The organism is Rhizobium sp. GR12, from assembly GCF_036596185.1.
In the GTDB taxonomy this organism is placed as follows: domain Bacteria; phylum Pseudomonadota; class Alphaproteobacteria; order Rhizobiales; family Rhizobiaceae; genus Agrobacterium; species Agrobacterium nepotum.
Window position 1 is genome coordinate 284,350 of record NZ_JASXTH010000002.1, and the last position, 226,346, is coordinate 510,695.

The following is a 226,346-nucleotide window of genomic DNA, read 5'->3' on the forward strand; positions in this document are numbered from 1 at the left end:
CGGTAGAGCAACTGACTTTTAATCAGTAGGTCCAGGGTTCGAATCCCTGCGCTCTCACCAAAAATCCCAATAAAAATCAATTAACTACCTGAGTTTTACGACTTTGTACGACCGATAAATGTCGCACAAGTCGCACGCGGTTTTTTGCCTTCTCGAGGGCTTTCCACGCGCCCACCGCATCAACCTCGAAATAACGAGATCCAAAATCTCCATTGCGCTTGCGCCAGCAAGGAGTGCGTCCGCATTCATCGTCGCGATGGTATCGATGACAAGCCCGTTTCAGTTGAAAAAATTATCAGGTATATAACCTCTGGTTAACGCGACCGTGGCAAAATAAACGCAATATAATTATCGACTAAAACAACAATCCGGCAAGAAACGGCGAGTATGTCTGAAGTACGTTCATTTGTTGCGGACGATCTCGGGTCCGTGGCCGAGATGTTTCACCGCAATCTTCGGAAGAAGAACGATGCCGCAACGGATGACCTGCGGGCGTATTTGCGCACCCTCTTCCTCGAAAATACGAGTATCCATCAGGATATTCGCTCCAAGGTCTATATACGCGGGGACGGGCGTGTTTCCGGATTTCTTGGCGTGTTACCCGTGGCGATGGAGCTTCGCGACCGCCAGATCGAGGCTGCCGTCTGCTCTTCCTTTGTCGCTGAGGACCGCGAGACTGACCCCTTTGCCGGCGCGCGCCTGTTGCGCGAAGTTCTGGCAGGTCCGCAGGAACTCACTTTCGGCGAGACAATCAATGACGTTTCCACCGAAATGTGGAAGACGATGCGCGGCCAGATGCTGGCGCCATACAGCCTTGATTGGCTAAGGGTTTTGCGTCCCGCTTCATTCGGACTCGAGATTGCCATCTCGCGTTTTTCAGGCGGATTGCGTGTACTGTCGCCATTCGGCAAGTTCATCGACAAATCTATTCTATCGCGAGCGAGCAGACGGGCGTTATCCTATTATGTGCCGCTTCCTGACAGGGCCGACAGCTTTACTGACGAGGCGGCTGGAGATGCCGAATTCGCTCGTCTGGCGTGTGATCTCGTCAGGAATTTTCCGCTGCATCCCGCATGGAGCGAGGAAAATCTACTGACGATGCTTCATCACGCCAAGCGCAAGCGCCTGCATGGCGAAGCGGTTCAGCGGATCGTGAAAAACAAGGGCGACAGGCCTGTCGGGCTTTTCCTCTATCATGGAGATCCGGGCAGCATTGGCCGCACGGTGCAGATCATGGCCGTGCCGGGACAGGAGCAGATCGTCATCGACCGGTTGATCCGCAATGCCTTCGATCGTGGTCTAGTTGCGATCAGAGGCCGCACCCAGCCAGCGCTTTTACAGGCGATGATTGGACGAAAATGCATGTTCTTGCATGCCTCTTCGACAATCGTTCACTCACGTGACCCTGACCTCGTCAAGGCCGCGACAGACGGAACGGCGTTTTTCAACGGCCTGTGCGGTGAAAGCTGGACCCGACTCATCGGCGACAGTTTTGATGAGGCAGGCACATAATGTGTGGAATTGCCGGGTTTTACCAACACTCCATGCCTACAGGACGCGCTGAAGAGCGTCTTGCGATGATGGCGTCTCGCCTTGGACATCGCGGGCCGGATGCGCATGGAACCTTGTTACGCGGCGACGTCGGACTGGCGCATGCGCGGCTGGCAATTGTCGATATTGCAGACGGTGCGCAACCCATGTGCACGCCGGAAGACGATCTCGCCATCTCCTTCAATGGCGAGATATTCAATCACATCGAACTGCGCGAAACGCTGACCGAACGCGGTCACCGCTTCCGCACGCAATCCGATACAGAAGTCCTCCTCCATCTCTACCGGGAAAAAGGCCTGGATTGTCTTGATGACCTGAACGGCGATTTTGCCTTTGCGCTGCACGACAGGCCCAACGACAGGCTGGTAATTGCCCGGGACAGGATGGGTGTCCGCCCCCTTTATTATACGTGGCACGAAGGCACGTTCCACTTCGCATCCGAGATTGGCGCTCTTCTGGCCCTGCCGGGAATAGATGCGACGATCGATCCAGTGGCGCTGGACCAGATTTTCACGCTCTGGTTCCCACTGCCGCCGCGCACCGCCTTTCGCGGTATCTACGAACTGCCGCCGGGCCACCTGATGATCCTGCGTGATGGCGCGGCAACGGTGCGGCGGTGGTGGCAGCTGTCTTACCCCGACTTGAACGACGCACCGCCGGCGGCAAACCTCGGCGCCCAGGTGGAGGAGCTGAAAGCGCTGCTTGCCGAAGCGACGCGGATACGCCTTCGCGCCGATGTGCCGGTTGGTTCCTATCTGTCTGGCGGACTGGATTCTTCGCTTGTTTCGGCGCTCGCCGCCCAAAACGTCACACAGGGCCTGCGCACCTTTTCCCTGGCCTTCGAAAGCGAAGAACACGACGAACGCAACTGGCAGAAGGCGATGGTCGATAGTCTTGGCGTCGCATCGGAAACGGTTGAATGCTCGACTGAGGACATTGCACGCTACATGCCTGAAGTCATGAAGCATGTGCAGACACCTGTTCTTCGCACCGCACCTGTGCCGCTGTACCTGCTGGCAAAGCACGTGCGCGAACGGGGCATGAAAGTGGTGCTGACGGGTGAAGGCGCCGACGAAATATTTGCCGGCTACGACATCTTCCGCGAAGCGCGGGTGCGGCGGTTTTGTAGCCGCCAGCCGCAATCCTCACGTCGCCCGAAACTGTTCCAGCGGCTTTATCCTTATCTGCCGGGGTTGAAGCAGCAGACGCCGGATTACCTTGCGCGATTTTTCGCATTCGGGAGGGAAGGAACGGAAGAGCCGCTATTCTCCCACCGGCCACGTTTCCGCTCGACGGCAGCAGCGAAAATCTTCTTTTCCGCAGAGTTGAAGGCGGAACTGGGCGATTACGATGCAGCGGCCGATCTTGCCGCGCAACTGCCCGAGGACTTCCGCCGCTGGCATCCGCTGCATCAGGCGCAATATCTTGAAACGTCATTCCTCCTGCCGGGCTACATTCTATCCAGCCAGGGAGACCGGGTGATGATGGCCCATGGGATTGAGGGAAGGTTTCCCTTCCTCGATCCGCGTGTGATTGATTTCGCAACTGCGCTCCCGCCCGAAGCGAAGCTACGCGGCCTGAAGGAAAAATACATTCTCAAGCAGGCAGCGGCCGGGCTGGTGCCGAATGCGATCATCAATCGCCCGAAACAGCCCTATCGCGCCCCGGATGCCGAGGCGTTTTCGACTGCCGCATATCTCGACACCACGCTTTCCGCGCAGCAGATCAGGAACGTTGGTCTTTTCAACGCCCAGGCGGTCGAGAAACTCACAGCCAAGGTACGGCAGAAACAGGCGACGGGCTTTCGCGACAACGCGGCCTTCGTTGGCGTATTGTCCACCCAGCTTCTGCACGCCGCCCCATCTCAGAATTCCTCAACGCCGTCGCACAAATCAGAAGGAAGCCCGAAATGACCACAGATATCGCCGCAGGCACGAAAGCGGAAATTCGCGCATTCATCGTCGAAAACTTTCTCTTCGGCGATGAAAGCCAGCCGCTTGGCGACGATCTTTCGCTGATCGACAACGACCTCATCGATTCCACCGGCATTCTCGAGTTGGTCAGCTTCATCGAGGAACGTTACGGCATCAAACTTGCCGATGCCGATATCGTTCCGGCCAATCTCGACACCATTGATAATATCGCCGCTTTCGTTGGCCTCAAGCAGGCTGCCTGACGGGAGACGGCGTGTGCGTATCGACAATTACCTGCACGCAAGCGCTGAGCGCCACGCCGCAAAAACGGCGCTGGTGGCGGGAGAGACGCGCCTGAGTTACGGCGATCTTGAAAGCATGAGCAAAGCTTTCGCCACCGCCCTCATCGTGCGGGGTGCAAGACCGCGGGATCGTGTCGTCCTTTTGATGGACAATGGCTGGCGCATGGCTGTTGCGATCTTCGGCTGCTGGATGGCGGGCGTGGTCATCTGCCCGGTCAACCCATCCGCCAAAGCCGCCCGGTTTTCGCAGATATTGGACAGTTGCCGCCCATTTGCCGTCATTCTCGAGACCCGACTGCAAAAGCTGGTTTCAGATGCAGCCGGTCCGCAACCGAAACTAAGAATTGTCGCAGGCGCTGCGAACCTCACCGGCGATGATCTCGATTTCGATGCATTGCTGAGCGAACCAGCCGGCACTGTGCCGAAGGGCCTGCCGGACACCGATCTGGCCGCGATCATCTACACATCCGGTTCCACCGGCGAGCCGAAAGGCGCAATGCTGGGTCACGACAATCTTGACGCCGCCGTGAGATCGATCACGTCCTACCTCGGCAACACCTCGAACGATATATTGCTCGGCGTATTGCCGCTTTCGTTCGGATACGGGCTTAACCAGCTGCTTTCCAGCATCTACGTTGGCGGCACGCTGGTCATCGAAAAATCGTTCGCCTATCCGCATCTGATTTTCGAGCGCATCCGCGATGAACAGGTCACGGGGCTGGCGCTGGTGCCGACCATGCTCTCCATCATGATGCAGACACGGGATCTCTCACCGCAGACCTTTGAAAGCCTGCGTTATGTCACCACCGCCGCCGCCGCCCTGCCGGTCGCGCACGGCGATTGGCTTCGCGCCTTTCTGCCCAACCTTCGGCTCTATTGCATGTACGGCCAGACCGAATGCACCCGCATCAGTTTCCTGCCGCCTGAAGATCTGGACAGAAAACGCGGCACCGTCGGCATCGCTATCCCGGGCACCACAGCTCTGGTTGTGGACGAGACCGGTAATGTCGTGCCGCCAGGCGTTGTCGGCGAACTCGTCGTCGCCGGGCCGCATGTCATGCGCGGCTACTGGAACAATGACGCAGCCACCGCCCGCGCGTTGCGAGCCGATGCGGCGGGCGGGATGCGCCTGCACACCGGCGATCTCTTCACCTGCGATGCGGAGGGCTACCTGACATTCGTCGCCCGCAAGGACGACATCATCAAATCGCGCGGCGAAAAGGTCGCGCCGCAGGCTGTCGAAGCCGTTCTGCAAGCCATGCCGGGCGTGACGGATGCTCTGGTTTTCGGCGTCGCGCATGACGTGTTCGGCCAGGCGGTCAAGGCGATCGTCGTCGCACCCGGCGGCGCGATGACGGAAAAGGATGTGATGCGCCACTGCGCCCAGCATCTTGAAGCACACATGGTCCCGACAATTATCGAATTTCGCGATTTCCTGCCGACGACGGATACCGGGAAGGTAAGCCGTCGTCTGGCCGCTCAAGATACGGAGAACAATCCATGACGAAAAGCACTGCAAACATCACGTCCTTTGCACCTCTGGAGCTTGATGCGGCAGCAGAGGTCGAGCGCATCGCCGAAAAAATTCGGCGCGCACTTCGTTTCGACCTGCGCAAGCGCGGACTGGTGCTCGGCATCTCCGGCGGCATTGACTCCAGCGTCTGCGCTGCTCTCGCCGTCCACGCGCTGGGGCCACAAAATGTCTTCGGCCTGTTCATGCCGGAAAACGATTCCGACCCGGAAAGCCTGCGACTGGGGCAGGCAGTCGCAACGATGCTGGGCATGGACTGCGTGCTGGAAGATATCGGTCCCTCGCTTGCAGCCATGGGATGTTATGAAAGACGAGACGGCTTCATCCGCGAGGTCATTCCTGAATATGGGCGCGGCTGGACGTCCAAAATCGTCTTCGACAATGCCATGACAACCGGCGCTTACAATATTTCCTCGCTGGTCGTGCGTTCTCCGGCAGGCGAAATACGCAAGGTGAGACTGCCCGCGAAAGCATACCTCGGCATCGTCGCGGCAACGAACATGAAGCAGCGCACCCGCAAGCAATTTGAGTATTACCATGCCGACCGCCTGAATTTTGCGGTCCTTGGCACTCCCAACCGGCTGGAATACGATCAGGGCTTCTTCGTCAAGAACGGCGATGGCGCAGCCGATATCAAGCCGATCGCCCATCTCTACAAATCACAGGTCTACCAGCTGGCGGCTCACCTTGGTATTCCCGCAGAAATCCGCGCCCGCCCCCCAACCACCGACACCTATTCCATGCCGCAGACGCAGGAGGAGTTCTATTTCGCCCTGCCCTACGACAAGATGGATATCTGCCTGTACGGTCTGGAAAACAACGTGCCCGCAGCCGAGATCGCGGCGGCAGCGGGGCTGACGGAAGACAACGTCCGGTTCGTCTGGACCGACATCGCCGCCAAGCGCAAGGTCGCCCACTACCTGCACCACGCGCCTATCCATTTCCATGACGGTGCACAGGCAAAAGCCTGACACCATTCCAACCATGATCGGGAAATAAACAGACTGGTGGAGCTGCCCGCTCCTCCAGCGTCAGCACGCCTGGGAAGGTCGAAGGCAGCGGCTACCGCCGCTTAAGCGGACCTGATAGGCCGACCGTGTATCCTGGAGCATTTCCAGTAAAAGTGCGTAGCGGTTTTACGTCCGGAAAATGCGTAAAAACAAAGAGGTAGAGCACGTCGAACGATTCCGTTCAAACAGGACGTGCTCTAGAGATACGCGTACACATAGCGCGCAATATTGTCGTAGAAACTGGAGAGATAGGCCGGAATCCGCATGAAACGGGCGAACTTGCTGCCGCGATATTCGGCGCGGGTGCCGACCAGCGTGTCCGGATCGCCGAAAGGCAGGAAATCCTTGTCGGTCACATAGACATGCGTGCCGTAACCCCAGCCGCATTCCAGCGCCCGGTCGAACGGCAGCGTCATCACCCTCGCCGCTTTCAGGAACCGTTCCGCCCCGCCGCGTGAAATGACATAACAGGCCGACGACCCCTGCGGACCATAGATGCAGCGCCCGATCGTGTCTCCGAGAGCGCTGGTCTTCCGGCCCTTGAAGCCGCTGCGGCGGTGGTTGGTCAATTTCACGATCGAATTTTCCGGTATGATCGCAACCATTGCTTTGATCCGGTCGGAAAAGTCCGTCGTAAAGGCGACATCGTCCTCAACGACCACCGCCACCGGCGCATCGGTCGCGAGGAAAATCTCCAGTGCTTTGATATGGCTGGCGTAACAGCCATATTCTCCGGGCAAGGCATGACGGCCGTTGCGAAGCTCAAAGCCACGCCTGTTAAAGTCCGTCCACTCGGCAGGGGGAATGGTCTTGCCGTCGACACCCTTGACGGGACGCAGATCCAGCCCGAGGCCGGAGGCGCCGTTCAGCATCTTTTCGAGCCGTGCGTGCGCTCTGGCGATGGAGATGATGTAGACGGGGAAAGTGGAGATCGGCAGCATTCGCTAGACACCATGCGCATAGAGACAGGGAAACGTCTCCTACAGCATGGCGTGCCGTACGTCCATTCGCACGAGAGAGCCCCTTCTCTGACGGATCTGCCTATCGAAATTTCGGACTGGACGGATTTCAGGCGCACAACGCATCGAAATTGACTGCTATAAAACCCCGGCGGGAGATTATTTGCGCGCGGCGGTGCGGCGGCAGCGCCAGTTCCAGTCTCTTGGCTCACCTGTGTCCATGTGCACCGATTCGGTGTGGCAATAGGTGCCGACACCACCACGCTCCGGCATCGATCGCAGATAGGTTGCAAGCTCCCATTTGGAGACGCCCTTGATCTGGATGTCGGCGGCATCGCAGGTGTAGTGCTTGGAACCCTGCCTTATGCCCTTCGGCGGGCGATAACCCGAGGTGACGATGGCCGGGCTATTATAGTGGCGCTCGACATCCTTGATCATCCGCACCAGTTCCGGCTTGAAACAACCGACTTCGACATGATCCGTCTGTAGGAAAAGTCCGTTCGGGGAAATACGGGTCAGGCCGGAGAGAGAGGCAAGCTTCATCAGGCCGGTCGGCTGGTCATCCTCGTCTTCGAGATGTGCGTCGTCGAATTCGTCAGACATTACCGAGCGGCCCGAAAGCGCAATGCCCATCGTCCTGTCTGTCGTCCCCGACAGTGCCGCAACCTGCGTGTTCTCGGCCGCACCGTTTTCGATCATTTTCGGCAGACGTTTCTTGGCCGCGCCGGCGAAGAAGGCCGCAAGCGTCACGCCCTTGCCCTCGCCTTCCTGCCCTTCGCCCGTCAGCCTGGTACCCCCGGAAGGCGGTGTGGCGACGGCGGCGAGCTGTTCCGATGCCTGTTGTGGCGCAGGCACGGGAACCGCCTGACGGTTTTCGCTGTGCTGTTCCGCAGGCAACGGAACCGGTGCTGCCACCGGCTGGGGCTGCGCCGCCTGAGCCGGTGCCGAGTAAACGCTGCTGACGGCGGGGGCTATACCCTGCGACAATGCGCCCGTTGCGGCGACAGCACCTGCCGCCACGGCAGGTCTGGTGGAATAGATGCTGGATGTCCCGGCGGAAATCGCGGTGGGTTGCGTCGTCAGCCCGCCGATATCGGCGGCGGCGCCATAAACCTGCGCCGGGCCGCCGGACGCCTGCTGCTGGGCCGGCGTGGCCCCACCCGCTGCCGAGGCGACGGCGGGGTCCACATAATGCCCCGGCGGCTGTTTGCCGGCCGGGCCGTTAACCGCCGATGCCGCCTGCGCCTTCTGCTCGGCGGAAATCGCCGGCTTCTTGCTGTTGGCGGCCATGTCGTCGTCGGTCACCGCCGAAACGCATCCGGAAAGCCCGAGCAGCGAAACCGCGACGACAAGACGCTGACAGGCAACACGTCCTTTCGCGCCATCGACAGTTTTCATGGGTGGCCTCCGTATCTTGCATTTACAACAGCAGCACGGGAACGGAATCGTCTGCTTTCTCCAAAACAGGACATGCCGTTTCGATTCGCGGACTATGCCTCAACCTGTCCGGACAAGGCAAGAGTGCCGGAAACCGCAGCTGCCGGCCGGGGAATCCCCTACCAGGAACCGGTATTCGGCATAGATATCCATGGTTCAGCTGGCGCGAGGCTTTCGCCCTTCTGCAAAATTTCGAAGGAAATGCCGTCCGGGGAGCGGACAAAGGCCATGTTTCCGTCACGCGGCGGCCGGTTGATGACGATACCGTTTTGCTGCAGGCGGGCGCAGAAGTCGTAAATATTGTCGACCTCATAGGCCAGATGCCCGAAATTGCGTCCGCCGGTATAGTCCTCGGTATCCCAATTATGGGTGAGTTCGAGGCACGGCGCCTTTTTTTCCCGCGCCGGGGAAATATCGTCACGCGCGGCAAGGAAGACCAGTGTGAAGCGGCCTTTTTCGTTTTCAGTTCGGCGTATTTCTTCAAGACCCAGCAGGTCGCAATAAAATTTCATTGATTCGCCAAGATCTTTGACGCGAACCATTGTGTGCAGATACCGCATTTTCTTCCTCTCAAATACATAGGCCCGGAGGCAATAAACGCATGGTCGCAAGCCCCGGACAAGGACGGCGACATAAAAGCAGCTACGCAAATCAAAAACTAGGGCTTGCGTGGAACCGTTACCAAGATGTTAATCTGGCGCACAGGAATCAGTTGACCGGTGTATGGCGCGTAATCGAGGGGTTGGCAGGATATGGCTGATAGGATGTCATCGAAAACAATAGTCGATGTCGAGGACCTTTCGGGCGATGCCGTGGACCTGACCGAAATCACCGGCGCAGTGAAATGGTTCGACGTTGCCAAGGGTTTCGGCTTTATCGTGCCCGACAATGGCATGCAGGATGTACTGCTGCACGTCTCCTGCCTGCGCAGGGACGGATATCAGACCATTCTCGAGGGCACGCGCATCGTCGCCCTCATCCAGCGGCGTGATCGCGGCTTTCAGGCTTTCCGCATCCTGTCGATGGATCAGTCGACCGCCGTTCATCCCTCGCAGCTGCCGCCGGTGCGCACCCATGTGCAGGTGACGCCCTCGAGCGGGCTTGAGCGCGCCATCGTCAAGTGGTTCAACCGTACCAAGGGCTTCGGCTTTTTGACGCGTGGCGAAGGAACCGAAGATATTTTCGTGCATATGGAAACGCTGCGCCGTTACGGTCTGACGGAACTGCGCCCCGGCCAGGTAGTGCTGGTGCGTTTCGGCGATGGCGACAAGGGTTTGATGGCGGCGGAAATCCACCCCGACGACCCGGCCCCGATCGGGATGTCGCACTAATGACCGACCTGTTTCGCAATAGGATGAAGAGCGCCGTTCTGGCGCTTCTTTTTTTCACGCTCGCAGGCGTTGCACAGGCTCAGCAGCAGACCTTCACCTCCGAGCCGCTGATAATAGAAACCGCCTCCGGGAAAAACCATGACTTTGTTGCGGAACTGGCGCTCGACAATGCCCAGCGCGAACAGGGCCTGATGTTCCGCAAGTCCATGCCGCTTGAAAGCGGCATGTTGTTCGATTTCGGTGAGACACGGGACGTGGCCATGTGGATGAGAAATACCCTCATTCCGCTCGACATGCTGTTTATCGCCCGTGACGGGCGAATCACCCACATCCACGAAAACGCGGTGCCCCATTCGGAGGCCATCATAAGCTCCCGTGGGGCGGTCAAATTCGTGTTGGAACTGAATGGCGGCACTGCAAAACGCTACGGCATCAAACCGGGCGACATGGCCCGCAGTGCGCAAATCGGCAACCGGAAATGACATTGCCGCGTTATTGCGTCTGAACAAGCCGGACGATGCGTCGCCCGGCTGCGGAATGCTTAATAGACCGGCTCGATATGGCTCAGAATCCGGCAATTGGAGATAGATGCGGCAAGATTGATGGCGATATCGATCGCCTCCACCGAATCGGCCGTTCCTTCCAGATAGATCATGTCATTTTCAACGGTTGCGGAAATCCGCGACTTCTCAAGCCCTGTTTCGAAAGCCAGCGCCGAGGTGATTGCCTCACATACGCCAGCCATGCGGTCTCCGAAAAAGCTCTCCTGGATGCCTGACAAATTGAACATGTGCGTTCTCCTTCCTATGGACATTACAACGCCCGAATAGAGGTTTTGTTCATCTCCGGTTCATCATTTCGTTCATCTTCCATTCATCTTGGCAAATTGGAACCCCCTGACCGATCACTTTTTAGGTGATCGGGAACCATTTCGTGAGGCGAGCATTTCGCGCATGGGAATGGAAATCGCCGTCAAGACGCGTGAAACAGGGAGGAAGACGACATGCTGATCAACAGAACGGAGCCGTGTCACCACGCCTCGTGGATGAAGCCGGTGGCGATCCACCTGCCGCTGTCCGCCGCCGTGGAGATCTACAGCCCGCTGGTGGCGCTGGATATGCTGATGTACCGCTGGCCGGAAGAACACGGACCGGAATATGAAGAAGCGCGCAGGAATTGCCTCGATGCGATCGCCGGACGATGCGACATCGAAAAGGCGCGGGAATCGTTTCTCGCCGCAAGCAGTCACGCGCATATTCTGAACATCCACTAGTTCATTGGCCGTGATGATGACTGGGCCCTTCTCTATGGAGGGCTTTTCTTTTGCCGCCGGACAGACGCTTCGACACCGTTTCCCGTGCCTTGCACCCTGCCCGCCTGTCGATGATGACATGTAACTGTCACGCAAACGTTATAATCCGCAGTGACGAATTCCATGGAATCGGTTGGCGGACAGACCGCCGAAAGCTAGGGAGTGAAACTGGCCAGCATGGAAACTGTTTTTGCCCTTTGCGCAATTCTCCTCCTCGCCTTCAATCTTCTCGGCATTGTTCTCGCCGGCTGGCGCCTGACGAGACGCGACACGGAAAGCGAGCTTGTGCGGCGAAAACCGCCGGTCTCGCTGGTGGTGCCGTTGCGCGGTGTGGAAAACTTCACGCCGCTGACGCTGTCGCGGGCGTTTCAGCTCGATTGGCCGGATTACGAATTGCTATTTTGCGTCGCCGACGAATCCGATCCGGTGATCGAGGAAGTGCGCAAGGCAAGCGCCGCCTTCCCGGCGGTTTCGGCACAATTGCTCATTGGCGACGACCGCATCAGCGCCAATCCGAAACTGAACAATTGCGTCAAGGGCTGGCGCGCCGCCCGCCACGAATGGGTCATTCTGGCTGATTCGAATGTGCTGATGCCGCAATCCTACATCGCGACCATGATGTCGGCCTGGCGGCCGGATAGCGGGCTGGTCTGCTCGCCGCCGCTCGGCTCTCGGCCGGCAGGCTTCTGGGCCCATGTGGAATGCGCCTTCCTCAACGGTTCACAGGGCCGCTGGCAATATGCGGCGGAAGCCATAGGCATCGGTTTCGCGCAGGGCAAATCGATGTTGTGGAACAAGCCGTTTCTGGAGGAGCGTGGCGGCATTCGCGCACTCGCCGCCGAAATCGCCGAAGACGCCGCCTCTACGAAACTGGTCAGAAATGCCGGCCGCAAGGTGCATCTGGTCTCTGCCCCGTTCGAACAGCCGCTCGGCCAGCGCAATGCCGGCGAGATCTGGTCGCGACAGACCCGCTGGGCGCGGCTGCGGCGCGTGACTTTCCCGCAATATTTCGCCCCGGAAATCCTGACAGGCGGGCTTCCCCCGCTTCTCTTCGCGCTCGGAGCCGCCATTACGGCGGATGCAGACCTCACCGTCACCACTATTGCCGTGCTCGCCGCCATGTACGGCCCGGAACTGGCGCTCACAGCCCTCAACCGGTGGCCCGTATCCATCTATACGCTGCCAGCCATGATCGCGCGGGATGTGATCATGCCCTTCGTCTGGGCACGCAGCTGGATCGGCAGCGCGGTCGCGTGGCGCGGCAATGTCATGACGATCGGCACAGCCGAAAGCACATTGGCCGGCCCATCGGCGGACTGAACGAAAGCTTTTCTTTTAAGGAAGTTACACCGACAAGCGAATATTTCGCTTTAAATGGTCGGAGTGGAGAGATTCGAACTCCCGACCCTCTGGTCCCAAACCAGATGCGCTACCAGGCTGCGCTACACTCCGCCGAGGCGATGGCTGGGGAATACACGGTTCACCCGAAGTCCGCAACAGGGAAATTCATCTTTGTTGAACCGTTGCCATGATCGGCGGAAATTGGTGCCTATGTGAAGAGAGCGCCATCAGGCGGCAAGGGATAATCGTCTTGACTCTGACATGAAGTCGGTCCATTTCAAATTCAGCGTTCCTGACACGATTTGGTTATTCTATTCAGGTACGTGAAGAGTAATCCGGGGTGTATGCCCCGCCGCCCAACCGGAGCAGTTTCGACATGTCTGCGAAGATTTACCGCCCTGCAAAAACCGCCATGCAATCCGGCACGGCGAAGACCAATGTCTGGGTTCTGGAATTCGACGCCGAGGTACCGCGCAAGATCGATCCGATCATGGGCTATACCTCCAGTTCAGACATGAAACAGCAGGTCAAGCTGACATTCGAGACCCAGGAACAGGCCGAAGCCTATGCGCAGCGCAAGGGCATCGAATACCGCGTCATTCAGCCGAAGGACGCGACCCGCAAGGTTGTTTCCTATCCGGACAATTTCCGTTTCAGCCGCACCCAACCCTGGACGCATTGAACGAAACGCACTGAAGACTTTCCGCCGGAGCAATGATCGCCTGGCACAACGGCCCCTTAGCTCAGCTGGATAGAGCGTCGACCTTCTAAGTCGAATGTCGCAGGTTCGAATCCTGCAGGGGTCGCCACTTCTTCTTAAATTATTGGTTTTTCGGTGAAATACTGAACGCCACCCTCACTATGACGAAGGTGAGGGAATAGAGCTTTGCTGACTTCAGCGAACAGCAACAATCCCCAGCAAGTGCGCGCCTTCGAAAAGACCCCGGCCTACCCCTGCCCGAAAAGCGTGAAATAACCCCATGCCGCCGCGAAGAATGCGATGACGGCGGCGATCGTCAGGGCTTTTTTCGCTTTCGGCCCGAGCGGCTGGCGTGGTTTTTTCGGCGGCGTCGGTTTGCGGAACTTCACCACGTTGTCGTTCATTCTATCATCGTCCTGCATATCGCTGCTGAAACCGGCGCCACATCAATGGCATCGGCGTTTCCGGATTTATCTCTACCAGACGAGAGCTATCATAAATATTACCAAGTTTTCACTTCCCCCTTTGGGCAAGCTATGTCACTTCCCACAATCAGAGGAATACAAACAGCGACAGACGGACCGGAAAACAAGGGTGGAAACAATCCCCTGTGGCATTTTGAATTTTGCGGGTGACGAAAATGAATGACGCCAACACCAATGGCCGCGACGTGGAAAACAGCCAGCCCGACCTGCGGGAGATCTTGGGTACAAGCAGAACCGGCAGAAAGAAGAAGTCGCGCCGGTATCTCTATGCCGCAGCGGCCATCGTGCTGATCGGCGGGGGGCTTGCCTATTATTACCAGTCGCGTGCCGCAGGCGTCGCCTATAGCTACGTCACGGAAGTGGCGAAACAGGGCGATCTTTCCGTCATCGTCACCTCCACCGGCTCGGTCCAGCCGACGGATCAGGTTGATATATCGAGCGAATTGTCCGGCACCGTGCGCAAGGTCAACGTCACCTACAACACCCCGGTCAAATCCGGCGATATTCTGGCGGAGCTTGATACCAACAAGCTGGAGGCCGACGTGCAGAGCGCCCGCGCCAAGCTCGCCTCCGCCAAGGCCAATGTGCTGAAGGCGCGCGCCGATCTCGGCTCGGCAAAAACGTCGATGGAGCGCCTGCGGTCCCTCGTGCAGAACCGGGTCTCCAGCCAGCAGGATCTGGACGCCGCACAGTTCACCCACGATGCGGCCGGCGCCACGCTGCAGGTCAACGAGGCGACCGTGCTTTCGGCGGAAGCGGATCTGAGGCTCGCCGAGGTCAATCTCGGCAAGGCGAAGATCGTCTCGCCCATCGACGGCGTCATCCTCACCCGCAGTGTCGATCCCGGCGCCACCGTCGCCTCGTCGCTCAACGCCCCGGTGCTGTTCACCATCGCCGGCGATCTGCGCCAGATGGAATTGCAGGTGTCCGTGGATGAGGCCGATGTCGGCAAGGTCGAAACCGGGCAGAAAGCCACTTTCAACGTCGATGCCTATCCCGACCGCAGCTTCCCGGCGGAAATCGAAACCGTGCGTTTCGCGTCCGAGACCGTGTCCAACGTGGTGACCTACAAGGGCATATTGACGGTGGACAATGAGGAGTTGCTGCTGCGCCCCGGCATGACGGCAACCGCCAATATCGTCGTCGAGGAGATCAAGGATACGCTGCTGGTGCCGAATTCGGCGCTGCGATATACGCCGCCGCGCGAATCCGCCTCCCGTGGCGGCGGGTTGATGAGCCTGTTCCGCCCTCCCCGCATGGGCCGCTCGCAGAACCGCGACGCCGGACAGGCCGCTACGGGCAAAAGAACGGTCTGGGTGCTGCGCAACAACAACCCCGTCTCGGTCTCCATCGAAACCGGCTCCACCGACGGCCAGCATACCGTGGTAAAATCGGGCGAGTTGAAAGCCGACGATCTGGTGATTACCGACGCAACGGCCCGCAACGCCGGCTGACGGAGGAAAACCGCATGCAACAGCCGCCGCTCATCGAGTTCCGCAATGTCGTCAAGCAATATGGCCGCGGCGAAGCGACGATCCGCGCACTCGACGGCGTCAGCCTGTCGATCCGCGAAAAGGAATTCGTCGCCATCATGGGTCCATCAGGTTCGGGCAAATCCACCTCGATGAACATCATCGGCTGTCTGGATGTGCCGACAACAGGCGAATATCTGTTCCAGGGCGTGCCGACCAGCGGCTTCGACAACGAACATCTGACGCTGCTGCGCCGCCATATGCTGGGCTTCGTGTTTCAGGGCTTCAATCTTCTGTCGCGCACCTCGGCGGTGGAAAATGTCGAGCTGCCGCTGATCTATCGCGGCATGAAGGCGTCGGAACGGCGCGCACGCGCCATGGAGGCGCTTGCACAGGTGGGATTGAAGGGCCGCGAGGATCACACGACGCAGGAGCTTTCCGGCGGCCAGCAGCAGCGTGTGGCCATTGCAAGGGCCATCGTCACCCGCCCCGCTTTGCTTCTCGCCGACGAGCCGACCGGCAATCTCGACACCAAAACCAGTGCCGAGATCATGGAGCTGATCACCGCGCTTAATCGCGACAAGGGCATTACGGTCGTCATGGTCACGCATGAGGAGGATATCGCGGCCCATGCGGGGCGCCTGCTGCGTTTCGTCGACGGGCATCTCGCCTCCGACAGCGCGGCGGAAAAGAAGGAGACTTCCGATGTTCTTTGAAACGTCGCGTCTTGCGCTGCGCGCCATCAGCCGCAACCTGCTCCGCTCATTCCTCACGGTGCTGGGCGTCGTTATCGGTGTCGCAGCCGTCATCGCCATGGTCACCATCGGCAATGGCACGACGGAACAGGTGAAATCGGAATTATCGCGGCTCGGCACCAACATGTTGTTCGTGCGTCCCGGCCAGTTCGGCCCCGGCCGCGCCAGCACCGAGGCCAAGCGCTTCGATGACCGCGATGTCGAGGCCATCCGCAACCAGATCAGCGGCATTCGCGCCGTCGCCCCGCAAAACCGCAGCTCGGCCGCGACAGTCATTTTCGGCGGAAAGAACCACCAGACGAGCGTCATCGGCACCACCAACGACTATCTGATCGCGCAGGACTGGACCATCGCACTCGGACGCGAGTTCCAGCCCGCTGAAGATCGCGGCGGCCAGATCGGCTGCATCATCGGCGAAACGGTGCGGCAGGAATTATTCGGTGCGGAAAACCCGGTGGGGCAAACGATCCGCGTCAGCAACATCTCCTGCCCTGTCATCGGGGTTCTCGCCAGAAAAGGCCAATCCGGCCTCGGCGACGATCAGGACGACACCATCATCATGCCGCTCAAAATCCACCAGCGGCGCATCGGCGGCACCACCACCATTTCCTCGATCATGGTCTCGGCGCAGGACGGCGTTTCCACCGCCAAGGTGCAGAGCGACCTGCAGAACCTGTTGCGCGAGCGTCGCCGCATCGGCATCGGTCGCGAGGACGATTTCACCGTCAACGACATGACGCAGATCGCCTCGGCCATGACCGGCACGACGACGCTGCTGACCGGGCTTCTGGGTGCAGTCGCAGCGGTCAGCCTTTTGGTTGGCGGCATCGGCATCATGAACATCATGCTGGTCTCGGTGACGGAACGCACCCGCGAAATCGGCATCCGGCTCGCCATCGGCGCACTGGAAAAACAGGTGCTGATGCAGTTTCTGGTGGAAGCGGTCATGCTCTCCGCCTTCGGCGGCACCGTCGGCATCCTGACCGGCCTCGGTCTTGCCTATGGCGTCGTCAGCTTTCTCAACGTGCCGTTCGTCACCAGCCCGTCGATCATCTTCCTCGCCTTCGCCTTCTCGGCGGCCATCGGGGTGATTTTCGGTTATTTCCCGGCGCGCCGGGCGGCGAGTCTGAGCCCGATAGAGGCGCTGCGGCACGAGTGATGGATGGGATTTAGAGCAGCGGACAATCCGTTCGAGAGGAAACCAACACCTCTCCGCCGTCATCCTCGGGCTCGACCCGAGGATCCACGCAGGCCTCACGAAATTTCATGAGGGATGGGTCCTCGGGTCAAGCCCGAGGAAGACGTCGAGGGTGTGATGAGGCTGCGTCAAATCACCTGACGTTGCAACAAATCAAACGCTCGCCTCAGCCTCGCGCTGCTTCGCAAGCGCTGCCAGATCGGCAGGCTTCAGCTCAACCGATTCACCGCAACCGCAGGCCGAGGTCTGGTTCGGATTGTTGAAGGTGAAGCCGGAACGCATCTTGGTCACTTCGAAATCCATCTGGGTGCCGAGCAGATAAAGCACGGCGGAGGGCTGAACCCAAACCCTTGCTCCGTCGAATTCGACCAGGTCGTCCTTCGCATCCGCTTCGGTCACGAGGTCGATGGTATATTCCATGCCCGCGCAACCGCCCTTCTTGATGCCGATGCGTACGCCCTTGGCATCCGGTCCGGAATTTTCGACGATTGCTTTAACACGCGAGGCCGCAGCCCCGGTTATGGTCATGATCGCAAAGCCCATGGGCTTAGTCTCCTTCGACAATCGAGTTCAAGGCTCGATGTTTATGGATTTCAATTTAATGGCGCTCGAGAGTGTCATCAAGAGATGACACCAGTCAAAATCAAATCAATCTCAATACCAGCCGACGGCGACCTGCGCCTCTTCCGACATGCGGTCCGGCGTCCACGGCGGGTCGAAGGTCATCGACACGTCAACGCCGGAAACACCCTCGACCGCGCCGACTGCATTTTCCACCCAGCCCGGCATTTCGCCCGCCACCGGGCAGCCCGGCGCTGTCAGCGTCATGACGATCTTGACCATCCGATCGTCTTCGATATCGATCTTGTAGATCAGACCGAGTTCGAAAATGTCGGCCGGAATTTCCGGGTCGTAAACCGTCTTCAGCGCCGAGATCACGTCGTCGCTGAGGCGCGCCAGTTCGTCGGGGGCAATGGAAGACGGCTTTGCCGCTTCTTCGATCGCATCATCTGTCTTTGCAGTAGCTTCGGCAGTCATGGTCTTATCCTCAATCCTGATCTCTTTTATCCTGATATCAGGCGAAAAATTTGCGCGCATAATCCAGCGCCTCGACAAGAGAGTCTACTTCGGCGCGGGTATTGTAAAGGCCGAACGATGCCCGGCATGTGGAGGTGACGCCGAACCGTTTCAAGAGCGGCATGGCACAATGGGTGCCGGCACGCACGGCAACGCCGCGCCGGTCTATCACCATCGACACGTCATGGGCATGAATGCCCTCGAGTTCGAAGGAGAAGATGCCGCCCTTATCAGGCGCATTGCCGATGATGCGCAGCGAATTGACCTCGCGCAGCCGCTCGGTGGCGTAAGCTGCAAGATCGGCCTCGTGTGCTGCAATCGCGGCACGGCCGAGATTGTCCATATAATCCAGCGCATAACCAAGCCCGATGGCCTGCACGATGGGCGGCGTGCCCGCTTCGAAACGATGCGGCGGCTCGTTATAGGTGACATTGTCTTCGGAAACGTCGAGGATCATCTCCCCGCCGCCCTGGAACGGCCGCATCTCGCTCAAGCGGTCAGCCTTGCCGTACAGCACGCCGATGCCCGAGGGACCGTAAAGCTTGTGACCGGTCATGACATACCAGTCGCAATCGATATCGCGAACATCCACCGGCATGTGGACGGCACCCTGGCTACCGTCGACCAGCACCGGAATGCCGCGCTCATGGGCGATGCGGCAGATTTCCTTGACCGGAACGATGGTGCCGAGCGCATTCGACATATGGGTGATGGCGACGAGCTTGGTGCGCTCCGTCAGGCTCTTTTCGAAAGCCTCGATATGGAATGCGCCGTCATCATCGACAGGCACCCAGACCAGCTTGGCGCCCTGCCGCTCGCGAATGAAATGCCATGGCACGATATTGGAGTGGTGCTCCATGATCGAGATGACGATCTCGTCGCCCTCGCCGATCTTTGGCATGCCGTAACCGTAAGCGACCGTATTGATCGCCTCGGTGGAGGACTTGGTGAAGACGATCTCGTCCACCGAACCGGCGTTCAGGAAACGACGCACCTTTTCGCGCGCCGCCTCATAGGCGTCGGTTGCGGCATTGGAGAGAAAATGCAGGCCACGATGCACATTCGCATATTCGTTGGAATAGGCGTGCGAAACGGCGTCGATCACCACCTGCGGTTTTTGAGCGGACGCGCCGTTGTCGAGATAGACCAGCGGCTTACCATAGACCTCGCGCGACAGGATCGGAAAATCCTGCCGTACGGCCTCGACGTCATAAGGGGCCGCAATCGCGGCGCGTTCGCTCTCAGGCATGATGTTCCAGCCAGCTGGAGATGATGGCCTCCAGCGCCTCTACCAGATTTTCTTCTTCCAGTTCCTCGGCGATCTCAGCGACGAAGGCGTTGACGAGCATCGCCCGCGCCTTGGCCCGCGGCACGCCACGCGCCATCAGGTAATAGAGATGGTTGTCGTCGATATCGGCAACCGTCGCACCGTGACCACACTGCACGTCGTCAGCGAAGATTTCGAGTTCCGGCTTTGCCGAAAACTCGCCGTCGTCGGACATCAGCAGCGTATTGCACGCCATCTTCGCATCGGTCTTCTGGGCATCGGGCGCCACCCGGATCATGCCCTGGAAAATGCCCTTGGCGCGGTCGAACACCACGTTGCGGAAAACTTCCGTCGAGGTCGTATTCGGCACGTTATGGCCCAGAACCATCGTCACATCGGTATGGGTTTCGCCACCCAAGAGGTTGACGCCGCGAACGATGAGGTCAGTACCCTCGCCGTCCACGTCAATGCGCAGTTCCTGCCGCACCAGCTTGCCGCCGGCGTTGATGACGAACAGGCGAATCTTGGCGTCCGCACCGATTTTCATGCGCAGCTGGCCAAGATGGATGTCGGCCGCACCCTGTTGCTGCAGGATGATCCAGGTCACTTCCGCGCCGTCTTCAACGACGATGTCGGTGACGGAGGAAACAAGGGCCGCATCGGAAGTCACCGAAAGGTGACGTTCGATGACAGTCGCCTTGGAACCCTTGCCGAAACGTACCGGAAAGCGGCTGTGAACCTGACCTGCGCCATGGATCGCCTGCAATTCGATCGGCTTTTCAATCTCGGCATCATCAGGAATGTCGAGCGTCAGACCATCCCGCACGAAGCTGCCGTTGATACGGCCGATCGCGTCGTCCTTGCTGGCTTCCGCAAGACCCGCAGCCGCAGAACCGTTCAGAAGGCTCTCGGCGAAGCTGGAGACGCTGATGTCTTCGATCTTGCCGATATTGGCCGTACCGTGCAGCACATAAGCGACCGGCGAACCGGCGACGACAGGCGCAACCTTGTCGATTACCGGCGCGGGCTGATCCTCGGGAACAGCGCGCAGCAGGCTCTTTAGATCGGTATAGTGCCATGCCTCGATGCGGCGGGTCGGAAGACCGCCGGTCTTCAGATCGTCGAACAGCACGTCACGGGCCGCAACCACGGCACCGTCGCCGGGCAATTCGCTGAACTTTGCGGTATAGGCGTCGAACAGCGCGGTTTCCGCTGGCGTCAGCCGATTGGTCGTTTGAATGTTCATGGACATCACCTCCTGGCCCGACTTACGCCGCTTCACCGATGATGTCGGCGTAACCATTGTTTTCCAGTTCCAGCGCGAGAGCCTTGTCACCCGAACGGATGATCTTGCCCTTGTAGAGAACGTGAACGCTATCCGGCACGATGTAATCGAGCAGGCGCTGATAGTGGGTGATGACGACGGTGGCGCGATCCGGCGACTTCAGCGCGTTGACGCCATCAGCCACGATCTTCAGCGCATCGATGTCGAGGCCGCTATCGGTTTCATCGAGAACGCAGAGCTTCGGCTCCAGAAGCGCCATCTGCAGGATTTCGGCGCGCTTCTTTTCGCCACCGGAGAAACCGACGTTGAGCGGACGCTTCAGCATGTCCATGTCGATCTTCAGGTCGCCAGCGGCTTCCTTGACGCGGCGGATGAAGTCCGGTGTCGTCAGCTCGGCTTCGCCGCGCGCCTTGCGCTGCTCGTTCATCGCAACCTTGAGGAACTGCATGGTGGCGACGCCGGGAATTTCGACCGGATACTGGAAGGCAAGGAAAATACCCTTGGCAGCGCGTTCGGCCGCGTCCAGTTCCAGAATGCTTTCGCCGTTATAGAGAATGTCACCGGCGGTGACTTCATAGTCTTCGCGGCCCGACAGGATGTAGGACAGCGTCGACTTGCCCGAACCGTTCGGCCCCATGATGGCGGCAACTTCACCAGCGGCAACCTTCAGGTTGAGGCCCTTGATGATCTCGGTTTCGGTATCGGCGATCTTTGCGTGCAGGTCGATGATTTCAAGCATGGTTTGGTTCCTGTTCATGGTGCGGTTTCAAGGACCGCCTCGTAGACCCGTCTGTGCGGGTCGCTCTCAATTCACACATCCGTCATCCTCGGGCTTGACCCGAGGATCCAGTCGGCGGTTGTCTCTGCTCAAGCCAAAGGCTGTGTATCCCCAGGACAAGCCCGAGGATGACGTAGAGCAAGAGTTAACCCACAGACCCTTCCAGCGAAATTCCAATCAGCTTCTGCGCTTCAACCGCAAATTCCATCGGCAGCTGCTGGATGACGTCCTTCACGAAGCCGTTGACGATCAGTGCGATGGCCGACTCCTCGGGAATGCCGCGTTGCAGGCAGTAGAACAGCTGGTCTTCGGAAATCTTCGATGTCGTCGCCTCGTGCTCGAAATGAGCGGACGAGTTCTTCGCCTCGATATAGGGCACGGTATGCGCGCCGCATTTGTCGCCGATCAGAAGCGAGTCACACTGCGTGAAGTTGCGTGTGTTGGTCGCCTTGCGGTGAGCCGAAACCTGGCCGCGATAGACGTTTTCCGAGAAACCGGCGGCGATGCCCTTGGCGATGATGCGGCTCGACGTGTTCTTGCCGAGATGGATCATCTTGGTGCCGCTATCGATCTGCTGATGGCCGTTGGAGACGGCGATCGAATAGAATTCGCCACGGCTATCGTCGCCGCGCAGGATGCAGGACGGATATTTCCAGGTGATGGCCGAGCCGGTTTCCACCTGCGTCCACGAAATCTTCGAACGGTCGCCACGGCAATCGCCGCGCTTGGTCACGAAGTTGTAGATGCCGCCCTTGCCATCCTTGTCACCCGGATACCAGTTCTGGACAGTCGAATATTTGATTTCGGCATCGTCGAGCGCCACCAGTTCGACAACGGCGGCGTGAAGCTGGTTCTCGTCGCGCTGCGGTGCCGTGCAGCCTTCCAGATAGGAGACATAGGCACCTTCTTCGGCGATGATCAGCGTGCGCTCGAATTGGCCGGTGTTCTTTTCGTTGATGCGGAAATAGGTGGAAAGCTCCATCGGGCAACGAACGCCCTTCGGCACGAACACGAAGGAACCGTCGGTGAAGACAGCCGAGTTCAGCGTCGCATAGAAATTGTCCGTCTGCGGAACGACCGAGCCGAGATATTTCTTCACCAGATCAGGATATTCGCGAACGGCTTCGGAAATCGACATGAAGATCACGCCGGCCTTGGCCAGTTCCGCCTTGAAGGTGGTAACGACCGAGACGCTGTCGAAGACGGCATCCACAGCCACGCGGCGGTTTTCCACGCCGGCCAGGATTTCCTGTTCCTTGAGCGGAATGCCGAGCTTCTCATAGACCTTCAGCAACTCGGGATCCACGTCCTCAAGGGACTTCGGGCCGGGCGTGCTTTTCGGTGCGGCATAATAATAGAGATCGTTGAAGTCGATCTTGGGATAGCTGACGCGCGCCCATGTCGGCTCTTCCATCGTCAGCCAGCGCTTGTAAGCCTCAAGACGCCATTCCAGCATCCATTCCGGCTCCTGCTTCTTGGCCGAGATGAAGCGGATCACCTCTTCCGAAAGGCCCTTCGGGGCCTTGTCGACTTCGATTTCGGTTTCGAAGCCGTATTTATACTGGTCCACATCGATCTGGCGAACCTGATCGATCGTTTCCTGAACCGCTGCCATGTCGTTCTCCAATCTCGCCGGAGCCAAGGTCCGGTGGCTTGTCAACGTGTCAGGCGGAAAGCCGCCTTATCCATCTTCGGGCAAATTATCCGAGCCCGCATAAACGGGGTGGATCTTATACCCATGTAAGTGCGGGATGGCGCTTTTCACACATCCCGGCAAGCGGAAAATTGCTATTCCGCAATTCTTTGCCGCATTTTAAGCGGCCTGACCGGTCAGCCTGCGCCGCCCGGCAATTTTTGCAAAGGCAGCGAGCGTATGCTCGATATCCGCCTCATTTGTCGCGTGGCCAAGAGAAATCCTGAGCGCGCCGAGCTTGGGATCGTGCCCCATCGCCGTCAGCACATGGCTTTCCCCCACCTTGCCGGAAGAGCAGGCCGAACCGGCCGAGAGCGCGATGCCCTCGATATCGAAGGCGATCTGGCCGGTCTCCGCCTTCAAACCGGGCAAAGTGAAAAACGTGGTATTGCCGACACGTCCGACATCCTCGCCGTGAATGATCACGTCAGGCGCAACTGCCCGCATGCCGTCTTCCAGCTTTGCGCGCAACGCCGAAAGACGCACCGTTTCCACTTCGAGCATTTGCGCAGCGACTGCGGCAGCCGCACCGAAACCGATAATCGACAGGGTATTTTCCGTGCCGGAACGATGTCCCTTTTCCTGCCCGCCGCCATGGATCAGCGGCTTCGGCATCATCACTTCGCCGCGCGAGACCAGGGCGCCCGCACCCTTCGGGCCGCCGAGCTTGTGGGACGAGAGGACAAGAAAATCCGCATCCAGTGCATTGATATCGAGCGGAACGCGGCCAGCGGCCTGTACGGCGTCGACCACCATCAGTCCACCCGCAGCATGCGCAAGCCGCGCTGCCTCCGCCACCGGCTGGAGGATGCCCGTCTCGTTATTGACCAGCATGCAGGCAACCATCGGCAAGCCGGTGGATTTGTCGTGCGAAGACAACAGCAACTCAAGCGCGGCAAGATCGATGACACCCGCTGACGTAACGGGAATTTCCGTAACGTCAGTCTTGGCGAACCGCCCGCCTTCGCGAAAAGCAGGGTGCTCGATAGCAGAGACATAAAGACGGCCATAGCGCACGGGAGCGCGCCCCATCTTGAATTCAGGCGAAAGCACCAGATTGGCCGCTTCCGTCGCACCGCTGGTGAAGGTGACGTGGGATGCCTGTGCCCCGGCAAGTCCCGCAACCTCACGGCGGGCAGCCTCGACGGCAGCGCGGGCCGCGCGCCCTTCCCGGTGGACGGAGGACGGATTGCCGGCAATCTCCAGCGCGGAGACAAGAACGTCCCGCACGGCGGGCAAAAGCGGCGCCGTGGCGTTCCAGTCCATATATGTGCGCATCAAACCCGTCATCGCGGAAAAGCTTCGCTCAATCTTATATGCGCCAAAACGCATTTTTCTTGAAATTACAGTTGCGCTTGCCTTATGACACGACCGAGTGCTTAAGCACACGCAAAGTTTCGAATTATTCTAAACTGCGTTCTAGAAAAGATGACACAGTTCGTCAAGTCTTCTCATCGGAAGAATGCGGTTGGAGAATGAAAAAACACGACCGGAGTACCAATGCCCGAAGTCATTTTTAACGGCCCTGCGGGTCGCCTCGAAGGCCGTTATCAACCCTCCAAGGAAAAGAGCGCACCGATAGCGATCATCCTTCATCCGCACCCGCAGTTCGGCGGCACGATGAACAACCAGATCGTCTATCAGCTCTTCTATCTTTTCCAGAAGCGCGGTTTCACGACGCTCCGGTTCAATTTCCGCTCCATCGGCCGCAGCCAGGGCGAGTTCGACCACGGCGCCGGCGAGCTTTCCGACGCTGCCTCCGCCCTCGACTGGGTGCAGAGCCTGCATCCCGATTCGAAAAGCTGTTGGGTCGCCGGTTATTCCTTCGGCGCCTGGATCGGCATGCAGCTTCTGATGCGCCGCCCGGAAATCGAAGGCTTCATGTCGATTGCGCCGCAGCCCAATACCTACGACTTCTCCTTCCTCGCGCCCTGCCCGTCTTCCGGCCTCATCATCAATGGCGATGCCGACAAGGTCGCGCCTGAGAAGGACGTCAACGGTCTGGTCGAAAAGTTGAAGACCCAGAAGGGCATCCTCATCACCCACCGCATCCTTCCCGGCGCCAACCACTTCTTCAACGGCAAGGTGGATGAGCTGATGGGCGAATGCGAGGACTACCTCGACCGCCGCCTGAACGGCGAACTGGTGCCGGAACCGACGGCCAAGCGCATTCGGTGATAGGCCGCCGTTTTTCAAGGCAGGTCTGATCTACCTATAATGATCGACGGCGGGCTTGGTTCACCCCCCTCTGCCCTGCCGGGCATCTCCCCCACAGGTGGGGAGATCGAATCGTGGCGACCTTCCGGCCACCTTGAACTTAGCAGCTCAGGTAAAGAGCAGGCCTCTGGCTGATCTCCCTCCTTGTGGGGGAGATGCCCGGCAGGGCAGAGGGGGGTAAGCCACGCCCGCCGTCGTATATTATGATCGTTATTACGCCCTCACCAAAACCCCACCCGTCACCGGCTCATTCACACCCGTCGTGCCGGGATAGGTCAGCGGCAAGCCCTTCAGCGAACGCACGGCGAGATAGGCCCAGGCCTCCGCCTCCATCGCCCCGCCATCGAACCCAGCCTCTTCCGCCGCAATCACCCTTGCACCAGACTTTGCGGCAAGGCTCGCAAACTCTTCCATGATCACCGGATTGAGCCGCCCGCCACCGCAGACCACATAGGTTTTTGCTTCTTCCGGCAGGTAGCTGGCCGATTTGAGGATCGCGGTCCCCGTCAGATGCGACAGCGTGCGCGCGCCGTCGGCAAGCGAGACCTCACCCTTTTGCGGCGGCACGAAATCGCTGCGGTCAAGCGAGCGGCGGATATTGGCCGAGAAGAACGGGCTTTCCATGTAGCGCGTCACCAGCGAGGCAACGACGCTGCCGCCCGCCGCCGTCCTGCCGCCTTTGTCGAAGGCTTTGCCCGTATGCGCCTCGATCCACTGGTCGATCAGCATATTGCCGGGGCCGCTGTCGAAAGCCGCAAGCCGCCCGCCCTCGCCGATAAAGGTCAGATTGGAGATGCCGCCGATATTGACGAAGACGGCGGGCGTTTCGAACCCATCAGGCAAATTGGCGGAGAGCGCCATGTGATAGGCGGGAATGAGCGGCGCGCCCTGCCCGCCATGCACCATGTCGTTGGCGCGCATGTCGTAGACCACATCGATGGCGGTTTCTTCAGCCAGAAGCGCACCGTCGCCGATCTGGACGGTCAACGCCTCATCCGGCCGGTGCAACACCGTCTGGCCGTGAAAACCGATCACATCGATATCGCCGGGCTGAAGCCGGTGACGGTTGAGGAAGGATTTAACCGCCGCCGCATGGGCAAGCGTCAGCTTGCGTTCCGCCTCCCCCAGGTCATCAGGACGTTCGCGCCGTTCGCGAATGGATTTGGCCGTCGTGAGCGCCTTCTGCCAGATGGCGCGCAGGCCCGGATCATAGGGAAAATAACCGCTCGGCCCGTGCCGGACGATGCTTTCGCCATCCGTGCGCAAAAGGGCGATATCGATGCCGTCCATCGATGTTCCGCTCATCAGCCCGATCGCCGTTTTGACCTCGCCCACGCGCCGCTCCTTTGCAATATCGAATCATGTCGAGATGAATCGCCGTTATTCATGGCCGAAACGGGTGCACTTTTCAAAAAACAATGGTAAAGCCCCCGGCGTTCATTGGCTGCCAATGACGGCAAATATCCAACCAGAAAGAAAAAGGTCATGTCCAGGTTCAAGTCCGATTTCCTCCGCACGCTCGACGAGCGCGGCTTCATTCACCAGATCTCCGACGAGTCGGGTCTCGACGAACTGTTCGCCAAGGAAACCGTGACCGCCTATATCGGCTATGACCCGACGGCTTCGAGTTTGCATGTCGGCCACCTCACCCAGATTATGATGCTGCACTGGATGCAGAAGACCGGCCACCAGCCGATTTCACTGATGGGCGGCGGCACCGGCATGGTCGGCGATCCTTCCTTCAAGGAAGAGGCCCGCAAGCTGATGACGGTCGACATGATCGAGGACAACATCACCTCGCTCAAGCACGTCTTCGCCAACTACCTTGATTATGATCGCGCCGAGAACCCGGCCTTGATGATCAACAATGCCGACTGGCTGCGCGGGTTGAACTACCTCGAATTCCTGCGCGATGTCGGCCGCCACTTCTCGGTCAACCGCATGCTGTCCTTCGACAGCGTGAAGACGCGCCTCGACCGCGAGCAGTCGCTGTCTTTCCTCGAATTCAACTACATGATCCTGCAGGCCTACGATTTCGTGGAGCTGAACCAGCGCACCGGCTGCCGCCTGCAGATGGGCGGCTCCGACCAGTGGGGCAACATCATCAACGGCATCGATCTGGGTCACCGCATGGGGACGCCGCAGCTTTACGCGTTGACATCGCCGCTCCTCACCACCTCCTCGGGTGCAAAGATGGGCAAGTCCGCATCGGGCGCAGTCTGGCTGAACAAGGATCTGCTGCCGGTCTATGATTTCTGGCAATACTGGCGCAACACGGAAGATGCGGACGTGGTTCGCTTCGCGAAGCTCTTCACCACGCTGCCGATGGATGAGATCGCCCGTATCGCCGCCCTTGGCGGATCGGAGATCAACGAGGCGAAGAAAATCCTCGCAACGGAAGTGACGGCTATCCTGCATGGCCGCGCCGCCGCCGAAGAAGCTGCCGAAACAGCACGCAAGACCTTCGAGGAAGGCGCGCTGGCTGAAAACCTGCCCTCCATCGAGGTTCCGGCATCCGAGCTTGACGCCGGCGTCGGCGTGCTGTCGCTCATCGTCCGCGCCGGCCTTGCCGGTTCGAACGGCGAGGCCCGCCGCCACGTTCAGGGCGGTGCGGTGAAGATCAACGACAAGAGCGTATCCGACGACCGCCAGATGATCGGTTCCACCGAAATCACCGGCGACGGCGTCATCAAGCTGTCGGTCGGCAAGAAGAAACACGTTCTGATCCGCCCGGCGTAAGAGCGTACGAAAAACATCTTGTCGAGGACTGCGAAAGCGGTCCTCGACGCGTCGATAAAGCCCTCACTTCCGTCATGCCGGACTAGATCCGGCATCCAGCCACGGCGCATCTGCCCCGTGAGAAGACTCTAGTGCGATCAAGGACTTGATCGCACTGGGCCCCGGATCAGGTCCGGGGTGACGGAGTGCGAATGCACCCGTTCTCGCCAAACATCCGCTTGCGCCAAGCTTTACGGCGCTCCATTCACTGAAACTCGAAAATCTGCCGGAAGACACCAGGCGCGATCAGCGACAGCGGGTTTATCGTCAGCTTCGGCTGGTCCGTCTGGCCGGAAAGCTTGAAGGTGATGCCGAGCAATCCGCGATCGCGGCCGTTGCCGAGGAAGATGCCGATGAAGGGCAACTCGCCGAACAACCGGTTCAGCCCGTAGGCGGGCATGAAGGTGCCGGTCATGTCCATGCGGCCGCTCTGGTCTTTCAGGAGGCCCTGGAACGTCGCGCCGATCTGTTCGCCGCGCACCACCCCGTTTTCCACCGCAACCGAGCCGTTGACGTAAACGAGACGGGCAAAACCGCGCTGGAATTTCTCCGAACTGACATCGATATTGCGGCGAACAGCATTGTTGAGGCTCCTGCCGTCATCACCCGTCGGCGTGGTGACGATATCCTGAAGTTTCGCCTCGTTGACGACGGCGAAATTGCGCAGGTCGAGCGAGCCGCTCCAGTCGCTGCCATTGGCGGTCGTCAAGGCAAGATTGAGAAGGCCGCCACGAATGCGGGTGTAGATATTGGCGAAACGGGCGAGAGAACCGGCGTCGCTGCTTGTCAGGGTAACGGTTCCCGTCGCGCCGCGATTGGTCGTCTGCGCAACCACCGCCTGCCCATTGCCGGTGACGCCGCGAAAATCAACCGAGCGGACCTTGCCTTCGCGCACGCTGACATCGGCGCTGACATTGGAAAGGACTTCGTCGTTGAAACCGTAGACCTTGTCGAGTTGCGCCTTGATGGCAAGGGAAGGCTGCGAACGCGATGTCCCGTCGCCTCCCCCCGCAGGGCTGCGAAGCTTCGACAGGAGAGGCCGAAGGTCGGCCGATTTCCCGGAAGCGTTGATGGTATATCCATTTTTCGTGGCGGCGACCGCGACGGCGTAATTGTCGGATGGCGACAATTGCATGCGGCTGAGATCGGCCGAAATCAGCCCATTCTTGCTGAAGGTAATATCGCCGGCAGCGCCGAAGCCATCGCCGGTGAGGGAAAAATCGCTGATCGTCGTGCGGCTGCCATCGCCGGTTTCCAGTGTAAAGGCGGCTTTTGCCGGAATACCGATGCCCTTGCTCCAGCCAAGTCCCGGCAGAACGATCGACGCCTTCGCCAGATCGAGCCGGATAGCCTGATGTTTCATATCCGCGCCATTGATTTCCACAACCGTCGTACCGCCCAGAACGGTGGACAGTTCCGGCGCGAGCTTGGCGACCTGCGTCTCGGTAAGGGTCGCCTTCAGCGACAGCGTCGGAGCAACATCGCTGTTCTTGCGCACAGGCTCCGTCATCTGGATGTCCATCGGCACGTCATCCACCCGGCCCTTGCCCTCAAGCCGGAGTTGCCGGTCGTTGATTGCCATAAAACCGTCGAGCGCGGTCACCTTACGGCCGGAGAATGGCTTTGTCAGCGACAGGTTCGTCAGATCGAGATCAGCCGTCCATACCGGCGGTGGCGGATTTTGGCTGGAGAGCATGCCGACGGTAAGCTTCGCATTCGCCTTCACGTCACCGGTGAAGTCCTCCGGTTTGAACTGCGTATCCTTGAGCGCATTGATGGGCTTCAGCGTCGCAAGCTCCGCCACGGCATCGGCCGAGCCCGAAACGTTCAAATCGAGATTTCCAAGCAGGGGCTTGTCATAGACGGAGGAGATAACGAACTGGCTGCCCTCCAGCGCAAGCGACCGGTTGGAAGGGAAATAGGATGTCGCGCTCTTGAGATCGACGTTCATGCGAGCGCCGACGAGATTGAAATGCGCGTCGACATCGCGCAGCGGCGGAATGTCGCCGGTGGTATTGAGCCGCGTACCGTCGATATCGAAGCGGATCTGCATTTCGCTCTCGCCGAGCACCAGCGGGCAACCGGGACCGCACATCCGTCCCTGGGGAATGAAGATCGCAATCGAGCCGTTCGTAACGGTGCCGCCATAAAGATTGGACACGACCCAGTCACGCGGCTTGTGCGCCATCCAGAACGGCCAGAGCTGCTTGACCGCCGTGGCCTCCATCTTCGGAATCTGCCCGGCAAAGCTGATTTCAGGCGAGCCCTCCCCGAATCGGATTTTCAGCGACCCCGCCATGTCTCCAAGCGGGCCGGTAACATAAAGCGAGGGAACTTCGAGCTGCCTCGTGGCCGCCGTGAATTGCCCGTCCGCCTTCAGGCTGAAAGGAACCGGTTCCTCGCCGGAAGCTTCCGCCGACGCGAGCGCATTGTCGATCCGCAGCGAAAGACCGAAACCCTCGTCCGTATCCCTGATTTCGCCGGCGACAGGAATAACCGTCCGCTCGAGGTCGATCCGCGAATTCTCGATCACAAGCGTGCTTTTCTGAAAATCGAAGCGCGCATTGACGGTGCCGGCGGTAAAGGACTGAGCCTCGCCGCCGATGAGAAGCGTTCCGTTGCCCATGCCGACCGAAACTTCCAGCCGTGGCTCGTCCCCTTCAACGGCGCGGCGGGCGAGGATGCTGATGCCGGACTTGACGTTCAACCCTTCATGCAGATTGCCCTGGGGATCGTATTTCTCCAGAAACGGGCCGATATCGAAGCCGTCTATCCGGGCCTGAAAGCCGTCGATCATCCCGCCAGCCCCCGATGTCTTGAGCGACACGCTGGCGATTTCGCCGTTAAACAGCGTCTCGCCATCGAGCGAATATCCGCCTTGCTGGTCGGGGGTCAGCGAAAGTTCGCGCACCTCGATGGTGCGCGGTTTTCCAAGCTCGCCGGGCGGCAGATGAACGGAAACGCTGGAAATATCGATTTCCTCGGTTCCGCTGCTCAGGAACGCCTGGGCGAGCTTGTCGAGCTGCTCGAAGGCGCCCTGCAATTGCTGCGGCACGGCGTCGAGCTTGATACTGGATAGATCGAAACCGTTGCCCTTGGGCAGCAACGCCGTATCGAGTTCCATCCCGTCGGCTTCAAGGCTTTGCACCGAGACGCGACCGGTCAGAAGCGCGATCGGGTCAAGCGCCATGCCGATCGCCCGCGCCCGGCTCAGATGCTGGCCGGACTCCTTCTCGATGATATCCACATCCTCCGCCACCAGCGCCAGCCGCAGCCCGGTCGAGAACCTTATGGCCGAAGAACCTATCCGCGCGCTGTAATGCGGTCCGAGCGCCCTTTCGAGCGCCTGCTGCGCCTGGCTGGAAAGGGCCTTGTCGATCGATCCGGTCTCGACGGAGACGATGATGCCGCCGATCGACAGGAAGGCCAGCACGAAAAGAGCAGCGAAAATCTTGCACAGGGCCCGCACCATGGAGCGCGGCGCCGGGCAATGCACGATGATGGGATTTTCAGCCTGCGCCGAAGGAAGACCATGCAGCGCAATGATATCGCGCTTGCTGAACTTCACCTTTTCACCCCTGACTTCAGCCATACGCCCGTGTTTGCCCCTGAATAGCTGTTGTTTCGCCGCAACACTGGACGACGCCGGTTTCGCTATATATCGAATGTGGCAACTTTCACTCAACATCCCGGCGAAAGAAAGATGGATTATGACAGACCTGACGATTGGCGGCCCGGCTCCTGACTTTACTTTGCCCCGTAACGGTGAAGGAACGGTGACATTGTCCAAACTGCAAGGCAAGACCGTCGTTCTCTATTTCTACCCCAAGGACGATACATCCGGCTGCACCGCGGAAGCGATCGACTTCAGCGCCCTTGGCGGAGAATTCGAGGCCGCCAACACGGTCGTCATCGGCATTTCTCCAGACAGCGTCAAAAGCCACGACAAGTTTGCAGCAAAACACAAGCTCTCCGTCATGCTGGCGGCCGACGAGGAGAAGAAGGTTCTGGAAGCCTACGGCGTCTGGACGGAAAAAAGCATGTATGGCCGGAAATACATGGGTGTGGAACGCACCACCGTCCTCGTCGCCCCGGATGGGAAAATCACGGAGATCTGGAACAAGGTGAAGGTCGCGGGCCACGCGCAAACCGTTCTCGACGCCGCAAGGAAACTCTGAAAGACGGCCCGTCGTGACGCCTTCCTTCAAGATCGTCTCCCCGCTCGACCCTCCCCTGCCCGAACGCCGGGCAGGCCGGAAAAACCCGAACTCGTTCCGCCGTCAGCAACAGCTGACACCGCTTTCCGGCCAAACACGCCGCCTCCGGCAAAACTTCGTTAACCTTAACGAATTATGATTTCCTTTAGAGCGTCGTGCGTCCATTCGGACAAAGAACGCTCTGAGGTGTTGAATCTACGCATCGTGCTTTGCAAAAAATCGGCCAGCCGGAGAGAGATTTTGACTGATACAGCGGAAAACCGGGTATTCGGCAAAAAGCGGCAGCAGCACGTTCTCGTTCTGGCGAGCGGCGACAAGGTCCGGCATATGACGATCCGGCCGTGGATGACGGCTCTTGCCGGCTGCACGATCGGCCTTTTTTCACTCGGTTATCTCGGCGCCACCGGCTATCTCATCTTGCGCGACGACCTGATCGGCGCGACCATGGCGCGCCAGACGCGCATGCAGCATGACTACGAAGACCGTATCGCAGCGCTGAGGGCACAGGTGGACCGCGTTACCTCGCGGCAATTACTCGACCAGCAGGTGGTTGAAAAGAAAGTGGAAAAACTGCTGCAACAGCAGGCAGCGCTCACCTCCAGGCACGGGCGCATGAGCGAGTTGCTGGAGCGCGCGGAGAACTCCGGCGTCGCCGCCTCCACGGCCCCGATCCCGACGGCCCCCTCTTCTCTCTCTAATGCGATGGCGCCGGAAAAACGCGCCGATCTGACGGGCGGCCTCTCCGCCATAGAAAATCTGATGGCTCCCCGGACACCGCAGCCGGAAAAAGCGGCCGGAACGGACAAGCGGGCAGCCTATGTGCCCGAAAGCGGCGAAACGCCTTCCGACCGGGCCGACCGGGTGTTTTCCAAGGTGACGCTTTCACTGAAGGATATCGAACGCCAGCAAATATCCCGGATATCCAGATTGACCAGCGACGCCGAGGACAAGGCAAGCGCGATGCAGGACATCATCCGGCAGGCGGGCCTGAAAATCGACGAAAGCGGCACTGATGGTACCGGTGGTCCCTATGCGGATCCGCAGCGGAACGACACCGATCCGTTCAATATGTCTTTGACCAATCTCGACAACGCGCTCAACCGGCTGGATGTCGTCAAGGAAACCGCGACCGCCCTGCCCTTCGGCAATCCCGCCCCTGGCCGGGCGATCACCAGCCGATTCGGCAACCGGCTCGACCCGTTCCTCGGAAGGCCCGCCTTGCATACCGGCATCGATTTTCGCGCCGAAACCGGCGCCGACGTCAAGGCGACAGGTGCCGGCAAGGTGACGGTTGCGGAAAATTCCGGCGGCTACGGCAATATGGTCGAGATCGATCACGGTCAGGGCGTATCGACACGTTTCGGCCATCTCTCGACCATTCTGGTCAAAGCCGGCGACAAGGTCGAGACCGGTGACGTCATCGGCCGCGCCGGCAGCACCGGGCGCTCCACCGGTCCGCACGTGCATTACGAGGTGCGCCGCAACGATACGCCGGTTGATCCGATGAGGTTCCTGATCGCCGGGGCGGAGCTTAAAACCTATCTCAAATGACGGTCCGATTTTAACGCTTTTTTCGCCCTTTTTACGATAAATCGCCCGAAACCGCGTCGAAGGCTAAAAAGCCTCGCTCGCCCCCCGGCGTATCGCGCGCATTTCCCGTTGTTTCCTTGACTTTCCGGCAATTTGGGCATATCCCCGCGCCAAGTCTTTGCAAGTGTCGTTGCGGCACGCAGGTGTTCTTACCGAACCAGAACGGAAAAAGTTCTTCCTTTGACAACATTCTCTGATCTTGGCCTGAGCCAAAAAGTTCTTTCCGCTATTGCAGATGCCGGCTACACGACGCCGACACCCATTCAGGCCGGCGCTATTCCGCCCGCACTCGAAAAGCGTGATATCTGCGGTATCGCACAGACAGGCACGGGAAAAACCGCGTCCTTCGTTCTGCCGATGCTCACTTTGCTGGAAAAGGGCCGCGCGCGCGCCAGAATGCCGCGCACGCTGATCCTCGAGCCGACCCGCGAACTTGCGGCACAGGTGGCGGAAAACTTCGAGAAATACGGCAAGAATCACAAGCTGAACGTCGCCCTTCTTATCGGCGGCGTTTCGTTTGAAGACCAGGACCGCAAGCTCGAGCGTGGCGCCGATGTCCTCATCTGCACGCCCGGCCGTCTTCTCGACCATTGCGAGCGCGGCAAGCTCCTGATGAGCGGCGTGGAAATCCTCGTCATTGATGAAGCAGACCGCATGCTGGACATGGGCTTCATTCCCGATATCGAGCGTATCGTGAAAATGATTCCCTTTACCCGGCAAACGCTGTTCTTCTCGGCCACCATGCCGCCGGAAATTCAGAAGCTCGCCGACCGGTTCCTTCAGAACCCCGAGCGTATCGAGGTTGCCAAGCCCTCCTCCACGGCAAAGACGGTTACGCAGCGCATCGTCGCTGCGCACAACAAGGACTATGAGAAGCGCGCCGTCCTGCGCGATCTGGTCCGCGCCGAAGAGGCTGAACTCAAGAACGCGATCATCTTCTGCAATCGCAAGAAGGATGTCGCCGAGCTGTTCCGCTCGCTGGATCGTCACGGCTTCTCCGTCGGCGCATTGCATGGAGACATGGACCAGCGTTCGCGCACCACGATGCTGCAGAACTTCCGCGATGGAAATCTGACGCTGCTGGTCGCCTCCGACGTTGCAGCCCGCGGCCTGGACATTCCCGATGTCAGCCACGTCTTCAACTTCGATGTTCCCATTCATGCCGAAGACTATGTCCACCGCATCGGCCGTACCGGTCGTGCGGGCCGTTCGGGCAAGGCCTTCACCCTCGTCACCAAGAGCGATGCGAAATATCTCGACGCGATCGAAAAGCTGATCACCGAGAAGATCGAGTGGCAGAACGGTGACCTGTCCTCTCTCCCGGCGCCCATGGAAAGCTTTGAGAGCAATTCCCCCCGCCGGGGCACCAAGGAACGCAGTGGCAGAGGCCGCGACAGGAACCGTCGCGATGCACCCGCATCGCCGGTAGAAATCATCAATCAGGATGCACAATCCACTGTGGATACGGACATCGCGGCTCACGGAGAAGACAAGGTGAAGGCAGAACGCAGACCGGAAAAGACCCCGCGCAATTCCGAGCGCAACAGCCGGAGCCTGAATTCGCAGCACGCCAATGACGACAACCGCGACCGCCGCCGCCATTATCGCGACCATGACGATGGCCCGACCCCCGTCGGTTTCGGCGACGACATTCCCGCATTCATGCTGATCGTGGCAAACGCCAAGGCCTGAGCCCAATAAGGCTATCGCAGGAACGGAAAGCATGACGCCGACCATCAAGCCAGGACTGGATTTTCCGGGCGTCGGCGTTGGCCTTGCGATACTACGTGAGGGCCGCCTGCTTTTGTGCCGGCGCATGAAAGCGCCGGAAGCCGGGTACTGGAGTATTCCGGGCGGCAAGGTCGATCACCTCGAACCCTCCCTCGCCGCCGCACGGCGCGAGGCCGAAGAAGAGACCGGGCTGACAATCGGCAAGGTCGAATTTCTCTGTCACAGCGAATATATCGATCCGGAAGACCGTCACCATTGGGTCTCCCTGATATTCGTCACCCGCAACACGCAGGGTGAGCCGGCTCTGACCGAGCCGGACACGCTTTCCGACATCGGCTGGTTCGACCCCGATGCCCTTCCCGAACCGCTTTCCGCCTTTGCAAAAGACGCGCTTGCCGCGCTGGTGAAGTAAAGCCGAATAACGGCTGGACGCCTGCCTTTGCCGAAAGGCTTCAGGCTTCCCGGCGACCTTCCAGAGAGCCTTGAGACAAGTCAAAGACGAGGCAGGCCTGCGGTAGACGCATTCCTTGCGCACCATTTCTTTTCAAAAAATGCAATAATGAAGGAATGTCTTTGCGCGGGGATTTTCAAATTCAATTTTAAATTGCTCAAATTAGCATCATGTAAAAAACCGCCCCGGTTGCCCGAAGCGGTTTGTACGTAATAAAAAAAATAGAATATAGAGTGTAATATAGTCTGGCAGTGCTTATGATCGGAACACCTTCCGAGGCCTTTTAGAGCCAATTTCAGTCGTCCCCTGAAACACGTATATCTAAGCTAATCATTTACTTTCCGTCAAGCAAATCTTCTCGCAAATGCGAAAAAAACATGGCAAGAAACAGAGGATGGTCAGGGAAACATGTATATTCCCTTTTAATATCAATAAATTATGTGAGTGAAAATAAAATGTGCATTTTATTGGGGTGCACTATAAAAAGCAAACTTGAAAAATCGCCCTTCATAAACTGTGCTTATACGCACCACATGTTACAGCTTTATAAAGTAAAGGTCGTCTAGACCACCGCGAGAAATACTTCATCGCTCGCGCGGCGCCACGCGCAAATTGTCGACCCTTGAAAAATAAGTCTCGGCTTAAAATAGTCTCGCCCAATTATGCTGATGACAACAACCATAACGTGTTTCGGTAGCCTTTCGCTTCAAATCGGACATTTTGCGATCAAAACCGCCGCCTTGCGAACCGGGATATGCGATTATGATGGGTACCGGTGATTTTTCCTTTGGAAAACCGGTTGTTGCCGATAAACATCAAGCCTGGACAACAGGATTTCGATCACGTCATGCTTTCACTTCGCCTGCTAACGATTATCGCCGGTTTTGCCTTTGCGGGCTCAGCAAGCGCGGCGTCGATCGGCATCGTTGCTCCTCAGAACGGTCCTTACGAGCTTCTGGGACAGCAGGTGCGGCAGGGTGCGAAGGCCGCCGCCGCCAAGCTCGGGCTGGACGTCGTCGAAATCCATGAAAGCTGCGAAGACGGCAGCGGCGGCGCGATCGCCGATGGCCTCGTCGCCGCCAAGGTCAGTGCGGCAATCGGTTTTTTGTGCACTGAAACGCTTCAGGGCGTTCTACCGCCCCTGAAGGCAGCCGCCATTCCGGCAATCACGCTTTCCAGCCGCGCGCCGATCCTGATGGAAGACGCCCTGAAATACGGTTGGCCGCTTTTCCGCCTCGCCGCTTCGGATAAGGCCGAATCGGACAGGGCTGCGGAAATTATCCTGCGCGACTGGAAAGGGCATGCCATCGGGCTGGTGGATGACGGCACGATCTACAGCCGCGAGCTGGTCGACCGCATTCGCTCGACGTTGGAGGAAAACGGGCTGAAACCCACCTTTGCCGACACGATACGCCCCGGCCAGGAACAACAGGTGGCGCTTGTGCGCCGGCTGGCTCGTACCGGTATCACCCACGTCTTCATCGGCGCGGAACGCAACGACGTCGCCATCGTGGCGAGAGACGCCGGCTCCGAAAACATTCCCCTCACCATCATGGGCGACGACGCCATGAATGCGGCGAACAACCCCGTGCCACTTGCGGCGAACGTGCTCGCGATCACGCGTCCGGCCTATGACACGCTGCCATCGGCGCAAGCCGTCTCTGGAGAATTGCGCGCCGCCAATATCGAACCGGAAGGCTATACCCTGCCCGCCTATGCGGCTACGGAATTGACCGCGGCGCTCGCCGAAGCGGCACAATCCCAGGGGAAACCCGCGCCGGAGATACTGGCAAGCGGCACCGCCTTCAAAACCGTGATCGGCGATCTCGCTTTCAGCCCTGCGCATGAACTTGTCGACAATCCCTATCGGCTGCAGCGCTGGAACGGCCAGCGCTTCGAACCGGCGGACAAGGCCGAAAGACAATAGGGTGAAGCCGGGACGCCTCAAAATTCAATGAAACCCGGCCGAAAACCGCCGGCAACCGCGCCGCAAGCCGTTTCAAACCCCGATACTTGGTGCTAAAGGCAGCTTACGCAACGCGTCGAGAGGAGTTTGCCCCATGTCCCTGCCCATCCGGATAGCACCGTCCATTCTGGCGTCCAATTTCGCCAAGCTGGGACAGGAAGTCGCCGATGTCACGGAAGCGGGCGCGGACTGGATCCATCTCGATGTGATGGACGGTCATTTTGTGCCCAACATCTCCTTCGGTCCTGACGTCATCAAGGCGCTCCGTCCGCACAGCAATGCCTTTTTCGACTGCCATCTGATGATTGCCCCCGCCGATCCCTATCTTGAAGCCTTCGCCAAGGCGGGCTGCGACGGGATCACTGTACATGCGGAGGCCGGGCCCCACCTGCATCGTTCGCTCCAGACGATCCGCACGCTTGGCAGGAAGGCCGGTGTGACGCTCAATCCCGCCACACCGCTTTCCGTCATCGAAAACGTGCTTGATGATGTCGATCTCGTCCTGATCATGAGCGTCAATCCCGGCTTCGGCGGCCAGAAATTCATTCCGGCCATGCTCGACAAGATCAGGGCGGCAAAAGCGATGATCGGCGACCGGCCGATCGAGCTTGAAGTAGACGGCGGCGTAACGGCGGAAACCGCCGGCGCCATCGTCGCGGCCGGTGCCAACGCGCTGGTGGCCGGCTCGGCCGTCTTCAAGGGTGACGGCGTTGCGGACTATCGCAAGACGGTCTCACTCTTGCGCTCGGTGTCGGAAGCCGCCAGGTCCTGACCCGTAGCCGAAAGCGGATACGCCGCGAGCAAGACTACGGGGCGTTTGGGTGGGGGCTTAGATGAACGGTGACAGGCAGAATTTCCGCCAAGCAATCTCGGCAGGGCTGTTTTCGTTCCTCGCCCCGCTCGTCTGGGCCGTCATCTCGGCGGCCACCGCCATCCTCGGCCTCTATCTCCGCAACCGGCTGGAAACCGACCATGCCGCCGGCATCGCGGTGCTGTTCTTCTGCGGCGGGCTCCTCGGCTGGCCACTCGCCATGGCCGCGCTGCGCTTCCTTCCGGTTTCCGCCGGCCTGCCGCTGCGTTTTGTGGCAAGCTGTCTCGCCATCGCTTTTTTTACCGTTGCAGTCACGGCAGCGTTCTTCGCGTTCCAGTACCGCATGTTTTATGCGCAGTGGCACGCGCCGGCGTTTTCCCGCATCTGGTTTTTCCAGCAGTTCTTCACCTCGCTCGGCGCGGTCTACCAGTTCTGCATTCTCGGCCTCGGTCTCTATTTTCCGTTAGCCGCCGTTCCGCTGGCGCTTGCGGGCGTAATCCTATGCAGACGGGCGCATGGAGCGCCGTGCGTCCGTTCGGATGCATAAAAGCCGCTCCAACGCTTTGAATATGCGCATCGGGCCGATACGCGGGCTTCATAGTCGATTGAGATTACCGGAACACTTTGCTAAACGGGCAGCAAAGCTCCTCCACCAAGCCAAGCTCCACTAAGAAAGTCATTGCCATGATCCCTCGTTACTCCCGGCCGGAAATGGTCGCCATCTGGTCGCCGGAAACAAAATTCCGCATCTGGTTCGAGATCGAGGCGCATGCCTGTGACGCGCTGGCCGAACTCGGCGTCATCCCGAAATCGGCCGCCCAGACAATCTGGGAAAAGGGCGGCAGCGCGACTTTCGACGTCGCCCGCATCGATGAGATCGAGGCCGTGACCAAGCATGATGTCATCGCCTTCCTCACCCACCTTGCTGAATTCGTCGGTCCCGACAGCCGCTTCATCCATCAGGGCATGACCTCGTCCGACGTGCTGGACACCACCCTCAACATCCAGCTCGTCCGCGCCGCCGACCTGCTGCTTGCCGATATGGACCGCGTGCTTGCGGCTCTCAAGACGCGCGCCTTCGAACACAAGGACACGGTACGCATCGGTCGCAGCCACGGCATCCATGCCGAGCCGACGACGATGGGCCTCACCTTCGCGCGCTTTTATGCCGAGATGCACCGTAACCGCGAGCGTCTCGTCAATGCGCGCGCCGAAATCGCCACCGGCGCGATCTCCGGCGCTGTCGGAACCTTTGCCAATATCGATCCCCGCGTCGAGGAACATGTCTGCGCAAAGCTCGGCCTGACACCGGAGCCGGTCTCCACGCAGGTCATCCCGCGTGACCGTCACGCCATGTTCTTCGCCGTTCTCGGCGTCATCGCATCGTCGATCGAAAACGTCGCCATCGAAATCCGTCACATGCAGCGCACCGAGGTTCTGGAAGCGGAAGAGTTCTTCTCTCCCGGCCAGAAGGGTTCTTCGGCCATGCCGCACAAGCGCAATCCGGTTCTGACCGAAAATCTCACGGGCCTTGCCCGTCTGGTGCGCATGTCGGTGGTGCCCGCGCTTGAAAACGTGGCGCTCTGGCACGAGCGCGACATCAGCCACTCCTCCGTGGAGCGCGCCATTGGTCCCGACACGACAGTCACGCTCGATTTCGCGCTGAACCGCCTGGCCGGCGTTATCGAGAAGCTGGTAATCTATCCCGACAACATGCTGAAGAACATGAACAAGTTCCGCGGCCTCGTGCATTCGCAGCGCGTTCTGCTGGCGCTGACGCAGGCCGGCGTTTCCCGCGAGGACGCCTACCGTCTGGTGCAGCGCAATGCCATGCGGGTCTGGGAACAGGGTGCGGATTTCCTTGAGGAACTGCTGGGCGACGAGGAAGTGCGCGCTGCCCTTCCCGAAGACGTCATCCGCGAAAAATTCGACCTCGGTTACCACACCAAGCATGTCGACACGATTTTCGCCCGCGTCTTCGGCAAGGCCTGAGGCAAGGCTGGTTAAGTTAATGCCGCCGCGACCTTGATCGCGACGGCATGAAACCACAGATATGGGCCCATGAAAGTTTCAGAAGCAGATATTCTCATCGTACCGGGTTACACCAACTCCGGCCCAGACCACTGGCAGACCCGCTGGGAGCGCAAGCTTTCCACCGCGCGCCGGGTCGAGCAGGCGGAATGGACAAAACCGGTGAAGCACGATTGGGTGGCGCGGCTGGTGGAAGAGGTCAACGCCTCGACCAAGCCCGTGGTCATCGTCGCGCATTCGCTGGGCGTGCCGACCCTGATCCACGCCCTTCCGGAGATCGGCAAGAAGGTTGCAGGCGCGCTGCTGGTCGCACCGCCGGATGTCGCCAATCCCGATATCCGCCCGAAACATCTGATGACCTTCGGACCTTATCCGCGCGATCCCCTGCCGTTTCCGACGATCACCATCGCCAGCCGCAACGATCCCTTCGGCACCTACGAGCATGCCGACGATATCGCCGCCGCCTGGGGTTCGCAGCTGGTCGATGCCGGCATGTCCGGCCATATCAACGCCGAGTCCGGCCATGGCCCATGGCCCGAAGGCAGCATGGTGTTCGCCCAGTTCCTGAGCCGCCTGAAGGCGAACGAACCCTGACGATTGCGGCCGCGCAAGGTCCGTATCGCACCCGGCCGGTCACGTCGGCGGTTTTCCGGCCGAGCAACATTCTCCGGCCCGACACAAGAATTGAAGGGAAGATATGCGAGCCGCATTGTAGAATGCACTCTTTTCCTTTATGGGACCGCTCAAAGATACAAACGCAACGCCACCAGAATCGGCGTCAACCAAGAGACCTGCCATCATGAACCGTCGCCGCCGTATTTACGAAGGCAAGGCCAAGATCCTCTATGAAGGTCCGGAGCCAGGCACGCTTATCCAGTTCTTCAAGGACGATGCGACTGCCTTCAACAAGAAGAAACATGAAGTCATCGACGGCAAAGGTGTGCTGAACAACCGTATTTGCGAATATGTCTTCACGCATCTGAACAAGATCGGCATTCCGACGCACTTCATCCGCCGCCTCAACATGCGCGAGCAGTTGATCAAGGAAGTGGAGATGATCCCGCTCGAGATCGTCGTGCGCAATGTCGCCGCCGGCTCGCTGTCCAAGCGCCTCGGCATTGATGAAGGCGTGGTTCTGCCGCGCTCCATCATCGAGTTCTATTACAAGTCCGACGAACTCGAAGACCCGATGGTCTCCGAAGAGCACATCACGGCCTTCGGCTGGGCAAACCCTGCCGAGCTTGACGACATCATGGCGCTCGCCATCCGCGTCAACGACTTCCTGTCCGGCCTGTTCCTGGGCGTCGGCATCCAGCTCGTCGATTTCAAGATCGAATGCGGCCGCCTGTTCGAAGGCGACATGATGCGCATCATCCTCGCCGACGAGATTTCGCCCGACAGCTGCCGCCTCTGGGACATCGAGACCCAGAAAAAAATGGACAAGGACCTGTTCCGCCGCGATATGGGCGGGCTTGTGGAAGCCTATTCCGAAGTGGCGCGCCGCCTCGGCATCATCAATGAAAACGAACCGATCCGCGGCACCGGCCCTGTCCTGGTAAAGTAATATCGGCCTCGTGAAATAATATCGGCCTAGCAAGGTAAAATCAGGAGAAGATCAGGTGATCAAGGCACGGGTGACTGTTACGCTGAAGAACGGCGTTCTCGATCCGCAGGGCAAGGCAATTGAAGGCGCGCTCGGCAGCCTCGGTTTCGGTGGCGTCGGCCATGTCCGTCAGGGCAAGGTCTTCGATCTGGAACTGGAAGGCGCCGACAAGGCCAAGGCCGAGACCGACCTGAAGGCGATGTGTGAAAAACTCTTGGCCAATACGGTCATCGAAAACTACTCTATCGCCATTCTCTAAAAGCCGCAGGAGCCGCCGACCATGAAATCCGCCGTCGTCCAACTTCCCGGCCTCAACCGCGATCGAGACATGATCGCGGCGCTCACGAAAATCTCCGGCAAGGCGCCCGTCACCATCTGGCAGACGGAAACAGACATTCCGGACGTCGACCTGATCGTCATTCCCGGCGGCTTTTCCTACGGTGACTACCTGCGTTGCGGCGCGATTGCCGCACGCATGCCGGTCATGCAGGCCATCCGCGAAAAGGCTGAACAGGGCGTCAAGGTTCTGGGCGTCTGCAACGGCTTCCAGATATTGGTCGAAGCGGGCATGCTGCCGGGCGCGCTGATGCGCAACGCCTCGCTGAAATTCGTCTGCCGTGAAGTGAAGCTCGAAGTCGTCAACAACGACACCGAATTCACCCGCGCCTATGACAAGGGCCAGGTGCTGCGTTGCCCCGTCGCCCACCACGACGGCAATTATTTCCTCGATACGGATGAGCTTAAGTCCGTCGAAGACAACGGCCAGGTCGTGTTCCGTTATGCCGATGGCACCAACCCCAACGGCTCGATGAACGACATTGCCGGCGTCATCAACGCGAAGGGCAATGTTCTCGGCATGATGCCGCATCCTGAAAACCTGATCGAAGCCGCCCATGGCGGCAATGACGGCCGCGGCCTCTTCGCCTCGGCGCTCGGCGTCATCGCAGCCTGACAAGCGGGCGGGCCACCCGCCTGCCCTCTTCCCGATGCCACTTTCCCCGGCTCCAGTTTTTGGCCTTTATTTTGGATGACGCGATGAACCGCCTGCTCCGTTCCCACGCCCCGAAGGCCGCTGGATTGCTTCTTGCCGCAGCCGCGCTTGCCGCGTGCCAGCCAAAGCCGCAACCGGTATCGTCCTCCGCATCCCGTGCGGCATTGCCGACTATGGAGCGGGTAGCGCTCGGTGCCAATGCCTGTTGGTTCAAATCCGGCGATCCGGCCTTCAAGGCCTATCGCCTGGCGCCCGAACTCAACTCCTTCTCCGGCCGGCCGCGCATTCTGCTCGTGCCGCGCAACAGCCCGGAATCGCGCCCGATGCTGGTCGTTCAGGCCGAAGGCAACCCGGCAAAGCTCGACGCTTTCGGACCCGTAATGAACGAGGCCCTTTCCGGCCGCATCGCAACCGACGTCAAACGCTGGGCGAATGGCGGCAAGGGCTGCTGATCTAGCGGCCTTCACACGCTCACGCAAAAATTACGACAAGGCTCTTCCCACACGCGACGTCATCCGAGGGCTTGTCCCAAGATGACGACGGTTGGAGCGAGCCATTCGCCAACACCCTGAAGCCCCAGATACAAAAAGACCCGCCGACGCCGGTTGGGACTGGCGTGGCGGGCCTGCCGAATGGCTATTCAGGCACCGGGGAAAGAAGGCGCCGCTCTCCGGCAGAAAATCAAAGCGGCCGCGTCGGCCAGGAGAAAAGCTGCGACCGCGCGGCCTCCTTCAAGGCCTCGTCCCGCGTGATGCCGATATCCTCCAGAAGATCATCGGAGAGTTCCCGCAGGGCAAACCGCCCCTGACGTTTCGCGTGCCAATAGGACAAGCCCGCAATCAGGCGACCAATAAGCGTGTGAGCGATTTCAGCCGGATACGGCGCCGGTGCGACCATGTCGCCGGCATCGCGGAACACGCGTTCCCGTTCGTAGCCGTCAGGATAGAGTGTATCCGCTGTCGAAAGGTATTGATCTAGCTTGCGCATATTGCACCTATTGTCTCCGTTAGTTTAGTCTCATTTAATGCAGCCAATAAATACAATTGACGCGGATACAGATACAATGCATAAATTGTCACCATGACAAATTGGCTTCCTGACATTACCGAGGGCATTGGACCCATTTACCTTCGTCTCGCGGACAGTATCGAAGGTGCGATTTCGGATGGCGTTCTGCAGGCCGGCTCAAAATTGCCGCCTCAGCGCAATCTCGCCTATGATCTCGGCGTGACGATCGGGACAATCAGCCGGGCCTATGCCCTTATTCACGAACGAGGCCTCGTCAGCGGCGAAGTCGGGCGTGGCACCTATGTCAATGAGCGCAAGACCCCTGCCCCGTCGTCGCGCGTGGAACCGGCAGCGGCGGCGTTCGGCGGTACACGGCATTCGGTCGACACCAGCGCCGAGTTTCGCCTGAACACCACCGCTGCACCCGATGTCGGCCAGAGCACGCTGATTACGCGACACATCGAAGCCGTCACCCGAGACCATCCTTTCGAAGTCACCAACTACACCCGCACGCTTCCAGACAGCTGGTGCATGGCGGGCGTTCGTTGGCTTTCCCAGAATGGCTGGTCACCCAAACCGGAAAACATCGTTTCGACGCTCGGCGCCCATGCGGCTGTGATGAGTGTGGTAACGGCGATGACGGCGCCGGGGGATCGCATCGTTTTCGAGCCCCTCACCTATTCCCATATCAGCCGCAGCGCCGCGCTCGCCGGACGGCGGGTAACGCTGGTTGAGGCGGATGAGAAGGGTATTGTCCCTGATGATTTCGAGCGCGTCTGCGCCCAGCAGCACCCCAAGATGATCTTCCTGATGTCGGCGGGCCAGAACCCGACCTGCGCCACCCTGCCCGAGGAGCGGCGGCGCGCAATCGCCGATATCGCCCGCAGATATGGCGTATGGATCGTAGAGGACAATCTCTATGGCGCCATGACCCGCGAGGCCATCCCGCTCATTGCGGAATTCGCGCCCGATATCACCTTCGTCGTCGGCGGCCTGTCCAAATCCGTTTCCGCCGGCGTCCGGGGCGGCTGGGTCGCCTGCCCGGCACAGTTCTCCTCGAGGATACGCATTTCGCATTCGATGATAACCGGCGGCTTGCCCTTCATGCTGGCCGAACTGAATGCGCGGCTCGTCAACAGCGGCGACGCCGATGACATTCGCAAGGATTGCATTGCCGAAATCAACCAGCGCGAGGCGATCGCCAGACGCGTCTTTGCCGGGCTGGAATTCAATTCTCTGCCGGATATCGCCTTCATGTGGCTGCGGCTGCCCGAACCCTGGCTATCCGGCACCTTCCGCAATGCCGCCGTGAAGGAAGGCGTGCTGATCGACGACGAGGACGAGTTCAAGGCCGGGCGCACGGAGAAGGTTTTCCACCGTGTCCGCATCAGCTTTTCCGGGCCTCCCAAACGCGAGGAACTGACGCATGCCTTCGGCATCCTGCGCAATTTGCTGGATAACGGTTCGGCCGGCTATGAAAGCGAAGCGTGACCAACGCCGGGAACGAGTCTTTCCTGCAACATGGCGTCTAATTCAGTAACTAATTATTTACCGAGCCGACAAATCTGCCATCCTTTCCATACTGTTTCGGAGTGGAGAATGATTCGATGGCAGCATTCGTTTCCATATCCGCCAGGGCGTCTTTCGTTCTGGCAATGCTTGTTGCAGCATTCGCGTTGACTGACATGACACCGGCCGCCGCTGCGGATGGCACGGTATTCGATGAATTGCGTTTCGGCGTCACCACCTCTTTGACCGGTCGCGACGACGGCGGCGAAAATGGCGTATTTCCCGCCTTCACCGCCTATTTCGACCCTTTCGCGAGCGCATCGGCCGTCACCTTCGGCGAAAAACTCGCCCGGCCCCGCCTGCATCTGGGTGCGGAAATCGGCACCGAGGGAGCCGCAACCACCATTTACGGCGGCGTGAACTGGACCTTCGATCTCAATCCGAAGATTTTCGTCGATCTGGGTTTTGGCGGCCTGTGGCATGACGGCAGGCTGAGAAACGGCCTGGGCGAAACCGGTGCCGAATTTGGCTGCCGTGCGCTTTTTCATGAATATGCCGCCATCGGATATCGCTTCGACAACAACTGGAATATTTCGACCCAGATCGAACATGCGTCCCACGCCAATCTTTGCGACGGCCCCAATGACGGGTTGACGCGTGTGGGACTTATGGTTGGCTACAAGTTCTGAATAAGCCAAGAAAGCAGCGTTTTGCCGGCAAAGCGGCGCATTTTCCTGTCGCACGGATGCGCCTCTTGCGCTAAAGAACCGGAAACTTTCCTCGGCTCGAACCGCGTGAGACCTATGTCTATCTCAAATTCCATCAAGATCACCCCGGAACTCGTTGCATCCCACGGGCTGAAGCCCGACGAATACCAGCGTATCCTCGACCTGATCGGACGGGAGCCGAGCTTTACCGAGCTTGGCATCTTCTCGGCCATGTGGAACGAGCACTGCTCCTACAAGTCTTCCAAGAAGTGGCTGAAGACCCTGCCCACCACTGGACCGCGCGTCATTCAGGGCCCCGGCGAAAATGCCGGTGTGGTGGATATCGACGATGGCGACTGCGTCGTCTTCAAGATGGAGAGCCACAACCATCCGTCCTATATCGAGCCCTATCAGGGTGCGGCGACCGGCGTCGGCGGTATCCTGCGTGACGTCTTCACCATGGGCGCACGCCCGATCGCAGCCATGAATGCGCTGCGTTTCGGCGCGCCGGACCATCCGAAGACCCGCCACCTGGTGGCTGGCGTCGTCGCCGGGGTCGGCGGTTACGGCAACTCCTTCGGCGTACCGACAGTCGGCGGCGAAGTGGAGTTCGATCCGCGCTATAACGGCAACATCCTCGTCAACGCCTTTGCCGCCGGCCTTGCCAAGTCCGATGCGATCTTCCTCTCGGAAGCAAAAGGTGTTGGCCTGCCGGTGGTCTATCTCGGTGCAAAGACCGGGCGCGACGGCGTCGGCGGTGCGACCATGGCCTCGGCCGAATTCGACGAATCCATCGAAGAAAAGCGCCCGACCGTTCAGGTCGGCGACCCCTTCACCGAAAAGTGCCTGCTGGAAGCCTGCCTCGAACTGATGAAGACCGGCGCCGTCATCGCCATTCAGGACATGGGTGCGGCCGGTCTCACCTGCTCGGCGGTCGAAATGGGCGCCAAGGGCGACCTCGGCATCGAACTCGATCTCAACGCCGTGCCGGTGCGCGAGGAGCGCATGACGGCTTACGAAATGATGCTGTCGGAAAGCCAGGAGCGTATGCTCATGGTGCTGGAACCCTCCAAGGAAGAGGTCGCCAAGGCGATCTTCGTCAAATGGGGTCTCGATTTCGCCATCGTCGGCAAGACCACCGACGACCTGCGTTTCCGCGTGCTGCACAATGGCGAGGAAGTCGCCAACCTTCCGATCAAGGATCTCGGTGATCAGGCTCCGGAATACGACCGCCCGTGGACGCCTGCCAAGGTTCAGGCGCCGCTTTCGGAAAACGACATTCCTTCGGCCGATATTGCCGATGCGCTGGTTTCGCTTCTCGGTTCGGCCAACAACTCCTCGCGTCGCTGGGTCTATGAGCAATATGACACGCTGATCCAGGGCAACTCCCTGCAGCTTCCGGGTGGCGATGCCGGCGTGGTCCGTGTCGAAGGCCATGACAAGAAGGCGCTCGCCTTCTCCTCCGACGTGACGCCGCGTTATGTCGAGGCGGATGCCTTCGAAGGCGGCAAGCAGGCCGTGGCCGAATGCTGGCGCAACATCACCGCAACCGGCGCCCTGCCGCTGGCGGCCACCGACAACCTGAACTTCGGCAATCCGGAAAAGCCTGAGATCATGAGCCAGCTCGTCCATGCCATCAAGGGCATCGGCGAAGCCTGCCGCGTGCTGGAATTCCCGATCGTTTCCGGCAACGTGTCGCTCTACAACGAGACCAACGGTCAGGCGATCCTGCCCACACCCACCATCGGCGGCGTTGGCCTGCTGAAGGATTGGAGCCGCATGGCCCGCATCCGCTTTGCCGCCGCCGACGAGGTGGTGCTGCTGGCCGGTGCGCCTGCTGGTCTAGGCACCCACATCGCCCAGTCCGTTTACATGCGCGATATCCATAACCGCATCGATGGCCCGGCACCGCATGTCGATCTGGCTGCTGAAAAGAAAAACGGCGATTTCGTCCGTTCGCTCATCATCGATGGTCTTGCGACAGCCGTTCACGATTGCTCCTCGGGCGGTCTGGCACTTGCGGTTGCCGAAATGGCGATTTCCTCCGGTATCGGCGCAACGATCGATGCGGTTGAAGGCCACAATCCGGTCCTCACCTTCTATGGCGAAGATCAGGGCCGTTACGTCCTGACCGTCAAGAAAAGTGATCTCGAAAAGGTGCAGGCGGCGGCAAAGGTGGCGGGCGTTTCCTGCCCCGCAATCGGCGTCACCGGTGGCGTCAGTGTAAAGCTGGGCACGGCGCGGGCCGTGGAGATTAAAGAATTGCACTTGGCCTATGAATCGTGGTTCCCTCAATTCATGGACGGCGAAACTTTGATCGCCGCAGAATGAACTAAGGAGAAACATCATGCCCATGAAACCCGGCGACATTGAAGACATGATTAAGGCGGGAATTCCCGGGGCAAAGGTCACGATCCGCGATCTGGCCGGTGATGGCGATCATTACGCGGCGGAAGTCGTCGCGGATGCGTTCAAGGGCAAGACCCGTGTGCAGCAGCACCAGATGGTCTATGACGCGCTACAGGGCAATATGGGCGGTGTTCTGCACGCCCTCGCCCTGCAGACCTCGGCTCCCGAATGACCGCACCGGTCAATGCGGCTCCGGCGGGACGGTTTCACTGTCCTGGCTGCGACAACGCATGAAAGCCACGAATGAAAACGCCCGCGTGACAACCTCACGCGGGCCTTTTTATGTCCGGTGGAATGGCCGCGCCACTTACAAAACCGGCGGGCTCTGTGAATCCAGATCGGCAAAGGATGCGGCCGGCAAAGGCCCTGATGTCAGCAGGGTAAAGTCGTAACCGGACTTGCGATCCGGCCCCAGAACATATTGCCGGTGCATGCGCAGGAAATTGCGCTTGTTCTTTTTATAGCGCTCCGGCGAAAGCGAATGCTTGAAGCGGATCGGCACGATTTTCGGCTGCGGCGCATCCTTATGACCGGTAAGCGCCACGGTGTTGCACCGGTAAAGGTGGATCGGATCGGTCAGGCACTGAATATCGAACCATGTCACTTCAGGGTGACGCGCAATCGTACCGATGCTCTTTCGCAGCCTGTCTGCGCTCGAAAGCAACGCACATTGCAACGCCGCGCCACCCAGTGTCGCAAAGGACAAATTCCTGCCATTGAGAGCATCTGGCCGCAGTTCCAGCACGCGGCCGATCACGGCGAGCGCCAGGCTGGCCCCCATGCTGTGCGACACGACCAGAACCTCCTCCGAGGACTGTTCAAGCGCCTTGAGAATGAGTGCGGCCTTTTCTTCGATCCATTCGCGGGCAATAGGCTCATCACGGCCGACAGCCAGCGCGAAGCGCCAGTCGGCGTAAAGATGCAGCGTATGAAACCGCTCCGCGAAAGGCAGGAAGCCCTTCACGAAGAACAGGGCGGCGGCGGGAAGACTGATCGCGAAGAGCCAGAGGGGGAAACCGAACAGCCAGGGCGACAGCGCGATACTCGCAGCAAGCGCGCCGCCCACCAGCATCAGCAGGAACGGAAAGATGAAAAACAGGCCGAAACGCCAAGCATGGCGTAGATAACGCCCGGCACCACCCTCCGCAACGATGCCGGCTGCGGCCCCAAAGCCCAGCGCGATCTGCCGCCAGAGTGGCGCATCCCGCAGGCGCGATATCACCGCATTATGGTCATAGACAACGATCGTGGAGCGCGTCCGCCAGTCGCCCGCCGAAGCCTCCACCGTGAATGTTTCGCCAGCCGGCGTCGTCTCCAGCGCGCCGACCGCATAATCGACATCCCACGTCTTGCCGGCAAGGGCTGCCGCCCGCTGATAGCGCAGGTGATGGGCAGCCGCATCGAGCGGATCGAAGCCGGGGAAATAAAGAACAAGTCGTGACTTGACGGTCGACATGCATAAACCTTCGGGGCTGGAGACACCCGAAAGGATCGCTTGATACAGTGGGCGATGCACGTATAGTAAAAATCACGACGGAAATATGATTTATTTACTGGTGAGGGAAAATTGTCTGGCATCGTCGATCAGTTGCTCAACGGCATCGTCAAGAGCGCACTGTCTGAAATCCTCACCAAGACCGGCCTGCGCACCACCCGTCGTACCCGCCGCCGGACAAGAGCAAATACTTCCCTCGCAGGCGGCATCGTCGACTCCGTGCTGAAAACCGCGATCGATGGCGCGATATCTGCCGCCACCAAACGCACCCCCGCCCAAAAGCAGGTCAGCAAAAAGCGCACGGCCGCTGCGCGCAGCAAGCAAAAAAGCCGCTGAGGCTGTCGACCGGTTTCCGCTCAGGGGGCGCTTTACAACATAAGCGCATTTTTTACGCCTCACGGGTGGAAATCGCGGCGCGACATGTTATTTAGGAACAAAGTCAAAGCAGCGGCCTTGAACCGCATGTGAAAGGAATAGGCCATGAGCGGCATTAACGATATGATCGACAGCGAAGTGAAGAGCAACGACATCGTTCTTTTCATGAAGGGCACCCCGCAATTCCCGCAATGCGGTTTTTCCGGTCAGGTCGTACAGATTCTCGACTATCTCGGCGTCGACTACAAGGGCGTGAACGTGCTTGCAGATGCCGATATTCGTCAGGGTATCAAGGACTATTCCAATTGGCCGACCATCCCGCAGCTCTATGTCAAGGGCGAATTCCTCGGCGGCTGTGACATCGTAAAAGAGATGTTCCAGTCCGGCGAACTGCAAAGCCACTTCCAAGAACAGGGTATCAGCGTCCGCGGCGCGGCCTGATTTCGGCCGGTTCATCCGGCCCACCCTGATTGTCAGAAAACTATGCCAGGCGTTGCTTCATGCAACGCCTTTGCCGTTCTTTTTGGGGCAATCCTGTGACAGAACTTTCACAATCCACTTCGCGCGCCGGTTCGATGGGGCGCACGGAATTTATCGCGCTCGCCGCGATGCTGATGGCACTGAATGCGCTCGCCATCGACATCATGCTGCCCGGCCTGCAGGAAATCGGCGCATCGCTTGGTGTCGTGAATGAAAATCACCGCCAATACGTCATTTCCACCTATCTCCTCGGTTTCGGCATCGCCCAGCTTCTGTACGGGCCGATCTCGGATCGCTTCGGACGTAGAAAACCGATGCTGGTCGGGCTTGCGATCTACATCGTTTCGGCCATCGCGGTGGTCTTCGTGCCGTCGTTTTCCGGCCTGCTGATTCTGCGCTTCATTCAGGGTATCGGCTCGGCGGCGACACGCGTCATCACCATCTCGATCGTGCGTGATATCTATGGCGGCCGCCAGATGGCGGAAGTCATGTCGCTGATCATGATGGTATTCATGGTCGTGCCGGTCATCGCGCCCGGCACCGGCCAGATCGTGCTGTTCTTCGGTGACTGGCATCTGATCTTCGCCTTCATGGCGGGAATTGCCGCCGTCGTGACAGCCTGGATGTATTTCCGCCTGCCGGAAACCCTGCATCCGGACGATGTCCGCCCCTTCACCGCCCGTTCGGTGATTGGCGGCTTCAAGATCGTGCTCACCAACCGCATCGCGCTCTGTTACACGCTCTCCAGCACCTTCATCTTCGGTGCGCTGTTCGGCTTCATCAACTCGGCTGAGCAGGTCTACAAGGGCATTTACGGGCTGGGCGCATGGTTTGCGGCGGCCTTTGCGGGCGTGGCGCTGTTCATGGCCTTCTCGTCCTTCATCAACGCAAAGCTTGTCGGCAGGTTCGGCATGCGCAAGCTGTCGCACGGATCGCTGCTGGGCTTCATCGCCATCACCTTCCTCTGGCTGGTGGTGCAGATGGTTGGACCGGAACCGATGCCCTTTGCGATCTTCATCGTGTTCTTCGCGCTTGCCATGTTCCAGTTCGGCTGGATCGGCTCGAACTTCAATTCGCTCGCGATGGAGCCGCTCGGCCATGTCGCCGGTACGGCCTCCTCCGTCATCGGTTTCATGGGAACCGTCGGCGGCTCGCTGATCGGCGCCGTCATCGGCCAGGCCTTCGACGGCACGGCTTTGCCGATGGTCGCCGGCTTCTTCGCCGTCTCCCTCATCGGCCTCGTCTTCGTGCTGATCGGCGAAAAAGGCGTGTTGTTCCAGGCCCACAACAAGCCTACGCACTAAGGACGGATAGACAAATTAAAAAAGGGCGCGGAATTCTGTTCCGCGCCCTTTTTTTGATTGAAACCGTGCTTCGCTCAAACCGTAAAGATCTTCTCGCGCAGCAATTCCCAGGTCTCCTGGTTTGGCGCAAGCAGCAGCCCACCATCCACATGGCGCGGCAGATAGGGCGATCCGTCGAGACGGGCGGCATAGGCGCCCGCTTCCTGCGAAAGCAGCGTGCCGGCCAGATGGTCCCAGGGCATCAGCTTGTTATACATCAGGAAATGCATATGGCCGCCGCAGAACAGGCGGTATTCATGCGCGGCGCAGCGATAGCTGGTGAAGAGCCGCACATCCGCGAGGTTCATGAGAATCTTGCGGCGTGTCTCCACATCGAAATAGCCGGTATTGGCGATGCCCACCATCTGCGACAGTTCAGGCGCCAGCACAACGGACATCTGCGTCTGCGAACCGTCGGCGGCGCAAAGCCAGGCGCCGGAGCCTTTTTCGGCAATGGCCCAGTCGTTGCCCATCGGGTCGAAGATCAGGCCGGCAACGGTTTCACCCTTCGAGATGACGCTCATCATCACACCGAAGAGCGGCAGGCCGGAGGCGAAATTATAGGTGCCGTCGATCGGATCGACCACCACGGCAAGATCGGCATCCGCAAGCTTGCCGAGCAGCGAGGCATCCGCCGCAACGGCCTCTTCGCCGATGAACAGCGCCTCGGGCATGATTTCCTGCACACGGGCGCGGATCAGCCGCTCAGCAGCCTCGTCGGCCTCGGTCACGAGGTCGATCGCCTCGCTCTTTACCCTGATGTCGCCCTCGCCCAGATTACGGAACCTCGGCAGGATTTCCACTGCCGCCGCCTCCTGAAGCGCATTGGCGAGAGAGGCGATGTCGAGTTCTATAGCCATGGGCGATATCCTTCTATTTGAGCATAAATATTATAAGGCCACGATTTCCCGGCGCAGCATCTTCCAGCTTTCCTTATCGGGAGCTGACAGGATGCCGCCCGTCGTCTGCCCTGGCCGGTAGGGCGTGTTGTCGAAACGGGCCGTGTAGCCGCCCGCTTCCTGATGAATGAGAACACCGGCGAGATGATCCCAGGGCATCAGCTTTTCATGACCGATGAAATGCAGCTTGCCGGCCGAGGCAAGCCAATATTCATGCGCCGAGCAATTGAGCGAAAGCGCCATCTTTATCTTGGCCATATTGGCCGCGATCACGGGGCGGCGATCCTCATGGCTGTGGCCCCAGGAAAAGATGCCGACCATTTCCGACAATGGCGTGGGTTCGGCGACCTTGAGCTTTGCTTGCGAGCCATCCTTGCGGTTGAGAAACGCGCCCTCGCCTTTCAGCGCGACGATGGTATCGCCCATGACAGGATCGTGGATGATGCCCGCCACCGTCTCACCCTTGACGGTGACAGCGAGCAGCGTACCGAAAGCGGGAAAGCCGGAAGCGTAATTGAAGGTGCCGTCGATGGGATCGATCACGAAGGCAAGCGGCGCGTCGGCAAGTGCGGGAATGACAGAGTGATCGGCATCATATGCCTCTTCGCCGACGATATGGGCCTTCGGAAATCGCTGAAGCAGAGCGGCGGTGATCGCCTTTTCCGCCAGAATGTCGGCCTCAGTGACGAGATCGACGGCGGAGGTCTTTTCAGAGATCGCGCCTGCGCTCAAATTGCGGAAGCGGGGCATGATTTCCTGCCTGCCGGCGGCGGCGACGGTGGAAACGAGAAAGTCGATATCTTTGTCGGAAAGGGTCATTGCTCGGGGCACTTCTTCATAAGGGAGGGCGGGCCTCCGTACGCTCTTCAGGTGACGCCCCGGTGACAGCGAGCGCCGAAAAATCAAAAAGCTTCGGGTCGAGCAGATGCGACGGATTGACATGGGCAAGCGCCCTCAGCATCACGTCCTTGCGGCCCGGCATGCGCCTTTCGATGTCGGCCAGCATCTCCTTCATGGCATTGCGCTGAAGCCCGTCCTGCGAGCCGCAGAGGTCGCAGGGAATGATCGGGAACTCCATGGCCGCCGCGAATTTCGCCAGATCGTCTTCGGCGCAATAGGCAAGCGGACGCAGCACCATCAGGTCGCCCTCGTCGTTCATCAGCTTCGCCGGCATGCCCGCCAGCCGGCCGCCATGGAAGAAATTCATGAAGAAGGTCTCGAGAATATCCTCGCGGTGATGGCCGAGCACCAGCGCGTCGCAGCCCTCTTCCCGTGCGATACGGTAGAGATTGCCGCGCCGCAGACGCGAACAGAGCGAACAATAGGTGCCGCCAGCAGGCACTTTTTCCTTCACGACGGAATAGGTGTCGCGATATTCGATGCGATGGGTAACGCCGATCTTTGCCAGATATTCCGGCAGCACATGCTTGGGGAAATTCGGCTGACCCTGGTCCAGATTGCAGGCAATGAGTTCGACAGGCAGAAGATCGCGCCACTTCAGATCGAGCAGCAGCGCCAGAAGACCGTAGCTGTCCTTACCGCCGGAAAGGCCGACCAGCCAGCGCTTCTGGCCGTTCAGCATGCCGAAATCCCCGAAGGCCTGACGGATATTGCGCAACAGCCGCTTGCGCAACTTGTTGAAGGAAACCGAACGGGGCGCCGCGTCGAACAGCGGATGCGAACCGCCGCTTTCTCCGGACAGGTCCTGATCGGCCTCGACCTCATCTGCGATGCTGGTGACGATGTTCATGATTAGCCCGCTCTGGCGTTTAGCCATTTTCAATGCTGGAAATGCCCGCATCCGCCCGCAATATCAAGCCCCGAATACCGACCAGCCGGTTTTCGTCGCCAGCATTTCGAGCGCATGTGACCCGAGCGCCGAATTGCCGACCTTGTTGAGACCCGGCGACCAGACGGCAATCGACGCCTTGCCCGGCGCGACTGCCATGATGCCGCCGCCCACGCCGCTCTTGCCCGGCAGGCCGACATGATAGGCGAAATCGCCCGATCCGTCATAATGGCCGCAGGTCAGCATCAGCGCATTGATGCGCCGCGCGCGTCGGTCTGACACAACCGTATGACCACTCAGCGGATTGCGGCCGCGATTGGCAAGGAAAAGACCGGCCCGTGAAAGCTGCGCACAGGTCATGGACAGCGCGCACTGATGAAAATAGACGCCCAGCGTATATTCAACGGGGTGATGCAGATTGCCGAAGGACCGCATGAAATTGGCAAGCGCGAAATTGCGGAAACCCGTCGCCTGCTCGGATTTCGCCACGGTGTCATCAATGCTGATCGTGTCATCGTCAGCGAGATAACGGACGAAACGCAGAAGCTCGCCAATCGCCTCGCGCGGCTGGTGGCCGGAAAGAACGATATCCGTCACCACGATGGCGCCGGCATTGACGAAGGGATTGCGCGGAATGCCGTGCTCATGCTCCAGCTGGACGATGGAGTTGAAGGACGACCCCGACGGCTCACGCCCCACCCGGTTCCACACCGTCTCGCCCGCTTTGCCGAGCGCCAGCGTCAGCATGAAGACCTTGGAGATGCTCTGGATCGAAAACGGCGTGAGCGCATTGCCGGCCGTATAAGTGGTTCCGTCGACAGTGGTGATGGCGATACCGAACTGGTTCGGATCGACCTTGGCGAGTTCCGGAATGTAATCCGCAACCTTGCCCTCGCCCAAGCGCGGCACCATGCTGTCGTAAATGGAATCGACGATCGCCTGAATGTCCTGCATGCAAAGCCTTCCCCAGCAAACAAAAAAGCCGCCCCGAGGGGCGGCTTTCTCAATACTGAAACGCGCCGATTAACGCGAGTAGAATTCGACGACCAGATGCGGTTCCATGACGACCGGGTACGGAACGTCAGACAGAGCCGGGATGCGAGCATAGGTCGCAACCATCTTGTTGTGATCGACTTCGATGTAATCAGGAACGTCGCGTTCTGCGAGCTGAACAGCTTCGAGAACGGTCACCAGCTGCTTGGACTTCTGGCGAACTTCGATAACGTCGCCCGGCTTGCAACGGTAAGAACCGATGTTGACGCGAACGCCGTTAACCGTGACGTGGCCATGGTTGATGAACTGACGCGATGCGAAAACGGTCGGAACGAACTTGGCGCGGTAGACGATGGCGTCCAGACGCGACTCGAGCAGGCCGATCAGGTTCTCGGAGGTATCGCCCTTGCGACGGTTTGCTTCGTCGTAGGTGGCGCGGAACTGCTTTTCGCGCAGTTCGCCGTAGTAGCCCTTGAGCTTCTGCTTGGCGCGCAGCTGCGTGCCGAAGTCGCTCATCTTGCCCTTGCGGCGCTGGCCGTGCTGGCCCGGGCCGTATTCGCGGCGGTTTACCGGGGACTTCGGACGGCCCCAGATGTTTTCGCCCATACGGCGGTCAATTTTATACTTAGCCGATTCGCGCTTGCTCATCGTATTTCCTTCTCAATAGGTTATGCCGGTTTGTTGCCAAACCGGTTTGAGGAAACACGCCCTCCTCTGAAGCCCGTTTCAGGACCTCTGACAGGTTTCTCACATGCGAATGGAGAGACCACGGGACATGTCGGTGATGTTGACCGCCGAACGTCAGCTTATAAACTGCAGGGCAGTCAACGAAACACACCGGACATGACTGCCCGGCGTTGGGGCGGCTTCTAAACACGTTTTACAAATTTGTCAAACAAAGCCCGCCGCTTTTTTCTCGAAACACCCCTTGAAAAGCCGGAAGGCCCACCCACTTCTAAGCCGTAATCAGGACTCGGGCCCCTCTGGCGTGTTACCGGACAACACGTGATGTCGAGTCTCTTGAAGGTTGGGGCCCACGTCGATTGTTGATACGCGTTCCCCATCCGCAAAGCCAACCTCGTCCGGCTAAAGGTTGACTGATGGACTTCCTCCTTACGGATTTTCTCGGCACGCCCACATGGATGTGGGGCGTTTTCATTTCTCTCGTTCTTGGCCTGCTCGCGCTCGATCTCGGCGTGCTGCACAAGAATTCCCGCGAAATCGGCATTCGTGAAAGCCTGATGATGTCAGGCTTTTACATCGCCATCGGCTTGGCCTTCGGCGGCTGGATCTGGTACCAGTCCGGCGAGCAGTCGGCGATGGAATATGTCACCGGCTTCGTGGTCGAAAAAAGCCTGGCGATGGACAATATCTTCATCATCGCCATGATCTTCTCCTACTTCGCCGTTCCCCGCCAGTATCAGCACCGCGTGCTGTTGTGGGGCATCCTCGGCGTCATCGTGCTGCGCGGTGTCATGATCGCCGGCGGCGCTGCCATCGTCGAAAATTTCCACTGGGTGCTTTATCTCTTCGCGGCCTTCCTCGTCTTCACGGGCCTCAAGATGCTGTTTTCGTCCGACCACGACGAATCGGACATCGGCAACAACCGCATCCTGAAATTCCTGCGCAGCCGCCTGCCGGTGACAGATAGGCTTCATGGCGAGAAATTCTTCGTCAAGGAGACGGATGGGACCACCGGCAAGCTGAAAACCTTCGTAACGCCGCTGTTTCTGGCGCTCATCATGGTCGAAATCGCCGACCTGATCTTCGCAGTCGATTCGATCCCGGCGATCTTCGCGATCACCACCGATCCGTTCATCGTCTATACGTCGAACATCTTCGCAATCCTCGGCCTGCGTGCACTCTATTTCGCGCTTGCCGCCCTGATCCACCGCTTCGCCTATCTGAAATATGCGTTGGCTGCGGTTCTGGTCTTTGTCGGCTCGAAGATTTTCGTCGCTGACATGCTCGGCATCGCCAAGATCCCGCCCGCCGTATCGCTAGGCGTCACCGTCGCCATCCTCGCAACCGGCATCATCGGGTCGCTGATCGCGACGCGCAAGGAAGCCAAGGCCATCGAGTAAGGCTTGAAAAACGTTGGTGGCAGGAAAACCTGCCCCAACTACTCCGCCGCAAGCTTCGCGACATCCTCTGCCGCATCCGCATCGCCGGGTGCGGTCTTTGCGTCGAGATCGGGGAAAGCCACGATGCGTTTGCCGGAGAAATCGGCATGCACCACCACAAGCTCCTTCTCCTCGAAATAGCCGAGAAGCCGCCGCGCACGGCGGGCGGAATGGGTGCCGTAGGCGCGGGCGATACGGGCGTCGGACGGGCATGCCTCCTCATTGAGCGCCGCCTTGACCAGCAGCAGGAAAACACCCTGCAAGTCGTCGGAAACAGACATCGACAGTTCCAGCGCCTTTTGCCAACCTTCGCTTGCCGCCATCGCCGCATCCACGCCGGAGCGGGCAATTGCCACCTGCCGGCGGAATTCCGCAAGCGGCATCGGCGTGCCGGGAATGCGGCGCATGCGGGCGCGCACCAGAAAGTCCTGATACAGCACAGCGTCGGTGCGATAGGCCGATTGGGGATCGTCGAGAATTTCGGCAAGCACGGCCGCAATCTTCTCCTCGCGTTCCTCCGGCGTCATTTCAACCTGGCCGGCGCGTGGCTGATCCGTGGAGGGTCCAGCGGCGGCGGGGGTGGAGCGGGACAGTTCCGCCAGAATATCGGTGGTCGGACGCGGTGCCGGCGGCGTGCGGCGCGTGGCGGGCCGGGTGAATTCCTCCGGATCCGGCGTGAAGATCAGGTCTTCCACATCCTGTGGTGCATCCGGCAGCGGCATCAGCTTCGGCGAGGACGAGCGCGCCGAGGTTTCCACCGTGCCTATGACGATGGGCAACGGGCGGCGCGACAGCGCAGGCCCAAGCGCCACGAAATTGCCGCGCTGCAGATCGCGGAACATTTCCGCCTGCCGCCGGTCCATGCCGAGCAGATCAGCCGCGCGCGCCATGTCGATATCGAGAAAGGTGCGGCCCATCAGGAAGTTCGAGGCTTCTGCCGCCACGTTCTTGGCAAGCTTGGCCAGACGCTGCGTGGCGATGACGCCCGCAAGCCCGCGCTTTCGCCCACGGCACATCAGATTGGTCATGGCGCCGAGCGAGGCCTTGCGCGCATCCTCGGTCACCTCACCGGCGACGGAGGGCGCAAACATCTGCGCCTCATCCACCACGACAAGCACGGGATACCAGAATTCACGATCCGCATCGAACATGCCGTTGAGGAATGCGGCTGCGGCACGCATCTGCTGTTCGACATCAAGACCTTCGAGCGTCAGCACGCAGGAGACGCGGTGCTGGCGAATGCGGTTAGCAATGCCCGCAAGCTCGGCTTCCGTGCGCTCTCCATCCACCACCACATGGCCGAACTTGTCGGACAGCGTGACGAAATCGCCCTCGGGATCGATGATGACCTGCTGCACCCATTGCGCCGATTGCTCCAGAAGCCGGCGCAGGAGGTGCGACTTGCCGGACCCGGAATTGCCCTGCACCAACAGGCGTGTCGCAAGCAATTCCTCAATATCGAGCTTGGCCGCCTGCCCGCCCGATAGGGTCCCCATGTCGATGCCGACCTGCAATGTTCAATTCCTCGTGCTCGATCAAATCGCGCCGATTCCCGTGCGGGCGGCCGAACATGCTCTTTACCAAAAAATCCGGGATTGCGTCTGTTACATCCACACAATGCACAGGCAATTGCGCCGCACCTACGCGGCCCCGGACGAAACCCGCGAAAATGAAAGCCGCCTGCCGAACACATTCAGCATCAGTCCGATGATGACCAACGCGGCACCAACCACTTCGAAGACAGTAATATGCTCCGCAAAAGCGAGATAGGCACTGACGAAACCGACAATCGGCACCAGCAGCGAAAACGGCGCCACCGTTCCGGCCGGATAACGCAGAAGCAGGTAACTCCAGATGCCCGCGCCGACGATGGTCGCACCATAGGCCATGTAGATCACCACGAGAGCCATCGTCGGCGTCGCGTTGAGCAACCCTTCCACAATCGCATCAGGTCCTTCCACCACCAGCGAAAGCAGGACCAACGGCAGAACGGGTACAAGGCTCGTCCATGCGACAAAGGAGACAGCGTTCACCTGGCCGATGCGGCGATTGACGATATTGCCACAGGCCCAGGCAATGGCCGAGCCGACCCCCATCAGCAGCGGTATCAGCGCTGCTGCCGTCATACGCTCCACGCCGATGACCGCCAGCCCACCAAAGGCAACGATCGCGCCGACGATCTGTGAAGGCAACGGCCGCTCGCCGAGAAACACCACGGCCAGCGCCAGCGTGAAGAAGGCCTGCGACTGCATGACGAGCGAAGCAAGCCCCGCCGGCAGGCCGAGCTTGATGGCCGGGTAAAGCAGGCCGAATTGCACGAAACCCATCGCCATGCCGTAAACGATCATATGCCGCCACGGCACATTGGGTTTCGGCAGGAAGAACACCAACGGCACGGCCGCAAAGAGATAGCGCACCCCCGTCAGGAACAAGGGCGGCATGTCGGCAACGCCGATCTTGATGACGACGAAGTTGAAGCCCCACAAAAACACGGTGATCAGGGCAAGAAGAATATGCGGCATTGCCATTTTGTTATGTCCGAATTTCAGGCGGTCGACAGGCGCGCTTTACGCCGAAACCGCCCTCTTCCAGCCAAACGTAATAAGACCCGCGCCGATCAGGAGACCACCGCCCGTGCGGTTGACGATGCGCTGAACCCTAGGCTTGCGGATCGTATTGCGGGCAGCACTTGCCAGAAGTCCATAAAGGGCAGCATTGCAGGTGGCAAGCACCAGGAATGTCGCTTCGAAAATCAGCACCTGCGGCCAGAAGGGCAGCGTCGGCACGAGAAACTGCGGCAGGAAGGCAACGAAAAACACGATGCTTTTCGGGTTCAGCGCCGTGACGATATAAGCGTGCAGGAAGATTTTAAGCGGCCTTTCACGGCCCGTTACGCCGGTGCCTTCCGCACCTTCGCCGCCAACCGGCGAACGCCACAGCTTGATGCCGAGATAGATGAGGTAAGCCGCACCAACCCATTTCAGGCCGGTGAAAAGGGCCGCCGATGTGGCAAGCAGCGCCCCAAGCCCCAGCATCGAGGCCGTCATCGCGGTAAAATCTCCAAGCGCCACGCCCGTCACCGTCGCCGTGCTCGCCTTGCGCCCATGCCCCAGCGCATAGGAAATCACCAGCAGGATCGTCGGTCCCGGAATAGCGAGCATGATGGCGGATGCGGCCACGAAGGCCAGCCAGTTCTCGAGTGGCATGATGAAATCTCCCCTTACCTGATTTGCCGAGCAAGCCATCAAAAGCGCCCGGTATCAAGCCATATTTTTTGAGGATCACGCCGCTTTGTCTTCGAGCGGGCGAATGGGCGGCTGTTCCCGTTTCATCGCTTATGCAAGTTCGTAATTCGACTGCATGGCAAACCATGCACGCGCCGTGCTGACCCCTGCCCGCTCCAGCCGCAGGGCAAGATCAGGGCTGACGCCTGCCCGCCCGTTCAACACACGCGAAAGCGCCATACGGGGCATACCGAGCCTTTGCGCAGCGTCTGTTACGGAAAGCTGAAGTGCGACAATGACCTCCTCCCGTAGCAACTCACCAGGGTGAACCGGAAATTTCATCATTAGAACCACTCCCTTCAATGAATATGCGACGTCATCCTCGGCCTTGTGCCGAGGATCTGCCAACGTATCGGAAATTCGAAACGTGAGCAGATGCTCGGGACAGGCCCGAGCATGACGGAGAGAAGATGATCACTCCGCACGCAACACGGACAATCCATTCGCTTTGAATCGTATCAGTGCCACAACAACATTGAGCGACACAGACAAAACCTCCCCGGCTTATTCTCGCCGGAGAGGCCGCCGCCATCAAAACCTCGGCGCCCAGTGAGGAGCGGCCCATTCCCGCCGCCTTTTGCGGGCCGATGGTTCCAGGCCGATATCGTCCAGCAGGCGTTCAGGCAGATCGGCAAGATCGGTCGGCGGTAGACGCGGCACCATCGCCGCGACGAGAACAGCCTTCAGGGTTTTCCAGACGCCGAATGTGACGAACAAACGGTCGACCGCATCCGGCAGCGCATATGCTACCAATGGTTGATTTTTCTGCATGAGAAATCCATCCCGGCGCGACGAAGCGACCAGGTCCTTTATCGATGGATAAACGACATGCCGGAACGGTGGGCGCAACACGCGGAAGCGCTGACACACAATTCAGATGTCGGACGAAGTGAAAATGCCAAACGGCAGGGAAATCAGGCCATAAGCCTTATCGGAGGTCGATGCCTCGGGACATGTAACCACAGAAGACCATGCCGGAAATGCCAGACATGCCGTTAAGGCGCATATTCATATAGTCAGTCATTCCACGCCTCCTTTTATAGCGGTTACAGACGAGAGACATCTTACACGAGATGCCGGCTGCGACAAGAGGCCGCAATCTCGAATTGAAAAACTCAAATGGGATAGATGCAAAAAAGCAACAAACACTCAGGTCAACGAGACGCTGAGGCCAAAACCCTGCATCAGCCGCCGCGTGGCGAAATCCGGTTTGCCTGACGTGAACACGGCAAAGTCGAAACCATCGGGATGCTCCGCATCCTGCGGCAGCGGCACCAGATGGCGGGCGCGCCGTGCGATCGCTTCGGCCGGGTCGAGCCAGTCCACCGGCCAGGGGGCGAGCCGGCGAAACACATTGGCCATGAAGGGATAATGGGTGCAGGCGAGAACGACGATATCCGTGCGCCGACCGTCGCTCTCGATGAAGCAGGGCTCGATTTCGGCAAGCACCGCTTCGTCGGATATCGGCTCACCTCTTATCCAGTTCTCCGCCATGCGCGCCAGATTTTCCGACCCCACGAGGCGGACATGACATTGCGAGGCGAAGGACTGGATGAGATCGCGCGTATAGGCGCGCTTGACGGTGCCCGGCGTCGCGAGCACTGAGACGAGACCGGAACGAGTGCGCTCGGCCGCCGGCTTGATAGCGGGAACGGTGCCGACGAAGGTCATGTCCGGAAATTTAGCCCGAAGATCGGCCCCGGCCAGCGTGAAGGCGGTATTGCAGGCGATGACACAGACTTCGGGGCTGTAATCCTCAAGCAGCTTTTCGAAGAGCGCAAGAATGCGCGCCTTCAGCGCCTCCTCTTCCCAGCCGCCATAGGGGAAACCCGCATCGTCGGCCACATAGATGAAACCGCGCTCGGGCATCAGGACGCGCGCCTCGCGCAGAACCGTCAGCCCGCCAATGCCGGAATCGAACACCAGCACCGGTTTCAGCTCGTTGGCCGCCGCCTCACTCGTTTTCAGCATTCTCCCCCGTACCTTCCGCCGATATCCCCTCTGCCGTTTCCACCTTGCCGACCTGCTTCGGCCAGCGGCGGGGAAAACGGTCGAGCGTATTGATCACGCCCCGGAAGACGCTGATTTCCTGCTCGGAAAATCCGCGTCTCGACAGCACCGCACGTAGATTGTCGATCATTCTCGGCTTTTTTGGGAGCGGATGGAAATAACCACGCGCATCCAGCGCTTCCTCGATATGTTCGAACAGGCCGAAAACCTGCTCCTTGGTGGAGGGCCGCTGCTCGACCGGCTGGAAAAGCGTCTCCTCCAGATCGTCCATGCCGGATTTCATCCACTCATAGGACATTAAAAGCACGGCCTGCGCGATGTTGAGCGAAGCAAAGGCGGGATTGACCGGAAATGTCACGATCTCGTCGGCCAGCGCCACTTCCTCATTGGTAAGCCCCCAGCGCTCACGCCCGAACAGTATGCCGGTTCTGTCGCCCGTCTTGAATTTCGCACGCAGCGTCTCGGCGGCAGCGCCTGGCGCACGCACCGGCTTGAAACCGTAACGCGCACGCGCGGTGGTCGCGTAGACGAAGTTCAGGTCCTTGACCGCCTCTTCCAGCGTCTCGAACACCTTCGTTGCGTCGATGACATGATCGGCCTTGGAAGCGGCGGCACGCGCCTTCTCGCTCGGCCAGCCGTCTCGCGGATTGACCAGACGCAATTCGGCAAGGCCGAAATTGGCCATCGCCCGCGCCACCATGCCGATATTTTCGCCGAGCTGCGGTTCGACCAGAATGATCGCCGGGCCTTCCGCCAGAAGTTCAAGCTCGCTGTTTGTGCCTGCCATCGTCGTTTTCCAGTTTGAAGCATTGCATCGATTTTTAGACCGATATCGTAAAGCGCGCTTCACTGGCATAGATCGGCGCCAAAATCAAAGCCGGAGCGGGCGGAAGTCTGGCTTCAGGCTACTGACGAAAGGGCCAAAAACCCAACGGCATCATCCTCGGACTTGATCCGAGGATCCACAACCCATTGAAATCAATGGGTCCTCGGGTCAAGCCCGAGGATGACGTCGAGTTTGGTTGGGATTTTGTCGCCAAATTCCCGCTCACAGGACGCCCTCTTATTCGCCCTTGATGATCGTCGCCATCTCTTCGCGCAGCGAATCCCTGCCCTCATCGCCAACCCGGTGAATGTCGCTGATGACTGGCTGGCCGTTTTCCTCGATCACGTCGAAATGCACCTCGTCCACCGTCGCCTTCATCTCGGCCTCGTCCATGCAGGCCCAGAGCTTGAACTTCGCCGTCACATCCGTCACGCCGTCTTTCACCGCACCGGGAGTTACGGAAACATCCGCCAGCGGGCAGCCATCCTGCGAATTCGTCACCACATCGTAACCGAAGGGATCGCCGGTCGCGCCGCTTTCCGCCTCGTAAGCCGGCTTCTTGGAGGCCTCGCGATATTGCGCGACGAAGTCCTTGCTGAACAGGCTGGTCAGCATGTCCTCGTCGAAGATGTATTTCCAGTTTTCCGCATCGCCGGACCAGTTCTTGACGGTGATATCCATCACCTTCTGGACGGGATCGGCAGGCCCGGCCGCAAGAGCGCTGTGGGAAACGAGGACGGCGGCAGTCAGAAGCAGAATATTCCGCATGATGTAATCCCGGGGTAGGCCCGAAGGCGGGCGAAGCGATTCGCCTGACTGTATTCAGGCAATATGGTTTGGCAATGCGCAAAGCGTTATTGCACCGCGCCAAAAAAGCGCCCCCCATGGCTTTGCCTCAGACGCTCGCAATGCTATAGCCGCACCGGATATTTTTCCGAATACCGGCGTCATCAGGCGCCACAGCTTCGAAGGTGAGGAATTCATGGCAAAGATCAAGGTAGCCAATCCAGTCGTCGATCTCGACGGCGACGAAATGACCCGTATCATCTGGCAGCTCATCAAGGACAAGCTGATCCTGCCATACCTCGATCTCGACATCGAATATTACGACCTCTCGGTCGAAAACCGCGATGCCACCAACGACCAGGTCACAGTCGATGCGGCACACGCCATCAAGAAGCACGGCGTCGGCATCAAATGCGCGACGATCACCCCCGACGAGCAGCGCGTCGAGGAATTCGGCCTCAAGCAGATGTGGAAGAGCCCAAACGGCACAATCCGCAACATTCTGGGCGGCGTCATCTTCCGCGAGCCGATCATCTGCAAGAACGTTCCGCGCCTCGTTCCCGGCTGGACCAAGCCGATCGTCGTTGGCCGTCACGCCTTCGGCGACCAGTACAAGGCAACCGATTTCAAGTTCCCCGGCAAGGGCAAGCTGACGATCAAGTTCGTCGGTGAAGACGGTCAGGTCATCGAAAAGGACGTCTTCGACGCTCCCGGCGCCGGCGTCGCCATGGCCATGTACAACCTCGACGAATCCATCCGCGAATTCGCCCGCGCGTCCATGATGTACGGCCTGATGCGCAAGTGGCCGGTTTACCTGTCTACCAAGAACACCATCCTGAAGGCCTATGACGGCCGCTTCAAGGACATCTTCGAAGAAGTCTACCAGGCCGAGTTCAAGGCGAAGTTCGACGAAATCGGAATCATCTATGAACACCGCCTGATCGACGACATGGTTGCTTCCGCTCTGAAATGGTCCGGCGGCTACGTCTGGGCCTGCAAGAACTACGATGGCGACGTGCAGTCCGATACGGTTGCGCAAGGGTTCGGCTCGCTCGGCCTGATGACCTCCGTTCTTATGTCGCCGGACGGCCGCACGGTCGAAGCAGAGGCCGCGCACGGCACCGTGACGCGCCACTACCGTCAGCACCAGAAGGGTCAGGAAACCTCGACCAACTCGATCGCCTCGATCTTCGCCTGGACGCGTGGCCTCGCCCACCGCGCCAAGCTGGACGACAATGCGGAACTCGCAAAGTTCGCAACGACGCTTGAAACCGTCTGCGTCGACACCGTCGAAAGCGGCTTCATGACCAAGGATCTGGCCCTCCTCATCGGTCCGGACCAGCCCTGGCTCTCCACCACGGCCTTCCTCGACAAGATCGATGAAAACCTCAAGACGGCAATGTCGGCCTGAAGTAACAAGGCCATACCTGTCTGAATATTCGAACGTGAAAACCCGGCCGCAACGCCGGGTTTTCTTTTTTTGCTCACAGTATCTTGATTAGGCGTTGCACTAGGCGCAGACTTCGATTCCGCACCGTGCCGAGGCCATTACAACAATAAACAAAGCTGAAACAGCGTCTACTTACACATAACTTGCCCGGCACAGTCAAAATTTCAAGGACGCATCGGCGCAAACTTGAGAAATGTGGAAATGATGCTGGGAACTATAAAAAAGCACCGTGTCGGCGCGAAATCCACACCGGTTTTCCCGTGACGCTTCGGCGATTTTGCTTGGGGAGGCAAAACCATGAGTGAACTGATCTTCTACACCAATCCCATGTCACGCGGACGCATTGCCCGCTGGATGCTCGAGGAAGTGGGCGTTCCGTATAAAACGGAGATACTGGGCTTCGAAACCGCGATGAAATCGCCCGCCTACCGGCTGATAAACCCGATGGCCAAGGTGCCGGCCATCAAGCACGGCGATACCATCGTCACCGAGGCGGCAGCGATCTGCGCCTATCTCGCCGATGCCTTTCCCGGCGCGAACCTTGCACCGACGCCGAAAGCGCGTGGGCTTTATTACCGGTGGATGTTCTTCGCCGCCGGCCCGCTGGAAATGGCGGTCAGCATGAAGGCCATGGGGTTTGAAGTGCCGAAGGAAAAGCTGCGCATGGCGGGCTGCGGCAGCTATGAGGATGTAATAAACACGCTTGAACGGGCCGTCAGCGAAAACCGCTTCGTCGCCGGCGACCTCTTCACCGCGGCGGATGTCTATGTCGGCGCCCATGTCGGCTGGGGCTTGCAGTTCGGCACCATCGAAAAACGACCGGCCTTTACCGACTATCTCGCACACCTGACCGACCGCGCCGCCTACAAGCGAGCCAACCAGCTCGATGAAGAAGCGGCGAAGGACTTACAGGCGGCGGGCTGAAAATACGGGAAGGCCATTTTGCCCGGAAGCGGAACATCTGCCCTCGCAAAGATTACATTTCGAACTATCGATTTGAGACAGACTTACCCGTTGGCTTGGCCGAGTGGTTCTCCGACCTCGATTGCATGCCCGTCCGGATCATAAAAACGGAAAACTCGCTGTCCCCATGTCTGCCGCTCGACGGGATGGATCAACTCCACATGCGGGACAATACTTAGAAAAGCCGCGTCGATATCCTCATGTTCGAAATAAAGCAGCAGATTCCGTCTGCCGTAAGGTTCTTCCGTGTCGGGCGACGTCCGCCAGACCGTCTCCTGCAGCGAACGACCCTCATGTATCGCAAAGCCGCTTTCAAAGAGGACGAAGTTTCCGAAATCCTCCAGTACTTTCAGGCCAAGCGTGTCACGATAAAATTCCCTGGAACGGCTGATATCGCGCACGAAAGGGATGGGATTTACAAAACGCATCGCATTCCTTTCGTGGTTCAACATCCAGAATCAAAAAGGCGGGGTAGAACCCGCCTTCTCAGTCCATCCTGATTATGCCGCCAGCGCCGCCGCCACCGCGTCGATGGCCTCCTGCGCCTTGGCGCCATCGGGGCCACCGGCCTGCGCCATATCCGGGCGTCCGCCACCGCCCTTGCCGCCAAGGGCGGCTGAGGCCGTGCGGACGATATCGACAGCGCTGAAACGGGCCGTCAGATCCTCGGTCACGGCAGCGACAGCGCTCGCCTTGCCGTCTTCGGAAACGGCGATCAGCAGCACGACGCCGGAGCCGAGATTGACCTTGGCTTCATCGGCAAGACCCTTGAGATCCTTGGCGTCGATACCCGAGAGAGACTTCGCCAGGAAATTGACGCCGGCGACCTGCTGGACGTCGTTTGCGCCGGCATCCGAGGAACCGCCGCCCATTGCGAGTTTCCTGCGGGCATCGGCAAGCTCGCGCTCCATCTTCTTGCGCTCGTCGAGAAGTCCCTCGACACGCGACAGCACTTCGCCCGGCTGCACCTTCAGCGACGAAGCCAGCGCCTTTACCCGCTCATCCTGCTCGGAGAGATAGGCGAGCGCGCCCTGCCCCGTTACGGCTTCAAGACGACGCACGCCGGCACCGACGGCGCTTTCGCCGAGAATGCGGATAAGACCGATCTGGCCGGTTGCGGCAACATGGGTGCCGCCGCAAAGCTCTACGGAATAAGGACGGTTGGCTTTCGCACCGTGAAGGCCGGTGCCCATGGACACCACGCGCACTTCATCACCATATTTTTCACCGAACAGCGCCATGGCGCCCTCGGCAATGGCGTCGTCAACGCTCATCAGGCGGGTCACGACCGGCGAATTCTGCAGCACGATCTCGTTTGCCATGTCCTCGACCACCTTCAGTTCCTCTGCCGACATCGGCTTCGGATGCGAAACGTCGAAGCGCAGGCGCTCAGGCGCGACCAGCGAACCCTTCTGTGCAACGTGCGTGCCAAGCACCTCGCGTAGCGCCTCGTGCAACAGGTGGGTGGCGGAGTGATTGGCACGCAGACGCGAACGGCGGTCATGATCGACCGTCAGCTGCACGGCTTCACCAAGCTTCAACCCACCCTTGGACACCGTGCCGGAATGCACGAACAGACCTTCGCCCTTTTTCTGGGTTTCGGAGACGGTAAAGGCGCCATTGTCGCCGGAGATAACGCCCGTATCGCCCATCTGGCCGCCGGACTCGCCATAAAACGGCGTCTGGTTGACGACGATCTGCACCGTCTCGCCATCGGCAGCACTTTCCACCGACTTGCCGTCCTTGACGATCGCCTGAATGACGCCTTCTGCGGTTTCGGTATCGTAACCGAGGAATTCGGTCGCGCCGAACTTCTCCTTCAGTTCGAACCACACCGTTTCGGTCGCCTTGTCGCCGGAGCCGGCCCAGTGCGAGCGCGCTTCCGCCTTCTGGCGTTGCATGGCATCCGTGAAGCCGGAAATGTCGACGCTGATTTCGCGGGCACGCAACGCATCCTGCGTCAGATCGAGCGGGAACCCATAGGTGTCGTAAAGCTTGAAGGCTGTCTCGCCGTCCAGCATGTCGCCCTTGTGCAGGGTAGAGGTCGCGTCGGATAGCAGCGACAGGCCACGATCCAGCGTCTTGCGGAAACGGGTTTCCTCAAGCTTCAGGGTCTCGGAAATCAGCGCTTCGGCGCGGACCAGTTCCGGATAGGCGCGGCCCATCTGCTGTATCAGCGCCGGCAGCAGCCTGTAGATCAGCGGCTCACGCGAACCGAGAAGCTCGGCATGACGCATGGCGCGGCGCATGATACGGCGCAGAACATAACCTCTGCCTTCGTTGGACGGCAGAACGCCATCGGCGATCAGGAAGGCGGATGAGCGCAGATGATCGGCGATGACCCGGTGGCTGGCGCGTTTTTCGCCTTCCGCCGGAACGCCGGTCGCCTCGACGGAGGCCGAAATCAGCGCCCGGAACAGATCGGTATCGTAATTGTCGTGTTTGCCCTGCAACAGTGCCGAAACGCGCTCGAGACCCATGCCGGTATCGATCGACGGGCGCGGCAGATCGATGCGCTCTTCCTTCGTCAGCTGCTCATATTGCATGAAGACGAGGTTCCATATCTCGATGAAACGGTCGCCGTCTTCGTCCGGTGAGCCGGGCGGGCCGCCCCAGATATGGTCGCCATGGTCGTAGAAGATTTCCGAGCAGGGGCCGCACGGACCGGTATCGCCCATGGCCCAGAAATTGTCGCTGGTCGGAATGCGGATGATGCGGTCGTCGGAGAAACCGGCGATCTTCTTCCAGAGATTAAAAGCCTCGTCGTCTGTGTGGTAGACCGTGACGAGAAGACGGTTGCGGTCAATGCCGAATTCCTTGGTAATCAGGTTCCAGGCATGGGTGATCGCCTCTTCCTTGAAATAATCGCCGAAGGAGAAATTGCCGAGCATTTCGAAGAACGTATGGTGACGGGCCGTATAACCGACATTGTCCAGATCGTTATGCTTACCGCCGGCGCGCACGCATTTCTGTGCCGAGGCAGCCGTGGAATAAGGGCGGCTTTCAAGACCGGTGAAGACGTTCTTGAACTGCACCATACCGGCATTGGTGAACATCAGCGTCGGATCGTTGCGCGGCACCAGCGGGCTGGAGGGCACGATCTCGTGTCCGTTCTTCTTGAAGTAGTCGAGGAAGGTCGACCGAATTTCATTCACACCGCTCATGCCCACACACCGCTCACAGCTGGAGTCCATCATCGCCATCCTGAACGATGGCTATATTGCAAAATCACTGGCTTTTATCGTCCGCACCCTGCCCTGTCCAGCCATGGAGGCGAAGCAAGGCGTATAGGCAAAGAAAAAGGGCCGCGCGAAGGAAAATCGCACGACCCTTTTGATCCAAACCAGCTCATGCCGGCAAAGCTTCCGGGCGCTACCGCCCGAACCTTCGCGAACGCATCAGCCTTCATCGGCCCCGTCGTCGCCATCGTTGGCGTCAGGACCACCATTATGCAGGAAGCGATCGGCGATCAGACCGGCATTCTGGCGCAGCGCCAGTTCGATCTCATTTGCCATTTCCGGATTGTCGCGCAGGAAGGTCTTGGCGTTTTCACGCCCCTGCCCCAGACGCTGACTATTATAGGAGAACCACGCACCGGATTTTTCGACGATACCGGCCTTCACGCCGAGATCGACAAGCTCGCCGGTCTTCGATACGCCCTCGCCATACATGATGTCGAATTCCACCTGTTTGAAGGGCGGCGCCATCTTGTTCTTGACGACCTTGACACGCGTCTGGTTGCCGACAATCTCTTCGCGTTCCTTGACAGCGCCGATACGGCGAATGTCGAGACGCACCGAGGCGTAGAACTTCAGTGCGTTGCCGCCCGTCGTCGTTTCCGGCGAACCGAACATGACGCCGATCTTCATGCGGATCTGGTTGATGAAGATCACCATGCATTTCGACTTGGAGATCGAGGCAGTCAGCTTGCGCAGCGCCTGGCTCATCAAGCGGGCCTGAAGGCCCGGCAGGCTGTCGCCCATCTCGCCTTCGATTTCCGCACGCGGCGTCAGCGCCGCAACCGAGTCCACGACCAGAATATCGACGGCGCCGGAACGCACCAGCGTATCGGTGATTTCCAGCGCCTGTTCGCCCGTATCCGGCTGCGAGATCAGGAGGTTCTGCAAATCCACGCCAAGCTTGCGGGCATAGATGGGATCGAGCGCGTGCTCGGCATCCACGAAGGCGCAGATACCGCCCTTCTTCTGGCATTCCGCAATCGTCTGCAGAGCCAGCGTCGTCTTACCCGAGCTTTCCGGGCCGTAAATCTCAACGATGCGCCCCCGCGGCAAACCGCCGATACCGAGCGCGATATCCAGGCTGAGCGAACCCGTCGAAACGGTCTCGACTTCAACCACATTTTCATTGGAACCGAGCTTCATGATCGATCCCTTGCCGAACGACCGTTCGATCTGGGAGAGCGCCGCTTCCAGTGCCTTGCTTTTATCCACCGATTTATCCTCTACGAGACGCAAAGAATTTTGTGCCATCCGGTCCACCTTTAGGTTATTGAAGCCACACAGGCAATGAAGCAGTATGGAAATAGGATGTACTCTATTTGTTCTCATTTCGCAAGGCGCAGCCAGCATATTGAAAACAAATAGCGATAAGTGGTTTGTTCTGCTTTCGTTTTTTCGTGTCCGGCCTATCGCCGCAGACCGGGTGCGAAGGCGGAAAACCAAACGGTTCGGACGAATCGTCCACCCTTTCCATCCGCGAAAGAGGGAAACGCAAGCGTGAAGAAAATACTCGTTCTGGGCGGCGCGCATATCGACAGGCGCGGCATGATCGAGGCGGAAACAGCGCCCGGCGCCAGCAATCCCGGCTCCTGGATGGAAGAGGCAGGCGGCGGCGGTTTCAACGCGGCGCGCAATCTCTCCCGGCTCGGTTTTGCCGTCCGCATCATCGCACCACGCGGCGGCGACGTGACGGGCGAGGCGGTGGCGGAGGCCGCAAGGCAGGCGGGCGTCGAAGATACGCCCTTCGTTTTCCTCGATCGCCGCACGCCGAGCTACACCGCCATTCTGGAGCGCGACGGCAATCTCGTCATCGCCCTTGCGGATATGGACCTCTACAAGCTGTTTTCGCCACGCCGCCTCAAAGTGCGTGCAGTGCGCGACGCGATCACCGCAAGCGACCTTCTGCTTTGCGACGCCAATCTGCCGGAGGATACGCTGAAGGCGCTCGGCCTCATTGCCCGCGCCTGCAAAAAACCGCTCGCAGCAATCGCCATTTCGCCCGCCAAGGCGGTGAAGCTGAAGGACGTGCTCGCCGATATCGACTTTCTCTTCATGAACGAGGCGGAGGCGCGTGCTTTGACCGGGCAGACAACGGCAAATGTTCGCGACTGGCCGGAAATTCTCCGCAAGGCCGGTCTTGCCGGCGGCGTCGTCACCCGTGGCGCAAGCGAAGTGGTGGCCTTCAACGCGACGCAAACCGCAAGCCTCCACCCGCCCCTCATCCGCGAGGTGAAAGATGTGACGGGTGCGGGAGACGCCATGGCCTGCGGTTATCTCGCGGCAATCACCGAGGGCAAAACTATCGCCGAAGCGCTCCGACTGGGCGCAGCGGCCGCCGCCATCACCGTGCAATCGCCCTTTGCTACCGCCCAGGACCTGTCAAAAGACAGTGTCGAGGCCATGTTAGGGCTTGTCCCCAATGCCGAAATACTGGCATGAACCCGTTTTAAGAACCTGGAACAGACAGAATGACCCGCCCCATCTCCCCGCTCCTGCCCATCGTCTATTCGCAAGAGGTTGCCGCCGCCAAGCAGCGCGGCGCGCCGATCGTGGCGCTTGAATCGACCATCATCACCCACGGCATGCCCTACCCGGGCAATATCGAGATGGCCGAAGGTGTCGAACAGATCATCCGCGATCAGGGCGCCGTTCCGGCAACCATCGCCGTCATTCACGGCACCCTGCATATCGGCCTTGAGAAAGACCAGCTGGAAGCACTGGCCCAGACCACGGACGCCATGAAGGTCTCGCGCGCCGATCTCGCCTTCGCGATTGCCGAGCGCCGCACGGGCGCGACGACAGTGGCAGCCACCATGATCGCCGCTGCCCGCGCCGGCATCCGCGTTTTCGCCACCGGCGGCATCGGCGGCGTGCACAAGGGCGCGGAACAGACCTTCGATATTTCCGCCGATCTGACCGAGCTTGCCAAAACCGGCGTGATCGTCGTCTGCGCCGGCGCCAAGGCCATTCTGGATATTCCGAAGACGCTGGAAGTTCTCGAGACCAACGGCGTGCCGGTCGTTACCTTCGGTTCGGAAGAGTTTCCAGCCTTCTGGTCGCGCTCCTCCGGCCTTTCCAGCCCGCTTTCGCTCAACAGCCCGGCGGCCATCGCCAATTTCCAGACGACCCGCGAACAGCTCGGCATCGACGGCGGCATGCTGATCGCCAATCCCGTGCCGGAAGAAGACGAAATTCCGCGCGAGGAGATGGAAATCTACATCAACCGCGCCATTTCCCACGCCGAGCGCCAGGACATCACCGGCAAGGCCGTCACGCCCTTCCTGCTCGGCGATATCTTCCGGTTGACCGATGGCCGCAGCCTCGCGACCAATATCGCGCTGGTGCGCAACAATGCCCAGCTCGCCGCAGAGATCGCCGTCGCGCTGAACTAGGCGTTAGGGGCCGGGATCAACCTCAAATGAGGGTGTGGCAGAGGGCGAAGCCTCTCCTCCGTCATGCCGGACTTGATCCGGCATCCAGCCACGGCGCGTCTGCGCCGTGAAAGAGTCTTTCGTGATCAAGTCCTTGATCATGCTGGACCTCGAATCCAGTCCGGGGTGACGGGATACGAACGTGTCTGCCCTAAGAACTTTGCTACCAACAAAAAAGCCCGGAAAGCTTTACGCTTTCCGGGATTTCGTTTTTCAGTTCCTGAACCCGGTCAGTTCTGGGCGACCGGCCTTACCAGCGGCGTGACGCGGCGGATGGTGACGCGGCGGTTCTGCTGTTCCGGACCGAGTGTCTGAACCTTCAGATAACGCTCGCCATACCCTTGGGTCGCGAGGTTTTCCGGCGGAATGCCGTAAACATCGGTCAGCACGTTTGCGACGGACGCGGCGCGCTCGTCGGAAAGGACGAGGTTGCTTTCATCCGAACCGACGGCATCGGTGTGGCCTTCGATCAGGAAGGTCTCCGCCGGGTTCTTTGCCAGCGCCTTGTTGATCGCATCCGCTACCTTGCGCAGCGAACGCGCCTGCGCCATCGGAATATCGGCGCTGCCCGTGGCGAAGGTGATCGTATCGAGGTCGATACGGCGCACCTTGTCGCGGATGCGGGCCGAATAACGCACTTCGTCCAACGAATAGACGCGCTCCACCGGCTCGACCGGCGGCTGCTCCAGGAAGCGATAATAATCGCGGTCCGGATCGCTCGACGTGTCGATGATGTAGTCCGTCACCGGAATGCGCAGACGCATCGGCGGCAGGTCGAGGCCCGGATCGCGATAGACGTATTCACGGTCAGGATCCTCCATCAACTCCGGCGCATAGAACAGCACATATTCCCGGCCACGGTCGTCGATGCGCGAACGCTGGATGACGTCGCCGTAGCGGTTGCGGATCGTCACCACCTGCGTGCCGTCCCGGCGCTCGACCGTCTCGCGGATGCGTCCGCCGCCCAAACGCTCGTAATAGGGCTCGCCGCCATCGCGGATGAAGCGCTGGTTGTCGTCGCCGCGCACCACCACACGATCGCCGAATTGCAGGATGATCGGCGCATCGCGGTCCTGATCGCGTCTGCCGCCTTCGCGCGGCTGCCATTCGCGTGCACCTTCCGGCCGCTCATATTGCGGCCGGCGGTCGATACGCTCGCCCTGCTGGGAGGTGATCGCCTCCATCTTCACGGGCGGCGGCGGGGCCTTGCCTTCGGCGGCACCGGCGCGCTGCGCCTCGGCATCGGAGGTCGGCACTTTCACGTCACCGGCCTGTTCACGCTCGCGGCGGCGTTGCTCCCGTGCCTGGTTGTTGCCAGAGCGTTCCACTTCCTTGTCGCTGTCGAGGACGGCAGCACCCTTGTCGACGGGCAGGATGACCGTGTCGGCGGTCTTGGACGGGTCCTTGGCAATAGCCTTCGCCTTGTCCAGTTCCTGCTTCGTCGTCGGCGGCGCTTCCGTCTGCGGAATGGCGACCTGATTGGGAACGGGTTCGCCGGCGGGCGCCTGTCCGGTCGTCGCACCACTCGGCGGCGGGGGCGTCGGCGTGCCTGGCAGCGGCGCTGCTGGCTCGGTCTTGCCCTGGCCTTCTACCGGCGGTCTTTCATATGGCTGCTGGCCGGGCGCTGGGTTGGGCTGCGCCTCCGGAGCCGGCGGTCGTGCCGGTGTCGGCGCTTCCTTCGGAACCGGCGTTTCCTTCACGGCAGGTTCGGGAGCGGCAGGCTTTTTCTCCGGAACGGCCTTTTCAGCCGGTTCCGCTTTCGGTTCGGGGGCCGGAGCCGCCTTTTCCTCTACCGGCGGCTTTTTCTCAAGCGCAGGCTCGCGCGGCTTGGCCGGCTGCTCGGTGTTTTCAGGGCGTGCGGCAGGCTGCTCGGCCGCCGGTTCCTTTGCCGGTTCCGGCTTGCGCGGACGTGGCGGGCGCTGCTCGCCCTCACCTGCGGGCTGTTCGGCCCGTTCCGGTTTGCGTGGCCGCTCCTGTGCTGGCTGTTCGGCCGCGGGTGCGGCTTCGGGCTCGGCCTGCGGGCGCTGGCGTGCGGGGCGCTGTTCGGCCGGCGCCGGTTCCGGGCGAGCTTCGCGCTGCGGTTCCCGTTGCGGTTCGGGCTGAGGTTCCGGCTGCGGTTCGCGCCGGGGTTCAGGGCGCGGCTCGGCAGGGGCCGCTTCCGACTTGGGTTCGGGCTTGGGTTCGGGCCGCTCGCGCGCCGGCTCGGGCGCCTGTTCGTGTTTCTGCGGTTCGGCGTGCGGCTGCGGCTCTTCCGCCTGTCGCTTCTTGCGCAGCAGCTCTTCCGGGTTCTGCTCTTCCGGCTGCGCCTGCGCCAATATCACCGGGGCCGTCATCGGCGCCTGGGATTGGGGCATCTGTGTCTGCGCCCGCGCCGCGCCGGCATAACCGGCAGCGGCCGGCTCCACCGCGATCGCCAGCGACATGAGGGGGAAAACCACCCCCGTCAGCAATGTGTTCTTCTTCAGCATCGGTGCTTCCTCATCTGCCATTGTTTTATACGCCGCTTATGTCGCGGCATCATGAATTCCGGCTGCGCGTGCAGGCGCTGGTCAACGCCCTGCACCGGCTTCGGTTCCCATGATGAACAAAGCCTTCTGTACCGGAAATGAACAGATCAAGGCGTTTTCGTGAATGCTCTGCGGCGGAATCGCGTTGGCTAATATTGCAGTTGCATTTTTTGACCAACCGGATGAATAATTGCCCCGCGCTGAGGCCACGGACGGCAAACCGTTCTGTCGTGCCTGCGCCCACGACGTCCGCACTGAAAACAACAACAGACTGCGGATGAACGACCAAAAGAGAGGATCGAAATGCCTATTTCCACCCGTCTGCTCGCAGCCGTATCGATTGCCGCCATCTCGCTGTTCTCCGGCGCTGCGCTGGCACAGGACAAAATCGTCATCGGCACCGAAGGCGCCTACCCGCCCTTCAACAATCTTGAAGCCGACGGTACGCTGACCGGCTTCGACATCGACATCGCCAAGGCGCTGTGCGTCGAAATGAAGGCCGAATGCACCTTCGTCACCAATGATTGGGACGGCATCATTCCCGCCCTGCAGGCCAAGAAGTTCGACGCCATCATCGCGTCCATGTCGATCACGCCCGAGCGTCTCGAGAAGGTCGACTTCTCCAAGAAATACTACAACACTCCCCCGGCAATCGCCGTACCGAAGGATTCGCCGATCAAGTCCGTCGACGATCTGAAGGGCAAGTCGCTCGGCGCGCAGGGTTCCACCACTCACTCCAACTATGCCGAAAAGCATTTCCCGGACGCCAGCCTGAAAATGTATCCGACCGCCGACGAATATAAGCTCGATATCGCCAACGGCCGCATCGACGCCGTTATCGACGATATCGTCGTCCTGTCGGAATGGCTGAAGTCGGATGCGGGTGCCTGCTGCAAGATCCTGACGCCGCTTCCGGTGGATGTCGAGATCAACGGCAATGGCGCAGGTGTTGCCGTGCGCAAGGGTGACACGGCGCTCGCCGACAAGTTCACGGCCGCCATCGCGGGCATCCGCGCCAGCGGCAAGTACCAGGAAATTAACAAAAAATACTTCGATTTCGACGTTTACGGCCAGTAAGCGGCAGAACGCTTGTTGAAATCTCGTGGCGGAAGGCTTGCCCTTCCGCCATTTTTGTTTGAAAACGTAACCATAACAATCACGGCGGCTTAAGACCGCGGGGGAAAACTGGCATGAGCGGAGCATTTTCCGCCATAGGTGCGTTCTGGACCTATGTCTCGACACTTCTCGATCCCTTCTGCGGGCCGGTCGGTCTCTTCACGCTTTTCGGAAACGGCACCCTCGTCACCTGCGGCGATACCGGCTGGGGCGACGAAATCGCCTTCGGCGTCAAGGTCACGATCTCGCTGGCGCTCGCCACCCTGCCTGTCGGGCTTCTGATCGGCTTCCTCATCGCGCTCGCCGCGCAATCGGAGGAAAAATCGCTGCGGCTGGCGGCCGGCGTCTATACCACTATCTTTCGTGGCCTGCCGGAACTCCTGACCCTGTTCATCGTCTATTACGGCATCCAGATGCTGCTGCAATCGGTCGCCGGCTATGTGGGGATAACCGGCCCGGTCGAGATCAACGCCTTCGTGGCGGGCATGATCGCACTCTCGGTGGTGTTTTCGTCCTATTCTTCGGAAGTGCTGCTGTCTGCCTTCAAGGCCATACCGAAGGGCCAATATGAGGCGGGCCATGCACTTGGCCTTTCGCGCGGCCGCACCATGGTGCTCGTCATCATTCCGCAATTGGTCAGGATCGCCCTGCCCGGCATGACCAACCTGTGGGTCATCCTGCTGAAAGACACGTCCTACGTCTCGATCATCGGCCTTGCCGATATCATCCGCCAGACCGGCATCGCCGCCCGCGTCAGCAAGGAAGCCTTTTTCTTTTACAGCATCGCCTGCCTGCTTTATCTCATCCTCGCGCTTCTCTCCTCCATCGGCATCGGCTTCATCGATCGCTGGTCGCGCAAGTCGGAGGCGAGCCGATGAGCTATGTTCAGGAACTCATTCCCCCGCGCCCTGCCCCGGTCGCCACAGACAAGCCCCTCAACATATCGCGCATCGCCGGCATCGCCGTCATCACGCTCTGGATGCTGCTTGCCGCCGGGCTGATCTTCGCCATGATCGAAGGCTGGGACTGGGCGAAATTCGAGCGTTACGGGCCGCGTTATATCGATGGCCTCATCACCACGCTGACGCTGGTCGGCAGCTCGATCATTCTCGGCGCGATCCTCTCGGTGCCGGTCGCCTTTGCGCGCATGTCGGAAAACCGCTTCATCGGAGCGCTGGCCTATGCCTATGTCTATGTCTTTCGCAGCACGCCGCTGCTCGCGCAGCTTTTCCTGATCTATTACGGCCTCGGCAGCTTCCGCCAGGGGCTGGAAACCGTCGGCCTGTGGTGGTTCTTCCGTGAGGCATGGTATTGCGGCCTGTTATCGCTCACCCTCAACACGGCCGCCTATCAGGCCGAAATCCTGCGTGGGGCGATCCGCAGCGTGCCGCGCGGCCAGCATGAAGGCGCCGCCTCGCTCGGCCTGTCGAAATTCGTCACCTTCCGCAAGGTCATTCTGCCGCAGGCGCTCATCGTGGCGCTGCGCCCCTACGGCAACGAGATCATCCTGATGATCAAGGGATCGGCCGTGGTCTCCATCGTCACCGTCTTCGACCTGATGGGACAGACGCGTTACGCCTTCTCCCGCACATTCGATTATCAGGCCTATCTCTGGGCCGCGATCTTCTACCTGACGATCGTCGAGACGCTCCGACATGTCTGGGCATGGCTGGAAGCCCGCCTCACGCGCCATCTCAAGCGCTAGAGACCACGTTGGCAGCACTCATCAACGGAGGCTGCCAACATTTTGAAAAATATAACTATTTTGTGACAATCCGCCCTTTCGGCAAGGTTGGGTTAACCCTGCCGTGTTCCCATATCAGATACAGCGGCAATGCTGTGATCGGCAATCATGGAAACGGGAACCGTCGTCATGAACAAGGATATGGAAATGATGCTGAGGGGCTACGGCCTCACCACCGCCCAGATTTTTTATCGCATGCCGGACCATCCGCTGGTTCTCCAGACCTATGTCTGGCAGAACTACGATCTCGCCCCGGATTTCCCCGAAATGCACGGTTTCCTCAAATTCTGGCAGGAAAAGCTCGACGGGCCGTTGCACTCCGTCCGCTACGTGCACCGGCAGGTGATCTCGGCGCAGGAATGGCGCGCGCTGAAAGGGGAGTTCATCCTTCACTGATGTCCATCGCCACATAAGCATTGCGCCCGTCTCCGTTGCAGCTTACAGCAAGCATTCAACGAGATGCTGACGGATACCGCACGATGACGAAGAACCAGAAAATTGACGAAGAGGCGCTTGCCGAAGCCTATAACCGCGCACTTGCGCTTGAAAAAGCGGGTGACGTGGACGCGGCGGTGAAGGCCTATGAAGAGGTTCTGGCCATCGACCCGGAAGATCACGGCGGCGCAGCCGTCCGCATCGCCGCCATGGGCCGGGGCGAACCGCCGTCGAAAGCGCCGGACGCCTATGTCGAAACCCTGTTCGACCAGCACGCAGAAGCTTTCGAGGATATTCTCGTCGAACAGCTGGGTTACGCCGTGCCGATGATGGTGCGCCAGCGGCTGCAAACGCTAAAGCTCGGCCCCTTCACGCGCTTGCTCGATCTCGGCTGCGGCACCGGCCTCACCGGTGAAGCGCTGCGTGATATGGCCGACGACATCACCGGCATCGACATTTCCGAAAACATGGTCGAGCTTGCCCATGAGAAAGACCTCTACGAGACGCTTTATGTCGCGGAAGCGGAGGATTTTCTCGAAGACAATGACGACGAGCCCTTCGACATCATCACCGCAACCGATGTGCTGCCCTATCTCGGCGCACTGGAACCGCTATTTTTCGGCGCTGCCGAAAATCTCATTCCCGGTGGCCTGCTGATCTTCTCGTCGGAAACTCTACCTGAAGCAACCATGGCCGGACGCCCCTATATCGTCGGCCCGCACCAGCGTTTCGCCCATTCGGAAACCTATGTCCGCGAAAGACTGGCCGCGACCGGTTTTGACATCGTCGAAGTCACCGACATCAACGTGCGCATGCAGGACGGCAACCCGACACCGGGTCATCTGGTGATTGCCAAGCTCAAGGGCTGAGGCTGAGGCAGGCGCTCCCCAAAAGAAGCGCCTGCCTGAATCAACCTCTCAGCATTACCCGCCAGACGATTGAAGAGACTCGGCTTTCCGCCCGGCTCAACTGGCCTTTGGACGCCAGACGATATCCGCCACCTTGAGTTTCTTCGGCACAATTTTCAGATCGTAGAACTCGTCGGCCAGCGCCTGCTGATAGCTGATGGCCTCATCCGGAACCAGCGAGACGCGTCCCAGATCCGCACCCGGACGCGTCAGAGAGACCTTGGTGACATCCTGCGGAACGCCGGTAATCGCCGCCAGCAATTTCGCAGTCTCGTCGATATTGGCCTGCGCCTTTGTGCCGACGCTTGCAAGTTCCCTAAGGATCAGCGGCACGAGATCGGGATTGCTTTCCACGAAGTCGCCATTGGCGAGGAAATAGCTCCAGGGATCGACAATGCCCTCGGCAGTCGAGAGAACGCGCGTCGTCGGCTCCTTTTCCGCCACGGCGAAATAGGGGTCCCAGATCGACCAGGCGTCGATGCTGCCACTACGAAAGGCCGCCGCCGCATCCGGCGGGGCAAGGTCGACGGATGTTATGTCGTTCAGCGTCAGACCGGCCTTTCGCAATGCTTTTACAGTGACATTATGGGCGCTGGAGCCGCGTTTGAAGGCAACCTTCTTGCCCTTCAGGTCCGCCAGCGTCTTCAGCGGCGAATCCTTCTGCACAAGGATTGCCGATCCGCCAGCCGCGCCCTTGTAGGTGCCCACATAACGCAGATTGCCACCGGCGGCCTGCGCGAAGAGCGGCGGCACGTCGCCCGTCGGCCCGATATCCAGCGCGCCCGCCCCAAGAGCTTCGAGAAGCGGCGGCCCTGAGGAAAACTCCGACCATTTGACCTCGATGCCGTGATCCTTCAGAAGCGCTTCCAGCGCGCCCTGGCTTTTCGCCAGCGCGATCACGCCATTCTTCTGCCAGCCGATCCGCAATGTGGTGGTTGCGGCACCGGCCCGCCGGATATGCGGCAGAAACGCCGCCCCCGTTGCACCCGCAATCAGTCCCAATGTTCCGCGTCGTGTGAGCATGTGGATATCCTTCGCTGTTGCCATCCTTCGATAACAAAAGCGTAGATATTCGAGAGATTTTATCAAAATCTCGCTTTGCGCGGCGGAAGCATGAAGAGAATTGAATGTGCGAATTTGCCGTTGCAGGCGGAATAAGATTGCCGTGCCGCATCGGCAGGCCGCCGGGGCGCATTCCTCGGGCAACCGCCGGATGACCGGCCTGAACGGTTACGGAAAAGCAAACCGCAGAACGAAAAATGCCCTTCCCGGCAACCGGAAAGGGCATCGATCAAAGGGCCTTGATCAGAGAGGATCAATCCTCACCGGACTTGGGATTGTCCAGCAGCATGTAATCGAGCGGCAGTTCCGTCGTATATTTGATCTGCTCCATCGCAAAGGCCGACGACACATCGCGAATTTCGATCTTGGCGATCATCCGCTTGTAGAAGGCGTCATAGGCCGCGATGTCAGGCACAACGACGCGCAGCAGATAATCGACATCACCGCTCATGCGATAGAACTCGACAACTTCCGGAAACTCGGAAACCACCTCGGAAAACCGCTTCAGCCATTCGATGGAATGGGAGGCGGTGCGGATGGAGACGAAAACGGTGACCTTGGTGTTGACCTTGACCGGATCGAGCAGCGCCACGCGCCGGCGGATAACGCCGTCCTCTTCCATCTTCTGGATGCGCCGCCAACAGGGCGTCGTGGAAAGGCCGACCTTTTTCGCCAGATCGGCAACGGCCAGCGTGGAATCCTCTTGCAGAATGCGCAAAATCTTACGGTCTAGGCGATCCAATGCGTCTACCCTCCTGAATTAATTTCCTTTCAATACACTATTTTTCACAAAAAAACAGAAAATTGTTTCACTAAAGCCGCATTTCCACATGTTCCCGCAGAACCGGAAGCAACTCCTCCGTAAACCACGGGTTCTTCTTCAGCCAGCCGGTGTTGCGCCAGCTTGGATGCGGCAGGGCTAAAATGGCCGGTCCCGAATTCGCGTGAAAATAGCTGCGCCAATCGCGCACGGTTTCGGTCATGGTTTTTCGCCGCCTTTCGCCAAGGTGAAAGGCCTGAGCATATTGGCCGATGGCAAGGATCAGCTCCACCTGCGGCATCGCCGCCATCACCCGCTCACGCCATTGCGGCGCGCATTCGCGCCGTGGCGGCAGGTCGCTGCCCTTGTCGTCATAACCGGGAAAACAGAACCCCATGGGCACGATGGCGAAGCGGTCCGGGTCGTAGAACGTCTCCCGATCCACATTCAGCCATTGGCGAAGCCTGTCGCCGGAAGCATCGTTGAAGGGCAGACCCGTTTCATGAACGCGAAGCCCTGGCGCCTGCCCCGCAATCAGGATACGCGCCTTCGTCGACATCACGACCACCGGCCGGGGTTCATGCGGCAGACGTTCGTTGAACGGGGTATCGCGACAGATGCGACAGCGGGCGATCTCGCCGCGCAACCCGTCCAGCCCGTCATCACGCATCGGCAGGGTTCGATCCGTCTCAGCCATGATCCCATCCCAGAAGATGACGGACGATGGTGAGGAAACCCGTCGCGGGCGTGTCCAGATCCGCTGCGCGATGCTCGCGCCGCCACTCCGACGGTTTTTCGAATTCTCCGGCCCAGATGCCGCGGGCTTCTCTGCGCGCGCCAGCCTGCTCGCCGGAAAACTGGAAATAACCGGACGCAATGGCGAAACCCGCCGCCACCATTTCCGAGGAGACATCCCTGTCTCCCGCCGAACAATAAACCAGCAGCCGCCCGTAACGGTCTCGGGAACTGCCGGAACAGGAGAAAGCCGCACCCTCGATTATCCGTTGCAGAACACGGCGCGCCTCCGCGCCGCATGGCCAAGTTTCGCCGCCGCGCCGGCATGTTTGCGAAAGCTCCGGCGCATCGATGCCGAGCAGCCGGAACCGCTCGCTGCCCTTTGAAAGCGTATCGCCGTCGATCACGAAGAAACGGCCGGCATAGGTCTCGCTATTGATCTGGTCGAGCTTGGCGGCGATCAGAATACCGAGAAAAACCATGGCGAGAAAAAGCCCCGCGTCGCGAAACATCGAAAAAAAGCCGCGTCTGCCTCCGTTTCGTCTCATGTCACAACAAACCCTTGTCAGAAATGGCAAACAAATCCTTTCACGACAGCATCTTCTTAAGATTTTGTGCGTAACGTGCAAAGGATTCATGTCACCTGCGTTGTAACAATGAGTAAAAGCGTCAGCACGTCCACCGATAAGATTATCGTCGACCGCTCGCGAAAGCACCGTAACAAGGCTGTTTTCGACACGGTGAAGACGACACGTGAACGCCTGCAACAAGGGGCCGGCGGCACCGAAGCCTATGAACGCGAAATGCTGACGATGCACATCGCCGAGACCCTCCAGGGCGCGATGATCATGCCGCTTTTCATCGTATTGGCCTCCATCATCGGTTTGTATATCACCCGTGATATCGGGCTTATCATCTGGTCGCTGATCGCACTGAGTTTCCATGCCATGTCTCTGGTGCTGGCCAAAAGAGCCGCAAAACAGGAGATCACGGCGGATAATCTGCCGAAATGGCGCAATCTCTTCCTCGGCATGCAGATCCTCATCGGCTGCGCCTGGGCCATGTTCGCGCTGGCCGAACCGGTGCGCAACGACCCGACGCTCGTTCTTTTCTTCAAGGGCGCGACGCTGCTGATCGCCCTCTCGCTCACCGCCATGGCCAATTTCATGCTGCGGCGGGCAACCTTCATGACCTTCCTGCCGGTGCTGGCTGCACTTTGCGTGACTTCGATCATCTCCCGCGATCCGTTCGATGTCGGCCTTGCTTTGATGTTCGGCATGGCGATCCTTTTCTGTCACCGCATCACCAGCCGGCTTTACCAGACCAGCATCAAGCTGCTTTCGTCGCAGACCGAAAAGGACGACCTGATCGCCGAACTCGAAGTCGCCAACTCGGTATCGGACGAGGCGCGGCGGCGTGCGGAAGAGGCCAACCTGGCGAAATCGCGCTTCCTCGCCTCCATGTCGCATGAACTCAGAACCCCGCTCAACGCCATTCTCGGCTTCTCCGAAGTCATGGCGTCGGAAGTGCTCGGTCCGCTCAACAATCCGCTCTACAGGGAATATTCCGGCGATATTCACCGTTCGGGCCAGCATCTGCTCGACCTTATCAACGAAATCCTCGACCTCTCGCGTATCGAGGCCGGCCGCTACGATCTCAACGAGGAATCGGTCTCGATGCTGGAAATCGCCGAGGATTGCATCGGCATGATCCAGCTTCGCGCCCGCGCCAAGACCATCAGGATTTCACAGCAATTCGAAAGCAGCCTGCCGCAGGTCTGGGCGGATGAAAAATCGATCCGCCAGGTGATCCTCAACCTTCTCTCCAATGCCGTGAAATTCACCCCGCAGGGCGGCGAAATTCTCGTAAAGGCGGGCTGGACGGCGGGCGGCGGGCAATATGTGTCGATCAAGGATAACGGCCCGGGCATTCCCGAGGATGAAATCCCCGTGGTGCTGTCGGCCTTCGGTCAGGGATCGATCGCGATCAAAAGCGCCGAACAGGGAACGGGGCTCGGCCTGCCCATCGTTCAGGCCATCCTCGCCAAACACGACGGCCAGTTCATCCTGAAATCGAAATTGCGCGAGGGTACCGAGGGCATCGCCATCCTGCCGGCGAAACGCGTGCTGCAAAGCCTGCCGGCCGTGGAGGAAACCCTCGCCATCCAGCCTCGTCGCCGGTCCTTTGCCTGAGGAAAATCCTCAGAAGAACAGCGCCATCACCAGCGAATACAGCACGAAAAATCCGTTTGCCGTCAAAAGGCAAAAGACGGCGAAGGAGCCGAGATCCTTGGCGTGCCGCCCGACCGAGGAGATTTCCGGCGAAATGCGGTCCACCAGCTCCTCTATCGCGGTATTGAGCGCCTCGACCGCAAACAGAAGCAGCATCAGCACCGTGAAGACGAGAAGATGCGCAAACGGCGCACCAGCGACCAGAAGCAGGGCAAGGCCGACGCCGAATGCGAGAACCTCGTGCCTGAACGCCGCTTCCTGCCACAGCCGGCCAAGCCCCTGCACGGAATAACGGGCAGCGGCAAAAAGATGCCGCCAACCCTTTTCCTTGCGGAAAACAGGTTCCGGTTGCTTCTTCTGCGGCGTTGCGTCCATCTTCGACCTCAATGCTCAGTGTGGGAACTGGCGCCAGTATCGACACCCGCAGCTTCGAAGGTCGCCATGCCGGAATGGCAGGCTGCGGCGGCCTTGACGATGCCGGCAGCCAAAGCCGCGCCCGTGCCCTCGCCAAGCCGCATGCCAAGCGCCAGGAGCGGCGTCTTACCGAGTTTCTCGACGGCGGCCAGATGGCCGGGTTCACCGGAAACATGGCCGATCAGGCAATGGTCGAGCGCCGAAGGAGTGATCGCCTTCAACAGCGCGGCAGCGGCAGTGGCCACATAACCGTCGATCAGGACGGGAATGCGCTGCACGCGCGCGGCAAGGATAGCGCCGGCAATCGCCGCAATCTCGCGCCCGCCAAGGCGGCGCATGATTTCGAACGGGTCGGAAAGATGGTCCTTGTGGAATTCCACCGCAGCCTTCACCGCCGCGATCTTGCGGGCCATGACCTCACCTTCCGAGCCGGTGCCGGGACCTGTCCACTCTTCCGCCGTGCCGCCATAGAGCGCCAGATTGATCGCCGCCGCGATGGTGGTGTTGCCGATGCCCATTTCGCCGACGCAGAGAAGGTCCGTGCCGCCGGCGATCGCTTCCATGCCAAACGCCATGGTGGCGGCGCAGTCGCGCTCGGAAAGGGCCGGCTCGCAGGTGATGTCGCCGGTCGGGTAATCCAGCGCCAGATCGAAAATCTTCAAGCCGAGATCGTTGGTAACGCAAATCTGGTTGATCGCCGCACCGCCAGCCGCAAAGTTTTCCACCATCTGCTGCGTCACCGATGTCGGATAAGGTGTGACGCCGTGCCGCGTGACGCCATGATTGCCGGCGAAGATCGCCACCAGCGGGCGGGTGACGGCGGGCGAACGGCCGGACCAAGCGGCGAGCCACATGGCGATCTCTTCCAGACGGCCGAGCGAACCGGCCGGTTTCGTCAATTGCGCATTACGCTCCTTGGCCGCGACCAGCGCATGCGTGTCCGGGCCGGGAAGCTCGCGCAGCAGCGCGCGGAAATCATCGAAGGGCAATCCGCTCATGCTCATGGTATCTGTCTTTCTCGTCGTCGGGTTGGCGGAAACTTGTGTTTTCCGGCAAATCGGTCTTTGTTGCGCCTCTCATAATCGCGGACGCGCCGCGGAACAACCGTAAATGCAAGCACAGCAACGGAGAGAGCATGAAGGCCGGGGATTTTATAACAGATGTCGTGCATTCCCTTGCCTTTCTCAGCCGCCTGCCGGTTCCCTCGCGCTTCTTCGGGAATGATGACGGCACCTCGATGCGACGGACTGCCCGCGCCTTTCCCGCCGCAGGCCTGCTCATCGCCCTGCCCGCCGCTTTCCTCGTGGTGGTCTTCACCGCTTTCGACACTTCGCCTCAGCTGACCGGCTGGCTCGCCATCGCCGTGACGGCACTGATAACGGGCGCGCTGCACGAGGACGGGCTGGCCGATATGGCCGACGGTTTCGGCAGCGGCAAGGACAAGGCAAGAACGCTTGATATCATGAAGGACAGCCGCATCGGCAGCTATGGCACGATCGCCATGATCCTGTCTTTCGCGCTGCGCGCCACGGCCCTCGCGTCCCTGATAGAGACCCTGCCGGGCAAGACAGCCGCCGCCTGCCTCATTGCAGCCCTTGTGATGAGCCGCGCCCTCATGGTGTGGCACTGGCAGGCGCTGCCCGCAGCCAAAGCCTCCGGCATTGCCGCCGGCGCCGGCCAGCCGGGCAAAGGCGAGCGCAACATCGCGCTTGCGACCGGGCTGCTGCTGCTCGTGCTCTTCACGCTGCACGCCCTGCCCTTTCTCGCGATAGTGGCCGTTCTGGCGGCAGCATGTCTGGCGGTGGCGCTTTTCGGCAGGCTCTGCGATAGGAAGATCGGCGGCCACACGGGTGACACTATTGGCGCCTGCCAGCAGATCACGGAGATCGTGATTCTCCTCGCCCTTGCCCTTGCGGCATGACGGCCTGATATAGATCATCATGGAAACGCCCTGCATTCATGTCTGCTCCCTCGATGCCACGAACAGCCTCTGCACCGGCTGCGGCCGCACGCTGGATGAAATCGGCGGCTGGGCGGGTTACAGCGACGAGAAGCGCCGCATGATCATGTCGGTGCTTCCCGAAAGACTGGCAAGAGCAGGCAAGGACACCTCCAGGGAGACGCACACCGCATGAACAGGCTGACTATCGTTCTCCTCTTGCTGGCCGTTGGTCTCGGCTTGCTTCTCGTCAATCACGACAGCGGCCGCACCTTCGGCATCGACAACGAGAAATTCGGACAGATCGTCTATCTTCTGCCGATCGCAGGATTGCTATCCGTCGGCATTCTGGCGGGAAGCCGCGGCAGCCTCGCCAGCGTCATCCGCCAGCTCGCCATCTGGCTCGTCATCATCCTCGGCCTCGTATCAGTCTATCTCTATCGTTACGACCTGCAATCCTTCGGCGACCGGCTGCTGGGCGGGCTGATGCCGGGTCGCGCGGTGGTGGTGACGACCGCTGGCGGCGAACAGGAGATCGTGCTGCACAAATCGATGAGCGGCCATTTCGAGGCGAATGTCGGCGTCAACGGCAAGACCATCCACATGCTCGTCGATACCGGCGCAAGCTCCGTGGTGCTCGCCAATGCGGACGCGGCCGAAATCGGTATCGACACAGCAAGCCTGCGCTACACCGTGCCGGTGATGACCGCGAACGGCCGCACGGCGGCAGCGCCCGTGATGCTGTCCGAGATCGGCATCGGCCCGATCGTGCGGAGCAACATCCCGGCCCTCGTCGCGCAGGACGGTCAACTGGACCAGAGCCTGCTCGGCATGAGCTTCCTGTCGACGCTCGGCTCGCTGCAGATGCAGACCGACGAGTTGAGATTGCGGGACAGATAAAACCGGCCGGACAAACAATTCTTGCTTGGATCAACAAGTTTCAAAATATAGCAAGAACAGGATGCCGACGCAGAGGTTTTTTACTCGGGTAAAGCGTGAAAATCCGAGGAAGAAACTCTCGATGCTTCATCAAACAATTGACATGCCAGTCGCCTCGTGAGATGGTTTTGCCAAGTCCAACGCAGGAGCGTCTTCACATGATCGGCCCTGATCCCATCCTACTCTGATCCGACAACAGAACACTGCTGGCAGGCGAAGCGTCAAATATCATTTTGGCGCTTTTTGTTTTTCGGAGACGCCAAGCGAGCGAACTTTTCGCTTGAGCTTGTATCCCTTGTATTTTTTCTCCATCGTTTGCAGAAGCTGCTCTCCAGTCTTCTTTGCCTCCTCCACATGCTCATAGATGCTGCGGATAGCGATCACGCGACGCATGAAATATACATTCATAAGAAATGAAATACATATAAATTTAATTTATACCGAATTTCCACTTAGGTAAGTAGAGTAATTATCTGCAAAAACCTTTGAATTTGGCAAATAGACTTCCACATCCCCAACCGTAAATCTCCCAAATGTAACCAGCAAAACTGGTTCTGCTCGCGCCTCCACAACAACGCAAAATTCAAATACCCATAGGCCCGATTTGAGATATTCTTTCTACTCCTCTCCCATTTGGCAGACCATTGCCGCTTGCTTCCCTCCCATCTGATAATTATGTTGGCAATGTTCTCAGGGCGGGGTGCAATTCCCCACCGGCGGTATCGGGAGTTTCCCGGAGCCCGCGAGCGCTTTCGGCCTCCAAAACCGAAAGGTCAGCAGATCCGGTGAGAGGCCGGAGCCGACGGTATAGTCCGGATGGAAGAGGACAAGGCATAGGACACCCGCGCTCCGCGGGCTTCGCAGTGCATTGTTCGCCCAAGGGATATTTGGCGCTTCTTGAAGCGCGAAAATGCCGCAAAACGGCATAACCCTTGAAAGGCCAGAAAGAAAATGACCATTGCTAAAATTGAAGACGCGATCGAAGCCATATCCCGTGGCGAGATGGTGATCGTCGTTGACGACGAGGATCGTGAAAACGAAGGCGATATCATCGCCGCTTCCGACAGCATCACGCCGCAGCAGATCGCCTTCATGATGAACCATGCACGCGGGCTGATCTGCGTCGCCGTGCCGGGCGAGCGTTTGGACGCACTCGACATTCCGCTGATGGTGTCGCGCAATACCGAATCCCTCAAGACGGCCTTCACCGTTTCTGTGGACTATATCCCCGGCACCACGACAGGCATTTCGGCGGCGGACCGGGCAAAGACGGTGCGTGCCCTGGTGTCGGAAGGCTCGCGTCCGGAAGACTTCGCCCGCCCCGGCCATATCTTCCCGCTGCGCGCCAATCCTGAAGGCGTGCTTGGCCGCACCGGTCACACCGAAGCGGCTGTCGATCTGTGCCGCCTCGCCGGCAAATACCCCTGCGGCACGATCTGCGAGATCGCCAATGACGACGGCACCATGGCCCGCCTGCCCCAGCTCGAAGTCTTCGCCGAACGCCACGGCCTGCTTGTCGTGACGATCAAGGACCTCGTTTCTTATTTGAAGAGCGAGGTTGTGGAAGAAGTGGCGCAGAAGCAGGTCGCCTGATCCGCGCATCCTGTATCCCGAATACGAAAACGCCCGGCCAGAGCCGGGCGTGAAGCGCGCGACAGATCTTGTCCGTCAGTTGCGCAGCCGGTAACCGGTCTTGAACATCCAGCTGACAATACCGAGGCATAATGCGAGGAACAGCGTGATCATCGCCAGGCTGATCAGAGGATTGACGTCGGCGATCTCGTAGAAGCTCCAGCGGAAACCGCTGATAAGATACAGCACCGGATTGAAATGGCTGACCGTCTGCCAGAAGGGAGGCAGCATGTCGATGGAATAGAAGCTGCCGCCGAGAAAGGTCAGCGGCGGCACCACCAGCATGGGGATGAGGTTCAGCTGTTCGAAATTCGTCGCCCAGATGCCGATGATGAAGCCGAACAGGCTGAAGCTCACGGCAGTCAACACGAAGAACAACACCATCATGAACGGATGGGCAATGGTGATGTCCACGAAGAAGGTGGCCGTTATCAGGATGATCGTGCCGATCATCAGGCCCTTGGTCGCCGCCGCCCCGACATAGCCGGCAACAATTTCCGGCATCGCCACCGGCGCGGACAATATCTCATAGACCGTTCCGGTGAACTTCGGAAAATAAATGCCGAAGGAACCGTTGCTGATGCATTGCGTCAGCAGCGTCAGCATGATGAGGCCGGGCGTTATGAACGCGCCGTAGGAAACCCCGCCAACCTCCTGAATCCTTGAACCGATCGCAGTTCCGAACACGATGAAATAGAGCGAAGTGGAGATGACCGGCGAAATCACGCTCTGCAACAGGGTGCGGCGCGTGCGTGCCATTTCGAACAGATAGATGGACTTGATGGCTTCGAAATTCATTTCTGGCCTCCCACCAGCGAGACGAAAATATCCTCAAGCGAACTCTGCCGCGTTGAAATATCCTTGAAGTGGATGTTGGCGGCGGAAAGGGCGCCCAGAAGATCGGCGATACGCCCCTGCTCGCCATTATCTGCGATTTCATAGGTAACGGTGCAGCGGTCATCTGAAAGCGTCAGGCCGAAAGGTGCAAGACTGTCCGGCAATTGCTCCACGGGCTGTGCAAGTTCGAGGAAAAGCTGCTTGCGGCCGAGCTTCTTCATCAGCGCCGTCTTCTCTTCCACCAACAGCAATTCGCCGCCATTGATGACGCCCACCCGGTCGGCGATCTCTTCCGCCTCCTCGATATAATGCGTGGTCAAAATGATGGTGACGCCCTTGGCGCGCAGCTCGGAAACCACATTCCACATGTCGCGGCGAAGGGTCACGTCCACGCCGGCGGTCGGCTCGTCGAGGAACAGAACCTTTGGTTCATGCGCAAGCGCCTTGGCGATCAGCACACGCCGTTTCATGCCGCCGGAAAGCTCCCGCAGCATATTGTCCTTCTTGTTCCAGAGCGACAGCGATTTCAGGATGCGCTCGATCAGTTCCGGGTTCTTCTTCTGCCCGTGCAGGCCGCGCGAGAAGCTGACGGTGTTCCACACCGTCTCGAACTGATCGGTCGTCAGTTCCTGCGGCACGAGGCCGATCAGGGCGCGGGTCTGGCGAAAATCCTTCACCACGTCATGGCCCCCGACAAATACCGAACCCTCGCCCGGATTGACGAGACCGCAGACGATCGAGATCAGCGTCGTCTTGCCTGCACCGTTCGGCCCAAGAAGAGCGAGAATCTCGCCTTCCCTGATATCGAGGCTGACACCCTTGAGCGCCTGAAAGCCATTTGCGTAGGATTTGGTCAGATTCCGTATCGAAACAATGGCATTCATGGCGAATCTTTCGAAAAACCGACAGAGATGCACGCCATATAGGCCGTAGAACGCTTAAATGCCAGCCCGGTGGGCTGAACACTGCGTTCGGCAGGTACGGAAAATCAGCCGTAGACGCTGTAGAAAAACTGTGCCGCCACGAAGACCAGAAACACACCGAAGGCGCGCTCCAGCTGCTTCTTGCTGAGCGCATGCGCCAACCGCGCACCATAGGGCGCGACAGCAAGCGTGATGGGGATGAGGAGCACAACGGCGATCCAGTTGATGAAGCCGGTGGAAAACGGCGGCAGGCCCGCATCGCCCCAGCCGGCCCAGATGTAGCCGAGAAGACCCGGCAGCGAAATCAGCACCCCGACACCCGAAGAGGTGGCGACCGCCTGATGAATGGTGCGTCCGTAAAACGTCATGAAGGTATTGTTCATCACCCCGCCGCCCACACCCATCAGGCCGGAGAAAAGCCCGATGCCGGTGCCTACCAGAAAACGGCCCGGATTTTTCGGCAGGTCGGAGCCGAGATGCCAGCTCGCTCGGTTGAAGATCATACGGAATGCGAGCGCAAGCGCGATGAAGGCGAAGATCAGCCGCAGGGCTATGCTGGAAGCATGCGCGGCGACCACCGATGCAAGGATGGTGCCGAGCGGCACGGCGACGATCCAGCCCTTCAGAAGATCGATATCGACGGCCCCCTTCTGGCGATGCGTCAGGAATGAGCGGATGGAGGTCGGCACGATGATGGCAAGCGACGTGCCGAGCGACAGATGCATGCGCACCGCCTCCGGCACATCCAGAAGCCCGAAGACATGGTAGAAGACAGGCACCAGCACCGCACCACCGCCAATGCCGAACAGCCCCGCCAGAAGACCGGCGACCACGCCCGCTGCTGCAAGCGCCGCAGCAAAGACCATTACCTCTGAAACAGGGGGCATGAAAGCAGGCTCCCAGGGGCCGTTGTCACAAACATGTGACGCTCATAGCGTATCAGAGATGGGCGGCAAGCCATCTTTGCCGCAGGTCAGTACGGCGTGTTGTTTTTTGCCGGATATCCGCGCCGGATGGACCGATTTTATGGGATCGTTTCCCATTGCATGCCCTTGCAAAGACGCCGATATCCCCCGATATGGCTGTCTCTTCAACCGGCCTTCGGGCCGGTCTTTTTTTGTGCGGAGTCAGGGTCAGCAACCGGCGCTTCCCATGCAGCCGCGCCCCTCACCTCCGTCATTCCAGCCCTGAGCCGGAAGACGGGAAACGGCGCTAAGGCACTCCTTGGAAATCCCCTAGTCGCAATGCCTGTAACCGGATTTGCGGGTACGCAGGTCGAAGTGGAAGTGGTTCCAGTGGTTAGGATCGCTGCCCGGCCCGAGAACGGTCGAGAAATATTTGCAGCTGTCCGATCTGACCGCTTTCAGCAGCGCTTTTTCGCGGAAGGCGAAGAAGTTCTTTTTGCGAACGTCGATTTCCTTACCGTTCTTCAGGGTGATGGTGCCGATATCGATGGCGTTGCCGCGCGCATGTTCGGACCACGGATTGCTGGAGCGCGAATTCATCTTGCGGCAGGAATAGCCGCCCATCGGCGTGATGCGGCCGACGCCCGAGAGATAACGGAAGCGCGAGGACGGCACGAGCTCGAACTTCACCCACTTGGCAAAGGCGAGCGTTACCTGGCAATTGAGCTTCACCGCAGGCCGGATGGCGACGCCGCTGGCGAGACCGCTGAGTTCGATCGGATAATCGATACCGCAGGTCGGGCCATCGGCAATGCGCGCAACATCGCGGAAAGCCACGCCGAGGCGGCGTAGCTCGGAGCGGCAGGCCACTTCCGAGGATGGCATGACGCCGGGCGGCATGGTTGACCGGTTGCTTTGCAATCCGCCGCGTGCCATCGGATCGTCAGGCATCAGCATGGCCACTTCTTCCACCGGCTGGCGGCGGGAAGAGGATCCAGGCGGCGGTGGCGGTATCAACCGCGATTGACCCGTGCTCTGCCGTTGACGGCCCGGCGAAACGGCGACCGGATTGTCCGTGCCGATACCATCCACCACCGGCTGTGCGGAAGCGCCTTCGGCGATGTCGGCATCCTGCTCTTCCGCAAGTCCGCGAACCGGCTCGACGCCGAGCATGGAATCCATGTTGACGCCGCTTTCGCCTTCGGCAATCTGGCTGGCGGCGGCCTGCTGCTCGGGCATTGTCGAAGAGATTTCGGTTTGGCCGCTCATGGCCATACGCGCCTGATGCTGGGCATCAAGCGTAGAATATCCCTGCCCACCCTGTGGCGATTGCAGCAGCGGATCCTGCGAGGCGTAGACCTCCGGCATCGGTTGCGACACGGCTGCGGGATAATCGGCGACCTGCCCGGCCCGCTCGGCCTGATGGACCGCGCCTGATGGTGCGCTGTAGCCTTGCTGCCGCGACGACCGGATTGCGCTGACACGCGTGGTGCCATCGACCTCGGCCGGCGGCACGAGGCCCTCCGCCGAACACGACACCATGACCGTGGAAATCATCAGCAACGTCACAAGACGACGCGGAAGGGAAACATACGCCATACGAGAACCTGTACCTTCAGCGGCCGCTACTCGCGGCTAGACAGGCGAATTTTAAAGAAACGGGGTAAACGAATCCTTATTGGTTGCGAGAAATAACGAACGGTCTATTTCGTGACGCGGGAAATGGAGAAGGCCCGATTGAAATCACGTCGAAGACAACGACGAAAACGCTGAGACCTCTCCTCGGCAGCCAACGCACAAACCTCTCCTCCGTCATCCTCGGGCTTGACCCGAGGATCCACAGCCGCACGAGGGATGGATCCTCGGGACAAGCCAGAGGATGACGTGGAGTGTGGAGAGAGCTGTCAGTCATTGTAGGGCGCGGCCAAAGCCGCCCCCCTCCACCCTGTCTCAAACACGTAAAATCACGCGGCCCGCGAAACTTCGTGCCCTGCCCCGTGCCCCAGTTCGAAACGGGAAAGCAGCGCGCGCAGCTGACGGCTTTCCTCGGCCAAAGTCTGGCTGGCCGCCGTCGTTTCTTCCACCATGGCGGCGTTCTGCTGCGTCATCTGGTCCATATGGTTGACGGAGGTATTGATCTCCTGAAGCCCGGTCGCCTGTTCGCGCGCCGCCGTGGCGATGGAATTGACGTGGCCGTCAACGCGATTGACCAGTTCCATGATCTCATCCAGCGCATCGCCCGTCGAGCGGACGAGCGTGACACCGCCACCGACTTCTTCTGCCGAACGGTTGATGAGCGACTTGATCTCCTTGGCGGCATTGGCCGAGCGTTGCGCAAGTTCACGCACTTCCTGCGCCACCACTGCAAAACCGCGCCCCGCCTCGCCCGCCCGCGCCGCTTCCACACCGGCATTCAGCGCCAGAAGGTTGGTCTGGAAAGCGATCTCGTCGATGACAGAAATGATCTGCCCGATGCGCTTCGACGATTCCTCGATACGGCCCATGGCATCGACGGCATTGCGCACGATCTCGCCTGAACGGCTGGCGCTGGTTTTCGTGTCCTGCACCATCTGCCGTGCTTCATTGGCCCGCTCGGAAGCCGTGCGCACCGTGGCCGTGATCTCGTCGAGAGCCGCCGCCGTCTCCTCCAGCGCCGCCGCCTGCTGCTCGGTCCGGCGCGAAAGATTGCCGGTCGCACCGCTGATATCAGAGGCGCTGTCATTGACGACATGGCCGGTTCTGGCAATGGCCTCGATCGCAGCGTGCAGCGCGCCCACGGCACGGTTGAAATCCATGCGCAGTTTTTCGTATTCCGCGCCGATATCGGCAAGCTCGACGGTCAGATCGCCATTGGCGAGGGCCTCGAGCGACTTACCGAGCTGGTTCATGGCAATGGCCTGACGCTCGGATACCGTGCGCAGGGCCGTCTCGTTGCCTTGCCGCGCCTCCTCCAGCGCCCGCTGCTGCCCCGCCTCGCGGGCCTGCAAGACGCTGCGCTCGTTGACGCTGTCGCGCAGCACCAGCAGGGTCTTGGCGATCGCACCGATTTCGTTGTGACGGTCGGCAAACTGAATTTCGGCCTCACCGTCACCCTCCGCGATCCGCGTCATGCTCTGCCGGATAAGGTCGATCGGCCGCGTCACGCTGCGAACGACGGCTGTAGCGACGCCTATGACCAGAAGAGCGGACAAAACGCACAGCCCGATGTTGAAATAGGCGTCGTTCCAGAAAACCGCTTCAAGATCATCCACATAAACACCGGTGCCGACAACCCATCCCCAGGGCGCGAAACCGGCGACATGGGAAAACTTCTCGACCGGATCGGGAGCGCCGGGCTTTGGCCAGTAGTAATCGACGAAGCCCTTGCCGCCCGCCTTCACCGTGTTCACGAATTCAACGAACAGCGCCTTGCCGTTCGGGTCCTTGTTGGCGGTGAGATCCGTGCCGTTCATCTCAGGCTTGATCGGATGCATCACCATTTTGGGATGCATGTCGTTGATCCAGAAATAGCCGCTGCCATTGCCATAGCGCATCGCCGCGATCGTCGTCTTGGCCTGCTGCTGCGCCGCCTCCCAGGTAAGGGCGCCGCTCTGTTCCAGGCGATAATATTGTTCGATAATGGCGACGGCCGTCTCGTTCATGGACGCCAGCCCCGCTTTGCGCTCGCGCTCCATCTCGTGAAAAGTCTCGAACAGACTGAATGTCAGGGCTGCGGTCAATATTACCAGAAACAATGCGACAAGCGCATAAAGGCGCATGGATATCGTGACGTTTTTCATATTCCCCCCAATGCCACCGACGGCACTTCGATCAGCCGATCTTAAAGGGTAGAAATTTATTATTATTAAATACACCTGTTATACGTTGGTAGTATTCCGGAACACGGCACTGGAAGCCGGAAATACTCACCGCCACGGTCGGAAGCCGGCATAACTGACCGGAATTCGGCAAGGACCTTGCGGTTTTAAAGTAGTCGTTAACCCCCGTCGCCCTATTCTCTCTCGCCAAAATAGGTTGCTTGGAGACGCGCGATGGCACGGCCGAATTTCCGCTTTACGCATTATGATCTGAAGGAATTGCGGGCTGGGACGATCATTGAAGTATCCCTGTCGGCCGTCAACAATGTGCGGCTGCTGACAGGCGCAAATTTCCAGCGGTTCACCGAATTGCTGGACTTCAAATATCTCGGCGGCGTCGCGAAAAAATCGCCGATCCGTGTCACCATTCCCGAGACATCGCACTGGCATCTGGTGGTCGATGCCGAAGGCCATAGCGGCCTGGCGGAATCCTCGGTCAAGATGCTGCCGGCGCTGGCACCCGCCACCTCGCACCGCAAAGCGTCCTGATTTCTTTAACAAACAAGGAGATAGTGCGGTTTCCCGACTCTTTTTGCCAGCCACTTGATTCTTTTTATTAAGAGCGGCGCTACTCCAACAGAACCGCGCAGATGCGCTAACGCGATCCACGCTCGCGTCGCAGCTTCGCCCACCAGTCGAGACGCTTGCGGATTTCCCGCTCGAACCCTCGATCGGGCGGATCGTAAAACGTCGTGCGCCCCATTTTTTCCGGGAAATAGTCCTGCCCTGAAAAGGCATCCGGCTCGTCGTGGTCATATCGGTAGCCGTCGCCGTAACCTTCGCCCTTCATCAGCTTGGTCGGCGCGTTGAGGATATGTTTCGGCGGCACCAGCGAACCGTTTTCCTTGGCCGCCCGCATAGCGGATTTGAAGGCGTTATAGACGGCGTTCGATTTCGGCGCGGTGGCGAGATAGACGCAGGCCTGCGCCAGCGCCAGCTCCCCCTCCGGCGAACCGAGATAATCATAGGCGTCCTTGGCGGCGTTGCAGACGGCGAGCGCCTGCGGATCGGCAAGGCCGATATCCTCCACCGCCATGCGCACCAGCCGCCGCCCGATATAGAGCGGGTCTTCGCCGGCATCGAACATGCGGCACAGATAATAGAGCGCAGCATCCGGGTCGGAGCCACGCACCGATTTATGCAGCGCGGAAATGAGATTGTAGTGGCCGTCCTGGCCCTTGTCGTACAAAGGCGCACGTCGCTGCACGATGCGCGTCAGCCCCTCGGTATCGAAAGTCTCGTCCTTCCGCGCCGCACGCCAGACCTCTTCGGCAAGCGTCAGCACGGCGCGGCCATCGCCGTCTGCCATGCGGATCAGGCTTGCACGCGCCTCTTCGGTCAGCGGCAGGAGCTTCTGCTCGGCCTCCTCGGCCCGCTTCAGAAGTTCGCTGAGGCTCTCCTCGTCATGCGAGCCGAACGTCAGGACGCGCGCGCGCGACAAAAGAGCGGCGTTGAGTTCGAAGGACGGGTTTTCGGTGGTGGCGCCCACCAGAATGATGGTGCCATCCTCCATGACCGGCAGGAAGCTGTCCTGCTGGGCGCGGTTGAAGCGATGGATCTCATCGACGAAAAGCAACGTCTGCCGACCATTCATCCGGCGTGTGCGCGCCGCTTCGAAAACCTTCTTGAGATCGGCAACGCCGGAAAAAATCGCCGAGATTTGCTCGAAGGCCAGCCCCGCTTCGCCGGAAAGCAGCCGGGCGACCGTTGTCTTGCCAGTTCCGGGCGGCCCCCAGAAGATCATCGATCCGAGCGAGCCGCTGTCGATCATGCGGCGCAGCACGCCCTCCTCACCCGTCAGATGCGGCTGCCCACTCACCTCCGCCAACGTCTTCGGACGCAGGCGATCGGCAAGAGGCCGCCGGTTGGCGACCTCGACAGGCACTTGTGGGGCAAAGAGGTCGTCGCTCATCGCAGGAACTGCCGGATACGTTGCCCGTCACGCAGGATTTCCACGCGCCAGAAGCCGGGATTGTCATCCAGAGCCTTCTCGACAGCAGCCGTGGAGCCGATATCCGCACCATTCAGCGACAGAATGACATCCTTCGGCTGGAAACCGACACGATAGGCCGGCGAACTGCGTTTCACATCAGTGATGACCACACCCGTCACCTGCGAAGGCATGCGCAACTCGTCGGCAAGTTTCGGCGAGAGATTGGCAACCGTAGCACCGGCGAAGGGATTGCGTCCCTCGAGCAACCGCTCGTCACGCGGCGCGGTTTCCGGCGCCGTATCGAGCGCGATGGTCGCTTTCTTCTCGCTGCCCTTGTCCATGACAGTCAGTTCGGCGGATTTGCCGATACCGGCCGTCGTCAGGCGATAACCCAGCGCATCCGGATGCTCCACCTCGAAGCCGTTGACGGCCGTAACGACCTGTCCGGGTTCAATGCCAGCCTTTTCCGCCGGGCCGCCCTTGACCACGCTGACGACGAGCGCGCCGCGCGCGCGGTGCAGGCCGAGCGCCTCGGCCACATCCGACGTCACCGGATCGAAGGTCGCGCCGATATAGGGCCGCTCGAAGCTCGCATCGCCACGCTCGGCGGCAGCGACGAACACACGGACCAGATTGGCGGGAATGGCGAAACCGATGCCGTTCGATCCGCCGCCCTTGGAGAAGATGGCGGTGTTGATGCCGATCAGCTCACCGGCCATGTTCATCAGCGCACCGCCGGAATTGCCGGGGTTGATGGACGCATCGGTCTGGATGAAGAAGCCGAAATCGCCCTGCGTCACCTGGTTGCGCGCCAGCCCGGAGACGATACCGCTCGTCACCGTCTGGCCGACACCGAAGGGATTGCCGATGGCAAGCACCAGATCGCCCACCTCGATGGCGTCCGAATTGCCGAGCGACAGCACCGGAAACTGTTCCTTCGCATCGATCTGCAGAATGGCGAGATCGATGCGGTCATCCTTCAGCAGCACCTTGGAGGAAAATTCGCGTCCATCCGCCAGCGCCACCTTGATGTCGTCAGCACCGTCGATGACGTGGTTGTTGGTCACGACAAGGCCGCCGGCAGTCACGATCACGCCCGATCCGAGCGACGACTGCTTTTCCGTGCGGTTCGGCATCTGCTGGCCGAAGAACTGCTCGAAGAACGGATCGCCGGCAAAGGGCGACAGACGCCGCTGCACCACGCGCTCGGCATAGACGTTCACCACAGCACCTGCGGTACGCTTGACCAGCGGCGCGAAGGAAAGCTGCATTTCCGTGTGGCTCGACGGCACGGCCCTGTTGTCCTGCGCCTGCGCTCCCACTGGCAAGAGAATGAGCGCGGCAAGAAAGCCGGTGGACAGATACTTCAACACGCTTCGCATGTGATTCCTCATCGTCATCAGTATGATGGAGTTATAACGCCAAAGCCTGTAAAGCAAAGAGCGGCAAGATGATGGCCAACCTTTTCGATGCGATGGCGCGCTTGGGCAGGTGGAACCAACCACCCGCATTTTGGTTTCATCCGCATCTGACTGTCCTCAAAAGAGACGATCCATGCATCTGAAACAGATACTTCTTGCCTCCGGCATCATCCTCGCCTGCTCTTCACTCGGTTCGCCCGCCAGCGCCGCAAGCTTCGACTGCACGAAGCCGGATCTCGCGGCGGACGAAAAAGCCATCTGCGACAACCGCACCCTCAACGATCAGGACGTGAAGATGGTCACCACCTTCGATATCCTCACTCAGCTGATGGCCATGGGCGCTCGCGACACTTTGCGTGAAGAACAGAGCAAATGGCTGAAAAGACGCCAGGAATGCGCGGCGGATGTTGCCTGCCTGACTGGCGCTTATGAGGAACGCATGAAGAAGCTGGGCGAAGCTTTCCAGAGCATCAACAGACCGCTTTGACTTGTGCAACGCCACTTAGGCCACGCGAATGATATTCTCCATCAACCCGTGCAGCTGGTCGCGATAACCGGTTCTGGCCGAAGGTGCGTCCTCGCGTGACGTCATCACCACTGAAAGACGTTTGGCGGGTACGATGTAAAGCATCTGCCCGCCATAACCCCAGGCATAATAGACCGTCGAACCCGCCATCTCCTTGATGAACCAGCAATAGCCGTAACCGTCGCCGTTGAAGACGGAATTGGTGCGCTGCTGCCAGGACTGGTCGATCCAGCCTTGCGAAATCAGCCGCTCGCCGCCGGGCGTCACTCCGCCTCGCCGGTAAAGCTCGCCAAAGGCCAGCAACGACCGCGCCGTCATCGCCATCTGGTTGCCACCGAGATAGATGCCCTGCGGATCGCGCTCCCAGCCGCCGATGGAAAACCCTTCCAGCGGCCGGAACCAGTCGCGCGCCAAAGACAGCGTCGAGCGGCCGGATGCCTTGGTCAGTATCGCCGAAAGCAGATGCGTGGACCCAGTAGAATAAAGCATGCCACCATCCGGTTCTCCGGCAAATCCCGATCCCAGCGCCATCCTTACCCAGTTGCGGCTGGCGACCCAGCGGCCGTAATTCGGGCCAGACATGCGCTCCAGACCGGACTGCATGGAGAGCAGGTTACCGATGGTGACCCTTTCCAGACGCGGATCGGGGTTCTGCGGAAAATCGGCGCGCAGAACAGTCGCGATCGGCTGATCGGTCCCCACGAGTATCTTGCGATCGATCGCCATACCGACCAGCGCCGAAATGACCGATTTCGAGGCCGACTTGATGTTGGTGGAACCGTTTAATCCCGCACCATGATAGGCGCGACTGGCGACCTCCTCGCCATCGATGCTGACGATGACGGCCTTGAGGCTCGAAAGCGCATCCGCCTCGCTGAGCAACAGATCGAAACGAGCGCCATTGCCAGACGCTTGCGCACGGGCAAGCCGGGCAAAAGGTAGAGACGCGATCAGGCCGAGTGCGGTTCGTCTTTTCATAATGGAGAAGTTAGGCATTGCCACGCTGTGGAAAAGACCCGGTGGACGGACTTCACTCCAATGTGACTGCGGGATGGCCGGCGTCCGGCTGGAGATATTCGAATTTATTACAGGGAAACAGCGTGTTGCGCGAGTTTGGAGAATCAAGGTCTCAGGCAATTGAATCGGTTTCTGAACGAGCGACATCTATGTCAGCGTAACAAAAAGCCGCTCATAGGAGCGGCTCAGGCTGCTGACAAAATGAGGGCCTTCCCCCGTCATGCCGGACCTGATCCGGCATCCAGCCACGGCGCGTCTGCGCCGTGAAAGAGCCTTTCGCGATCAAAGACTTGATCGCGCTAGACCCCGGATCGGGTCCGGGGTGACGGAGCATGCTTGTTATCACTCCGCGAAACACGCTGCCGCACCTGCCCTGCCGGGTTTACTCCGGCAAAATCCGCACGGCGCCCTTGTCCGCGCTCGACGCAAAAGCCGCATAGGCCTTCAGCGCCGTCGTGACATTGCGCTTGCGCGGCGCCTCCGGCTTCCAGCCAAGCTCTTCCTGTTCGGCACGACGCGACGCCAGTTCGGCATCCGGCACGTTGAGGTTGATCGTGCGGTTCGGAATGTCGATCTCGATCAGATCACCCGGACGTACGAGGCCGATGGCGCCGCCCTGTGCTGCTTCCGGCGAGGCGTGGCCGATGGAAAGGCCGGACGTGCCGCCCGAAAAACGCCCGTCGGTGATCAGTGCGCAGGCTTTGCCGAGGCCCTTGGATTTCAGATAGCTGGTCGGGTACAGCATTTCCTGCATGCCAGGCCCGCCCTTCGGCCCTTCGTAACGGATGACGACGACGTCGCCCGCCTTGACCTCGTTGCTGAGAATGCCCTTCACCGCCGCGTCCTGGCTTTCGTAAACGACCGCCGGGCCGGTGAATTTCAGGATGGATTCATCGACACCCGCCGTCTTCACGATGCAGCCGTCAAGCGCGATATTGCCGTAAAGCACGGCCAGACCCCCATCCTTGGAGAAGGGTTTTTCAACCGAGCGGATGACGCCGTTTTCGCTGTCGGTATCCAGATCGTCCCAGCGCGAGGACTGGCTGAAGGCCACCTGCGTCGGCACGCCGCCGGGTGCGGCCTTGAAGAACTGGCGCACCGTTTCGCTATTGGTGCGGGTGATGTCCCAGCGGTCAATGGCGTCGCCAAGCGTCGCCTCGTGCACCGTATAGGTGTCGCGGTTGATGAGACCGCCGCGCTCCAGCTCGCCGAGAATGCGCATGATGCCGCCGGCGCGGTGAACGTCTTCCATGTGCACATCCTGCTTGGCGGGCGCGACCTTGGAAAGGCAGGGAACCTTACGGGAAAGACGGTCGATGTCCTCCATGCCGAAATCGACGCCGCCCTCATGCGCCGCCGCCAGAATATGCAGCACCGTGTTGGTGGAGCCGCCCATGGCGATATCCAGCGACATGGCGTTTTCGAACGCTGCCTTGTTGGCGATGGTACGCGGCAGCACGGTTTCGTCGTCTTGCTCATAATGACGACGCGCCAGATCGACGATCAGATGACCAGCCTCGACGAACAACCGCCTGCGATCCGAATGGGTGGCGAGTGTCGAGCCGTTGCCGGGCAGCGAAAGACCCAGCGCCTCGGTCAGACAGTTCATGGAGTTGGCCGTGAACATGCCGGAACAGGAGCCGCAGGTCGGGCAAGCGGAACGCTCGATGACTGCGACGTCCTCATCGGAAATCTTGTCATCGGCAGCCGCGACCATGGCGTCGACCAGATCGAGCGCAACCGTCTTGCCGTGCATGACCACCTTGCCGGCTTCCATCGGCCCACCGGACACGAAAACGGAGGGAATATTGAGGCGCATCGCCGCATTCAGCATGCCGGGGGTGATCTTGTCGCAGTTGGAAATGCACACCATCGCATCGGCGCAATGGGCATTGACCATATATTCCACCGAATCCGCGATGATCTCGCGCGACGGCAGTGAATAGAGCATGCCATCATGGCCCATGGCGATGCCGTCATCGACAGCGATGGTGTTGAATTCCTTGGCCACGCCGCCCGCCGCCTCGATTTCGCGGGCAACGAGCTGGCCAAGATCTTTCAGATGCACATGGCCCGGCACGAATTGCGTGAAGGAATTGACCACCGCGATGATCGGCTTGCCGAAATCGCTGTCCTTCATGCCGGTGGCGCGCCAAAGGCCGCGCGCGCCCGCCATGTTGCGGCCGTGGGTTGTCGTTCTGGAGCGATAGGCTGGCATGGTGTTTTCCTCGATCTCTTAGGCAGAAGAGCGCATTCCCGCAACGCGGTCAAAATGCCCTCGCCCTATTTTGCGGTTTTTCTAGCGCAAACCGCAAGCCCTGTCACTGCCACCTTCGGGCAAAACAGTACGGTTCGGTACGGTACGCTGTTTCTCTGCCCCGCAATTCGGGTTGTTTTTCATCACAAATGCGCGATTTCCGCCGCCCGATCGTTGTTTTTGCGCAGAGCGCTGAAACATATCTGTGCAGCGGCCGTATAGCCTATCATAATCGATTTATCGCCGATGCACCCGGCTTTTGTGGAGGTTGAAATGCCCGCCTATCGTCCGCCCCTCATCGCGGCAAGCGAAATCACGCCAAAGAACATCTACCTGTCGAGACGCAACTTCCTCGGCACGGCGGCAGGGCTTGCGGCAGTCGGGCTTTCCGGCCGTGAGGCGATCGCCGCACCGCTTGCGGCAAAAGCCGGCGCCTACAAGCTGGATGAAACACTCACGCCGCTCGACGCCGTCACCAGCTACAATAATTTCTACGAATTCGGCGTCGGAAAATCCGACCCCAAGGAAAATTCCGGCAAGTTCAAGCCTACCCCCTGGACGGTGAAAGTGGATGGCCTCGTCTCCAAACCGCAGGAATTCGGCATAGAAGACCTCATGAAATATCAGCTCGAGGAGCGCACCTATCGCATGCGTTGCGTCGAGGGCTGGTCGATGGTCATTCCGTGGATCGGCTTTCCCCTCGCGGCACTTCTCGACAAGGTGGAGCCGCTCGGCAGCGCGAAATACGTGTCCTTCGAAACCGTGGTGCGGCCGGAGGAAATGCCGGCCCAGAGCGGCCTGTTCCAGCCGCTGTCCTGGCCCTATGTCGAGGGCCTGCGTCTTGACGAGGCACGCCATCCGCTGACCATCCTCGCCGTTGGCCTTTACGGAGAAACGCTGCCGAACCAGAACGGCGCTCCGATCCGCCTCGTCGTTCCATGGAAATACGGTTTCAAGGGCATCAAATCCATCGTGCGGATTTCGCTTGTCGAAAAACAGCCGGAAACGACGTGGAAAAACTCAAACGCCCGCGAATACGGCTTCTATTCCAACGTCAATCCGCATGTGGACCATCCCCGCTGGAGTCAGGCGACGGAACAGCGCATCGGCGAAGGTGGCTTTTTCGGCACCCAGAACCGCCCGACGCTGATGTTCAACGGCTATGACGAGGTGGCAAGCCTTTATACCGGCCTGGACCTGAAAGCGAATTATTGACTATGGCCTTCGCCCTGCCGCTTCCCTCGCTGCCGAAGCGTTACCAGCCGGCGGCCATCTGGTCGCTCTATGTGGTCGGGCTCTGTCCGGGCGTGTGGTATTTCTATCTCGCCGCAACCGGCGGCCTCGGCTTCAATCCGGTCAAGGATTTCGAGCACCTGCTCGGCATCTGGGCGCTGCGTTTCCTGTGCATTGGCCTGCTGGTGACGCCGCTGCGCGACCTGTTCAACATCAACCTCATCGCCTATCGCCGGGCGCTGGGGCTGATCGCCTTTTATTACGTGCTGGCGCATTTCACGGTCTATCTGGTGCTGGATCGCGGCCTGGTCATCAGTTCCATCGCCGGCGATATTCTGAAGCGGCCCTATATCATGCTCGGCATGGCCGGGCTCATCATGCTCTTGCCCCTCGCGCTCACCTCCAACCGCTGGTCGATCCGCAAGCTCGGCAGCCGCTGGAACACGCTGCACAAGCTAGCCTATCTCGTGCTCATCGTCGGCGTGCTGCACTTCGTGCTGGCGCGAAAGTCGATCACGCTGGAGCCGGTGTTCTATATCAGCACGATGGTAGTGTTGCTCGGATATCGGCTGGTGCGGCCATCAATCATGGCGATGAAGAGGGGGAAGCGCGCCAGACCCGTCCGGCAATAAGTGAAGCGGCCCCGATACCCCCGAGATAGCAGATAATATTCCACAGCGAAAAAACGCGGCCGAGCAGCAAAGCCCCGGTCGTCGTTGCGCGAAATGCGTCCAGTGCCGGAAAATGGATAAGCCGGATGAGTTCCACGACGACAACGACAAGAATAGCGACGTGAACCTCATGGCCGTGCCAGCGGGCAGGAAAGACTGCCGCCAGCAACAGGTAAACCATCGCCCCCCAGAGCACGGATCCGCCGTATTTTACCGCCACGAACGACAGCCCCACGTCGTAGCCGAATGCCCGCAGGCAAAGGCCGCAGACGATCACCGCCACCGCACCCACCAAAAGCCGGATGCGGACAAAATAAGACGGGGATAGGTTTGGCAAGCCCATGCGAGCTCCTTCCGGTTTTCGTATGAAACGTGACGAATGCAAATCGGGGCGTGAACATGAGCACAGGGACAAGTCCAGCCGCAAGCCGCCTCTCCTTCTTGGACAATCTGCTTTGCGATACCTATCCCTGGGGCGAACTCAAGGGCATCAGGCGCTTTATCGTCGAGTTTCTATATTTCGGCATCAAGGAAGCCCGCTCCTGCCTGTTTGCGGGCTTGTTCTTCATCTCGATTTTCGTGATGCCGCATGGCGGGCTGTTCGGCATTCCCCGTTATGACGTATTGCTGGTCATTGCGCTCGGCATACAGTTCTTCATGATCTGGAGCAGGTTGGAAACGCTTGATGAGGCCAAGGCTATCCTGTTGTTCCATATCGTCGGTTTTGCGCTGGAAGTGTTCAAGACCTCCAGCGCCATCCAGTCCTGGTCCTATCCGGATTTCGCCTATACCAAGGTTCTCGGCGTGCCGCTCTTTTCCGGCTTCATGTATGCTGCCGTTGGCAGCTACATCATTCAGGCGTGGCGCCTGCTGGATGTGCGCATTCGCCACTATCCAGCCTATTGGATGGCAACGCTGATCGGGATAGCCGTCTACGCCAACTTCTTCACGCATCACTTCATCGGCGATTACCGCTGGTACATCGCCGCCTGCGCCATCGGCCTCTATTCACGCGCAACTGTCGTCTTCCGGCCCTATGATCGTGATCGCAAGATGCCCCTGCTGCTCGCCTTCATCCTGATCGGCTTTTTCGTCTGGCTGGCGGAAAACATCTCCACCTTCTTCGGCATCTGGAAATATCCCGATCAGATAGGCGCGTGGTCCGTCGTGCATATCGGCAAATGGAGTTCATGGTCGCTGCTGGTCGTCATGACCTTCACCATCGTCGCGCACCTCAAACACATCAAGGGTCGCATCCACGTTCCGGAGTGAGAGAAGAGCGATGAACTATTCCACGACATTTCCGATTATAAAACCCGATAGGATCCTTCCCGAGAAATTGTGGGTGGAGACACTGTGAGCTTTACAACTAAGCGCGTGGGCTTGAAATTTAACTGTAGAACTGCCAGCTTCGTGTTGGCATCCCTGCTGATTGCTTTAGCTGGTTGTGACGGAGATTCGCCCGACCGTTTGCGCAACGATATCCCAAACGGCATCCCCGCTGGCGAAACGGTTTATTACAACACCAAATGGTTTAAATGCGCCGTTGCCATTTACAAACTCGAACCAGGTTTCGTGGATGAGGTTCGACAGAACGGCTTGGCTTCTCTCAATAGAGCGACATCCGCGCCCTGGACTGAGACACCGGCATTCGGAGCGGACGACCGGGGGCGCTGGGTGGTTGATCTAATAGACAGTTTGGATTGCATTGCTGATCAGAAACTGCAAACTCTCTTCCATCGAGCATCAGATGGCGGTGGCTATTTCCAAGTTCAGGAAACAAACTCGACAACTTTGATTGCGCCTGACGAGGGCTTAGTGATGGTTGGTGGATACGAATAGCTGTACCGCTGCCTATCGAATTTAAGCATCCCCTCCCCAACATTCCGTCGCGATGGCGAAAGCTTCAATCGTTCCGCCTGCCGATACCAGAACGCAAAAAACCGGGCGATCTCTCGCCCGGCTTTTTATTCACGACGCCTGAAAGGCGTCAGAACTTACGCAGCTTCAGCAGCAGCAGCTTCTGCAGCAACGCGAGCCTTGTCGGCTGCGCCCTTGGCGTCAACGTCGCGCTCGACGAATTCAACAACGGCGAGAGCCGCGTTGTCGCCCTGTCGGTAGCCTGCCTTCATGATACGCAGGTAGCCGCCGTTGCGGGTTGCGTAACGCGAAGCGATCGCGTCGAACAGCTTGCGAACGGCGTCCTGATCCTTGATCTGCGAGATCGCCTGACGACGAGCGTGCAGGTCGCCGCGCTTGCCGAGAGTGACGAGACGCTCGACGATCGGGCGGATTTCCTTCGCCTTAGGAAGCGTGGTTACGATCTGCTCATGGGTGATGAGCGAAGCAGCCATGTTGGCAAACATTGCCTTGCGGTGGCTGGCGGTTCTATTGAGCTTGCGGCCTGAATTTCCGTGGCGCATTGCTATTCTCCTTTAGTGCAGGTTTCCTATCCGGGCCTGCCGTTTCCTGGCACATGCAGGTGACTTACCTGCTGTTTGACGGGGAAAGGCAGTCTTTAAAGGGTCTGCCTTTTTGCTTGTTAGTATTGGTCTTCGTAACGCTTGGCGAGATCTTCGATGTTCTCAGGCGGCCATGCCGGTACTTCCATACCGAGATGCAGGCCCATGGAAGCGAGAACTTCCTTGATTTCGTTCAGCGACTTGCGACCAAAGTTCGGCGTGCGAAGCATTTCGGCTTCGGTCTTCTGGATCAGGTCGCCGATGTAAACGATGTTGTCGTTCTTCAGGCAGTTTGCCGAACGAACCGACAGCTCGAGCTCGTCGACCTTCTTGAGAAGCGCCGGGTTGAACGCGAGTTCGGTAACCGATTCTTCTTCTGCTTCCTTCTGCGGCTCGTCGAAGTTGACGAAGACGCCGAGCTGGTCCTGAAGAATGCGAGCGGCAAAGGCAACGGCGTCTTCGCCGGAAACCGAACCGTTGGTCTCGATCGTCATGATCAGCTTGTCATAGTCGAGAACCTGGCCTTCACGGGTGTTTTCCACCTTGTAGGACACTTTCTTGACCGGAGAATAGAGGCTGTCCACCGGAATGAGGCCGATCGGGGCATCTTCCGCGCGGTTGCGCTCAGCCGGTACGTAACCCTTGCCGTTGTTGACGGTGAATTCCATGCGGATTTCAGCGCCCTCGTCCAGCGTGCAGATCACGTGGTCGGGGTTCAGTATCTCGATGTCGCCAACCGTCTGGATATCGCCAGCGGTCACGGAACCCGGACCCTGCTTGCGCACGACCATGCGCTTGGAATCGTCACCATCCATCTTGATGGCGATTTCCTTGATGTTGAGCACGATATCCGTCACGTCTTCCCGAACGCCGGGAATGGAGGAGAATTCGTGCAGGACACCGTCGATCTGCACGGCCGTCACAGCGGCGCCACGCAGAGAAGACAACAGAACGCGACGCAGCGCGTTGCCGAGGGTGAGGCCGAAACCACGCTCCAGCGGCTCGGCAACGAGCGTTGCCTTAATGCGGCTGGACGAGGTGAACTCGACCTTGTTCGGCTTGATAAGTTCCTGCCAGTTCTTCTGAATCATCTTTAAACCTTCCGTTCGCCGCCACCATCCAATCGTGACGGACCGAGCATGAAAACACCGAGAGGAACCTAATTCAGCGGTTCATCGGTGGGTTCTTGAGCGCAAGTCCGTCGATCGAAATCGACGCGCACACGCCAGATACACGAAAATTCCGCCAGACCTGAGGAAAGGCGGAATTTCCGAACCACGGTCGCGTCAGACGCGGCGCTTCTTGCGCGGACGGCAACCATTGTGCGGGATCGGCGTCACGTCGCGAATGGAAGTGATCATGAAACCGGCAGCCTGCAGGGCGCGAAGTGCCGATTCACGACCGGAACCCGGACCGCAAACTTCAACTTCAAGCGACTTCATGCCGTGTTCCTGAGCCTTCTTCGCGCAATCTTCAGCAGCGATCTGGGCAGCAAACGGGGTCGACTTACGCGAACCCTTGAAGCCCTTGGCACCAGCGGACGACCAGGCGATAGCATTGCCCTGTGCGTCGGTGATGGTGATCATCGTGTTGTTGAAGGTCGAGTTGACGTGCGCGACGCCCGACGTGATATTTTTACGTTCGCGACGGCGAACGCGTGCGGCTTCCTTGGCCATATTATACCTTTCATTGATCTCTTCACCGCCGTAACACCAGCGGCTACACCGGCGACAAACCCGTATCCGAGCTTTACGCCAAACTCAGAAAGGCTGGCGCAGACCGCACCAGCCTCTCTTTTCCGGAGAACCGGAAAATTACTTCTTCTTACCAGCGATAGCCTTCGCCGGACCCTTACGGGTGCGGGCGTTGGTGTGCGTGCGCTGACCGCGGACCGGAAGGCCACGACGGTGACGCAGGCCGCGGTAGCAGCCGAGGTCCATCAAACGCTTGATGTTCATCGAAGTATCACGACGAAGATCGCCTTCGACCTGATAGTCGCGGTCGATGGCTTCGCGGATCTGAAGAACTTCAGCATCCGTCAGCTGATGAACGCGCTTTTCAGCCGGAATACCGACCTTGGTCATGATTTCCTGCGCGAATTTCGGACCAATCCCGTGAATATAGGTCAGCGCAATAACAACGCGCTTCGCAGTCGGGATGTTGACGCCAGCGATACGTGCCACGTCTTTTCTCCTTGGTTCCAGTTGCCATCCGGCAAGTGGTGATTCCATTTGAGCGGCACGAAACCGCCAGTTCAAAATTGATGTCCGTGACAAGTCAAAACGACTGAACCCGGATCTCCCTTCCCTCAGGGAAATCCGCGCCAGTCGCTTGGGATGTCGCGAGTTGGCGCGGTGTTTAACGGAATCAGCGCAAAAAAGCAACCGGCTCCGCCAAGATTCTTTTGCGATCCAGTGGATCTGTTAACCCGGGAGAGCAGAATATCAGCAGAAAGCCGTTCAAAGCTCTCGCCAACCCGCTCCGGCCCTCAGGCCGAGGCTTTCTCGAGAACGCCCTCAATGGCCTCGGTGACGGCATCGACATCCGCCATGCCATCAAGCGTCACAAGCTCGCCCTGCTCGCTGTAGTAGCTCGACAGCGGCGCGGTTTTTTCGCGATATTCCGTCAGCCGCTTGCGGAAGGCTTCCGGATTGTCGTCCGAACGAACCGTACCGCCGGCGGCGATGGTCTCCGCGACGCGGTTTTCGATTCGGCGAATCAACGCCTCTTCATCCACCTTCAGTTCAATGACGGCATCAAGGGCAAGATTCTTCTTGCGCATGTTCTCGGCAAGCGCCTTGGCCTGCGGAACGGTGCGCGGATAGCCGTCGAGAATAAAGCCCTTGGCACAGTCCGGCGCTTCGATGCGTTCGGAAACGATCTGATTGACGATATCGTCGGAAACCAGCCCGCCGGCGTCCATGACGGCTTTGGCGCGCTTGCCGATTTCGGTGCCCGCGCTGACCGCAGCGCGAAGCATGTCACCGGTGGAAAGCTGCGGGATCCCGTACTTGTCAGTCAGGCGTTTGGCCTGGGTTCCCTTGCCCGCACCCGGCGGACCCAAAAATATCAGTCTCATCGTCCCCTCTTTCCTCCACGCAACTTCGACTTCTTGATCAATCCTTCATACTGCTGCGCGATCAGGTGACCCTGAATCTGCGCAACCGTGTCCAGAGTTACACTGACAACGATCAAAAGCGAAGTACCACCAAGGGCTAACGGAATGCCCGTACGCGCGATAAGTGTCTCAGGAAGGATACACACGAAGACCAGATAAATCGCGCCGACCACGGTGATGCGGGTCAGAACGTAATCGATGTACTCCGCGGTGCGCTCGCCCGGACGAATGCCCGGAATGAAGCCGCCGTGCTTCTTGAGGTTATCGGCCGTGTCCTTCGGATTGAAGACGATAGCCGTGTAGAAAAACGCGAAGAACGCGATCAGCAGACCGTAGAGAGCCATGAACAGCGGCTGCCCGTGCTGCAGCGACGCGATGATGGCCGTCGCCCATGGCGGCAGATTGGTGTTTCCAGCAAAACCGGCAGCCGTCGCGGGCAGAAGCAGCAGCGAGGATGCAAAGATCGCGGGAATGACACCGGCCGTGTTGAGCTTCAGCGGTAGATGCGAGGTGTCGCCCTGGAACATCCGGTTGCCGACCTGGCGTTTCGGATATTGTATCAGCAGGCGGCGCTGGGCGCGTTCCACGAAAACGATCAGCGCGATGACACCGATCGCCACGATGACGACCATGAGGATGAGCGTCGTCGACAGCGCACCGGTACGGCCAAGTTCCAGGGTGCCGGCAAGCGCCTTGGGCAGGCCTGCGGCAATGCCCGCAAAGATGATGAGCGAAATACCGTTGCCGATACCGCGCGAGGTGATCTGCTCGCCGAGCCACATCAGGAACATCGTGCCGCCGAGCAGCGTGATGACGGTGGAGATACGGAAGAACAGGCCGGGATCGACCACAAGACCGTTGCCGCTTTCAAGGCCGACGGCGATGCCGTAGGCCTGCAGCGTACCCAGCAACACCGTGCCGTAGCGCGTGTACTGGTTGATGATCTTGCGGCCGGCTTCGCCTTCCTTCTTCAACGCTTCGAGCGAGGGCACGACCGAGGTCATGAGCTGCACGATGATCGAAGCGGAGATGTAAGGCATGATGCCGAGGGCGAAGATCGCCATACGCTCGACTGCGCCACCCGCAAACATGTTGAAAAGACCGAGAATACCGTTGGCCTGGCCCTGGAAGGCCTGCGCATAGGCTTCTGGGTTCAGACCCGGAAGCGGAATATGGGTGCCGAGACGGTAGACGAGAAGTGCGGCAAGAGTAAACCAGAGACGCTTTTTCAGATCCTCCGCCTTAGCGAAGGTCGAAAAATTCAGGTTCGAAGCCAGTTGTTCCGCTGCTGAAGCCATAAATTTCTCCGAATGACCCTTGCCGGCCAGCGAAACCGGCCAATGCGGAAAGGTCTAAAAATACCGGTTCAAAAACGGGCTTCGGACGAACACGGCATTACGCCGCCATCATGCCTCACCCTGTTTTTTTATGTCCTATCCCCTCCCCTACGGAAGTTCAAGAACTGTGAGGCTCTCCCTGCGGCACTTTATGCCGCAAGCGGCACGCATAACAGCTGTACCGCGAAGAGTTTGCCATGATGCCTCCATAAATCGATTTAGATCGGAGCACCACAAGCCAGGGAGCGCAAACGCCCGGAGCGACCATGCTCCGGGCGTCTGAAGTCTATATATTACTCGGAGGCTTCTGCTGCAACCGCGAGAAGCTTGATCGAGGCGCCAGCCTTCTCAATCTTTTCGAGTGCAGGCTTGGAAGCGCCGGCTACTTCGAAAGCGACCTTGGTCGTCAGTTCGCCGTCAGCGAGAATGCGAACGCCGTCCTTGGTGCGACGGATCACGCCGGCAGCCTTGAGGGCAGCAGCGTCGATCGTTGCGGAAGCGTCGAGCTTCTTGGCGTCGATGGCGGTCTGAATGCGGCCGAGCGATACAACAGCAAATTCGGAAGCGAAGATGTTGTTGAAACCGCGCTTCGGCAGACGACGGTAGATGGGCATCTGACCGCCTTCAAAACCGTTGATGGCGACGCCGGAACGAGCCTTCTGACCCTTCACACCGCGACCACCGGTCTTGCCCTTGCCAGAACCGATACCGCGACCTACGCGGGTACGGTCCTTGGAGGAGCCTTCGTTGTCTCTGATTTCATTGAGTTTCATGATAGGTTACTCCGTCTCACTTCTCGTCAACGACGCGAACGAGATGCTGGACCGCACGGATCATGCCGCGAACCGCAGGAGTATCTTCCAGGGTGCGCTGACGGTGCATCTTGTTGAGACCCAGACCGACCAGCGTCTGACGCTGGATTGCCGGGCGGCGGATGGGGCTGCCGATCTGTTCGACCGTGACAGTCTTCTTGGCTTCAGTAGTCTTCTTGGCCATGATCCAGCTCCTTATTCTTCAGAAGCGTTGCCGGAAGCGGCACGGCGAGACTGAAGGGTCGCATACTTCAGACCGCGCTGTGCAGCGATGTCCTTGGGATGAACCTGATGCTTCAGAGCGTCGAACGTTGCGCGAACCATGTTGTACGGGTTCGAGGAACCGGTCGACTTGGCAACAACGTCGTGAACGCCCAGCGTTTCGAAAACAGCGCGCATCGGACCACCGGCGATGATACCGGTACCGGCCTTGGCCGAACGCAGCAGAACCTTGCCTGCGCCGTGACGGCCATTGACGTCGTGATGCAGCGTGCGGCCATCGCGCAGCGGAACGAAGATCAGATCGCGCTTTGCGCTCTCGGTTGCCTTACGGATGGCTTCCGGAACTTCGCGAGCCTTGCCGTGACCGAAGCCAACGCGGCCCTTCTGGTCGCCGACGACGACGAGAGCGGCGAAGCCGAAGCGACGGCCACCCTTAACAACCTTTGCAACGCGGTTGATCGCGACCAGCTTGTCGACGAATTCGCTATCGCGCTCTTCACGGTTCTGGCGATCGTCGCGAGAACCTCTTTTTTCCTGTGCCATTGTCCTTGTCCTTTTTCTTTTACGGGTGGAACGGCAAACGAAAAGACCACCGGCCTCGATGAAGAGACCCGCATGGCCCGGTGAAAATCCGCCCGGATCATTGTCCGGGCGGATAAAACATTAGAAGTTCAGACCGCCTTCGCGGGCAGCTTCTGCCACAGCCTTGATACGGCCATGATAGATGAACGCGCCACGGTCGAATACGACATCCTTGACGCCAGCCTTGACGCCACGCTCGGCAACGAGCTTGCCTACGACAGCTGCTGCTGCAACGTCGGCGCCGGTCTTGAGCGAGCCGCGTAGATCGGCTTCGAGCGTGGAGGCAGACGCAAGCGTCTTACCAGCAACGTCATCGATGATCTGGGCGTAGATGTTCTTCGACGAGCGATGAACCGACAGGCGCGGACGGCCGTTGGCAACCGCCTTGATCTGGCGGCGCACACGGCTCGCGCGACGTGCAAGTGCTTCTTTCCTGCTAGCCATTTCGCGTGATCCTTACTTCTTCTTGCCTTCTTTGCGGACAATACGCTCTTCAGCGTACTTCACGCCCTTGCCCTTATAGGGCTCGGGACCACGGTATTCGCGGATTTCCGCGGCTACCTGACCGACCTGCTGCTTGTTGATACCGGAAACGATGATTTCCGTCGGCTTCGGCACGGCAATGGTGATGCCGACCGGAGGCTCGTAAACAACATCGTGGCTGAAACCGAGAGCCAGCTGCAGGTTCTTGCCCTGCAGGGCGGCACGGTAACCGACGCCGTTGATTTCGAGCTTGCGTTCGTAGCCGTCCTTAACACCCTTGAAGATGTTCTCGATCATCGTGCGGGACATGCCCCACTTGGAACGAGCATCCTTGGAGTTATTGGCCGGCGTTACGGAAACGCCATTATCTTCGAGTTTCAGCTGAATATCGTCATTAGCGACGAAAAACAGTTCACCCTTCGGGCCCGTAGCAGTGACCTTCTGGCCGTCGACATTGGCCGTAACACCTGCTGGAACCTGAACGGGCTTTTTACCGATACGAGACATTGTTCAATCCTGTCTGTTCGTTATGGAGATCCGTGCTCGGGTCTTAGAAGACCGAGCAAAGAACCTCGCCACCAACGTTCTGTTCGCGAGCTTGGTGATCGGCCATCACGCCCTTCGGGGTCGAAAGGATGGTGATGCCGAGGCCGTTCGCGACCTGCGGAATGGACTTAACCGAGACATAAACTCGGCGGCCCGGCTTGGAAACGCGGCCGATCTCACGGATCACGGACGCGCCTTCGTAGTACTTCAGCTCGATCGTGAATTCGGCCTTGCCGTTTTCGAAATCGCTCTTGGAATAACCGCGAATGTAGCCTTCAGCCTGCAGCACGTCGAGAACGCGTGCACGGAGGCTGGAAGCAGGTGTGCTTACCGAAGACTTACGGCGAGCAGCACCATTGCGGATGCGGGTGAGCATATCACCCAAAGGATCAGTCATGGTCATGTGCCCGTCTCCTTACCAGCTCGACTTGACAATGCCCGGCACCTTGCCGGAATTGCCCAGCTCACGAAGCGCGATACGCGACATCTTGAGCTTGCGATAGAACGCGCGCGGACGGCCCGTTACTTCGCAGCGGTTGCGGATACGCGTCTTCGAGCCGTCACGCGGCAGCGAAGCGAGCTTCAGAGTGGCCTTGAACCGGTCTTCGATCGGAAGGGACTGGTTCATCACGATCGCCTTCAGTGCAGCGCGCTTGGTGGCCTGCTGGGCAACCGAGTTGCGGCGGCGCTTGTTCTTTTCAACTGCGCTTGTTTTCGCCATATCGGAGTTCCTTTTCTACGCTCGTCGTTACGGTTAGGTACGGAACGGGAAGTTGAACTCTGTAAGCAGAGCCCGAGCTTCGTCATCCGACGTCGCCGTCGTGCAAACGATGATGTCCATGCCCCACATCTGATCAACCTTATCGTAGTTGATCTCAGGGAACACAATGTGTTCCTTGATGCCCATGGCGAAGTTGCCACGGCCGTCAAAGCTCTTCGGGTTCAGACCCCGGAAGTCGCGAACGCGCGGCAGCGCGATGTTGACCAGGCGATCAAGGAATTCGTACATGCGTGCGCCACGAAGGGTAACCTTCGCACCGATCGGCATGCCTTCGCGAACCTTGAAACCAGCGATCGAGTTGCGAGCGCGGGTAACGACCGGCTTCTGGCCGGCAATTGCAGCCAGGTCACCGGCAGCGATGGTCGGCTTCTTGGAGTCAGCCGTCGCTTCGCCAACGCCCATGTTGATCACGATCTTTTCAAGCTTCGGGATCATCATCACGTTCGCGTAGGAGAACTTCTCCTGCATGGCGCCACGGATACGGGAAACGTACTCCGTCTTGAGACGCGGCTCGTACTTATCAGCCATCGATCACTTCTCCCGAACGCTTGGCCACGCGGACCTTCTTGCCGTCTACAACAGTGAAGCCAACGCGGGTCGGCTTGCCATCCTTATCGACGATGGCAATGTTGGAGATGTGCAAGGACGCTTCCTTGTTGATGATGCCAGCTTCCTGAGCCTGGGTCTGGCGCTGGTGACGCTTCACCATGTTCACGCCACGCACAACGGCACGGTCTTCTTTCGGCATCACCTGGATTACTTCGCCGGTACGGCCCTTGTCCTTACCGGTCAATACGACAACGTTGTCGCCTTTACGAATTTTCTGCATCGCATACGCTCCTTACAGTACTTCCGGAGCCAGCGAGATGATCTTCATGTGGTTCTTGGCGCGAAGTTCGCGCGGAACCGGTCCGAAGATACGGGTGCCGATGGGCTCTTTCTTATTGTCGATAAGAACGGCTGCGTTGTTATCGAAACGGATGACGCTGCCGTCAGCGCGACGGATGTCCTTGGCGGTGCGAACGACAACCGCCTTCATCACATCGCCCTTTTTGACGCGGCCGCGCGGAATAGCTTCCTTGATGGAAACGACAATAATGTCGCCAACAGAAGCATATTTGCGCTTCGAGCCGCCCAGCACCTTGATGCACATGACACGACGTGCGCCGGAATTATCCGCCACGTCGAGGTTTGTTTGCATCTGAATCATGTCAGGTCGCCTTCTTGTTGTTACCGGAACGGTTGGGCAAACTCTCCCGAGCGAGCCCCCTGCCCCAGCTTATGAATGTCTCTTCATTTGCGCGGAAATGTCGTGACAGGGTGGTTTCCCTAGGGACCTTCCGTGCGCATCAAAGCAAAAGACGCTCGATTCACGAGCGTCCTTGCGGTGCTTCATACAGGATTTCGCGCCAAGTACAAGAGACCCGGCGCGATTCTGATGAAATTAAGCGTGGGCGGAAACGACCGTCCAGCGCTTGTCCTTGGAGATCGGTGCGCATTCCTCGATGGAAACGACATCGCCGACCTTATACTGATTGTTCTCGTCGTGTGCCTTGTACTTCTTCGAACGGCGAACGGTCTTTTGCATGAGCGGGTGAGCGAATCGGCGCTCAACCCGGACCACAACAGTCTTCTCGTTCTTGTCGGACACTACGACGCCCTGCAGAATGCGTTTCGGCATATTATTTTTCCTTAGGCCTTGGCTTCTGCCGCCTTCTGGCGGGCAATGGTTTTAACGCGGGCGATGTCCTTGCGGACTTCGTTGATGCGCGAGGACTTCTCCAGCTGGCCAGTCGCCTTCTGGAAGCGCAGGTTGAACTGCTCCTTCTTCAGATCGGCGAGTTTGTCCTTGAGCTGGTCGGCGCTGAGGCCGCGAACTTCATCGGCTTTCATGTGCCTTGCTCCTTACTCTGCGATGCGCTGTACGAAGCGCGTCTTGACCGAGAGCTTGGCAGCGCCGAGACGAAGCGCCTCGCGGGCGATCTCCTCGGTAACACCGTCGATCTCGAACATCATACGACCGGGCTTGACCTTGCATGCCCAGTATTCGACCGAACCCTTGCCCTTACCCATACGAACTTCGGTCGGCTTGGCCGTTACCGGAACGTCAGGGAATACGCGGATCCACACACGACCTGCGCGCTTCATGTAACGCGTGATCGCGCGGCGGGCCGCTTCGATCTCGCGTGCATTCACGCGGTTCGGTTCCTGCGACTTCAAGCCGAATTCACCGAATGCCAGGTCAAAGCCGCCCTTGGCGACGCCCTTGATGCGTCCCTTGAACTGCTTACGGTACTTAGTACGCTTTGGCTGCAACATTTTCTTACTTCTCCGAGCTTATCTTTCGCCAGCGTCAATCAAGCGTTTTCGCGACGACGATCGGGACGATCGCCACGCTCACGGCTTGCAGGGCCTTGAGCATCGCCTTCGAGACCACGACGTTCAGAAGCCATCGGATCGTGCTCAAGGATTTCGCCCTTGAAGATCCAGACCTTGATGCCGCAGATGCCGAATGCGGTTACGGCTTCAGCCGTACCGTAATCGATGTCCGCACGCAGCGTGTGCAGCGGAACGCGGCCTTCGCGGTACCATTCGGTACGAGCGATTTCAGCGCCACCGAGACGGCCGCCGCAGGTGATCTTGATGCCTTCGGCGCCAAGACGCATTGCGGATTGAACAGCGCGCTTCATCGCACGGCGGAAAGCCACGCGACGCTCGAGCTGCTGGGCGATCGACTGAGCGACGAGAGTCGCGTCGATTTCCGGCTTGCGCACTTCAACGATGTTGAGGTGCGTTTCAGAGTTGGTCATCTCGGAAAGCTTCTTGCGAAGCTTCTCGATGTCTGCGCCCTTCTTGCCGATGATCAGACCCGGACGAGCCGAATGGATCGTAACGCGGCACTTCTTGTGCGGACGCTCGATAACCACCTTGGCGATACCGGCCTGCTTGAGTTCCTTGATCAGGTAAGCCCGGATCTTAAGGTCCTCATGCAGAAGCTTGCCGTATTCGGCGGTGTCAGCGTACCAGCGGCTGTCCCAGGTACGGTTGATGCCGAGGCGGAAGCCGATTGGATTGATTTTCTGACCCATTATGCGGCCTCCCCTTTTTCCTCAACTTCACGAACGACGATCGTGAGGTGAGAGAACGGCTTTTCAATGCGGGATGCACGACCACGGCCACGAGCGTGGAAACGCTTCATGGTGATGGACTTGCCAACATAGGCCTCGGCGACGACGAGAGCGTCGACGTCGAGGTCATGGTTGTTTTCCGCATTGGCAATCGCAGATTCGAGCGTCTTCTTGACGGTCCCTGCGATGCGCTTGCGGGAGAATTCGAGCTCGGCGAGAGCGCGATCAACCTTCTTGCCACGGATAAGAGCGGCAACCAGGTTCAGTTTCTGGGGGCTGACGCGGAGCGTGCGGGCAATGGCCTGAGCCTCATTGTCCTTCAGCCGGCGTTCGGTCTTAGCCTTCGCCATGATTACTTCCTCTTTGCCTTCTTGTCCGCGCCGTGACCGTAATAGGTACGGGTGGGAGAGAATTCACCGAACTTGTGTCCGACCATGTCTTCGTTGACCGAGACGGGCACATGCTTGCTGCCGTTGTACACGCCAAACGTCAGACCGACGAACTGCGGCAGGATCGTGGAGCGACGGCTCCAGATCTTGATTACTTCATTGCGTCCGCTTTCGCGCACCTTCTCAGCTTTAGTGAGAAGATAGCCGTCAACAAACGGACCTTTCCAAACTGAACGAGCCACTTGAGACTTCTCCTCTTACTTCTTGCGCTGATGGCGCGAACGCATGATGAACTTGTCGGTCGACTTGTTCGAACGGGTGCGCTTGCCCTTCGTGGGCTTGCCCCACGGAGTAACCGGGTGGCGACCACCCGACGTGCGACCTTCACCACCACCGTGCGGGTGGTCGACCGGGTTCATGACGACGCCGCGAACGTGCGGACGCTTGCCACGCCAACGCGAACGACCGGCCTTGCCGTCGTTGGTGTTGCCGTGATCGGAGTTCGAAACAGCGCCGATCGATGCCAGGCAGGAGCCGTGCACTAGACGCTGTTCGCCCGAGTTGAGACGCAGGATAGCCATACCGGCATCGCGGCCGACGAGCTGGACATACGTACCGGCGGAGCGGGCGATCTGACCACCCTTACCCGGCTTCATCTCGACGTTGTGGATGATCGAACCGACCGGAATGTTCTGAAGCGGCATAGTGTTGCCGGGCTTCACGTCCACTGCCTTGTCGGAGGCGATTACCTTGTCACCGGCAGCGAGACGCTGTGGCGCGAGAATGTAAGCCTGTTCGCCGTCGGTATACGTAACCAGCGCGATGAACGCGGTGCGGTTGGGGTCGTATTCCAGACGCTCAACGGTGCCTTCCACGTCGAACTTGCGACGCTTGAAGTCCACCAGACGATAGGTCCGCTTGTGACCGCCACCCTGGAACCGGACGGTGATCCGGCCCTGGTTGTTGCGGCCACCCTTGGAGCTGAGGCCCTGGGTGAGGGCCTTTACCGGCTTGCCCTTGTAGAGCGAAGCGCGGTCCACGATAACCAGCTGACGCTGGCTCGGCGTGGTCGGATTGAAACTTTTCAATGCCATATTCTTGTTCCCTTTTGGGTCTTTGCCCGCTTGGGCCTAACCTTTAGAGTCCGGTGGACACGTCGATGGATTGACCTTCGGCGAGCGTAACGACGGCTTTCTTGACGTCTTTCAGCTTACCGGCGAACCCACGGAAACGACGGGTCTTACCCTTGCGGATAAGCGTGTTCACAGCCGTGACTTTGACACCGAAGAGAGCTTCCACGGCAGCCTTGATTTCAGGCTTGGAAGCGCTTTTGGCGACGTTGAATACGACCTGGTTCTGTTCGGATACCAGCGTCGACTTTTCCGTGATCGAAGGAGATACGATCACATCGTAGTGGCGAAGATCCGTCATTTGAACCGCTCCTCCAGAGCCTCTACAGCAGCCTTGGAAAGCACCAGCTTGCCACGACGCAGGATGTCGTAAACATTGATGCCCTGTACCGGCAGAACGTCCACATTCGGAATGTTCTGGGCTGCGAGCTTGAAGTTGCCATCAAGTTCGGCGCCACCGATAACGAGAGCGTTGGTCAGGCCAAGCGAAGCGAAGCTGCCCAGCAGAGCCTTGGTCTTTGCTTCGGACGCGACGAGCTGATCGATGATGATCAGGTCTTCAGCCTTCAGCTTTGCAGACAGGGCGTGACGCAGAGCAAGCGCACGAACCTTCTTGGGAAGATCGTGTGCATGGCTGCGAACGACCGGGCCGTGGGCCTTGCCGCCGCCGCGGAACTGCGGTGCGCGAGCCGAATGGTGACGAGCGCGGCCCGTACCCTTCTGCTTGTACATCTTCGCACCGGTACGGGAAACTTCCGCACGGGTCTTGGTTTTGTGAGTTCCCTGCTGCTTCTTTGCAAGCTGCCAGCGAACCATACGGGCCAGGATGTCCTGGCGGGGATCGAGGCCGAAAATCTCGTCCGACAGAGAAACCTTGCCGGCGTCTTTTCCCTCGAGGGTCTTGACGTTCAATTCCATGATAAGGCTCCCTTACTTCGCGGCCGACTTGACGGCGTCGCGGACGATGATCCAGGCGCCCTTGGAACCGGGAACTGCACCCTTGACGAGGATCAGGCCACGGTCTTCATCGGTCGAAACGACTTCGAGGTTCTGGGTCGTAACGCGTGTCTGGCCCATATGACCAGCCATGCGCTTGCCCTTCCACACGCGGCCCGGATCCTGGTTGTTACCAGTCGAACCGTGCGCACGGTGCGATACGGAGTTACCGTGCGAAGCGCGGCCACCACCGAAGTTGTGACGCTTCATAGCACCGGCAAAACCTTTACCGATCGTTGTACCTGTCACGTCGACCAGCTGGCCGGCCTGAAAATGAGTTGCGGTCAGTGTTGCACCGATATCGATCAGGTTCTCGGGGGAAACCCGGAACTCGACGAGCTTTGCTTTCGGTTCGACATTGGCAGCGGCAAAGTGACCGCGAAGTGCCTTCGTCGTGTTTTTGACCTTGGACTGGCCGGCACCGAGCTGAACTGCGGTGTAGCCATTCTTGTCTTCCGTGCGCTGGGAAACGACTTGTACGTTATCCATCCGCAATACTGTTACGGGAATATGTTCACCGGCGTCGTTGTAGACGCGTGTCATACCCACTTTCTGTGCAATCACACCTGAACGCATTGGTTCATCCTCTTGCGAGCCATGAAGGGAGAACCCTTTTTGGCCTTTGTTAAGGAGTGCCCTTCGACATCTCACGATGTTTCCGGTCTCCGGATTGGAAGTCGTTGGATTTCTCCACGTACCTTCCTTGTTATATGGCCCTCACTTGGATGAGGTCAGGCCAGTCTTAGAGCTTGATTTCCACGTCAACGCCTGCAGCAAGGTCGAGCTTCATCAGAGCATCGACAGTCTGCGGAGTGGGGTTAACGATATCGAGAAGACGCTTGTGCGTCCGCATTTCGAACTGTTCACGGCTCTTCTTATCAACGTGAGGAGAGCGGTTGACGGTAAACTTTTCGATGCGGGTGGGGAGCGGAACCGGGCCGCGAACGCTGGCGCCGGTGCGCTTTGCGGTCGACACGATTTCACGGGTAGAGGCATCGAGGATCCGGTGATCGAACGCCTTGAGGCGGATACGGATATTCTGGCCGTTCATTCGTCTTGTCCTTGTTCTTTGTTATTCGTTTCCGCACGCGGAAACACATGAACTTCTATTGATCGTGGCGCCGCAGATTTTCAAAAATCGAGAGGGATGCGCGTAGCACCCAATCATTTCAGTAGTCTGTATTGCTAAAACACCGCGCTCCGCAATTGCTTGCGAATCCAGCGGGTGAGTGTGAGTGCGCGTTTACGCGCTTTCACAGAATTTTTCAAGCACTAAAAATGCAACGCCGCCAGGCTTTTTTACCAAAAGCCCGGCGGCGGTGTCAGTAACACCGCCGCCGGTCTGAATTTTAACGTCGCGAAATTACTCGACGATCGAGGCCACGATGCCGGCGCCGACGGTACGGCCGCCTTCGCGGATAGCGAAGCGCAGCTTTTCTTCCATCGCGATCGGAACGATCAGCTCGACTTCAACGGTGACGTTGTCGCCAGGCATAACCATTTCCGTGCCTTCCGGCAGCGAAACGATACCGGTCACGTCAGTCGTACGGAAGTAGAACTGCGGACGGTAGTTCGTGAAGAACGGCGTATGACGGCCGCCTTCTTCCTTCGTCAGGATGTAGGCTTCTGCCATGAACTTCTTGTGCGGCTTGACCGAACCCGGCTTGCACAGGATCTGACCACGCTCGACGCCGTCACGGGTAACGCCGCGAACCAGAGCACCGATGTTGTCGCCAGCCTGGCCCTGATCGAGCAGCTTGCGGAACATTTCAACGCCGGTAACCGTCGTCTTCGACGTCGGACGAATGCCGACGATCTCGACTTCTTCACCAACCTTGACAATACCGCGCTCAACGCGACCCGTCACAACCGTACCACGGCCCGAGATCGAGAATACGTCTTCGATCGGCATCAGGAACGGCTGGTCGATCGGACGCTCAGGCGTCGGGATGTAGGCGTCGACAGCGGCCATCAGCTCGCGGATCGCGTCTTCACCAATCTTCTTGTCGGAATCTTCAAGAGCGGCAAGAGCCGAACCCTTGACGATCGGGATATCGTCGCCCGGGAAGTCGTAGGACGACAGAAGTTCGCGAACTTCCAGTTCAACCAGCTCGAGAAGCTCGGCGTCGTCAACCTGATCGACCTTGTTGAGGAACACGACGATTGCCGGAACGCCAACCTGGCGAGCAAGCAGGATGTGCTCGCGCGTCTGCGGCATCGGGCCGTCGGCTGCCGAGCAAACCAGGATCGCGCCATCCATCTGCGCTGCACCGGTGATCATGTTCTTGACGTAGTCGGCGTGGCCGGGGCAGTCAACGTGGGCATAGTGGCGAGCAGGCGTCTCATATTCGACGTGCGCCGTCGAAATGGTGATGCCGCGCGCCTTTTCTTCCGGCGCAGCGTCGATCTGGTCATACGCCTTGTATTCGCCGAAGTACTTCGTGATCGCAGCAGTCAGCGACGTCTTGCCGTGGTCGACGTGACCGATCGTGCCGATGTTGACGTGCGGCTTATTGCGCTCAAACTTGCTCTTTGCCATTAGTGGCTCTCCATTCTTGTCCCTTGACGGGAATAATCTTCAAATCTCTGATGGGGCGTACCCCGATCACTTCTGACCGGAGTACTTTGCCTGGATTTCCTGCGCCACGTTCGACGGAACCGGCGAATAGTGATCGAACGTCATCGAGTACTGCGCGCGGCCCTGCGACATGGAGCGCAGATTGTCGACGTACTTGAACATGTTCGCGAGCGGAACGTGCGCGCTGATCACGATCGTGATGCCACGCGATTCCTGACCCTGGATCTGACCGCGACGCGAGTTCAGATCGCCGATCACGTCACCGACGTAATCTTCAGGGGTCACGACTTCGACCTTCATCATCGGCTCGAGAAGCTGTGCACCAGCCTTCTTTGCTGCTTCACGGAAGCAGGCACGCGATGCGATTTCGAACGCCAGAACCGAGGAGTCAACGTCGTGGTATGCGCCGTCGATCAGGGTCGCCTTGACACCGAGCATCGGGAAGCCAGCGAGCGGACCGGAAGACAGAACGCTTTCGATACCCTTCTGAACGCCCGGGATGTATTCCTTCGGAACAGCACCACCGACGATCTTGGACTCGAACTTGAATTCTTCGCCCTCAGGGTTCGGTTCGAAGACGATCTTCACGCGAGCGAACTGACCGGTACCACCGGACTGCTTCTTGTGCGTGTAGTCTTCTTCGTGCTGACGCGTGATGGTTTCACGGTAGGCAACCTGCGGAGCACCGACGGTTGCTTCAACCTTGAACTCGCGACGCATACGGTCAACGAGAATGTCGAGGTGAAGTTCGCCCATGCCTGCGATGATCGTCTGACCGGATTCTTCATCCGTCTTGACCCGGAACGAAGGATCTTCAGCAGCCAGACGGTTGAGCGCGAGGCCCATCTTTTCCTGGTCGCCCTTGGTCTTCGGCTCGATCGCGATCTGGATGACCGGCTCGGGGAATTCCATGCGCTCGAGGATAACCGGCTTCAGCGGATCGCAGAGCGTATCGCCAGTGGTGGTTTCCTTGAGGCCGGCCAGAGCAACGATGTCGCCAGCAAAGGCTTCTTCGATGTCTTCGCGCGAATTGGAGTGCATCTGCAGCATACGGCCGACGCGCTCACGCTTGTCCTTGACCGTGTTGATGACGGATGTGCCCTTTTCGAGCTTGCCCGAGTAGATACGGGCAAAGGTCAGCGAACCGACGAAGGGGTCGTTCATGATCTTGAAGGCGAGCATGGAAAGCGGCTCGCTGTCGTCGGCATGACGCTCGATATCGGCTTCGGTCTTGAAGTCGATGCCCTTGATCGCCGGAATGTCGGCAGGCGACGGCAGGTAATCGACGACGGCGTCGAGAAGCGGCTGAACGCCCTTGTTCTTGAACGCGGTGCCGCAGAACATCGGGTGGAACTTCACGTCGATGGTGCCGCGACGCACGAGTGCGCGGATCTTCTCGTTGTCGGGCATGATGCCGTTCAGGTAGTCTTCCATCGCCTGTTCGTCGACTTCGACAACCGTCTCGATCAGCTTTTCGCGATATTCGTCAGCCTTGGCCTTCATATCATCAGGGATTTCAACGACGTCCCACTGAGCGCCGAGCGACTCGTCGCGCCAGATGAGTGCGTTCATCTCGATCAGGTCGATAACGCCCTTGAACTCGGTCTCAGCGCCGATCGGCAGCTGCATGACAACGGCGATGGCGCCGAGACGGGTCTTGATCATCTCTACCGAGCGGTAGAAGTCAGCGCCGGTCTTGTCCATCTTGTTGCAGAAGATCATACGCGGAACGTTGTACTTCTCAGCCTGACGCCAGACGGTTTCCGTCTGCGGCTCTACACCGGCGTTGGCGTCGAGCAGAGCGATGGCACCGTCGAGAACGCGCAGCGAACGCTCGACTTCAATGGTGAAGTCGACGTGGCCGGGGGTGTCGATGATGTTGAAGCGGCGCATCTTGCCGTCGCGACCCTTCCAGAAGGTCGTGGTGGCTGCGGAGGTGATGGTGATACCACGCTCCTGCTCCTGCTCCATCCAGTCCATCGTGGCAGCGCCATCATGGACTTCGCCGATCTTGTGCGACTTACCGGTGTAATAAAGAATACGCTCGGTGGTCGTGGTCTTGCCGGCGTCGATATGCGCCATGATACCGAAATTGCGGTAGTCTTCGATTTTATATTCGCGAGCCATAATGGACTGCCTTTCGATATGCGACCGTTTAAGATTACCAGCGGTAATGCGAGAATGCGCGGTTAGCGTCGGCCATCTTGTGCGTGTCTTCACGCTTCTTGACAGCAGAACCGCGGTTGTTCGCAGCGTCCATGAGTTCGCCCGAAAGGCGATCGACCATGGTCGTTTCGTTACGCTTGCGAGCAGCAATGATCAGCCAGCGGATGGCGAGAGCCTGACGGCGCTCCGGACGAACGTCGACCGGAACCTGATACGTGGCACCACCAACGCGGCGCGAACGCACTTCAACGTGCGGAGCAACGTTGTCGAGGGCGGAATGGAACACGCCGAGCGGCTCCTGCTTCGTCTTGCCCTGAACGACGTCGAACGCGCCGTAAACGATGCTTTCTGCAACGGACTTCTTGCCATGAAGCATGATGGCATTCATGAACTTGGTGACGATCAGATCGCCGAACTTCGGATCCGGGTTGATCTCACGCTTTTCTGCACTATGGCGACGGGACATATTCTTTGTCTCTCAATGTTATTGACGCTAAACCACGCGGAGAACCTCGCGCAGCGCCTGATTGTTGTTGCCGAAAATTACTTCGGACGCTTCGCACCGTACTTCGAACGGCGCTGCTTGCGGTTCTTGACGCCCTGGGTATCGAGAACACCGCGGATGATGTGGTAACGCACGCCCGGCAAGTCCTTTACGCGGCCGCCGCGGATCATGACCACGGAGTGTTCCTGAAGGTTGTGACCTTCGCCAGGAATGTAGCCGATGACTTCGAAGCCGTTGGTGAGGCGGATCTTGGCAACCTTACGCAGAGCCGAGTTCGGCTTCTTCGGGGTCGTCGTGTAAACGCGGGTGCAAACACCACGCTTCTGCGGGTTTTCCTGAAGTGCAGGAACCTTGTTGCGCTTTACCTGTGCCTGGCGGGGCTTGCGGATCAGCTGGTTTACGGTAGGCATATAACCATCCCTTGCAAAAACTACTTTAGCCACCCTCACGGGTGGCGGCTATGCCGTTTCCGGCGACGAAGCACGCATATATCCTCATGCGCAAAACGTGGCCCGATCCGTTTTCACGGATGGACCACCAAGAGCAGAGGACGCCGGATGAGGCGTCTTGCGTGCAACATTCGTGTCTTCTACGTGCAATGGAGTTCTGTTTGAGATGAGGTTCGGGAAAAACCTTCCCAAACGGCCAGCACCCACAGAGGCTCCGATGGCGGGCGTACTACTGTTTTAGCCAGCTTTCGTCAAGGGTGAATCCGCATTTTGCGCGGGCGCCCTTGGCCACAAAGCCCGCGCGCAGGCCATTTCTCCCTCCTTCTAACATAAGTCATCGCCGACAACAGCGATTTTGACCTCCGGCCTTTGGCTTTTCACAAAATCCGTCTATTGATTCCCTCAAGCGGGCCGGAGCTGGCCCTGCCGCGTGCAAGACCGATTCCGGCCGGCCCGCACACACCACAACGACATATCAAGGAACCGCGTCATGACCACCCTCCCCGACAACGACAACGGACGCGACGAGCCGATGGTCTTCATCGTCATCGGCAAGGCTTACGAACACGACAATTCCGACGGCATCGACATCCACGTCATTCTGCGGGCGCCGGACGACGATACCGCCGTGCGCGAAACGCTGAACGCGCTTTCCGAGGAGGGCTTCATCGAGGCGGACCTCGACCAGATCGGCATGTTGACCGAAGTACCGGATGAAGAGCCGCACGCCTCCGCCTATCAGGGTGCGCTCGAGGGCGAAGTGGCCATCATCCGTTTCGCCTGAGGCTGGCCCCGATGGCGGTGAAGCGCATCGTCGCCAACATCGCGACACCCGACCTTGCAGGGGCGGGTGTCTTCTATGGTGAGATTCTCGGCATGACCGTCGCCATGGATCACGGTTGGATCGCGACCTATGCAAGTCCTCTTGAAACGGTGGCCCAGATCAGCTTCGCCCGCGAAGGCGGTTCCGGCACGGCCGTCCCGGACCTTTCCATCGAGGTCGACAATTTCGACGAGGTCCACGCCAAAATCCTGAAAGCGGAACTGCCGGTCGAATACGGCCCCGTCAACGAAATATGGGGCGTCCGCCGCCTGTTCCTGCGCGATCCCTTCGGCAAGCTTGTTAATATATTAAGTCACTCATAGAATATATACTATAAATATAGTAGTATTATTTGTATTTCTATTGAATAACGCAAAGACATGAGCATAGAATAATCCAGGCGCATATTTCGGTGGCGGGTTGGATAATATATCTTCGGCAGACATTATCGATGACATCTACGAGGCGGCGCTTTTCCCCGACCGCTGGCCGAAGGTCTTAGCCACAATCGGCCACCGGCTCGATTTCTGGGGCGGCGCCCTCACCTGGGGCAAGGGCGATGAGGAAGTTTGGCTCTTCACGCCCAGTTTCCAGGAACTGATGCAAGCCTTCATGAAGGATGGCTGGAACCACCGCAACGATCGCCTTACCCGCGCCGTCCGCGAGGGACAATTTTCCTTCGTGCACGATTTCGATATTTTCACCCATGCCGAATGGGTGGGGCTGCCGATCGTGCGCGATTTCCTCATGCCGCGCGGACTGGGATATGGCGTGGCGACGCAGGTCGCTCCACCGGACCATCCTGAAATGACGATACTCTTCGAACGCAGGCTCGACAGTGGCGTCATCGGCCCGGAGACCATGGCGGCGCTCGGCTGGCTGAGGCCGCATATCGCCCGCAGCCTCACGCTGGCAACACAGTTGCAGCGCCAGAAGGCCGACGCCATGACGCTCGGCCTCAACGCGATCGGCGCGCCGGCAGCGGTGCTACAGGCAAGCGGACGCGTTCTTTCCGCCAACAACCTGTTTCAGACGATCAAGAAATGTATTTCCATCCGGGCCCGCGACAGGATTTTAATCTTCGACGAGAGATTAAACCGATTGCTCTACAAGGCGCTCGCCGGGCATGGCGTCAGTTCCTTCCCTTTGCCGACCAGCGAAGACAGGGCCTGCATCCTTCATGTCATACCGCTGCGCAAGGACGCGCTGGATCTCTCCCCGAACGGCAGCGCCATCCTGCTGATATCGCAGCCAACGGGCACCATTGCCGATGCCACGCCGCTGCTGAAGGGACTTTACGATCTGACCAAGGGCGAAGCCCGTGTCGCCGTGGAAATCATGAAGGGCCTTTCATTGCCTTCCGTGGCGAAGCAACTCCAAATTTCCCACGAAACGGTTCGCAGCAACGCCAAGTCTATCTATGCAAAAACCGGCAGCACCGGCCAGACCGACCTCGTTCGCCAGCTTTCCGTTTTGACGCGCTACACCATCGGCGAACAGAGCTGATCTCGTGAAGCCGCCGGCAATCTGAAAGACCAGACCGGGCCTCGAATCTTTCCGGAACAAAAAAAACGCCCGGATTGCTCCGGGCGTTTCCATTTAACTTTGGCGGGGCCTCGCAAAGCCCCTGCCCTGCACTGCCTTATTCGGCGGCCGTAGCCGGATCCGTCATGTCCTGCAGCATCTGCGTTGCAGAACCTGCACCCGTACCCTTGCGGCGTTCCTCGAGGATGAGGTCGTCGCGCGAGGTGGCGATGCGGCGGATCTGCGTCATGGTGCCGCCGGTACCGGCCGGGATGAGGCGGCCGACGATGACGTTTTCCTTGAGGCCCTGCAGCGTGTCCGTCTTGCCGGCGATCGCAGCTTCCGTGAGAACCTTTGTGGTTTCCTGGAACGATGCGGCCGAGATGAAGGACGGCGTCTGCAGCGAAGCCTTGGTGATACCAAGCAGAACCGGATCGCCATAGGCAGGCTTCTTGCCTTCTTCCATCAGGCGGTCGTTGTTGTCGTCAAGCTCGATACGATCGACATTGTCGCCAACGATATAGTGGCTGTCGCCCGCATCGGTGACTTCAACCTTCTGCAGCATCTGGCGAACGATCACTTCGATGTGCTTGTCGTTGATCACAACGCCCTGCAGTCGGTAGACTTCCTGGATTTCGTTCACGAGGTAGGAGGCCAGAGCCTCTACGCCCTTGATCGCCAGAATGTCGTGCGGTGCCGGGTTGCCATCGAGAATGTATTCACCCTTCTCGATGTAGTCGCCTTCCTGAAGATGGAAAGGTTTGCTCTTCGGGATCAGGTATTCGACCGGCTCGACACCGTCCTCAGCAGGCTCGATCTGAACGCGACGCTTGTTCTTGTAGTCACGACCGAGACGGATCGTACCATCGATTTCGGCGATGACAGCGTGATCCTTCGGACGACGTGCTTCGAAGAGTTCGGCAACGCGCGGCAGACCACCGGTGATGTCCTTGGTCTTGGCGCTTTCCAGCGGCGAACGTGCAAGCACGTCACCCTGGAAGACCTTGGTGCCCGGTTCAACCGACAGAATGGCGTCTACGGACAGATGGAAGCGGGCTTCGCCACCACGGCTAAGCTTCGCAACAGCGCCCGAAGCATCCTTGATGATGATCGCCGGCTTGAGGTCAGAACCGCGCGGCGTCGAACGCCAGTCGATAACCTGACGCTTGGTGATGCCGGTGGATTCGTCGGTGGCTTCCAGAACGGAGAGACCGTCGACGAGGTCCTCGAAGTGAACGGTGCCTTCCACTTCCGTCATCATTGGACGGGTGTAGGGGTCCCACTCTGCAAGACGCTGGCCACGCCTCACCTTGTCGCCGTCATCCACGAAGATCTTCGAACCGTAAGCGACACGCTGCGAGGAACGTTCCACGCCGCGCTCATCGAGAATGGTGACCGACATGTTACGGCCCATTGCAATGAGAACGCCATCGGAGTTCCGCAGGATGTTGCGGTTCTTGATCTGGATCGTACCTTCATACGATGCTTCCAGGAACGACTGGTCGACCACGTTTGCCGTACCGCCAAGGTGGAAGGTACGCATGGTGAGCTGTGTGCCCGGTTCACCGATCGACTGTGCGGCGATGACGCCAACGGCTTCGCCCATGTTGACCGGAGTACCGCGTGCAAGGTCGCGACCGTAGCAGACGCCGCAAACGCCGATCTGCACTTCGCATGTCAGCGCCGAGCGGATACGGACGGACTGGATGTTGGCCTTCTCGATTTCGACCACATCGGCCTCATCGATCAGCTTCGCCGCATTGACGATGCGCTCGCCGGTCACCGGATGATCGATGTCATCCAGCGCGGTACGGCCGAGGATACGTGCGCCGAGCGAGGCAACAACCTGACCGGCATCGACGATGGCGGTCATGGTGAGGCCCTTGTCGGTACCGCAATCCACGGAGTTGACGATGCAATCCTGCGCCACGTCGACGAGACGACGGGTCAGGTAACCGGAGTTGGCGGTCTTCAAGGCGGTGTCTGCCAGACCCTTACGGGCACCGTGGGTCGAGTTGAAGTACTCGTTAACGGTCAGGCCTTCCTTGAAGTTCGAGATGATCGGCGTCTCGATGATTTCGCCCGAGGGCTTGGCCATCAGGCCGCGCATGCCGCCGAGCTGACGCATCTGGTTCGGAGAACCGCGGGCGCCCGAATGGCTCATCATGTAGATGGAGTTCATCGGCAGCTGACGGCCCGTTTCCGGGTCGAATTCCACAGCCTTGATGCGCGCCATCATTTCTTCGGCGACCTTCTCGGTTGCCTTGCCCCAGGCGTCGACAACCTTGTTGTACTTTTCGCCCTGGGTGATGAGACCGTCGTTATACTGCTGTTCGTATTCCTTCACCAACGCTTCCGTATCGCCGACGATTTTCACCTTGGCGTCCGGAATGACCATGTCGTCCTTGCCGAACGAAATGCCGGCGCGGCAGGCGTGGGAGAAGCCGAGCTGCATGATGCGGTCGCAGAAGATCACCGTGTCCTTCTGGCCGCAGTGACGGTAGACCGTGTCGATCATCTTGGAGATGTTCTTCTTGGTCATTTCCTGGTTGCAGGTCTCGAACGGCACGTTGACGTTCTTCGGCAGAAGTTCGCCGATGAGCATGCGGCCGGGGGTCGTTTCATAAATCTTCGATACCGGCTTGCCGTCGGCATCCACGGTCTTGAAGCGACCACGGATCTTGGCATGCAGCGTCACGACCTTGTTTTCAAGCGCGTGATGCAATTCGCCGATATCCGAGAAGGCCATGCCTTCGCCGGGCTCGTTCTGGTTCATGATCGACAGGTAATACAGGCCGAGAACCATGTCCTGCGAAGGAACGATGATCGGATGGCCGTTTGCCGGATGCAGGATGTTGTTGGTCGACATCATCAGCACGCGGGCTTCAAGCTGGGCTTCCAGCGAAAGCGGCACGTGAACGGCCATCTGGTCGCCGTCGAAGTCGGCGTTGAAGGCCGTGCAGACGAGCGGATGCAGCTGGATGGCCTTGCCTTCGACCAGCATGGGTTCGAAGGCCTGGATACCCAGACGGTGCAGCGTCGGTGCGCGGTTCAGAAGGACCGGATGTTCGCGGATGACCTCGTCGAGGATATCCCAGACTTCCGGCTTTTCTTTTTCAACCAGCTTCTTGGCCTGTTTGACGGTCGAGGAGTAACCCTTGGCGTCGAGGCGGGCATAGATGAACGGCTTGAACAGTTCGAGCGCCATCTTCTTCGGCAGGCCGCACTGGTGCAGCTTCAGTTCCGGGCCGGTCACGATGACCGAACGGCCGGAATAGTCGACGCGCTTGCCGAGAAGGTTCTGGCGGAAGCGGCCCTGCTTGCCCTTGAGCATATCGGAGAGCGACTTCAGCGGACGCTTGTTGGCACCCGTGATGACGCGACCGCGACGGCCGTTGTCGAACAGCGCATCGACGGATTCCTGCAACATACGCTTTTCGTTGCGGATGATGATACCCGGCGCGCGAAGCTCGATCAGGCGCTTCAGACGGTTGTTACGGTTGATGACGCGGCGATAGAGATCGTTAAGGTCCGACGTCGCGAAACGACCGCCATCCAGCGGAACCAGCGGACGAAGGTCCGGCGGAATAACCGGAACGACCTTCATGATCATCCATTCCGGACGGTTGCCGGATTCCATGAAGTTCTCAACGATCTTGAGACGCTTCATATATTTCTTCTGCTTGAGTTCCGACGTGGTCTCGGCAAGCTCGGCGCGCAGGTCGCCGGCGATCTTTTCGAGGTTCATCGAAGCCAGCATCTCGTAGATGGCTTCAGCGCCGATCATGGCGGTGAACTGGTCTTCGCCGAATTCGTCAACGGCGATCATGTACTCTTCCTCGGACAGAAGCTGGTTCTGCTTCATCGAGGTGAGGCCCGGTTCGGTGACGATGTAGTTCTCGAAATAGAGAACGCGCTCGACATCCTTCAGCGTCATGTCGAGCAACGTCGAGATACGCGAAGGAAGCGACTTCAGGAACCAGATATGGGCAACAGGCGCAGCAAGCTCGATATGGCCCATGCGCTCGCGGCGAACGCGCGACAGCGTAACTTCGACGCCGCACTTTTCGCAGATGATGCCCTTGTACTTCATGCGCTTGTACTTACCGCACAGGCACTCGTAGTCCTTGATCGGTCCGAAGATGCGCGCGCAGAAAAGACCGTCGCGTTCCGGCTTGAACGTACGGTAGTTGATGGTTTCCGGCTTCTTGATCTCGCCGTAGGACCACGACAGAATTTTTTCCGGCGAAGCGATCGAAATCCGGATGGAATCGAAATGCTGCGCAGGCACCTGAGGATTGAAAAGATTCATGACCTCTTGGTTCATGCCTTGTCTCCTTGAGAGGCTAGCTGCTGCCCCTGTTTGCATCTGGACCGGCTTCTTCCCGGGTCACCGTCCAGAGCTTTAAATACGGATTAACCGCACAATGCGGCGAAAGTGTCCCACAGCAACCGCCGGCTGCCGGGGAAACCGGCAGGCGCCAAAAAGGCGCCCGCCTCTCTTACTCTTTATTCCGCCGCGTCAGGCAGCTGATCCTCGGACTGGTTCTCGATCTTCGAGTTCTCCAGTTCGACCGAAAGACCGAGCGACCGCATTTCCTTGACGAGAACGTTGAAGCTCTCGGGGATACCGGCCTCGAAGGTATCGTCGCCACGGACGATTGCCTCATAGACCTTGGTGCGGCCCGCTACGTCGTCCGACTTGACGGTGAGCATTTCCTGCAGCGTGTAAGCCGCGCCGTATGCTTCCAGAGCCCAGACTTCCATTTCCCCGAAGCGCTGTCCGCCGAACTGCGCCTTGCCGCCCAGCGGCTGCTGGGTAACGAGCGAGTAAGGACCGATCGAGCGAGCATGGATCTTGTCGTCGACAAGGTGGTTCAGCTTGATCATGTACATGTAGCCGACGGTGACCTTACGGTCGAACTGCTCACCGGTACGACCGTCATAAAGAACGGACTGACCGGATTCATGCAGACCTGCCTTCTTCAGCATCGCAGCAACGTCTGGCTCATGCGCACCGTCGAAGACCGGGGTCGCGATGGAAACACCGCGCTTGGCTTCTTCGGCAAGCTTGACCAGCGACGCATCGTCAAAGCGCTTTACCTCGTCATGCGATTCACTCGCATAGATTTCGGTAAGCTCCGTGCGAAGCTCGCTGATGTCCAGCGTCTTGTGATACTCTTCGAGCATCTCGCCGATCTTCTTGCCCATGCCTGCGCATGCCCATGCGAGGTGGGTTTCGAGGATCTGGCCGACGTTCATGCGCGAAGGCACGCCGAGCGGGTTCAAGCAGATATCGACGTGCGTGCCGTCTTCGAGGAACGGCATGTCCTCGACAGGAACGATACGCGAGACGACACCCTTGTTACCGTGACGGCCGGCCATCTTGTCGCCCGGCTGGATCTTGCGCTTCACAGCAACAAAGACCTTGACCATCTTCATGACGCCCGGAGGCATTTCATCGCCGCGCTGGACCTTTTCGACCTTGTCCATGAAGCGCTGTTCAAGGCGCGACTTGGATTCGTCGTACTGACCGCGAAGCGCTTCCAGTTCGGACTGAGCCTTTTCGTCCTCGACCGCGAACATCCACCACTGCGAGCGGGGATATTCGGAGACGATGGCGTTGGAAAGCTCGACGCCCTTCTTGAAACCCTTCGGACCGGCGATGGAAACCTGACCACGCAACATGTCGATCAGACGGCCGTAGACGTTACGGTCGAGGATAGCCTGTTCGTCGTCGCGGTCCTTCGCCAGACGCTCGATCTCTTCGCGCTCGATAGCCATCGCGCGCTCGTCCTTCTCCACACCGTGACGGTTGAAGACGCGGACTTCCACAACGGTACCAAACGTGCCCGGAGGCATGCGCATGGAGGTGTCGCGAACGTCGGAAGCCTTTTCACCGAAGATGGCGCGCAGAAGCTTTTCTTCCGGCGTCATCGGGCTTTCGCCCTTCGGCGTGATCTTGCCGACGAGGATGTCGCCCGGCTGAACTTCCGCACCGATGTAAACGATACCGGCTTCGTCGAGGTTCTTCAGCGCTTCTTCCGAAACATTCGGAATGTCGCGCGTGATTTCTTCCGGACCAAGCTTCGTGTCACGCGCCATCACTTCGAATTCTTCGATGTGGATGGAGGTGAACACGTCGTCGGAAACGATACGTTCCGACATCAGGATCGAGTCTTCGTAGTTGTAGCCATTCCAGGGCATGAACGCGACGAGCGCGTTGCGGCCGAGCGCCAGATCGCCGAGATCGGTCGACGGGCCGTCCGCGATGATATCACCCTTAGAGATGAGATCGCCTACGGAGACCAGCGGACGCTGGTTGACGCAGGTGTTCTGGTTCGAACGCTGGAACTTCTGCAGACGGTAGATATCGACGCCCGACTTGCCTGCATCGAGGTCTTCCGTAGCGCGGATAACGATACGGGTCGCATCCACCTGATCGACGACACCGCTGCGGCGAGCCGCAATGGCAGCGCCGGAGTCACGGGCAACGATCGGTTCCATGCCGGTGCCGACGAACGGCGCTTCCGCCCGCAGAAGCGGAACGGCCTGACGCTGCATGTTCGAGCCCATGAGAGCGCGGTTGGCGTCGTCGTTTTCCAGGAACGGAATGAGAGCCGCCGCGACCGAAACGAGCTGCTTCGGCGAAACGTCCATCAGGTTGATGTTGTCGCGCGGTGCGAGCATGACTTCGCCCGAGTGACGGCAAACGACGAACTCTTCAACGAAGGTGCCTTCGGCATCGAGTTCGGCATTGGCCTGTGCGACGTAGTACTTGGCCTCTTCCATGGCGGAGAGGTAGATCACGTCGGTCGTCACTTTGCCGTCGATGATCTTGCGGTACGGGCTTTCGATAAAGCCGTACTTGTTGACGCGGGCAAAGGTGGCAAGCGAGTTGATCAGACCGATGTTCGGGCCTTCCGGCGTTTCGATCGGGCAAATACGGCCATAGTGGGTCGGGTGAACGTCGCGGACTTCGAAGCCGGCGCGCTCACGGGTCAGACCACCCGGTCCAAGAGCCGAAAGACGGCGCTTGTGGGTGATTTCCGAAAGCGGGTTCACCTGGTCCATGAACTGCGAAAGCTGCGAGGAACCGAAGAATTCGCGAACGGCGGCAGCTGCCGGCTTCGCGTTGATCAGGTCCTGCGGCATCACGGTGTCGATTTCGATCGAGGACATACGTTCCTTGATCGCACGTTCCATGCGCAGAAGGCCGAGGCGGTACTGGTTTTCCATCAGCTCGCCGACCGAACGCACACGGCGGTTGCCGAGGTTGTCGATGTCGTCGATTTCGCCCTTGCCGTCGCGCAGTTCGACCAGCATCTTCACGACCGCGAGGATGTCTTCCTTGCGCAGCGTGCGCACGGTGTCTTCCGCATCGAGGTCGAGACGCATGTTCATCTTCACGCGGCCAACAGCCGAAAGGTCGTAACGCTCGCTATCGAAGAACAGCGAGTTGAACATGGCTTCCGCCGAGTCCATCGTCGGCGGTTCACCCGGACGCATGACGCGATAGATGTCGAACAGCGCTTCCTGGCGGTTCTGGTTCTTGTCGGCGGAGAGCGTGTTGCGGATATAGGCGCCAACATTGACGTGGTCGATGTTGAGGACCGGAATCTCGTCAAAGCCGGACTGAAGAATGAGGCCGAGCGTCTTCTCGTCGATTTCGTCGCCGGCTTCGAGATAGATTTCGCCCGTCGAGTAGTTGACGATGTCTTCGGCAAGGAAGTTGCCGTAGAGGTCTTCGTCGGTCGCCTTGAGTGCCTTCAGGCCCTTGTCGACGAGCTGACGGATAAGACGCGGGGTCAGCTTCTTGCCACCTTCGACAACGACTTCGCCGGTATCGGCGTCGATCATGTCGGTGATGACCTTGGCATTCTTCAACGCCTCAGGCTGGAACGGAATCCGCCAGCCATCGCCGGCGCGCTCGTAGGAAGCCTTAGTATAGAAGGTCGACAGGATTTCTTCGCCATCCATGCCGAGCGCCATCAGGAGCGAGGTCACGGGCAGCTTGCGGCGGCGGTCGATACGCGCATAGACGATGTCCTTGGCGTCGAACTCGATGTCGAGCCAGGAACCGCGATACGGGATCACACGCGCAGCGAAGAGCAGCTTGCCGGAAGAATGGCTCTTGCCCTTGTCGTGATCGAAGAACACGCCCGGCGAACGATGCATCTGCGAAACGATGACGCGCTCGGTGCCGTTGACGATGAACGTGCCGTTATTGGTCATGAGCGGCATATCGCCCATGTATACGGACTGTTCCTTGATGTCCTTGATGGACTTCGCGCCTGTATCCTCGTCAATATCAAACACGATGAGACGCAGCGTCACTTTCAGCGGCGCAGCATAGGTCAGGTCGCGCTGACGGCATTCCTCGACGTCGAACTTCGGTGCTTCGAATTCGTAGGAAACGAATTCGAGCATGGACGCACCGGAAAAATCGGTGATCGGGAATACGGATTTGAATACGGCATTCAATCCCTCGTCGGGACGGCCACCCTTGGGCTCGTCAACCATGAGAAACTGGTCGTACGAAGCCTTCTGAACCTCGATGAGGTTCGGCATTTCCGCTACTTCTGGAATTTTGCCGAAAAACTTGCGTACGCGCCTGCGACCGTTAAACGAAAGGGTCTGAGCCATCGTCGCTCCTTTAAAATTGCATCCGGGCCTGCAACGGACGGGAACCGATGGCCAGTCGATCCCGTCAAGCAATGGGTGTCATCAATCTCGTTCCACATCCCAGATCGATCAGGCCGGATTGCCTAGATGAGCCGGTTCGGAACCATTCTCTTGAAGAACCCATTACCCAAAAGCCATTTTCACGCGGCTTTTGGGTAATAAGTTTTAAAACGATGACGACGGAAAGGGGCATGAAGCCCCTTCCCGCCAGCAATCGCAAGATTACTTAACGTCGACCTTGGCGCCTGCGTCTTCAAGCTTCTTCTTGAGGTCAGCAGCTTCAGCCTTGGAAACAGCTTCCTTGACAGCCTTCGGAGCGCCTTCAACGAGGTCCTTGGCTTCCTTCAGGCCGAGACCCGTGATAGCGCGGACTTCCTTGATGACGTTGATCTTGTTGGCGCCAGCGTCAACCAAGACAACGTCGAATTCGGTCTTTTCTTCTTCAACGACAGCAGCAGCAGCACCGCCAGCAGCAGCAACAGCTACCGGAGCAGCGGCGGAAACGCCCCACTTTTCTTCGAGAAGCTTCGACAGTTCTGCAGCTTCCAGAACGGTCAGGGTGGAGAGGTCTTCAACGATCTTTGCGAGATCAGCCATTTTGATAGTTCCTTTTGTTCAGTTCGAACCAGTTTGAATAGTTACAGCGAAAAACCGCCTTAAGCGGCTTCGTCCTTCTTGGCGTAAGCCGAGAACACCCGTGCAAGCTGGCTTGCAGGTGCTGCGACAACCGTGGCGATGCGCGTTGCCGGGGCATTGAGAAGGCCCAGCAGCTTTGCACGCAGCTCGTCCAGCGAAGGCAGGGTCGCAAGCGACTTGACTGCTTCGGCGTTGAGCGTGGTTGTACCCATGGCGCCACCGAGAACAACGATCTTGTCGTTGGTCTTGGCGAAATCCATGACGACTTTCGGAGCCGTCATAGGGTCGACGCTGTATGCAATCAGCGTCTGACCCGTGAAGAGATTTGTCATCCCTTCCGACTCCGTGCCCTGAAGAGCGATCTTGGCCAGGCGGTTCTTCGCGACCTTGACGGTGCCTCCGGCAGCGCGCATCTTCGAACGGAAGTCGTTCATCTGCGCAACGGTGACACCAGCATAGTGGGCCACGACAACCGAACCGGAAGCCTTGAAGACTTCGTTCAGCTCCGTGACGAATTCGCGTTTTTCCGCTCTTTCCACTGTCTGTCTCCAGTAGACGGGGCCACATAAGTGTGAACCCGTCGGGTTTGCCTTTGCCCCAAGGGACCTTTTACAAAGATCCCGAGCGACGCTCGAGGATCCTGTCCCCCGCTCTGTCGCCGTAAACGGCTTCAGGCACAGGCACACCAGGTTCGAACCGGACAGTCAGGCATCCAAAGACGCCTCAAATCCAGCCTCACCCGTCTCATGCAGGCTTTAGTGATTAAGGCCAGACCCCGAGGGAAATGGCCGCCTACAATCTCGGACAGGAGTTCCGGGTTTCCCCGGAAATCTCCGGCTCCCTGAGAGCCGGAAATTCTTTTAGTCACGCTCCCCGATAGGGAAGCGCGAGAATTGATTAAGCCGAAACCGACGAAGGGTCGATCTTGACGCCCGGACCCATGGTCGAGGAGATGGCAACACGCTTGACGTAGTTGCCCTTGGCGCCAGCCGGCTTTGCCTTGATGACCGCATCGGCGAAAGCCTTGATGTTTTCTTCAAGAGCCTTGGCATCGAACGAAGCCTTGCCAACGCCAGCATGTACGATACCGGCCTTTTCGACGCGGAATTCGACAGCACCGCCCTTGGACGCCTTGACGGCGCCGGCAACATCCATCGTCACCGTACCGACCTTCGGGTTCGGCATCATGCCACGCGGGCCGAGTACCTTACCGAGACGGCCGACGAGCGGCATCATGTCCGGGGTCGCGATGCAACGATCGAAGTCGATCTTGCCGCCCTGGACGATTTCAACCAGCTCTTCCGCACCGACGATGTCAGCGCCGGCGGCCTTGGCTTCGTCAGCCTTGACGCCACGGGCGAAAACGGCGACGCGAACGTCACGGCCTGTGCCGTTCGGCAGATTGACAACGCCGCGAACCATCTGGTCCGCATGACGCGGGTCAACGCCGAGGTTCATCGAAACTTCAACGGTTTCGTCGAACTTGGCGATCGCACGTTCCTTGACCATCGAAATGGCGTCGGTCAGAACGTAGAGCTTGTTAGGATCCACGCCTTCGCGGATCTTCTGAATGCGCTTTGCTACCTTGGTCATGATCAACCTACCACTTCAAGGCCCATGGCGCGGGCAGAACCCTCAACCATTGCCATTGCGCCTTCGATATCGGCAGCATTCAGATCCTTCATCTTGGCTTCTGCGATCGTCTTGACCTGAGCCTTGGTGATGGAGCCGACCTTGGCACCCTTGCCGGGTGTCTTGGAGCCGGAGGTGATCTTTGCTTCCTTCTTCAGCCAATACGTCATCGGCGGCTGCTTCATGATGAAGGTGAAGGACTTGTCCTGGTAGTAGGTGATGACGACCGGGATCGGCATACCCTTTTCCATTTCCTGCGTGGCGGCATTGAACGCCTTGCAGAATTCCATGATGTTAACGCCACGCTGACCAAGCGCAGGACCGATCGGCGGGGACGGATTGGCCGACCCTGCCTTCACCTGAAGCTTGAGCTGGCCTGCAACTTTCTTAGCCATTTCTCTCTGCCTTTCAATTCAAACCGGTCGCCCGGTTTCTCTTCTAGCCGGATCGCTCCGGCGGCTGCGGTTGCGTGGTGCGGTGTGCTGCCCCGGCTTAAAGAGTCAGCCTGCCTCCCACGCGGTTTGGGGTTTCACCCCTCCAGTCAGACCTTCTCGACCTGACTGTATTCCAGCTCGACCGGCGTAGCGCGGCCGAAAATCGAAACTTCCACCTTCAGGCGCGAACGCTCTTCGTCGACATCCTGAACCACGCCGTTGAACGACGCGAACGGACCATCGGAAACGCGAACCTGCTCGCCGATCTCGAACGTAACCGAAGACTTCGGACGCTCGACACCTTCCTGAACCTGACCGAGAATACGGTCGGCTTCATAATCCGGAATCGGAACAGGCTTATTGTCCGAACCGAGGAAACCCGTTACCTTCGGTGTGTTCTTGATGAGGTGATAAGCCTCATCCGTCAGGTCGGCGCGCACCATCACGTAACCCGGAAAGAACTTGCGCTCGCTGTCGACCTTGCGGCCACGACGAACCTCGACGACCTTTTCGGTCGGGACGAGGATTTTCTCGAAAAGATGACTAAGACCCTTCTGACGAGCCTTTTCTTCGATCGACTCGGCGACCTTCTTTTCGAAATTTGAATATGCGTGAACGATGTACCAGCGCGCTGCCATTTTTTTATTCTCCGTTCAATCCGTTACCGGCCGACACTCAGCACGAGGCTAAGCAGCCAGCCGATGAGCTGGTCAGCAGCAAAAAAGAACAGAGCCGCAAAAATGACCATCACAAGCACCATAGCCGTCGAAATCATGGTCTCGCGGCGCGACGGCCAAGTGATCTTTGACGCTTCGGCGCGCACCTGCTGCAGAAACGTAAACGGATTGGTTTTGGATGCCATTGACTGCCCACGCAATTACGGCGCGTAAAGCCGAACTAGTCAGCCCCACGCACCGCGTGTCTGTTTTGACCTTACATAAACACCGATTCCGCTTTTAACAAGAGGAAATCGACATTCGGCGAAATTCGCCGGAAACCCGGCACCATCTGCCATGCAGCGAAAACCGCGCTTGCGGATGGAAAGTGGCAGGGGCAGTAAGGCTCGAACTTACGACCTGCGGTTTTGGAGACCGCCGCTCTACCAACTGAGCTATACCCCTTCGTCACCGTAACCGGCTAAGAAAATCGCTTGGCCAATTCGGTATGCGCTCCTTTAAGACGCAGGGAAAAGAATGGCAAGCCCTTTTTGTTCGCTTCCAGAATAATCTACGAAGCTTGTGGACATGTTTTTTTGGCCATGAGACAGACCCGATGATCAAAGGCACTCACCGCAATAAACACCGCCCGCCACCGTCGCGACAAACGAGTACGATCGATGCCGGCGAACAATAATTCCTGATGTTTCAAGGTTTCGGGCGCGCTGCGGCCGGGCTTCACAAGCTACTGTTGCCTATACTTACGCTTGAAATGAGCAGCACGGCGCGCCGCTGAACGTCGCCATTTACGAATCGTCGCCATAGAAAAGAAGCGAGAGAGTTTCTTTAAAATTCCGCGAAAACCGTGACCGGTCTTGCTGCCGTAATTGCTGCGACCAAACCCCGAATGGCTGATGCCCGTTCCGGCCAGCCAGGCCATGATTGCCCCCTCCTCCTTGTAGTGAAGGCTGATCTCGGCCTCTGTCCTGAAACCGGCATAACCTTGCGGCAGCTTTCTATAGTCTGAAAGCCGCTTCACTGTCGGATTGAACGTAAAACTATGCCAGACGCGATGTGCAGTCGGAGGTATCCGCCAATACGCAATCTCTCCCGACGCATTCGGCATGCGATGGATGTCCCGAGGCATGTCGGCATCCGTTCTGAGCTGCACCAGCGCGACCTGCGGATCCCGCTTCAGTATCTCTATGCCCTTCCCTACCACCTGCGAGGCGGGAAACGCCCAGTCATCTTCCAGATGCAGAATGTAGGGCGTCTGAACTTCCGAGTAGGCTTTGTCGATCGAGCGGTGCTGCCCGATATTGACGCCGTTCAAAATGACCCGAATCGGTTGCTCCGGATACCGTGACGGTATCGTTTGCACCGTTTCGTCGTCCGAATCTTCGATAATAATAAATTCGCGCAGCGGATAATCATTCGTTGAGAAAAAGCTGTCGAGCGTCTCAACGAGGAGATCGGGGCGGCGGCAACTGGTCAGCACTACAGTTAAATCGGACATAGAGTTGTCTCGGAAGGAGTGGTCTCGGAAGGGAACAGCCCGCCGAATACTTCGGCATCAGCTGAGTACGCTCGCGGCCTAAGGCAAAGACCCGTTACACTCGCCACATCTCCGCCATGCAACATGGGCGGTAAATGCCCAAGAATCTCAGGAATGACGTTAAAAGGCAGAGAAATAGCATAAACCCCGAAGATACACCGCCATACATAAGAGTTGATGCAGGTAAAATCACTCAACTGCTGCCATGAGGGTAAGAAACTATCCTCTTATTTTCAAGCATCGAGCTTGACGTAAAAAACGATTTTCACAAAAAAAACGGCGGTGCCGGAGCACCGCCGCTTTATATTTACGTCCTCAATATCCGGCGAAGTCGCCGTCTATCGAAATTACTCGACGATGCTGGCCACGATGCCGGCGCCGACGGTACGGCCGCCTTCGCGGATAGCGAAGCGCAGCTTTTCTTCCATCGCGATCGGAACGATCAGCTCGACTTCAACGGTGACGTTGTCGCCAGGCATAACCATTTCCGTGCCTTCCGGCAGCGAAACGATACCGGTCACGTCAGTCGTACGGAAGTAGAACTGCGGACGGTAGTTCGTGAAGAACGGCGTATGACGGCCGCCTTCTTCCTTCGTCAGGATGTAGGCTTCTGCCATGAACTTCTTGTGCGGCTTGACCGAACCCGGCTTGCACAGGATCTGACCACGCTCGACGCCGTCACGGGTAACGCCGCGAACCAGAGCACCGATGTTGTCGCCAGCCTGGCCCTGATCGAGCAGCTTGCGGAACATTTCAACGCCGGTAACCGTCGTCTTCGACGTCGGACGAATGCCGACGATCTCGACTTCTTCACCAACCTTGACAATACCGCGCTCAACGCGACCCGTCACAACCGTACCACGGCCCGAGATCGAGAATACGTCTTCGATCGGCATCAGGAACGGCTGGTCGATCGGACGCTCAGGCGTCGGGATGTAGGCGTCGACAGCGGCCATCAGCTCGCGGATCGCGTCTTCACCAATCTTCTTGTCGGAATCTTCAAGAGCGGCAAGAGCCGAACCCTTGACGATCGGGATATCGTCGCCCGGGAAGTCGTAGGACGACAGAAGTTCGCGAACTTCCAGTTCAACCAGCTCGAGAAGCTCGGCGTCGTCAACCTGATCGACCTTGTTGAGGAACACGACGATTGCCGGAACGCCAACCTGGCGAGCAAGCAGGATGTGCTCGCGCGTCTGCGGCATCGGGCCGTCGGCTGCCGAGCAAACCAGGATCGCGCCATCCATCTGCGCTGCACCGGTGATCATGTTCTTGACGTAGTCGGCGTGGCCGGGGCAGTCAACGTGGGCATAGTGGCGAGCAGGCGTCTCATATTCGACGTGCGCCGTCGAAATGGTGATGCCGCGCGCCTTTTCTTCCGGCGCAGCGTCGATCTGGTCATACGCCTTGTATTCGCCGAAGTACTTCGTGATCGCAGCAGTCAGCGACGTCTTGCCGTGGTCGACGTGACCGATCGTGCCAATGTTGACGTGCGGCTTATTGCGCTCAAACTTGCTCTTTGCCATGTGAATTGCTTCCTGTGAACGTGAAGTAGTTTCCCCGGGCGGGCCGGTTTGGTGTCGCCGTTTAAGGCTTTGTAAGCGAATGCGCAAGACTTAATTGTTAAAGCGCCTTCGCGCGCGTCCGCAGCGCGCCCCAAGGCGCACATATGGTGCTTTCTTTGCAATATTCAAAGGCGGTTCAGCCTGGCGGCGGCGCGGACGGAGGAGCAGGCCGACAGAACCCCATCCTGCACCCCTCTTCGCACAATCGGATCGCTTGACAAGCTTTTCTTTATCACAACTTCTTTACCTCGACCGGCATCATGGCTTAAGGAAATTTCATCGCCGGGGGGAGACGGGCGAGCGGAACGATGCGCCCGGCGCATCACCTCACGTCACATATTGATCAGCCGCGTTCTCCCGCGCGACCTCTCATTCCGTTTCAGGACCGTTCCATGGAAATTTTCACAGCCGCCGGCTTCACGGCATTCATGCAAGTCATCGCGATCGATCTTGTTCTTGCGGGCGACAACGCCATCGTCATCGGCCTTGCCGCCGCCGGTCTTCCCGCGCATCTTCGCCGCAAGGCGATCCTGGTCGGCATCATCGCCGCGACCGTATTGCGCATCGGTTTCGCCGCCGTCACCGTCCAACTTCTTTCCATCGTCGGCCTGCAACTGTTCGGCGGACTTCTGCTGGCCTGGGTATGCTGGAAGATGTGGTCGGAACTGCGCGATGCCGCAGGCTCCATCGAAGACGAGGTAACGGACGAAGAGGCTGACCTCACCAAGGGTCACAAGACCTTCTTTCAGGCCGCGACCCAGATCGTCATCGCCGATGTATCCATGTCGCTGGATAACGTCCTGGCCGTCGCCGGCGCCGCGCAGGATCATGTAACGGTGCTGATAATCGGCCTCGTCGTTTCGATCGCCCTCATGGGCCTCGCCGCCAACTACGTCGCCAAGCTGCTGCACCGCTATCGCTGGATTTCCTATCTCGGCCTGATGGTCATCATCTATGTGGCGCTCAACATGCTTTACCATGGCGTGATCGAGGTCCTGCCTTACGTCAGAGCCTATCTGGGCTGAAACCGCCTGTCGCTACACCTTCACGAAAAGCCCGGAAACGCAGGTTTCCGGGCTTTTTTCGTGACATACGGGTGCCTAGGCCCCTCGCCCGAACAGCGCCGCAACCATGTTTTCACCGCCTCGAAAACCGCCTCCGGCGGGCGGGGCCGGCCATGGAGAATCGGCCGCCGCAACCGCTGCAACATTCGGATAAGACAAGGAAATCGCGATTTTTCGCCCATGGGTTTTGGTAATTGAGGTCAGCCACGGGCAAGCCTAGGGAGCTAGTCCATAAGTCATAATAATAAAAAGAAAGGTAAAGCCGCCAATGGCTTACGACTGGAGCGGCGGTCGTACCCGCCGCCTTCGCCGGATGAAACTGGGCGCTGTTACAAGCTCTCTCATCCTGCTGGCGCTTTTTGCGGCGCTCGTTCTTGGCTGAACGCGTCAAGCGCACAATCCAACGCTGACCGGCGGCATGGCAAGGTTTTAAAACCGCCCTGCCGCCGCTCCTTCAGGGCTGCACCTGATATACGCGCACGGCACTTTAATTCGATCCGGAGGCCGCCGCGGCACCTATCGAAACAGCCAATAAACGACGCCGAGAATCATCCCCCACATCAGCAATGATATGACCAGTACGGTGAGGTAGTTTCGAAATCGTCTGGTCATCCGCCCACATTGCCGACCGGCCGTTATGGAACAGCCGTAACCGTTTGATTGCTGGATGCGGATCAAACCGCAAGATCAACTCTTTCTATCAAGATGCTGAATCGCAAACCATTCGCAGATTTCACCCACCCGAAAACGGGGTTGCCTGACATGGCAAAACAACGCCGATAGACGGGAACGCGCATTCATCACGGCCCCCGCTCCACATCGCACCGCGATTGATCCAAGGCCCGCAACCTGTCCTGACAATGCCCCAAAAATTGTAAAATACAGATCCCGCCCTTACCGGCAGGATTGACCCGACAGGATTTGCGGAGGGCACGGAAACGCCTCGCGTCCTTTCCAGGACGTAACGAAACAGGCACCAGCCGCCCGAATCAGCGCATCGCGCCTTCCGAAGCTGTTGCGGACGACACGAGGATGTCGGGGCGACGGCGATCAGCCGCCGCCCCGATCCGTATCAGCTCTTCAGCGCCGTGTTGCACAGGCTCCAATAACCGCCACCCTTCTGGATCCATTTCAGATCGCCGAGCGTGCCGTCATTCTTGTTTTTGTGATAGGAGTCGACGCAGGTCTTCAGGCGGGCCTTTCCAGGGGTCTCGCTTGAATATTTCTTATCGACAGCACTCGGAAAAGCGACGCCCTTCGGGGCTCTTACCGTCGCTTTTGCGGGTTCCTTGTCGGTTGTAGCCGCGACTTGCTTGTCGTCGGCAGCATCTTCAGCCGCAGCGTCGCTGCCACAGAACTTGGCGCGATAGTCGTTCCATTTGACATCTTTCGCGGACCCGTCGGTTTTCGCCGCCTGGTACTTCACGCTGCACTCTTTCATGGTGAGTGCGGCTGCGGGGGAGACAAACGCCGCCGACGCGAGCAGCGCTAAAGATGAGAGAATTACAACCCTGTTAATCATTGAAGACTCCCGTTTGCATAATTGCCGGCAGACTATCCGACCGGGCTTTCCGCTTGTCAACGAGCAGTGCAGTAAGGACCAAGGGTTTGAACGCATTGCAACATACGGCGCCTGAAGCTTTACTCGCAACACCGATGAAAATATTCGCCCGATCACTCGTCTTCCGGAATAAAGCCCCCGGTCTGGCGTTTCCAGAGCCGGGCGAACAATCCGCCCCGTTCGATCAGTTCTTCCGGTCGTCCTTCTTCGATAATCCGGCCGTGATCCAGCACGATGATCCGGTCCATTCTGGCAATCGTGGAAAGGCGATGCGCGATCGCGATCACCGTCTTGCCCTCCATCACCAGATTGAGCTTGTCCTGAATGGCCGCCTCGGATTCGCTGTCCAAGGCGGACGTCGCCTCGTCCAGAATGAGGATGGGAGCGTCTTTCAACAACACACGGGCAATGGCGACACGCTGGCGTTGTCCGCCTGAGAGCTTGATACCGCGATCTCCGACAAAAGCCTCATATCCCGTTCGCCCCTCGCTGTCGGCCAGATCGGCAATGAAGGCGTCGGCCTTCGCCACTTTCGACGCCTGCTCTATCTCATCCTGCATCGCCTCCGGCCGCCCATAGCGGATATTGTCGCCCACCGAACGGTGCAGCAGCGCAACATCCTGGGCAATCACTCCGATATTGCGGCGCAGGCTTGCCTGCGTGACATCGCGAATATCCTGATTATCGATACGAATGGCCCCATCCTGAATGTCGTAGAAACGCAGGAGCAGGTTGACCAGCGTCGTCTTTCCCGCACCCGACAATCCCACAAGCCCGACCTTCTCCCCGGCCCGAACGACGAGCGACAGATCATCGACCACGGGTTTGCCGGACTTGTAGGCGAAGCGGATATTGCCGAAGTGTATTTCTCCAAGCGATACGGTCAGCTCTTTGGCGTCCTCCCTGTCGGTAATGGTCGGCGGCGTCGTCATGACAGGCATGGCGTCCTTGATCGTGCCTATCGCCTGAAAGATCTGCTGGCCCATCTGCAGGAAAGTGAATGTGTGCCCCGACAGCCGTTGCAGAATATAGACGGCGCCGACAAATTCCCCGACCGTAATGAAACCCTTCACCAGACCGGAAAAACCGACCGACAGGATCGCCAGCCACAGCGCCATGTTGAGCGCAACGACGACCAGTTCGGACATGCGGTAGACCCGTTGCTCCTTGTGCTGGGTGTGGACCGACTTGTTCAGGATACGACGGATCGCTCCCGCCTCGCTGTCTTCGGCGGCGAACTGCTTGATCATCTGCATGTTGCTGTAGAGATCGGTTATCGCACCGGAGACGAGGCTTCGCTGCTTTGCCGACCGCCGCGACCGCTCCGTGAAGACAGGCGCCAGTTTGACGGCGAGAACGACGTTGAGCACGATCCAGATCAACACCGGCAGCGCGAGTTGCCAGGACAAAGTCCAGAGCAGAACGAGCGAACCGACCATTTGCAGCAGAAAGCGCGGTCCGAGCTGGAATGCGTTGATGATCTGCTGCTGCACGGCCGACGACACCTGCGAGAGGCGCGAGGCCACCTGCCCGGCGTATAGCTCATGGAAAAACGCGAGGTCCTGCCGCTCCACCGCCTTGTGACCCTGCCACTGGATGGCAACCGGCATTGCAATGCCGAGTGTATGCGAGTTCAGCGTATTGAGAAGGAACGACGCGATCGGCATGACCGGGAAGATCAGCACGCCGAGGATTGTGAGCAGCAGCCATTCATTGCGCAGAAAAGCCGCCGCTCCCTGCGCCGTCACACCATCGACGATGACGGACAATCCCCAGATGATCGACAGATTGATGGCTTCCACAACCATGGACGACAAGGCAAGAGCGATGAGAACGCCGCGAAACATCGAAATGAAATGCAGCAGCACCGCGACCGGGCCTTTCGACGGCAGCGGGCGGAAAGGAATGTCGAGCGGCCGTATCAGCGTCTCGAAAGGGCGGAATATCGTATCTGAAATCGACATGGGCCTCTCGGATCACAACTTGGTATCTACGGGGGAGGAATCAGCTACGCACCCGGCATGGAACCACGGGCCGCTCCCGACCTCAATCGCAAACAATGGGAGGCGCTGCCACGGCACCTGAGTGCAAAGCTCGGCACTTGCTCAGAAATGCCGCGCGCATGGATGAAGTAGAGCGCGCAGATCAACGCGCTGCATGCTTTTGCGCACGGGAAAAAACGACGCTGAAAAATCAGCGTGTGTTGGACGTCATTGATCTTATTGGAAAAATCGCTGGAGCGGGTAGCGGGAATCGAACCCGCGTATTCAGCTTGGAAGGCTGCTGCTCTACCATTGAGCTATACCCGCGGTGGTGATTTCGATCCTGCGCAGAATGGTGGAGGGAGTTGGATTTGAACCAACGTAGGCGTAGCCAACGGATTTACAGTCCGTCCCCTTTAACCACTCGGGCATCCCTCCAGCTATCTGCTAGGATCGAGCGACCAAGCTCTTCAGATTTCTCTCCGGCGAAGCGCCGTTGCGTCGTCTGTGGCGCGTATATGACGGCCTCGTTCGTTTCTGTCAACACGCCGTTTCACGAATTTTCGGGAAAAAATTCAAACATCTTTACAGCCCTGTGGATTATCGCGGGGGCTGGTATACGCCTCTTCCCGGAGATATAAGGCGCCATGAGCAAAGACGATCCCAACGACAAATCCACCCGCGACACGCACTATGCCACCCTGCGCCGTGCCGTGCGCGACGCCAAACGCGAGAGGGGCGAAATTCCAACCCCGCAGCCGCAGAAGCGCCGGAACCGCGGCGCGGACGACTGGAAGCCGCCACAGCTTGCGCCGGATCAGGTGCATCTTTACGGCCTGCATACCGTGCGTGCGGCGCTTTCCAATCCCGAACGGCAGATCGTCAAGCTGTCGGTTACCCTGAATGCCTTTGCGCGCCTGGATATCGGCGAGGCGGAGGCCCAGCCCTTCCCGGTCGAGATGGTTTCGCCGCAGGATATCGACAAGGTACTCGGCCCCGAGGCGATCCATCAGGGCGTGATGCTGGAAACCAGGCCGCTGCCGGTCAAGAAGCTCGACGCGTTGAAGAAAAGCCCGTTGATCCTCGTGCTCGATCAGGTCACCGATCCGCATAATGTCGGCGCCATCATGCGCTCGGCGGTCGCCTTCAATGCCGGCGCCGTCATCACCACCATCCGCCATAGCCCGACGGAATCCGGCGTGCTGGCGAAATCCGCATCCGGCGCGCTGGAACTCATCCCCTATATCCAGATCACCAATCTGGCCGATACGCTGGGCGAGCTGCACAAGCTCGGCTTCTTCTCGGTCGGCCTGGATTCGGAAGGCCCCGCCCCCATCGAGCAGACCTTCAGCGGCGCAAAGATCGCGCTGGTGCTGGGAGCCGAAGGCAAGGGATTGCGCCAGAAGACCCGCGAAACCGTCTCGGCGCTCGCCCGTCTCGACATGCCGGGCGAGATCAAATCGCTCAACGTGTCGAATGCGGCGGCCATCGCCCTTTATGCAACGCAGCAATTTCTGGGCAAAGCGTCGTCCTGACGCTTACCTTTCCTTGCGAAATAGCAAAGCACAACGCATGCTGTGCTTTATCATTCGCAAGGAGCAAATCTCGACATGACCGACCTGCCCATTAAACCGACCGGCGAACTGACGCTGCGGACGCTCGCCATGCCGGCCGACGCAAATCCGGCCGGTGATATTTTCGGCGGCTGGGTCATGTCCCAGATGGACTTGGCCAGCGGCATTCGTGCGGCGGAACGGTCCCGCTGTCGCGTGGTCACGGCGGCGGTCAAGGAAATGGCTTTCGAACTGCCGGTGAAGATCGGCGACACTCTGTCCATCTATACCGATATCGCCCGTCTCGGCCGTACCTCCATCACGCTGACGGTAGAGGCCTGGGCGCAGCGGTCGCGTTACGACAAGCTGGAAAAGGTCACCGCCGGCACCTTCATCATGGTGGCGATGGACGAAAACGGGCAACCGACGCCCATTCCTTCGGCGGAGTAGGTGCGATGGAGGCCGCAGTCAACGCCGCGGAAGCCTATTCGCATATCCGCGCCGTCATGGGCATGGTGGTCGGCCTCAGCCTCGCACGCCTGCTGACCGGCCTTGCCGGTTTCGTCCAGCACCCGAAGAAGGAACACATCTATCCCCTGCATCTCGGCTGGGTGGCGTTCCTGTTTCTGATGCTGGTGCATTTCTGGTGGTGGGAACATCGGCTTTCCGCCACCGGCCACATCCTCGGTTTCGGCGCGTTCCTGTTCCTCATCCTGTTCTGCTCGCTGTTCTATTTCCTGTGCGTGCTGCTGTTTCCGACAGAGATGAAGGAATACAAGGGATACGAAGACTATTTCTTTTCCCGCAAAAGCTGGTTCTTCGCCTTCCTGGCCGCACTTTTCGTCACCGATATCGGCGATACGCTGCTGAAGGGGCAGGCTTATCTCTCCTCACTGGGCGCCGAATATCTCATCCGTACCGCTATTTACGTCATTCTGTTCACGCTGGCGGCGTTCATCAGCAATCGCCGTTTTCACAAGTTGCTCGTGGTGTTCGCGCTGGTCTACCAGATCGCCTGGATTTTCCGCACATACGACCTGCTGACCTGAAGAACGCCTGCCCGCCTGTTGTCCCCACCTCTCGTCATTGTGTCGCGGTGACATTTCGCGGAAAATATGACATTCCGCTCGCATGGGATTCATTCGCAGGATAATGCAGGACAGGAGTTCGGCTGGCGCCATCGCCACGCTGGCGGTTCTGCTTTTTCTCCTGCAGGGCCTCGCCAATGGCCTGGCAAGCGGCAACATGGCGATGGCCGCGCTTGCAGCTGATGAGATCATCTGCTCCAGCCATATGCCTGAAGGCGGTTCCGGTAAACAGGACCCGGCCCAAAATCCGGCGGGGAAGATCGCCGACAGTTGCTGCGGCAATCTCTGCCGTCTCGCCTCGACCACCATCGCCGCTCTTCCGGTCAGCCCCGTCGAACGGGCGGACAGTATCGTTCCCCCGGTCGAAATCATCTTTCTGGATCGCGACGCGGCCTCGCCGCCATCGCCACCCAATCTCGAATCGCGCCCACGCGCGCCGCCTTCCACTCCGCAAATGTAAGCAGCTATCCGGCCCTGCCGGAAAATCGACTTTCTCGCGGAGACATCCATGTCCGTTACGACCTCTTTCGAGGGTGAGCGCGCGCCTGCGCATTCCTCGTCCGTAAACCTTTACCGCGCCGTGTGGCGCTGGCATTTCTACGCCGGTCTCTTCGTCCTGCCATTCTTGATATCGCTCTCGGTCACCGGCGCGCTCTATCTCTTCCGGGACGAATTCGACAATCTCATCCATTCGGACCTGAAGCGCACAGAGGTGGTGCAGAACGCGCCAAAAGCACTGCCCTCCGATATCGTGGCGGCGGCGGTTGCGGCCGTTCCCGGCACTGCGGTCAAATATACGACACCCGCCGATCCGGGCGCCTCGACGGAAATCACCGTCAATACGGCGGATGGAAAACGCGCCGTTTACGTCAATACCTATACGGCGCAGGTTGCCGGTTCCCTGCCGGATCGCGGCACCGTCATGTGGACGATCCGCTACCTGCACAGCCTGAAATATTTCGGCACCTATGCCCGTTATCTGATCGAGATCGCCGCCGGCTGGTCCATTCTCCTCGTCGCCACCGGCATCTATCTCTGGTGGCCGCGAAAACAGACCGGCGGTGTCGTCACCGTGCGCGGCACGCCGAAAAAGCGTGTCTTCTGGCGCGATACCCATGCCGTCACCGGAATTTTCGTCGGCTTTTTCATCGTCTTCCTGGCTGTTACCGGCATGCCCTGGTCGGGCGTGTGGGGCGGGAAGGTCAATGAATGGGCGAACGGCAGCAATTTCGGATATCCGGCGGGCGTGCGCACCGATGTTCCGATGTCGGACGACCACCTCAATCACATAGCCAAGACCAGCTGGTCACTGGAACAGGCGAAAATCCCGGAATCCATTGCTTCCACCAGCAGCCAGCCGATCGGGATCGATGCCGCCATTGCGCGTTTCGACGCCCTGGGCCTTGCCGCCGGTTATGCCATCGCCCTGCCCACCAAATCGTCGGGCGTCTACAGCGGCTCCGCCTATCCCGACGATCTCACGAAACAGCGCGTCATCCACCTCGATCAATATAGCGGCGAGCCGCTGATCGATATGAGCTACGCCGATTACGGTCCGCTTGGAAAGGCGCTGGAATGGGGCATCAACGTGCATCTGGGCCAAGAATTCGGCCTTGCCAACCAGATCGTCCTGCTGGTGGCCTGTTTCGGCATTGTCCTGCTCGCCGTTTCCGGCGGCATCATGTGGTGGAAGCGCCGTCCGAAAGGCTCGCTCGGCGTACCGCCCTTGCCGCAGGAAAAACGCGTTTTGCGCGGCTTGCTCGCTTTGCTCGCCATCGGCGGCATCATTTTCCCGCTGGTGGGCGCGAGCCTGCTGGCAATGCTGGCGCTGGATCTCATCGTGCAGCACCGCCAGAGGCGACGCATGCTCTAAAAACGGCAAGCAGCCGGGAGAAAATCCCGGCTGTAACCCTCGCTATCGGCAATGCGACGAGAGGCTGCGTCAGAACATCGTATTGTTGTTCGCAGCCGTCTCCGGAACGGCCTGGATCACGTCCCAATGTTCGGTGATCTTGCCATCGGTGACCCGGAAGATATCGACGATGGCCCTGCCGCGATCACCGTCTTTTTCCGTCGAATGAATATGCAGATAGACCAGATCGCCATCCGTGGCGCTGCGCACGATCCGCGCTTTCGACTGCGGATTATCCTTGAAGAAGCCGGTGAAGTAATCGACGAACGGCGCCTTGCCGTCCGGCACCATCGGATTGTGCTGCTTGTAGCTGTCAACGATCACGGCGGCGCCCTTTGCTACCTCGTGCTTGTTGAAGACGGTATCGTAAAACTCGATCACCAGTTTGCGATTGGCCTCTTCCTGGGCCAGATCGCGTTTTGCGGTTTCCGCCAGAACCGGCGCGGCCACCAGAGCGGGCACGAGAGCGAGAGCGGCGATGGCGAGACGACGTGTTAGGAAATTCATGGGTGCTACCTCTCAGTAACCGACGGTGAAACGCTGGCGGGAATGCTGCGGCTTCTCGATTTCATCGACAAGCGCGATGGCATAATCTTCGAAGGAGATGCGGCTGCCTTGGTCATTGCCGAGAAGGCCATCCTTGCCGAGGCGGAATTTTCCGGTTCTTTCCCCCGGCACGAATTCGGCGGATGGCGACAGGAAGGTCCAGTCGAGTTGCTTTTCCTGTTTCAGCAGATCCAGAAACTCCGCGCCCTTGGTTGCCTCGACCTTGTAGGCGGCGGGGAAATCCGGCAGGTCGACCACGCGCTGGCCCGGCGCGATTTCAAGGCTTCCGGCGCCGCCCACCACGAGATAACGGGGAACGCCGGAGGCGCGCACGGCCTCGATGAGCGTGACAGGATCGCTGGCGGTAAAGTGCACCGAACTGATCACGGCATCGTGACCTTCAAGCAGTTTCGAAAGCCCCGCCTGATCGAAAACATCGCCCTGTTTTGCCACGACATTCGGCAGGCTGGCGATTTTTTCGGGATTGCGGGCGATCGCGGTTACCTTGTGCCCCCGGTCGGAAAGTTCTTTCAGAATACGGGATCCGGCATTGCCGGAGGCTCCGATGAGCGCGATTTTGGCCATAGCTTCTTCCTTTGTCGGTATCGTTATTGGTCTAGATAATAGACCGCTGACGAAAGCTATGGTATCGCAACCCCCACCGCAAGAAGTCAGCTGCCGCTGATCAGGTCACATGGCGATGACCTGCCGGGGTTAAGAAAATGGAGAGGGCGAGGAAAATGCCGGACACGCAAACGAAAGAAATCTTTGCCTTCGAGCAGCCCTGCCCCATCCGCGACGTGCTGGATCGCATCGGCGATCAATGGAGCCTGCTGGTTCTGGAGGCATTGCAGGGCGGCGTTTTGCGCTTCAACGAACTGAACCGCAAGATCGGCGATATTTCCAAGCAGATGTTGTCGCGCACGCTGAAGCGGCTGGAGGAAGACGGTTTCATCCGCCGCACGCTCTATGCGCAGGTGCCGCCGCGCGTGGAATACGAACTGACCAATCTCGGCCGTTCGTTTCTGGTGCCCATGCAATTGCTGGTGCAATGGGCCGACGAGAACCACGTTGGCATTTGCAGGGCGCGGCTGCACTATGCCGGCAGCGGCACGGGATCGTAACACCCCCGCTCCCCTCGGCCGTGGCGAAGATCCCGCCACGGCGGTCGGAAAAGCCGTGCGGCGATCAGGACCGGAAGATGAACGATGCGCCGAAAGCGATCAGCGCAAAACCGATCACATGGTTGAACGTGATGCTTTCCTTCAGCCAGAACACCGAGAACAGCGCAAAGACCGCAAGCGTTATGACTTCCTGAATGGTCTTGAGCTGCGCCGTCGAATAGACCTCCGATCCCATGCGGTTTGCGGGCACGGCGAGAACGTATTCGAAGAAGGCGATACCCCAGCTTGCGACGATCGCCAGAAAGAGCGCACTGCCCTTGTGCTTGAGATGCCCATACCAGGCAAAGGTCATGAAAACATTGGAAAGAACGAGCATCAGGACAGGCCAGATGTGGGCGGGGCTGATCGAGAACGGCATGGTGGATCCTGGAGGATGAAGGGAGGGATGTCATAAAAGGCAGCCTGAAAACGAAATCGTCATTCCGCCCGCCTGAATTGCTTTAGCTTACCGCTGCTTGAAACGGAACAGGCTTTCATGAGACAACATTCGGGCGCTAGGCGACGTATCAGGCCGAATTTTGTTCTCGGCGCTTCGTTGCCTTTTTGTACTCATTTTTTCGTCGCCTCCCCTTCCCTTTGCGCGTGACTCCCTCCATATTTCGCGCATGGCAAGATCACCTAAAAATTCCAAACCCTCGAATTCCGGCTTCGAGGAAGCTCCGCAATCGTCGTTTGAAGGCGCGCCGCTCAGCGGCAGCGTCGCCGACTGGGTAAAGCAGTTGGAGGCGGAAGCCGAAGCCGGCTCGGTGGAAACCCAGCGCGAAGTCGCTTCAAAAGCTGGCAAGCATCGCAAGAAGATCGAGATCGAGGCCCGTAAGGAAGCCGAGAAAGCAGCCGCGAAGACAGCGAAGAACACCACCGCGTCCAAAACCTCGCGTGGCGTTTCCATCGGCGCATCGAGTGACCCGAAAACCCGCGCCGCCGCCGGTCTCAACCCTGTGGCAGGCATGGATGTTTCTCTGGAAGAGGCCGCCAACCTCGCGCCGGGTGCCGTCACTGCCACCGTCGAGGCACTATCGGCGCTGATCGAGAGCGGCAATCCGCTGTTCAAGGACGGCAAGATGTGGACGCCGCACCGGCCCACCCGTCCGCCGAAATCCGAAGGCGGCGTCGCCATCCGCATGACTTCGGAATACCAGCCCGCCGGCGACCAGCCGACGGCCATCGCCGATCTCGTCGAGGGCATCAATTCCGGCGAGCGCAGCCAGGTGCTGCTCGGCGTCACCGGCTCCGGCAAGACTTTCACCATGGCCAAGGTGATCGAGGCGACGCAGCGCCCAGCCGTCATCCTCGCCCCCAACAAGACGCTGGCCGCGCAGCTCTATTCCGAATTCAAGAACTTCTTCCCCGACAATGCGGTGGAATATTTCGTCTCCTACTACGATTATTACCAGCCGGAAGCCTACGTGCCGCGCTCCGACACCTTCATCGAGAAAGAGTCCTCGATCAACGAACAGATCGACCGGATGCGCCACTCCGCCACCCGCTCTCTGCTGGAACGCGACGACTGCATCATCGTCGCCTCGGTGTCCTGCATCTACGGTATCGGCTCGGTCGAGACCTATACGGCCATGACCTTCCAGATGCAGGTGGGCGACCGGCTAGACCAGCGCCAGCTTCTGGCCGACCTTGTCGCCCAGCAATACAAGCGGCGCGACATGGATTTCCAGCGCGGTTCGTTCCGCGTGCGCGGCGACACCATCGAAATCTTCCCCGCCCACCTTGAGGATGCCGCCTGGCGCATCTCGATGTTCGGCGACGAGATCGATTCCATTACCGAATTCGACCCGCTGACCGGCCAGAAAACCGGCGACCTGCAATCCGTCAAGATTTACGCCAATTCGCACTACGTCACCCCGCGCCCGACGTTGAACGGCGCGATCAAGTCGATCAAGGAAGAGCTGAAGGTCCGCCTCGCCGAACTGGAAAAGGCCGGACGCCTGCTCGAAGCCCAGCGGCTTGAGCAGCGCACCCGCTACGATATCGAGATGCTGGAAGCGACCGGCTCCTGCGCCGGCATCGAGAACTATTCGCGTTATCTCACCGGCCGCAACCCCGGCGAGCCGCCGCCGACGCTGTTCGAGTACATCCCCGACAACGCGCTGCTGTTCATCGACGAAAGCCACGTCTCAGTCAGCCAGATCGGTGGCATGTATCGCGGCGACTTCAGGCGCAAGGCGACGCTGGCCGAATATGGCTTCCGCCTGCCCTCCTGCATGGACAACCGGCCGCTGCGCTTCGAGGAATGGGACGCGATGCGGCCGCTGACGGTGGCGGTTTCGGCCACCCCCGGCTCGTGGGAAATGGAACAGGCTGGCGGCGTCTTTGCCGAACAGGTCATCCGCCCGACAGGCCTCATCGATCCGCCGGTGGAGGTGCGCTCCGCCCGCAGCCAGGTGGACGACGTTCTCGGCGAAATCCGCGAGACCGCCGCCAAGGGCTATCGCACGCTCTGCACCGTGCTGACGAAACGCATGGCCGAGGACCTGACCGAATATCTGCACGAACAGGGCGTTCGCGTGCGCTACATGCACTCGGATATCGACACGCTGGAACGCATCGAGATCATCCGCGATCTGCGCCTTGGCGCTTTCGACGTGCTTGTCGGTATCAACCTTCTGCGCGAGGGCCTCGATATTCCCGAATGCGGTTTCGTGGCGATCCTCGATGCCGACAAGGAAGGCTTCCTGCGTTCAGAGACCTCGCTGATCCAGACCATCGGCCGCGCCGCCCGTAACGTCGACGGCAAGGTCATCCTCTACGCCGACAACATCACCGGCTCGATGAAGCGGGCAATGGAAGAAACCTCCCGCCGCCGCGAGAAGCAGATGGCCTACAACACCGAACACGGCATCACGCCGGAATCGGTCAAGGCCAAGATCTCCGACATTCTTAATTCAGTTTATGAGCGGGATCACGTAAGGGCCGATATATCAGGCGCTTCCGGCAAGGGCTTCGCCGATGGCGGCCATCTGGTCGGCAACAATCTCCAGTCCCATCTCAACGCGCTGGAAAAATCCATGCGCGATGCCGCAGCCGACCTCGATTTCGAAAAGGCCGCCCGCCTGCGCGACGAGATCAAACGCCTCAAGGCCGCCGAACTCGCCACCATGGACGACCCCATGGCGAAAGAAGAAGCACGCGCCATCGAAGGCGGCGGAAAAGCCAAGAAAAGCAGTACGAGCGCCCGCCGCGGGCCGATCTCCCCCCTTGAGGGGGAGGTGTCCGGCAGGACAGAGGGGGGCGCCGCTACCGCAAACGAAAAATCCCTCTTCGCCAAACCTTCACTGGATGAAATGGGTCCCGGCGCCGACGCGGGCAAGCCGCTGTTCCGCAGGAACACGCTGGACGAGATGACCGTTGGCCGCACGGAAAAACCCGTGCGCGGCGACGTTCCCGGCAAGCCGGAAGAATCCGGCAAGCATTTCTCGTCGCAGCCGGAAAGCCAGCCCGAACGCGCCAAGGACGATCCGAGACCGCTTGTGCGCGGCAAGATCGGCGCGGGGTCTTATGAGGACCCCGGTGAGCAGAAGCGCAAAAGCCGGACGAAGGGGAAGACTGGACGGCCGGGGAGTTAGATTTCCACCTCCCAACAAATGGAATTATTGTCTTTGAATACTTTTTTTCTCTACTATTTCTTATAAGAAATACTTTTCTGATTCGAAAATGTAGGCAAAAAATGAGTAATCAAAAGCAGCGCGTTCGCGATCCGATACACGGCCTAATCGTTTTTGAACAAAACAATCCAATAGATCAATTAGCATGGCAATTGATAGACACGCCAGAATTTCAGCGTCTCCGGAGAATAAGACAACTTGGGATGTCAGAGTTCATTTTTCCAAGCGCAACACATACCCGATTTGCGCACTCTATCGGCGTTTATCACAACGCAAGACGATTGATGGAAGTAGTGAAAAGAGAAGAAGGCAAAGGTTTTCTTTCTCAAAGGTCAGATGAAATCCTTATTGCTGCATTATTGCATGATGTTGGGCACGGCCCGTTCAGCCACACATTCGAAGGTGCTAGAGAAACGTTATCAGAACGATATAATTTGGGGCCAGTAGAGAAGCACGAAAAATTCTCGGCAAACATCATCAGAAACCAAAAGGGAAAAATTAGAAAAATACTTGATAATTTTGAAGAGGGATTATCAGAGAAGGTTGCATCTATTTTGGAGAGCGATGATCCTGTGGATTTTTATCACGCCGTTGTCTCCAGTTCTTTTGACGCTGATAGATTGGACTTCCTTGTTCGTGATAGATATATGACTGGCACGAAAACTGGCTCGATTGACGAACAATGGCTTATTGATAACCTTGCCAAACATGATGTCCTCGTGGCGCAAGACGATGATCAACCCATTAGAGTTCCCACTTTTGTCTTTAAAGCAAAAGGAAGGCAAGCAGCAGAAGATTTTTTGCTTGCACGATATCGACTGTATACGCAAGTTTATCTTCACAAAACGACGCGAGGATTCGAAAAACTACTGTCCGCGTTGATATTAATTATTGGCAACAAAGATATACCCACAGAAGAAATTGGCATAGATTCAAACAATCCATTGATAAAATTTCTTCGTGAAAATGCGACACTGGAGAACTATAGTCAACTAGACGACATGTTAGTCTGGGGTGTAATTGGAGACATATCGAGAGGCAACCATCAAAAAGCACGCGAATACGCGAGAAAATTATTGGATCGTGAACATTTGCATGTGCTGGATATTTCTGCACAATATACTGATGATCAATTGGTCGCTAATGCGATTCGGCGCATAGATCATCATATAGGTGATCGCATTGGAATTGATGCGTTCAAGGATGAGCCTCCTTATAATCTCTATTCACGCTCTGGCGGCGAATCGGAAAAAATGCACAAGACCATTATGGTGCAAGATGGAGCAGGGAATCCCAAAGAGATCGTAGATTTTCCGGATACGATAATCAGCACCTTGTTAACCAAAAAGAAGAGACTCGTCCGGTATTATTTTTTCACCGCCGAAGATCGGAACGAGGCTGAGAAGGCAATGAACGGGAGATAAAAAGTGGATAAATCTCTTATTTACGCGGTTTTTGAGGCTGCGGATAACAAGATTATCGGTAGGATTCGCGTTCAAAAGGTTTTCTATCTTTTGGAAAAACTGGGTCTAAATAGCGGAATCCGCTTCTCATATTATCATTACGGCCCATACTCTGAAACGCTGGCCAATGAAATTGACTTTGCGCAATTACTAGACGGACGCCTTTGTGAGACCATCGCAGAAACACAATTTGGCGCCTCATACAGCGTTTTTGATTTGGAACCTCCAAAGAATGGTGCCCCCACTGATCGCGTAGGTGATATTCCTATGGCGACTGCAAAAAAATATATAAAATCTATGAAAAGTACGACCTCTGTCGTAATCGAATTGGCCGCAACGATTCAATGGTTGCGACATGAAGAGAAGGTACACGATTGGAAAAACGAGCTAAAAAAGCGAAAGTCCGCCAAAGCCTCCGAGGAAAACATTCGTGAAGCGCTACGCCTACTCGACGAACTTGGCTTGAGCCCAAACCATTAGAATTGTGATGTTGGAATAATAAACGAAGATCTTTGAGATGTGGTACAAGACGAATTGAAAACATAGCTGAAGCTTGGAACATTTTTGCAATTGCGGGATTAGGAGCCACGCAACGTGTTTTTCCCCGCCCTCCCCGTCACATTCAACGCCACCGCAGCCCGAATGAGCGCCACCAGAGCCTCCTCATCGATCTCATCCCCCTTGTGAAAATCGATCGCCCGTCTCGTATTGCCCTCAAGGCTCGAATTGAACAGGCCCGCCGGGTCGTCCAGCGACGCGCCCTTGGCAAACGTCATCTTCACCGCGTTCTTATAGGTTTCGCCGGTGCAGAGGATGCCGGCATGCTCCCAGACGGGCACGCCGCGCCATTTCACCTCTTCCGTTACGTCAGGATCGGCCTTCCTGATCTGCGCCCGGATGCGGGCGAGCATATCGCCCCGCCAGTCGCCAAGTTCCGCAATTTTACGGTCAATGAGAACCGATGGCGCGGTCTCTTCCGCATCCTTGCTCACCGTGTTTTTTGCCATAACGTCCTCCCGATTTCACCGCACCAGCGCTCCCGATGCCAGCATAGACCAAATTTTCGCGTCATCCCACGGGGAACAAAATCCATCTGTCATCGTTTCTTTCCCGAACGCAATGTTCAGCATACAAAGGGAAGAAACATCATGAAAATCAATGTCATCGCACTCGCTGCCGCAGCAGCGTTCTCCTCTTCCGTGGCATTTGCACAGACGGCAACCACCGCCCCCGCTGCTGGCGCCGATGCCGCTTTGTCGGGTCCGGGCATCACCATGGGCACCAAGGCCAACGGCCCGCTGAAGTTCGTGAATGTCCAGAAAACCGATCTCACCGCCTCCCAGCTCGACGGTCTGGATATCTATAACGCCCAGAACGAAAATATCGGCGAGATCGAGGACGTCGTCATCGGCGATGGCAAATCGGTGATCGGCCTTGTCGCCAGCGTTGGCGGCTTCCTCGGCATCGACAAGAGTTATGTGGTGCTCGATCCGTCCTCCGTCGCGGTCCACAACGACAACGGCACCTGGAAGGCCTATGTCGACACCAACAAGGAAGCGCTGCAAAACGCGCCCAAGCTCGACTACGACAAGCTGGACGACTGATCTCCCCTTCGGTCGCAAGCTTGCCCCCGCGATCCGTCGCGGGGGTTTTTCGTGTGTGAAATGCCCGGCCGCGTGCCTTTCACGACCCTTGCCTTGCAGCCAGCCTCTCGCCTATCTTCGGTGCGCAACACAAGGATCGATGCGTGCCCGCCAACACTCCCTCTTCCATCGCCGCCAGCGCCGCCATGCTGCTGCTGAGCGCCCTTCCGCTTTCAGCGCAATCGACCGTCTGGAAACCCGCCGAGCAGATAAAGACCTATGCCATCAGCGGTGATACCGGCGAGACGCTCTACCAGTCCATCGGTGAGCGCGGCCCGACCGCCGGCGTGCAGGCCATCGCCCACACCACCTTCAAGCTGACATGGCGGCGGGATTATCGCCCGCAGCCGGATGGCGCCTGCGTGCTGGCCACGGCACGGCCCAATCTCACCATCATCTATACCTGGCCGAAAGCGCCGGCCAGATTGCCGCCTGCTGTCGCCGCCAGCTGGAAGACCTTCATTTCCGGCGTGGAAACCCATGAGCGCGTGCACGGCGAACACATTCTCGACATGGTGCGGAAGATCGAAGCCTTCAGCACTGGTTTAAGGGCGGAAAACGATCCGAAATGCCAGCAGGTCCGTGTGGTTCTGCAGCAGCGACTGGGCGAGCTTTCCAACGAGCAGCGCCAGCGCGGTCGCGATTTCGACCGCGACGAGCTCTCTCCCGGCGGCCGCGTGCACCAGCTTATTCTGGCGCTGGTCAACGGTCCCTGAAAACCTCAGCGAAAACGGCTACTCCGCCGCCTCGCCTTTCAGCAAGGGTTCGGAAAGCGATATGCTCTCCAGCTCATAGGAGTAACCTTCCAGCATCGTATAGGCCTGCTCGATCGCCTCGATCTGGGATTCCGCATTGCGGATAGCTTCGGCGATGGACTGGCTGCGGGCGCGCAGCATGGAACTCAGCACGTCCGTCTCCGGCTTCCTGCCCAGCCGGTCCATATGTTTGCGAACCCGCGTGCGGTGCCGTTCGAGCTCGAGAATATGAAACCGGCTTTTCAGAATATCGTCGGTCAGCTTGCGGCGCATGGCGGCCACGGGGTCAAAACTACCGGGTTCGCGCTCGTCCAGAATGAATTCGTTGACAAGCGTTTCCAGCATCAGCAGCCCCTTCAGGTCCTTGGCGTCAGCAAGCTGCGGATCGTAACCGGTATCGTCGAACACCCTGCGGCGCACCGGATCCTTCAAAAGCTCATAAGCCGTTTGCAGGCGTGCGAATTGGTCGGTATCGCCGCCGCTGTCGGGATGGGCCGCCTTGGCGACCTTCCGATAGGCCGACTTGATCGCCGCCTCGTCGGCATCGCGCTCCACGCCAAGCAAAACATAAGGATCGATCACAAAAACACCTTCAAACGCAACCTGTTACCCGCGTACCATCCGCTATTGCCGAGCGGCATGCGCGCGGATCATAGGCCAAATCGGTCCGCACGGCACCCCGCCGCCGCAGTTTAACCGCCAAAGCCCACACAAAAGCCTTGCGACATGCTGCATCGCGACCGACGGAAAAGCCCTTGATACCGAAATTTGTCGGACCCAAGGCGACTATAGTGACAGGCAGGACAAAATTGTGGAAAGCGCCGGTAAAACATATCGAATCATGGACGCCACCTTCCCCTGAAGCCGTCGCAAAACAGCCTAGCCAAGAACGTAACTGGCACCTTTTCAGGGGGTTATGGTGGAACCGCGCCAACGGGTGTAAGCTCAGCTTTTGGATCTGAAGGGAGGGACGATCCGATGCCGAAAACTATTACCCAGACCGTCACGGACTATGTGCATGCGATGGCCTATGCGGATGAGGGCCTGATGCGTGACGTTTTCGATCCGCGCGCCAGCATCGTCGGCACCTTCGAGGGCGAGACCGAATGGCTGTCGCTGGAGGATTTCGTCGGCCAGATGCGCAAAAGCGAACGTGGCCTCCCAGACCACGACCCCACCTTCGAAATCCTGGGCATCGACAAGGAAGGCGACAGCGCCTCAGTGAAGCTGACGACCCGTTTCGACGGAATGGATTTTTACGAATATCTGTCCTTGCTGGAACATGAAGGCAACTGGGCGATCGTGCACAAGTTGTACCACATCAAGCCCTAGGCATCGCCCGAAGCAGCAATAAAATACGGATGGGGAATGGCCAAGCCATTGAAAATACTGGTGCCCCCGACAAGGTTCGAACTCGTGACCCCCTGATTACAAATTCTGGGAAAGATCAAATACGACTGATGGCGGCAACACATCGCTAACCTAGATATGCGGATATCCCATTGTAATTCAACAAATAAGTTAACTTTTCCTGATTTCTTAACCTTGCCCGCGTGAATACCGAGACCCCACTGTATCAGACTTGAACAGAATGACGGTGCCCCTATGGTGCCCCCAATCAGTTCAAGTGCCCCCGACAAATCAGGAGGTCTAGGTGCCCGTCTTTATCGACAACAAGGTGATTGAGGATGCCCGCAAGGCCGCGGCAGATCGTAAGGTCGCGGAATACCGAGACAGTCAGGTCGCCGGCCTCGCCATCCGCATCAAGAACGGCAAGGCTTCCTGGTGGGTGCTGACGAAGCACAACAAGATCACGATCGGGCCTCTCGATGCCTTCCGCCACGATCAGGTTCCGCTGCTTCGAGAGGTGGCGACGAAGGTGAAAGCCAGTTGGTCGACTGGGCTCGTTAACAATCAGATCAGGACGATGCTGACGGCGCTGCTGACCCAGCCCACTCATGCTCCGTCGCTTGAGAGCGCTGAGAACACGGCCGCTGTTAAGATCGACGGCGCATGGACGTGGGAAGTGCTCCGAACCGAGTATCTTCGATGGGCGGCCGAGCATCGTAGCGATGCAACCCATTCGACCTATCACAGCGCCCTTGGGGCGGCGAAGAACAGCAAGCTGGCGAACGATTTCAAGCATCTCAAAGGCAAGGCAATCGCGAACATCACGCAACTGGATATCCTGACGATCCGCCAGAGCATTATCGAGCGAGCTGGCATGACCAGCGGCGTACCCGGTGGACACTTCCGTGCCGCACAACAGACGGAGAACGGCCTACGGGCGGCGTTCAGGTTCGCGATGAACCCGACGCGCAAGACTGGGCTAAAAGTCAACCCGATGGTCGGTCTTCCGTCAATCGAGCGGCCCGACATGAAAAAGCGGGACATCGTAGACGCCGCGGCGATTTTCGAACGCCCGTATATGTCCCTCAAACAGATATATGATCTTCTATTCTGGATGCCGCAGCAGGGGTTCCCGAAAGAGGCCGAACTGGCGCTAACCCTGCAGGCGCTCACGGGCCAGCGCATCGAAACCGTCACGTCGACGTTCCACACGCAGGTCGTGCGGAGTTATGGAGGGAGCTCGCGGTATATCTGGTATCTTGGACCCGACAAGATGAGACTGTGGCGGCCGCTGCCGTTGCCATACTTCGCATCTTGGGCGGCCCATACCGCCCTGCTCCACTTCCAGAAGCGGGACCCGTCGAAAGGTCCGAACCACTTCCTTTTCCCCCAGATCAAGAAGAGGTACGCGCATATCCCTGCGAACGGGCATATCTCCAATCACCTGGTGAACGACATATTCCAAGCCGCAAGAAAAAAAGGCGGACCACTCGAAGGGACGACCTTCGCAAGCCATGACTTACGTCGGGCATTTGTGACGCATCTCCGTCACAAGGGCAAAAGGCTTGGGCTTGGATACGATGACATTCTCGGGCTTATCGAACGAGTGACCCACAAGGGTGCGGGCAAAATCTCCGTCATCGAAAAGCACTATGACTTGGACCCCGAGACGGTGTTTTCATTCCGCATCCTGCTCCTATGGCAGGATATGATCTTGGGCGCACATGGCGAGGAGAAACGCCCCGATGATCGGTGGTTCGATTTGGACGAACCCTACACCGACTACACCGCAGAGGAATGGGCACAATTGATGGAGAGCGCCGACCATCGAAACAAACTCCAGGGCTAGTTGCCCAGCCCCCTTAATGAAGGGGCTGTGCTCCATCCCCTTGGGGCTCGGGGGGCATGCTCTTCGGTTTAAGAAAAGTGTCGTTCTTCAGGGCATTGAAAACTTCATCCTGAATGAAAGCCATAATACTCCGAGCGGCAACGAGATATTCTGCGACTTGCTCCTTTTTGGGTTCCTTCAGGCGGTCACCATGAGCGATCGCATTGCGCGTCCCAAGTAGCCGATTCAGGACCGACCTATGTGTTTCGACGCTCTCAAAATCGAGGCCCAACTGGAACAGCAGCTTCTTCAAGATGTCGGTATCTACGTTGGATTTCATATCGATAAGCTTGTCGGGGATTTGCACGTTGATTTTGGAAATTGTCTCGTAGTCGACAACGAACTGTTGTTCACGAGCGCTCAGGTGAAGAGCAGTGTCGTTAGGTAAAGCCTTACGAAATACGTCATGCTTCCGCTGAGAATCTCTCAATGCGCCGAAGACATTACTGAGTCCCGCCGCCGCAATTGCAGGTGATGCTGTTGAGCAGGTCAGGCCCATACCATTTATGGTACTCGCATAAGCTGTTAGCGCGAAGCGACAGAAGCCCTCCAAATGGGCATAGGTCAGCATCACGATAATTCGCCTAAGTCGGACCTGATCATCTTCATTGTCCGAGCTGTCATGCATCTGCTCGATCAGTCGGATTTCGGCTTCTCTGCTTGCCCGATCAGCCTCTAGCTCAGCGTGGACATCAAGGGCCGAAGGCATCAACAAGCGCCTTTTCTACGAGGTTGATTCTGGCATTAAGGGGGCCAGGGGAGTTCTTACCGCCACCTGTTGTGATCTCAACAAACCCTGGGTCGGTTTTGATTGCCGTGAGAACGTCGCTCACCCGCGCCATCTGTGCGGGGTCTGCCGCGTCCAATTCATTAATAACCGCCTGGAGGCCCATAGTTACCGCTTCGTAGTGATATATGCCGAACGCATTCGTCAACTTGCCCGTTCTCTTATTCAGGAACGAGAAAGCGAATTCACCAATAGAAGCCTCGAGTACCGCGAACGTCTTTTCGAAGAGAGCTTTTTCCGAAGCGTAGTCAAACGGGATTTCTTTATTCGCTACTCCCTCCATGTATTCTGTAAGGAAGTCTCCGACTTCATGTTTGAAGTTCTGCCGGCTATTTTTCAGCGCGAAGAACCTGAGCACGAGTTCGTCGTTTACACCAGATAGAATACGACCTTGGGTCAGATTGCCGACACACACCTGGAACGCGCTCAGTGCGCTTAATTCCGACAGGAAGTCAGGCATTTCGTTGCCAAGCATTCGAACCGTCGCATTCCTAATTTGCTGGTCGGAAAGGCGTTCGCCACCTGTGTTAAGTCTCTTGAACATATGATACTTGAAGCGAGGGTCAGACTCTTTGCGAACGACCTCGACTCGAATGAACGAGCGTTTCAGTCGTATCTGAAGAGATGACGGCAGATCATTCCAAGTTAGGCCATTAAGTGCAGTAACGATATCGCAGTCTGCGAGCTCCAAGAACTGCCCTGGCGTAACGGGAGGGTCCAAATGTGGCGCGTCAAGCTGACCTCTCAGGTGTAGGTATGATGAGATACGCTGAAGACCATCTATAAGCTGATAGTGGTTTTCTTCATCCTCGATTACGAAAATTGGTGGTATCGGCATTTCAAGAAGCAAAGACTCGATCAGTCGGGACCTTTGCCCCTCAGACCAGCGAAATAGCCGTTGGTAATCTGGCGCAATGTTCAGTTCGCCGCTCTCATGCATGTCAAGCAACTCGTTAAACGAGATATCAAGCGATTGCGTATGGGCTTGACGAAGAGCGGAGCTAACCTCGTTAACAATATCAATGTTTTTAGTCATTCGCTTCAACCTTAAACAGCTTCAAAACAAAGTACGGACTCTACAGCTCCCGACTTCCGACTGTAATTCCTTGAACTTGGATTTAGTCCCGACATTGAACGGCGCACATTGAAGTCTTCCCTCCGACGCAACTTTAGATCGAAGGACGATCCCATTTCCGATAAAATGGTCGGTAGATCGTTATGAAGCTCCTTGTAAAAGGAATCTTGAACAACCAAAATCGCCTGCCCCTTTTCTTTCAATGCTTCTCTTATCGCGCGCATGCTGGTGGCCATCTTGTTGAAGTAGTCGAGATGAGTCTTGAGGTAGTATCCGCTTGACGCTTTCGATGGGTGATCTTTAACGTCGCGAAGGAAGTGGCAGCATGTCTCACCCCACTTCTCGTCAACTTCAATGTCAGCCTGTGGAACGCGGATCGATCCAACCATGTCGCGAGAGAGGTCACTACCGTTCACTGAACAGAATGGCCCCAATATCGCCAACTCAACTCGTGTCGCCGCGGTGTAGTCGATACGTGTGCAGTAAGGCGGCGAGGTTAAGACGAGATCGACAACCCCAGTTCCCGCCTTGCACTGTCGGCTGTCCGCAATTGCGATTTCAGTGGCTGCCAAATCTCTCGCATTACCGTTTGATGATCGCGAAAGCTCATCGATCATTCCGTACATGTATTTCTTAAATTGATCGTAGATCACCCTCCGCTTGATTAGCAATTTATCTTGGTCTGTCTTCGCGACGCGAACCCATGTCGGGTTGGTCGACTGAAAGCTGGAGAGCATGCTCCTGCTCACAGCGAACAGCGCAACATAGAACGCCGCGGCGATCGACGACAGGTATCCAAGATTAACCCCGGACGGGCCGAGCGTCAGTTTTCCTACCAGACGTTTCCGGATCGAACGTTCAAGACTACGCAGATCGGCCACAGTCTCTTGGTGGAACCAGTTCGCCAATGGGTCATCTGTCGAAACTTTTCGGTCTCGGCGTACTCCATCCAATATCTGTTGGAGGATGGGTTCCAACGCATCGGCTTCAGAAGCTGGCAGCAACCTGGCGCGGGCTATAACCACCATGACAGGGTTAAGGTCATATCCGATAGATCGGAAGCCATGCCTCGCTGCTATGGACGTGGTGGTACCGCTACCGTTCCAAGGGTCGAGTACCACCGAGCCTGGATTAAGGCCGGCTGACCGTAGAATACCGTCGACAAAAATCTCGGGGTAGCCAGCGTAATACGGGAAAAACGCTTCCCACCCCTTCTGAACGCGCCGATCTCGCTTAGGTGATAAAATCGTCAGGCCCTGCACGTTACAATACTTTCCACTTCACATCCCGACCAACCCGAAGCGGTTGTATCCGGGGAATTAGATTCTGTCGAATGAGTGTCAGCTAATTCAATAGATATCTATTCTCTTCGATGTCTTGAACACATACCCTCGGCGCAGGGGTTCCCCTCGGCTTACCCCATGACGATGCTTCGGCGTTTCGAGCAGGGCCACTGGTCCCTGCTCGATCGCTTCGCGACCACCCCCCCCGCATAGTCAAGGGGCCCCGCGCCTCGGTGACGGCCAGTCGGGCCGCTCGAAACGGCCTGCGGCCTGCGGCATCCCCCTTGAGGGGCATGCCTTCTCCGAGCATGGCGGCCCGCCCTGCCGTCAACCCCAGTGCCTGCCGACATCACATTAAAATCAGGCTGCTTACTTCGCTAAAACCAAAAATGTCACAGCATATAATTATTGACGGCGGTCTTACGGCGTAAGATGCTGTTGAAATCAAGCGCGATAGGAATACAGACATGCGGCAAGTTGATTTTCAAGTTTTCGGTTGGGAATGCTTCTTTTACCGCGTCGGCGCTCGCGTACCAGGTGAGAGCATTTATCGCGTCGAACGCCGAGAAGAAGGCGATCACGTCGGCGAAACTCGCTTTCTCTTAGACTTCGTTGCTGACGATTGCCGCAATGCTCAGCAGCTTGAAGACATGGCTTATATCAACGTCTGCAATCTTCGCGATCTTGACTCGGTTTCCGCCGATACTGCTATCGGATCGTCTGACGAGGTTGGCAGGCAGGACCAGCAGCAGAACCGCAGAGCAAGGCAGGTCGAATACACCGCCAAGTCTCGTGAAAAGTCTAAGAAGCTTCGTCGTCCTGAGGCTCGCGATGTGGCAAACGCCTATCTTTCAGCCGTCGAAGACCCCAAATTCATCGAGCATGTCGGTGATGAAAAAGCTCAATCCATCATCGCTTATATACGTTCGAAGGTCATTCACGACCTGACCGTTTCTGGTTTCGATTTCGAGCAGGTGAAAGACAAGGTCAACGGCATAGTCGCCAACCGACTTACACCGTGAGAAGCTACCGCAACCTGTGAAATCGATGCCGTGGGTTCAGAAGTGGACCACTGAACGCCTAAAATTTTAACGTTTTCGTTAGGAAAGCCCGCGTCCTAGCCGCAGGTTCGCCTGGGCTCTCTCCGGCAAAAATTGTAAACATAACCTCATGAAATCAGATATTTATGGGGCTTCGCATGATAGTGACAACGACAAGAATACGGGCGCTGACGTTTACAGTTCTCATCGAAGAAGCCACCAGCGCGGCACCTGATGGTCAGTCACTTTTCTATCTGGCATCAGTCTATAAATTGACTGACGACGGCAGCAAGCAACTCCTCCGGCGATCACGCCTGCCCGGGGCGGCACTCACATTGAAAATCGAACTGCAACGCGACGGCCTGCGGGCTTTCGACCGACTGTAACGGAGACGACACATGCACAACGACGACAAATTCCCCTGGAACATGACGCACGAACTCAGCACTACTTGCGAGATCGGAGACTACGCACTGTACGCTGGCGAACTCCCCGACATGGACGGAGAGGCGGCTTGGTTCGTTCGTCAACGTGGACGTGTCGTCGCCAACGGCATCGCCGACGATCTTGGTGCCGCTCAGGCCCAAGCCGAGCAGGCCACCGAAAATTGGACAGAGCGAGATTTGCGAGTTTACGGATGACCCGAGATATACCCGAGGCCCCCAACCGCACTCTACGGGATTCCTAGACGCGCAGAATGTTGACGATCAGGGCTTGAAGGTTGATTCCTCGACTTTCTGGCCCCTTTTCGGTTTCCTGCTCTTCTTCGGTTTCGGCTCCATAGCTTCACGCCACTCGTCCGCAGCGCGTTGAAGTCTGGCCCCCGTAGCGTCTTCGTCACCGACGACAAGGCAACGCGTCAGGTCCGACCATTCGAGCCAGTGTGCCCTATCATCCACCCACGCCGAGACCGAGGCCGAGGGTGCGGCACGTTTCAGGACATCGAGCGCCGCCTTAACCCTTGGTGTCATCTGACGAGCGCTCCGAAGATGGCGCATAGCTTCATCGACAGAAAGGCTGCGCACCATTTGAGGTCTCGGCGGCGGTGCTGGCGGTGCAGCAGGTGATACCGTCCGCCGAGGCGGAGACGGCACAAGCGGCATTGACCCGACCAGAGCGGCGAAGATCGCAAAAAGCTGGACCACCGCCCCTTGCGCCGATAGCTCGCGATGCGCCCGCCGCGCACGATGCACCCTCATCATGACCTTGTGGCCGCAGTGTCGGCGCGACCTCTCCCGTTTTCGCGTCTTCTTCATTTTGGTCTGTACCCCCTCGTTAACTCGTTATTTTGCGGCCTGTACTGGGCAAGCTCCGCGGTCAGTTGCTGAACCTCTTTCCAAGCATCGTTGCGCTGCGCGGCGAGCTCGCGCAACGACGCTGCCGACGCATCGGCCTTCTTTTCGGCTTCGCGGCGGCGCTCTCGCTCCGTTCGGACATCGCCGCGAGCTTGGTCCAGGAGCCGTTGCGCTTGGTCGACCTTCTCGCGGAACTCGGCGGCGATGGTGTCGCGGACTTTCGAAATCCGCAGGCCGTCAAAAAACGAGCGCACGCGGCCGCTGAAGCCTTTCAGGCGCTCGGCTGACCGCTGGGCCATTTCCGCCGCTTGACGTGCTCTGACGGCCTCCGCAGACGCTTTTTCGGCCTTCTCTCGCTCGCGGCGGGCCTGCTCGGCAGCACGATCGGCGGAGGCCTTTGCCTGGGCGGCTTTAGCGGTCTCGGCCGAGGCCATCGCCTTTGCCGCCTGGACGAAATCCTGCCCCTTCGCCTGGACGGTTTTCGCCCGTTCCAACGTCGCCTGCAGGGCCTTCGCTTGAACCTTTTCGGCCTGCCATTCCGCCCTCGTCAAACGACGCTTTGCAGGTCCTAGCCTGGTCAGGCCACAGGGCACCGCGACAGCTTGGTGATATCCGTCTTGCCACTCTCGCATCGCTGTTTTGTACGCATGGTCAGATCGTTTTATGACTGACTTTTGATCCTCGTCGGGTTGAGGACTGGCGAGCACCGCAGCCTTGGCGACCTGCCCGGGATGCAGGAGAGAGGCCTTCATCGCCCGATCAGGCGGCAGGGCATATCCGTGCAGATGGCAATGCGCCTCGTCTTCATGACGGATAACCGAGACGAGCGCAGCCCCGAACTCGTCTTTCAGCCAAGCGAGGTTGCGGCGTTCCCATTCCGCGACTTCCCTCTGTTTCGCAGGGTCGGCTTTCACTTCCTGGACCGTGTACGGGTGGGACATGACGACGGTGACAAGCGTGTGCTGGTCCTGGCGAATTGCCTTTTCCTTGCCGCCCTTCGGAGTGGTCCGAGCCGCCGCGGCCATATGATCGTGCAACCGCTCGACCTCATCCAGGGGCAGGCCGTCGACGACGACAGGAGGCAGGGGGTCGCGGACATGCAACGACGCATCCGGGCGACGTGTAGCCTCCCCGAAAACGAAGCTGGTGGAGCGTCCCTTGCGATCCCCCTTCCTCGAAAAATTTTCCATATGAACGAACTGATGCGCCACCTGCAGTCACCTCAGTAAACAACGACCCGATGCCAGATGGTGTGAGCGGGCTCGACGTAACTGGAGTCTATAGGGCAGGCCTGCAACTCTAGGGCGATGTCATAGGTCCCGCGCCCCGGGTTTCCGAAAAGATTGCCGCCGTCTGGGCCTCCGCGGCGGTAGCTGAAGCCCGGAGGATAGCTCAACGACCAGCGCCCACGGCAATCGGGAGACAGGTTCACTCCAAAAGCGATGTCAACCTGGTCAACCCCGAGGCTCACGCGTTCGGCGGAAAACCTGAACGTGTCCGCCGAGGCAGGTGCGGCGATTGATGCAACCATGGCGGCAACGAGAATGGCTCTCTTGACTGTCACGCTGCACCCCACCCCTCGGACACAGGAAGGCCGAATTCGGCCCACTCGCACACCCGTTGAAGCGTCACCGCTCGCCGCCGATCGCGCTCCCGTAGGAGCCGATCGAGCATCCGCTGACCGTGAGCCAACTGCTCGACAACGCGCGGATCATTGTTGCGAAACCCGAGCAACGTCTCAGACGTAGACCCGAACTCGATATCGTCGAATTCGAACGGGGTTCCAGCCCCGGCACGAAACTCGCGCCGCCTCGAAACACCCCCACTCAGAGCCGACATCGCCTCTGTCAGAGCGCTGATAACCAGCTCCAACTCACCGTCTGTAAATTCCCGATCCCCCATGCGGTACCTCCCTGTTTCCAACAAGAATGGTGTGTGCCGGCGGAAGCGAAAGCAAGAATTAGAGACAGACTAATGTTTCTCCCGTTGGTCGAAACGTCTGCTCTCCGAGGGGTCTTTCAGACGGACCCGCTGGGGCCTATGCCGCCTTGTACAATTCGGCGAACGTCAAGCGGCGCGAGCCCGGGAACGCCGCCGCCGCCTGATCGATGACCGCGGCGATGCGATCCCGCGTGCCATGGGCTTCGCTTCGGCACCGCAGCCGATCAAGCGCGTATGCCTTGGCGAACTCGGTCGCCGTCTTAGCCCGCCTCGCAGCTTGTTCCTGCTGGAGCGCCGCGGCCTTCCGCTCATGCTCCAATCGCCATGCGGCAGCACGAGCGGCCCGCAGGCGCTGATACTCCGCCTCAAGGGGCTCCGCGTCGATTTCGGTCTGGTCCACTGCGGCCGAAAAGCCCTCTTCACCGCCATGCTCGACACGGCTAAGGAAGGTTGCCGCCAGACCGTGGCGCATCCATTTTTTCCATACGGGGGCATCGACACGGCCGACGACCTCGTCGTTATCGTGGAGCACCTGCTCGCCGTCCTCGGTCTCGGTGGTAACATTGATTCCGAGTTCCTTCGCCAGCGCTGCCGAAATGACGCAGGAGCGCGTACCAGGCATAGTCTCGACATATTCCCGCCAAAGGGCGAACATGGCCGTTTCGCCACCCGAAGCGGCAACCGCGATGTCCCATGGAGTCATGGACGTGTCGGCTTTGGTCACGTCCTTATGTCCGCCGGCGATTTCCCACGCCATCGAGCCCTTGGCCGTGTAGTTGCTGGCATCTTTGGCATCGATCGCCACCCGGACATGCCATCCGTGGCGATCGGACACCTTGCCACCCGCAGCGCGGACTTTGGCGGTGTAGGCGTTCGCGATCCAGCTTCCCGCAGCCTTCGCGCGGTCACGAACGTCGCCCGAGGTCTCACCATCCCTGGGGCCGTCAACCATGACGGAAAGGTGCTGGTGGTAATGCCACCCATTCTTGACGCTGTAGGTTACCTCTTGACCTACTACGACACCGAGAATGCCGAAGTCACGACTTGCCGCGACCCACGCGCGTCCTTTGCGCGCAGCGCTGGACGCGCCTTGAACGAGGGTCTTGATTTGCGCCAGAGTCGTATCCCGCGAATGCGATGCAGTGAGAACGACGAGCGCGGCCGCGCCGCCTCTGGCGAAAGTAGCATCTGCCGCGATCTGGACACGCTCGGCCCGTTCATGAGCCTTGCCAACCGCGCAGACGGGACAGAGCCATGGGGAGCCGCACCGATAGATGCCGGACACACCAGCGCGAATTTCTCCCGTCTCCGCAGTGCGAAGATGAATATTGACGTTGGAGGCATCATGTCCAGGCATTCCGCAGCCGACGACAGCGGGACCGCGCTTGCCCTCTTCGACGGGACGACATAGGCGTTGGATACGGGATAGAAGACTCCACCGTTTGACGGTCGATGACCCTAATGGGGTATGTACCCTGATGTCTTGGAAGGGAAGTGTAGAAGCCCCGTTCCCGCGGTGCGGAACCGTAGCTCCTCCACTTCCGAGGGCGGGGGCTTTGCCACCCGCCGTGGTGGCATCCAGCGGCTCCGAGACGACCGTGCGGATACGGGTCTCGGCATCGCCATAGGGATCAATTTGGAGGTCGGAGGACTTATCGAAAAGCCTGAGGGCCGGTGCCTTTGTTTTCGGCCAAATTTGTTGACGCGGCAGGTTGCAGAAGTCCGACGTAGAGGCTGGGGTATATCCCAGCCTGGCGGTCAACTATCTGCCAAAGGGGTCTTTACTGCTGCATAGCCAAAAGGCATCATAAGAATACTTTCCTAAAGCCGCCTGAGGGTTCCAGCCCTGTGAGGGCGGCTTTTTTCATGGTCCACGCTGACAGCGCCCCCGTCAAGCGCCGATACAATGTTAAGGACCCGTAATGACTGACGCGAGGCAACAGTCTAAGGAGTCACATAAGTTGTTAACAACCGCGGAAAAAAGGCAGGTGCCCCCAGGGTGCCCCTGAAACAAAAACGCTGCACTACCCATTTCCGAATAATGCAGCGTTTTCAAATAACTAAGTGGTGCCCCCGGCAGGGTTCGAACCCGCGACCCCCTGATTACAAATCAGGTGCTCTACCAACTGAGCTACAAGGGCAAGCCAGTGCCTTGCCAACTATCAGATTCTCACTTCGTGTAAAGTAAAAATTGACTGCGCACCGCTGCGATATCTCTTTTCCACACCTGCCCACGCGGTTCGGATCGCAAGATTGCAGCGAAAGGCCGGCAAAATAAGCGAAGTATTTACGCGACATAGCTAAAATGGCGACAGTTCATAACCATTCCACTCGGGAATAACGCATCAAATGCGCGCAAGCATACAGAAAATACAGCTGACCGGTACGATTGTCATAGCGATGAGTTCCATCTTGCTGGCGACCCTTGCCGCATTGCCGAGCGTCTCCAATTATTTGCGCTACCGGACCAACGCGCAGCAACTCAGCCGCTTCGAAACCGTTCTCCAGTCCGCATGGCTGGTATCGGCCGAGCGTGGCCCTGCCAATAATTTGATGGGAGCGTCTTCCCCCGATGCAAAGCTGCTCGAGGGGCTGACCACGGCGCGCAAGGCGACGGACGACAAGCTGTCGGAACTCGAAACCGCCTTCGCCGCAGAAATCGCGGATCAGCCGCAATTGGCAAAATCGCTTGTCGATACCCGCCGGAAGCTCGCGCAATCGCGCGAAGCGGTGGACCAGGTTGCAGGTACTCCAGCATCCGCACGCAACTACACAGCGATGTCCAACGCGATTTTATCGATGTTCAAGGCGGCGGACAGCGTCAATCTGCTTCGTGGCAAAACCGCACGCGCAATCATCAAGGTGACGCCCGATGTGGCGATCGACATCGCCATGACCGGCACCGCCGGAGTGATGCGGGACAGGATCGGCCGGCTCGGCTCCTATGTGGTCATGGGTCTTCGGGCGAATAATCAGGACAAGCTGAGCTTCCGCGCAAAGTTCGACACGGAGATGCAGAGCCTCGCGCTGCTGAAATCGTCGCTGACGAACTACACTGCGGCTTATTTGTCGACGCCACGCATAGACGCGGCGTTTCGCGATCTTGAAATCTTCTATTTCGGCCAGGCGCTTCCTTACGCGCAGAATACGATTGCGATGGTGATGCCTTCCGCCCGCCCGGGCGTCCGCGAATTTTCCGAGAACTATATTTACGGCATGCGGTCAGCCGGAACGCTGCGCGACCTTATTCTTGCCGAAACAGGAGCCAGGATCGAAAGGAACAAGGAACGGGCACTGATTTACGGTGGCACGTCTCTCTTCCTCGCCGCCATCGCGGTTCTGGTATTGCTGCGGCTCGCATCGGTCTACAGAACGGCGCTGTTTCGGCCCATGCAGTCCGTCCGCATGCAGATCGCCGCAATCGCCGCAGGCGATCTTTCCGCAACCCGGTATCGGGACAAGGTTGCCCCCGAAGTGGAGAAGATGTTCCAGGAGCTGGATTTCCTGCGCGAACAGCTTCGCCAGAAAGGGGAAATGGAGAACCAGCAGCGCGTACTCGCCGAACAATTGCGCCTTCTCTCCGAAACCGATGCCCTCACCGGCGTCTTCAACCGCCGCGCGCTGGAAAAAGCCGTTCGCACCATATTGAGCGGCGAGGAGCAATATCAGGCGCTCGGCGTGATGATTGTCGATATCGACCACTTCAAATCGATCAACGACCGTTATGGCCATGCCATGGGTGATCTCGCGCTTCAAAAAACGGCGAGCCTTTTAAGAAACGCATTGCGCAGACACGATATTCTGGCGCGGTACGGCGGCGAGGAGTTCGTCGTCGTGCTGCAGGATGTCAGCCATGCCACGGCGACTGCCACCGCAGACCGCCTTCGTCGCCTGATAGAAGCCAACGTCATCGATGAACCAAGCGGGCTGTCGCTGACGGCAAGCTTCGGCGTGGTCTGGCAGGAAGCGCGCGCGATCAACAGCTGGGACGAGCTGATCGCGATCGCCGACGACCGGCTTTACGAGGCCAAGCGCGCGGGCCGGAACAGGGTCTGGGCAACCTATTTTCCGAAGGTCGCCAACGGATAGGCGGCCTGGAGCGACAGGTCAGATCAGATCCAGCGTCATCACGACCGGGCAATGATCCGAAGCCTTGGGCCGGTCCCAGCCGGTGCGCGGATAACGCTCCACCTCCTGCCCCGGCGGGAAGACCGTTCGATAGGGCTGACCGGCACGGATGATTTCGGGAACCCTTGTCGCGTTGATCTGCGCAAGATGCGGGGAAAGCCAGATATAGTCGAGCTGGCACAGGTGTTGCTCCTGCGGCCCACGGGAATGATAGAGCGTCCAGCGATCCATGACGTCGCGGCGCGACATCGGATTGGTCACAAAATTGTCGGCCGTGAAGATATCGAGCGCGCTTCGCTCCTCCTCCATCGGCGTGAAAGCGTAGCCATTGCGCCGGTCCCCGGAAATCGCGATGCGCTCCTGATAATCGTTCATGTCGCCGCAGATGGCGAAATTCTTGTTGCGGGTATTGCCGGCACCCCAGCGGTTTTCGATGATGCGCCGAACGGCCATGGTTTCCGCCTCGCGGACCGGCATGGTCGCGAGCCGGGCATCGACCGCATCGCGGGAATTTGTCATGGATTTGAAATGCGTGACGTAAAGCGTCAGCGGCTTGCCGCCGATCCTCAGATCGATTTCCAGGCAATCCCGTTTGAAAATCTTGTCGTCGATCTGGTTGGTCGCCGCAAGTGCGGGATTGAAGAGATCGAGATTGCGATAGGTCAGCGCCGCATGGCTCTTGATATCGACGACCTCTATTCTGTCACCGTCTCGGGTCTGCTCGCGCATGACGACGGCGACATCGATGCCGCGGCTGTCATTGCCCTCGACGAGATATTTTTGCAGGTAGCCGTTACCGACCATACGATAGAGATAACCATATTCGAAAGCCTGCAGGGCGGCCATGTTGTCGACTTCCTGCAGGCAGAGAATATCCGCATCCGCATCCGCGATGGCCAGCGCGGAAAGCTGTCGCGTATCGTCGGTGGCAGAGACCATGCGCGCGCTTTCCAGCGCCTGATAGGTCGCCTCGTCACGAATGTCGAAAAGCTGGATCGCCCTGTCGCGCCGCGTCTGGTTGCGAAAACCGGTAAAATCAAAACGGGTGAGGAGATTTTCGATATTGAAGGTGGCGAGCCGAAGCGACATGTTTCATTCCTGTTCTGGAGGCCGAGACTATCGATTCCAAACCCGCTTCGCCAGTGGAGTGTTTGGACAGAAGAAGAGCGAACAGTATGATGCCGCCAACCTCACACACAGCAGAATCTTTTCTTCCGTCATGCCGGCCTCGAGCCGGTATCCAGTCGACGCGCGTCGGCGCGGCGGGAAGAGTTCTTTCAACCCAAGGACTTGGGCTGGCAGGATGCCGGATCAAGCCCGGTATGATGGAAGAGAAACCAGCACATTACAGAAAGGTAGAGCCTCCCGCACCATTCCTAAAGTCGCCACGCCGCACGAATTGCCACCGGCAGCCGGTCTCCGATGGCGACCGCTTCCCGGGAATAAGCCCGGAGCGCCTGCCCGTCCGGCAGGTCGAGACGCAGGGCATAACGCTCACCCTCGTAAAGAACCGAAGTGACCGTGCAGACAATACCTTCCGCATCCCGAACCACGTCCTGCGGCCGCACGAGAATATCCACCTGCGGCAGGTGCTTCCCGCCTTCCATGGTCGCCCGCAACGCTGCCCAATCGAGATCCCGCGAAGCGCCTTCGGGCGCGGGCAAAGTAAGGATCGACCCCTGCCCCACCAGCGAGCCGACCAGCCTGCCCTCCGGCCGCGCATAAAGCTCAGCCGGCGGCGCGACCTGCAACAGCTTGCCCTGCGACATGACGGCGACGTCAGTCGCCAGCGCCATGGCTTCGGCCTGATCATGGGTGACATAGATCATCGTCGCCCCGGAGCGGATGTGGAACTCGCGAAACGTCTCCTCCATTTCCTGCCGCAAATGCCGGTCGAGATTGGCGAGCGGCTCGTCGAGCAGCACCACATCGGGTTCCGTGACAAGGCAGCGCGCCAGCGCCACGCGCTGGCGCTGGCCGCCGGACAATTCGGCGGGACGGCGGTCCGCAAAGCCTTCGAGACGGACAGCTGACAGCGCGTGGTGAACCTTCTCGCGATATTTCTCACCCGAAATGCCGCGCACTTTCAAAGGATAACCGGCATTGTCGGCGACCGACATATGCGGCCACAGCGCATAGGACTGGAACACCATCGCCATGTTGCGCCGCTCCGGCGCCACCATGTTCGCAGCGTCGGCCAACACCCGCTCGCCGAGCAGGATGGAACCATCGGTCGGCTGTTCGAAACCGGCGATCATGCGCAGCACCGTCGTCTTGCCGCAGCCGGAAGGACCGAGCAAGGCGAGGAAACCGCCTTCGCGTACGGTCAGCGACACATCGTCCACGGCGGGCTTCGACCCGGCTCCAAAGCTTTTCGTCAGACGATTGAGGATCAGTTTCGCCAAGGGACCACTCCTTTCGGCAGATAGCGCCCCAGAATTTCGAGCAGCAACATGAGGAAAATCACCATGATGACAACAAGCACTGAAAGTGCCGAGGCGAGATCGAAGCTGCCGCTGTCATCGAGGTTGTAGATGAGCACGCCAAGCGTCTGCGTGCCGGCGGACCATAGGAGCGCCGATACCGTCAGTTCATTGCAGGCGATCAGGAAAACGAGAATGACGGAGGCGCCCGCCGCAGGCCCGACCAGCGGCAGGATGATATCTCTCAGCCGCCGCCAGAAACCGGCGCCGGACAGCCGCGCCGCCTCTTCCAGCGAAGGGTCGAATTGCAGGAAGGCGCTGACCATGGGCTTTAGGCTGACGGCGAAGAAGGAGGAGAAATAGGCGAGCAATATGATCCAGATCGTGCCGTAAAGCGTGACGCCGATGAGCGGGATGGGGGCTGCGAAAAGCAGCACGTAGGACACGGAAATCACCACGCCCGGCAGCGCATAGGGGATATCCACCAGCGCCGACAGCAGGAACATGAAACGGCTTTTGCCGCGCACCAGGAAGTAGGCCGTCAACACCGTCACCGCGAGGAGACATAATGATGTGACTGTTGCCAGGAACAGCGAGTTGCGAAAGGCCGTGCGGGTCACGCTCTGCCGGTAGAGCAACTCCTCATAGGCGTGCAGCGTTGCGGTCTTCATGCTGAGCGGCACGCCATAGGCGGGAGCGAGCGAACTTGCGACCAGCGCGGCGAGCGGTGCAACCAGCATCAAGAACAGCACGAGCCACAAAGCAAGCTCAGCCAATGGCCGCCAGCGCAACAACCCAAAGGTCGCCGCCTTGCCGGAAAGACCGATGATCCGATAATCCCTGCCCTTCATCGCCCGCTCCTGAAGCGCCAGCCCGGCGACGGAAATGATGGCGATCATGGTGGAGAGAATGGCGATATCGCCGAATGTGCTCGCACCGAAACTGGCGAAACGGCTGTAGATCAACGTCGGCAGAGTAAAGATCGACGCGGGAATGCCGAGGATCGCCGGAATGCCGAAATTGCCGACATTCGACACAAAGGAGATCGCCGCACCCGCGATCAGCCCCGGCGTGGAGAGCGGCAGGATGATGTCGAACAGCACGCGGCGGGGCGAAGCACCGGAAAGCTTGGCGGCCTCGATGCCGTCCTGCGGCAAAGCGAGCAGACCGGCGCGCAGCGACAGATAGACGAGCGGCGCGTGCTGCACGCCGAGCAAAAGCGCGATGCCCGCGATGGAATAAAGCGGCTGCGGCGACCCCATCGGCGGTGCAAGGCCGATGGCCTTCAACAGCGTGCTCGACGGGCCGGTCATGCCGATCCACGACAGCGCCGTCACCTGCGGCGGGATCATCATCGGCAGCATGAACAAGAAACTCAAGATCGACTTGCCGCGTATGTCGCAGAGCGTCAGCGCCAGCGCGAAGGCGCCGCCGATGCCAAGCGAAATCAGCATGCCGAAAAACGAGGTGGACAGCGTGTTCAGCGCAGCGTCCCAAAGTGCCGGATCGGCGAGAAGACGCCATATGTCACCATTGAGTGACGACATGATGCCGGTATAGGCGAGCCGACCGAGCGGCAGGGCGCTGAGCGCAAAAACGACGCTCACCACAAAAGGAAACAGCCAGCGCGGCTGGCTGTTTCCATAGGCACTTAAACGGGACATTCAGCTATATCAGCCCTTGGAGCCGAAGATGTCGGAGAAGATCTTCAGGTCCTGTTCGGAGTTCTTCAGCGCATCAGCGGCGCTGAGCGGCAGAACCTTGATCTTGTCGCGAGCCGGGAAGCCTTCCGGCATGCCGGCATCGGCGCGCGCTGGGATGTAACCGAGCTTGACGAAGCCCTGCTGGCCCTTTTCCGAAAGTACATAGTCGACGAACTTCTTGGCGGCTTCTTCGTGCTTGGTGCCCTTGATGATCGCCACCGGTTCGGTCACGGCCGACACGCCCTCTTCCGGGAAGACGAACTCGACCGGCGCGCCCTTGGCCTTTTCGCGGATCGGCATGTAGTCGACGACCACGCCATAGGCCTTTTCGCCCGAAGCGACAGACTTCAGAACCGCGCCGTTGCCGCCGCCGGCAATGGCTTCATTGGCCTTCAGCGCCTTGTAATAGTCCCAACCGAGACCGCTGGCGGCTGCCAGCGTCTGCGCGTGGATCAGTGCCGCACCAGACGTCAGCGGGCTGGGCATGGTCACGAGACCCTTGGCTTCGGCCTTGGCCAGATCCTTCCAGTTCGTCGGCTTCATCCCGGCGGCTGTGTTGTACATGATGCCCGTCGTGATGAGCTTGGTGGAGTAATAATAGCCGTCCGCATCGTAGAGCGAGGCGTCGATGTTCTTGGCTTCCGCAGACTTGTGGGCGAGAAGCTGGCCGGCCTGCTTCATGCGCTCCAGCGTCACGGTGTCGGCGATCAGCAGCACGTCGGCGACCGGATTGCCGGCGCTGATCTCAGCCATCAGCTTGGCCATGATCTTCGGCGTTCCGTCACGCACCCATTCGACTTCGATACCGGGATTGGCGGCCTTGAAACCGTCAACGGTCGCCTGCGCGTCCTCGTTCGGCTGGCTGGTATAAAGCACCAGATCGGCAGCATTGGCGGCGGTGGCGATGAAGCCCAGCGATACGATGGCGGTGAAAGCGGAAAGCAGCGTTTTCATAGGTCCAGTCCCTGTTGTTTCTGGGACCGCTAAACCACGCCTGCATAACATGTATGTGACAGGCAGGATTTTAAGGGCGTAATAGCAGGAGAGTGATAAAGCTCTCCTGGCAGTTGCGGCTCACCCCCCTTTGCCCTGCCGGGCATCTCCCCCACAAGGAGGGAGATCGGCAAGACGCTTTACCACCACTTCATTCTCAAATGTTGAGATGGGCGAAACCTCGCCCCGAGTCGATCTCCCCCCTTGTGGGGGAGATGCCCGGCAGGGCAGAGGGGGTAAACCCCAACCTCCACCACCATCGAGAGCCGCCAACATCAAATCGCCGCGATCACCTCGCCCGAAGTCGCCTGCGCCGCCGTAATCAACCGGCCAAGCCGCATCATGCCTTCCTCGATCATCGCCTCGTTGGCGCAGGAGAAGCTGATGCGCAGCGTATTCGTGCCGGAGCCGTCCGCAAAGAAGGCGCGGCCGGGAACGAAGGCGACCTTTTCCGTGGCGATGGATTTCGCCAGCAGGGCTGCGCCATCCATGCCTTCCGGCAGGGTGACCCAGATGAACATGCCACCCTCGGGTTTGGTCCAGTGCGTGCTCTTCGGCATGTATTTGTCAAGCGCGGCCAGCATCGCATCCCGGCGGGCGCTGTAAGCGGCCTTGACCTTGGCGACCTGTTTGTCGAAGCCGCGTGAGGCGACGCGTTCGATGGCGATCTGGTTGATGGTGGAGGAATGCAGGTCGGCGGCCTGCTTCATCAGCACCAGCTTGCGGATAACAGGCGCAGAGGCAACGATGTAACCGACGCGAAGGCCGGGCGCGAGCGTCTTGGAGAAGCTGCCGCAATAGATGGTGCGGGTGTTCTCGATGCCGCCCGAGCGAGCAATATCAAGCGCCATGATCGGCGGAACCGCCTCGCCATCGTAGCGCAGCGACTGATAGGCAGCGTCTTCGATGACGGCGATATCCAGCTCGTCGGCCAGCGCCAGAACCTTTTCGCGGCCAGCGAGATCAACGGTTTCCCCGGTCGGATTGGAGAAATCGGCCGAGAGATAGGCGAACTTCACCGCGCCGCCGAGCTTGGCGGCGGTCTCACGATAGGCCTCGGGCGTGCGGTTGCCGCCGGGATTGAGCTGATCGTAATTCGGCTCATAGGCGTTGAAGGCGGAAAGCGCGCCGAGATAGGTCGGCCATGTCACCAGCGCCGTGTCCTTCGGCGACAGGAACAGCTTGCCGAGGTAGTCGAGACCCTGCTGCGAGCCGGAAACGATGAAGACATTGTCGGCGGTGCAGTCGATGCCGATATCGGCCATCTCGCCCGCCAGCCATTCGCGCAGCGGCTTGTAGCCCTCGCTCACAGAATATTGCAGCGCCGCGTTGACCTGCGCGCCGGAAAAAATTTCCGCGTAAGCCTGCTGGAATTCTTCAGCCGGGAAGAGAGCCGGGTCCGGAATGCCGCCGGCAAAGGAAATGATATCGGGTTGCTCGAGCAGCTTCAGCAGCTCGCGGATTTCAGACGCTTTCATACGCGAAGAGCGCGTGGCGAAAATTTGTTCCCAATCAAGCATGGGTACGTTTCCTCTTGTGTCGTTTTTATGCGTGCATCTTTACAGAAATGTCGATATGTCAGCAATACTGACTTATCAGTTTTTCGAATTATTTCTGCCTCCCTGCACATTGCCCACAGCCGACCGGCATTTGGGGTCGCCTTTGGCGGACAAAGCCAAATACACCCTTGCGCAAAGCTTCACAATCTTCCGTTTGCGATTGACGCGGCAAGGTTTTCCGGCTGGATTGCGGGCGCGTCGCGAAGCGGCGAAAGCATCATGGGAGTTTGACAATATGCTGAAAAATATAGACCCGGCGCTGAATGCCGACGTTCTGCACGCGCTGCGCGCCATGGGTCACGGCGATACGCTGGTGATTTCCGACACCAATTTCCCCTCCGATTCGGTGGCGCGCCAAACGACGCTCGGCAAAGTGCTGCGCATGGACAACATCTCCGCCGCCCGCGCCTTCAAGGCAATCCTCTCGGTGCTGCCGCTCGACACGCCGCTGCAGCCCTCGGTCGGCCGCATGGAAGTGATGGGCGCGCCCGATCAGCTGGAGCCGGTCCAGGCCGAAGTGCAGACGGAAATCGACGCAGCGGAAGGAAAATCCGCTCCCATGTACGGCATCGAACGCTTCGCCTTCTACGAACAGGCAAAGAAAGCCTATTGCGTCATCACGACAGGTGAGACCCGCTTTTATGGCTGCTTTCTGCTGACAAAGGGTGTCATTGCACCAAAATAGCAGGTCACTGATAGTGGAAGCGGCATTGAAGAACTTCGAGCCTCTGCTCGCTTCCCGAACCTGATACACGGTAGACAAAACGGTGCTCGGCGGTAATCCGCCGGGACCAGTGTCCGGCCATATCGCCTTTAAGCGGCTCGGGTTTTCCAAGGCCGGAAAAAGGCGTTCGCTTGGCGTTTCTGATGAGGTCGTTAATCTTCTCGACCATGCGGAGGTCGGTTCTCTGCCAGAACTCGTAATCGTCCCATGCACTCACGGTCCAGACGAGTATCATTCCTCGGTCGGATCGCGTTCGATGATATCACCACGCTCAAGCTCCTGCATGGAAGAGCGGAGCCGTGCCGCATTCGCCGGGTTGGAAAGCAGATGCAGTGTCTCCTGCATGCTCTCATATTCTCCTTCAGCAATGACGACGACGGCTTCCTTGCCCTGCCGGGTTACCAGCAATGGCGCGCGCGTCTCCAGAACCCTATCGAAATGGGTCGCAAAATTCTGTCGGAATTCCGTAAACCGGACATTTGCCATGGGATACATCCTTCAATAATGTACAGATTTATGTACGTACACTAAGAAAAAGTCAATACTCGACATGGCCACACCATAACAGCAAAAGGCCGGAGCTTTCGCCCCGGCCTTCTTATTTTCCAGTCGATAACGAAGCTTAGTTGACGGCCTTGTCGACCAGCTTGTTCTTGCCGATCCAGGGCATCATGCCGCGCAGCTTGGCGCCGACTTCTTCGATCTGGTGGGAGTCGTTGTTGCGACGGATGCCCTTGAAGCGGGCGCCGCCGGCCTTCCATTCCTGCATCCACTCGGAGGTGAACTTGCCGGTCTGGATGTCGGCGAGAACGCGCTTCATTTCAGCCTTGGTTTCGGCAGTGATGATGCGCGGACCGGTGACGTATTCGCCCCACTCGGCCGTGTTGGAGATCGAGTAGTTCATGTTGGCGATGCCGCCTTCATAGATCAGGTCGACGATCAGCTTCACTTCGTGCAGGCATTCGAAATAGGCCATTTCCGGTGCGTAACCGGCTTCGACCAGGGTTTCGAAACCGGCGCGGATGAGTTCGACGAGACCGCCGCAGAGAACGACCTGTTCGCCGAAGAGGTCGGTTTCGCACTCTTCCCTGAAATTGGTTTCGATGATGCCCGAACGGCCGCCGCCAACGCCGCAGGCGTAGGAGAGAGCGAGTTCAAGCGCATTGCCGGAAGCGTTATGATGAACGGCAACGAGGCAGGGAACGCCGCCGCCCTTCTGGTATTCGCCGCGAACCGTGTGGCCGGGGCCCTTCGGTGCGATCATGACGACGTCGAGCGATGCCTTCGGCTCGATGAGGCCGAAGTGAACGTTGAGGCCGTGCGCGAAAGCGATGGCCGCGCCGTCGCGGATGTTGCCGGCGATGTCGGCCTTGTAGATGTCGGCCTGCAATTCGTCCGGTGCCGCCATCATAATGAGGTCGCCCCACTTGGCGGCTTCGGCAACGGTCATGACCTTGAAGCCGTCGGCTTCAGCCTTCTTGACGGTCGGCGAACCGGCCTTCAGAGCGATGACGACGTTCTTTGCGCCGGAATCCTTGAGGTTCAGCGCATGGGCGCGGCCCTGGGAGCCGTAGCCGACGATGACGACATTCTTGGACTTGATGAGATTGAGATCGGCATCACGATCATAATAAACGCGCATTTTATGGTCCTTCCCTAATGCTTGTCTCTGTGTGAACCGGAACCTCAGGCGACCTTGCCGCCCAGTTCCGAATGTACCTTTTCCGTGCCGTAGAGTGTCAGAAAGGCGACGACCGCCTTCTTTGCCCGGGCGGAAAAATCCTTGTCCGGCGCCTCGCCCAGCAGCATGCGCACATGCAGATCCGAAACGATGAGGCCGTAAAAACTGCGATACGCCTCTTCGGCGTCATCGAAGCGCAGATAACCGGAGCGGCGGCCCGCTTCGATCAATCCGCGCGCACGGCGGTCGATCTGGCGGCGGCCGCGTTCCAGAAGCAGATCGCCAAGCTTCGAACCGTCACGGCTCGCCTGCCCAACGGCCAGACGGTTGAGCGCCAGCGACACGTCACCGGCCAGAACGTCGAGCAGATCATGCGCGAAAACTTCGAGATGATCGGCAAGCTGCGGCGCGGAGACGCGGTCGCCCGCCTTCTCGAAGGTGCGAACCTTGCTCTGCTGGAAGGTGATCATCGCGGCCAGCAGGCCGTCCCGATCGCCGAACCATTTATAGAGGCTTTCCTTGGAACAGTTGGCGGCGCGTGCAAGCCCCGACGTCGTCAGCGCTTTCTCGCCACCTTCGACCAGAAGACGCAATGCCTGATCCAGAACGGCGTTCTGGCGCGGCGAAAATTCCTGCGCTGTGATCGGGTCGGAGGCCACTTATTTCCACTCCAGAGGCTCGATTAATGTACCGTACGGTACGGTTCGAGCGCCATTTAAGCGGAGGCAGCTTGTCCGTCAAGCGGTTTCTGCAAAGGCGGGCAAGAATTGACGCGTTGCGGCAACTGGATGTGCTGCGCCATATATGGCGAGTTACCCAGCCGCGCTTATCTCGCGCGATGCGTCAACGTCGCGCGACGGCGATAGTCCGTAAAAGCGACTATATTCCCGGCTGAATTGTGAGGGGCTCTGGTAACCGACGCGATGGCCGGCGGTGCCGGCATCCAGCCGCTCCAGCAGCATCAACCGGCGCGCCTCATGCAGCCGCAGCTGCTTCTGGTACTGGATGGGCGTCATGGCCGTTATCGTCTTGAAGTGATGATGGAAGGACGACACGCTCATGCCGATATGCTCGGCGAGATCCTCGATGCGCAGCTGACGCGCGAAATTCTCGCGCAGCCAGGCAATGGCGCGGGCGATCCGGTTGCCCTGGCTGCCGGCAGCAACGATGTTCATCAGCTGCCCGCCCGCCGGTCCCGTCAGGATGCGGTAGAGGATTTCCTGCTCGATCAGCGGCGCCATGGCCGCAATGTCCGCCGGACGATCAAGCAGGCGCAACAGCCGGATAGCCGCATCGAGAAGCTCCGGCGTGGCGGCGTTGACCACCATGCCGCGCTGGCCGTTCGCCGGCTCCGCAGGCGGATCGATTGGCATGCGTCGCATGACATCGAGCAGCTTTTCGCTGTCGATCGCAAGCCCGATGCAAAAATGCGGCACCTCCTTGCTCGCTTCCACCACACGCCAGGTAACCGGCAGGTCGAGCGAGGTCAGGAGATAGTCGCCGGCGCCGTAATTGATGGTATCGGTTCCCAGTTGAACGCTTTTCGACCCCTGGATCACCATTGCGAAACAGGGCCGGTAGCTGCCGTGGCACGGCGCGCTGGGCGTTGTACGCCGGCTGATGCCGAGGGATTCGATCGCCGTCTGCATCTCGCCATCGCGGGTAGCGTACCGCGCGGCGATGGAGGCGATCTCCTGATAGAGATTGAACGGCAAGGACATGGGGGAAATCCCTTAAATGAAGGAAGACATGCTTTAGATGCCACTTATCTAGAAAGCCAGCCGACTTCCGCAAAGAGTGCACCGGGTATTTTTTGCAGGATCGTGCAAAAAGCTCGGAGGATCGCTCTAACGCCTCTCCGCGCTTCCATTGCATATTCCGCCGTCCCCAACTCCCAAAAGGATATTTCAGATGGCTATTGCAAGAGGTTATGCTGCGACCGACGCGTCGAAGCCGCTCACCCCGTTCACCTTCGAACGCCGCGAGCCGAACGATGACGACGTCGTCATCGATATCAAATATGCCGGCATCTGCCACTCGGACATCCACACCGTCCGCAACGAATGGAAGAACGCCGTATTCCCGATCGTTCCCGGCCACGAGATCGCCGGCGTCGTAAAGGCCGTCGGCTCCAAGGTTACCCGGTTCAAGGTCGGCGATCATGTCGGCGTCGGCTGCTTCGTCGATTCCTGCGTCGGCTGCGCCACCCGCGACCTCGACAACGAGCATTATATGCCCGGCCTCGTCCAGACATATAACGACGTCGATCCGTCTACGAAGACAGCCACCCATGGCGGTTATTCCGACTCGATCGTCGTCAAGGAAGGTTATGTCCTGTCGATCCCGGACAACCTGCCGCTCGACGCTTCCGCGCCGCTTCTCTGCGCCGGCATCACGCTTTACTCGCCGCTGCGCCGCTGGAACGCCGGTCCCGGCCAGAAAGTCGCGATCGTCGGCATGGGCGGCCTCGGCCACATGGGCGTCAAGCTCGGCGCAGCCATGGGCGCGGACGTCACCGTACTCTCCCAGACGTTGTCCAAGAAGGAAGACGGCCTGAAGCTCGGCGCGAAGGAATATTACGCCACCAGCGATGCCTCGACCTTCGAGAAGCTGGCCGGCACCTTCGACCTGATCATCTGCACGGCAGGCGTGGCAATCGACTGGAACGCCTATCTCGGCCTCCTGAAGCCCAAGGGCAGCATGGTCGTGGTCGGCGCGCCGGAACATGCAATCCCGGTCCACGCCTTCTCGCTCATCATCGGCGCGAAGAACCTGTCCGGCTCGATGATCGGCTCGATCAAGGAAACCCAGGAAATGCTGGATTTCTGCGGCGAGCACGACATCGTCTCGGAAATCGAGACGATCAACATCCAGGACGTCAACGAAGCCTATGAGCGGGTGCTGAAGAGCGACGTGCGTTACCGCTTCGTCATCGATATGGCATCGCTCGACGCTTGAGCCTTGGATTAGGGCAGGCTCGCCACATCCGCACTCCGTCACCCCGGACTAGATCCGGGGTCTAGCCAGCCCAAGTCCTTGGGCTGAAAAGACTCGTCTCGCCGCGCAGACGCGCGTCGGCTGGATGCCGGATCAAGTCCGGCATGACGGAGGAGTGGTTTGGCGCGCTGACCATAAACATGAGGGCGGGAAGCCGGTGCTTCCCGCCCTTTTTTTAATATCGGCCCACCCTGCCCTCAGGCCTCGTCCTTCAACGTCTCTTTCTGGGTAATCAGCCGCGCACTGTGCTGGCCGCTGAGGTAAATCCACAGCCAGCTCCACGCCACCGCAAGCCGCGAACGCGTTCCGATCAGGAAGTAGATATGGGCAAGACCCCAGATCCACCAGGCAAGCACGCCCTTGAGCTTGAACCTGCCGAAATCGATCACCGCCGCGCGTTTGCCGATCGTCGCCAGATTGCCCTGATGGCTGTAGCGGAAGGGCGATGGCGCCGGCTCTCCGGATAGCCGCGCCTTGATGACCTTTGCCACGTAAGCCCCCTGCTGCTTTGCAGCAGGCGCGATGCCCGGCACCGGCTTGCCGTTTTCCTGATTGACGGCGGCGGTATCGCCGATGACGAAGATATTGGCGTCGTCTTCCAGATTGAGATGCGGACCGACAATGGCGCGTCCCGCCCTGTCGGCGGCGGCATTCAGCCACTTCGCAGCGGGAGAGGCCTGCACGCCAGCGGCCCAGACCACGGTGCGGCAGGGATAGAAGGTCTCGCCCACCGTCACGCCTTCATCGGTGCAGGCCGTCACCGGCGTGCCGAGCAGAACCTCCACACCGAGCTTTTCAAGCGCTTGCTTGGCATAGGCCGAAAGGTCTTCCGTGAAAACCGGCAGAACACGTGGACCCGCCTCGACGAGCAGCACGCGGCTCCTTCTGGTGTCCACATTGCGGAATTCCGGCGGCAACGCCTTGTGGGCAAGCTCGGCGATCATGCCCGCCATTTCCACGCCGGTCGGGCCTGCCCCGATGATGACGAAGGTCAGCAGCGCCTGCCGTTCCTCTTCATTGGTGGCGAGTTCGGCGCGTTCGAAAGCCAGAAGAAGGCGGCGGCGGATCGTCGTCGCGTCTTCGAGCGTCTTGAGACCGGGTGCGGAACGCTCCCACTCGTCGTGGCCGAAATAGGCGTGGCGCGCACCAGTGGCCAGCACCAGCGTATCGAAGCCGATGACCTGACCCGAATTCAGATGCACGGTGCGTGCGCCACGGTCTATGCCGTTCACCTCCGCAAGCAAGGTCGTCACCTCCTTGCGGTCGCGGTAGAGGTGGCGGATCGGCCAGGCGATTTCGGATGTCGCCAGCGCCGTCGTCGCAACCTGGTAAAGCAATGGCTGGAACAGGTGATGATTGCGACGGTCGATCAATGTGATGCGGACAGGGGCCCCCTCCAGCCCGTGTACCAGTTGCAAACCGCCGAAGCCTCCACCCACGACGACAACATGATGTTCTTGCATATGTCTCTGCCTTCAAAAGCTCGCGCACGGAGCATGCGCCGCCAATTATAGGCAAAAAAATTGACTTTGGTTATGAAATAGCCTGACCGCAGGCGCGACAAAAACGCCGGACTGTTTCAGCCATGCCATATTCCAGCGCATCCGCCGTCAACCCGTGGCCGATAGAGACCTCAGCGAGATAGGGTATGCGTTTCATAAGCTTGGGCAGGTTTGCTACAGTCAGGTCATGGCCGGCATTGACGGCAAGCCCGAGCGCTGCGGCGTAATCGGCCGTCTGTCCGAGTTTTTCCAGAAGCGCGTCACCCTTTTGCGGATCGTCAAAACAGCCGCCATAAGGACCGGTATAAAGCTCGATGCGGGCCGCACCCGTCTCAGCCGCCAGTTCCACCGCTTCACGCTCGCCGTCGCCATCGGCAAAAAGCGAAACCCGCATACCGCCGGCCTTCAGGCGACCAACGACCTGTTTCAGGAAGATGGCGTGTTTTTGAAAATCCCAGCCATGGTCGGACGTCGCCTGCGACGGATCGTCAGGCACCAGCGTCACCTGCTCCGGCTGGGTCTCTTCGCACAGAACGAGAAAATCCTCGGTCGGATAGCCTTCGATGTTGAATTCCGCTGTGGGGAAACTGTCGTCGATGAGCGCGCGCAGCACGGGCAGGTCCGAAAAGCGTATATGGCGCTGGTCGGGACGAGGGTGTACAGTCAGCCCGCTTGCCCCAGCCGCCAGTGCAATATGCCCGAAATGCGCGACATCCGGCCATGGAAGATCGCGACGGTTGCGCAGCATGGCAATTGCGTTCAGATTGACGGAAAGTTTGGCGGGCATGGCATTGGGCTCCGGTTCGGAATCTACACCCTGTTTCACGCAGGTTGACGCCGACCGCAAGGAGGCCGATAAAAAATTTTAAGGATACGGGAACGAAAACAGGCAATACACGTTACGGTTCTTATGCAGTGTTCGGCAAAATGTCTTGATCAGAAGACAGGTCCGTGACGGGGAACGAGCAACGGATGCCATAAAAAGCAGGCACACTGTCAATAAGCGCGAAGGGGGAAACGATGCAGGATGGCAGGATGCCGTTTAAACACGGCGACGAGGATAAACCCAATCTAAGGATCAGCAGCTTTTTACCGGACATAAGCCTGCCCTCCTCCCTGCCCGCCGAACCGGTTCCCATCGCCGACATGGCCAACATCTTCGGAGTAACGCACCGAACCCTCCATTTTTACGAGGAAAAGGCGCTGCTGACCTCGAAGCGCATCGGTCAGATGCGGGTCTATTCCCACCGCAACGTACAACGCATGGCCGTCATCAATGTCTGCCGCGAAGTAGGCATTTCCGTCGCGGCCATTACCGACATCATGGAAAAACTTGCCCGTTCGCTCTCGCAGGAGGAGGCGGACGAGATATTTCACGCCGCGCTGAGACAGCGGAAACGGGAATTGACCGCCGAGCGTTCCACTCTTCAGCGTCAGGCCCAGCAGATCGAAGAACTACTTATCGCCGACACCGATATGGACGGCTTCGACACCGCTGAGCGGAGCCCGGCCAAGGATATCGCGCTGACCGACGCGGAGCGAAAATGCCTGGAACTGATGGCGGAAGGTTATGCGCCAGTACGGCTCGCCCGCGCGCTTGGTCTTTCGGGCACCGACCTCAATGTGCTGGAGGCGAAGATCATCGGCAAGTTCAATGCCAGCAACCGCTTTCAGGCGGTCGCCAAGGCGGTTCTGCTCGGTGTTATCCGCGCTTGAAACGGAGCATGTCCAGGAAAAGTGCGTCGCGGTTTTCCATCCGGGCAATGCGCAAAACGAGAAGATAGAGCATTGATGACGATCCGGTGTTCACCGGAAATGCTCTATCTCAGCGAACGATTGTCAGGGTCTCCGCCGCGCGCGTAATGGCGGTATAAAGCCACCGTTCGCGTGAATCGCGAAACGCATAGCTCTCGTCGAAGAGAACAACATTGTTCCACTGCGAACCCTGCGCCTTGTGCACGGTCAGCGCATAGCCGAAATCGAACTCGTCATAACGCTTGCGGGTGGTCCACGGAATTTCGGTCTCCACATCCTCGAACGCCGCCTTCAGCAATTTGATCTTGGCCGCGCCGCGATCCATATCGTCGTCCTCGGGCCGGATCATCAGGTTGATGCCCGGTTTCACCGTTTCGCGCGAAGAACTCATGACCTGCCAGAGCGAGCCGTTCAGCAGGCCCTTGGTCGGATCGTTCCTCAGGCAAACCAGCTTGTCGCCGGATTGCGGATAATCGGCGGTGAAGCCCTTCAGCTCGCGAAGCCGCTGATTATAACGGCGGCGCGTGCGATTGGTGCCGACGAGCACCTGATCGGCATCGAGCACGAGCGATTGCGTCACCTCGGACTTGGAAATCACCTGCGCGGCGCCATAGTCGCCGCGCATAATCTCCCGACCTTCCCGCACTTCCATGGCAAGATGGATGATGGGATTGTCCTTGGCCTGACGGTGGATTTCGGACAGCAGATAATCCGGCTCCTGCTCGGTGAAAAAGCCGCCGCCCGAAACCGGCGGCAGCTGTCCGGGATCACCGAGTACGAGGATCGGCGTGCCGAAACTCATCAGATCCTTGCCGAGCTGCTCGTCCACCATAGAACATTCATCGATGATGATGAGTGCCGCCTTGGCGAGAGGGCTCTGGCGGTTGATGGAGAACATCGGCGCGATGGACGTCTTGCCGGTCTCCTCATCTTCCACCGTTTCTTCGCCGCGGGGGCGGTAGATCAGCGAGTGGATGGTGCGGGCGTTGGTCGCCCCGCGCGAGCGCAGCACCTGCGCCGCCTTGCCGGTGAAGGCCGCAAACAGCACCTCGCCATCGACATTTTCCGCGAAATGTTTGGCAAGCGTCGTCTTGCCGGTTCCGGCATAACCGAACAGCCGGAAAACCGGCGTTCGGCCTTCCTTCAGCCAGCGGGAAACAGCCTTGAGCGCTTCGTCCTGTTGCGGTGAAAATAACATGCGCCCTCATCGCAGGATTCGAGCATCATGCGCAACAGAAAAAGAACGAAAGATGAATCGCACCGCGATCAGGGCGTCAATTAACCACCTGCCTCTCGACGAGCGCAGCCAATTGGTCAGCCACCGTGCTCCAGCCGTCAAAGAAGCCCATCTCGGCATGCCTGTCGCGATCTTCAGGGTTTCTGTGCATGGCATAGGCCACATATTCCATGCCATCGGGGTGATCGCGAAAACTCATGACGGCGGTGAGGAACGGGCGGGCGGACGGGCGAAAGCCCGATGTCAGCGCATCGGTGAAGATCAGGCGCTCCTCGGCATCCACCGCCAGAAAACATCCGCTGATATGGTCGCCGAATGCCGTGCCATCCTCGCTGTAGCGTGTCTCGAACGCGCCGCCGGGGTAAAGCTCCATGCGCTCGACGCGGCATTTGCCGGGATGCGGCACCCACCATTGTTCGAGGCTGGCCTTGTCGGTCCAGGCGTTCCAGACGAGGCGGCGCGGCGCTCTTATGATCCTTGAAATCTTCAGATCGAGATCAGGATTGAAAGTATCGGTCATTTGTCATTCTCCCCTTTCCGTGAGGTCTTGTCCTGTTGCGCCATGACGAACTGTTCAAGCCGGTCCGTCCGGCCTTCCCAGATGGCATGCTGTTGCGAAAGCCAGCCCTCGAGCATCGAAAACCGCTGTTTTTCCAGTGAGCAGAACCGGACCCGGCCCTGCTTGCGCGTCACGATCAATCCCGCCTCTTCCAGCTGACGGATGTGTTTCATGAACGACGGCAAGGCCATGGCGAAAGGTTCGGCAAGCGTGCCGATGCTCGCATCCCCGCCGCCCAGCCGTAAAAGCACGGCCCGCCTGGTCGGATCGGCAAGAGACTGGAAGATGTCATTGAGTTCATCTGAATAGTTTTCCATAAGGCTAACTATCACGACAAAACACTTAGCTCAATGGATAAGTTTAAAAATCACGGAAATCGCACTTCGCCAGGGAATAATCCGGCGGCCTACGGTGTCTCTTGATGTGCTGGCGGCAGATGCCGCCCGAACCAAGGAGGATATGTCCATGAAAATCCGCTTTATCGTTCCCGCCCTCGTTCTGGCTTTTGCCGGGACAGCCTATGCGGCCCCTGCGGTCGAAACGGTCAAGACCGAAAAAGGCAATGTACTTGCCGGCGAAAAAGGCATGACGCTCTACACTTTCAAGAACGACAAGAAGGGCGTATCCAATTGTTACGACAAATGCGCGGTGAACTGGCCGCCGTTTTTCGCAGCGACTGGTGATAAGGCCGAGGGCGCCTATTCCGTCGTGACGCGCAAGGACGGCAAGATGCAGTGGGCAAAGGATGGCATGCCGCTTTATTACTGGGTCAAGGACACGAAAAAAGGCGACGCCACCGGCGACGGTATGAACGGTGTATGGGATGCCGCAAAACCCTGATGGCATGAATGGCAAAACGCGGGGGAACCTCTCCCCCGCAGCCGGAACCTTCGAGGCGGAGATGCTGGCGCTGATACCCATGCTGCGGCGTTATTCCCGCAGCCTTTCCCGTTCCGACGCCGATGGCGAGGACCTTCTGCAGGACTGCGTGGAAAAGGCGCTGACCAACAGAAGGCAATGGCGCGGAACGGCCCTGAAATCATGGGCTTACACGATAATGACTAATCTTTATCGCAACCGCCATCGCACCGAGAAACGTCACCCGTCCGAAAGTCTCGACGGCCATGAAGAGATCGCTATTGCCGATACGCTCGGCGATACGCTGGAGAACGACCGACTGCACGGCGCTCTGGCGCTTCTTTCGCCCGAGATGCGGGCGGTGCTGATGCTGGTGACGGTGGAAGGCTACAGCTATCAGGAGGCGGCCGAGACATTGTCGATCCCCGTAGGCACCGTCATGTCCAGACTGTCCCGCGCCCGCGAAACCCTTCGCCAGCACTTGGCGGCGGACAATATCATTCCCCTGCGGAGACCACGATGACAAGGCCCGACGCCATAACCGAAGACGATCTGCACGCCTATGTCGACGGGCTTTTGTCCGATGATGACCGCGCGGCTGTCGAGGCATGGCTGACCGAAAGGCCGGAAGAGCAGAACCGCGTGCAGGACTGGAAAAAGCAGGCCGAAGCCCTGCGAAACGCATTCGCCACCTATGCCGCCGAACATCCGCACGACACCGCGATGCTGAACCGCAAAACAAGCTTCACATGGAGGCTGAAGCCGTTTCTTCCTCGGACGGCGGCCGCCTTGCTGATCTTCGCGGCAGGTGCCGTGGCGGGCAGGCTTGTGCCATCCTCCCTGTCCACGCCGCAGGACGTAGTGCTGGCATCGCTGACGACGGACATTCCCACACAGGCGAAATCGGCCTATCTCATTTACGCAAACGAAGTACGCCACCCCGTTGAGGTCGGAGCCGGGGAGCAACAGCACCTTGCGACATGGCTCGGCAAGCGGCTCGGCTATCCCTTTGCGATCCCCGATCTTTCCAAACTCGGATATGATCTCGTCGGCGGACGCCTCATCCCCGTCAGCGGCAAGCCCGGCGCGATGCTGATGTATCAGGACAAGACCGGCCGCCGGGTAACGGTGCTGATCGGCCATAACGAGGAAAATCGCACCACCAGCTTCCGCATGGCGAGCGCCGACGGCATCGAGACCTTCTACTGGATCGACAACGAACTCGGTTATGCCGTTTCCGCCGAACTGACACGCACCGAAGTGCAGAAGATCGCCGAGGAATGTTACCGCCAGTTCCCGACGTAAGAGCGTCTATTTCAGCACAACGAAGGTTCCGATAATCGTGGTCTCCGCCGGACCACGATCAAACCAGCCGGACAGAACGACAGGCGAGGTCAATTTTTTTATGGATCGATCCCCTCCGTGCCGGGTTTGAGAAGTCTGGACAACAGGCTATTCTCCCTTTGACAAACGCTGGAGCAAACCAATGTATGACGACATGCCTTCCGTCACCCTGCCATCCGGAAAAGAGGTTCCAGCCCTTGGCCTCGGCACCTGGAACATGGGGGAGGTGAGATCGTCCGCTCCGCAAGAGATCGAGAGCATCCGCAAGGCGATCGATCTCGGCATGACATTGATCGACACGGCAGAAATGTATGCCGACGGCCGATCCGAAGAAGTGGTCGGCACGGCAATCGCCGGCCGGCGCGACGAGGTGTTTCTGGTCAGCAAGGTCTATCCCTGGAACGCCAGCGCCAGAGGTACCATGGAGGCCTGCGAGCGCAGCCTCACAAGGCTCGGCACCGACCGTATCGATCTTTATCTGCTGCATTGGCGTGGCGAACATCCGCTCGCGGAAACAGTGGCGGCTTTCGAGCGGCTGAAAAAGGACGGCAAGATCGGCGACTGGGGCGTCTCCAATTTCGACACCGACGACATGGAAGAGCTTTTCTCAGTTGCTGATGGCCAGAATTGCGCCGCCAACCAGGTACTCTACAACCTGTCCCGGCGCGGGCCGGAATTTACGCTTCTGCCCTGGTGCCAGCAGCACGGCGTGCCGCTGATGGCCTATTCCCCCATAGAGCAGGGCCGCATCCTCAAAAACCACGAACTCATCCGCATCGCCAAGGCCAATCAGGCAACACCGGCGCAGCTGGCGCTGGCATTTCTGCTGGAAAGAGAAGGCGTCATCGCCATCCCGAAATCCGCCAGCGCCGCCCGCGTGGAGGAAAACCGTGGCGCGACCGATCTGGAGATCACCGACGAGGACTGGGCCGCGCTCGACGCTGCCTTCCCGGCACCGACGCGAAAGATCGCGCTGGAAATGCTTTGATGGAACAGAGCGTTAACGGGGTTTTCGGAATCGGACGCTGAAGCGGTTGAATCGGAATGTGAACGCTGCGGATCAAGACCGGGGCGCTCACATCGATCAGGCAATCGTATCTTTCCAAGCGTTCCCTGAAGCGGCAGTAACGGCGCGGTGCTCCGCGCCGTCATGCGAAATCACCTGCGGCGCTTTACGACGGTATGCGGCGATCATATTCCTTTTTCAGTTCCAGCCAGGCATCCCAGAAGGGCTCCGGTTCCTTTTCCTGAAGGCGAGCGGCAAGAACATCGAGATGCGCGTGCCAGCCGGCGCTGACATTGAGTCTGGTCGAGCGCTCCGCCAGACGGCGGTGGACCAGCGTCAGAAGCACTTCCTTGCCCAGAGCCTGAAGCTCGATAGACACTTCCGCATTCTCGCCCCAGCTGAAGACGAGGCGGTGCGGCGGAACAACGGTGATGATGCGCGACGCCATCTTGTGTTCTCCGGAAAAACCTTCGGGGCGATTGCCCGGCGGATCGGAAAGCTCGTCGTTGCGCCAGACCAGTTCGAACGGCGCATCGGGCGCAAGTTTCATTTCGCCGGATGCCAGCCACCGGCGGCGAAGCTCGCTTTGTGTCAGATAGGCCCACACCCGTTCGATCGGTCCGGGCAGAAGCCGCTCGATCTTCAGGGTCGTCGGTTCGACGAGTTGGCCATAGGTGTCAGACATTGCAATATCAGCCATTGTCATTTTCTCCATCTGCAGGGGATTTTCCCTGTTCATCCTCCCTGAGCATCTGCTCAAGAATATCGAGGCGGCTGTTCCAGAACTGCCGGTAGAAACTCAGCCATTCATCCGCCTGCGCCAAGGGTTCCGGTGCAAGGCGGCAGACATGGGTGCGCCCCCTCACCTCGCGGCGGATAAGCCCTGCGTTCTCCAGCGCCTTGATGTGCTTAGACACCGCAGCCAGCGATATATCGAACGGCGCGGCCAGCTGGCTTACCGTTCGCTCGCCAAAGGAAAGATCGCGTAGCATCGTGCGCCGCGTGGCGTCACCAAGGGCATGAAAGACAGTGTCGAGCTGTGGAACAGATAATTCAACCATATTGTTGAATATAGCCCGTCGACCCAAAAAGTCAACCATATGGTTGAATATTAATCCGCGAAGAAAATTCCATAAAAAAAACCCGCGGCGAACCGCGGGCTTGATATTCTGAAGCGTATTTCGAAGGCGAAGACTTACATCCCCTGCGAACCGCGGTTCATCGCCGCAATGCCCGTGCGGCAGATCTCGATCAGACCGAGCGGCTTGATGATGGCGACGAACTGATCGATCTTCGACGACTTGCCGGTGATCTCGAAGATGAAATGCTCCACCGTCGCGTCGACGACCTTGGCCTGAAACGCGTCCGCAAGGCGCAGCGTCTCGGCGCGGGCCTCACCCGAACCGGCGACTTTGATGAGCGCCACTTCGCGCTCGATCGGCCGTTCCTGCCCCAGTTCGCGGGCGCGAACGGTGAGATCGAGAACCCGGTGCACCGGTACGATGCGCTCCAGCTGCGCCTTGATCTGTTCCAGCACGAGCGGTGTGCCGCGCGTGACGATGGTGATGCGCGACAGATGCGCCTCGTGCTCCGTTTCCGAAACCGTCAGGCTTTCGATGTTGTAGCCCCGGCCGGAAAACAGGCCGATGACGCGGGCGAGAACGCCCGGCTCGTTGCTGACGAGAACCGACAGCGTGTGATTTTCGACGGCAGCCGTTTCCTTCTGGATGAAGTAGGCGGAACCGGTGGGTTGTAGGTGTGCGTTCATGTCCTTTTCCTCTCCCGGCTCAGACTAGCTGACGGCCCTTGGCATCGATTGCGTTGGCAACAGCTTCATCCGTCGCCTCGTCCGGCAACAGCATCTCGTTATGGGCTTTACCAGACGGGATCATCGGGAAGCAATTGGCGAGGTTGGCGACACGGCAATCGAAGATGACCGGCCTGTTGACCGCGATCATCTCGGCGATCTTGTCGTCCAGCTCCCTGGGGTTGTCGCAATACATGCCGACCCCGCCATAGGCTTCCGCCAGCTTGACGAAGTCAGGCATGGCTTCGGTATAGGAGTTGGACAGGCGGTTGCCGTGCAGCAATTGCTGCCATTGCCGCACCATGCCCATATACTGGTTATTCAAGATGAAAACCTTCACCGGCAGGCCGTACTGGATGGCGCAGGACATTTCCTGGATGCACATCTGGATCGATGCGTCGCCGGCAATGTCGATAACCAGCGCATCCGGATGCGCGACCTGCACACCGATTGCCGCCGGCAAGCCGTAACCCATGGTGCCGAGACCGCCCGACGTCATCCAGTGGTTCGGCTCCTCGAAGCCGAAGAACTGTGCCGCCCACATCTGGTGCTGACCGACTTCGGTGGTGATGAAGGTCTCGCGTCCCTTCGATGCCTCATAGAGCCGCTGCAACGCATATTGCGGCATGATGACATCGTTGGAATTCTTGTAGGCGAAGGAGTTGCGCGCGCGCCAGCGCTCGATCTGCGACCACCAGTCGGACGTCTGCGATTTTTCCGGTTTCTTCGGCAAGGCTCGCCACAGGCGAACCATATCTTCCAGAACATTGCCGACATCGCCGATGATAGGCACGTCGACACGCACGGTCTTGTTGATCGAGGACGGATCGATGTCGATGTGGATCTTCTTGGAGTTCGGCGAAAACGCATTGAGCCGTCCGGTAATCCGGTCGTCAAAACGCGCGCCGACGCAGACCAGGACGTCGCAATCATGCATCGTCATATTGGCTTCGTAGGAACCGTGCATGCCCAGCATGCCGAGCCAGTTCTTGCCGGAAGCCGGATAGGCGCCGAGACCCATCAGCGTCGAGGTGATCGGGAAACCGGTCAGCTCCACCAGTTCGCGCAACAGCCTTGTCGCCGCCGGGCCGGAATTGATGACGCCGCCGCCGGTGTAGAAGACAGGTTTTTTCGCCTTGGACATCAATTCGATGGCCGCGTGAATGGCATTGAGGTCGCCCTGGACCACCGGCTTGTAGCTCTTCTGCTGGATGGCGGCGGAAGGCGGCGTGTAGGTGCCGGTGGCGAACTGGATGTCCTTCGGAATATCGACGACGACCGGACCCGGACGGCCCGTCTGGGCGATGCGGAAGGCCTCATGGATGATGCCCGCCAGTTCGTTGACGTCCTTTACCAGCCAGTTGTGCTTGGTGCAGGGGCGCGTGATGCCGACGGTATCGCATTCCTGAAACGCATCGGAACCGATCAGCGACGTCGGAACCTGGCCGGAAAGGCAGACGAGCGGAATGGAATCCATCAGCGCATCCTGAAGCGGCGTCACCGCATTGGTGGCGCCGGGACCTGACGTGACGAGCATGACGCCGACCTTGCCGGTGGAGCGGGCATAACCTTCGGCCGCATGGCCGGCACCCTGCTCGTGACGCACGAGAATGTGCTGGATGTCTTCCTGCTGGAAAATCTCGTCGTAGATCGGAAGCACGGCACCGCCGGGATAACCGAAGATATGTTCGACGCCGTTGTCCTTCAGCGCTTTCAGAACGATCTCCGCACCCGTCATGCGATTGCTGTTATCCGTATTGTCCTTATCCGTCATTGCCTGTTTCCATCCCGCTTTGGCTTTGGATATCGAGGAGCCCGAGGGCCTGTTTGAAGACATAAAAAAAGGCCCCTAGAGGAGCCTCGTTCAGCGCATGGGTGCTTTCGCCGGATGGTTACACCATCCTGCCCATGCGCCGTCCCACCACGATAAGTACGTTAAGATTTTTCATGGGTCGGAGTGTTAGCCAGAAAAGCGTGAGCCGTCAACGCATATTGGGGGAAAAATCGGAGCCCGCTTCTTTTATTGCGAGAAATGCCATACTGGCGAAATTTTCGAACGCAATCGGTACACATGTTGTTAAATATAATCTTTTATGATCGAAGACGCAGATACTGCCCGCACCACCGCGATCATCCGCATGTACCGGGATAAGACGTGAACAACGACGAGTTTCATAAAGCGTCCCGCATGGACGAAAACGAACGGCGATCCGGCCAGCAACCGGCAAACCGCATGCTGGGCCGCGTCATCGCCTGTAACGGCGCGCATGCGACCATATCCGCCGAAACCGAGATCGGTTCCACCGATGTTGCGCAACTCTGGTCCGTCGGCCGCCTGATTTCCATCGAAATGGGGACGAGCCGTGTCGCGGCGCTGGTATACGCCATGCGCACCGGCGAGGAACACTGGTCGTCGGACAGGCCGAACAGGCTGCTGATCGATGTGGAACTCGTCGGCGAAGTCTTCCGCACCGAGGACGGCAGCGAGCGCTTTTCCACCGGCATTTCCCGTTACCCCTATCTCGGCGCGGTGGCGCACCGCATCCGCACGGGCGACCTTGCCAAGATTTACGATGGCGGCAAGCGTGACAGCTGCGTCATCGGCAAACTGACGCAAGACGACACGATCGGCGCGACCATCAACATCCAGCAGATGCTGGCGAAACATTTCGCTGTCGTCGGATCGACGGGCGTGGGCAAAACCACCGCGGTCTCCCTGCTTTTGAACAAGGCGATCGAGACCGACCCGAAGCTGCGTGTCCTCATTCTCGATCCGCACAATGAATTCGCGGCTGCTTTTCCCGATCATTCGGTTGTCATCGATACCGATACGCTGGACCTCCCCTTCTGGCTGATGCGCCTTGAGGAATTCGCGGAAGTGGTTTTCCGGGGCCGCAAGCCGGTGCCGGAAGAAATGGACGTTCTGCGCGATCTCGTTCCGGAAGCAAAAAAGGCATTTCGCGGCACCGATGGTTCCGCCGTTCGCCGCACCTCCGATAAAAGCGCGATCACACCGGATGCGCCGGTGCCCTACCGCATGGCCGATCTTCTGGCTCTCATCGACGAGCGTATCGGGCGGCTGGAAGGGCGTGGTGAAAAGCCGGCGCTGCGCTCCCTGAAGGGTCGCATCCTCTCGGCTATCAACGATACGCGCTACAATTTCATGTTCTCCAGCAATACGATCAGCGATACCATTCTGGAAACGGTGGCGCATATCTTCCGTATTCCCGGAGAAGGAAAGCCGATCTCGGTTTTCCAGCTGTCCGGCATCCCTTCCGAAGTGGTGAACTCGGTGGTTTCCGTCCTCTGCCGCATGTCGTTCGAGCTTGCGGTCCTGGCGCGCGGCTCGCTGCATATGCTGGTGGTCTGCGAAGAAGCGCACCGTTATGTTCCGGCCGACCCCGAGCGCGGCTTTTTTCCCACCCGGCAATCGATCGCCCAGATCGCCAAGGAAGGCCGAAAATACGGCATCTCGCTCGGCGTCATCAGCCAGCGGCCGAGCGAACTGGACCAGACCATCCTGTCGCAGTGCTCTACGGTTTTCGCCATGCGGCTTTCAAACGAGATCGACCAGAAGATCATTCTGTCCGCTGTACCGAACGCCTCGACATCGACCACCAGCTTTCTCTCATCCATCGGCAATGGCGAGGCCATCGCCTTCGGTGAGGCGGTGGGCGTGCCGATGCGCATGCGCTTCGACCGCGTGCCTACAGTCAAACTACCGAAGGCGAGCGGCATGATCAGCCACACGTCCCACGAAACGCCCGATACGGTCGATCTGAACACCATCGTCACCCGCATGCGCTCTGTAGCCAAGCCGGTCATCACAGGCTTTCAGCAAAGCGTCGAGGCGGCCTTTTCCGATCTGCCGGAACCGGTGGCCATGCCCAGAGAGACGGATGATATCGATCGCTGGAAGCGCGAACTGGGCACGACCACAACGGATGGCTACGAGCCTTACCGCCCGGACATGCTGCCCGGACGCGCGACCTCAGCGCCGCAAAACCCGGCGGCTGCGGTGGACACCGCCTCCGGCGCCGTCAACGAATTGCGCAAGGCCGGTTTCCAGATGCACGCACAGAATGGCCCGCCCCCCGGCGATGCACGCCCGTCACTGCGGGAAAGCCTGCTGAAGAAGCCGCTCGGCAGTCTCTACCGGAAGGATTGACCCTGGCCTTCACGGCTGGATACGGGTCCAGTCCGGTCCCATCTGGTTGCGAAACCATGTCATCTGCCGTTTGGCATATTGACGGGTCGCGGCCGCCGATTTTTCGATCACCTCAGCCTCGCTCATGCGACCAGTCAGCATATCGGCGATCTGGGCAACGCCGATTGCCTTCATTGCGGTCGCGTCGGGCGCAAGGTTCAGGGCGAGAAGGGCTTTCACCTCCTCCACCGCGCCGCTCTCCATCATGGTTTCGAAACGACGGTTGATGCGGTCGTGCAGCACCGGCCTTTCCGGCAGGACGACAAATTTTTGCGCCCGATCCGGATCGACAATCACCGGGCCACTGGATTTTTGGAAATCCCGGATCGACTTTCCGGTCGCCTCGATCACTTCCAGCGCCCGGACGATCCGCTGGCCGTCCCCCGGCTGAAGCCCTTCCGCCATGGCAGGATCGCGCAGCGATAGTTCCGCATGAAGAACAACCGCCCCCTCTTCGATCAACCGGGCACGCAGCCCCTCGCGTATGTCGTCCGGAATGGCTGGCATATCGGAAAGGCCACCCGTCAGCGCCTTGAAATAAAGCCCCGTGCCGCCGACGATGACGGGAAAGCACCCCTCATTGCGCAAATCGTCGAGCAAGGCCGAAATCTCGCGCAGCCATTCGCCCGTCGAATAGAGGTTGCTCGCCGGCACATGACCGTAAAGCAGATGCGGCACGCCTTCCATTTCGTCCTCGGATGGCCGCGCGGTCAGCACCCTCAGCGTATCGTAAACCTGCATGCTGTCGGCATTGATGACGACGCCATTCCGCTCCAGTGCCAGACGAAGCGCAAGCGCGGACTTGCCGCTTGCCGTTGGGCCGGTTATCAGGATCGCATCAAAATTCTCATCAAGGTTTTTCATCATGGCTTTCGTTGCCACGCTTATCGCCAATCCGTCAAATCCTGTTCTGACACCGGCCCTCGGCGAAGCGGCCGCAAAGGCCGTAAATGCGTCGGGTCTCTACTGGCTGGCCGACGGCATCGCCTGCGATATCGCCCTGCCCGAAGGAACCGATGCGACGCAGGCGCGCAACGCGCTTACCGGCGCACTTCTGGGCCAACCGGTCGATATCGTCATTCAGGAACAGGACAGGCGGCGCAAGAAGCTTCTGATTGCCGATATGGATTCGACCATGATCGGCCAGGAATGCATCGACGAGCTGGCGGCGGAAGTCGGGCTGAAGGAAAAGGTTTCCACGATTACCGCCCGCGCAATGAATGGCGAGATCGCTTTCGAACCGGCGCTGCGGGAGCGTGTGGCGCTGCTGAAGGGCCTGCCGGTCTCTGTTATCGACGACGTCATCGAAAAGCGCATCACGCTGACATCCGGCGGCAAGGAACTGATCGCCACCATGAAGGCGAAGGGCTACTACGCTGCTCTCGTTTCCGGCGGCTTCACCGTGTTCACCGGCCGCGTCGCGGCCATGCTGGGTTTCGATGAGAACCGCGCCAATCTTCTCGGCGAAGCCAATGGTGAGCTTGACGGCACCGTTGCCGAACCGATCCTCGGCAAGCAGGCCAAGGTCGACGCACTGAACGATATAGCCGCAAAACTCGGCATCTCGCCGGAAGAGGCGATGGCCGTCGGTGACGGCGCCAACGATCTCGGCATGCTGCATCTGGCCGGTGCAGGCGTTGCCCTGCACGCCAAGCCGGCCGTTGCCGCCGAGGCGCAGATGCGCATCGACCATGGCGATCTGACCGCGCTTCTTTACATCCAGGGCTACCGCAAGACGGATTTTGTCGTTCCATGATCATCCGCGAGACACCAAGGCTCATTCTGCGCGAGTGGAAGGAGAGCGACCGCGATCTGTTCCGCGAAATCAATGCCGACGAAAAGGTCATGGAATTTTTCCCCTTCCGCCGCAGCCATGCGGAAGCGGACGCCGTCCTGGAAACCATCAATGGCATGATCCGCGGCAGCGGCTACGGCTTTTATGCCATGGAACTGCGCGAAACCGGCGAAGTCATGGGGTTCTGCGGCATATCGCCGGTCATGAACCTCGATCCGCCCTTCCCGCTTGGAACCATGGAGATCGGCTGGCGGCTGGCCACCCGCTTCTGGGGCCACGGCTATGTCACAGAAGCTGCCCAATCGCTGCTCGTCATGGCCTTCGACGAAAAGGAAACGCCGGAAATCGTCTCCTTCGCCGTCCATAACAACCAGCGTTCAACGCGGGTAATGGAACGCATCGGCCTCAAGCGTGACCCTTCGCGCGACTTCGACCATCCGCGTGTGCCCGAGGATAGCCATCCGCATTTGCGCCCACATGTGACCTATGCGTTGACATTGCAGGAGTGGCGGGAACGACAGGCGCAATAACGCCCTCGTCCGCCACACCCAAACCTATTTCACCGCCGCATTGCCGCCATCGGCAAACAGGGCTGCCCCGGCGACGAAGCTCGACATCGGGCTCGCAAGGAACAGCGCGGCCTGCGCCAGCTCTTCCGGTTCTGCGATGCGTTTCATCGCATGCAGGCCCGCAGCCCATTCCTTCTGGGCGGCGTTTCCGGCCATGGGCGTATCGACCCCGCCCGAAAGCACCGCATTGGCGCGAATGCCCTGCACGGCATAATCGGCGGTAATGCCTTTCACCAGCCCCATCAGCGCGGCCTTCGATGTGCCATAGGCCGCCATGCCCGGTATGCCGGCACTGGTTCCGACGAAGCTGGAGGTGAAGACGACCGAGCCGCCGCCCCGCTTCAACATCAGCGGAATCTGGCTGCGCGCGCCTAAAAATGCGGAGGTGAGATTGGCGGTGAGCACATGATCCCATTCCTCGAGCGAAATCTCCGCGAGCGGCTTCATGGCGCCGACCGCGCCGGCATTGTTGACGGCGATATCGAGACCGCCGAAGACGGTCAGAGCCGCATCCGCCAGCCGGGAATGGGTTTCCGCCAGACCGACATCACCCACGACCGTGTGAACACGAGCGCCGGACTGGCGAATAGCCGTGGCTACCTCCTCCAGCGCCGCCGCACCGCGCGCATTGATGACGACGGCCGCACCCTGTTCGGCAAACAGCATTGCCGTCGCCCGGCCGATGCCGGATGACGCGCCGGTGATGATGGCAACCTTGTTTTCGAGTAATTTCATATCCTTGGCCTCCTGTGTTCGGAGACCAAGGGATAGAGACTGCACCTACCCGCAACCACCCGATTCCTGATGGATCGGGCGAAAGGCGTTTATTCCAGCGGCAGCGCCACGACGCGCAGATTGCCCTGCGCATCGGCAACCATCATATGCGCATTCTTGCGGCCCTCGGATTTCAGGCCGTTGACGCGCACCAGCACGTCGCCCGGAACCTCCATGAAGTCCTGTCCGACCTCGACGATGACATCGCCCGCCTTCATGCCCTTCTGTTCGGCCGACGAACCCGGCTCGACGCTGGCGACGAGCACGCCTTCGACGCTTTCGGCAATGCCCTTTTCCGTCCGCAGCTCATTGCTCAGCACCACGAGGTTCATGCCAAGTACGCGCTGCGGCGCTTCGCGCACCTCCGGCGTCTGGTCCTGAGCCTGATCGTCGGCGCCACCCTTATCTTCCGGCACCACTACGCCGCCGTCGCCGTCTTCGGCCTGCGGATCGTCGGTTGCGGCCTTTTCATCCGGCACGTCCTGCAACTGGCCGAGCGTCACCTTGACGGTTTCTTCCTTGCCGTCACGGAAGATCACCACATCGACCTCCTTGCCGACCTGGCTTTCCGCCACGATCCTCAGGAGGTCACGCATCTCGTGAATATCCTTGCCGTCGAATTTCAACACGACGTCACCGGCCTCGATCGGGCCATTTTCCACCGGACCGCCCTTGGCCACGCCGGAAATCAACGCGCCCTTGGCGGTTTCCATGCCGAGGCTTGCGGCCACGTCGTCGGAAACCGGCTGAACGCGAACACCGAGCCAGCCACGGCGGGTCTCGCCGAATTCGATGAGCTGCTGCACGATATTCTGGGCAAGTTCCGTCGGAACGGCAAAACCGATACCGATCGAACCGCCGCTCGGCGAAATGATCGCCGTATTGATACCGATCACCTCACCCTTCATGTTGAAGAGCGGGCCGCCGGAATTGCCCTTGTTGATCGCCGCATCCGTCTGGATGAAGTTGTCATAGGGTCCGGCATTGATGTTGCGGCCGCGCGCGGAGACGACGCCGACGGTCAGCGATCCGCCGAGGCCGAAGGGATTGCCGATGGCCATCACCCAGTCGCCGATGCGCATGCTGCGCGAATCGCCGAATTTGACGGCCTTCAACGGAGCCTTCGGTTCCACCTTCAAGACGGAAAGATCGGTTTTCGTATCGGTGCCGACCAGCGTTGCCTTGAGCTTCGAACCGTTCGGGAAAATCACCTCGATGGCATCCGCGCCCTCGATAACGTGGTTGTTGGTGACGACGTAGCCGGCCGGATCGATGACGAAGCCGGAGCCGAGCGAATTGACCTTGTCGCCGCCTTCCGGTTTCTGGTTGTCGAAATAATCCTTGAAGAACTCCTGGAAAGGAGAGCCTTCCGGCAACTTCGGAGGAATGGGCCCCTTGCCGTCGGTCTTGACGTTCTGCGACGTCGAAATATTCACCACCGCATCGAGAAGCGGCGCGGCGAGATCGGCGACCGATTCCGGCCCATGGCTCTGCGCTCTCGCCGCAACCGGTGCCGAAAGGCTACCCGCCATAAGCGCGATGCCCGCGACTGCGGCAATGCTGCTGCGAAAAGGCGAAAGAAGGGTCACGGCCATAAGCGTCCTCGCGTTTCAAATAGTCTCGCTTTGCATATATCGACAAAGCATAAGGCGGAATGATGAAGTGTAAAAATACCTTTTCGTGAACAGGCGAATGACGCCCTGCCCCTGTCCACAGCATTGGCACGAAAACCGGGTCAAAAGAAAGGGCCGGCCCAAACCAGTCCTCAAATTACCAACAACGGCTGCTCACGCCCTCTCCTCCGTCATCATCGGGCCTGACCCGAGGATCCATAGCGCTCGGATCGTGGATTCTCGAGTCGAGTCCGAGAAGGACGCCATGCGAGTGGAGATGTCTGTCAAAAAGAAAGGGCCGGTCAAAACCGGCCCCTCCAAAATCAGTCGATCTGCTATCAGTTCGCCGGTGCCGGTGCGGCCGGAGCCGGGGACGGAGCACCGTTGATATCGTTGAAATAACGGAAGAAGGTCGAGTCGGGAGACAGGACCAGCGTAGTGCCGGTTCCAGACAGTGCGCTGGAATAGGCCGCCATCGAACGATAGAACTCGAAGAAGCTCGGATCGCGCTGGAAAGCTTCACCGAAAACCCGGTTACGCTCCGCATCGCCCTCACCGCGCAACACTTCGGACTGGCGACGGGCGCCGGACTCGAATTCCACGACCTGACGATCGGCGATAGCGCGGCGGCGCTGGGCCTCCTCGTTACCGCGGGCGCGGATCAGCTCGGCTTCCGCCAGACGTTCCGACTTCATGCGTTCAAAGGTCTGCTGCGACACTTCCTGCGTCAGATCGGTACGGCGGATGCGGACATCCACGATGCTGAGGCCGAGCGATTCCGCATCGGTGCGCAGGTCGTCACGTACTTCCTGCATCATCGATGCACGCGCATCCGAGAGTGCGGATTCAAAACCGCGAAGACCGTAGACCCGGCGCAGTGATGCGTCGAGACGGGTGCGAAGACGCGATTCCGCCGACATCTGGTCGCCGGAAACCGTTTGCCGGAAGCGGCGCGCATCCGTGATGCGATAGACCACGAAGGCATCGACCTCGTAGAACTTGCCGCCGGAAACCTGGACGCGGATGTTGTCGTGATCGAAGCGCAGCGCCCGGTTCTCGACATATTGCACGCGGTCGGCATCCATGAAGGCGAAGGGCAGCTTGAAATAGAGGCCCGGCGCCGTTTTCACGTCCTGGATTTGACCGAAGCGCACGACGATGGCCTGCTGGCGCTCGGTGACGACGAAGATCGACGAATAGCCGAGGAAAAGCACGGCCGCGAGACCGACGAGAATGGCCGTAAGACGGTTGCCCATATCAGTTGCCTCCCTGCTGTGTCGCGCCCGGATTGCCGCGCATGATCTCGTTCAGAGGCAGATAAGGCACCACACCCTGTTTTTCGTCGATGATGACCTTGTTGGAGCCCTTCAGGACCTGTTCCATGGTTTCCAGGAACATGCGCTGGCGGGTCACATCAGGTGCCGTGCGATACTGGTCGTAGATGGAGATGAAGCGCTGCGCCTCACCCTCAGCCTCGTTGACGACACGCGACTTGTAGGCGTTCGCCTCTTCGACGATCTGTGCTGCCTGACCGCGTGCGGCGCCCAATTTCTGGTTGGCGTACTGGTTGGCTTCCTGAACGAAACGATCCTCGTCCTGCTCGGCACGCTGCACTTCATCGAATGCGTCGGCCACTTCGCGCGGCGGCGCCGCATCTTCGATAGCCACGGCATTGATGGAAATACCGGCGCCGTAACCGTCCATGGTGGACTGGATGATGGTGCGGACATCCGCCGCGATCGCCTGACGGTTATCGCGGAAAATATCCTGTGCCGGACGACGGCCGACGACTTCGCGCATGGCGCTTTCGGAAACCTGCTGCAGGGTTTCGGCCGGGCTGTCGACGTTGAAGAGATAGGATTTCGGATCCGAAACGGTATAGAGCACCGAGAACTGCACGTTGACGATGTTCTGGTCGCCGGTCAGCATCACGCCGCTCGATGAAGACGACGAAGCGCGCGAACCGATATTCTGCTGCTGTTCGGTTACCTTGACGATTTCAACCGTCTCGACCGGCCACAGATGGAAATGCAGGCCCGGCATCGAGATTTCATCCTTGGGACGGCCGAAACGCAGCTCAACGCCACGCTCGTCCGGCTGGACGGTGTAGATGGACTGGATGCCGAGGAATACCAGCACGACGAGAACGACGATCGCAACCGCGCCGCCATTGAAGCCGCCCGGCAGGACATTCTTGAAACGGTCCTGGCTGCGCCGGATGATCTCTTCCAGATCGGGCGGGCCGCCATTGCCGCCGCCACCGCCGCGAGGCTTGTTAGGCCCCTGTCCCCACGGGCCGCCACCGCCGCCCTGGTTGTTTCCGCCACCGCCGCCGCCCCAAGGGCCGCCGCCGCCATTCTGATTGCTCCAGGGCATCAATACCTCTTTATAAAAGCCTCTCCCGATCCCGTTCGAAAGCGATTGCTCGCGTGCGGCGGGAATATGGACCCGTTATAAGAAGGAGAAGCGTCCGTTTCAACGCAGAGGTGGTAACTAAATACCCGATCAGGGTAAATAGTTCACTTTGACGCGGCTCTCCGCAAATAAGTGGTGAACAGAACCGGGTAATTGTCCTTTTCCCCTGCGGGAACGGCACTTTCCTCGATTTTTTCGAAAACGGCCGGGTCGATTTCCGGAAAAAAAGTGTCGCCATCGAGCTTTACGGCCACATGGGTGACGGAAAGTTGATCGGCAAACGGCATCGCCTGACGGTAAATTTCCCCACCACCGGCCACGAAAACCTCATCCACACCCAGTTCCCCAGCCTTGCTTTTGGCAAGCTTCAGGGCGTCTTCCAGCGATGACGCAACGTCCACGCCTTCCGGTCTGTAGTCCGCGTTGCGGCTGACGATAATGTGCGGCCGGCCCGGCAAGGGGCGCTCGCCGACGGATAAAAATGTCTTGCGGCCCATGATGAGCGGCTTGCCCATCGTCATCGCCTTGAAGCGTTTGAGATCGGTGGAGAGCTTCCACGGCATATCGAGATCGCGGCCGATAACGCCGTTTTCCGAGACAGCGACGATGATGGTGACGCGCGGCCCGCTCATACCGCGATCGGCGCCTTGATGGTTGAATCGGCCTCGTAGTTCTCCAGCGTAAAGTCTTCGAACTTAAAGGAGAAAAGGTCTCGCACATCCGGGTTGAGGCGCATGGTCGGCAAGGCCTTGGGCGTGCGGGTCATCTGCAATTTCGCCTGCTCGAAATGGTTGGCGTAGATATGCGCATCGCCGAGCGTATGGACGAAATCGCCGGGCTTCAGCCCGGTAACCTGCGCAACCATCAGCGTCAGAAGCGCGTAGGAAGCGATGTTGAACGGCACGCCGAGGAAAATATCGGCTGAGCGCTGGTAAAGCTGGCAGGACAGCTTTCCGTCCGAAACATAGAACTGGAACAGGCAATGGCAGGGCGGCAGCGCCATCTCGTCCACCAGCGCCGGGTTCCACGCCGAAACGATATGGCGGCGGGAATTGGGGTTGGTTTTCAGGGCTTCGATCAACAGCGCGATCTGGTCGATGTGACGTCCATCCGGAGCCGGCCAGGAGCGCCACTGCGCACCGTAGACCGGACCGAGATCGCCATTCTCGTCAGCCCACTCGTCCCAGATGGAAACGCCGTTCTCCTTGAGATAGGCGATATTGGTATCGCCCTGCAGGAACCACAGGAGTTCATGGATGATCGAGCGCAGATGCAGCTTCTTGGTGGTCAGAACCGGAAAACCTTGCGCAAGGTCGAAACGCATCTGGTAACCGAAGACCGAGCGCGTGCCGGTGCCGGTGCGGTCTCCGCGGTCGGAGCCGGTATCCATCACATGCCGGAGAAGATCGAGATATTGTTTCATGCGTTCTGCCGCCGATTCCCTGATATTCAGGCAATATAATAGCACAGGGCGGCAGAACAAATCACCGGGGTCGTTTATCCCCGTTTTTCCGGGGAAATCAGAGCGACGGGAGTTTGCCCAGTTCCTTGGCCACCAGATAATAGAAGGTCACGCGCGACTTGGAGCGGTCCCCCGCCATGACCTTGCAAACCGCATCGATCGCCTTGTCGGCGCTGTCATCGGTAATGCCGAGCTTCTTGCCGCACCAGCTGGCCTTGACGCGTGCAAGCTCTTCCGGATCGGAAGCGGACACCAGCGATGAATCCCGGTTACGCAGTGCGATACCGAGATGTTTGACGATCTTGCCGACCACGGCTTCGTCGGCTGCTGCATCGTATTTCTTCACATCTGCGAGATAGTCAGTCATGTCCACTCCTTAGCGTGTGTCCCCGGCCCGGTGTTGTTTCAGGTGACCGGTTGTACGGAGAATGTGTCAGCAATCCCTCGTCGTCAAGAATTGTCTAAATTGCCGACGGAAAATATGAAACCTTTTCATGGAATTGTCACAGCCCCCCTTTTCTCGGCCAGTGGAAACGCCTATATGAACCTTGCCGGGGCAACCCGGATATGGCGATAAACGGTCGGTGTAATAAACCTATTGGACCCGGGGGCGGTACCCGGCGCCTCCACCAAAAACCGGCGGGCCCGTTCGAGACGAAGGCCGGCTTTTGATGGGGGCGAAATAGGATCGACAAGGGCGTAAAGATCGAACTTTTGCTCGGCATGATACCGCCGTTATCGGGTCACAAGTGTAGTTGCAAATGACAACAACGCTAAGGAATACGCTCTCGCTGCCTAATGGCGGTGCGGGAATTCCGCTCTAAGCCCTCACGGTTAGCCCCGTGAGGCGGGGTTCGGAGGTACCTGGCAACAGAAACCTCCACCTTCTCCATTTTGCCTGAATTGGTTATATGATAGCTGACTTGTAATCGGCATCGGCTTTTCCGTTGCTGCCGTTCGGGACATTGCGTATACTTGGGCAACGCGTAGCCATCAGGATCGAAATTGATCCCGCCTTCAAGGATTACGCGAAGATTCAAAGTGTTACAGCGTCCTTGGCGCATATGGCGCGCAGCGCTTTAAAAGACGTTCGAATAAGGGAAAGACAGGACCGCATGGGGCAGGATCATATCCGTTACGACATTCTCGCACAGGATGCCCTTCGCGGCGTTATTCGTAAAGTTTTGGGTGAAGTGGCCGCAACCGGCCGCCTGCCTGGAGACCACCATTTCTTCATCACATTCCTGACCGGCGCGCCCGGCGTGCGGATTTCGCAGCACCTCAAGTCCAAATATGCCGAGCAGATGACCATCGTCATCCAGCACCAGTTCTGGGATCTGAAGGTTACGGAAATCGGCTTCGAAATCGGCCTGTCCTTCTCCGATACGCCGGAAAAGCTGGTCGTTCCCTATAATGCCATTCGCGGTTTCTACGATCCCTCCGTCAATTTCGAGCTTGAGTTCGATGTGCCCCTGGCCGAAGAGGAAGAGCTGGAAGAGGCCGAAATCACCGCCTATCCCGTCTCGCACGAGGCAAAGCCGGCTTCCCCTTCCGAGCCCCCCAAAGCTGGCGAGGAAAAGAAGGAAGGCTCCGTCGTTTCGCTCGACGCATTCCGCAAGAAGCAATAACGGCTTCCGGCCCGACCGCGCGAAGCTCAAGGAGACATATCCGCATGGCCGCCGATATCGTCAATCTGCGTCAGTTCAAGAAGCAGAAAGCCCGTAGCGAAAAAGAAAAACAGGCGGAGCAGAACCGCCTGTCCTTCGGCCGCGCCAAGGCGGAAAAAAACCTGACATCCGCCCTTAACGAGAAAGCCGAAAAGGCCCTCGATCAGGGACGGCTCGAAAAAGACGAAGACAGGACCGACAGGGACTGACGAGCCGGCGGCAAGACGCGGCCTGGCGGAACAAGCTCCCCGGGGAAATCGGAAAACTATTGCGAAACAGGGGCTTGCCGGCGAGACATGATTCAGATTGCCACCCGGAGACCGATCTGATGATCCGCAAGCACTCCACGACATTGCACGGCCACCGTACCAGCATTTCGCTCGAGGATGCCTTCTGGGACGAACTCAAAATCATTGCCGAAAAACGCAAGATCAGTTTCGCCGCCCTGCTCGCGGAAATAGACGACAACCGGCCCGCCGACAGCAATCTGTCCTCATCCTTGCGGGTCTACGTCCTGAACTGGCTCAAGACGAGATGATCTTTTCCGGCTGAAGCGCGATCCGGCCCGGCTGCTGCCTCCGCCGACTACAAATATTCCCGCCGAAAACTCGTAACGCCTCGAAAGTATTCATTAAACATTCCCGGCCTAATCTACGTCTCAAGGCATCCCCGTATTGCGTAGCCTTGCTTTCAGACCTTTCCAGCCCACATCCGTTACGAGGCGAGCCATGTATCGGGCCATCCCGAGAATAGGCATCACGGGCTTCCATCCTCTCCTCGTCCTATACCGCTTCGGCACCCTGACGAAGGCGACAAACTCCCGCGTCAGGCTCACCCCGGAAATAACATCCAATTCGACAACGGGTTCCGCACCCTCTCGGCATGAGAGGCGGCTGCATTCTCCCTTGCACTAGAAGAGTTACGGACCGGCGGGAGCGTTCTCCGGCGGCGCCAGTTGCCTGATCGCGTTTTCCGTTGGAGGCACCATCAGAGCCGGCGCGGATTGCCGTTCGGGAACGGGTTGCTGCTGCTGCTGCTGCTGCTGCTGTTGCTGCAACAACCGCTCCTGCTGTTCCTTTTCCTGCCGCAGACGTTCTTCGGCCACGGCCTTCAGCCGCGCCTCCTCTTCCGCCTTGGCCTTGGCTTCAGCCTCCGCCCGCTCTTTTTCGGCCTGACGTTCGGTCGCCTGGAAACGATAAAGCGCCACTTCACGGCGCAGGCGCTGCTTTTCGAGAACGCTGGCCTGCATGGCCTCCACGCGGCGGCGTTCCTTTTCGAAAGCCCGGAGCGACAGATAATTGCCGAGCGCCGAAACATCGGTCGTCAAGGCCGGTGCGGCAAGCGGACCGTTATAATTCAGGCGCACCGACGGCTCGGCCCCGGCGACAGCCTCCGTGCCGGGATTGAAGAGAAGATCGAGATCGCCGTTCACGGTTGAAGCCGCAAGGTCGACCGTAGCATCGCCGGTGAGCGTCACCGGATCGATCCCGGCCCGCAAGTTCTTGAAGTGAAGCGCACCGCCATTCAGCGTGAACGGCAAGGCCACGTCGCCGAGCGATATTTCACCCTGCCACAGGCTCTGGTCAACCAGGGGCCGCACCTTGGGCGCATCAATCGGTTGCGGCAAGGTTTCCGCCGCCTGCAGGATCGGCGGAAAGGCGGCGGGATTGAGTCCCTTGAGCACCAGCCCGCTGGCGCGGACTTCACCCGAACCGCCCGAGGACTTCAGGATTTCGCCGACGCTTTTGCCCGTCGATTCAGCGGTCAGGTCGATCGCCGCCCGGCCCGTCGCGACCGGGCCGTTGGCGTTCGCCCACAATATCGCCTCTGGATTAGCGTCGCTCACGGCGATCTTCGTGCGGAAAATGCCCGCCCCCTCACCCGTGGACATGGCAAGTCTGCCCGTCAGCTTGCCGCCCATGAAGGTGCCGGAGACATCATCGAGCGCGAGGCTGCCCTCATCATGTGTGACCTTGGCCGAAAGACCCGTGACAGTGCCGAAGGGACCGGCCTCGAAACTTTCCGCTTTCAGCGACAGCGAAGCCTTGAGCTGCGGGAAAGCGGGCATGGCCAGCGGCTTGGCGTTGAGAGCACCGGTTTCCGGGTCGATCACCGGGCCGTAGATCGCATCTCCAAGCCAGGCGAGATCGGCGGTCCTGACGGCAAGATCGCCGGTTACGGGATGCCGCGCCGCGCGCTGGAACGCCAGATTGCCCGAGAAGGGATTGCCGCCCGCCTGCCCACTGAGGGAGGAAAACGCAACCTGTTGCGCCTCCACCGCCATTTTCCCGTTCGCCTTCAATGCCATTCCGCCGCCAAGCTGAGGCAGGCCGACGGCGTTCATGATGAGATATGGTTCGATATCGGCGCTTTCCAGCGCCAGATCCGCGCTCCCTTCGCCAAAATTGGCGGCCGAAACGGCAAAGGACCCGATCATCGAAAAATGCGTGCGCTCCGTCGAGAAGCGGATATCGGTCTGGACGGGGGAGCCAAGCGTGCCGTTGAGCTTGACGGAGAGAAGCCCCTCCCCGTCCGCATCGAACGGCAGCGGATCAAGCCCCGCCTGCCCGAACAGGATCGCCGTCGACTGGTTTTTCAGGACCGCTTCCAGCGACATGGCCGTATCGTCGGTAATCGACAGGAAATCCGGCATCTTGGCCACCGCCGACAGGCGGCTGCCATTGACGGTGCCGGAAACGGCAACATTCGCGCCGCCATTTTCGCTGTTGACCGAAACATCCATGGAAAGATCGGAATTGGCGTACCAAGGTGCGCTGGCCGCCAGCCGGCCAAGGAATGGATGATTCGGCAACTTCTGCTGCAGCATCGTGAAGAATGGCTGCATATCGGTCGCATGCAGATTCACCGTGCCCTTGCCGGCATATTTCAGCAGCGACCCCTGCAACTGCCCCGTCGCCCGAACCTCCGCGCCGGCAATATCGCCGGCCGTCATCTTTTCAAGCGAGAGAACGCCGCCCGCAATGCTGAAGGCGGTTTCCACATGATTTGCAGTCACACCGGCCATATTGAACCGGTCGGCCTTGAACTTGGCGTCGATGCGATGGTCGAGGACCGAGCTTCCGACCTGGTCGCCGAGCGCCAGACTGCCCAGCGCCTTCAAGGCGTCAAGGTCGATCTCGTTGCCGGCAAGATCGATGGAAAGATTGGAGGTCTTGCCGTCGGAGCGCCGTTCCAGCTCTCCTTTCAGCGAAGCGTCGCCAATGGCAAGCTCGAGATTGTCGAAACGCTGGTTGAGCGTCGTCAGCGAGACATCCGCGGAAAAACCGGCCGCATTGAGCTGCCGGATCGCCGGATCGACCGAACCGGAAAGCCAGTTCGCCAGCCCCGACGGCTGGTTGGAGGCAAGCAGCAGATTACCGTTGAAGGCGGGGCCGCCGAGAAGCGTCAGGGAACCCTTGGCTTCCAGCTGCGTCCTGCCGGGCAGCGTCGCCACGGCGTTCACCACCTGCCAGCCGCTGCCCTCCGGGCGCACATCCAGCCGGATGTCGCGAATGGTCGTGTCATCGGAAACGAGTGCTGGAAGGCTGATGCTCGCCTTGCCCGGCACCGGCGGAACCGGAATGCGGGCGACCATGGCGGCAAAGGCTTCGATGCGCTGGCGCACGGACGTCGTCGGCTGGCGCGAGGTCTTGCCCGTCTGCACCACAGGCGGCGCGAAACGGTTGACATCGATCTGCTGGCCATCCGCCGTCAACAGGAATTCCGGCTTCGCACCGGTATCCAACGTCGCCTCGCCGGTAACCACATAGGGATTTTCGCTGCCGCCAAGTTCCATGCGGTAGCTCGGTATGCGCACGCTTTCATTCGTCAGTTCGAAACTGCCGCGGGTGCGCGGCGACGAAAACAGCGATTGCCCGGCCTGCTGCTTCTGTTTTTCGTCTTCCTTGAAACTGAACGCGAAGGAGCCGCTATAGGCGGGCTTCCCAGCCGTTGCCGCAATCGCACCATCCAGATCGACCTCGACCGGATGCTCGTCGGGCACCACACGGACCCGCAGCCCCATGCGGCCGGCGGCATAATCCGGCTCACTGCTGGAGAGCGAGAACGAACCCGGATGCCCGTCGACGGCAGCACGTCCCTCCGCCTTCCACGGCCCGGCCAGCGAATTGGCGGACATATCAGCGTTGAGACCGGTCACCACACGGTTGCGACCGGATTGCTCATCGATGAATTCGATCTGCCCGCCTTCGATCTGTACGCTTTCCAGAACCACGGTGCGGGCGGGAATTTCCGCCCGGCTGCCGCGCATCCAGTCCAGAGTACCGTCTTTCAGCAGCCGGATCTTGGCCTTCGGTTCCTCGATGCGCATGTCGAAGATGCGCGCTTCACCGGAAAGGAACGGTGCCAGCTCGGCATCCATGGAAAAACGCGCCACCTGAATGAGCGGCGATCCATCCGCATCCGTTCCGGCGCGCACATCATGCAGAGTAACCGAAGGGAAAGGCAGGAGCCGGGCTTCGACGCGGCCATGCACCACCACCTTCTTGCCCAGAATGCGGCTTGCCTGATCCTCGAAATCACGGCGGAAATCCGTCCAGTCGACGAAATAGGGAATGAGCAGCGCCGAAAACAGCACCACGGCCAGCAGTCCGCCCAGAAAAACCAGAATACGCCCGAGCACTGACCTGCATCTCCCTTCGCGAACGCTGCAAACCTATTCTTATTTGCCTTAACGGCAAGCAGCCTTTTGTACCAATCAATTGTGAGAATGATCAGACAAGACGGAACAACTTGCCCGGATTGAAGATGTTATCGGGGTCGAGCGACGTTTTGATGGCACGCATGACATCGAGCGCATTTCCCGCTTCTTCGGCCAGAAAGCTCATCTTGCCCTGGCCGATGCCGTGTTCGCCGGTGCAGGTGCCGTCCATGGCGATGGCCCGGCGGTTGAGGCGGGCAACGAAAGCTTCGGTTTTCGCAACGCTTTCGGCATCCTTGCCGTCGAAGAGGATAAGTACGTGGAAATTGCCATCGCCCGCATGGCCGACGATCGGCGCGAGAAAGCCGTTTTCCGCAATATCCTGCTGTGTTTCCACCACGCAATCCGCCAGTCTCGAAATCGGCACGCAGACATCGGTGGAAAGCCCGTCGAGATGGGGTGCAAGCGCACGCGAGGCCCAATAGGCGTCATGCCGCGCCTTCCAGAGCTTGTTGCGTTCGGCCGCATCGCTCGTCCAGCGGAAATCGACGCCGCCGCATTCCGCCGCGATCTCGGCAAATTGCTGCGATTGCAGCGCCGCCGTCTCCTCGGTGCCGTGGAACTCCACGAACAGCGTCGGCTTTTCCGCATAGTTCAGGCCGGAATAGGCGTTGCAGGCCCGCACCTGCACTTCGTCCAGCAATTCGATGCGGGCAACCGGAACACCCATCTGGATCGTCATGATGACAGCATCGCAAGCCGCCTGAATGCTGTCGAAAGTGCAGACCCCACCGGCGATCTTTTCCGGGATGCCCTGCAACCGCAGCGTAACGGATGTCAGAACCCCAAGCGTGCCTTCGGCACCGACGAAAAGCCGCGTCAGATCGTAACCGGCCGACGACTTGCGGGCGCGGCGCGCAGTGCGGATTTCCTCGCCATTGGCGACAACGGCGGTAACGGCCAGAACATTGTCCTTCATGGTGCCGTAACGCACGGCATTGGTCCCCGACGCCCGCGTGGACGCCATGCCGCCGATGGACGCGTTGGCGCCCGGATCGATCGGGAAGAACAGGCCGGTATCGCGCAGATAGACGTTGAGGTCTTCGCGCGTAACACCCGGCTCCACCGTCACGTCAAGATCTTCGGCATTCACCTCAATGATGCGATTCATCCGGCTGAAATCGATGCATATTCCGCCGTTCGGTGCATTGACCTGCCCTTCCAGCGATGAGCCCGTTCCAAAGGGAATGACCGGCACCTTATAGTGCGCGCAGGCCTTCACCACGGCTTTCACGTCATCGGCGCTCTCGGCAAAAACGACACCATCCGGCGCCTGCAAAGTGAGATAGGTGGTGGTATGACCGTGCTGCTCACGAAACGCCTGACCGGTCTGGAGCTTGTCGCCGAGCTGCTGCTTCAGCACCACAAGCACCGAGGCAATGCCCTCTTCGTTCCGCTTCCCCGCCACCACATCTTTCAGCGCCATCATCCATCTCCACCGCAAGATACCGCCGTAACGGACTCGATCCGTTACGAAATTCCGTTGCGTGGTATGGGATACGGCTGAGGCTTTGTCCAGCATCGCGACTGCGCCAAACAGCGTTTGGCGGCAGCGGTCTTCTATTCCGCCGCCAGCAGCTGCTTGTCCTCCTCCAGCGCCTTGCGACGGGCGGCAAGTTCCAGTTCGCGGTGGAGGCGGATTTCCTCGTCGGCCTGTGGCTTGGCGAAACGGGCGATCAGCAGGTAGGAGACCGGGGTGATGTAGAGTGTCACCAGCGTCGCAAAACCCAGACCGCCGACGATGACCCAGCCGAGCGCTATGCGTGCTTCCGCACCCGCACCCTGCGCCAGCACCAGCGGCACGCCACCGAGAATGGTGGCGATCATCGTCATCATCACCGGGCGCAGGCGGATGCTGGTGGCCTTTTCGATGGCTTCGCGCACGGTTGCGCCCTGATCGCGCAGATGATTGGCGAATTCCACGATGAGGATGCCGTTCTTCGCCATCACGCCGACGAGAAGCACAAGCCCGATCTGGCTATAGACATTGAGGCTCGATCCGGTGACGAGCAGCGCGATGACGGCGCAGGCAAGACCGAGCGGCACCGTCGACATGATGATGATCGAACTCAGAACGCTTTCGAACTGCGCGGCGAGCACGAGGAAGATGATGGCGATGGCGAAACCGAAGGTCAGCAGCATGCCGCTCGAATTTTCCTCAAGCGTCGCTGCCTCGCCAAGCGGCAGGAGGCGTGCGCCGGACGGCGGGACGGACCGAGAAAGCTCGTTCACCTTTTCCAGCGCCTGACCAAGCGAGACGCCATCCTTGAGGTTGGCGGTAAAGCCGACGGAGGGAAGCTGCTGCTCGCGGTTCAGCTGCGGCGCCACCGCATTTTCCTTCAGCGTCGCGATAACCGACATCGGCACGATCTTGCCGTCGCCCGTTTTCAGGAAGACGTTTTCGAGATCGGTCGGGTCATTGATCGGTCGGGTAGAGGATAGCAGGCGGACCGGGATCGCATCGCCATCCACGAAGACGTCGACGATCGAGCGTCCTTCCAGCAGCGATTGCATGGCGCGCGACAGGCCGGTGATATCGATGCCGAGATCGGAGGCGCGCTCTCGGTCGATGGAGACGGAAAGCTGCGCCTGATTGGGTTCGTTGTCGAAACGCGGTGTGTCGAACAGGCCGCTTTCTTCCATGGAAAGCAGCAATTTCTGCGTCGCGGCGGTCAGCGCCTGATAGTTGCTGCCGACCATCGCCATCTGCAGGCCGTTGCCCGCGCCGCGAATCCTGAGGCTGTTCGGCTGCATCGCATTGCCGCGCAGTGCCGGCACCCTGTTGGCGGCAGAGGTGACGTCTGCGGCGATCTGGTTCTGCGTGCGCTCGCGATCGGCCCAGGGCGCCAGCGTCAGCACCAGAAAGCCGGTATTGGAGGAACCGTTCATGCCGGTGATGGAGTAAATATTGCGGATTTCACCACTGTCGCGCAGCGGCTGGAGGTTTTCCTCGATCCGCTGCAATTGGTCGCGCGTATAGTCGAGGCTGACGCCCTGCGGCGCCGTCACGCGCATCATGACCGAGGCCCGGTCCTCACGCGGCGTCAACTCGTTCTGGATCATGCCGAAGGCGATCCACGACAGGCCGGAAAAGACGAGCGCGACGATGATGACGATCAGCGGATTGTTGAGGCAGGCGGCAAGCGTCGTCTTGTAGGTGGCGGCAAAGACATTGCCGAACCAGGCGAGCGGCCCCGTGGGCTCCTTCAATCCTTCTTTCAGCATCCGAGAAGCGAGCATCGGGCAAAGCGTCAGCGCCACGATGGAAGAGAGGCCGACAGCGAAAGCGAGCACGAAACCGAACTCACGGAAAAGGCCGCCAAGCTGGCCTGGCAGGAAAGAGAGCGGAATGAACACGGCGGCAAGCGTCGCCGTCGTCGCGATCACCGCGAAGAACACTTCCTGGGTTCCGAGAACGGCGGCGGCGCGCGGGCCCATGCCTTCCGCCCGGCGGCGCACGATATTTTCCAGCACCACGATCGCATCATCGACCACGAGACCCGTAGCAAGGACAATGGCGAGCAGCGTCAGGATATTGATCGAGAAGCCGACCATGTAGATTGCGACGATGGTGCCGATCAGCGCCACCGGCATGGTGATCGCCGGAATGAGGGTCGCCCGCCAGTCGCGCAGGAACAGATAAAGCACGACGACAACGATGAGCGCCGAAAGACCGAGCGCCAGTTCTACCTCGTGCAGCGCACCTTCGATGAAGACGGCATCGTCGCTGGTGACGATGATGCGCGTGCCTTCCGGCAGGTTGACAGACATGGCATCGACGGCGGCCTTCACGCCGGTGGAGATATTCAGCGTATTGGACTGCGCCTGCCGGATGACGCCGAGACCGACACCCTGCACGCCGTTGGAGCGCAGCGAGGTGGATTCGTCGTCCGCGCCCAGCATGACGGTCGCAACGTCACGCAGGCGGATATTGCTCTTGATGAGAAGGTTCGAAAAATCCTCCGGCTTCGTCAGGCTGGCCGTGGCGCGCACGACGATGTCCTGCGTAGCGCTTTTCAGCGATCCCGCCGGCATATCAAGGGCAGCGCTGGCCAAAGCGTTCGCGACATCGGTGACAGTCAAGCCACGGCTGGCAAGCGCCGCCTGATTGAGATCGACGCGGAAGACCTTTTCCTGATCGCCATAAAGCTCCACATCCGCAACACCATCGACGGCGGCCAGGCGGTCGATGACCTCGTCATCCACCAGCTTGGTCAGATCCTCCATGCTGAGCGTGGACGATGTGACGGCGAGGCGCATGATCGGCTGGCTGTCGGAATCCGCCTTGATGATCTGCGGTTCGTCGGCATCGTCAGGCAACTGGTTGGTCACGCGGCCGATAGCGTCACGGACATCGTTTGCGGCAACGGCCATATCGACGTTGTCGCCGAACTCCATCGTCACGCGGCTGGTGCCGAACTGCGAGTTGGAGGAGATGGATTTGACGCCGCTGACGCGCGCCACCGCACCCTCGATCGTCTGCGTCACTTCCTGGTCGATGGTTTCGGGCGCAGCACCCTCGTAAGTCGTCCTGACGCTGATGGTCGGCCGGTCCACATCCGGCAGCTCACGCACTTCGACACCCACCAGCGCGGCAAGGCCGGCGACGACAAGCAAGGTATTGAGAACCGCCGCTAGAATGGGGCGGCGAACGAACAATGCGGTAAATGCGAGCTTGGAATCCTGAGCGGGAGGCGACTGCGTCGTCATTGGCTGGCAACCTCCTCGGGCTTCGGCTGGCTGGCGACGCGGACCACGCCGCCTTCCCGCACCCGCTGCAATCCTTCGGTCACGACCTGCTCGCCCTCCGCCAGTTCCGCCTTCACGAGGACGGCGTCGGGATTGCGCTGCACGATCTGCACGCGCACCTTGCCGGATTTATTGTCGGTCACGCGCCAGACATAGGAGCCTTCGGCATCCCATTGCACGGCCAGCGGATCGACCGAAGCGAAGGTCTCCCCGGCAAAACGCATGGTGACGCCGAAAGACATGCCGGCCCGCAATTCGTCCTTGTCGTTGCCGAGCCGCGCCCGGATGCGGATGGTGCGGCTCGCCGCGTCGACACGGTTGTCGACAGCCTCGACTTCGCCCTTGAACGTCTCGCCGGGGCGCGAAATCGAGGTGGCTTCCACCGGCATTCCAACCGTAATCGCAGTTGCGAACCGTTCCGGGGCCCAGAAGTTGACCAGAATTTCGGAACGGTCGTCGATGCTGACGATGGTCGATTGCGTGGTGACGTTGTCGCCGATATTGGCGGCGACGATACCGGCCACACCCTCTATCGGTGCGACGATATCGCGACGCCTGAGGTTCAGTTCGGCGGTGCTCAGCGCGAGTTTCGCGGCCTCCTCGGCAATCTGCGCGTCCAGCACATCAAGGCGGGAGACGGATCTCAGGTTCTTGTAGGAATTCGATTTTTCGACGGCGCTGCGGAGCGCGACCTGCGCCTTGTCCCGCTCGATCACCTGCTCCTCGTCATCGAGCCGCGCAAGCACCTGCCCCTTCACGACGCGGGCGCCGGATGAAACACGAATTTCGGAAAGCGTGCCGGAGGTCTGCGGCATGACGACGACCGACTGGATCGCCTCACCATTGCCGATGGCGTTCAGCCTGTCATTGACCGTGCCTTTTTTGACCGGGGTCATCACCACCAGGGTCGCATTGCCGTTGCGCCGTGCGCCGCCCGCACCTTGCCCGGATGGCGAGCCTGATGTCGCGGCAACCTC

The 226,346-nt window shown here is 59.1% G+C and carries 226 protein-coding genes, 7 tRNA genes, 1 other RNA gene and 1 riboswitch (2 of these 235 only partly in view); of the genes, 93 read left to right on the forward strand and 141 right to left on the reverse strand.

Annotated elements, in window-relative coordinates; genetic code table 11:
• From QSK43_RS04305 to nadE, 6 genes are all read left to right on the forward strand, one after another.
• Positions 1–60, forward strand: a tRNA-Lys gene (locus QSK43_RS04305); it begins 16 nt to the left of the window's first position.
• Between the two features lie 327 nt (positions 61–387).
• Entirely contained in the window at positions 388–1,512 is a 1,125-nt protein-coding gene (locus tag QSK43_RS04310; RefSeq protein WP_332302434.1) for a hypothetical protein, read from the forward strand.
• Positions 1,512–3,464 carry an asparagine synthase (glutamine-hydrolyzing) gene (gene asnB, locus QSK43_RS04315; protein WP_332302435.1) on the forward strand — a complete coding sequence of 651 codons (1,953 nt, stop codon included), beginning with the start codon at positions 1,512–1,514 and terminating at the stop codon, positions 3,462–3,464. The genes QSK43_RS04310 and asnB overlap by 1 nt, the downstream gene beginning before the upstream one ends.
• Positions 3,461–3,727: an acyl carrier protein gene (locus QSK43_RS04320; protein ID WP_332302436.1), complete on the forward strand. Its 267-nt coding sequence runs from the start codon at positions 3,461–3,463 to the stop codon at positions 3,725–3,727. The genes asnB and QSK43_RS04320 overlap by 4 nt, the downstream gene beginning before the upstream one ends.
• Positions 3,728–3,740: 13 nt before the next feature.
• Positions 3,741–5,270 (forward strand): class I adenylate-forming enzyme family protein, encoded by a 1,530-nt coding sequence (locus QSK43_RS04325; RefSeq protein ID WP_332302437.1) that lies wholly within the window; start codon positions 3,741–3,743, stop codon positions 5,268–5,270.
• Positions 5,267–6,268 carry an NAD(+) synthase gene (gene nadE, locus QSK43_RS04330; protein WP_332302438.1) on the forward strand — a complete coding sequence of 334 codons (1,002 nt, stop codon included), beginning with the start codon at positions 5,267–5,269 and terminating at the stop codon, positions 6,266–6,268. Before QSK43_RS04325 ends, nadE begins: the two co-directional genes overlap by 4 nt.
• 236 nt (positions 6,269–6,504) lie before the next feature.
• Here the strand turns inward: nadE and QSK43_RS04335 are convergent, their stop codons facing one another.
• The 3 genes from QSK43_RS04335 to QSK43_RS04345 form a co-directional block, all read right to left on the reverse strand.
• Positions 6,505–7,248 (reverse strand): glycosyltransferase family 25 protein, encoded by a 744-nt coding sequence (locus tag QSK43_RS04335; protein WP_332302439.1) that lies wholly within the window; start codon positions 7,246–7,248, stop codon positions 6,505–6,507.
• A 177-nt stretch (positions 7,249–7,425) separates the two neighbouring features.
• Entirely contained in the window at positions 7,426–8,664 is a 1,239-nt protein-coding gene (locus QSK43_RS04340) for a YcbK family protein (protein ID WP_332302440.1), read from the reverse strand.
• A gap of 158 nt (positions 8,665–8,822) precedes the next feature.
• Complete coding sequence (locus tag QSK43_RS04345; RefSeq protein WP_332302441.1) at positions 8,823–9,263, reverse strand: VOC family protein; 441 nt, start codon at positions 9,261–9,263, stop codon at positions 8,823–8,825.
• 192 nt (positions 9,264–9,455) lie between these two features.
• Here QSK43_RS04345 and QSK43_RS04350 point away from each other — a divergent pair, with 192 nt between their 5' ends.
• A complete protein-coding gene (locus tag QSK43_RS04350) occupies positions 9,456–10,034 on the forward strand; it encodes a cold-shock protein (RefSeq protein WP_045022724.1) in 579 nt (192 codons plus the stop codon).
• Entirely contained in the window at positions 10,034–10,516 is a 483-nt protein-coding gene (locus QSK43_RS04355) for a DUF192 domain-containing protein (protein WP_332302442.1), read from the forward strand. The genes QSK43_RS04350 and QSK43_RS04355 overlap by 1 nt, the downstream gene beginning before the upstream one ends.
• A gap of 59 nt (positions 10,517–10,575) precedes the next feature.
• Here QSK43_RS04355 and QSK43_RS04360 read toward each other — a convergent pair whose 3' ends face one another.
• A complete protein-coding gene (locus QSK43_RS04360; protein WP_045022732.1) occupies positions 10,576–10,824 on the reverse strand; it encodes a BON domain-containing protein in 249 nt (82 codons plus the stop codon).
• 213 nt (positions 10,825–11,037) lie between these two features.
• On the opposite strand from QSK43_RS04360, the gene QSK43_RS04365 reads away from it, so the two are divergent.
• Both QSK43_RS04365 and QSK43_RS04370 read left to right on the forward strand, forming a co-directional pair.
• Complete coding sequence (locus QSK43_RS04365) at positions 11,038–11,307, forward strand: DUF982 domain-containing protein (RefSeq protein ID WP_045022734.1); 270 nt, start codon at positions 11,038–11,040, stop codon at positions 11,305–11,307.
• A 216-nt stretch (positions 11,308–11,523) separates the two neighbouring features.
• Positions 11,524–12,666 carry a ceramide glucosyltransferase gene (locus tag QSK43_RS04370; protein WP_332302443.1) on the forward strand — a complete coding sequence of 381 codons (1,143 nt, stop codon included), beginning with the start codon at positions 11,524–11,526 and terminating at the stop codon, positions 12,664–12,666.
• A gap of 55 nt (positions 12,667–12,721) precedes the next feature.
• Here the strand turns inward: QSK43_RS04370 and QSK43_RS04375 are convergent.
• Positions 12,722–12,798: transfer RNA gene (locus QSK43_RS04375), tRNA-Pro, on the reverse strand.
• Positions 12,799–13,063: 265 nt separating this feature from the next.
• On the opposite strand from QSK43_RS04375, the gene QSK43_RS04380 reads away from it, so the two are divergent.
• Both QSK43_RS04380 and QSK43_RS04385 read left to right on the forward strand, forming a co-directional pair.
• Complete coding sequence (locus tag QSK43_RS04380; RefSeq protein ID WP_045023184.1) at positions 13,064–13,369, forward strand: ETC complex I subunit; 306 nt, start codon at positions 13,064–13,066, stop codon at positions 13,367–13,369.
• A 50-nt stretch (positions 13,370–13,419) separates the two neighbouring features.
• Positions 13,420–13,496: transfer RNA gene (locus QSK43_RS04385), tRNA-Arg, on the forward strand.
• A gap of 139 nt (positions 13,497–13,635) precedes the next feature.
• On the opposite strand, the gene QSK43_RS04390 is transcribed toward QSK43_RS04385, so the two are convergent.
• Positions 13,636–13,791: a hypothetical protein gene (locus QSK43_RS04390; RefSeq protein ID WP_332302444.1), complete on the reverse strand. Its 156-nt coding sequence runs from the start codon at positions 13,789–13,791 to the stop codon at positions 13,636–13,638.
• A 236-nt stretch (positions 13,792–14,027) separates the two neighbouring features.
• On the opposite strand from QSK43_RS04390, the gene QSK43_RS04395 reads away from it, so the two are divergent.
• The 3 genes from QSK43_RS04395 to QSK43_RS04405 are packed head-to-tail and all read left to right on the forward strand — an operon-like array spanning position 14,028 to position 17,258.
• Positions 14,028–15,326, forward strand: a complete 1,299-nt coding sequence (locus QSK43_RS04395; RefSeq protein ID WP_332302445.1) for an efflux RND transporter periplasmic adaptor subunit — start codon at positions 14,028–14,030, stop codon at positions 15,324–15,326.
• A 14-nt stretch (positions 15,327–15,340) separates the two neighbouring features.
• Positions 15,341–16,060 (forward strand): ABC transporter ATP-binding protein, encoded by a 720-nt coding sequence (locus QSK43_RS04400; RefSeq protein ID WP_045022738.1) that lies wholly within the window; start codon positions 15,341–15,343, stop codon positions 16,058–16,060.
• Positions 16,050–17,258 carry an ABC transporter permease gene (locus QSK43_RS04405; RefSeq protein ID WP_332302446.1) on the forward strand — a complete coding sequence of 403 codons (1,209 nt, stop codon included), beginning with the start codon at positions 16,050–16,052 and terminating at the stop codon, positions 17,256–17,258. Before QSK43_RS04400 ends, QSK43_RS04405 begins: the two co-directional genes overlap by 11 nt.
• Positions 17,259–17,450: 192 nt before the next feature.
• On the opposite strand, the gene sufA is transcribed toward QSK43_RS04405, so the two are convergent.
• From sufA to QSK43_RS04440, 7 genes are all read right to left on the reverse strand, one after another.
• Positions 17,451–17,840 (reverse strand): Fe-S cluster assembly scaffold SufA, encoded by a 390-nt coding sequence (gene sufA / locus QSK43_RS04410; protein ID WP_045022741.1) that lies wholly within the window; start codon positions 17,838–17,840, stop codon positions 17,451–17,453.
• A gap of 111 nt (positions 17,841–17,951) precedes the next feature.
• Positions 17,952–18,335 carry an SUF system Fe-S cluster assembly protein gene (locus QSK43_RS04415; RefSeq protein WP_045022743.1) on the reverse strand — a complete coding sequence of 128 codons (384 nt, stop codon included), beginning with the start codon at positions 18,333–18,335 and terminating at the stop codon, positions 17,952–17,954.
• A gap of 37 nt (positions 18,336–18,372) precedes the next feature.
• On the reverse strand, positions 18,373–19,623 hold the full coding sequence (locus QSK43_RS04420) for a cysteine desulfurase (protein WP_332302447.1): 1,251 nt from the start codon (positions 19,621–19,623) through the stop codon (positions 18,373–18,375).
• Positions 19,616–20,887, reverse strand: a complete 1,272-nt coding sequence (sufD, locus tag QSK43_RS04425; protein ID WP_332302448.1) for a Fe-S cluster assembly protein SufD — start codon at positions 20,885–20,887, stop codon at positions 19,616–19,618. The genes QSK43_RS04420 and sufD overlap by 8 nt, the downstream gene beginning before the upstream one ends.
• A gap of 22 nt (positions 20,888–20,909) precedes the next feature.
• Positions 20,910–21,665, reverse strand: coding sequence for a Fe-S cluster assembly ATPase SufC (sufC, locus tag QSK43_RS04430; protein ID WP_332302449.1), 756 nt, complete (start codon positions 21,663–21,665; stop codon positions 20,910–20,912).
• 184 nt (positions 21,666–21,849) lie between these two features.
• On the reverse strand, positions 21,850–23,319 hold the full coding sequence (gene sufB, locus QSK43_RS04435) for a Fe-S cluster assembly protein SufB (RefSeq protein ID WP_045022747.1): 1,470 nt from the start codon (positions 23,317–23,319) through the stop codon (positions 21,850–21,852).
• Between the two features lie 198 nt (positions 23,320–23,517).
• On the reverse strand, positions 23,518–24,687 hold the full coding sequence (locus QSK43_RS04440; RefSeq protein ID WP_332302450.1) for a cysteine desulfurase family protein: 1,170 nt from the start codon (positions 24,685–24,687) through the stop codon (positions 23,518–23,520).
• 210 nt (positions 24,688–24,897) lie between these two features.
• Here QSK43_RS04440 and QSK43_RS04445 point away from each other — a divergent pair, with 210 nt between their 5' ends.
• The gene (locus QSK43_RS04445; RefSeq protein WP_332302451.1) at positions 24,898–25,575 is read left to right on the forward strand and encodes an alpha/beta hydrolase; all 678 of its coding nucleotides are present in this window, start codon (positions 24,898–24,900) and stop codon (positions 25,573–25,575) included.
• A gap of 252 nt (positions 25,576–25,827) precedes the next feature.
• Here QSK43_RS04445 and QSK43_RS04450 read toward each other — a convergent pair whose 3' ends face one another.
• Positions 25,828–26,949, reverse strand: a complete 1,122-nt coding sequence (locus QSK43_RS04450) for an anhydro-N-acetylmuramic acid kinase (protein ID WP_332302452.1) — start codon at positions 26,947–26,949, stop codon at positions 25,828–25,830.
• A gap of 150 nt (positions 26,950–27,099) precedes the next feature.
• Here QSK43_RS04450 and tyrS point away from each other — a divergent pair, with 150 nt between their 5' ends.
• Positions 27,100–28,353, forward strand: coding sequence for a tyrosine--tRNA ligase (gene tyrS, locus QSK43_RS04455; RefSeq protein WP_332302453.1), 1,254 nt, complete (start codon positions 27,100–27,102; stop codon positions 28,351–28,353).
• 244 nt (positions 28,354–28,597) lie between these two features.
• Here tyrS and QSK43_RS04460 read toward each other — a convergent pair whose 3' ends face one another.
• Entirely contained in the window at positions 28,598–31,984 is a 3,387-nt protein-coding gene (locus tag QSK43_RS04460) for a YhdP family protein (protein ID WP_332302454.1), read from the reverse strand.
• Positions 31,985–32,102: 118 nt separating this feature from the next.
• On the opposite strand from QSK43_RS04460, the gene QSK43_RS04465 reads away from it, so the two are divergent.
• The 13 genes from QSK43_RS04465 (at position 32,103) to QSK43_RS04525 (ending at position 44,235) form a co-directional block, all read left to right on the forward strand.
• On the forward strand, positions 32,103–32,570 hold the full coding sequence (locus QSK43_RS04465; RefSeq protein WP_332302455.1) for a peroxiredoxin: 468 nt from the start codon (positions 32,103–32,105) through the stop codon (positions 32,568–32,570).
• 279 nt (positions 32,571–32,849) lie between these two features.
• Positions 32,850–34,160, forward strand: coding sequence for a M23 family metallopeptidase (locus QSK43_RS04470; RefSeq protein WP_332302456.1), 1,311 nt, complete (start codon positions 32,850–32,852; stop codon positions 34,158–34,160).
• A 219-nt stretch (positions 34,161–34,379) separates the two neighbouring features.
• Positions 34,380–35,891, forward strand: a complete 1,512-nt coding sequence (locus QSK43_RS04475; protein WP_045022757.1) for a DEAD/DEAH box helicase — start codon at positions 34,380–34,382, stop codon at positions 35,889–35,891.
• 31 nt (positions 35,892–35,922) lie between these two features.
• Complete coding sequence (locus QSK43_RS04480) at positions 35,923–36,342, forward strand: NUDIX domain-containing protein (RefSeq protein ID WP_332302457.1); 420 nt, start codon at positions 35,923–35,925, stop codon at positions 36,340–36,342.
• Positions 36,343–37,180: 838 nt separating this feature from the next.
• Complete coding sequence (locus QSK43_RS04485; RefSeq protein WP_332302458.1) at positions 37,181–38,308, forward strand: ABC transporter substrate-binding protein; 1,128 nt, start codon at positions 37,181–37,183, stop codon at positions 38,306–38,308.
• A gap of 133 nt (positions 38,309–38,441) precedes the next feature.
• On the forward strand, positions 38,442–39,119 hold the full coding sequence (gene rpe / locus QSK43_RS04490; protein WP_045022759.1) for a ribulose-phosphate 3-epimerase: 678 nt from the start codon (positions 38,442–38,444) through the stop codon (positions 39,117–39,119).
• Between the two features lie 61 nt (positions 39,120–39,180).
• On the forward strand, positions 39,181–39,705 hold the full coding sequence (locus tag QSK43_RS04495) for a hypothetical protein (RefSeq protein WP_045022760.1): 525 nt from the start codon (positions 39,181–39,183) through the stop codon (positions 39,703–39,705).
• Between the two features lie 137 nt (positions 39,706–39,842).
• Positions 39,843–41,150: an adenylosuccinate lyase gene (gene purB, locus QSK43_RS04500; protein ID WP_045022761.1), complete on the forward strand. Its 1,308-nt coding sequence runs from the start codon at positions 39,843–39,845 to the stop codon at positions 41,148–41,150.
• Positions 41,151–41,219: 69 nt separating this feature from the next.
• Complete coding sequence (locus QSK43_RS04505) at positions 41,220–41,783, forward strand: RBBP9/YdeN family alpha/beta hydrolase (RefSeq protein ID WP_332302459.1); 564 nt, start codon at positions 41,220–41,222, stop codon at positions 41,781–41,783.
• A gap of 205 nt (positions 41,784–41,988) precedes the next feature.
• Entirely contained in the window at positions 41,989–42,753 is a 765-nt protein-coding gene (gene purC / locus QSK43_RS04510; protein ID WP_003516002.1) for a phosphoribosylaminoimidazolesuccinocarboxamide synthase, read from the forward strand.
• A 55-nt stretch (positions 42,754–42,808) separates the two neighbouring features.
• A complete protein-coding gene (gene purS / locus QSK43_RS04515; protein ID WP_003495372.1) occupies positions 42,809–43,051 on the forward strand; it encodes a phosphoribosylformylglycinamidine synthase subunit PurS in 243 nt (80 codons plus the stop codon).
• Between the two features lie 21 nt (positions 43,052–43,072).
• Complete coding sequence (gene purQ / locus QSK43_RS04520) at positions 43,073–43,744, forward strand: phosphoribosylformylglycinamidine synthase subunit PurQ (RefSeq protein ID WP_045022766.1); 672 nt, start codon at positions 43,073–43,075, stop codon at positions 43,742–43,744.
• Between the two features lie 83 nt (positions 43,745–43,827).
• Positions 43,828–44,235 (forward strand): hypothetical protein, encoded by a 408-nt coding sequence (locus QSK43_RS04525; protein ID WP_332302460.1) that lies wholly within the window; start codon positions 43,828–43,830, stop codon positions 44,233–44,235.
• A gap of 229 nt (positions 44,236–44,464) precedes the next feature.
• Here QSK43_RS04525 and QSK43_RS04530 read toward each other — a convergent pair whose 3' ends face one another.
• Complete coding sequence (locus QSK43_RS04530; protein ID WP_332302461.1) at positions 44,465–44,770, reverse strand: DUF1127 domain-containing protein; 306 nt, start codon at positions 44,768–44,770, stop codon at positions 44,465–44,467.
• Between the two features lie 93 nt (positions 44,771–44,863).
• Between QSK43_RS04530 and QSK43_RS04535 the strand changes: the two genes are divergently transcribed.
• From QSK43_RS04535 to QSK43_RS04550, 4 genes are all read left to right on the forward strand, one after another.
• Entirely contained in the window at positions 44,864–46,282 is a 1,419-nt protein-coding gene (locus tag QSK43_RS04535) for an aminotransferase-like domain-containing protein (RefSeq protein ID WP_332302462.1), read from the forward strand.
• 116 nt (positions 46,283–46,398) lie between these two features.
• A complete protein-coding gene (locus QSK43_RS04540; RefSeq protein ID WP_332302463.1) occupies positions 46,399–46,989 on the forward strand; it encodes an acyloxyacyl hydrolase in 591 nt (196 codons plus the stop codon).
• A 114-nt stretch (positions 46,990–47,103) separates the two neighbouring features.
• Complete coding sequence (purL, locus tag QSK43_RS04545; RefSeq protein ID WP_045022779.1) at positions 47,104–49,338, forward strand: phosphoribosylformylglycinamidine synthase subunit PurL; 2,235 nt, start codon at positions 47,104–47,106, stop codon at positions 49,336–49,338.
• 16 nt (positions 49,339–49,354) lie between these two features.
• The gene (locus tag QSK43_RS04550) at positions 49,355–49,588 is read left to right on the forward strand and encodes a BolA/IbaG family iron-sulfur metabolism protein (RefSeq protein ID WP_045023086.1); all 234 of its coding nucleotides are present in this window, start codon (positions 49,355–49,357) and stop codon (positions 49,586–49,588) included.
• Positions 49,589–49,723: 135 nt separating this feature from the next.
• On the opposite strand, the gene QSK43_RS04555 is transcribed toward QSK43_RS04550, so the two are convergent.
• Positions 49,724–50,872 (reverse strand): hypothetical protein, encoded by a 1,149-nt coding sequence (locus QSK43_RS04555; protein WP_332302464.1) that lies wholly within the window; start codon positions 50,870–50,872, stop codon positions 49,724–49,726.
• Positions 50,873–50,983: 111 nt separating this feature from the next.
• Between QSK43_RS04555 and QSK43_RS04560 the strand changes: the two genes are divergently transcribed.
• The 3 genes from QSK43_RS04560 to QSK43_RS04570 all read left to right on the forward strand — a co-directional run bounded on the left by QSK43_RS04560 (position 50,984) and on the right by QSK43_RS04570 (position 53,070).
• Positions 50,984–51,247 carry a hypothetical protein gene (locus QSK43_RS04560; protein WP_332302465.1) on the forward strand — a complete coding sequence of 88 codons (264 nt, stop codon included), beginning with the start codon at positions 50,984–50,986 and terminating at the stop codon, positions 51,245–51,247.
• Positions 51,248–51,391: 144 nt separating this feature from the next.
• Positions 51,392–51,727, forward strand: a complete 336-nt coding sequence (gene grxD / locus QSK43_RS04565) for a Grx4 family monothiol glutaredoxin (RefSeq protein WP_332302466.1) — start codon at positions 51,392–51,394, stop codon at positions 51,725–51,727.
• 134 nt (positions 51,728–51,861) lie between these two features.
• Positions 51,862–53,070 carry a multidrug effflux MFS transporter gene (locus tag QSK43_RS04570; protein ID WP_332302633.1) on the forward strand — a complete coding sequence of 403 codons (1,209 nt, stop codon included), beginning with the start codon at positions 51,862–51,864 and terminating at the stop codon, positions 53,068–53,070.
• 74 nt (positions 53,071–53,144) lie between these two features.
• Here QSK43_RS04570 and QSK43_RS04575 read toward each other — a convergent pair whose 3' ends face one another.
• The 5 genes from QSK43_RS04575 to rpsD form a co-directional block, all read right to left on the reverse strand.
• Entirely contained in the window at positions 53,145–53,969 is an 825-nt protein-coding gene (locus QSK43_RS04575) for an inositol monophosphatase family protein (RefSeq protein WP_332302467.1), read from the reverse strand.
• Between the two features lie 30 nt (positions 53,970–53,999).
• Complete coding sequence (locus QSK43_RS04580) at positions 54,000–54,827, reverse strand: inositol monophosphatase family protein (protein ID WP_045023093.1); 828 nt, start codon at positions 54,825–54,827, stop codon at positions 54,000–54,002.
• 16 nt (positions 54,828–54,843) lie between these two features.
• Positions 54,844–55,758 (reverse strand): tRNA 2-thiocytidine(32) synthetase TtcA, encoded by a 915-nt coding sequence (ttcA, locus tag QSK43_RS04585; RefSeq protein WP_332302634.1) that lies wholly within the window; start codon positions 55,756–55,758, stop codon positions 54,844–54,846.
• Between the two features lie 63 nt (positions 55,759–55,821).
• Positions 55,822–56,751, reverse strand: coding sequence for a glutaminase (locus QSK43_RS04590; protein ID WP_003495341.1), 930 nt, complete (start codon positions 56,749–56,751; stop codon positions 55,822–55,824).
• Positions 56,752–56,820: 69 nt separating this feature from the next.
• Positions 56,821–57,438 carry a 30S ribosomal protein S4 gene (gene rpsD / locus QSK43_RS04595; protein ID WP_003516040.1) on the reverse strand — a complete coding sequence of 206 codons (618 nt, stop codon included), beginning with the start codon at positions 57,436–57,438 and terminating at the stop codon, positions 56,821–56,823.
• A 452-nt stretch (positions 57,439–57,890) separates the two neighbouring features.
• Here rpsD and QSK43_RS04600 point away from each other — a divergent pair, with 452 nt between their 5' ends.
• Positions 57,891–58,874 carry a TerC family protein gene (locus tag QSK43_RS04600; protein ID WP_332302468.1) on the forward strand — a complete coding sequence of 328 codons (984 nt, stop codon included), beginning with the start codon at positions 57,891–57,893 and terminating at the stop codon, positions 58,872–58,874.
• 38 nt (positions 58,875–58,912) lie between these two features.
• On the opposite strand, the gene QSK43_RS04605 is transcribed toward QSK43_RS04600, so the two are convergent.
• From QSK43_RS04605 to QSK43_RS04640, 8 genes are all read right to left on the reverse strand, one after another.
• A complete protein-coding gene (locus QSK43_RS04605; RefSeq protein ID WP_332302469.1) occupies positions 58,913–60,427 on the reverse strand; it encodes an ATP-binding protein in 1,515 nt (504 codons plus the stop codon).
• A 126-nt stretch (positions 60,428–60,553) separates the two neighbouring features.
• The gene (locus tag QSK43_RS04610; protein ID WP_332302470.1) at positions 60,554–61,441 is read right to left on the reverse strand and encodes an EamA family transporter; all 888 of its coding nucleotides are present in this window, start codon (positions 61,439–61,441) and stop codon (positions 60,554–60,556) included.
• A gap of 39 nt (positions 61,442–61,480) precedes the next feature.
• Positions 61,481–62,119: a LysE family translocator gene (locus tag QSK43_RS04615; protein WP_045023101.1), complete on the reverse strand. Its 639-nt coding sequence runs from the start codon at positions 62,117–62,119 to the stop codon at positions 61,481–61,483.
• Between the two features lie 129 nt (positions 62,120–62,248).
• Positions 62,249–62,482, reverse strand: coding sequence for a HigA family addiction module antitoxin (locus QSK43_RS04620; protein ID WP_332302471.1), 234 nt, complete (start codon positions 62,480–62,482; stop codon positions 62,249–62,251).
• Positions 62,483–62,728: 246 nt separating this feature from the next.
• Positions 62,729–62,968, reverse strand: coding sequence for a hypothetical protein (locus tag QSK43_RS04625; RefSeq protein WP_045023105.1), 240 nt, complete (start codon positions 62,966–62,968; stop codon positions 62,729–62,731).
• 378 nt (positions 62,969–63,346) lie between these two features.
• Positions 63,347–64,168 (reverse strand): glutamate racemase, encoded by an 822-nt coding sequence (gene murI / locus QSK43_RS04630; protein ID WP_332302472.1) that lies wholly within the window; start codon positions 64,166–64,168, stop codon positions 63,347–63,349.
• Complete coding sequence (locus QSK43_RS04635) at positions 64,152–64,994, reverse strand: RNA methyltransferase (protein WP_332302473.1); 843 nt, start codon at positions 64,992–64,994, stop codon at positions 64,152–64,154. Before QSK43_RS04635 ends, murI begins: the two co-directional genes overlap by 17 nt.
• A 276-nt stretch (positions 64,995–65,270) precedes the next feature.
• Complete coding sequence (locus QSK43_RS04640; protein ID WP_332302474.1) at positions 65,271–65,801, reverse strand: hypothetical protein; 531 nt, start codon at positions 65,799–65,801, stop codon at positions 65,271–65,273.
• Positions 65,802–66,015: 214 nt separating this feature from the next.
• On the opposite strand from QSK43_RS04640, the gene QSK43_RS04645 reads away from it, so the two are divergent.
• Positions 66,016–67,230 (forward strand): NADP-dependent isocitrate dehydrogenase, encoded by a 1,215-nt coding sequence (locus QSK43_RS04645; protein WP_332302475.1) that lies wholly within the window; start codon positions 66,016–66,018, stop codon positions 67,228–67,230.
• A 336-nt stretch (positions 67,231–67,566) separates the two neighbouring features.
• Positions 67,567–68,193 (forward strand): glutathione S-transferase family protein, encoded by a 627-nt coding sequence (locus QSK43_RS04650; protein ID WP_332302476.1) that lies wholly within the window; start codon positions 67,567–67,569, stop codon positions 68,191–68,193.
• Between the two features lie 83 nt (positions 68,194–68,276).
• On the opposite strand, the gene QSK43_RS04655 is transcribed toward QSK43_RS04650, so the two are convergent.
• From QSK43_RS04655 to recA, 3 genes are all read right to left on the reverse strand, one after another.
• Positions 68,277–68,660, reverse strand: coding sequence for a VOC family protein (locus QSK43_RS04655; RefSeq protein WP_332302477.1), 384 nt, complete (start codon positions 68,658–68,660; stop codon positions 68,277–68,279).
• 72 nt (positions 68,661–68,732) lie between these two features.
• A complete protein-coding gene (alaS, locus tag QSK43_RS04660) occupies positions 68,733–71,396 on the reverse strand; it encodes an alanine--tRNA ligase (RefSeq protein WP_332302478.1) in 2,664 nt (887 codons plus the stop codon).
• Positions 71,397–71,630: 234 nt separating this feature from the next.
• Positions 71,631–72,722: a recombinase RecA gene (gene recA, locus QSK43_RS04665; RefSeq protein ID WP_045023117.1), complete on the reverse strand. Its 1,092-nt coding sequence runs from the start codon at positions 72,720–72,722 to the stop codon at positions 71,631–71,633.
• A gap of 246 nt (positions 72,723–72,968) precedes the next feature.
• Between recA and QSK43_RS04670 the strand changes: the two genes are divergently transcribed.
• Both QSK43_RS04670 and QSK43_RS04675 read left to right on the forward strand, forming a co-directional pair.
• Positions 72,969–73,910, forward strand: a complete 942-nt coding sequence (locus QSK43_RS04670) for a carbohydrate kinase family protein (protein WP_332302479.1) — start codon at positions 72,969–72,971, stop codon at positions 73,908–73,910.
• Between the two features lie 29 nt (positions 73,911–73,939).
• Positions 73,940–74,863, forward strand: a complete 924-nt coding sequence (locus QSK43_RS04675) for a pseudouridine-5'-phosphate glycosidase (protein ID WP_045023121.1) — start codon at positions 73,940–73,942, stop codon at positions 74,861–74,863.
• A 269-nt stretch (positions 74,864–75,132) separates the two neighbouring features.
• Here the strand turns inward: QSK43_RS04675 and QSK43_RS04680 are convergent, their stop codons facing one another.
• Positions 75,133–77,370, reverse strand: coding sequence for an OmpA family protein (locus tag QSK43_RS04680; RefSeq protein WP_332302480.1), 2,238 nt, complete (start codon positions 77,368–77,370; stop codon positions 75,133–75,135).
• A 342-nt stretch (positions 77,371–77,712) separates the two neighbouring features.
• On the opposite strand from QSK43_RS04680, the gene QSK43_RS04685 reads away from it, so the two are divergent.
• From QSK43_RS04685 to QSK43_RS04705, 5 genes are all read left to right on the forward strand, one after another.
• Complete coding sequence (locus QSK43_RS04685; RefSeq protein WP_332302481.1) at positions 77,713–78,486, forward strand: ABC transporter substrate-binding protein; 774 nt, start codon at positions 77,713–77,715, stop codon at positions 78,484–78,486.
• A 113-nt stretch (positions 78,487–78,599) separates the two neighbouring features.
• Entirely contained in the window at positions 78,600–79,403 is an 804-nt protein-coding gene (locus tag QSK43_RS04690) for an ABC transporter permease (protein ID WP_332302482.1), read from the forward strand.
• Entirely contained in the window at positions 79,400–80,230 is an 831-nt protein-coding gene (locus QSK43_RS04695) for an ABC transporter permease (RefSeq protein ID WP_332302483.1), read from the forward strand. Before QSK43_RS04690 ends, QSK43_RS04695 begins: the two co-directional genes overlap by 4 nt.
• Before the next feature lie 168 nt (positions 80,231–80,398).
• Positions 80,399–80,665 (forward strand): usg protein, encoded by a 267-nt coding sequence (locus QSK43_RS04700; protein ID WP_045023195.1) that lies wholly within the window; start codon positions 80,399–80,401, stop codon positions 80,663–80,665.
• An 83-nt stretch (positions 80,666–80,748) separates the two neighbouring features.
• Positions 80,749–81,573, forward strand: a complete 825-nt coding sequence (locus QSK43_RS04705; protein ID WP_332302484.1) for a class I SAM-dependent methyltransferase — start codon at positions 80,749–80,751, stop codon at positions 81,571–81,573.
• 96 nt (positions 81,574–81,669) lie between these two features.
• On the opposite strand, the gene QSK43_RS04710 is transcribed toward QSK43_RS04705, so the two are convergent.
• The 4 genes from QSK43_RS04710 to QSK43_RS04725 all read right to left on the reverse strand — a co-directional run bounded on the left by QSK43_RS04710 (position 81,670) and on the right by QSK43_RS04725 (position 84,717).
• Entirely contained in the window at positions 81,670–82,635 is a 966-nt protein-coding gene (locus tag QSK43_RS04710; protein ID WP_332302485.1) for an aliphatic sulfonate ABC transporter substrate-binding protein, read from the reverse strand.
• A gap of 292 nt (positions 82,636–82,927) precedes the next feature.
• Positions 82,928–83,416, reverse strand: a complete 489-nt coding sequence (locus QSK43_RS04715; RefSeq protein WP_045023131.1) for an Lrp/AsnC family transcriptional regulator — start codon at positions 83,414–83,416, stop codon at positions 82,928–82,930.
• Positions 83,417–83,486: 70 nt separating this feature from the next.
• Complete coding sequence (locus tag QSK43_RS04720) at positions 83,487–84,131, reverse strand: uracil-DNA glycosylase family protein (RefSeq protein WP_332302486.1); 645 nt, start codon at positions 84,129–84,131, stop codon at positions 83,487–83,489.
• On the reverse strand, positions 84,124–84,717 hold the full coding sequence (locus QSK43_RS04725; RefSeq protein WP_332302487.1) for a thermonuclease family protein: 594 nt from the start codon (positions 84,715–84,717) through the stop codon (positions 84,124–84,126). The genes QSK43_RS04720 and QSK43_RS04725 overlap by 8 nt, the downstream gene beginning before the upstream one ends.
• Before the next feature lie 108 nt (positions 84,718–84,825).
• Here QSK43_RS04725 and pdhS2 point away from each other — a divergent pair, with 108 nt between their 5' ends.
• Positions 84,826–86,361, forward strand: coding sequence for a two-component system sensor histidine kinase PdhS2 (gene pdhS2, locus QSK43_RS04730; protein ID WP_045023135.1), 1,536 nt, complete (start codon positions 84,826–84,828; stop codon positions 86,359–86,361).
• A gap of 9 nt (positions 86,362–86,370) precedes the next feature.
• Here pdhS2 and QSK43_RS04735 read toward each other — a convergent pair whose 3' ends face one another.
• A complete protein-coding gene (locus QSK43_RS04735; RefSeq protein WP_332302488.1) occupies positions 86,371–86,775 on the reverse strand; it encodes a diacylglycerol kinase in 405 nt (134 codons plus the stop codon).
• Between the two features lie 8 nt (positions 86,776–86,783).
• Entirely contained in the window at positions 86,784–87,818 is a 1,035-nt protein-coding gene (cobT, locus tag QSK43_RS04740) for a nicotinate-nucleotide--dimethylbenzimidazole phosphoribosyltransferase (protein WP_332302489.1), read from the reverse strand.
• A 131-nt stretch (positions 87,819–87,949) separates the two neighbouring features.
• Here cobT and QSK43_RS04745 point away from each other — a divergent pair, with 131 nt between their 5' ends.
• From QSK43_RS04745 to QSK43_RS04755, 3 genes are read left to right on the forward strand one after another with little or no spacing between them, the layout of a single operon-like run.
• Positions 87,950–88,735 (forward strand): adenosylcobinamide-GDP ribazoletransferase, encoded by a 786-nt coding sequence (locus QSK43_RS04745; protein WP_332302490.1) that lies wholly within the window; start codon positions 87,950–87,952, stop codon positions 88,733–88,735.
• A gap of 19 nt (positions 88,736–88,754) precedes the next feature.
• Complete coding sequence (locus QSK43_RS04750; RefSeq protein WP_332302491.1) at positions 88,755–88,949, forward strand: DUF1289 domain-containing protein; 195 nt, start codon at positions 88,755–88,757, stop codon at positions 88,947–88,949.
• Positions 88,946–89,653: a TIGR02281 family clan AA aspartic protease gene (locus QSK43_RS04755; RefSeq protein WP_045023141.1), complete on the forward strand. Its 708-nt coding sequence runs from the start codon at positions 88,946–88,948 to the stop codon at positions 89,651–89,653. Before QSK43_RS04750 ends, QSK43_RS04755 begins: the two co-directional genes overlap by 4 nt.
• Before the next feature lie 267 nt (positions 89,654–89,920).
• Here the strand turns inward: QSK43_RS04755 and QSK43_RS04760 are convergent, their stop codons facing one another.
• On the reverse strand, positions 89,921–90,085 hold the full coding sequence (locus QSK43_RS04760) for a hypothetical protein (RefSeq protein WP_332302492.1): 165 nt from the start codon (positions 90,083–90,085) through the stop codon (positions 89,921–89,923).
• Between the two features lie 289 nt (positions 90,086–90,374).
• Positions 90,375–90,524: riboswitch (FMN riboswitch) on the forward strand.
• A 119-nt stretch (positions 90,525–90,643) separates the two neighbouring features.
• Here QSK43_RS04760 and ribB point away from each other — a divergent pair.
• Positions 90,644–91,285, forward strand: a complete 642-nt coding sequence (gene ribB, locus QSK43_RS04765) for a 3,4-dihydroxy-2-butanone-4-phosphate synthase (RefSeq protein ID WP_332302493.1) — start codon at positions 90,644–90,646, stop codon at positions 91,283–91,285.
• A 75-nt stretch (positions 91,286–91,360) separates the two neighbouring features.
• Here ribB and QSK43_RS04770 read toward each other — a convergent pair whose 3' ends face one another.
• The 5 genes from QSK43_RS04770 to QSK43_RS04790 form a co-directional block, all read right to left on the reverse strand.
• Complete coding sequence (locus tag QSK43_RS04770) at positions 91,361–92,122, reverse strand: ABC transporter permease (RefSeq protein WP_045023144.1); 762 nt, start codon at positions 92,120–92,122, stop codon at positions 91,361–91,363.
• Positions 92,119–93,045, reverse strand: a complete 927-nt coding sequence (locus QSK43_RS04775) for an ABC transporter ATP-binding protein (protein ID WP_332302494.1) — start codon at positions 93,043–93,045, stop codon at positions 92,119–92,121. The genes QSK43_RS04770 and QSK43_RS04775 overlap by 4 nt, the downstream gene beginning before the upstream one ends.
• A 104-nt stretch (positions 93,046–93,149) precedes the next feature.
• Positions 93,150–93,971 (reverse strand): sulfite exporter TauE/SafE family protein, encoded by an 822-nt coding sequence (locus tag QSK43_RS04780; RefSeq protein WP_332302495.1) that lies wholly within the window; start codon positions 93,969–93,971, stop codon positions 93,150–93,152.
• Between the two features lie 348 nt (positions 93,972–94,319).
• Positions 94,320–95,588 carry an extensin-like domain-containing protein gene (locus QSK43_RS04785; protein ID WP_332302496.1) on the reverse strand — a complete coding sequence of 423 codons (1,269 nt, stop codon included), beginning with the start codon at positions 95,586–95,588 and terminating at the stop codon, positions 94,320–94,322.
• 365 nt (positions 95,589–95,953) lie between these two features.
• Entirely contained in the window at positions 95,954–97,768 is a 1,815-nt protein-coding gene (locus QSK43_RS04790) for a methyl-accepting chemotaxis protein (protein ID WP_332302497.1), read from the reverse strand.
• 252 nt (positions 97,769–98,020) lie between these two features.
• Between QSK43_RS04790 and QSK43_RS04795 the strand changes: the two genes are divergently transcribed.
• Positions 98,021–98,335: a DUF1883 domain-containing protein gene (locus tag QSK43_RS04795; protein WP_045024664.1), complete on the forward strand. Its 315-nt coding sequence runs from the start codon at positions 98,021–98,023 to the stop codon at positions 98,333–98,335.
• 106 nt (positions 98,336–98,441) lie between these two features.
• Here QSK43_RS04795 and QSK43_RS04800 read toward each other — a convergent pair whose 3' ends face one another.
• Both QSK43_RS04800 and QSK43_RS04805 read right to left on the reverse strand, forming a co-directional pair.
• Entirely contained in the window at positions 98,442–99,758 is a 1,317-nt protein-coding gene (locus QSK43_RS04800; RefSeq protein ID WP_045024666.1) for a replication-associated recombination protein A, read from the reverse strand.
• Positions 99,755–101,161: a DegQ family serine endoprotease gene (locus QSK43_RS04805; RefSeq protein ID WP_332302498.1), complete on the reverse strand. Its 1,407-nt coding sequence runs from the start codon at positions 101,159–101,161 to the stop codon at positions 99,755–99,757. The genes QSK43_RS04800 and QSK43_RS04805 overlap by 4 nt, the downstream gene beginning before the upstream one ends.
• Before the next feature lie 172 nt (positions 101,162–101,333).
• On the opposite strand from QSK43_RS04805, the gene QSK43_RS04810 reads away from it, so the two are divergent.
• The gene (locus tag QSK43_RS04810) at positions 101,334–101,687 is read left to right on the forward strand and encodes a lysozyme inhibitor LprI family protein (protein ID WP_332302499.1); all 354 of its coding nucleotides are present in this window, start codon (positions 101,334–101,336) and stop codon (positions 101,685–101,687) included.
• A gap of 15 nt (positions 101,688–101,702) precedes the next feature.
• Here QSK43_RS04810 and QSK43_RS04815 read toward each other — a convergent pair whose 3' ends face one another.
• The gene (locus QSK43_RS04815) at positions 101,703–102,704 is read right to left on the reverse strand and encodes a serine hydrolase domain-containing protein (protein WP_332302500.1); all 1,002 of its coding nucleotides are present in this window, start codon (positions 102,702–102,704) and stop codon (positions 101,703–101,705) included.
• Positions 102,705–103,125: 421 nt separating this feature from the next.
• A complete protein-coding gene (gene ilvD / locus QSK43_RS04820) occupies positions 103,126–104,961 on the reverse strand; it encodes a dihydroxy-acid dehydratase (RefSeq protein WP_332302501.1) in 1,836 nt (611 codons plus the stop codon).
• Between the two features lie 312 nt (positions 104,962–105,273).
• Here ilvD and msrP point away from each other — a divergent pair, with 312 nt between their 5' ends.
• Together msrP and msrQ are read left to right on the forward strand one after the other, a co-directional pair.
• Positions 105,274–106,215, forward strand: coding sequence for a protein-methionine-sulfoxide reductase catalytic subunit MsrP (gene msrP / locus QSK43_RS04825; protein ID WP_332302502.1), 942 nt, complete (start codon positions 105,274–105,276; stop codon positions 106,213–106,215).
• A 2-nt stretch (positions 106,216–106,217) separates the two neighbouring features.
• Positions 106,218–106,865 carry a protein-methionine-sulfoxide reductase heme-binding subunit MsrQ gene (gene msrQ, locus QSK43_RS04830; protein WP_332302635.1) on the forward strand — a complete coding sequence of 216 codons (648 nt, stop codon included), beginning with the start codon at positions 106,218–106,220 and terminating at the stop codon, positions 106,863–106,865.
• Here msrQ and QSK43_RS04835 read toward each other — a convergent pair.
• Positions 106,819–107,247 carry a ribosomal maturation YjgA family protein gene (locus QSK43_RS04835; RefSeq protein WP_332302503.1) on the reverse strand — a complete coding sequence of 143 codons (429 nt, stop codon included), beginning with the start codon at positions 107,245–107,247 and terminating at the stop codon, positions 106,819–106,821. The two genes, msrQ and QSK43_RS04835, sit on opposite strands and share 47 nt — an antisense overlap.
• 56 nt (positions 107,248–107,303) lie before the next feature.
• On the opposite strand from QSK43_RS04835, the gene QSK43_RS04840 reads away from it, so the two are divergent.
• Together QSK43_RS04840 and QSK43_RS04845 are read left to right on the forward strand one after the other, a co-directional pair.
• Positions 107,304–108,176: a DUF817 domain-containing protein gene (locus QSK43_RS04840; RefSeq protein WP_332302504.1), complete on the forward strand. Its 873-nt coding sequence runs from the start codon at positions 107,304–107,306 to the stop codon at positions 108,174–108,176.
• An 84-nt stretch (positions 108,177–108,260) separates the two neighbouring features.
• Positions 108,261–108,746, forward strand: a complete 486-nt coding sequence (locus tag QSK43_RS04845; protein WP_332302505.1) for a hypothetical protein — start codon at positions 108,261–108,263, stop codon at positions 108,744–108,746.
• Between the two features lie 155 nt (positions 108,747–108,901).
• Here QSK43_RS04845 and rplQ read toward each other — a convergent pair whose 3' ends face one another.
• The 31 genes from rplQ to rpsL all read right to left on the reverse strand — a co-directional run bounded on the left by rplQ (position 108,902) and on the right by rpsL (position 128,549).
• Positions 108,902–109,327 (reverse strand): 50S ribosomal protein L17, encoded by a 426-nt coding sequence (gene rplQ, locus QSK43_RS04850; protein WP_006313985.1) that lies wholly within the window; start codon positions 109,325–109,327, stop codon positions 108,902–108,904.
• Between the two features lie 119 nt (positions 109,328–109,446).
• On the reverse strand, positions 109,447–110,457 hold the full coding sequence (locus QSK43_RS04855) for a DNA-directed RNA polymerase subunit alpha (protein WP_045024682.1): 1,011 nt from the start codon (positions 110,455–110,457) through the stop codon (positions 109,447–109,449).
• A gap of 195 nt (positions 110,458–110,652) precedes the next feature.
• Positions 110,653–111,042 (reverse strand): 30S ribosomal protein S11, encoded by a 390-nt coding sequence (gene rpsK, locus QSK43_RS04860; RefSeq protein WP_003495225.1) that lies wholly within the window; start codon positions 111,040–111,042, stop codon positions 110,653–110,655.
• Positions 111,043–111,180: 138 nt separating this feature from the next.
• Positions 111,181–111,549: a 30S ribosomal protein S13 gene (rpsM, locus tag QSK43_RS04865; RefSeq protein WP_045024684.1), complete on the reverse strand. Its 369-nt coding sequence runs from the start codon at positions 111,547–111,549 to the stop codon at positions 111,181–111,183.
• A gap of 305 nt (positions 111,550–111,854) precedes the next feature.
• Positions 111,855–112,445 carry an adenylate kinase gene (locus QSK43_RS04870; protein WP_045024685.1) on the reverse strand — a complete coding sequence of 197 codons (591 nt, stop codon included), beginning with the start codon at positions 112,443–112,445 and terminating at the stop codon, positions 111,855–111,857.
• The gene (gene secY / locus QSK43_RS04875; RefSeq protein ID WP_045024687.1) at positions 112,442–113,782 is read right to left on the reverse strand and encodes a preprotein translocase subunit SecY; all 1,341 of its coding nucleotides are present in this window, start codon (positions 113,780–113,782) and stop codon (positions 112,442–112,444) included. The genes QSK43_RS04870 and secY overlap by 4 nt, the downstream gene beginning before the upstream one ends.
• A 332-nt stretch (positions 113,783–114,114) precedes the next feature.
• On the reverse strand, positions 114,115–114,594 hold the full coding sequence (gene rplO / locus QSK43_RS04880) for a 50S ribosomal protein L15 (protein WP_045024688.1): 480 nt from the start codon (positions 114,592–114,594) through the stop codon (positions 114,115–114,117).
• Between the two features lie 16 nt (positions 114,595–114,610).
• On the reverse strand, positions 114,611–114,817 hold the full coding sequence (rpmD, locus tag QSK43_RS04885; RefSeq protein ID WP_003495212.1) for a 50S ribosomal protein L30: 207 nt from the start codon (positions 114,815–114,817) through the stop codon (positions 114,611–114,613).
• Positions 114,818–114,828: 11 nt separating this feature from the next.
• On the reverse strand, positions 114,829–115,398 hold the full coding sequence (rpsE, locus tag QSK43_RS04890; RefSeq protein WP_003516126.1) for a 30S ribosomal protein S5: 570 nt from the start codon (positions 115,396–115,398) through the stop codon (positions 114,829–114,831).
• A 120-nt stretch (positions 115,399–115,518) separates the two neighbouring features.
• A complete protein-coding gene (gene rplR, locus QSK43_RS04895) occupies positions 115,519–115,881 on the reverse strand; it encodes a 50S ribosomal protein L18 (protein WP_003516127.1) in 363 nt (120 codons plus the stop codon).
• Between the two features lie 12 nt (positions 115,882–115,893).
• Complete coding sequence (rplF, locus tag QSK43_RS04900) at positions 115,894–116,427, reverse strand: 50S ribosomal protein L6 (RefSeq protein ID WP_045024689.1); 534 nt, start codon at positions 116,425–116,427, stop codon at positions 115,894–115,896.
• 43 nt (positions 116,428–116,470) lie between these two features.
• The gene (gene rpsH, locus QSK43_RS04905) at positions 116,471–116,869 is read right to left on the reverse strand and encodes a 30S ribosomal protein S8 (protein WP_045024690.1); all 399 of its coding nucleotides are present in this window, start codon (positions 116,867–116,869) and stop codon (positions 116,471–116,473) included.
• A gap of 12 nt (positions 116,870–116,881) precedes the next feature.
• Positions 116,882–117,187 carry a 30S ribosomal protein S14 gene (gene rpsN, locus QSK43_RS04910; protein WP_045024691.1) on the reverse strand — a complete coding sequence of 102 codons (306 nt, stop codon included), beginning with the start codon at positions 117,185–117,187 and terminating at the stop codon, positions 116,882–116,884.
• 33 nt (positions 117,188–117,220) lie between these two features.
• Positions 117,221–117,775: a 50S ribosomal protein L5 gene (gene rplE, locus QSK43_RS04915; RefSeq protein ID WP_045024692.1), complete on the reverse strand. Its 555-nt coding sequence runs from the start codon at positions 117,773–117,775 to the stop codon at positions 117,221–117,223.
• Entirely contained in the window at positions 117,768–118,076 is a 309-nt protein-coding gene (gene rplX, locus QSK43_RS04920) for a 50S ribosomal protein L24 (RefSeq protein WP_045017086.1), read from the reverse strand. The genes rplE and rplX overlap by 8 nt, the downstream gene beginning before the upstream one ends.
• A gap of 12 nt (positions 118,077–118,088) precedes the next feature.
• Positions 118,089–118,457: a 50S ribosomal protein L14 gene (rplN, locus tag QSK43_RS04925; RefSeq protein WP_003495199.1), complete on the reverse strand. Its 369-nt coding sequence runs from the start codon at positions 118,455–118,457 to the stop codon at positions 118,089–118,091.
• 234 nt (positions 118,458–118,691) lie between these two features.
• The gene (gene rpsQ, locus QSK43_RS04930) at positions 118,692–118,928 is read right to left on the reverse strand and encodes a 30S ribosomal protein S17 (RefSeq protein ID WP_045024693.1); all 237 of its coding nucleotides are present in this window, start codon (positions 118,926–118,928) and stop codon (positions 118,692–118,694) included.
• Positions 118,929–118,939: 11 nt separating this feature from the next.
• Positions 118,940–119,140, reverse strand: coding sequence for a 50S ribosomal protein L29 (gene rpmC, locus QSK43_RS04935; RefSeq protein ID WP_003495193.1), 201 nt, complete (start codon positions 119,138–119,140; stop codon positions 118,940–118,942).
• A gap of 12 nt (positions 119,141–119,152) precedes the next feature.
• Positions 119,153–119,566 (reverse strand): 50S ribosomal protein L16, encoded by a 414-nt coding sequence (rplP, locus tag QSK43_RS04940; RefSeq protein ID WP_006313973.1) that lies wholly within the window; start codon positions 119,564–119,566, stop codon positions 119,153–119,155.
• Positions 119,567–119,604: 38 nt separating this feature from the next.
• Positions 119,605–120,336, reverse strand: a complete 732-nt coding sequence (gene rpsC, locus QSK43_RS04945; RefSeq protein WP_045024695.1) for a 30S ribosomal protein S3 — start codon at positions 120,334–120,336, stop codon at positions 119,605–119,607.
• Positions 120,336–120,725 carry a 50S ribosomal protein L22 gene (rplV, locus tag QSK43_RS04950; RefSeq protein WP_003495184.1) on the reverse strand — a complete coding sequence of 130 codons (390 nt, stop codon included), beginning with the start codon at positions 120,723–120,725 and terminating at the stop codon, positions 120,336–120,338. Before rplV ends, rpsC begins: the two co-directional genes overlap by 1 nt.
• Before the next feature lie 2 nt (positions 120,726–120,727).
• Positions 120,728–121,006 (reverse strand): 30S ribosomal protein S19, encoded by a 279-nt coding sequence (gene rpsS / locus QSK43_RS04955; RefSeq protein ID WP_003507772.1) that lies wholly within the window; start codon positions 121,004–121,006, stop codon positions 120,728–120,730.
• Between the two features lie 15 nt (positions 121,007–121,021).
• Positions 121,022–121,858 (reverse strand): 50S ribosomal protein L2, encoded by an 837-nt coding sequence (gene rplB, locus QSK43_RS04960; protein WP_045024697.1) that lies wholly within the window; start codon positions 121,856–121,858, stop codon positions 121,022–121,024.
• 43 nt (positions 121,859–121,901) lie between these two features.
• On the reverse strand, positions 121,902–122,195 hold the full coding sequence (locus QSK43_RS04965) for a 50S ribosomal protein L23 (protein WP_003495178.1): 294 nt from the start codon (positions 122,193–122,195) through the stop codon (positions 121,902–121,904).
• A complete protein-coding gene (rplD, locus tag QSK43_RS04970; protein WP_045024699.1) occupies positions 122,192–122,812 on the reverse strand; it encodes a 50S ribosomal protein L4 in 621 nt (206 codons plus the stop codon). Before rplD ends, QSK43_RS04965 begins: the two co-directional genes overlap by 4 nt.
• 12 nt (positions 122,813–122,824) lie before the next feature.
• A complete protein-coding gene (gene rplC / locus QSK43_RS04975) occupies positions 122,825–123,466 on the reverse strand; it encodes a 50S ribosomal protein L3 (protein ID WP_003516149.1) in 642 nt (213 codons plus the stop codon).
• A 166-nt stretch (positions 123,467–123,632) separates the two neighbouring features.
• On the reverse strand, positions 123,633–123,941 hold the full coding sequence (rpsJ, locus tag QSK43_RS04980; protein ID WP_045024701.1) for a 30S ribosomal protein S10: 309 nt from the start codon (positions 123,939–123,941) through the stop codon (positions 123,633–123,635).
• A 312-nt stretch (positions 123,942–124,253) separates the two neighbouring features.
• Positions 124,254–125,429, reverse strand: a complete 1,176-nt coding sequence (gene tuf, locus QSK43_RS04985) for an elongation factor Tu (protein ID WP_332302506.1) — start codon at positions 125,427–125,429, stop codon at positions 124,254–124,256.
• Between the two features lie 66 nt (positions 125,430–125,495).
• Entirely contained in the window at positions 125,496–127,595 is a 2,100-nt protein-coding gene (gene fusA, locus QSK43_RS04990) for an elongation factor G (protein ID WP_045024931.1), read from the reverse strand.
• A gap of 34 nt (positions 127,596–127,629) precedes the next feature.
• Complete coding sequence (rpsG, locus tag QSK43_RS04995) at positions 127,630–128,100, reverse strand: 30S ribosomal protein S7 (RefSeq protein WP_045024933.1); 471 nt, start codon at positions 128,098–128,100, stop codon at positions 127,630–127,632.
• Positions 128,101–128,177: 77 nt separating this feature from the next.
• Complete coding sequence (gene rpsL, locus QSK43_RS05000; RefSeq protein ID WP_003507760.1) at positions 128,178–128,549, reverse strand: 30S ribosomal protein S12; 372 nt, start codon at positions 128,547–128,549, stop codon at positions 128,178–128,180.
• A 529-nt stretch (positions 128,550–129,078) separates the two neighbouring features.
• Between rpsL and QSK43_RS05005 the strand changes: the two genes are divergently transcribed.
• The 3 genes from QSK43_RS05005 to QSK43_RS05015 all read left to right on the forward strand — a co-directional run bounded on the left by QSK43_RS05005 (position 129,079) and on the right by QSK43_RS05015 (position 130,917).
• Entirely contained in the window at positions 129,079–129,372 is a 294-nt protein-coding gene (locus QSK43_RS05005; protein ID WP_045024935.1) for a hypothetical protein, read from the forward strand.
• A gap of 11 nt (positions 129,373–129,383) precedes the next feature.
• Positions 129,384–129,734 (forward strand): VOC family protein, encoded by a 351-nt coding sequence (locus QSK43_RS05010; RefSeq protein ID WP_332302507.1) that lies wholly within the window; start codon positions 129,384–129,386, stop codon positions 129,732–129,734.
• A gap of 97 nt (positions 129,735–129,831) precedes the next feature.
• Positions 129,832–130,917, forward strand: coding sequence for a helix-turn-helix transcriptional regulator (locus QSK43_RS05015; RefSeq protein ID WP_332302508.1), 1,086 nt, complete (start codon positions 129,832–129,834; stop codon positions 130,915–130,917).
• A gap of 136 nt (positions 130,918–131,053) precedes the next feature.
• Here the strand turns inward: QSK43_RS05015 and rpoC are convergent, their stop codons facing one another.
• The 12 genes from rpoC to tuf (QSK43_RS05075) form a co-directional block, all read right to left on the reverse strand.
• Entirely contained in the window at positions 131,054–135,262 is a 4,209-nt protein-coding gene (gene rpoC, locus QSK43_RS05020) for a DNA-directed RNA polymerase subunit beta' (protein ID WP_045024940.1), read from the reverse strand.
• Between the two features lie 182 nt (positions 135,263–135,444).
• Positions 135,445–139,581 (reverse strand): DNA-directed RNA polymerase subunit beta, encoded by a 4,137-nt coding sequence (rpoB, locus tag QSK43_RS05025; RefSeq protein WP_332302509.1) that lies wholly within the window; start codon positions 139,579–139,581, stop codon positions 135,445–135,447.
• Between the two features lie 64 nt (positions 139,582–139,645).
• Positions 139,646–139,813, reverse strand: coding sequence for a hypothetical protein (locus QSK43_RS05030; protein WP_332302510.1), 168 nt, complete (start codon positions 139,811–139,813; stop codon positions 139,646–139,648).
• Between the two features lie 29 nt (positions 139,814–139,842).
• Entirely contained in the window at positions 139,843–140,217 is a 375-nt protein-coding gene (gene rplL / locus QSK43_RS05035) for a 50S ribosomal protein L7/L12 (protein ID WP_045024943.1), read from the reverse strand.
• Between the two features lie 59 nt (positions 140,218–140,276).
• A complete protein-coding gene (rplJ, locus tag QSK43_RS05040) occupies positions 140,277–140,795 on the reverse strand; it encodes a 50S ribosomal protein L10 (protein ID WP_045024945.1) in 519 nt (172 codons plus the stop codon).
• 358 nt (positions 140,796–141,153) lie between these two features.
• A complete protein-coding gene (gene rplA, locus QSK43_RS05045; protein WP_045024947.1) occupies positions 141,154–141,849 on the reverse strand; it encodes a 50S ribosomal protein L1 in 696 nt (231 codons plus the stop codon).
• Positions 141,850–141,851: 2 nt separating this feature from the next.
• On the reverse strand, positions 141,852–142,283 hold the full coding sequence (gene rplK, locus QSK43_RS05050) for a 50S ribosomal protein L11 (protein WP_045024949.1): 432 nt from the start codon (positions 142,281–142,283) through the stop codon (positions 141,852–141,854).
• 146 nt (positions 142,284–142,429) lie between these two features.
• Complete coding sequence (gene nusG / locus QSK43_RS05055; protein ID WP_045024951.1) at positions 142,430–142,960, reverse strand: transcription termination/antitermination protein NusG; 531 nt, start codon at positions 142,958–142,960, stop codon at positions 142,430–142,432.
• A gap of 23 nt (positions 142,961–142,983) precedes the next feature.
• Positions 142,984–143,184 carry a preprotein translocase subunit SecE gene (secE, locus tag QSK43_RS05060; protein ID WP_042618546.1) on the reverse strand — a complete coding sequence of 67 codons (201 nt, stop codon included), beginning with the start codon at positions 143,182–143,184 and terminating at the stop codon, positions 142,984–142,986.
• Between the two features lie 183 nt (positions 143,185–143,367).
• A tRNA-Trp gene (locus tag QSK43_RS05065) sits at positions 143,368–143,443 on the reverse strand.
• Positions 143,444–143,723: 280 nt separating this feature from the next.
• Positions 143,724–144,494 (reverse strand): glycosyltransferase, encoded by a 771-nt coding sequence (locus QSK43_RS05070; RefSeq protein WP_332302511.1) that lies wholly within the window; start codon positions 144,492–144,494, stop codon positions 143,724–143,726.
• A 386-nt stretch (positions 144,495–144,880) separates the two neighbouring features.
• Complete coding sequence (tuf, locus tag QSK43_RS05075) at positions 144,881–146,056, reverse strand: elongation factor Tu (RefSeq protein WP_332302506.1); 1,176 nt, start codon at positions 146,054–146,056, stop codon at positions 144,881–144,883.
• Between the two features lie 431 nt (positions 146,057–146,487).
• On the opposite strand from tuf (QSK43_RS05075), the gene QSK43_RS05080 reads away from it, so the two are divergent.
• Positions 146,488–147,120, forward strand: a complete 633-nt coding sequence (locus tag QSK43_RS05080; RefSeq protein WP_332302512.1) for a TerC family protein — start codon at positions 146,488–146,490, stop codon at positions 147,118–147,120.
• Between the two features lie 1,111 nt (positions 147,121–148,231).
• Here the strand turns inward: QSK43_RS05080 and QSK43_RS05085 are convergent.
• The 4 genes from QSK43_RS05085 to QSK43_RS05100 form a co-directional block, all read right to left on the reverse strand.
• Positions 148,232–148,681 (reverse strand): hypothetical protein, encoded by a 450-nt coding sequence (locus tag QSK43_RS05085; RefSeq protein WP_045023888.1) that lies wholly within the window; start codon positions 148,679–148,681, stop codon positions 148,232–148,234.
• 152 nt (positions 148,682–148,833) lie between these two features.
• Positions 148,834–150,684: an ABC transporter ATP-binding protein gene (locus QSK43_RS05090; protein WP_332302513.1), complete on the reverse strand. Its 1,851-nt coding sequence runs from the start codon at positions 150,682–150,684 to the stop codon at positions 148,834–148,836.
• Positions 150,685–150,955: 271 nt separating this feature from the next.
• A tRNA-Gly gene (locus QSK43_RS05095) sits at positions 150,956–151,029 on the reverse strand.
• A 26-nt stretch (positions 151,030–151,055) separates the two neighbouring features.
• A tRNA-Tyr gene (locus tag QSK43_RS05100) sits at positions 151,056–151,140 on the reverse strand.
• A 209-nt stretch (positions 151,141–151,349) separates the two neighbouring features.
• Between QSK43_RS05100 and rlmB the strand changes: the two genes are divergently transcribed.
• The 5 genes from rlmB (at position 151,350) to QSK43_RS05125 (ending at position 155,216) form a co-directional block, all read left to right on the forward strand.
• Positions 151,350–152,237, forward strand: coding sequence for a 23S rRNA (guanosine(2251)-2'-O)-methyltransferase RlmB (rlmB, locus tag QSK43_RS05105; RefSeq protein ID WP_332302514.1), 888 nt, complete (start codon positions 151,350–151,352; stop codon positions 152,235–152,237).
• Between the two features lie 75 nt (positions 152,238–152,312).
• On the forward strand, positions 152,313–152,705 hold the full coding sequence (locus QSK43_RS05110; protein WP_045023883.1) for an acyl-CoA thioesterase: 393 nt from the start codon (positions 152,313–152,315) through the stop codon (positions 152,703–152,705).
• A gap of 5 nt (positions 152,706–152,710) precedes the next feature.
• Positions 152,711–153,304 carry a hypothetical protein gene (locus QSK43_RS05115; protein ID WP_045023881.1) on the forward strand — a complete coding sequence of 198 codons (594 nt, stop codon included), beginning with the start codon at positions 152,711–152,713 and terminating at the stop codon, positions 153,302–153,304.
• A gap of 82 nt (positions 153,305–153,386) precedes the next feature.
• The gene (locus QSK43_RS05120) at positions 153,387–153,803 is read left to right on the forward strand and encodes a DUF2946 family protein (protein ID WP_332302515.1); all 417 of its coding nucleotides are present in this window, start codon (positions 153,387–153,389) and stop codon (positions 153,801–153,803) included.
• Between the two features lie 48 nt (positions 153,804–153,851).
• The gene (locus QSK43_RS05125; RefSeq protein WP_332302516.1) at positions 153,852–155,216 is read left to right on the forward strand and encodes a PepSY-associated TM helix domain-containing protein; all 1,365 of its coding nucleotides are present in this window, start codon (positions 153,852–153,854) and stop codon (positions 155,214–155,216) included.
• Positions 155,217–155,285: 69 nt separating this feature from the next.
• On the opposite strand, the gene QSK43_RS05130 is transcribed toward QSK43_RS05125, so the two are convergent.
• The gene (locus QSK43_RS05130; protein WP_332302517.1) at positions 155,286–155,762 is read right to left on the reverse strand and encodes a nuclear transport factor 2 family protein; all 477 of its coding nucleotides are present in this window, start codon (positions 155,760–155,762) and stop codon (positions 155,286–155,288) included.
• Between the two features lie 12 nt (positions 155,763–155,774).
• Complete coding sequence (locus QSK43_RS05135) at positions 155,775–156,386, reverse strand: NAD(P)-dependent oxidoreductase (protein WP_332302518.1); 612 nt, start codon at positions 156,384–156,386, stop codon at positions 155,775–155,777.
• Positions 156,387–156,541: 155 nt separating this feature from the next.
• On the opposite strand from QSK43_RS05135, the gene QSK43_RS05140 reads away from it, so the two are divergent.
• The gene (locus QSK43_RS05140; RefSeq protein ID WP_332302519.1) at positions 156,542–156,925 is read left to right on the forward strand and encodes a winged helix-turn-helix transcriptional regulator; all 384 of its coding nucleotides are present in this window, start codon (positions 156,542–156,544) and stop codon (positions 156,923–156,925) included.
• 64 nt (positions 156,926–156,989) lie between these two features.
• Here QSK43_RS05140 and QSK43_RS05145 read toward each other — a convergent pair whose 3' ends face one another.
• Entirely contained in the window at positions 156,990–157,343 is a 354-nt protein-coding gene (locus tag QSK43_RS05145) for a DMT family protein (protein WP_332302520.1), read from the reverse strand.
• Between the two features lie 247 nt (positions 157,344–157,590).
• Here QSK43_RS05145 and uvrB point away from each other — a divergent pair, with 247 nt between their 5' ends.
• From uvrB to QSK43_RS05160, 3 genes are all read left to right on the forward strand, one after another.
• A complete protein-coding gene (gene uvrB / locus QSK43_RS05150) occupies positions 157,591–160,563 on the forward strand; it encodes an excinuclease ABC subunit UvrB (RefSeq protein WP_332302521.1) in 2,973 nt (990 codons plus the stop codon).
• 101 nt (positions 160,564–160,664) lie between these two features.
• Positions 160,665–162,026 carry an HD domain-containing protein gene (locus tag QSK43_RS05155; protein WP_332302522.1) on the forward strand — a complete coding sequence of 454 codons (1,362 nt, stop codon included), beginning with the start codon at positions 160,665–160,667 and terminating at the stop codon, positions 162,024–162,026.
• 3 nt (positions 162,027–162,029) lie between these two features.
• On the forward strand, positions 162,030–162,545 hold the full coding sequence (locus tag QSK43_RS05160; RefSeq protein WP_332302523.1) for a hypothetical protein: 516 nt from the start codon (positions 162,030–162,032) through the stop codon (positions 162,543–162,545).
• Between the two features lie 98 nt (positions 162,546–162,643).
• Here the strand turns inward: QSK43_RS05160 and QSK43_RS05165 are convergent, their stop codons facing one another.
• Positions 162,644–163,072, reverse strand: a complete 429-nt coding sequence (locus QSK43_RS05165) for a DUF1801 domain-containing protein (protein ID WP_332302524.1) — start codon at positions 163,070–163,072, stop codon at positions 162,644–162,646.
• A gap of 141 nt (positions 163,073–163,213) precedes the next feature.
• On the opposite strand from QSK43_RS05165, the gene QSK43_RS05170 reads away from it, so the two are divergent.
• Together QSK43_RS05170 and QSK43_RS05175 are read left to right on the forward strand one after the other, a co-directional pair.
• Positions 163,214–163,669 (forward strand): PRC-barrel domain-containing protein, encoded by a 456-nt coding sequence (locus QSK43_RS05170; protein WP_332302525.1) that lies wholly within the window; start codon positions 163,214–163,216, stop codon positions 163,667–163,669.
• A 185-nt stretch (positions 163,670–163,854) separates the two neighbouring features.
• On the forward strand, positions 163,855–164,424 hold the full coding sequence (locus QSK43_RS05175; protein ID WP_442967784.1) for a DUF922 domain-containing Zn-dependent protease: 570 nt from the start codon (positions 163,855–163,857) through the stop codon (positions 164,422–164,424).
• Between the two features lie 18 nt (positions 164,425–164,442).
• Here QSK43_RS05175 and QSK43_RS05180 read toward each other — a convergent pair whose 3' ends face one another.
• Positions 164,443–165,045: a J domain-containing protein gene (locus QSK43_RS05180; protein WP_332302527.1), complete on the reverse strand. Its 603-nt coding sequence runs from the start codon at positions 165,043–165,045 to the stop codon at positions 164,443–164,445.
• 396 nt (positions 165,046–165,441) lie between these two features.
• Here QSK43_RS05180 and QSK43_RS05185 point away from each other — a divergent pair, with 396 nt between their 5' ends.
• Together QSK43_RS05185 and QSK43_RS05190 are read left to right on the forward strand one after the other, a co-directional pair.
• Positions 165,442–165,795: a nuclear transport factor 2 family protein gene (locus QSK43_RS05185; protein WP_045023861.1), complete on the forward strand. Its 354-nt coding sequence runs from the start codon at positions 165,442–165,444 to the stop codon at positions 165,793–165,795.
• Between the two features lie 322 nt (positions 165,796–166,117).
• Complete coding sequence (locus tag QSK43_RS05190; RefSeq protein ID WP_332302528.1) at positions 166,118–167,662, forward strand: hypothetical protein; 1,545 nt, start codon at positions 166,118–166,120, stop codon at positions 167,660–167,662.
• A 13-nt stretch (positions 167,663–167,675) separates the two neighbouring features.
• On the opposite strand, the gene QSK43_RS05195 is transcribed toward QSK43_RS05190, so the two are convergent.
• The 3 genes from QSK43_RS05195 to QSK43_RS05205 are packed head-to-tail and all read right to left on the reverse strand — an operon-like array spanning position 167,676 to position 170,825.
• The gene (locus QSK43_RS05195; protein ID WP_332302529.1) at positions 167,676–168,410 is read right to left on the reverse strand and encodes an MAE_28990/MAE_18760 family HEPN-like nuclease; all 735 of its coding nucleotides are present in this window, start codon (positions 168,408–168,410) and stop codon (positions 167,676–167,678) included.
• On the reverse strand, positions 168,394–169,524 hold the full coding sequence (locus QSK43_RS05200) for a DUF262 domain-containing protein (protein ID WP_332302530.1): 1,131 nt from the start codon (positions 169,522–169,524) through the stop codon (positions 168,394–168,396). Before QSK43_RS05200 ends, QSK43_RS05195 begins: the two co-directional genes overlap by 17 nt.
• Positions 169,525–169,535: 11 nt before the next feature.
• Positions 169,536–170,825 (reverse strand): DNA methyltransferase, encoded by a 1,290-nt coding sequence (locus QSK43_RS05205; RefSeq protein WP_332302531.1) that lies wholly within the window; start codon positions 170,823–170,825, stop codon positions 169,536–169,538.
• 488 nt (positions 170,826–171,313) lie between these two features.
• On the opposite strand from QSK43_RS05205, the gene QSK43_RS05210 reads away from it, so the two are divergent.
• From QSK43_RS05210 to QSK43_RS05220, 3 genes are all read left to right on the forward strand, one after another.
• Positions 171,314–171,868: a hypothetical protein gene (locus QSK43_RS05210; protein WP_332302532.1), complete on the forward strand. Its 555-nt coding sequence runs from the start codon at positions 171,314–171,316 to the stop codon at positions 171,866–171,868.
• 176 nt (positions 171,869–172,044) lie between these two features.
• Positions 172,045–172,272: a hypothetical protein gene (locus tag QSK43_RS05215; RefSeq protein ID WP_332302533.1), complete on the forward strand. Its 228-nt coding sequence runs from the start codon at positions 172,045–172,047 to the stop codon at positions 172,270–172,272.
• A gap of 12 nt (positions 172,273–172,284) precedes the next feature.
• Positions 172,285–172,527 carry a hypothetical protein gene (locus tag QSK43_RS05220; protein WP_332302534.1) on the forward strand — a complete coding sequence of 81 codons (243 nt, stop codon included), beginning with the start codon at positions 172,285–172,287 and terminating at the stop codon, positions 172,525–172,527.
• A 66-nt stretch (positions 172,528–172,593) separates the two neighbouring features.
• Here the strand turns inward: QSK43_RS05220 and QSK43_RS05225 are convergent, their stop codons facing one another.
• From QSK43_RS05225 to QSK43_RS05240, 4 genes are all read right to left on the reverse strand, one after another.
• Positions 172,594–172,857: a hypothetical protein gene (locus QSK43_RS05225; RefSeq protein ID WP_332302535.1), complete on the reverse strand. Its 264-nt coding sequence runs from the start codon at positions 172,855–172,857 to the stop codon at positions 172,594–172,596.
• Between the two features lie 281 nt (positions 172,858–173,138).
• Positions 173,139–174,392: a hypothetical protein gene (locus QSK43_RS05230; protein ID WP_332302536.1), complete on the reverse strand. Its 1,254-nt coding sequence runs from the start codon at positions 174,390–174,392 to the stop codon at positions 173,139–173,141.
• Positions 174,393–175,219: 827 nt separating this feature from the next.
• Positions 175,220–176,479: a hypothetical protein gene (locus tag QSK43_RS05235; RefSeq protein ID WP_332302537.1), complete on the reverse strand. Its 1,260-nt coding sequence runs from the start codon at positions 176,477–176,479 to the stop codon at positions 175,220–175,222.
• A 708-nt stretch (positions 176,480–177,187) separates the two neighbouring features.
• Positions 177,188–177,263: transfer RNA gene (locus tag QSK43_RS05240), tRNA-Thr, on the reverse strand.
• A gap of 208 nt (positions 177,264–177,471) precedes the next feature.
• Between QSK43_RS05240 and QSK43_RS05245 the strand changes: the two genes are divergently transcribed.
• On the forward strand, positions 177,472–179,211 hold the full coding sequence (locus QSK43_RS05245; protein ID WP_332302538.1) for a GGDEF domain-containing protein: 1,740 nt from the start codon (positions 177,472–177,474) through the stop codon (positions 179,209–179,211).
• Positions 179,212–179,229: 18 nt separating this feature from the next.
• On the opposite strand, the gene QSK43_RS05250 is transcribed toward QSK43_RS05245, so the two are convergent.
• The 5 genes from QSK43_RS05250 to QSK43_RS05270 all read right to left on the reverse strand — a co-directional run bounded on the left by QSK43_RS05250 (position 179,230) and on the right by QSK43_RS05270 (position 185,889).
• Positions 179,230–180,339: an endonuclease/exonuclease/phosphatase family protein gene (locus tag QSK43_RS05250; RefSeq protein WP_045023819.1), complete on the reverse strand. Its 1,110-nt coding sequence runs from the start codon at positions 180,337–180,339 to the stop codon at positions 179,230–179,232.
• A 287-nt stretch (positions 180,340–180,626) separates the two neighbouring features.
• Entirely contained in the window at positions 180,627–181,655 is a 1,029-nt protein-coding gene (locus QSK43_RS05255) for an ABC transporter ATP-binding protein (protein ID WP_332302539.1), read from the reverse strand.
• Complete coding sequence (locus QSK43_RS05260; protein ID WP_332302540.1) at positions 181,643–183,337, reverse strand: ABC transporter permease; 1,695 nt, start codon at positions 183,335–183,337, stop codon at positions 181,643–181,645. The genes QSK43_RS05255 and QSK43_RS05260 overlap by 13 nt, the downstream gene beginning before the upstream one ends.
• A 9-nt stretch (positions 183,338–183,346) precedes the next feature.
• Positions 183,347–184,330, reverse strand: coding sequence for an ABC transporter substrate-binding protein (locus QSK43_RS05265; RefSeq protein WP_332302541.1), 984 nt, complete (start codon positions 184,328–184,330; stop codon positions 183,347–183,349).
• A gap of 314 nt (positions 184,331–184,644) precedes the next feature.
• Positions 184,645–185,889, reverse strand: coding sequence for an aminotransferase-like domain-containing protein (locus tag QSK43_RS05270; protein ID WP_045023813.1), 1,245 nt, complete (start codon positions 185,887–185,889; stop codon positions 184,645–184,647).
• A gap of 274 nt (positions 185,890–186,163) precedes the next feature.
• Between QSK43_RS05270 and QSK43_RS05275 the strand changes: the two genes are divergently transcribed.
• Complete coding sequence (locus QSK43_RS05275; RefSeq protein ID WP_332302542.1) at positions 186,164–186,613, forward strand: RbsD/FucU family protein; 450 nt, start codon at positions 186,164–186,166, stop codon at positions 186,611–186,613.
• A 4-nt stretch (positions 186,614–186,617) separates the two neighbouring features.
• Here QSK43_RS05275 and QSK43_RS05280 read toward each other — a convergent pair whose 3' ends face one another.
• The 5 genes from QSK43_RS05280 to QSK43_RS05300 form a co-directional block, all read right to left on the reverse strand.
• Positions 186,618–186,887 carry a Txe/YoeB family addiction module toxin gene (locus tag QSK43_RS05280; protein ID WP_332302543.1) on the reverse strand — a complete coding sequence of 90 codons (270 nt, stop codon included), beginning with the start codon at positions 186,885–186,887 and terminating at the stop codon, positions 186,618–186,620.
• Complete coding sequence (locus QSK43_RS05285) at positions 186,884–187,138, reverse strand: type II toxin-antitoxin system Phd/YefM family antitoxin (RefSeq protein ID WP_332302544.1); 255 nt, start codon at positions 187,136–187,138, stop codon at positions 186,884–186,886. The genes QSK43_RS05280 and QSK43_RS05285 overlap by 4 nt, the downstream gene beginning before the upstream one ends.
• A 136-nt stretch (positions 187,139–187,274) precedes the next feature.
• Positions 187,275–188,294, reverse strand: a complete 1,020-nt coding sequence (gene ilvC / locus QSK43_RS05290) for a ketol-acid reductoisomerase (RefSeq protein ID WP_045023808.1) — start codon at positions 188,292–188,294, stop codon at positions 187,275–187,277.
• 44 nt (positions 188,295–188,338) lie between these two features.
• Positions 188,339–188,992 carry a TetR/AcrR family transcriptional regulator gene (locus tag QSK43_RS05295; protein ID WP_173987221.1) on the reverse strand — a complete coding sequence of 218 codons (654 nt, stop codon included), beginning with the start codon at positions 188,990–188,992 and terminating at the stop codon, positions 188,339–188,341.
• A 153-nt stretch (positions 188,993–189,145) separates the two neighbouring features.
• Entirely contained in the window at positions 189,146–190,054 is a 909-nt protein-coding gene (locus QSK43_RS05300) for an AraC family transcriptional regulator (protein WP_332302545.1), read from the reverse strand.
• Positions 190,055–190,244: 190 nt separating this feature from the next.
• Here QSK43_RS05300 and QSK43_RS05305 point away from each other — a divergent pair, with 190 nt between their 5' ends.
• Entirely contained in the window at positions 190,245–191,291 is a 1,047-nt protein-coding gene (locus QSK43_RS05305) for an NAD(P)-dependent alcohol dehydrogenase (RefSeq protein ID WP_332302546.1), read from the forward strand.
• A gap of 236 nt (positions 191,292–191,527) precedes the next feature.
• Here QSK43_RS05305 and QSK43_RS05310 read toward each other — a convergent pair whose 3' ends face one another.
• Entirely contained in the window at positions 191,528–192,793 is a 1,266-nt protein-coding gene (locus QSK43_RS05310) for an NAD(P)/FAD-dependent oxidoreductase (protein ID WP_332302547.1), read from the reverse strand.
• A gap of 70 nt (positions 192,794–192,863) precedes the next feature.
• Positions 192,864–193,619: a pyridoxine 5'-phosphate synthase gene (locus QSK43_RS05315; protein ID WP_332302548.1), complete on the reverse strand. Its 756-nt coding sequence runs from the start codon at positions 193,617–193,619 to the stop codon at positions 192,864–192,866.
• Positions 193,620–193,852: 233 nt separating this feature from the next.
• On the opposite strand from QSK43_RS05315, the gene QSK43_RS05320 reads away from it, so the two are divergent.
• A complete protein-coding gene (locus tag QSK43_RS05320) occupies positions 193,853–194,548 on the forward strand; it encodes a MerR family transcriptional regulator (RefSeq protein ID WP_332302549.1) in 696 nt (231 codons plus the stop codon).
• 109 nt (positions 194,549–194,657) lie between these two features.
• Here QSK43_RS05320 and QSK43_RS05325 read toward each other — a convergent pair whose 3' ends face one another.
• The 3 genes from QSK43_RS05325 to QSK43_RS05335 all read right to left on the reverse strand — a co-directional run bounded on the left by QSK43_RS05325 (position 194,658) and on the right by QSK43_RS05335 (position 196,700).
• Positions 194,658–195,785, reverse strand: a complete 1,128-nt coding sequence (locus QSK43_RS05325; RefSeq protein ID WP_332302550.1) for an ATP-dependent DNA helicase — start codon at positions 195,783–195,785, stop codon at positions 194,658–194,660.
• Between the two features lie 76 nt (positions 195,786–195,861).
• On the reverse strand, positions 195,862–196,344 hold the full coding sequence (locus QSK43_RS05330) for an SRPBCC family protein (RefSeq protein ID WP_332302551.1): 483 nt from the start codon (positions 196,342–196,344) through the stop codon (positions 195,862–195,864).
• Positions 196,341–196,700 carry an ArsR/SmtB family transcription factor gene (locus QSK43_RS05335; RefSeq protein WP_332302552.1) on the reverse strand — a complete coding sequence of 120 codons (360 nt, stop codon included), beginning with the start codon at positions 196,698–196,700 and terminating at the stop codon, positions 196,341–196,343. The genes QSK43_RS05330 and QSK43_RS05335 overlap by 4 nt, the downstream gene beginning before the upstream one ends.
• A 142-nt stretch (positions 196,701–196,842) precedes the next feature.
• On the opposite strand from QSK43_RS05335, the gene QSK43_RS05340 reads away from it, so the two are divergent.
• The 4 genes from QSK43_RS05340 to QSK43_RS05355 all read left to right on the forward strand — a co-directional run bounded on the left by QSK43_RS05340 (position 196,843) and on the right by QSK43_RS05355 (position 199,573).
• Positions 196,843–197,223: a COG4315 family predicted lipoprotein gene (locus QSK43_RS05340; protein WP_052679719.1), complete on the forward strand. Its 381-nt coding sequence runs from the start codon at positions 196,843–196,845 to the stop codon at positions 197,221–197,223.
• On the forward strand, positions 197,207–197,764 hold the full coding sequence (locus QSK43_RS05345) for an RNA polymerase sigma factor (RefSeq protein WP_045023794.1): 558 nt from the start codon (positions 197,207–197,209) through the stop codon (positions 197,762–197,764). The genes QSK43_RS05340 and QSK43_RS05345 overlap by 17 nt, the downstream gene beginning before the upstream one ends.
• Positions 197,761–198,546, forward strand: coding sequence for an anti-sigma factor family protein (locus QSK43_RS05350; protein WP_332302553.1), 786 nt, complete (start codon positions 197,761–197,763; stop codon positions 198,544–198,546). The genes QSK43_RS05345 and QSK43_RS05350 overlap by 4 nt, the downstream gene beginning before the upstream one ends.
• A gap of 181 nt (positions 198,547–198,727) precedes the next feature.
• Positions 198,728–199,573: an aldo/keto reductase gene (locus tag QSK43_RS05355; RefSeq protein WP_332302554.1), complete on the forward strand. Its 846-nt coding sequence runs from the start codon at positions 198,728–198,730 to the stop codon at positions 199,571–199,573.
• Between the two features lie 184 nt (positions 199,574–199,757).
• Here the strand turns inward: QSK43_RS05355 and QSK43_RS05360 are convergent, their stop codons facing one another.
• From QSK43_RS05360 to QSK43_RS05375, 4 genes are all read right to left on the reverse strand, one after another.
• Complete coding sequence (locus QSK43_RS05360; protein ID WP_045023789.1) at positions 199,758–200,291, reverse strand: SRPBCC family protein; 534 nt, start codon at positions 200,289–200,291, stop codon at positions 199,758–199,760.
• The gene (locus QSK43_RS05365) at positions 200,284–200,652 is read right to left on the reverse strand and encodes an ArsR/SmtB family transcription factor (RefSeq protein ID WP_045023788.1); all 369 of its coding nucleotides are present in this window, start codon (positions 200,650–200,652) and stop codon (positions 200,284–200,286) included. Before QSK43_RS05365 ends, QSK43_RS05360 begins: the two co-directional genes overlap by 8 nt.
• A gap of 134 nt (positions 200,653–200,786) precedes the next feature.
• Positions 200,787–201,359 (reverse strand): acetolactate synthase small subunit, encoded by a 573-nt coding sequence (ilvN, locus tag QSK43_RS05370; RefSeq protein ID WP_332302555.1) that lies wholly within the window; start codon positions 201,357–201,359, stop codon positions 200,787–200,789.
• A gap of 19 nt (positions 201,360–201,378) precedes the next feature.
• Positions 201,379–203,172 (reverse strand): acetolactate synthase 3 large subunit, encoded by a 1,794-nt coding sequence (locus tag QSK43_RS05375; RefSeq protein ID WP_332302556.1) that lies wholly within the window; start codon positions 203,170–203,172, stop codon positions 201,379–201,381.
• Positions 203,173–203,553: 381 nt separating this feature from the next.
• On the opposite strand from QSK43_RS05375, the gene QSK43_RS05380 reads away from it, so the two are divergent.
• On the forward strand, positions 203,554–205,566 hold the full coding sequence (locus QSK43_RS05380; protein ID WP_332302557.1) for an ATP-binding protein: 2,013 nt from the start codon (positions 203,554–203,556) through the stop codon (positions 205,564–205,566).
• 9 nt (positions 205,567–205,575) lie between these two features.
• Here QSK43_RS05380 and miaA read toward each other — a convergent pair whose 3' ends face one another.
• Complete coding sequence (miaA, locus tag QSK43_RS05385) at positions 205,576–206,472, reverse strand: tRNA (adenosine(37)-N6)-dimethylallyltransferase MiaA (RefSeq protein ID WP_332302636.1); 897 nt, start codon at positions 206,470–206,472, stop codon at positions 205,576–205,578.
• Between miaA and serB the strand changes: the two genes are divergently transcribed.
• Both serB and QSK43_RS05395 read left to right on the forward strand, forming a co-directional pair.
• Positions 206,471–207,361, forward strand: coding sequence for a phosphoserine phosphatase SerB (gene serB / locus QSK43_RS05390; protein ID WP_332302558.1), 891 nt, complete (start codon positions 206,471–206,473; stop codon positions 207,359–207,361). The two genes, miaA and serB, sit on opposite strands and share 2 nt — an antisense overlap.
• Complete coding sequence (locus QSK43_RS05395; RefSeq protein WP_332302559.1) at positions 207,358–207,930, forward strand: GNAT family N-acetyltransferase; 573 nt, start codon at positions 207,358–207,360, stop codon at positions 207,928–207,930. The genes serB and QSK43_RS05395 overlap by 4 nt, the downstream gene beginning before the upstream one ends.
• A gap of 24 nt (positions 207,931–207,954) precedes the next feature.
• On the opposite strand, the gene QSK43_RS05400 is transcribed toward QSK43_RS05395, so the two are convergent.
• From QSK43_RS05400 to QSK43_RS05430, 7 genes are all read right to left on the reverse strand, one after another.
• On the reverse strand, positions 207,955–208,704 hold the full coding sequence (locus QSK43_RS05400; protein ID WP_332302560.1) for an SDR family oxidoreductase: 750 nt from the start codon (positions 208,702–208,704) through the stop codon (positions 207,955–207,957).
• Between the two features lie 89 nt (positions 208,705–208,793).
• Complete coding sequence (locus tag QSK43_RS05405) at positions 208,794–210,338, reverse strand: Do family serine endopeptidase (protein WP_332302561.1); 1,545 nt, start codon at positions 210,336–210,338, stop codon at positions 208,794–208,796.
• 356 nt (positions 210,339–210,694) lie between these two features.
• A complete protein-coding gene (gene hflC / locus QSK43_RS05410; protein ID WP_332302562.1) occupies positions 210,695–211,612 on the reverse strand; it encodes a protease modulator HflC in 918 nt (305 codons plus the stop codon).
• Between the two features lies 1 nt (position 211,613).
• A complete protein-coding gene (hflK, locus tag QSK43_RS05415) occupies positions 211,614–212,732 on the reverse strand; it encodes an FtsH protease activity modulator HflK (protein WP_332302563.1) in 1,119 nt (372 codons plus the stop codon).
• A gap of 143 nt (positions 212,733–212,875) precedes the next feature.
• Positions 212,876–213,403, reverse strand: coding sequence for a dihydrofolate reductase (locus tag QSK43_RS05420; protein ID WP_332302564.1), 528 nt, complete (start codon positions 213,401–213,403; stop codon positions 212,876–212,878).
• On the reverse strand, positions 213,400–214,194 hold the full coding sequence (locus tag QSK43_RS05425) for a thymidylate synthase (protein WP_332302565.1): 795 nt from the start codon (positions 214,192–214,194) through the stop codon (positions 213,400–213,402). Before QSK43_RS05425 ends, QSK43_RS05420 begins: the two co-directional genes overlap by 4 nt.
• Before the next feature lie 97 nt (positions 214,195–214,291).
• Positions 214,292–214,600 (reverse strand): DUF2853 family protein, encoded by a 309-nt coding sequence (locus QSK43_RS05430; RefSeq protein WP_332302566.1) that lies wholly within the window; start codon positions 214,598–214,600, stop codon positions 214,292–214,294.
• Positions 214,601–214,744: 144 nt separating this feature from the next.
• On the opposite strand from QSK43_RS05430, the gene ssrA reads away from it, so the two are divergent.
• The 4 genes from ssrA (at position 214,745) to QSK43_RS05450 (ending at position 216,438) form a co-directional block, all read left to right on the forward strand.
• Positions 214,745–215,118: a transfer-messenger RNA gene (ssrA, locus tag QSK43_RS05435) on the forward strand.
• A gap of 230 nt (positions 215,119–215,348) precedes the next feature.
• Positions 215,349–215,861 (forward strand): SspB family protein, encoded by a 513-nt coding sequence (locus QSK43_RS05440; RefSeq protein ID WP_045023770.1) that lies wholly within the window; start codon positions 215,349–215,351, stop codon positions 215,859–215,861.
• Positions 215,862–215,905: 44 nt separating this feature from the next.
• Positions 215,906–216,109 (forward strand): DUF4169 family protein, encoded by a 204-nt coding sequence (locus tag QSK43_RS05445; protein WP_045023768.1) that lies wholly within the window; start codon positions 215,906–215,908, stop codon positions 216,107–216,109.
• Positions 216,110–216,228: 119 nt separating this feature from the next.
• A complete protein-coding gene (locus tag QSK43_RS05450) occupies positions 216,229–216,438 on the forward strand; it encodes a ribbon-helix-helix domain-containing protein (RefSeq protein ID WP_045023766.1) in 210 nt (69 codons plus the stop codon).
• A 381-nt stretch (positions 216,439–216,819) separates the two neighbouring features.
• On the opposite strand, the gene QSK43_RS05455 is transcribed toward QSK43_RS05450, so the two are convergent.
• The 4 genes from QSK43_RS05455 to QSK43_RS05470 all read right to left on the reverse strand — a co-directional run.
• A complete protein-coding gene (locus QSK43_RS05455) occupies positions 216,820–220,542 on the reverse strand; it encodes an AsmA family protein (RefSeq protein WP_332302567.1) in 3,723 nt (1,240 codons plus the stop codon).
• Positions 220,543–220,633: 91 nt separating this feature from the next.
• Positions 220,634–222,046: an FAD-binding oxidoreductase gene (locus QSK43_RS05460; protein WP_332302568.1), complete on the reverse strand. Its 1,413-nt coding sequence runs from the start codon at positions 222,044–222,046 to the stop codon at positions 220,634–220,636.
• Positions 222,047–222,180: 134 nt separating this feature from the next.
• Complete coding sequence (locus QSK43_RS05465; protein ID WP_332302569.1) at positions 222,181–225,330, reverse strand: efflux RND transporter permease subunit; 3,150 nt, start codon at positions 225,328–225,330, stop codon at positions 222,181–222,183.
• Positions 225,327–226,346, reverse strand: partial view of an efflux RND transporter periplasmic adaptor subunit gene (locus QSK43_RS05470; protein WP_332302570.1) — the 3' portion only. 135 nt of this gene lie beyond the right edge of the window; only the last 1,020 of its 1,155 coding nucleotides appear in the window; the start codon falls outside the window, past its right edge — the gene reads right to left on this strand; its stop codon occupies positions 225,327–225,329. Before QSK43_RS05470 ends, QSK43_RS05465 begins: the two co-directional genes overlap by 4 nt.

Excerpts from the sequence above, each read along its gene's own strand:
- QSK43_RS04310 (WP_332302434.1), top strand. The coding sequence starts at position 388 with ATGTCTGAAGTACGTTCATTTGTTGCGGACGATCTCGGGTCCGTGGCC.
- asnB (WP_332302435.1), top strand. The coding sequence starts at position 1,512 with ATGTGTGGAATTGCCGGGTTTTACCAACACTCCATGCCTACAGGACGC.
- QSK43_RS04320 (WP_332302436.1), top strand. The coding sequence starts at position 3,461 with ATGACCACAGATATCGCCGCAGGCACGAAAGCGGAAATTCGCGCATTC.
- nadE (WP_332302438.1), top strand. The coding sequence starts at position 5,267 with ATGACGAAAAGCACTGCAAACATCACGTCCTTTGCACCTCTGGAGCTT.
- QSK43_RS04335 (WP_332302439.1), bottom strand. The coding sequence starts at position 7,248 with ATGCTGCCGATCTCCACTTTCCCCGTCTACATCATCTCCATCGCCAGA.
- QSK43_RS04340 (WP_332302440.1), bottom strand. The coding sequence starts at position 8,664 with ATGAAAACTGTCGATGGCGCGAAAGGACGTGTTGCCTGTCAGCGTCTT.
- QSK43_RS04345 (WP_332302441.1), bottom strand. The coding sequence starts at position 9,263 with ATGCGGTATCTGCACACAATGGTTCGCGTCAAAGATCTTGGCGAATCA.
- QSK43_RS04350 (WP_045022724.1), top strand. The coding sequence starts at position 9,456 with ATGGCTGATAGGATGTCATCGAAAACAATAGTCGATGTCGAGGACCTT.
- QSK43_RS04355 (WP_332302442.1), top strand. The coding sequence starts at position 10,034 with ATGACCGACCTGTTTCGCAATAGGATGAAGAGCGCCGTTCTGGCGCTT.
- QSK43_RS04360 (WP_045022732.1), bottom strand. The coding sequence starts at position 10,824 with ATGTTCAATTTGTCAGGCATCCAGGAGAGCTTTTTCGGAGACCGCATG.
- QSK43_RS04365 (WP_045022734.1), top strand. The coding sequence starts at position 11,038 with ATGCTGATCAACAGAACGGAGCCGTGTCACCACGCCTCGTGGATGAAG.
- QSK43_RS04370 (WP_332302443.1), top strand. The coding sequence starts at position 11,524 with ATGGAAACTGTTTTTGCCCTTTGCGCAATTCTCCTCCTCGCCTTCAAT.
- QSK43_RS04380 (WP_045023184.1), top strand. The coding sequence starts at position 13,064 with ATGTCTGCGAAGATTTACCGCCCTGCAAAAACCGCCATGCAATCCGGC.
- QSK43_RS04390 (WP_332302444.1), bottom strand. The coding sequence starts at position 13,791 with ATGAACGACAACGTGGTGAAGTTCCGCAAACCGACGCCGCCGAAAAAA.
- QSK43_RS04395 (WP_332302445.1), top strand. The coding sequence starts at position 14,028 with ATGAATGACGCCAACACCAATGGCCGCGACGTGGAAAACAGCCAGCCC.
- QSK43_RS04400 (WP_045022738.1), top strand. The coding sequence starts at position 15,341 with ATGCAACAGCCGCCGCTCATCGAGTTCCGCAATGTCGTCAAGCAATAT.
- QSK43_RS04405 (WP_332302446.1), top strand. The coding sequence starts at position 16,050 with ATGTTCTTTGAAACGTCGCGTCTTGCGCTGCGCGCCATCAGCCGCAAC.
- sufA (WP_045022741.1), bottom strand. The coding sequence starts at position 17,840 with ATGGGCTTTGCGATCATGACCATAACCGGGGCTGCGGCCTCGCGTGTT.
- QSK43_RS04415 (WP_045022743.1), bottom strand. The coding sequence starts at position 18,335 with ATGACTGCCGAAGCTACTGCAAAGACAGATGATGCGATCGAAGAAGCG.
- QSK43_RS04420 (WP_332302447.1), bottom strand. The coding sequence starts at position 19,623 with ATGCCTGAGAGCGAACGCGCCGCGATTGCGGCCCCTTATGACGTCGAG.
- sufD (WP_332302448.1), bottom strand. The coding sequence starts at position 20,887 with ATGAACATTCAAACGACCAATCGGCTGACGCCAGCGGAAACCGCGCTG.
- sufC (WP_332302449.1), bottom strand. The coding sequence starts at position 21,665 with ATGCTTGAAATCATCGACCTGCACGCAAAGATCGCCGATACCGAAACC.
- sufB (WP_045022747.1), bottom strand. The coding sequence starts at position 23,319 with ATGGCAGCGGTTCAGGAAACGATCGATCAGGTTCGCCAGATCGATGTG.
- QSK43_RS04440 (WP_332302450.1), bottom strand. The coding sequence starts at position 24,687 with ATGACGGGTTTGATGCGCACATATATGGACTGGAACGCCACGGCGCCG.
- QSK43_RS04445 (WP_332302451.1), top strand. The coding sequence starts at position 24,898 with ATGCCCGAAGTCATTTTTAACGGCCCTGCGGGTCGCCTCGAAGGCCGT.
- tyrS (WP_332302453.1), top strand. The coding sequence starts at position 27,100 with ATGTCCAGGTTCAAGTCCGATTTCCTCCGCACGCTCGACGAGCGCGGC.
- QSK43_RS04460 (WP_332302454.1), bottom strand. The coding sequence starts at position 31,984 with ATGGCTGAAGTCAGGGGTGAAAAGGTGAAGTTCAGCAAGCGCGATATC.
- QSK43_RS04465 (WP_332302455.1), top strand. The coding sequence starts at position 32,103 with ATGACAGACCTGACGATTGGCGGCCCGGCTCCTGACTTTACTTTGCCC.
- QSK43_RS04480 (WP_332302457.1), top strand. The coding sequence starts at position 35,923 with ATGACGCCGACCATCAAGCCAGGACTGGATTTTCCGGGCGTCGGCGTT.
- rpe (WP_045022759.1), top strand. The coding sequence starts at position 38,442 with ATGTCCCTGCCCATCCGGATAGCACCGTCCATTCTGGCGTCCAATTTC.
- QSK43_RS04495 (WP_045022760.1), top strand. The coding sequence starts at position 39,181 with ATGAACGGTGACAGGCAGAATTTCCGCCAAGCAATCTCGGCAGGGCTG.
- purB (WP_045022761.1), top strand. The coding sequence starts at position 39,843 with ATGATCCCTCGTTACTCCCGGCCGGAAATGGTCGCCATCTGGTCGCCG.
- QSK43_RS04505 (WP_332302459.1), top strand. The coding sequence starts at position 41,220 with ATGAAAGTTTCAGAAGCAGATATTCTCATCGTACCGGGTTACACCAAC.
- purC (WP_003516002.1), top strand. The coding sequence starts at position 41,989 with ATGAACCGTCGCCGCCGTATTTACGAAGGCAAGGCCAAGATCCTCTAT.
- purQ (WP_045022766.1), top strand. The coding sequence starts at position 43,073 with ATGAAATCCGCCGTCGTCCAACTTCCCGGCCTCAACCGCGATCGAGAC.
- QSK43_RS04525 (WP_332302460.1), top strand. The coding sequence starts at position 43,828 with ATGAACCGCCTGCTCCGTTCCCACGCCCCGAAGGCCGCTGGATTGCTT.
- QSK43_RS04530 (WP_332302461.1), bottom strand. The coding sequence starts at position 44,770 with ATGCGCAAGCTAGATCAATACCTTTCGACAGCGGATACACTCTATCCT.
- QSK43_RS04535 (WP_332302462.1), top strand. The coding sequence starts at position 44,864 with ATGACAAATTGGCTTCCTGACATTACCGAGGGCATTGGACCCATTTAC.
- QSK43_RS04540 (WP_332302463.1), top strand. The coding sequence starts at position 46,399 with ATGGCAGCATTCGTTTCCATATCCGCCAGGGCGTCTTTCGTTCTGGCA.
- purL (WP_045022779.1), top strand. The coding sequence starts at position 47,104 with ATGTCTATCTCAAATTCCATCAAGATCACCCCGGAACTCGTTGCATCC.
- QSK43_RS04550 (WP_045023086.1), top strand. The coding sequence starts at position 49,355 with ATGCCCATGAAACCCGGCGACATTGAAGACATGATTAAGGCGGGAATT.
- QSK43_RS04555 (WP_332302464.1), bottom strand. The coding sequence starts at position 50,872 with ATGTCGACCGTCAAGTCACGACTTGTTCTTTATTTCCCCGGCTTCGAT.
- grxD (WP_332302466.1), top strand. The coding sequence starts at position 51,392 with ATGAGCGGCATTAACGATATGATCGACAGCGAAGTGAAGAGCAACGAC.
- QSK43_RS04570 (WP_332302633.1), top strand. The coding sequence starts at position 51,862 with ATGGGGCGCACGGAATTTATCGCGCTCGCCGCGATGCTGATGGCACTG.
- QSK43_RS04575 (WP_332302467.1), bottom strand. The coding sequence starts at position 53,969 with ATGGCTATAGAACTCGACATCGCCTCTCTCGCCAATGCGCTTCAGGAG.
- QSK43_RS04580 (WP_045023093.1), bottom strand. The coding sequence starts at position 54,827 with ATGACCCTTTCCGACAAAGATATCGACTTTCTCGTTTCCACCGTCGCC.
- ttcA (WP_332302634.1), bottom strand. The coding sequence starts at position 55,758 with ATGAACATCGTCACCAGCATCGCAGATGAGGTCGAGGCCGATCAGGAC.
- QSK43_RS04590 (WP_003495341.1), bottom strand. The coding sequence starts at position 56,751 with ATGCAGGACATTCAGGCGATCGTCGATTCCATTTACGACAGCATGGTG.
- rpsD (WP_003516040.1), bottom strand. The coding sequence starts at position 57,438 with ATGAGCAAGCGCGAATCGGCTAAGTATAAAATTGACCGCCGTATGGGC.
- QSK43_RS04600 (WP_332302468.1), top strand. The coding sequence starts at position 57,891 with ATGGACTTCCTCCTTACGGATTTTCTCGGCACGCCCACATGGATGTGG.
- QSK43_RS04610 (WP_332302470.1), bottom strand. The coding sequence starts at position 61,441 with ATGGCAATGCCGCATATTCTTCTTGCCCTGATCACCGTGTTTTTGTGG.
- QSK43_RS04615 (WP_045023101.1), bottom strand. The coding sequence starts at position 62,119 with ATGCCACTCGAGAACTGGCTGGCCTTCGTGGCCGCATCCGCCATCATG.
- QSK43_RS04620 (WP_332302471.1), bottom strand. The coding sequence starts at position 62,482 with ATGATGAAATTTCCGGTTCACCCTGGTGAGTTGCTACGGGAGGAGGTC.
- QSK43_RS04625 (WP_045023105.1), bottom strand. The coding sequence starts at position 62,968 with ATGCAGAAAAATCAACCATTGGTAGCATATGCGCTGCCGGATGCGGTC.
- murI (WP_332302472.1), bottom strand. The coding sequence starts at position 64,168 with ATGCTGAAAACGAGTGAGGCGGCGGCCAACGAGCTGAAACCGGTGCTG.
- QSK43_RS04635 (WP_332302473.1), bottom strand. The coding sequence starts at position 64,994 with ATGGCAGGCACAAACAGCGAGCTTGAACTTCTGGCGGAAGGCCCGGCG.
- QSK43_RS04640 (WP_332302474.1), bottom strand. The coding sequence starts at position 65,801 with ATGCGGAATATTCTGCTTCTGACTGCCGCCGTCCTCGTTTCCCACAGC.
- QSK43_RS04645 (WP_332302475.1), top strand. The coding sequence starts at position 66,016 with ATGGCAAAGATCAAGGTAGCCAATCCAGTCGTCGATCTCGACGGCGAC.
- QSK43_RS04650 (WP_332302476.1), top strand. The coding sequence starts at position 67,567 with ATGAGTGAACTGATCTTCTACACCAATCCCATGTCACGCGGACGCATT.
- QSK43_RS04655 (WP_332302477.1), bottom strand. The coding sequence starts at position 68,660 with ATGCGTTTTGTAAATCCCATCCCTTTCGTGCGCGATATCAGCCGTTCC.
- alaS (WP_332302478.1), bottom strand. The coding sequence starts at position 71,396 with ATGAGCGGTGTGAATGAAATTCGGTCGACCTTCCTCGACTACTTCAAG.
- recA (WP_045023117.1), bottom strand. The coding sequence starts at position 72,722 with ATGGCACAAAATTCTTTGCGTCTCGTAGAGGATAAATCGGTGGATAAA.
- QSK43_RS04675 (WP_045023121.1), top strand. The coding sequence starts at position 73,940 with ATGACCCGCCCCATCTCCCCGCTCCTGCCCATCGTCTATTCGCAAGAG.
- QSK43_RS04680 (WP_332302480.1), bottom strand. The coding sequence starts at position 77,370 with ATGCTGAAGAAGAACACATTGCTGACGGGGGTGGTTTTCCCCCTCATG.
- QSK43_RS04685 (WP_332302481.1), top strand. The coding sequence starts at position 77,713 with ATGCCTATTTCCACCCGTCTGCTCGCAGCCGTATCGATTGCCGCCATC.
- QSK43_RS04690 (WP_332302482.1), top strand. The coding sequence starts at position 78,600 with ATGAGCGGAGCATTTTCCGCCATAGGTGCGTTCTGGACCTATGTCTCG.
- QSK43_RS04695 (WP_332302483.1), top strand. The coding sequence starts at position 79,400 with ATGAGCTATGTTCAGGAACTCATTCCCCCGCGCCCTGCCCCGGTCGCC.
- QSK43_RS04700 (WP_045023195.1), top strand. The coding sequence starts at position 80,399 with ATGAACAAGGATATGGAAATGATGCTGAGGGGCTACGGCCTCACCACC.
- QSK43_RS04705 (WP_332302484.1), top strand. The coding sequence starts at position 80,749 with ATGACGAAGAACCAGAAAATTGACGAAGAGGCGCTTGCCGAAGCCTAT.
- QSK43_RS04710 (WP_332302485.1), bottom strand. The coding sequence starts at position 82,635 with ATGCTCACACGACGCGGAACATTGGGACTGATTGCGGGTGCAACGGGG.
- QSK43_RS04720 (WP_332302486.1), bottom strand. The coding sequence starts at position 84,131 with ATGGCTGAGACGGATCGAACCCTGCCGATGCGTGATGACGGGCTGGAC.
- QSK43_RS04725 (WP_332302487.1), bottom strand. The coding sequence starts at position 84,717 with ATGAGACGAAACGGAGGCAGACGCGGCTTTTTTTCGATGTTTCGCGAC.
- pdhS2 (WP_045023135.1), top strand. The coding sequence starts at position 84,826 with ATGAGTAAAAGCGTCAGCACGTCCACCGATAAGATTATCGTCGACCGC.
- QSK43_RS04735 (WP_332302488.1), bottom strand. The coding sequence starts at position 86,775 with ATGGACGCAACGCCGCAGAAGAAGCAACCGGAACCTGTTTTCCGCAAG.
- cobT (WP_332302489.1), bottom strand. The coding sequence starts at position 87,818 with ATGAGCATGAGCGGATTGCCCTTCGATGATTTCCGCGCGCTGCTGCGC.
- QSK43_RS04745 (WP_332302490.1), top strand. The coding sequence starts at position 87,950 with ATGAAGGCCGGGGATTTTATAACAGATGTCGTGCATTCCCTTGCCTTT.
- QSK43_RS04750 (WP_332302491.1), top strand. The coding sequence starts at position 88,755 with ATGGAAACGCCCTGCATTCATGTCTGCTCCCTCGATGCCACGAACAGC.
- QSK43_RS04755 (WP_045023141.1), top strand. The coding sequence starts at position 88,946 with ATGAACAGGCTGACTATCGTTCTCCTCTTGCTGGCCGTTGGTCTCGGC.
- QSK43_RS04760 (WP_332302492.1), bottom strand. The coding sequence starts at position 90,085 with ATGCGTCGCGTGATCGCTATCCGCAGCATCTATGAGCATGTGGAGGAG.
- ribB (WP_332302493.1), top strand. The coding sequence starts at position 90,644 with ATGACCATTGCTAAAATTGAAGACGCGATCGAAGCCATATCCCGTGGC.
- QSK43_RS04770 (WP_045023144.1), bottom strand. The coding sequence starts at position 92,122 with ATGAATTTCGAAGCCATCAAGTCCATCTATCTGTTCGAAATGGCACGC.
- QSK43_RS04775 (WP_332302494.1), bottom strand. The coding sequence starts at position 93,045 with ATGAATGCCATTGTTTCGATACGGAATCTGACCAAATCCTACGCAAAT.
- QSK43_RS04780 (WP_332302495.1), bottom strand. The coding sequence starts at position 93,971 with ATGCCCCCTGTTTCAGAGGTAATGGTCTTTGCTGCGGCGCTTGCAGCA.
- QSK43_RS04785 (WP_332302496.1), bottom strand. The coding sequence starts at position 95,588 with ATGGCGTATGTTTCCCTTCCGCGTCGTCTTGTGACGTTGCTGATGATT.
- QSK43_RS04790 (WP_332302497.1), bottom strand. The coding sequence starts at position 97,768 with ATGAAAAACGTCACGATATCCATGCGCCTTTATGCGCTTGTCGCATTG.
- QSK43_RS04795 (WP_045024664.1), top strand. The coding sequence starts at position 98,021 with ATGGCACGGCCGAATTTCCGCTTTACGCATTATGATCTGAAGGAATTG.
- QSK43_RS04800 (WP_045024666.1), bottom strand. The coding sequence starts at position 99,758 with ATGAGCGACGACCTCTTTGCCCCACAAGTGCCTGTCGAGGTCGCCAAC.
- QSK43_RS04805 (WP_332302498.1), bottom strand. The coding sequence starts at position 101,161 with ATGCGAAGCGTGTTGAAGTATCTGTCCACCGGCTTTCTTGCCGCGCTC.
- QSK43_RS04810 (WP_332302499.1), top strand. The coding sequence starts at position 101,334 with ATGCATCTGAAACAGATACTTCTTGCCTCCGGCATCATCCTCGCCTGC.
- QSK43_RS04815 (WP_332302500.1), bottom strand. The coding sequence starts at position 102,704 with ATGAAAAGACGAACCGCACTCGGCCTGATCGCGTCTCTACCTTTTGCC.
- ilvD (WP_332302501.1), bottom strand. The coding sequence starts at position 104,961 with ATGCCAGCCTATCGCTCCAGAACGACAACCCACGGCCGCAACATGGCG.
- msrP (WP_332302502.1), top strand. The coding sequence starts at position 105,274 with ATGCCCGCCTATCGTCCGCCCCTCATCGCGGCAAGCGAAATCACGCCA.
- msrQ (WP_332302635.1), top strand. The coding sequence starts at position 106,218 with ATGGCCTTCGCCCTGCCGCTTCCCTCGCTGCCGAAGCGTTACCAGCCG.
- QSK43_RS04835 (WP_332302503.1), bottom strand. The coding sequence starts at position 107,247 with ATGGGCTTGCCAAACCTATCCCCGTCTTATTTTGTCCGCATCCGGCTT.
- QSK43_RS04840 (WP_332302504.1), top strand. The coding sequence starts at position 107,304 with ATGAGCACAGGGACAAGTCCAGCCGCAAGCCGCCTCTCCTTCTTGGAC.
- rplQ (WP_006313985.1), bottom strand. The coding sequence starts at position 109,327 with ATGCGCCACGGAAATTCAGGCCGCAAGCTCAATAGAACCGCCAGCCAC.
- QSK43_RS04855 (WP_045024682.1), bottom strand. The coding sequence starts at position 110,457 with ATGATTCAGAAGAACTGGCAGGAACTTATCAAGCCGAACAAGGTCGAG.
- rpsK (WP_003495225.1), bottom strand. The coding sequence starts at position 111,042 with ATGGCCAAGGAAGCCGCACGCGTTCGCCGTCGCGAACGTAAAAATATC.
- QSK43_RS04870 (WP_045024685.1), bottom strand. The coding sequence starts at position 112,445 with ATGAGACTGATATTTTTGGGTCCGCCGGGTGCGGGCAAGGGAACCCAG.
- secY (WP_045024687.1), bottom strand. The coding sequence starts at position 113,782 with ATGGCTTCAGCAGCGGAACAACTGGCTTCGAACCTGAATTTTTCGACC.
- rplO (WP_045024688.1), bottom strand. The coding sequence starts at position 114,594 with ATGAAACTCAATGAAATCAGAGACAACGAAGGCTCCTCCAAGGACCGT.
- rpmD (WP_003495212.1), bottom strand. The coding sequence starts at position 114,817 with ATGGCCAAGAAGACTACTGAAGCCAAGAAGACTGTCACGGTCGAACAG.
- rpsE (WP_003516126.1), bottom strand. The coding sequence starts at position 115,398 with ATGGCACAGGAAAAAAGAGGTTCTCGCGACGATCGCCAGAACCGTGAA.
- rplR (WP_003516127.1), bottom strand. The coding sequence starts at position 115,881 with ATGGCTAGCAGGAAAGAAGCACTTGCACGTCGCGCGAGCCGTGTGCGC.
- rplF (WP_045024689.1), bottom strand. The coding sequence starts at position 116,427 with ATGTCTCGTATCGGTAAAAAGCCCGTTCAGGTTCCAGCAGGTGTTACG.
- rpsH (WP_045024690.1), bottom strand. The coding sequence starts at position 116,869 with ATGACCATGACTGATCCTTTGGGTGATATGCTCACCCGCATCCGCAAT.
- rpsN (WP_045024691.1), bottom strand. The coding sequence starts at position 117,187 with ATGGCGAAAACAAGCGCAGTTGAAAAGAACAAGCGCCGCCGCAACTCG.
- rplE (WP_045024692.1), bottom strand. The coding sequence starts at position 117,775 with ATGGCTGATAAGTACGAGCCGCGTCTCAAGACGGAGTACGTTTCCCGT.
- rplX (WP_045017086.1), bottom strand. The coding sequence starts at position 118,076 with ATGCAGAAAATTCGTAAAGGCGACAACGTTGTCGTATTGACCGGTAAG.
- rplN (WP_003495199.1), bottom strand. The coding sequence starts at position 118,457 with ATGATTCAGATGCAAACAAACCTCGACGTGGCGGATAATTCCGGCGCA.
- rpsQ (WP_045024693.1), bottom strand. The coding sequence starts at position 118,928 with ATGCCGAAACGCATTCTGCAGGGCGTCGTAGTGTCCGACAAGAACGAG.
- rpmC (WP_003495193.1), bottom strand. The coding sequence starts at position 119,140 with ATGAAAGCCGATGAAGTTCGCGGCCTCAGCGCCGACCAGCTCAAGGAC.
- rplP (WP_006313973.1), bottom strand. The coding sequence starts at position 119,566 with ATGTTGCAGCCAAAGCGTACTAAGTACCGTAAGCAGTTCAAGGGACGC.
- rpsC (WP_045024695.1), bottom strand. The coding sequence starts at position 120,336 with ATGGGTCAGAAAATCAATCCAATCGGCTTCCGCCTCGGCATCAACCGT.
- rplV (WP_003495184.1), bottom strand. The coding sequence starts at position 120,725 with ATGGCGAAGGCTAAGACCGAACGCCGGCTGAAGGACAATGAGGCTCAG.
- rplB (WP_045024697.1), bottom strand. The coding sequence starts at position 121,858 with ATGGCATTGAAAAGTTTCAATCCGACCACGCCGAGCCAGCGTCAGCTG.
- QSK43_RS04965 (WP_003495178.1), bottom strand. The coding sequence starts at position 122,195 with ATGACGGATCTTCGCCACTACGATGTGATCGTATCTCCTTCGATCACG.
- rplD (WP_045024699.1), bottom strand. The coding sequence starts at position 122,812 with ATGGAATTGAACGTCAAGACCCTCGAGGGAAAAGACGCCGGCAAGGTT.
- rplC (WP_003516149.1), bottom strand. The coding sequence starts at position 123,466 with ATGCGTTCAGGTGTGATTGCACAGAAAGTGGGTATGACACGCGTCTAC.
- rpsJ (WP_045024701.1), bottom strand. The coding sequence starts at position 123,941 with ATGAACGGCCAGAATATCCGTATCCGCCTCAAGGCGTTCGATCACCGG.
- tuf (WP_332302506.1), bottom strand. The coding sequence starts at position 125,429 with ATGGCAAAGAGCAAGTTTGAGCGCAATAAGCCGCACGTCAACATCGGC.
- fusA (WP_045024931.1), bottom strand. The coding sequence starts at position 127,595 with ATGGCTCGCGAATATAAAATCGAAGACTACCGCAATTTCGGTATCATG.
- rpsG (WP_045024933.1), bottom strand. The coding sequence starts at position 128,100 with ATGTCCCGTCGCCATAGTGCAGAAAAGCGTGAGATCAACCCGGATCCG.
- rpsL (WP_003507760.1), bottom strand. The coding sequence starts at position 128,549 with ATGCCTACCGTAAACCAGCTGATCCGCAAGCCCCGCCAGGCACAGGTA.
- QSK43_RS05005 (WP_045024935.1), top strand. The coding sequence starts at position 129,079 with ATGACCACCCTCCCCGACAACGACAACGGACGCGACGAGCCGATGGTC.
- QSK43_RS05010 (WP_332302507.1), top strand. The coding sequence starts at position 129,384 with ATGGCGGTGAAGCGCATCGTCGCCAACATCGCGACACCCGACCTTGCA.
- rpoC (WP_045024940.1), bottom strand. The coding sequence starts at position 135,262 with ATGAACCAAGAGGTCATGAATCTTTTCAATCCTCAGGTGCCTGCGCAG.
- rpoB (WP_332302509.1), bottom strand. The coding sequence starts at position 139,581 with ATGGCTCAGACCCTTTCGTTTAACGGTCGCAGGCGCGTACGCAAGTTT.
- QSK43_RS05030 (WP_332302510.1), bottom strand. The coding sequence starts at position 139,813 with ATGCCCCTTTCCGTCGTCATCGTTTTAAAACTTATTACCCAAAAGCCG.
- rplL (WP_045024943.1), bottom strand. The coding sequence starts at position 140,217 with ATGGCTGATCTCGCAAAGATCGTTGAAGACCTCTCCACCCTGACCGTT.
- rplA (WP_045024947.1), bottom strand. The coding sequence starts at position 141,849 with ATGACCAAGGTAGCAAAGCGCATTCAGAAGATCCGCGAAGGCGTGGAT.
- rplK (WP_045024949.1), bottom strand. The coding sequence starts at position 142,283 with ATGGCTAAGAAAGTTGCAGGCCAGCTCAAGCTTCAGGTGAAGGCAGGG.
- nusG (WP_045024951.1), bottom strand. The coding sequence starts at position 142,960 with ATGGCAGCGCGCTGGTACATCGTTCACGCATATTCAAATTTCGAAAAG.
- secE (WP_042618546.1), bottom strand. The coding sequence starts at position 143,184 with ATGGCATCCAAAACCAATCCGTTTACGTTTCTGCAGCAGGTGCGCGCC.
- QSK43_RS05070 (WP_332302511.1), bottom strand. The coding sequence starts at position 144,494 with ATGTCCGATTTAACTGTAGTGCTGACCAGTTGCCGCCGCCCCGATCTC.
- tuf (WP_332302506.1), bottom strand. The coding sequence starts at position 146,056 with ATGGCAAAGAGCAAGTTTGAGCGCAATAAGCCGCACGTCAACATTGGC.
- QSK43_RS05080 (WP_332302512.1), top strand. The coding sequence starts at position 146,488 with ATGGAAATTTTCACAGCCGCCGGCTTCACGGCATTCATGCAAGTCATC.
- QSK43_RS05085 (WP_045023888.1), bottom strand. The coding sequence starts at position 148,681 with ATGATTAACAGGGTTGTAATTCTCTCATCTTTAGCGCTGCTCGCGTCG.
- QSK43_RS05090 (WP_332302513.1), bottom strand. The coding sequence starts at position 150,684 with ATGTCGATTTCAGATACGATATTCCGCCCTTTCGAGACGCTGATACGG.
- rlmB (WP_332302514.1), top strand. The coding sequence starts at position 151,350 with ATGAGCAAAGACGATCCCAACGACAAATCCACCCGCGACACGCACTAT.
- QSK43_RS05110 (WP_045023883.1), top strand. The coding sequence starts at position 152,313 with ATGACCGACCTGCCCATTAAACCGACCGGCGAACTGACGCTGCGGACG.
- QSK43_RS05115 (WP_045023881.1), top strand. The coding sequence starts at position 152,711 with ATGGAGGCCGCAGTCAACGCCGCGGAAGCCTATTCGCATATCCGCGCC.
- QSK43_RS05120 (WP_332302515.1), top strand. The coding sequence starts at position 153,387 with ATGGGATTCATTCGCAGGATAATGCAGGACAGGAGTTCGGCTGGCGCC.
- QSK43_RS05125 (WP_332302516.1), top strand. The coding sequence starts at position 153,852 with ATGTCCGTTACGACCTCTTTCGAGGGTGAGCGCGCGCCTGCGCATTCC.
- QSK43_RS05130 (WP_332302517.1), bottom strand. The coding sequence starts at position 155,762 with ATGAATTTCCTAACACGTCGTCTCGCCATCGCCGCTCTCGCTCTCGTG.
- QSK43_RS05135 (WP_332302518.1), bottom strand. The coding sequence starts at position 156,386 with ATGGCCAAAATCGCGCTCATCGGAGCCTCCGGCAATGCCGGATCCCGT.
- QSK43_RS05140 (WP_332302519.1), top strand. The coding sequence starts at position 156,542 with ATGCCGGACACGCAAACGAAAGAAATCTTTGCCTTCGAGCAGCCCTGC.
- QSK43_RS05145 (WP_332302520.1), bottom strand. The coding sequence starts at position 157,343 with ATGCCGTTCTCGATCAGCCCCGCCCACATCTGGCCTGTCCTGATGCTC.
- uvrB (WP_332302521.1), top strand. The coding sequence starts at position 157,591 with ATGGCAAGATCACCTAAAAATTCCAAACCCTCGAATTCCGGCTTCGAG.
- QSK43_RS05155 (WP_332302522.1), top strand. The coding sequence starts at position 160,665 with ATGAGTAATCAAAAGCAGCGCGTTCGCGATCCGATACACGGCCTAATC.
- QSK43_RS05165 (WP_332302524.1), bottom strand. The coding sequence starts at position 163,072 with ATGGCAAAAAACACGGTGAGCAAGGATGCGGAAGAGACCGCGCCATCG.
- QSK43_RS05170 (WP_332302525.1), top strand. The coding sequence starts at position 163,214 with ATGAAAATCAATGTCATCGCACTCGCTGCCGCAGCAGCGTTCTCCTCT.
- QSK43_RS05175 (WP_442967784.1), top strand. The coding sequence starts at position 163,855 with ATGCTGCTGCTGAGCGCCCTTCCGCTTTCAGCGCAATCGACCGTCTGG.
- QSK43_RS05185 (WP_045023861.1), top strand. The coding sequence starts at position 165,442 with ATGCCGAAAACTATTACCCAGACCGTCACGGACTATGTGCATGCGATG.
- QSK43_RS05195 (WP_332302529.1), bottom strand. The coding sequence starts at position 168,410 with ATGCCTTCGGCCCTTGATGTCCACGCTGAGCTAGAGGCTGATCGGGCA.
- QSK43_RS05200 (WP_332302530.1), bottom strand. The coding sequence starts at position 169,524 with ATGACTAAAAACATTGATATTGTTAACGAGGTTAGCTCCGCTCTTCGT.
- QSK43_RS05210 (WP_332302532.1), top strand. The coding sequence starts at position 171,314 with ATGCGGCAAGTTGATTTTCAAGTTTTCGGTTGGGAATGCTTCTTTTAC.
- QSK43_RS05215 (WP_332302533.1), top strand. The coding sequence starts at position 172,045 with ATGATAGTGACAACGACAAGAATACGGGCGCTGACGTTTACAGTTCTC.
- QSK43_RS05220 (WP_332302534.1), top strand. The coding sequence starts at position 172,285 with ATGCACAACGACGACAAATTCCCCTGGAACATGACGCACGAACTCAGC.
- QSK43_RS05225 (WP_332302535.1), bottom strand. The coding sequence starts at position 172,857 with ATGACACCAAGGGTTAAGGCGGCGCTCGATGTCCTGAAACGTGCCGCA.
- QSK43_RS05235 (WP_332302537.1), bottom strand. The coding sequence starts at position 176,479 with ATGCCTGGACATGATGCCTCCAACGTCAATATTCATCTTCGCACTGCG.
- QSK43_RS05245 (WP_332302538.1), top strand. The coding sequence starts at position 177,472 with ATGCGCGCAAGCATACAGAAAATACAGCTGACCGGTACGATTGTCATA.
- QSK43_RS05250 (WP_045023819.1), bottom strand. The coding sequence starts at position 180,339 with ATGTCGCTTCGGCTCGCCACCTTCAATATCGAAAATCTCCTCACCCGT.
- QSK43_RS05260 (WP_332302540.1), bottom strand. The coding sequence starts at position 183,337 with ATGTCCCGTTTAAGTGCCTATGGAAACAGCCAGCCGCGCTGGCTGTTT.
- QSK43_RS05265 (WP_332302541.1), bottom strand. The coding sequence starts at position 184,330 with ATGAAAACGCTGCTTTCCGCTTTCACCGCCATCGTATCGCTGGGCTTC.
- QSK43_RS05270 (WP_045023813.1), bottom strand. The coding sequence starts at position 185,889 with ATGCTTGATTGGGAACAAATTTTCGCCACGCGCTCTTCGCGTATGAAA.
- QSK43_RS05275 (WP_332302542.1), top strand. The coding sequence starts at position 186,164 with ATGCTGAAAAATATAGACCCGGCGCTGAATGCCGACGTTCTGCACGCG.
- QSK43_RS05280 (WP_332302543.1), bottom strand. The coding sequence starts at position 186,887 with ATGATACTCGTCTGGACCGTGAGTGCATGGGACGATTACGAGTTCTGG.
- QSK43_RS05285 (WP_332302544.1), bottom strand. The coding sequence starts at position 187,138 with ATGGCAAATGTCCGGTTTACGGAATTCCGACAGAATTTTGCGACCCAT.
- ilvC (WP_045023808.1), bottom strand. The coding sequence starts at position 188,294 with ATGCGCGTTTATTATGATCGTGATGCCGATCTCAATCTCATCAAGTCC.
- QSK43_RS05300 (WP_332302545.1), bottom strand. The coding sequence starts at position 190,054 with ATGTCCTTGCCGTTCAATCTCTATCAGGAGATCGCCTCCATCGCCGCG.
- QSK43_RS05305 (WP_332302546.1), top strand. The coding sequence starts at position 190,245 with ATGGCTATTGCAAGAGGTTATGCTGCGACCGACGCGTCGAAGCCGCTC.
- QSK43_RS05310 (WP_332302547.1), bottom strand. The coding sequence starts at position 192,793 with ATGCAAGAACATCATGTTGTCGTCGTGGGTGGAGGCTTCGGCGGTTTG.
- QSK43_RS05315 (WP_332302548.1), bottom strand. The coding sequence starts at position 193,619 with ATGCCCGCCAAACTTTCCGTCAATCTGAACGCAATTGCCATGCTGCGC.
- QSK43_RS05320 (WP_332302549.1), top strand. The coding sequence starts at position 193,853 with ATGCAGGATGGCAGGATGCCGTTTAAACACGGCGACGAGGATAAACCC.
- QSK43_RS05325 (WP_332302550.1), bottom strand. The coding sequence starts at position 195,785 with ATGTTATTTTCACCGCAACAGGACGAAGCGCTCAAGGCTGTTTCCCGC.
- QSK43_RS05330 (WP_332302551.1), bottom strand. The coding sequence starts at position 196,344 with ATGACCGATACTTTCAATCCTGATCTCGATCTGAAGATTTCAAGGATC.
- QSK43_RS05335 (WP_332302552.1), bottom strand. The coding sequence starts at position 196,700 with ATGGAAAACTATTCAGATGAACTCAATGACATCTTCCAGTCTCTTGCC.
- QSK43_RS05340 (WP_052679719.1), top strand. The coding sequence starts at position 196,843 with ATGTCCATGAAAATCCGCTTTATCGTTCCCGCCCTCGTTCTGGCTTTT.
- QSK43_RS05345 (WP_045023794.1), top strand. The coding sequence starts at position 197,207 with ATGCCGCAAAACCCTGATGGCATGAATGGCAAAACGCGGGGGAACCTC.
- QSK43_RS05350 (WP_332302553.1), top strand. The coding sequence starts at position 197,761 with ATGACAAGGCCCGACGCCATAACCGAAGACGATCTGCACGCCTATGTC.
- QSK43_RS05355 (WP_332302554.1), top strand. The coding sequence starts at position 198,728 with ATGTATGACGACATGCCTTCCGTCACCCTGCCATCCGGAAAAGAGGTT.
- QSK43_RS05360 (WP_045023789.1), bottom strand. The coding sequence starts at position 200,291 with ATGGCTGATATTGCAATGTCTGACACCTATGGCCAACTCGTCGAACCG.
- QSK43_RS05365 (WP_045023788.1), bottom strand. The coding sequence starts at position 200,652 with ATGGTTGAATTATCTGTTCCACAGCTCGACACTGTCTTTCATGCCCTT.
- ilvN (WP_332302555.1), bottom strand. The coding sequence starts at position 201,359 with ATGAACGCACACCTACAACCCACCGGTTCCGCCTACTTCATCCAGAAG.
- QSK43_RS05375 (WP_332302556.1), bottom strand. The coding sequence starts at position 203,172 with ATGACGGATAAGGACAATACGGATAACAGCAATCGCATGACGGGTGCG.
- serB (WP_332302558.1), top strand. The coding sequence starts at position 206,471 with ATGGCTTTCGTTGCCACGCTTATCGCCAATCCGTCAAATCCTGTTCTG.
- miaA (WP_332302636.1), bottom strand. The coding sequence starts at position 206,472 with ATGATGAAAAACCTTGATGAGAATTTTGATGCGATCCTGATAACCGGC.
- QSK43_RS05395 (WP_332302559.1), top strand. The coding sequence starts at position 207,358 with ATGATCATCCGCGAGACACCAAGGCTCATTCTGCGCGAGTGGAAGGAG.
- QSK43_RS05400 (WP_332302560.1), bottom strand. The coding sequence starts at position 208,704 with ATGAAATTACTCGAAAACAAGGTTGCCATCATCACCGGCGCGTCATCC.
- QSK43_RS05405 (WP_332302561.1), bottom strand. The coding sequence starts at position 210,338 with ATGGCCGTGACCCTTCTTTCGCCTTTTCGCAGCAGCATTGCCGCAGTC.
- hflC (WP_332302562.1), bottom strand. The coding sequence starts at position 211,612 with ATGGGCAACCGTCTTACGGCCATTCTCGTCGGTCTCGCGGCCGTGCTT.
- hflK (WP_332302563.1), bottom strand. The coding sequence starts at position 212,732 with ATGCCCTGGAGCAATCAGAATGGCGGCGGCGGCCCTTGGGGCGGCGGC.
- QSK43_RS05420 (WP_332302564.1), bottom strand. The coding sequence starts at position 213,403 with ATGAGCGGGCCGCGCGTCACCATCATCGTCGCTGTCTCGGAAAACGGC.
- QSK43_RS05425 (WP_332302565.1), bottom strand. The coding sequence starts at position 214,194 with ATGAAACAATATCTCGATCTTCTCCGGCATGTGATGGATACCGGCTCC.
- QSK43_RS05430 (WP_332302566.1), bottom strand. The coding sequence starts at position 214,600 with ATGACTGACTATCTCGCAGATGTGAAGAAATACGATGCAGCAGCCGAC.
- QSK43_RS05440 (WP_045023770.1), top strand. The coding sequence starts at position 215,349 with ATGGGGCAGGATCATATCCGTTACGACATTCTCGCACAGGATGCCCTT.
- QSK43_RS05445 (WP_045023768.1), top strand. The coding sequence starts at position 215,906 with ATGGCCGCCGATATCGTCAATCTGCGTCAGTTCAAGAAGCAGAAAGCC.
- QSK43_RS05450 (WP_045023766.1), top strand. The coding sequence starts at position 216,229 with ATGATCCGCAAGCACTCCACGACATTGCACGGCCACCGTACCAGCATT.
- QSK43_RS05460 (WP_332302568.1), bottom strand. The coding sequence starts at position 222,046 with ATGGCGCTGAAAGATGTGGTGGCGGGGAAGCGGAACGAAGAGGGCATT.
- QSK43_RS05465 (WP_332302569.1), bottom strand. The coding sequence starts at position 225,330 with ATGACGACGCAGTCGCCTCCCGCTCAGGATTCCAAGCTCGCATTTACC.